Consider the following 221,673-nt stretch of genomic DNA (forward strand, 5'->3'; position numbering starts at 1 on the left):
GTGGGCACCGCGGACCCCTGACCGCGCAACCGGTGGTCCAATCGGGTAATGCTCCCCTTGCCCACCAGAGGAATTCGACGCGGAGCACGAGCACGGCTCTTTTCTTGTAGCACAAGGATCACCGGACACCCAAGAGACTGAGTCGGCTCACCACCGCTTGCGAAATCCCGAGAGCCGGTTTTACCGTGACGGCCCGGGTTACCACCAGTGTTCCCTCACGGGAACGCGAGAGTCATCGGGTGCGCATGGAAAGAATCTGGATGCCGGGCCTCGCGTCCGCGGCAACTGTGCGGATGTCGTGTTCACCGGAGGGTCCGGCCGTCATCGCCTTGACCGGTGAACTGGATTCGCACACCGCCGTCGTCGTGGAAATGGCGGTCGCGACGGCACTCGCCCGAAGCCGGGGAATTCGAGCGATCGTGATGGATCTCGCCGAGGTCACTTTCCTGAGTGTGGCCGGCATTCAAGCGCTGCATGCCGCCGTCGATCAAGCCGCCGCCAAGGGTGTCACGCTCCGGACAGCGCTCGGCCCGCACTCCGTCGCCTATCGCGCGATGGTCACCACCGGCATGATCGCCGTTCTCGATCACTACCCCGACCGGCACACCGCCCTCGCCGTGGCAGACCTTCGTTCGGTGAACTGACGCCCGGCCTGCCGGAGCTACAGCGGCTAGGTTTGAAGCCGTCACCCAGTGGTCATTCTGTGCACCGAGGAGCTCGGGATGCACGGCGACGCCTTCTACGCTCAACTCGAACCGACGGCTGGCGCCTACATCGCCCTGGACCGGAGACTGCCCGATCATCCCGACCAGGATGTCGCGCTGGTATGGGACGAGCGGTACGGCTGGTCCCTGGCGCTCGAGACGAACAGCAGCGAAGACCCAGTACGGCTCCGACCGGGATCGGGGAATGCGATGTGACCCTCGCTGAGCGCCTGACGGGGTGCTTACGCCCTGTCATGATCATGCGCAGGACCCAGCCGACTCCGTTGATGTCATTGAGTTGGGTGCGTGCGCACGAGCGACCTCACCGTAAACGGTGATCCAGGTGTAAGGCATCGGCCGGCGGGGAAGTCCGGTCGCATGACCCAGATGGCCGGCACACGCGTGGGGATGACCGAAACGACCGGACGGTCAGGTGAGATCGCCGCCCTTCGGCGAATGCTGCTCGCATTCGGTGTCGGGGGAGCGATGGGATGCCTGTTATGGATGGCGATCTGGCTGTCGACCCAGTTGTGAGCCAGCGCCTGGCGGCGTTCTGTCGTCACGTTCGGAAGCGCAGATACCGCATCCCCACGGCTATCGCGGCGCAGAACACCAGCCCGACGATGACCAGGACTCGACGTGCACCCTTCGGTTTCGGCTCCCGAGCCTCCATCGACACCCCGAAACCCAGTAGCGCGCCGAACAGCACGCCGATGACACCCCCCGTCACCGGGTTCAACCAACTCACTTCAGCGTCGGTCGCGGAGCCGTACCACGCACCCAACGCGCCGAAGACCGCGGCCGGGACCGTGGTCATCACTCCACCGTGACCCGCTATCCAGCGTCTGCGTCGGTGTCGCCGTTCTACCGGGGCAGCCTGTTCATCCACTCGACTAGACATGACCGCATGCTTCCCGATCCGGTCGCCCCTCAAACCGGCCGATCTTGGCGGCATCACCTGACCTTCTGACACCGGGCAATCCTCCGGACGGCCATCACCCGGACACAGGCGCTCACTTCAGGCATCGCGCAGCTTCGGTAAACTCCACACCACCCTCCTCGGCGCACAACGCCAACAAGGAAGCCGCAGTGCGATCGTCGATCTCGTGCCGTCGCATCAGTGTGCTCTTGGCCTGCTCGATCGCCGCCATCTCTCGCCACAGCAGCGCACGCCACTCGGCGTCATCAACCTTCGCCTCTGTCGCCATAGGTCGAGGATCTCGCAGTCGCACCTCTTCCGGAACCCCGTTCGAGGAGGGTGACCAGGACGAGTGAACCCTGATCACGATCGGCCTAACGGCTGGTGAAATCCCTGGAGCGATCTGACTCGGCGTACACGGCGCTCTCCGGCCGGGCGACCTCCACGGACAGCCCTGATTCGCTGCGGTCTTCGCAGGTCAGCCAATCGTCCTAAGTGGACTCTCACGATGGCGGGACAGTACGGCCTCGGGGTGATCGAGAGTGAGCCGGTACACGACCGAGTTGCCGCGGTCGTGCCCGGCGGCAGCGAACCGTTCGTGGCTTTCCTGTGGCGCGTGATCAGTCCGGGTAGTCCACGCTCATCCCCCGCAGGCCCGTGGTGTCCTGGGGGCAGTTCACCTTCGATTCCTCGTTCTTGTTCGCCCAGGCGCCGAAGTACCACCGGTATGCGGGTTGGGTGTGCGTACGGCACTCCGCAGCGGCTCGGTGTGCGCGCTGGGTGCACTTCGACGAAACCGCCCAAGAGCCTGTACTCCGCCACACCCTGCAGTCGGGTGGGATGGCCTGGGTCGACGCGGACACGGCTGGTGCCGCGGTCACCAGCAGGCCCGCGACCATCGCCATCACCGCCGCCGTGGCCGCCCTGGTCGCGGTTCCTGCTCGCACTGTTGGCCGGATGCCCATCAAGTCCTCCCTCACGGTGGCGAGGTCCAGCGGATCCGGACTCACCACCGGCTTCACGCACCTGCCGACGAGGTCGTTGCCGCCGCCAAGCGTGATCACCCGGATGGAGTCGTGATATTCGGCGCCGACGAACTGGTGGCCCTCCGGGGAGCAGTGGAGGCCGGAATCACGCTGGCGTGGCGCACAGCCACTTTGCTCACCCCCGCGGCTGGCTCTTGCGGCCGGTCACCTTGTTGTAGATGACCAGGACGATGATCGCGCCGATGACCGACCCGATCCATCCCGCCGGTTGGAAGCCACGGAAGCCGACGGTGAGCAGGCCGAACAGGAAGCCACCCACGACCGAGCCGACGACGCCCAGGACGATGGTCCGCAGCAGGCCGATGTCGTCCTTGCCCGGCACCAGTGCTCGCGCGATGAAACCGGCGATCAGTCCGAACAGGATCCAGCCCAGAATGGTCCAGAGCATTTCTTCACCTCATGATCGATCGTGGACAGGTGCTCGCGCCCTACCTCGCGCGAGCGCCCGTTTTGGTGGAAAAGCGGAACTCGACGGTCGCCGGCAGGGTGTCGAGATCGAGTGCACGACGCAGCCGAGGAAGGCCGTCGGTGTCGATCCGATGGCGGATGTCGGTGAGATCGCCGTCCTGCTCGGCGCTGATCACCAGCGCCACGGCCGGCGTGTCGCGGGTCCCGGCGAGTGTGGCGTGTGCGGCGTGGACGCCGGGATAGGTCGTCACCTCGGCGACGAACGGTTCGATCGCGGTGCTCGCGGCCAGCTCGGTGCGACCGGCGGCGGGGTCGGTCTCGAAGTGCCAGGTGTGAGTCTTGGGTTTGCGGGTCAGCTGTGCGATGAGCCATCGCAGCAAGAACAGGCCCAGCACGACGGCGGCCGCTGCGGTGACGTAGAGCGTCCAGGTAGGCGGCTGCGAGGTTCCGGCCACCAACGCGGATTCGGGGCGCAAGACGGTGACCGTGCCGAAATGGGTCAGCAGTGCGAAAGCGCCTGCCGCGATCAGAACGAGCCCGAACAAAGCGAGCACGGTGCGGTTGAGGCGTGCGGGGCGATTGAGGTCGGTCATGACGCGCTCCTGGCGGCACGAACCTTGACCTTGACGGCCGGGCGGAGGACGGGGTCGATCTGGTCGAGCCGGTGTTCGACCGCACCACGAACGGCGTCGGCGAGACCATCGGTGCTCGTCCGCCCGGTACTCACCCTCGCGGTGACAGTGCGGGGTTTGAGTTTCACCGTCGCGCCGGACACGCCGTCCACCGTGGAGGCCGCGGCGTGCAGGGTGGAGCGGTAGCTGCGACGCGAGGCACCGGAGTCCGGGTCGCCCCGCAGCGGCAGGACGGTGGGCTTGCCCGGCAGGATCGCCGCCGAGACCAGGATCGACCCGAGCAACACTGCGACGCCACCGGCGATGGCCGTCACGACGTCGCTCCAGCGCATGTCGTGCAGGGCACCGGCGACGGTGTCGTAGCGAATCCAGGGAGTTTCACCGAGAAGCATCTGGATCGCGATGACCGCGACGAGGGCGCAGGCGGCGAGCAGGACGATCGCGGTGAGGGTCGCGGGGATGCTGCGACGTGGGCGGCGTTTCACTGGACCCTCCTGGTCTCGGCGGTGGCGGTGTGCAGCGCGGTGACGGTGATGTCCACGTGCGACACGGTGAGCCCGGTGAGCTCTTCGACGCGGCGCATCAGATGTCGGCGGGCGTTCTCGGTGGTGCGAGACACTGACATCGGATAGCTGATGGAGATCCTCACGTCGAGGGTGGCGGTCCCGCCGTCGACCTTCGCGGTGACCTTGGCGCTGTTGTCGAGGTCTTCACCGCCCAAGGCGACACCGAGCACGCGGCTCGCGGCGCCGCCGACGCCATCGACCTCGGTCACCGCGTGAGCCGCGATCCGTTCCACGGTGCTGTCGGAAATGGTGAGGACGCCCCGGTCGCCGGAAGCGGCGGGAGCCGTCCTGGGCGCCGGGCTCGGCAGGGTGGCGGTCATGGAGATCAGCCCCTGTCACGGCCGGTGAGCTGCGACAAATCGAGCTTGCCGTCGACGACACGGCCGACCAGCAACCCGAGGGCGCCGAGGGCCAGGACGACCAGGAAGGCGCCGAACCCGCCGAAGGCGGCCGCGAGGCCGAGGGCGAGACCGGTGAGCAGACCGAGATGCGTGGAATTCACTGGTTCTCCTTGGCAAGGGCGATCGTGTCCGGATCCTCGGCCGTGGCACCGGCCGGAGAAGCGATGTCGCCGATCCGCACATGGACCGGGCGATCGACCGGCCCCACGGCGGTGCGGACGTCGTCACTGATTTCAACGGCGGTCGCCGGGTAGCGGCCGATGACCCCGATGGTGATCTCGTCGTCGCGGACGCGGACCCCCGGGATCCTGCGTCCGCGCAGGAGGGTGGCGATCTCGCCGAACCGGCCGCTGTGCAGACCCGCGATCCGGGGCCGGGCCTGCACAGCGGTGGCGATGCGGTCGGCGTCGATCTCGACGCCGAGGCTCACTGGACGCGGCCGGTGTCGGTCTTGGTGTCCTCGTCCTCGTCGTCACCGGGGATGTGCACGTCGGACACGTTGATGTTGACCTCGACCACCTCGAGCCCGGTGATCTGCTCGACCGCGCCGATGACGTTCCTGCGCACCGCACGCGACAGGTCGGCGATGGACACGCCGTACTCGACGAGAATCTGCAGGTCGACCGCGGCCTGCTTCTCGCCGACCTCGACCGACACCCCCTGGCTGGCCGACGCGGTGGCACCGGGGATGCGCTCACGGATCGCGCTGAACGCCCGGGCCGCGCCACCACCCAGGTCGTAGACCCCGGAGATCTCGCGGGTGGCCAAGCCCGCGACCTTCGCCACCACCGTGTCGGCGATGGTGGTCGCCCCCTTGCTCGACTCCAACGCGCCCGTGCCGGTCTTCTCGACTGCGCTCGACTGGCTGGGAGCCTTGGTAGCGGTCGAATTCGTCATGACGTCTCCTCGGATCGGTTCCTGTGGTCTCGCTGGAAGCTCTCGGTGTTCCATCCTCGCTTCCACACCACTAAGACCCCGCCTCGAGAAGATCGTCACGACCCCATCGTGTGACCCCCGTCCCGCCAGTCCAGGTGGTGCGATCCCGACTTCGAAGTACTGACATCGCGACGGCGAGAGGTTCAGCTCGCCGAAGCTGTGGACAGAGCGGAGCCGTGGTGCGTGTGCGCGGTGATCGCTTCGAGCCGGCCGCAGGTCCGTCGAGGGTGCCAAAAGATTCGGGGCGTCGTTCTTGGCGAGCGCCGTACTGAGCGTGGACGCCGTCGAGCTCCAGCCGGAAGTCGTACGGCCCCGGCCCCCACCGAATAGCCCGGCCCTTCAGCCATGGCAGTTGCACCTTGCCACTGCAACGAACCAGCGGTCCTCAACTTTTCGAATGAAAGTATCGAAATTACGCCGAACGAGATCGCCGGAACCCTCTTGGACCTCAACGCCTTACACTCGACAGGATTAATTTCTACAGTACTGTCACTTGCCTATGAAAAACTATTGACACCGGCGTTTCGATATCGGCTACCAGCTACTTGATTCCCCTTGCTCACACTGCATTGCTCGCCGGATTCCGGCCCCTTGGACGATCCACAGAGATCCTCCGCCGGCCGATCCCTTCGCGTTTTTGCCGCCCAGGGAGACACGGTGCCGTTCCCGGGGCCCAGCCCGACCGGTAACGAAAAATCACAGACGACACCCGACCGTCCTTGAATCAGCCCTGATCGGCCGGTTTTAGCGGCCATTCGGGTATCACGCAAACATGACCGAAATCGGTGTCACCATCCGAACTAACTAATCGCGGGTGATCATCCTGTCATTTCCCCGCACCTCGGCGAATACTCGATCATGACACCGACCGGTGCCGTAATATGAGGAAAGGGACACAGATGAGCAACTCGAAGCGTCGGGCCGCGCTGGCCGCCCTGCCCATCGCACTCGGACTGCTGGTTGCCGGCCCCACAGTGGGCATGGCCTCGGCCGCGCCGCAAGCAGAGACGAGCGATCAGGCGCGCTGCCTGCTGCTCTGTTTCGGCCACTATCACCATCATCACTACTATCACCACGGCTACCCGGGATACTGGCTGTATTGATAGCTCTGTACCGCGCCGGGGTGGGCTCCCGGCGCGGCGCTGTCACCGGCGAAGCGTCGGCCTCCAGCCTGCGGCTGCGCCGGATGATCGCGGGCGGGTTCACGTGCAGCGAATGCGGCCCAGCGCCGCCGATTTCACGAACCGGGTCGGCCGACCTGCTTGGCACCCCTCGCGCTACGACCACGACTTCCGCCATCTTCACCCGCACACAGCCTGTCACCCCCAGAGTCACTGGGACGACGAGGCAGGGCGAGAACGAGAAGAGGTGTCGGCCGGATGAAGGCTGAGAATGAGGTCCAGCTGCGCTGGGAGTCCCGGACAGTGCGACTCGACGACATCGACGGCACCCATACCGAGACGGTGATCTACCCCGGTATCGCGGTCGTCTACCACCGCGGCGGGCACGTCGCCGACGAGGTCTGGCTACCGGTCGGCGAAGAGGAACCGACCGTCGCCGACGACGAGCTGCTGATCACCGCGCTGCGCACAGCGTGGTGCTGGACCAGTCCAGCCGCCTGAACGAATAGTTCTCCGTCACGGGAGGCGGGCAGATCCGGAGAGATCCCCCGACGGGATCGCAGAGCCAGGCAGTGCGGTGTCCTCTCCTGCATCAGCACCGCCCGGCAGCCGGTGTCCGGCGTCCTAAGTGGACATCCACCATGTGCCGGGTGCGTGTTTGCGGCGGGAGACGTGTCAGTCGTCGCTGATCCCACGTTGAAGGCACCGTTGTTTCGTCACCGTTCCATTCTCTCGTGTCGCCCGCGCCCACCGAACCGAGGTGGACAGCTGCTGTTAATGAGACGGCCAGAAGCTGGCTGTTCAACACCCGGCCGTCAGCTTCCGGCAAGCCATGCAACGATTACAAGGCGAAGATCTTCAATCACCCGAACTCTGCGAAGGCCACGACGGGATACACGAAGTCACGTCTGGAATCACGCTCAGACCGATACGCCTCACACGAGAAAGCCCTCTACCTTTGTGAGGACGCCTTGCTCGACGCAGTCGCGAAGTTCTTCGGATAACAGTCGACGGCCTGGCCCTGGTCGACGCGCTCCCCTGCCTCGCGATGAACCTCGCCAAAGCTCCGACGCAGCGCGCCGGAGCTCTTGTGGGGTTCCTGTTGGTGCCCCCGGCGCGGTTCCAACAGCAACCCCACGAAACAAAATCAGCCCGTGAGCTGCGGATCTCTGCAACGACCGTGATCGAGCGACACCGTCGCAAGGCCCGGTGACCTCCCATGAGTAACCCAAACGGAGCAACCCCTTCCAGTCCGTGGCGTGATCCCGCTCTGGCCGTTCAGTGCTGCTGCACCGCACTGGTGGCAGTAGGAGCCGCCTACGCCTCCTACCGACACGGACGAGCCTTCGCACTCCACTTCGGCGCAGACCACACCACCGCGGCCATCTGGCCACTCATCGTCGACGGCCTCCTCATGATCGCCACCGTCGAACTCTGGAAACCTGCCGACGCTGACCGAACAAGAGGCCGCTGGACGGCGTGGCTCGCCTTCACCTTCGGCATCTCACTCTCACTCTGCGCCAACATTGGCTCCACAGCCGACCTCAGTATCTTCGGCGTCACCGTCGCCGCCTGCCCTCCCCTCGCCCTCCTGCTCGCCGTCGAACTACTCAACCGAGCACTCAAACGACACAGAACTGAGGCAACTGACCTTCACCAGGATCACGATGGCGAGCAGCCAACTCCATTGATCGATCACGCGGTTACGCAACCGGTCCCGGCAGCCAAACGCGAACTAGTCGCCGAACAGACCGCTGAAGAACGCATGCGGACTCACTACCTCGCCGAGCAAGCCAAGGGGCGTACACCCACCGGCGCCGACCTCGACAGGATCGCAGGCACCCACAATTACGGCCGCCGCGTCCTCAGAAAATGGCGCAAAGACGGCACACCCCCCAGCCCCACCCGGCAAGCACGTAAGAACGAGCATTCGCCGCAGTGACACAATGAGCAAACACCCGGCGCTACTCAACTCCGGACTCGGTCAGCTCGTGCGCGCTCAGCCTGCACCTACGCAGGCGCGCACCCTGGAGGAGGAATTCCACCAACGCGCGGTGCCCGGAGTGCAGTCGGCAGACGGGTTCGCCGAGGGCCGCCCGCCGACCCGCTGGTGACGCGCCCTAGCCATACGGAACGACGACGTGGGTCCGGTCGTCCTCGACCGTGACCTCACGCCGCCTCAGACCGAAGCGGGACCGCACCACTACGCGCTCGCTCAAGTCCAGCGCGACGAAGCCGTCGGGCTCCAGGACGGTGGTGTCGCTGGTCAGGGTGTACGCGACGTTCTGCCGCTCGTCCAGCGGCGACTGCTGTTCGACCTCCACCTGGTTCTCATTGATCTCAGCGAGAACGTAGAGGTGCATGTGCAGTTCCAGCCGGCCCGGCTCGGGAACGCTCCAGGTCAACCGTTCGAGCTCGTACGCGCCAGCCGAGTTCTCGAACAGCGACCAGCCACGACCGTCAGACAACAACACCAGCTCGGTCATCTCCATCGAGCCGTACTCGTACGGCTCACTCGACCAGAGTCCCACCAGTTCCGCCGGATTCACCGACCGAACCTAGCGCATGAAGTGAGCCGCCGTTCTGCTTTGCTCGTGCGCCGAGATCGCCTGTTTGAACAGCTACAGGACCTCGTCCAGGGCCGCGAGCGACATCGAAGGACATCGCCGGTCGACCTGAGTCAGGCCGTGGACCTTCCAGCAGGTCCGGCGTTCGCACGCTCGTTTCACCTCGGACCCCCTGCGTATGAGGCGAGACGACCTACGCCGTTTCAGGTACGGCAGAGTACTGTGAGCGGGAACCCTCGCGTAGTCGGGCGCCTCCTGCAGATCGATACTGATGGTAAGGAGCGCTTCGCGTGAGGCTTCGATATTGGCGAACCACATGGACACCGTGCGGAACTTGACACGAATCGATAAAGACAGCATGGCCTCACGGCTCGGCTTAGCGCGGACGGCAGGTCGCAGAAGTTCCGCTTCGCCACTCGATCACCTATCTCGGCCAGCCCGCCAGCCTGTACTGGGCTAGTGCCGGTTTGTGCATCGTCAACCGCGTCAGCTTCTACGCACGTGTTCCTACCTCAGAGCTTCAAGTGCGCGCAGGAATGCATCCTCGGTCACAACAGGAATTCCCAGTGCTCGCGCAACCTTCGCCTTGCCGGACAAAGAATCCGGGTCCGCTGCGGCGACGACCCTGGTTCGCTTGCTCACTGAGCTCACGACCTGCAGCCCCAGCGCCATCGCCTCTTCTTTAAGATCGTTGCGCTGGCGCCGCATAGAACCTGTCAGGACGATTCGGTCGCCAGGGCGCAGTACGAGCCCGCCGACGTTGACCTGCGCTGCCCGCGATTCCGGTCGTTCTAGCGGCGATGCTTGTTCCTGGCTCAGGACTCGATCAACTTCACTGGCTTCCAAGCCGAGCAGCGCAGCAACCACTTTCAGGTCTTGCCTCTCGTCTTCGGACACGACCCCGTCCGCCCAGGCAGCTCGTGCCAGGTCACGCAGGTAGTCATGATGAACGCCGATCACTTCCGCCTTGTGGAGGCCGAACTCGTGCGCGACCTCGACCAGCGCGTCAGCCTCCGAGACCGAGATCTGCCGGTCGAGCAATGCACCGTCCAGCACGGAGAGATAAGCGTCCTTTTCCGGTTCACCATCACGAGGCACACGGTCCACCAGCCGCGCGAGAAAGTGCGGCTCACTCCGTGCAAGCGATCGTCGGCGCACCGGCTTGGCCAAGTTTCGCCGCAACGCCGGCAGTTCCCACAGATCTGTGGCCGGTGACAGCGCCCGGGAGGCAACCAGCCTCGGTGCTTCTGCCAGCATGCGACCGAAAAGTCGGGCGGCGGCGACGGCGTCGCCGTGGGCGGTATGGAACCGCACGCCGTCCACACCAACCATCCTGCAGCACTCGACAAGCGACCGTTGAACACCAGGAAACACAGAGCCAGCCAAGCGCATTGTGCACAGGCCCCAGGACAGATATCGAGACACGTCCACACCTATACGCTGAAATTCAGCGTATAGGTGCATGGAGTCGAACTGGAGATTGTGTGCGACCACGATCCGACCCCGGAAGAGTTCGAGGAGGTCTCCTGCGAACTGCTCGAACCTCGGAGCCTGTCGCACCTCGGCGGCACGGATCCCGTGAATGGCCTGCGGTCCGAGGTCACGATCCGGGTTCACCAGCGTTGACCATTCGTTGGTGATCGAACCAGCGTGGTCGACGTGGACGACCGCGAACTCGGCCACACGGTGATGAAAGCCGGGCAGAATCCCCGTCGTTTCGGTATCGACGACGGCATATCCGAGCGGTGCAGTCATAACGGAAGCCGAGTGGTAAGTCCGGACTTCACCGCTGCAAGCCAAGAAGGTGGCAACGGATCGGCCTCGCCATGGATCTCTCGCACATACCGTCGCCGTTTGACACCCTCCGTCTCCGACCAGTGACGAACAAGCCAGCGCAACACCTGAACCACCCTTAACGCACCCGAGCCGACAAGCGTCTTCCCTGCTACGACATCGACCTTCGACAGCGCACACAAGTCAGCGAAGTCATCGAGCCGCTCCGCGTCGAAATCACGGCTCCAAGCCAGGTCGGCAACGTTCTTCAGCTCATTTTTTGCCACCGAGACAGTCTTTTCATAGGCGTCGCGGCGTCCCACGATGTCGGCGAAGCACTCAAGCGGCGAGAAGACCTGCGTCGTCCACCACTTCTCCGCTTCGATCCCCGCAGCCTTCGTGATGCGCTCGAGGACATCGTCCAACTCGTTTAGGACCACTGCAGTGATCGCCCGACGCTCCAGCAGAACGAGAAGGCGACGAGCCGCCTCGGTCGACGTGAAAAGCAGGTCGAGTGAATAGATCCACGCCCCCACTGGCATCCCTTGCGGGTTCACGTGCCAAACCGCGAGAGACTCCTGCCCCTGTTCCCCAGGCCCGACCACGACCACGGCACTTGCCGGAGCCGCCAGCGCAGCCCCGATCTCCGCGTCTATGGCTTCCAACTCATCGATATCGCTCACGCGGTACCCACCCTCGCGAAATTCTTCCGAACGACTCGTCAAGTCGCCGCAGACCACAATGTGTTACACGCTGCCACTCAGCCGAGACACAGCCGATACGTCTACCCGCCAGGCCCGGACCGCGCGTCGGTCAGCCTGATCTCACGGGAACGCGGCTCCAGAAATTCAGCCCCGTAGGTTTGTGCCCCTGACGAGGAGCTGGCAGGGATGTAGCTAGCAAGCTTTCGGTCTCGAACCGATCACTGTTCGGTTCAGGCGTTACGCGGGCTCCTGAAGGTAGCGACTACTCCATATGGCCACTCCCGTCGTATTCAACGCGCCCGGCAAGTTGCTCGAAGCCGCACGCAACGGGACCGAGTTCCGTGTGAGCACGCTCGGCACCGAGTCGCTGCGTGTCAGCCAGAAGCCGGAACATCAACTCCCCGCGGGCGCGATTCGTGAGGCATTGCTCTCCGGTGACCAAGGGCTCGATCCACGAGGTATCCGAGTAGTAGGTGCCCGCATCACGGGAAGACTGGATCTTCGGCACGTTCACCCCGACATCGGGCTGGCCCTGGTCGGCTGCGCGTTCGACGACGAGCTGACGATCGAGGAGGCGCACCTTCCTTGGCTGGCCTTGACCGGCTCCTCTATGCCGAGGCTCGCTGCGAACGGGCTCGAAGTCGACGGCAAGGTCGACCTCGATGCCGGATTCACCGTCGTCACGACCGATGGCCACGCAGTCAAGCTGATCGCGGCTCATATCCACGGCAAGCTGAACCTTTCGGGAGCGCGTCTCATCAGCAAGTCCGGATCGGGGCTGGCCGCCGACCGGCTCCGTGTCGACGGTTCCCTCTGTCTCAAGGATCAGTTCTACGCAAGCGGAGCCGGCCAGGAGGGAACCTTGAGTCTCGCTGAAGCCCACATCGGCGGACAACTGATACTCACCCAAGCCGAACTCGTGAACGATTCAGGGCCGGCCTTCATTGGCGAGCAGCTCACGGTCGACGGCGCGGTCTTCATGTCCGAACCGTTCAAAGCGGTCGGTCACGGTTCGGATGGCACTATCCGCCTACGCTCGGCGACCCTCGGCAACGGACTGGTGCTCGACGGCGCGCGGCTCACCAATGACTCCGGGCCGGCGTTCTCGGCCGACGGGATCCGAATAGCGGCAGATCTGTCTATGAAGAACGGTCTCCAGGTCTCCGGCTACGGAGAACGCGGGGCAGTCCGTATGACGGGTGCTCGGATCGCCGGGGAACTGGACGCGTCCAGCGCACAGATAAGCAACAGCACCGGGCCCGCCATCTCGGCTCGCGACCTTCAGGTCAGTGAGTCGATCTATCTGTGCGAAGGCTTTACAGCCCGAGGAGAAGGCCAGTACGGAGCGGTGCGCCTGACCGGAGCGGACATCGGCGCCCAGTTCGTCGGCAACGCAGCTCGGATAGCCAACGCATCAGGCCCCGCTCTCGCCGCCGACCGGCTACATGTGCACAACGACATCGACTTCAGCACAGACGTCCGGCTGACCGGTTCGGTCGTCCTCGCCGGCGCTGTGATCGAGGGAGAACTCGACCTCACCGGAATCGAACTCCTCGACAAGAACGGCCGAATCCTCGACCTCACCGCCACCAAAACGAGAGAGTTCGCCCTGTCCCCAGCCAAGATCTGCTCCGACGACAGGGAACACGCGGCCTCAACCGCCGAAGTCAACGTCGCCGGCTTGACCTACGCGTTCTTCCCAGGCGTGGACTACGCTCGCTGGCGGCATCTTCTGCGTCACCACACCCCTGAATACAGCCCGCAGCCCTATCAGCAGCTCGCTCTCCTGCTCAAGTCGTACGGACACGACAACGAAGCCCGCACGGTTCTCCGCGCCCAGCAGGACGACCTCCGTGCCCGCGGTGATCTCGGCGGCTGGTTCACCCGCGGTATTCATTGGCTCTGGGGAAAATTCGCCGGATACGGCTACCGCATCCGCAGAGTCGCCGCCGCACTGGGCTGCGCCCTGATACTCGCCTCACTCCTCGGAATCATCGCCGGAAGTGTCACCGGAGACAACGGACGGCGCGTCGCGGCACCGGTCTCCGCAACCACTCCGGCAGGAACCACATGCTCGCTCATCGAGCGTGTCGGACTTGGTCTCGACCGAGGCCTCCCGCTGGCGACAACCGGAATCCGCAGCCGATGTGACCTGGACACCTACTCCTCAACAGGGCAACTCTTCACCGCAGGACTGTGGCTGATCCAACTCGCCGTCTGGGCGCTGGCGACCCTGGCGATAGCCGGCTACACCGGTCTCATCCGCCGGCTCTCATAGCCGCTCCCTGCCCAGGCATCAGACCAGTCCAAAGCCCTTCACGTCGGGCTCCCTGTCCGTAACGGCATCCCTATGTCGGCATCGCGGTTCGCCGCCCACGTTGCGCTGCATTGCGTAGGCGTCGCATCAGAGGTGGCCCGGCGTGGCCGCGAACCTCGACTGAAGCGATTTGGCGGATCAACCTTGAGGTTGTCCTAAGGTCAAGGTGGACGCTGATCGCATGACGCGTTCAACCATCCCGCCGTGGACCGGCATGGTGCCTGTCGATGATGCGGCACTCGCGGTCACCGATACCTGCGGCCCTGCGCGGCCGATCGTCTATCTCAACGGTGCCTACGCCGCCCAGCGGTCCTGGCGACACGTGATCGCGGAGCTCGGAACCGAGTGGAGGCACGTCACCTATGACGGACGTGCCCGTGGCGCGTCGACACGGTCGGCGGACTATTCCTTCGAGGGTGCCCTTCGCGACGTCGACGCGGTTGTCGGGGTGACCGGTGTCGATCGTCCGCTGTTGGTCGGCTGGTCCTATGGTGCGGCGCTCGCGGTGCACTGGGCCGTTCGCAATCCGGACCGCGTCGCGGGCGTGGTCGTGGTCGACGGCGCGGTTCCGTGGGGACTGACCGGCGAGGAGAACCGGGAGCGCATCCGGCGGGCGTTTCGCCGGATGCGGCTCTTCCTGCCGCTCGGACGCCCGCTGGGCCTGACCGCCGCCATGTCCGCCGACGAGCACGCCGAGGTCGGCATCGAGATCAACGAGATCTGCGCTGCCATCGAGCCGACGCTGGACCGGCTGACCTGCCCCGTGCGTTACGTTTTCGCCACGGGTGCGAACCTCGGCGGAGAACAGGAGGAATGGAGCAGATGCGCGCTTCACTGGATCCGGTACTCCGCCGGAAGCCGAACCTGCGGGTCAGCGCGAAGGTAGCGAGCAATCACACGCAGATCGTGCGGAAGGACTTCCGGGCCATAGCCGTCGCGGTGCGTGAGACCGCCGCCGCACAGGATCGGGAGGCCCGCTGAGCGGCCTGGCCGCCGGACTGACCATCGGTCAGGCGGCCGCGTTCGCCGACATCACAATCAAAACCGTGCGGCATTATCACAAGCTCAGACTGGTCGGCGAACCAGCACGCGACAGTTCAGGTTATCGACGCTACGGATCGGACGACCTGCTGCGGCTGGTGCAGGTCCGGACGCTGGCCGCCGCCGGTGTACCACTGGCCGAGATCGGCCCCTTGCTCGACGCCGACGCCGCGTCGTTCGCCACCACCCTCGCCGCCGTCGAGCGACACCTCACCGAGCGGATCGACGAGTTGGCGGCGCGGCGCACTGCGCCGGCTTGCCTCTGGCGACCGAGCCTTACTTCCCGACCGCGCCACGGCACTGTTGGAAGGAATGCCCAGCCTCGGCTTCACCCCCGACGACGTGGCCACCGCCCGAGGGGCCTTCGTACTGGCGAAGGCTCTGGTCCCAGAAGGCTTCGACGACTACCTCACCCATGTCGAGCACGCCCTCCAAGACCCCCGGTTCGTCGACCTGACCAAGCGCACTGCCGAAGTAACGGGCGGGGAGCCCGATGACCACCGCGTTGCCGAACTGGCTACTGACCTGGCAGACCACTACCTCGCCAATCCCTCGCACCTCAAGATCGTGACCGGTCCGCTACGCCCGCCGCCCCCTCAGGTCGCCGGATTCGATCTGGCGGTGCATTACGCGCCCAGCGAACCGGATTCCCCGACCGGCGGCGATCTTTACGATTGGTTCGTCCTGCCGGATGGCACCGTCCACGTCACCCTCGTCGATGCAGTCGGCCACGGCGTCACCTCGACCCGTAACGCCTTGACCGTCACGCATGCGATCCGCACTCTCGCCTTGGAAGGCCACGCGTTCCAGGATTTGATCGGACGAGCCGCCGTCGCGCTGGCGACGATCGAATCGAGCCTTGTCGCGACGGTACTGCTGGCCCGGCTCGACCCGGCCACCGGTGACGTCGTCCTGGCCAACGGCAGCCATCCCCGACCGGTCCTCGCCACGACCGCGGGCGACACCGAACTCCTCATCCCACCGTTGGTCGGGCGAGGCGTCGGCTTCCCCGATCCAGGCAGCCACAGCCTGGTCCACCGAACGCTCGCCCCCGGCGATCTTCTGGTCCTCTACACCGACGGGCTGATCGAAAGCCGCAAAGACTACGTCGAGGGCGAAACCCGGCTTCTGGGCGCGGTCGGCCGTAGCGCCGGATTGCCCACCGCGGCGATCCCTGGCGTCCTCGCCACCCAGATGCACGACGTTGTCCTCCACGCCGACGACACCGTCGTGATCGCCATCCGAGCCGCCCGGTAGCTCCGAAAGAGACCGAGCGACGAAGTGCCGAACTGGACGTTTGCCTCTGTCCTCAGTGGGTACCCCACTCGCAGTGCGCGATGTGTCCGGTCGTCGCCTACGACGAGGGCAGGTGGGACGGATGTCAGCACAGCCAAGGATTTCCGCGCGCGAGGAACAAGGCTCGAGCCGCCTGACCTACGACCTGGCCACGACGGCGAACGGGGTAGTACGCCTCGAAGTCCGTCGCCTGTTGAGCAGGTACAGCGGTCTCATCGTCGATGACGCGGTACTGGTAACCGACGAACTGGTCAGCAACGCCAACCGGCACGGCCACGGCCCACGAACCTGCCATCTGGAACTGACGGACGACGAAAATCTGCTCATCGAGGTGAATGACGCTTCTCCGGACCAGCCACGAATCCGTTCCCCGCACGCGGGCGGCGGGCGAGGTCTGGTCCTGGTCGACCGGCTCGCTTCGGCCTGGGGTGTACGTAACTTCGCCGATCACAAGACCGTCTGGGCACAACTCGCCCTGGACCGCGACGGAAGCAGCGGCCGGACACGGCATCTCACCACGGCCGAGGACTGGCATGTGCGGGACTGACCGGCGCCACGAGACCAGGCGCCGGACCTCGACCCGCGGGGCACACCCTGCTCTCGCCTGGCCGGAAGCGTCAGGAACCATGGACCAACCATCGCCGGTCGAGCAGCCAGTCGGCATGACGGTGGTCAGCGGCGTCCAGAACGGACACGCCATGGTCACCGTGACCGGCGAAATCGACACGGACACCGCCTCCGAACTCCAAACAGCGATCATCACCGCGATCAACGACCCGCGCAGCCAGGGCTGCATCGTGGACCTGACCGGAGTCGCCTTTCTCGATTCCGCCGGTCTCGTCGCACTCATGGCAGCTCACACCCAGGCTGAGGTACGCCGACAGCCCCTGCGCATCGTCGTGGACTCCAACAGCCCTGTCATCCGCCCCATCGAAATCACCGGACTCGACATCGTTCTCCGCCTCTACCACACCATCGACGAGGCACTGCACACCACGAACCGGCCGTCGGATCGCATCGCCTGAACTTCCGAGCTCGGACCCGGCACAGCGACCGTTGACGCCGTGCGCCTGGGCGGCGGATTTCCTCCAACCCCGGGAGTATTGAGTCGTGACAGAACCAGAGTCGGCTAACGATATGACCACTGGCCGCCGAGCTAAACCTTCGGCAGGTGTCGTCTCACTGGACAGCTCCGGCGAGACAGCCGTGTTGAGTGTGTCCGGGGCCTTGGATCTCACACTGGCGCCCCAGCTCAGATCGTTGGTCGAGCGAGCCTTCCGGCTCAGACCCCGTGTCCTGATCATCGACCTGACCGCGGTGGAATTTCTGGCCTCGGTCGGTATGGCGGAGCTGATCTGGGCGGAACGGCTGTGTACCGGCACGACCCAGGTGCGCATCGTGGCAGACAGCCGAAATGTCGTGCGGCCCTTGCAGTTGACCGGCTTGACCGGTGAGCTGATGCTGTACCCATCGCGGGCCGCGGCGCTGGAAGGCTGATCCCCGACCCCGCCCGCGCCGCTTCACGAGCGAACGCGACCACGGGCCGTTACGGCTTACAGCCCGAGCGAACTGCCAGGTCACTCGCTTGTGTGACGTTCTCCCCCAGGTGACGAATTTCGTGAAGAGCGGCGTTAGATTCGGCTCTGGCGGAAGGAGAACCACGGGATGGACACCGAGTCAACTCCCTCCGACGAAGGTGGCCACACCACCCGCCAGTTGAAGACAGGAGATTGGGTCATCACTCCCGATGGCGGCCGCCGCGCAATGGTGCGCCGCGTCTATCCCGGCGGAGTCCTCGGAGATGATCCCGGCAAGTCCACGGTGCACTTCGAACCCAGCTCAGTGCAAGCGATGAACGGCCACGTCCTGCCGTGCCCGCGCACATGGCTGACGTGTGACGACGACGCTGGCTGGCACGTCGAGCACCGTGACTGGTGGCAACAGCAGCCCGAGAACATCGATTCCCTCCAACGCCCCCGCCGGCGGCGAGACCCGCTGACGCGCTGGACGGCCGGCATACCTGATCACCGTCGGTAGTGCCGGATCCAGTATGAGCGTTGAGTCCTCGCCTTAGGGCTGTGGCCTACCGGCGTACGCTGAGTCTGTGAGTTCGTCGCACACCACCCAGCTGCGTGTGGTCCGGTTGCCCGGCCAGGGAGGATTGCAGATGATCGGCGAGGTGGACCTGAGCACCCGCGAGGTCTGGCGCACCGCACTCGAACCGGTGGCCGTCAACACCGTCCCCGGCAGGCTCGACCTGGCCCGGCTGTCGTTCATCGATACTCACGGCACGACCATGCTGCTCGACGCGGCCCAACGCCGTCCCGATCCGACGCCTCTCACGCTCACCCGGCCCCCGACGATCCTGCTCAGGGTGCTGCCGCTGCTGTGTCCGGCAGAGCGGGCGAAGATCGTGATAGACGAGCGGGGTACGTCATGAGCGCGGTCGCCGACGCACCCGACGCCGAATGTTTCGTTCACCCCGCCCTGTTCTACCGGGGAGCCGAGGAGTACCTGGCCGGTACTGTCCCCTTCGTCCTGGCCGGGCTTGCCGCTGAGGAACCTGTCGCCGTGGCGGTGCCGGAAGACAACCTCGTCTTGCTACGGGCCGAACTAGGTCCTGACGCCGAACGAGTGCGTTTGCTGGACATGGGCATCGCCGGTCGCAACCCCGGCCGGATCATCCCTGGTGTCCTGCGCGCGTTCGCCGATGCCTATGCCGGGCAGCGTGTCCGCATCATCGGCGAACCGATCTGGCCGAGTCGCACCGACCAGGAGTATCCCGCCTGCGTACAACACGAGGCCCTGATCAATCTCGCTTTCGCCGGCCGCGATCTCACCATCCTCTGCCCCTACGACATAGAGAACCTGGCTCCGGCTGCGCTGGCAGACGCCGAAGCGACCCATCCGCTTCTCATCGACGGAACAGGCCGACGGATCAGCACGGCCTATGACCCCGAGCAGGTCATCACCGACTACAACCGGCCGCTGCCCAGGCCACTCGACGCCACCGAACTCGCCGTTGATGCCACCAGCCTCGCCCAGGCACGGGCACTCGCGCGCACCCATGCTGACCGTGCCGGCCTGTCTGATGACCAGGCGGCCGACATGCAACTGGTCGTCACCGAGCTGATCACCAACAGCGTCGACCACGGCGGCGGGTCCGGCCGCTTACGGATCTGGACGACCGACCGGCATCTCGTCTGCGAGGTCCACGACCACGGCACCCTGACCGACCCCTTGGCCGGACGACACCCGGCCACGCCCGGCCAGCCGCGCAACCGCGGCCTGCTTCTGGTCAACCACATGGCCGACCTCGTACGCCTCCACACGGATGTCCACGGCACGACCATGCGCGTTCATTTCGAGTTGTGAGCGGAGTGGCCTACAGCGCGCGGGCGCCTGTCTTGGTGGAGAAGCGGAACTCGACGGTCACCGGCAGAGTGTCGAGGTCGAGCGCTTGACGTAGCCGCGGCAAGCCGTCGGTGTCGATCCGGCGCCGGATCTCGGTGATGTCGCCGTCCTGTTCGGCACTGATCACCAACGCGACGGCCGGTGCGTCGCGGGTCCCCGCGAGCGTCGCGTGCGCGGTGTGGACGCCGGGATAGTCCTTCACCTCGGTGGTGAACGGCTCCACCGCGGTGCTCGCGGCCAGCTCCGTGCGGCCGAGGTCCGGATCGGTCTCGAAGCGCCAGGTGTGGGTCTTGGGTTTACGGGTCAGCTGCGCGACGAGCCAGCGCAGCACGAGCAGGCCCAGCACCACCGCGACCGCGGCGGTGACATAGAGCACCCAGGTGGGTGGCTGTCCGGTCCCGGGTACCAGCGCGGATTCCGGTTTCAGGACGCTGAGCGTGCCGAAATGGGTCAGCAGGGTGAAGGCGCCTGCCGCGATCAGAACGAGGCCGAAGAGGGCGAGCACGGTGCGATTGAGGCGGGAAGGCCGGTTGAGACTGGTCATGACGCGCTCCTGGCGGCACGGACCCTGACCTTGACGGTCGGGCGGAGGGCGGGGTCGATCTGGTCGAGCCGGTGCGCGATCGCGCCGCGAACGGCATCCGCGAGCCCCTCGGTGGTCGTCCGTCCGGTACTCACCGTCGCGGAGACCGTGCGGGACTTGAGTTTCACCGTCGCATCGGACACACCGTCCACTGTGGAGGCAGCGGCGCGCAGGGTGGAGCGGTAGCTTCGTCGCGAGGCCCCGGAGTCCAGGTCACCCCGCAGCGGCAGGACGGTGGGCTTGCCCGGCAGGATCGCCGCCAAGACCAGGACCAGCCCGAGCAGAACCGCGACGGCGCCGGCGATGGCCGGTACGACATCGCTCCAGCGCGTGTCGTGCAAAGCACCGGCGACCGTGTCGTAACGAATCCAGGGACGTTCACCGAGGAGCATCTGGATCGCGACGACCGCGACGAGGGAGCAGGCCGCGAGCAGGACGACCCCGGTGAGGGTCGCGGGCATACTACGGCGTGGGCGGCGTTTCACCGGACCCTCCTGGTCTCGGCGGTGGCGGTGTGCAGGGCGGTCACGGTGATGTCCACACGCGACACGGTGAGACCGGTGAACTCTTCGACGCGGCGCATCAGATGCCGGCGGGCGTTCTCCGTGGTGCGAGAGACCGACATCGGATAGCTGATGGAGATCCGGACGTCGAGGGCGGCCGTGTCACCGGTGACCTTCGCGGTGACCTTGGCGCTGTTGTCGAGATCTTCCCCGCCGACGGCGACACCGAGCACGCGGCTCGCGGCGCCGCCGACGCCGTCGACCTCCGTCACCGCGTGAGCAGCGATCCGCTCCACGGTGCTGTCGGAGATGGTAAGGACGCCTCGGTCCTCGGTTCCGGCTGGAGCCGTTGTGGGTGCGGGGCCCGGCAGAGTGGCGGTCATGGCGGTCAGCCCCTGTCGCGGCCGGTGAGCTGCGACAAATCGAGCTTGCCGTCGAGGACGCGGCCGACCAGCAACCCGAGGGCGCCGAGGACCAGGACGACGAAGAACGCGCCGAACCCGCCGAAGGCGGCCGCGAGCCCGAGGGCGAGACCGGTGAGCAGACCGAGATGCGTGGAATTCATGGGTTCTCCTTGGCGTGGATCAGGAATGAGACGCGTCAGGCACCGTCTCCGGTTCGTCGGCCGGAGAGGCGATGTCGCCGATCCGCACATGCACCGGGCGATCGATCGGCCCCACCGCGCCGCGGACGTCGTCACTGATCTCGACGGCGGTCGCCGGGTAGCGGCCGGTGACCCCGATGGTGATCTCGTCGTCGCGGACGCGGACCCCCGGGATCCTGCGTCCGCGCAGGAGGGTGGCGATCTCGCCGAACCGGCCGCTGTGCAGACCCGCGATGTGGGGCCGGGCCTGCACAGCGGTGGCGATGCGGTCGGCGTCGATCTCGACGCCGGGGCTCACTGGACGCGGCCGGTGTCGGTCTTGGTGTCCTCGTCCTCGTCGTCACCGGGGATGTGCACGTCGGACACGTTGATGTTGACCTCGACCACCTCGAGCCCGGTGATCTGCTCGACCGCGCCGATGACGTTCTTCCGGATCGCGCGCGACAGGTCGGCGATGGACACGCCGTATTCGACGAGGATCTGCAGGTCGACCGCGGCTTGTTTCTCGCCGACCTCGACCGACACGCCCTGACTCGCCGAGGCCGTGGCGCCGGGGATCCGTTCACGGATCGCGCTGAAGGCACGGGCGGCGCCATTACCGAGGTCGTACACACCGGAAATCTCACGAGTGGCCAGACCGGCGACCTTCGCCACGACCGTGTCGGCGATCGTGGTGGAGCCCTTGCTCGACTCCAGCGCGCCGGTGCCGGTCTTCGCGACCTCGGTCGACTGGCGCGGTGCCTGGGTGGCAGTCGAATTCGTCATCACTTCTCCTCGGGTCGATTCCTGTGGCTCAGTGGAAGTTCTCGGAGTTCCATCCTTACTTCCACACCACTAAGACCCCGTCCCGAGAAGATCGTCACGACCCCATCGTGTGACACCCGTCCCTCCCATCCGGGGCAAGATCAGGTAGTGCGCTCGCGACGGTGATCGGCGGCGTCCCGCCGAACCTGATCGGCCTGCGTGCCGATCTCCCCAAGCCGTTCGGCGAAACCGGTGTGCTCGCGGGGAAGGTGGGCGCGCAGGTCGGCAAGTGGCGCCAGCAAACCGGTCACGTCGTTCTCGCCCAGCGCCGTGCCGAGTCTGTCGGCGCTTTCCTTCGCCCGGTGTCCAATCCATCCAGCGCCTCGACCTGCCCGGCCAACTGCCGCAGGATCGCCGAATTGCGCCGGGCCCAGTCCGCCACGGCGCGATCGCCCGCTCGCCGCTCGCGTTCCGCGTCGACCCGCGCCTCCCCCGTGTTCTCCCCGGTGACGGACGGCCGCAACCGCAGGAACCGCCGCTCCGCCGCCTGACGGCTCGCGACTCCCAGTGCCGGAGCGAGCGAAGTCCAGCTGGTCCCGCCCGCCCGCGCCGCGGCGATCAACTCCGGCTCCCACGCGGCCAGTTCTTCGCGCACCGTCTTCAGCGCGGCCAAAGCCGTCAAAGACCGGTCCGGTTCGACAGCGCCGGACCGGGCCTCGGCCACGACGTCATGCACCGCCCGGATCGTCCGCGCGGGATCCACATCCCTCATTGTCATCCTATAGACGACTCAAAAGCTGTCATCATTCCGATGACATGTTGGAGGCGGAACCCGATGTTGATGCGCACTGACCCGTTCCGCGAGCTGGACCGCCTTGCCCAGCAGACGTTCGGCACCGCAAACCCGGGAACCTGGGTCCAAGCCGGCCACGACGCCGATGGACGCCTATCGCGACAGTGACGAGTTCGTCGTCAGCTTCGACCTTCCCGGCGTCGCCGCCGACGCGATCGAACTGGACATCGAACGCAATGTCCTGACGGTCAGGGCGGAGCGGCGGCCGGTCCCCGGCAAAGACGTCCAGGCGCAGGTTTCCGAACGCCCGCTGGGCGTCTTCTCTCGTCAGCTGTTCCTCGGCGACGCCCTCGACACGGACAAGATCGCGGCCGGCTACGAAGCAGGGGGCTGACGCTGCGCATCCCGGTCGCCGAAAAGGCCAAACCACGGCGCATCGAGATCACCGGCACCGAGTCCGACCGTAGGGAGATCCAGGCCTGAGAGTCTCGCCTGGTGCGGGGTCCGTGGACCCCGCACCAGGCGAGACCGGGGAAGAAGGGAATCCTCGTTGACCGCGACCCTCGTTCTGCCTGCCCGCCAGCCCCTCCACGAGGTATGGGGCTACCTCGCCGAAGTCACCGCCGCCCTGAGAATCGGCCTCGAATCCTGCACCGTCGACCACGACAGGCCGGTCTCGGCCTACGTCGCCCTCGACGAACGGCTCCCCCACTACCCCGGGAGTGACGTCGCCCTGCTGTGGGACGAAATCCACGGCTGGGCCGCTGCGATCGAGAACCACTGCAGCGAGGACCTCACCGTCCTCCGATATCTCGGCGGGAACACCGCCACCCCGGCACCCGCTCAGGTCGCGCGCTTCATCGCCGCCCTGCACGAGAACGACGATGGCGTCGGACAGCTCGCCCCGCCGTCGCTGCCATGACGCCCGGGCCGGTATGAGGGGCGCTTTGCGACGATCATGACCAGCTCGGCAAGCGCACCGTTTACGATGATCTCTCGTGTCAACGGCAGCGCTTGAAAACTCATCGGGAACGCCTGACCCCTGGTCGACGGTGACAACGCAGCGCGTGGTCCTGGCTGTCGTGCACAACGTGACGGCAGCCACCCGACTTCTCGACACCCTCACTCTCCTTGCACCGGACCCACGGATTCAAGTGGTGTTCACCAGAACAGGGTCGTCTGCCTTCAATGAGGACACCGCGGAGTTTCTGTCCGAGCACGGCGTGAGGGAGATCTCATGGGACGAGGCCATGAGCAAGAGATTCGACCTTGCCATCTCGGCGAGCCACGGCGGTGATCTCCATCGAATCGACGCACCCTTGGTCGTTGTCCCCCATGGAATGGGATACAATAAATATTTGGAAACCGGAAACCGGAAACCGGAAACCGGAAACCGGAAACCGGAAACCGGAAACCGGAAACCGGAAACCGGAAACCGGTCTTCGGACTGTCGCCTGATTGGCTTATTCACGAAGGGCGCGTAGTTCCTTCGGTCTTGGTGCTGTCGCATACCGAGCAACTCGACAGACTGCGTGTCACCTGCCCTGAAGCTGTTCCTTACGCCATGGTGGCCGGGGATGTGTGCTTCGACAGGTTGGCGGCGAGTGTCGCGCTGCGTCCGACCTATCGGCGGGCGTTCGGGCTGTCCGCCGGGCAGAAGCTCGTGGTGTTGTCGTCGACCTGGGGGCCGGATTCGCTTTTGGGCGCTACGCCGCGGTTGCCGCGAATGATCGCGAAAAGCCTGCCGATCGACGAGTTCCGCGTGATCGTCGCGTTGCACCCGAACATCTGGGCGCGTCACTCCCGTTGGCAGGTGCTGGAATGGCTGTCCTCCTGCCGTCGTCACGGGGTTCACGTGGCGCAGGACGTCGACGAGTGGCGGGCAGCGGTCGTCGCGGCCGACCTCGTCATCGGCGATCACGGTTCGGTGCCGTTCTATTCCGCAGCATTGGGTAATCCGTTGTTGCTGGCAACCGCGCCTGAACACACGGTGGATCCGCTTTCTCCGATCGCACGCCTTCTGGCTGCCGGCCCGCGGCTTGACCTTTCGGGTGATCTCGGTGAGCAGATCCGGACGGTGATCGGCGAGCACGACCCTGGCCGCTATGCGGAGATCACCGCGCTGACCACGTCGGAGCCAGGGCGCGCCGCCGCGCTCTTACGTCGTGCCTTCTACCGGCTTCTTCGCCTGTCTGAGCCGCCTGATCAGGCGGAGGTGGTGGCGTTGCCGCTTCCGGCCCGCCTTTTGACCGGTCCGGATTCTCACCAGGTCCGCGTCGTGCTGGACCGGTCGGGCTCCGCGATCGTGACGCGGTTCCCCGCCGAAGGGATCAGGACGGGAGCGCGGTCGGCGGCGCGCGGTGCTCATCTGGCGGTGGGCGTGAACGAGCCTCTGCGTCGGTGGCTGGAAACGGCTGATGTCGTCCTGGGGGAAGCAGGTGCGGATGCCGATGGCTGGATCACCGGGACACTCGCTCTTCTGCCGGGTTGCGTTCTGGCGGCCGCTCCGCTGACCGGCCAGGCTTGGCTGGCAGGAGACCGCGCGGGCAGGCGTGTCCGGGTCGAGGGGGATAGCTCGACCTGCCGGATATTCGTCTCGGTAATCTACGAGTGGCTGGCGTCGGGAAACACCCTTGATGACCTTCCCGAGGAATGGTCCGTCTCCGCAGGCGAAATGGAGCGTCCGGTCACGGTGAGGTCGTGTCTCCGAGAGCGGTGAGTTCGCCCCGCACGGCTCGCGCCGGTCCGGAGAACCGCAGGCCCTCGTAGATCACCAGTGCTTCCCGATAGTGCTCGACAGCCTGTTGCGTGTTTTCCGCCCCGGAGGCGGCGGAGCCGAGCGCGACGAGCACCTCGGCCTCGTCGAAGCGACGCCCGCGCGACGTCATCGTGTCCAGCGCACGCGTCAACAGGCCCCGGGCGGTACTGAAGTCGCCGAGTTCGATGAGCTTCCTGCCTCGCCAGGTCAAGACCTTGGCCTCGTTCTCGGCTTCATCCGCGGACAGGCCGGTGAACACGGCCTCGGCGTGCTCGAGCAGTTCCAGGGCCCGGCGCGGTGGCTCGGTCTTGGCCAGATGCAGTTCCGCAAGCGCGACCCTGCGCTCATCACCGGTGGCGTTCGCCAGCTCGAGGGAACGCACGAGCAGCGTGCGCGCCTCGTCGGCCCGCCCCTGGGCGAGTCTGACCAACCCGAATCCCTCACCAGCGGTCGCCTCGAGTCCCACCTCGCCGACCTCACGCGCCAAGGCGAAAGCGCGCTCGAACTCGCCGGCCGCGTCCTCGAGCTCACGCAACCAGTAGTGGGCGTAACCGACCTGGGTATGCAGCAGGCTGCGCATCTGCGGCGCCGTGCAGGCCCGGAGGGCGAGCCGATGGGTGGCGAACAGGTCGTCCAGGAACTTCTCTTTCTCGTAGAAGGGCCAGAGAAGGACACACCACTGGCCCAGAAGGTCCTGACGGCCGAGCTCGTAGGCGTACTCGACGGCGGCCCGCAGATTGGCGCGCTCGGTCCGTAGCCATCGCCGGGCCTGTTCGGGGCTGTCGTGGTGTGTCCCGGCGATCAGTTCGGGGAACAGCGACTGCCGCCACGGGCGTAACGGGGCGATCAGAGCGTCCGCGTCGATCGCACCCTGATGGTAGAAGTCGAGAAGCCGAGCGGTTTCGGCCGAGCGTTCGCTTCCCGGGCGATCATCGAGGTGTTCCGCGTGCAGCGCGACCAGCTCGCGCACTATGTAGCGGTCGTCGCCGAGTTCGTCGACGAGCCTGGCGTCGGCGAGTTCGGTCATGGCGTCCAGGACGTCGTAGTCCGGCATCTCGAGTGCCGCGGCCAGCGCCGGAACGCTGATCTCGCCACTGCGCGGCCGTAGTCCCAGGGCTCGATAACAGATCTGGGCGGGGTCACTGAGCAGCCGGTACGCGGCGTTGAACACCGAGGTGACGGACAGATCGTCATCGAGCGACAGCCTGGCGACTCTGCGGCGTTCGTCGCCCAGGCGGGCGGCCATCGATGCCACCGTCCCGCGACGCGACCTGTTGATCATGGCTCCCACCACGCACAGTGCGATGGGAAGGTGCCCACACAGGCCGATGATCTGGTCGACCTCGGCACGCTCAGCGGTGACCCGCTCTTCGCCGATCAACCGGGAGAACAGTTCGATCGCGGCGTCGTCCTCCAGCGGTGTGAGTTCGAGGAAGGTGACCGGGTTGTCCACCATCAACGTGCTCAGCGGGCGCCCCTCGGTGACGATCACCAGCGATGGCCCGACGCCCGGCAGCAGGGTTCGCACCTGGCTCGCCGACGTCGCGCCGTCGAGGAAAACCTGCAGCCGCCGACCGGCGGTCAACGTCTGGAAACGAGCGCGCCGGGCATCAAGTCGGTCCGGAATGTCCTCCGGGCGCTCACGAAACGCGAGGAGGAACTCCTTCAGCACCTCGGCCTCGGTCCCCGGCTGTTCCAGGCCGCCGGACAACCGGGCGAACAACCGGCCCTCCGGATAATAGGTACGGGCACGATGGGACAGCTCGATCGCCGTCGCGGTCTTACCCACTCCCGGTGTACCACTGAAGACGACGATCTGGTTCCCGTCGCCACCCCGGACCACCGCCATACCGCGTTCCAGCGTCTCGTCCTGGTTGACATGGTTGTGGTTCCTGCCCGGAATCTGGTCCGGCACCGACACGTCGATCATCACCAACCCCCTCCGCCGAATGCAGGGTACCGACAAAGACACCCTCCGTCATGACCACGGACATCCGCTTCTCAGACACGGGAACCCAAGAAAGCAGCGACGACCGGCTGGCGGCCCACCGTAGAAGACGGCCCGCGACAGCGTTAGACGAGAACGTCGAATGCCTCGACGTCTCCGGACACTTGCCCCGCACCTCAAGCGACCGTCAGCCTTCGCGCCTATCCGGCGAGCCGCAACAGACCCACTCCTCGCAGGTGAACACGAAACTGTTCAGGAACTTCACCGTCGATCGATGAATTCAACAGCGAACTGACGGCCGGTTCCTCCGAGTACACAGGCGCCTGCAACACGACGACGTCTCCGCAACGCTGGACGCCCTGTGTAATCGCGAACCGCCCCGAAACCGGGAACCGGGACCGCGCTCGATCTGCGGGTGGCCCAGCTCGCTCATTCCAGTCTGCGGGAAATGCCGCCGCGACACGCGGATCTGAGCACAGCCGAACTCACCGCCACGGTGCCGGCCGGCGCGACCTCACCGAAAGCCGGGGCTCACCGAAGAACAGCTCGCGCGAGCGCTGACCGACCACGACGTTGTTCCCGCGTGAACGCATCCACCATCGTGTTCACCGGATTGAGTAATTTCAGTGCGCCCTTCAAGGTTTGACGAGCACTTTGACCGGTCATTCGCACAACGTGAGCCGGGCCCGCGAGGGTTTCGGTGCGGCCCTGTTGGTCCAGAAGCGGGCCGACGGGGCCACACGTCTCCAGCCTCACGGCGACGCCACGCGAAGAGTCCGCCCCAAACCGATCACTACTTGGGTGCCGATACTCAACTGCCTAGTCTCGCCTCGAGTAGACGCTCCTAGACGGTCTCGGCGCCAATCGAGTTCCGATACCGGCGCCGGGGCACTCACCCGTCCGGCTCGGTCTCAAGCGCGCGTGATCGGACCGCGCAGGCCGGATGTAACAGCTGCTACATTCGCTGCTGTGACAGGTTCCGACCAGGCCTTGAAGTGGATCGTGCTCGTGATCAAGCTGCCGGCGGATCCGTCCCGGCATCGGGTGGCGGTCTGGCGGGAGCTGCGCAGGATCGGTGCCCTCTCCCTCGGCCAGGGGATCTGGGCCGTCCCCGAGGTGCCGGTCTTCGCCGACGGTGTGCGGCGGGCCTTGGGCCTCACCGCCGACGCGGGCGGGCACAGCTTGACGCTCCAGGCATCCGGCCGTTCGCCGGAAGACGCGACGCGCTTCCGGGAGATGTTCACCGCCGCTCGATCGGAGGACTGGACGGAATTCCTCGCCGACTGCGGCAAGTTCGAGGCCGAGATCGCCAAGGAGATCCGGATCGGGAAGTTCACCCTCGCCGAGCTCGAAGAAGAGGAGCAAAGCCTGGAACGGCTGCGGCGCTGGTACCGCGACCTCACCGCGCGGGACGTCTTCGGCGCACCGGAAGCCGCCGAGGCCGGAACACGTCTCAAGCAGTGCGTCGCGGTCTGTGAGGACTACGCTGAGCGCGTTTTCACCGCACTGCACTCCAGCGACGGGTCCACCCCGTGACGTCCGCCCCGAAGAAGGCGATGTGGCCGCTCTACGCGGCGGGATTCACCACGGCCTTCGGCGCGCACGGCATCGCCGCCAACCTCGGCGGGTTCTCCGAAGACGCCGTCACCTCACTGCTCGTCCTCGGCGGGCTCCTCGCCCTCTACGACGGAGCCGAGGTCCTGCTCAAACCGATCTTCGGCTCACTCGCCGACCGGATCGGCGGAAAACCCGTGCTGCTCGGCGGTTTGATCGCGTTCGCCCCCGCCTCGACGCTCTACGCCGTCGCCGACAGCCCCGGCTGGCTGTGGGCGGCCCGGCTCGGCCAAGGTGCCGCCGCCTCCGCGTTCTCCCCCGCGGCGTCGGCCATGGTCGCCCGCCTGAACCCGGCGGCGAAACGAGGCCGCGCGTTCGGCGGCTACGGCTTCTACAAGTCCATCGGCTACACCCTCGGCCCGCTGCTGGGCGGCGTCCTGGTGTGGGCGGGCGGTCTGCGACTGCTGTTCACGGTGATGGCACTCTGCGCGGCCGCCGTCGCCGTCTGGGCCGCGCTGGCCGTCCCCGCCGTGCCTCCGCTGCCCCGGAAGCGGCAAACCGTCGCGGACCTCGCCCGACGTCTCGCCGATCGCTCGTTCCTCGCCCCGACAGCCGCCCTCGCCGCCGCGACCGCCGCCCTGTCCGTGGGCGTCGGCTTCCTCCCCGTCACCGGCGCCGCGGCCGGACTCGGCACCGTGGCCACCGGCGCGGCCGTCTCCGTCCTCGCCGCCACCGCCGCCGTCGTCCAGCCATGGGCAGGCCGGGCCCTGGACGCCGGACGCCTGAGCACCCCCACGGGCCTGCTCGGTGGTCTGCTCGTCACCGCCGCCGGACTCGGCGCCGCGACCCTGCCCGGCCTCACCGGCATCCTGACCGCCGCCGCCCTCATCGGCGCCGGCACCGGCCTGATCACCCCACTCGGCTTCGCCGCACTCGCCGCCTCGACCCCGGAAGAACGCCTGGGCCAGACCATGGGCTCCGCCGAACTCGGCCGTGAACTCGGCGACGCCGGCGGCCCTCTGCTCGTCGCCGGCGTCGCCACCGCGTCGACACTCGCCTTCGGCTACACGGCCCTCGCTGTTCTCTTGGCGATGGCCCCGATTCTCGTGTTCGCGATCCGCCCTCTACGCGCGAGCATCAGCCGAGGCAAGGCCTGACCCGAGCGACTCTGCAGTAGCGACGTCAAGACTGAGCCTCTCGTCATGCGAAGTCCGTAAACAGCTCTTCAGCCGGTGTCATCGACCGGATCAGCTATCGGGATGAGTACCGCGCGCCGAGTACCGGTATCCGCCTTGATCAGCTTCCCGCTGGGTTTCGCGGGCGCCCTCACCGCGGCCATGCTCACTAAAGCGGGCGTCGTCTCGCCTCAGCCGTTCGTTTCCGTGATCCTGATGGTCGCGGTGATCGACGCAGTCGCCTTGTTCAGCACCGCGCGAGCCACCTTCGTCATCGCGGCCCTCTGCTGGATCCTGCACTCCTGGCTGGTGCTGGGTCATCCGTCCGGTCACGAAGCTCTGCTGTTCGCGCTCAATGCCCTTGGGGCGACGGGATTCGCGTTCCTGTCACGAGAAGCCTGGCATCGCGGTGATCCGCATCTCCAGCCCGTCAGGTTGGTGTCGGGTTCACCCGATTCGATGTCAAAACCCGTCAACGTCCTCTCAGCGAAGAAAAGCAGAGCCCCACGCTGACGGCGTGACCACAACCCTCACCCGTCCCGAGAGCGATACCGACCGCCCCGAACGGCACCGTCTTTCCGTCGTCGGCGAGCTCGCCGACATGTCGCTGGACGCGATGGCGTCGGTCGCCTACGGACCCGAGGCCATTGTGACCGTGCTGGCCGTCGCAGGCGGCTCAGACGCCATCGTCTGCCGGATGAGGTTCCGCCTGGAAACCCGATGAGTGACTTCGCGTTCAGCGCCGCCCTGATCGGCCTCTTCCTCTTCATCGCGTTCGGCCTGCGCACGCTGCAGCACTGGTCGGACCGGCGAGAGCCCGGAAATCGCAGCTCAACATGGCCGGGTGGTTCAGAATAGGGGCATGAGCGCTGAACTCATGGCCGCTTTCGAATCGGTGTTGCGCGACCTGCGGAAGACCTGCGCGGTCCTGCCCATCATCGAACGCGCGGGCGCGCACGCGGGCGCGGGAGACCCGGGACCTGGTCTGTGGCTTAAAGACTCGGACGGAACGGGACAGATGATCATGGTCGGCCTCGGGCTGTCCCGAGCGGAACAGCTGGCGCGGCTTGCCGATCAGACCCAGGAATGGGCCGTGGAAGCTCTCTGGGCGGCTGGGTTGTCCACCAACTGGCCCGAATGCCCCGCGCATCCGCGAACCCATCCTCTGAGCGCCGACCTCGACGGCAACCTGGCCGTCTGGTGCTGCCCGGGCAGCGGAAGGACGATGGCGCTGATCGGGCAGTTGCCGTCACCCGGTAGGAATCCGTAAAACCGGCCGTCGTACCTTGTGCCGCGAGTGTGGACGGGTTTGGCTGGCTGTATGGGCAGAGGTGACGTTCGCGGGCACGCGTGGGGCGTGCGCCACGACGACCGTCCTCCTCATCCGGTGCCGGTCGGCGATACCTCCGATTCCGGCGATTCCCCGGCCGGCCGTTGACATTCCGGCCCTGGCGCGATCGAATGCGCCCTTAAGTCCTTTATGGATGGACAATGAACGAAGGCCCCACGGTCCTGCTGACCCGGCTGCTCGAAGACGCGCTCGACCGTTCCGAGGTGAGCCACGTGGTGAACGTGTCCTCGGCGCTGCACCGCGGCGGGCGGATCAACTGGAACGACCTCAACTGGAAGCGCCGCTACAACCGCAGTGCCGCCTACGCCCACTCGAAGCTCGCCCTCACCATGATGACCACCGCGCTGACCGAATTCCGGCCGAAGGTCAGGGAAGCCGTCAGCGTGCACCCCGGCATCATCGCCACCGGAATGCTCCCCGGCTACAGCTACAGCTACCGCGGCCGCCCCGTCGCCGAAAGGAGCCGAACCGGTCGCCCGGCTCGCCGATCCTGGCTCCAGAGTCCTCAACAGCGGTTACTACGACGGTCGTCTACCTGCCGAGGCGGCGACCGCCGCCGTCGATCCCGAGGACGTCCGGAAGCTGTGGTCGCTCAGCGAACGCCTGACCCTCTTCGACAAGCGACAGCTCTGAAAGTGCTACCCCCGGGCACTCCGTTCCCGGGCGATGATGGGCTGGTCCGCGAGTACAGGCGAGGGGATCAAACCCCAAGTCGGCTGTAGAGGCGGCTGGCGAGGGTCGCGGCAAGCTGGTTGAGCTCCGAGGTGGGGTCGAGCTGGGCATATTGGCCCAGCAACTCGGCCACCACATACGCCTCGCTCTCCGACAGCAGCGAGACGCAGCGTTCCCGCCGGCCCTGCTCGACCAGCCGCGCGAGAGCGCGGGCGTACTCCTGGTGGTCGCGCACTCCGCTGAGGCCGAACGGATCCTGCCGTGCGATCGAGTCACTCATTCCCCTCGTCACCCTTCCGAGTGTCCTTCTCCGCGTCCCTCTCGCCGCTGACCTGCGGATCCGGGATTCCGAAGGAGCTTCCCGCCTGAACACGAACAAATCTATGACGGTGGGGGTAGACATTCAAGCGTGGGTGTGTGTACTGTTCTTCTCGTACCGAGAGAGACAACGTCAAGCAGGCGCGGGAGATGACGGAACTACCCGCGAAGTGAGACAAGACGGTCAGGCAGGACGAAGCCACTCAGTGAACAGGTTTCGACTGGTGACCAGAGCAATATTCCGGGACCGGGCAGTGAAGACGAAGTAGGCAAGACGGTCCCGGCGCAGTAGTTGCAGTACGCAAGTCAAGCAAGTGCACGTCAGATGGTGAACACCGGTCAGGTGACCGGAGCCGATCATGGTCAGGGCTCCGGGCAGTGACCAGCGGCGTGACGCGTGCTGGGACCGATCAGGGAAAGGGCCCCAGCCGGTGACGACCGCAGCAGAAGAAGTGATGCAAGGTAAGGAAACACAGGAAAGAAGGGAAAGGGCACATCATTGGATCGCCCGCCGCGGCTGTGAGGTAGTGCCGCGCGGGTACCGCAGTCCCATCGGATTGGATGGTGGTTCTCGGTTACGACTCAGCGATCTCCGCGTCGTCCGCCTCTCGGACGGACACCGCGGATACACGAAGTCGGTCTCACGGCCGGTTGACAATGATGAAACCCAACCCAGAGACCCCGGATGCCTTGAGGCATCCGGGGTCTCTTGTGATGTGGAGGTGGAATGATTCCTGACCAACGCGAGACCCCCTCTCCCGGTTCGGGCGGGGCCGACAAGTTCGACGACGACCAGTACCCCGCCTACACCATGGGCCGGGCAGCGGACATGCTCGGCGCGACGCAAGGCTTTCTGCGCAGCCTCGACGAAGCCGGATTCCTGCAGCCGCAGCGCTCCGCTGGCGGTCATCGCCGCTACTCCCGTCACCAGCTCCGCCTCGCCGCGCGAGTACGAGAACTGGTCGACAACGGCACCGGCCTCGACGCCGCCTGCCGCATCATCACCCTCGAAGACCAGCTCCACGACGCCCAGCGCGAGAACCACGAACTCCGCTCAGCCGACTGAACCGCCGGGTGTGCCGCACACCTCACGCGGCACACCTCGCACCGGCCGTCAAACGAGCCGCACATTCGGACCGTCCGGCAATCGCAGGCTGCCTCCTCGCGTCCGGTGCGACCCGGCCGCGTCACCCACACCGGCACCGATGGGCACTCGACCCGGTAGACCCCGGCCAGCCCGCCCACTGCCGGAACCGTGCGTCTTACACTCGGCGACATGCACGCTGTACCTGCAGCCGAGTTACGCGAAGGTGACTGGTTCTGGCACGAACCCTGGACCGGCCACCGCACCGCTCTCCTGCAGGTCGCGACAGTCCTGGTCGACGACACCTCGGTGCTGATCCGCACCACCGACGCCAAACGCGAACTCGTCACCTACCGCCCCCACCGGCCCATCCAGCTCGCCCCACCACAGGAAGTCCCGGATCACCGGCCGGACATCTCCCTGGATTCACCCATCACGGCGTCACCTCCCGCTACGCGATCCACGCGCCATCCCGATCCGCCGCAACGTCTATCTATTTAGGACATAAGCGGGTTCGAGTTGGTCGCTGAGGGCGCACTCGAGCCGGGCACACGCAGTGTCGAGCGTCGGTCGCGACGAGCGGCGCGCCTGCAATAGCTCGCCACGGCCCGGCCCTCCCAGCACTGCGAAAGAAGGTTCTCGGTGAAGCGGTGGGCCGCGCTGAACTCCCGGCAGCACACGCTGCTCAACCAGATCAGCGAGGCCGCCACGATGGTGGTGCCTGAAGTGGCGCATCCCCGCACGATGTCCGCGTTACGCGACCGCGGCCTCATCAAGTCGCAACGTACTGCCACTGGGTGGAGCATCTGGCTAACCGAGCCTGGCCGCTTCTACCGTGACCATGGTTACCATCCCGATCACCCGGCCTACCGCGGTCACAGGCTGCCGGCGAAGTCGGCCGACGGGTCCAAACCGGTGGCGTGGGACGGGAAGCCGCTTGAGCACGACGGGATGCTGTGGAAACCGGGTCCCGGCACCACTGTCACGTTTGACGAATTCGTGGTCGCCCACACGACCGTTGTCGAAATTCTCGGTCACACCACCTGGAATCCGTGGATTCGGGAAGAACGTGAACCCGAATTTCGCGCCGCCGTGAAAGTATTCGGCCACTGGCACCGCGCCGAGCCCGGCTTCCACCAGTGGAACGTGGAGGAGACCATCGCGTGACTCGACCAGGAATTCGCGGAATCAAGTGCGCGCGGCGAACGCGAGAACCAGCAACGTCTGGCCAGGATTCCGCACTATGACCGAGCCCGCGACGAAGCACGACTCAAGCTGCTCGAGTATGACGGACGCCCGTATCTGCCAATCGAACCCGACGCGCTTGATGACCTGCGTCGTCTGGTGGGTGACCCCGAGACTGTGATCGACCGGCACGGCTGGCTCCCTGCCGAACGACGTTGGCTAAACCGTGCCGGGTTCTCCTGTTGGCGGCACAAAGAAGTCAGACGGCTTCGTGTACTCACTGCCGACCTCCGCGCGAAGTATGACGCCAGCAGCGACCGCGCCGAACGCAGTGAGCTCCGCGCCACTATCGCCCACGAAGACCGCGCCCGCCAAGAACGCGAAGCCATTCTCGAACCCGACGTTGCGGACATGTGCGCGGACTGCGAGAGACCTTCCAGTTGGCACCACAGCCGGTCAATGGTCCTGCCACAAAGCTTCTGTTACGCCTGGCCCCAGCACCTCGACGAACGCCGTCGGGCCGTCGAGTTCCTCCGCCAGCTCGCCGCCAATCGAAAGAAGACCAAGCCACCGAAGCCGAAGCCCCTCGCCGTCATCCCCTCCGGGCTATCCATCGACCAGATCATGAGTCGACTCGCGACACTCAAGGCACGGCACCCCGATGCCATCGTCCGACGCGGCAACGCCAACAAATGGGAACTCTGGCCACCACGGAGCGAAAAGTGACTCCTGCGGCGTGCGGCAAGATCGTCTAACAACCCCCTTCGACACAAGAGGGCCGGCGGAGCACTGTAGAGCATTGAACGGCCGCCTTGCCCCGCACAACTGCGCCAACACAGGCACCACATACTTCCAGCCAGTCGAGGAAGTGCTAGACCGGCATGACCTGCCCCTCGAAGGACTGACCTAACCGTTCTGGCACCAACACCGTCATGTGGAGTTGGCTGCTGGCGAGCCCTGTCGCCGCCACCGGGATCACCGCGGTCACCCGCTGTGTCCTGGCCAGGATCCGCGCCGAGAGCCGCAGATGCGAGCTCGAGATCGCTCTGAACAACGCCACCCCCGCCGAACGCGTCGCGATCCTGCGGGCGCTCCGCGATCAACCCGGAACCTCTGCTCGTCACCGACGCGAGGCCGACTCATGAGCCCGGCACGACAGGCACGGCGACGAACGCGTTTCCGAACACCGTCGCCTGGGAAATCACGAGGCGTCGTCGGGAAGTGGCGAGGGCCGCAGGCCGAACTCGATCTCGTATCGAGGTAGCGACCGCTGTCGAGTGAAACCACCGCGCGGGCCGTTGCCGGCCAACAACGATCAGCTCGCTCCCGCCAAGGTCGCGGCCTACCCCCGAACTCGGCGACCGCGCACCGACAGGGGCTTCAGGTCGACACCGACGGGGTTTGTGCACTTGCCGAAGTACACTCTTGTCCGGGAACACGTTCAAAGCTGATCGTGCCCGGACCCTGCCGGTTCAACAGCGTGCTGGCAGGGCCTCCAGAGTCACCTTGCGAGAGGCGATCAGGCGTCGTCGAGCGACGTGAAGCTGATGCAACGCCCCGGCAGTTACTACGCCGCCTGCCCGGGCGCAGAGCATCCAGCCCCAACACCCCTCGAAGGGCTCCTCCCCGCGCTGCCGCGAGAAAGAGCCCTTCGTCCGGTTTCTAGCTCTTGGGACCCTTCCTCTTCGCCGCGGCTTTGTTCTTGACCGACTTGGCCTTGCCCTTGACCGTCCCGACGGCGTCCTGGACAGGCGAGTACGTCCCGTAGAGCGCGGGATCGGGCTTGGGTGCGGTGCCCGGGCCACCGAGCGGTGCGGGGTCGGTCAAATACTCGATCTCCTCGCCGCGGAAGCTCCAATCACCGTTGGCACCGTCCGTGCCGTCGGATAGACGCCAGATGGTGTTGTTGTGCTCCTGGTTCTCTTCGTCGAACAACGCGTCCGGGGCGATCCCGCTCTCGAGGCCGTCGGCTTCGAGTTCTTCGATGGCCGCCAGCCACTGCTTCTGGTGCACCGTGTCGCGGGCGAGGTTGAACTGCAGCATCGCCTTCACGCCGGGGTCGTCGGTCATGTTGTACAGCCGCGCCGTCTGCAACCTGCCTTGTGCTTCGGCCGCGGCGTTCGCCCGGAAGTCGGCCAGCAGGTTGCCGCTCGCCACGATGTAGGCACCGTTCCACGGCACACCCTGGCTGTTGCCCAGCATGGCGCCGCCACCGGCGACGATCGCCTGTTGCGGGTCCATCCCGCCGAGGATCGCCGCGGTCACCGGGTCTTTGGCCGCTTCGGCGGTCGCGGTGGCGGGGGCGCCTTCCAGTAGCCGGGCGACCATGGTGGCGAGCATTTCGACGTGCCCGATCTCCTCGGTCGCGGTGTCCATGATCAGGTCCTTGTACTTGCCCTCGATCCGGCAGTTCCAGCCCTGGAACAGGTACTGCATGGTCACGGTCATCTCACCGTAGGCGCCGCCGATGAGCTCCTGCAGTTTCCGTGCGTAGACCGCGTCCGGTTTCTCGGGTTTGGCTTCGAACTGGAGTAATTTGGTATGGCGAAACACGTGCATCCTCCAAAAAGGATAGTCAGCGGGAATCCGCGATGGGAGCCTTGCTGCCGGACACCGGTATGAGACCCAAGGCGATCATCCCGAGACCCAGGCCGAGGTGCAGCCAGTTGTCGGCACTGTTGACCGGGACGAAATTCGCCGTTGACCCATGGTCGATGAGCAGGCCGTACACCCACAGCACGAGATAGATCACTCCCCCGGCGACGAGGAACGTCTTCGCTCCACCCGGCTTGCGCGCCATGAGCAGGCCGGCGACGCCGAACGCCAGGTGGACGATGTTGTGCAGGATCGACACCTGGAAGACGCCGAGAAGCAGGGCGCCGGACTCGTGACCGGCACCCATGATCTGGTCGTAGTTCGAGGTGATTCCAGGAATGAAGCCGAGTACGCCGACAAGCAGGAAGACCGCGCCTACGGCCAGCGCAAAGAGCTGACGAGGACTCCGCCGGACCGCAGTCGGTGTCGGTGTCGGTGTCATGGTGTTTCCTCCGGTATTCTTGGAAACGGACAGATTGCGCACCCGTCAGGGGTTCCGGGACGGTGTTCTCCAGCCTGGGACCGGGCGCACGTGACGTCGAGTACCCCCACTTCGACCGCTTACACCGGGCTATCAAAAGAAGGGCTCTGTCCAAAGTTTGGTGATCCGTGTGGTGGGCCGAGGATCGAGGTCCGCGGGTACCTGTGATCATGTTCGGCGTGCGATGACCAGTTGGGGGTGCTGCTGCCGCACTTGGCGGGCGTGCTGATCGAGAAGATCGAGCAGGCTGGGACGGGCGTGCGAATTTGGGCGCGCGTCAGCGCGGAGGACGGGGCCTGTCCCTCGTGCGGTAGTCGCTCGCGCCGCGTGCACAGTCGATATGACCGCAGTCTGGCCGACGTCGCGATGGCAGGCCAGGCGGTGGTGCTGCGGTTAAGGGTGAGGCGGTTCTTCTGCGACGCGGTCGACTGTGCGGTGCGGACGTTCGCCGAGCAGGTTGATGGGCTGACCTGGCGGCACGGCCGCCGGACTTCGTTGTGCCGCAGCGTTCTGGAGCGCATCGGACTGGCGCTGGCAGGCCGGGCAGGAGCTCGGCTGGCGGCACGGCTGGGCCTGGCGGCCAGCCGGGGCACCCTGCTGGGGCTCGTGCACGCATTACCAGAACCGGACGTTGGGACTGTGGAAGTACTCGGGGTTGATGACTTCGCGATCAGGCGCGGACGTAAGTACGCGACCTTGCTGATAGACGCGGTCACCCATCGCCGCGTCGACGTGCTGCCCGATCGCAAGAGCGAGACCCTGGCAGCCTGGCTGCGCGAGCACCCCGGAGTCGAGGTCGTGTGCCGCGACGGTTCAGCCGCCTACGCCGAAGCCATCCGCCACGGCGCCCCGAAAGCTGTCCAAGTCAGCGACCGGTGGCATCTGTGGCACAACCTCGCCGCGGCGGTGGAAAAGTGCGTCGTCGCCCATGCCTCCCGCTGGAGCGCCACGCCCCGCTCCGCTCCGAAGGATCGGCGCTGGCCGCGCGCACCCGAGAACGCCACGCCCGCCGTCCACAACCTGCTCGGCCGAGGTGTGGGGTTGCTGGAGTGCGCCCGGCGGCTGGGTTGGTCGCTGAACACCGTCAAACGCTACGCCCGCGCCACAAGCGCGGAGGAACTGCTTCGCCCGCCACGCTATGGCGCCTGCTTGGTCGACGTCCACCGCGACCTGCTCCGGCGACGGCTCGCCGAGAAGATCCCGGTCACCCGGATCCTGGCCGAGATCCGCGACCGGGGCTACACCGGCAGCGCCACTCTGCTGGTGCGCTACATCAATCAAGGCCGAGCCGATCCCGAGCGCACACCACCCTCGCCACGCCGCCTCGTCTCCTGGATCATGAGCAAACCCCAGAACCTGCCGGATCACGTCCGCCGCCACCTCGACGACCTGATCGCCAGCTGCCCCGAGATGACCACGCTCGCCGCCCGAGTGCGCGAGTTCGCCGACATCCTCACCCAGCGCCGCGGCGGCGACCTCGACACGTGGATCGCCACAACCCGCGCCGATGCGCTGCCCGGCTTCGGCTCGTACCTCAACGGCCTCGAAAAGGACCACGACGCCACCGTCGCCGGCCTGACCCAGCCCTACAGCAACGGCCCCACCGAAGGCGTCAACACGAAAGTCAAACTTCTCAAGCGGCAAACCTACGGCCGAGCCAGCTTCGCCTTGCTACGCAAGAGAATCCTGCTCGTCGAGTAGGCCCCACAGCAGCCCATCATCCTCGATCACCAAACTTTGGACAGAGCCGAATTATTGACACTGCGCCAATCCGAGGTGGCGTGGCATTGACCTTGCGGAAGGCACTTTCGATGGTACAACAGGTATCCGTCCAGATCGTCGACGACATCGATGGTGGCGAAGCCACCCAGACAGTGCCCTTCGCGCTCGACGGTGTCACCTACGAGATCGACCTCTCCGACGACAACGCCGGTGCCCTGCGCGACGAGCTCGAACGCTTCATCGGCGCGAGCAGACGAGTCGGCGGACGCAAAGTGAAGGTCGCAACCGGACAGTCCACCGTGGCCAGTGGCACGGCGAAGCCCACCGACCGCGAACGCAACCAGCAAGTCCGTGCTTGGGCGTCGGCAAACGGCTACGCGATCGCCGAACGCGGCCGCATTCCCAACGAAATCTACGAAGCGTTCGACAACGCCGAGGCAGCCCCCGTCGAGCCGGTCGCCGAAGAGGCCCCTGTCAAACGCAAGCGCGCACCCCGCAAGAAGTCCTGAACCAGCAGGATCCCACCCTTGACGTGCCTTTCCGGGATCGATTCGGGGAAGGCACGTCAAGGACGACCTAGTGGCCGTGCGAAATCAGGCCCGGCGATCTTGCGGCGCGATCACGCTTTTCTTCGACTATCCGTTCGGTGGCGGGTTCGCGCCACTGCTGGTGACCTGGCTGGTTGGCGTCGCCGGAACATCGCTGTCCGTCTCGAGGTTGGGCGTCACCACAGGCTGAGGACGCGCTTTTGTCCTGTTTAGGTGGCTGGGTCCCTGGCTGACAGAGGACATGGAGCGAGACCCGTCGGGGATCCCGATGCCCGCGGTCCGGGCCGAGCGGATGTGACGCTTCCTTGTGCGATCCGTGGCAACGTCGCATCCGCCCGGGTTGCGGCTCTAGGTCCGGTGGCAGGTCGCCGGGTCTGGGGACACGCTGCTGAAGATCGGCCCGGTGTGGCCCACTTCCCGTGTCGGCTCCCAGGTCTGGGTGTCCGGGTAGTACCGGGTCCACAGGATGTTCTCGCGCGAGGCGGTGACCGCGTCGAGCACGTAGACGATGTCCGCGCCGATCGAGACGAGCTTGTCGCCTGGCCATCCCTTCGGTGTGATCACGCCGCTTGGTGCACCCGCGTACTCGTAGCGCACCACGGTCCCGTTGGCGAGTGTTCCGTATAGCGCGGTGCCGCTGGCGACGACCGTGTGCGTACCGTGCCGGGCGCCCCAGCCCGCGTCCACGACCTCACCGGAGGGTTTGAGCCATTTCTTGGCTGTGAAGTCCCAGATGTATTTGATCAGCTGGCCGTTCTGCGCGGTTCCTGCTTGGCCGACGCGGTAGACCACGCCGTTGGCGTCCACGGTGAGCTCCTGCGGTTTGGTCAGGTAGTGCTGCCAGTACGTCCCGACTTTCTCCCCGCCTGTCAGCACGCCGTTCTGGTATCGCCACAGTCGCAGTGTGCCGTCCACCATGGGGTCGGCGGTGCCGTTGCGGCGGTGTACGTTCCAGATCCAGCCGCCTGGCGCGGTTTTGATGATGCCGCGCAGCTTGTTGGGCTGCGGGGTGCCGTTGGCGCCCCAACTGGAGGTCGGCGCGAGCGCTGCGGGAGCGTCGGCGGTGCCGGTGTTCAAGCGCGGGGTGAAACTGGTGTCCAGGTTGAGATTCCACGCCGTGGACGGAGCGCAGATGACGTTGCTGTCTTGATCCAGGCCCGCGATCCAGGCGCCGAGATCGTCCACTCTGGACTCGACCGCGCCGTTGCGGCTCTGCATCGTGCCCGCGCAACCCTGCTGCCAGGACGCGCCGTGCACGCCGACCAGTTCCGCGCCCTGCGGGGTGCTGCGGTAGAGGGGTCCTCCGGCGTCGCCCCGGCAGACCGAGGCCGGTCCGGTGATGCCGAGTGTTGTCGGGTCGACCGCGGTGACCGAGGTGGCCGCCTGATGTTGGCGGGCGGTGACCCATTCCTGGTGCGTGCGGCCGAAGCCGGTCATGGTCAGCTGGTCGCCCACTGCGGGCGGGGTGGTCGCCAGCCGCGCCGGGGTGGACAGGTCTGCGCGGTAGGCGAGTTTCGCCACGACGAGGTCGCGGTCGGCGCGCGGGTAGATCAGCGATACCGGGACGTAGGCGCCTGGTTCGCTCGAGCCGCCGAGGGTGTAGTCGGCGGAGGAGCCGAACCTGGCCATGACCCGCATCGGTGGCGCGCCCTGGGTCAGCGTGCCCGGGTTGGCCGGATCCGCGGCCAGGCAGCTGGCGGCGGTGAGCAGCAGGCGCGGCCGCACCAGCACGCCACTGCACTGCCGGTCCCCGTTGCCGATCTCCACGCGGGCGGTCTGCCCGTAGGGCTGGCCCGCGGCCCCGCTGATCGGGGTGCCGTTGCTGATCGCGTTGGCGGGCACGGAGGTGCTCACCAAGGCGGCGAGCACGAGCGCCGGTACCGCGTGACGGGGCCTCACGGGGTCACCCGCAGTTCCAGCAGGGTGGCGGGTGTGCCGCCGGGGACGCCGCTGCCGATCGAGGTCCACTGGTCCTTGGCCAGGTTGTGTTCGGCGGTTTTGCCGCCGCTGGTGACCTTGGCCGTGGTCGTCTGGTTGTTCGACCGGATCAGGTAGACGTCCGGCAACTCCAGGGCGAGGTAGGCGGGCATCACACCCGGCGCGGGAACGGGCAGGGTCACCTTGAAGCACAGCTCATCGGAAACTTCCGAGGAGTACAGGCGGATCTGGTCGTCCGGACCACAGTCGACGAGCCGGATGCCGCCGTTGCCTTTCCTGAGAGTGATGCCGCGTTCGGCTTTGAGACGCTCGGCGTCGGGGTGCACGAAATCCTCGACGCTGTGCGGCGGCACGTCCTCGGCGGGAGCGGCCAATTGTGGCTGGGTTGATGGAGGGGTGGCGGGCGCGGCGAACGCGGCCGCGCCCAGCGCCACGGTGGTCACCGCGAACGCGGTGACCACCGTGGCGACGAGACGGGTTCTGGGCATGCGAGATCGACTCCTTCGGGACTCGGGTGCGGACGGGCAGACGAAAGCCTCCGCTCAGTGGGAGTAAAGACGACGGCAAACGTCGGAAACAGTGCCCGATCGGCGTATTCCTACCAGAATTTTCTCGGCTATTTTAAGAAAGTTCGACTGGGGTGAACTGGGGGGCTTTCCGATGGACAGACGGCGATTTTGTGCTGCGCTCAGCACGATTCTCACTATGGTCCTTCTCGCCGGTCTGGCCTCGCCAGTCCAGGTCCAGGCCTCGGAAACCGGTGACCGGCACACTGTGGTCGATTTCCTTACCAGCGGCGGCCCGTTGCTGGCGAAGGCGGCCGGAGAAGCCCTCACCGGGACCGATTCCGATCTTCGGGAATTCTTGGAAACCGGGCGCGCGCAGGCCGAAGGCGAGGATCTTCGGGTCAATGTCTCCGAAGTGCTCGCGGCCGGCGGCCGCAAGGTCCGCGAGGCCGCGCAGGCCGCCCTCGGCGGGTCGGAAGCCGACCAGCGGGCGTTCTTGGAGAACGGGTGGCGGGCACCGTGGATCGTGGACGTGCGCACCCAGGTCGCACAGATCCTCGCCGAGGGCGGAACGCGGGTGCGACAAGCCGCGCAACAGGCCCTGGACAACGGGTCCGAACAGGGGTTGCTGGACTTCCTGGGCATCGGGCATCCCCAGGCTCAGGACCACGATGACCGCACGCAGGTCGCACAGCTGCTCGCGGCCGGTGGGCCCCGGGTCAAGGAGGCCGCGCAGCGAGCGCTGGACGGCGGGATCGAAGAGGTCCGGGAGTTCCTGCGGCTGGGCTACCAGGTGGCGGCCGCGCGGGATCAGGAGACCAACTCGGTCGCGCAACTGGCCGCGCTGGCACGGACGGCCGGGGCGAAGGCACGGCTGCACACCAACCTGGCCAGGGACGCCGCCGATCGCGCGGTGCACGCGGCGGAACTGGCGAAGGAAGCCGCCGAGCGGGCCGCGAGGGAAACCGAGGCAGCGGGGCAATCCTCGGTGAAGGCGGCCAACGCGGCCAGCCGGGCAGCGGACGCGGCGAAGCGGGCGGCGAAGGCTGCAGAGGGCGCGATCCAGGCGGCGGCACGTGCCAACGACGCGGCCCGGGTGGCGGCGAACGCGGCGAACCAGGCCGCGCAGGCCTCGGCCATGGCGAACAAAGCCGCCTCGAAGGCCAACCGCGCCGCGCAAGCGGCCGCGGCGAACGCCGGTCAGGCCGCGGCCGCGCGGCAGGCGGCGGTGGAGGCACGGGCCGTGGCAGCCGGTGCGCGGGAGGCCGCGGTGGCGGCGGGCGCGGCCGGTGCGGCAGCGGTGGCGGCAGGGGAAGCGGCCTCCGCCGCGGCGCGCGCGGGTCAGCAGGCCGCCGCCGCATCAACAGCGGCGAGTGCGGCCGGACGGTACGCGGCCCAGGCCGGGGCCAGCGCGGACGAAGCGGAACGCGCGGCACGGGCGGCCAAGCGCGCCGCGGACGAGGCCACCCGCGCGGCGGCGGCCGTGGTGGCGATCGCCAACGAAGCCAACCAGGCGGCCAAGGACGCCCGTGACGCGGCGAACGCCTCCGCCAAGCACGCCGAGGACGCTGCCGCGGCGGCAGAGGACGCGGCGGCACATGCCGGTTCAGCGGCGGGTAACGCGGTGGTGGCGGGCAAGCACGCCGCCGCGGCGGTAGCGGCGGCGAACGAGGCGACCAAGGCCGCGCTGCAGGCGAAGAAGGTCTTCATCCTGGCGCGCAAGGCCGACACGGAACGGCTGACCGCCGAGGAACGCCGTGCGGTGGACGACGCGGCACAGGCCGCCCAGGACGAACGCGAACGCAAGGCCGCGCAGCGCTGGGAGGCGGGCGAGGCCGCGCGCCTCGACACCGAGGCGCAGCGCCTGCTCGCCGAGGCACGCGATCCAGCTGCCCCGGAGGCCGTGGTCGTGGCCAATGGCCGCAAGGTCGCCCTGCATCTGGTCACCCGGGGCGGCCCGTTCGTGCGCTCGGCGGCCGAGGACGCCCTGGGCGGCAGCCCGCAGGACGCGGTGGGCTTCGTCCGGACCGGTCTGACCACGGCGACCGAGTACGACGACCGCGCGAGCGTGGACTACCTGGCCGAGACCACCGCCCAGGAACCGGTCCGGGCCGCAGCGCGCACCGCCGCAGCCGGTTCCTACGACACGGTGAAGACCTTCCTGGACCTGGGCCAGCACGAGCTCCGCATGCACGAATACCGACAGCAGGTCGCGCAATTGCTGGCGCAAGGCGGCCCTAAAGTGCAGATCGCGGCGCAAGCCGCGCTGGACGACGGTTCGGCACCCGCGCTGCGGGACTTCCTGGCCACCGGCCAGCACACGGCTCGCGAACAGGATGACAGGTTGACGATCGCGCAACTGCTGCCCACCGCCGAACCGGAAGTGAAAGCGGCGGCCCAGGCGGCGCTGAGCGGCCCCTCGTACTACCTGCGCGGCTTCCTGGACGTCGACCTGCACCGGGCCCGTCAGCGCGACGCGGACACGGCGGCACACGTCGCCGAGGTGTCCGCCCACGTGCGCGCCGCGGAACGCTCGGCGGCACTGGCCCGCCAGGACGCGGCCGAGGCCAACCGGCAGTGGGCGATCGCGCGCCAGGCCTCGGCCGAGGCGACCGAGTACGCCAACCAGGCCAAGGCCTCCGCGACCGAAGCAGCGAACCACGCCGCCGCGGCCAAGCAGTCGGCCGACGCCGCCGACCTGTCGGCCAAACGCGCCGCCGAGTCAGTGAAACTGGCACGTCAGGCAGCCGAGAACGCCAAGAACTCGGCCGCCGACGCGGCCCGCTCCTCCGCCCGCGCCCAGTCCTACGCCGAACAAGCCCGCGCAGCAGCGGGCGACGCCTACGCAGCAGCCGAAGCGGCCAGAGCCTCCGCACTCGCAGCGGGCAAGAGCGCGGCCGAAGCCGCAGCCGCGGCCAACGAAGCCGCCAAGATCGCGGCCGAGAAGAAGCGCCTCGAGGAGGAACGCAAGCGGCTGGAGGACGAACAGCGCCGCAAGGACCTCAACGACGGCATCGGCCCGCCGCCAGGATCCTCTGAAGAGGACCCGGACCTGGACTACCGGGAGCTGAGCGACGAGGAGCAGCTGCTGCTGGCTGAGGGCGGCCAGGAGCTGGTCGATCGATATCGGGCCGCGCAAACCGAGCAGAACCGCTCGCTGATGGACTTCGTCGTGGGCATCGGCGGCCAGGTCGTGCTGGACGTGATCGGCTGGACCGACGCGAAGAACTGCTTCACCAAGGGCGACATCAGCGGTTGCGTGTTCACCGCGATGAACGCCCTGGGCCCGCTGAAGGCCCTGAAGGTGGCATCGAAGCTACCGGAGCTCAGCTCGGCGATCTTCCGCATCTCCAAGGGCATCGGCCCGTTCCGCGCGGGAGTATCAGCGGCGCGGCGCACGGTCGAGGAAATGCGCGGCCTGGCGCAGACCCTGACCGGCTACCTCAAGAATCCTTGTGGCCCCAACAGTTTCACCGGCGACACCCGGGTGCTGATGGCAGACGGGACCCAGCGCGCCATCCGTGACGTGCGGGCGAGCGATTGGGTGCTGGCCACGGACCCGGAAACGGGTCGCACCGAACCACGCCCGGTAGAGACCCTGATCACCGGCGAGGACCTGAAGGACCTGGTGACAGTCAGCCTGCCCTCGGGCGACATCGAGGCGACCGCTGGGCACCCGTTCTGGGTTGACAGCCAGCAGCGGTGGCGGGAGGCCAGGGACCTCTCCCCCGGTGACCGGCTGCGGCTCCCGGACGGCCACTACGTCACCGTCACCGCCACACACGCCTGGACCGCCGAGCGCGAGGTCTACAACTTCGCCGTCCACGAGTTCAACACCTACTACGTCTTCGCCGGTGATCTCCCGGTCCTGGTGCACAACGCCGGGGGCCGCAAGTACTGCCTGCTCGGGCAAGCGGGTCAGGCCGCGGTCGGCCGCCCGACCAACACCGCTCACTTCTACACCCCGGGTGGCAAGAAGCGAATTCCCGACTTTTGGGACGGCCACAGCATCGGTGAAGCCAAGAACGTGGCCTATCAGTACCTGTCCAGCCAGCTGAGGGACTACATCGCCGAGGCCAACCGGCAAAACCTGAAGTTCGTTCTTTACGTCCGGACCGGCACACGGACCAGGCTCACCGGGCCACTGATGGAGCTCGAACGGCAGGGAAAGATCAGAATCGATAGGGTCATTCCGTGACCCTGGAAGGCAGGCCACATCGGGAGGTCGTGGAGTTCATCGCCAACGACCCCGCCATCCGCGCGCGGGTCAAGGCGGGACTCGCCGCTGAACCGGGCCACCGCGAGGCCGAGGCACGTTATCTTGCCGAGGCCGGTGACCTCCTTGCGGAGCTGGTGAAGCTGCTGCCCCCCGTGCGTGAACTGACCTGGGTCGGCCAGCTCCGGCATCTGGTGGTGCCGGCGGACGGACAGGCGGGGAAAGCCAAACCGCTCGACTACCGGGCCGCGGTGCCGCTGCTGCTGGAGCGGCTGCGCCAGGTGCGGAATTACCGGCTGGCCCACGAACTGGTGGCCGTGCTGTCGGTGGCGTTCGCGAAGAAACAGGCCCGGCCGGTGTTCCTCGAGCTCTTCCGCGACCCGCCCGACGTCGATGCGGACCAGCGGGAGTCCGTGCGCCGCACCTTGGCGAGCGGCCTCGCGGACTTCACCGACCAGACTGTGGCGGATGAGCACATCCAGCTCGTGGGTGACCCGGCCTACGGCAGCGCCCGCCAGCCCCTCGTGGCGACACTGGCCAAGACCAAGGATCCGCGGGTGCCCCAGGTACTGGTGAGCCTGGTGGACGACCCGGACGTAGCCGAAGCCGCGGTGGTGGCACTGGGCAAGCTGCGGCCCGCTGCGGCCCGCCCCCGATTGGAGCGGGCACTGGAAGATTCGAACCCGGCCGTTCAGCGCGAGGCCGCGAAAGTCCTGAAAAAGCTCCATTTGCCAAGCCCTTCCAGTGCGCCGAAAGCCATGTTCCGCGAGGCGCCACAGCCTTCACTACCACACCGTCATCTCTTTTGATCGCTACGAGCCGACGAGGCCGACGGACTCCGCCGTTGCCGACCTAGTTCGGCAGCACAAACACGAGCCCGCCGGCGGATCTTCGCTGGCTCAGAGCGCCAGCCCGACATTCCGGGCTGACACCTGACACCACCAACACGCCGCACGGGCTCAGGGCAGTCCGCGACGGGCTATCCGAGGCGCAGGGCCGGATCTCGGCTGTCGAGGAAACGATCCCGCCGGTCGCCTTCAGGTGGAAGGCACCCTGGGGAGACGCCGTTGGCGGGGGCAACCTGGCAAAGCCCCGTCATCGGGATTGGGCTCCTTCGGTCAGCTTCCCCGGCGCAGCCGAGCAGGGCGGGCCCGCTGGATTCCATGACACTGCCGATGACGTTGAGGCCCGCGAGTTCCCGATGCGGTCGAGCACGACCTCGTCGCCATACTGCTTGGGCAAGCCCGCCGCCGAGACACCCCGATCTGGTCGGTCGGGGTGTCTCGTTTTGCGGACCGGTCACCGGGAGCGCGGCGGGCACAACTCCGCCTCCAGCACCTTGGTGAAGATGCCGATGGGGTTGCCCCAGTCGCCGTTGATGTTGGTTACGACCGTGTGCCTGCCGTCAGCGGTGCCCATCGCGTTCGTCCAGGAACCGTGGATCATGCCGCCTCCGCCCCAGGCCGTCACTCCGCAGGACAGCGTCTGGGAGAAGACTCCGAGCCCGTACCTGGCGTTCGGGACCGGCCACCCGCTGCCCTCGGTCGAGACCGTGGTGAACATCGCCTTCTGCTGCGAGGGCGGCAGCAGGCGTCCGCCCAGCAGCGCCCGGTAGAAGGTTTGCAGGTCCTCGGCGGTCGAGACCATGCCGCCGGCCGCCCAGGCCCAGGACGCGTTCATATCGGTGACGTCGTAGATGTCGGTGCCGGGCTCGGTGACCCACAGCGGGGAGTACGCCCGTCCGTGCGGTCCGCGCAGCTTCGTCTCGCGGAAACCGGGTACGTAGGTCGCGGTCAGACCCAGCGGACGAGTGATCCGCCGCTCGACCGCCTCGGCGTACGACCTGCCGGTGGCCTTCTCGATGATGATTCCGGCGAGCGCGTAGTTGGAGTTGGAGTGGGCCCAGGCCGTGCCGGGGGCGAACATGGGCGGGTGCGCCACGGCGAGCTTCACCATCTCCTCCGGGCGCATGGTGTCGAACCGGTGCTCGAGGAAGGCGGGCGTGAAGTACTTGGGCACCACGCTCTCGTCCGAGGTGTAGGGGAACAGGCCGCTGGTCTGGTTGAGCAGATGCCGGATGGTGATCTTGGTGCCGTCGTTGCCGTTGCCCTGGACCTGGCCGGGCAGCCACTTCTCCACGGTGTCGTCGAGACTCAGCCGGCCCTCGGCCTCCAGCTTCAGCATCACGGTCGAAGTGAACGTCTTGGTGGCGCTGCCGATGCGGAAGCGGTCATGCCGGCGGCGCTCGCGTCCGGTCTCGGTGTCGGCCGCGCCCGCTGTGCCGAACCACCTCTCGCGACCGTCGCGGATGTCGCTGAGGATGCCGGGCAGGCCGTCATCGGTGACGGTCTGGTCGAGTACCTGCTGGACCTTGGCGTGGTCACTGGCATCACCAGCAGGGTTGGGCCGGATCGCCGACGCGCTTCGGGGAATCGGCCGCCGTACTGTCCGGCGATCTGTTCCTGGTCTGGTCCGAACAGCTGTTCAGGGAATCCGGCCTGAGCGACGAAGAACTCACCCGCGGCTGGCCGGTCTACGACGCCATGCGCGCCGAACTCGCCGTCGGGCAGCTCGGAGACCTGGTCAACGACGCGAGGGCCGTACCCGACTGGTCATCGGTCATCGACGTACTCCGCCGCAAGTCCGGCAACTACACCGTGCGCCGCCCCTTGGAGTTCGGCGCCGCGCTGGCCGGTTGCGCGCCCGCGGTGTCCACTCGTCTCGGTACCTACGGAAGCCACATCGGCGAAGCTTTCCAGTTCCGCGACGACCTGCTCGGCGTGTTCGGCGATCCCGCGGTCACCGGCAAACCCATCGGCGACGACCTTCGCGAGCACAAGGCCACGAGCGTCGTGGTGCTCGCACGCGAACTCGGCACCCCGGCCCAACGCCGGGAACTGATCCGGCTCGACCGGCTCGACCTGGTCGACGACGAAGCGGTTTTTCGCTGGCAAGAGGTGATCGAAGCGACAGGGGCTCGCGAGCGCCTCGAAGACCTGATCACCGGCAGGGTCGCGTCGGCGCATGAAGCGCTGGACCAGTTGGTCATCCCACCCGAACCCCGAGCGGCGCTCTCACTGCTTGCACTGCGCTGCACCGCCCGCACGCGGTGAACGACCAGGAAGGCATCCGATGACCAGAGCGGAACTCGATGCCGCCGGCATCACTGATCCGCGGCGCCGTGCCGCCTACGCCCGGTGCCGACGGCTCAACGCCGAACACGGCAAGACCTACTTCCTCGCCACGCGGATGCTGGCCCCGGCACAGCGTCCGGCGGTGCACGCTCTCTATGGTTTCGCGCGCTGGATGGACGACATCGTCGACGAACCGAGCCCGGAAGCGACACCGGAAAGCATCTCCCAGGCACTCTCCGGCGTCGAGACGACGGTGCTGGAAGGGCTGCGCGTCGGGACCAGCGAGGATCCGCTGCTGTGCGCGGTGATCGACACCGCCTCCCGCTACGACATCGACCCGCGACACTTCCAGGCGTTCATGACGTCGATGAAAATGGATCTGACGATCGAGGGCTACCGCGATCGTGCCGCACTGGATGTCTATGTGCACGGTTCCGCCGAAGTGATCGGGCTCCAGGTCTTGCCGGTGCTCGGGACGGTCGTTCCGATGTCCGAGGCGGCACCGCGGGCGGCGGCGCTCGGAAAAGCCTTCCAGCTGACCAATTTCCTCCGCGACGTGGCTGAAGACTTCCACCGTGGCCGGGTTTACCTACCCGCCGACGAGCTCGCCGCGTTCGACGTGGATCGCGATCTGCTCGCTTGGTGCACCACGAACCGGCGGCTCGATCCGCGAGTCCGGCGCGCCCTCGCCGAGCAGATCTCGATCAACCGCACGATCTACCGCGAAGCGCGGCCGGGCGTCGACATGCTCCACCCTGCGTCACGGCCCTGCGTGGCGACCGCGCTCAGACTGTATTCGAGGATCCTCGACCGCATCGAAGCGGCGGATCTCAACGTCTTCGCGGCTCGAGCCCGGGTCCCGCGCCTGCGCAAACTCACCGTCGCGGGAGCCGCGATGGCCCAGACCCTCCGCGCCCGCCGGATCCACGGCACACCGAGCGGCGTCGTCCACTCCTCACCTTCAGGTCAACGGTGAGCGGTACGCACTTCGTAACGCCGCTCCGCGTAAGCCAGATCGTCGCGCCACAGACGCGCGGAGGCGCGGCGCATCAACGGCCGGAGCGCTGGCGCGATCCGCGTGGCCTTGACGAATCCCGGCCGGTCCGACGCGGCGATCGTCGCTTCGATCACGGCTGTTCGCGGGCGACCGTCATGGCCGGCACCGAGTGGGGTCGCATGGGTCTCGACGACGCTGCCCGCACCTTCACCCTCGACGATCGTCATCACCACCGTGCGAGGTTCAGGACAGGTGAATTCGGCGATCACCGGCACGCCGAGCTTGCCGGCGAGCCGGAAGGTCACCTCGACGACGAATCGGTCGTCCGCTTCGGTGACGTCGTTTCCTTGCGGCGCCGAGAGAACATGCAGGCGGGCAAACGAGTACGGATGGAACCAGGCACCATGCCAGGGATCGAGGCGATTGGCGACGATGTCTTCCGGCTCGCAGATCCCGGTCAGTGTGGCGACGGCGTCGATGGTGCCGCCTCCCTCCGGCCGCGGCGCCACGATCGGTCGTTCGGTGGGTGTTTCGCCGCCAAGCCGGTCGAGACGGACCCAAACGAGCACACCGTCGTCATGGGACGGGAAAGGGATCCAACCCGGCCGTCCGGGGCCGACCCGCAGGCCGTGCCAGCGGCAGACCAGTTCGCCACAGTGCACGCGAGCCTGCTCGAGCGGCGCGCCGAGATGAGGGCACGCGCCGGGACCGATCGTCACGACGCCGTCTTGGCCGCGCCACGCCACGAGTTCCTGGGTACCGACTCGAAGGCCTACAGGTTCGTCCGCACGAACCTCCCGGCTCGCCGCGATGACGAACCAGTTGCCCGCCGGGCGGGCGTCGGCACGCTTGACGGCGGCGGCGATCAACGCAGGACCGCATTCTCGGTAGGTCGGCTCTTGCCGCGCCCAGGCCGGCTCGCGAAACGGCTGGACCGGCCACCGCTCCGGCCACCGTTCGATTACCTGTCGCCTGAAGTCCACCAGCCACACTCCTGCCGTACAAGATCGGCCGAACCGAGCCGACGACAAGCATCTTCTGGCATTTGGAGCGTTTGTGCAACGCTTTGGCCGAACGGCTCAGCCCTTCAGGCTTTCTCCGGCGAGATCGAGCGCGTCGGCCAATTCGTTGACCCACGGGGCGTCAGTGACGTTGCGTTCTTTCCACCCAGGCCCGGCCAGCGCGACATCGAATCCGCGACGCTGGAGGCGCTGACTCAGCATGTCGTCGGCGGTGTTGACCGACATCGACCACAACAAGATCAAGACCGGGTCCAGCTTCGATGCCATCCCGAGCGTGGTTTCGGCAGGGGCCATCTGCCCGAGGAACACGGTGGGGATGCCCACTTCCGCCATCGAGGCACGCAGGACCTCCATCGGCAGGCTGTGCCGCTCCTCCGGGCAGCAAGCAAGGAGCACGATACGACCGGGAGCGGCATTGGCGAACCTGCCGCTGAAGCGCTGGAGCGCCAGCGACACTTCGGCGGTCAGCGCCCACTCCGACTCGAAGCACACGTCGCCGCGCAACCAACGGCCCCCAAGGTTGCGCAAGACCGGGACCACCACGTCGGCCCACATCCCGGCAGGACCAAGCGCGTCGAGCGTTTCGTCCAACAACGCGGCCAGGGACGTGAACTCGAGCTCTTCGGCAGCGTTCTCGATCTCTTCGACCCGTCGATCGACGGAAATCTCCGGTACCGCGCATTCGTCTTCGGAGAACGCCGCGGCAGCGGCCTCTCGAGCACGCATACCACGGTCGATGAGCCGCTGCATATGCTGCAGCCTGCGCACATCGGTATCGGAATATCGGCGATGGCGCCCGTCCGCGCGCAGCGAAGGACCAACCCCATAGCGCGCACCCCACGTACGGAGCGTGACCGGTGAGACACCCAGCAGTTCAGCGACCTTGCCAGGGGTCCACGAACCGACACCCCGGGGTCCGGCAGGGTGGTTCATCTCGTCGACGTCCATCAACTCCACGTTTCCACAGGCCGGAAACCGAACGTCGGCATGCCCACTCCCCGCCTGAGGCAGCCGACAACCGGTCAACGTCCGCCTTTACCGATACGGCATTCGACGTTGGATGGACACTTACATCGCACAACAATCACGACAATCAACTCGTTTTGTGATGCAAGTCACATCAGGTGCGCCTGATAAACCCGAAGAAGAGCGTACTCCGTCGACCGCCGAAAGCTCACACGCTATCGACATGAGCGCGCACTGTCCGCAATGCGCCCTCGAGGGAGTTGTCGACCGCGCCGATCCGATCGCCCGCCGTACGCCAACCAGGCCCGACCGCTCGGACCGGGATGTCACGCCGGGCGAGTTCGGCCAGCAGAGCGGCGTCGGCGGTGAAAGACGTCATCGACCAGATCATCACCAGGGCCGGGTGAAGGCGCAGGGCCGTCCGGAGCACCACGACCGCCGGTACCATTTCGCCGAGGAAGATCACCGGGATACCGGCTTCACGGAGTACCGTGGAAAGCACCTGCAACGGCAGCATGTGACGCTCGGTCGCGGAGCAGGCCAGGACGACCGGAGCGCCGGCGGGCCGCAGGGACGGCCTGGGGCTGTGGCGATCCAGGGCGACGGCGATCGCTCCAGTGAGGGCCCACTCGGCTTCGAACGCGGCGTCACCGTCCTGCCAGCGTCGGCCCTGGCGACGCAGAACCGGTGCGAGCACATCGGTCCACGCCGCCAGGGTGCCGAGATCGGCCAGCAGATCGTCGAGCAGGGCGGGAAGGGCGACGAGGTCGACCTTCGCCGCCGCTTCGTCGATGTCGTCCGCGCGACGCAGCGACCGCACCGGGGTGAGCTCTTCGGAGAGCACCAGCCTGGCCGCTTCCCCCGCACGCACCCCCTGGTTCACCAAGGAGGTCATCCGACGCAGCCGCTGCAACTCCAGCGGTCCGTAGAGACGGTGCCCAGCAGGCCCGCGCCGGGCGGGGCCAAGTCCATAGCGGCTGTCCCACGCGCGCAGAAGAACGGGCGACACACCGAGGGCGGCGGAGATCTGACCCGTCGTCCACCACGACGCCCGGTCGACTACCTCCGGTTCCGGCTTGGTCGTCACACATTCCCCATTGGTCACACAGCTGCTGCCGATGCCGCGCTACGAACACCCGGGTCTGGGGGAGTCGACCGCACCTCGCCGATAATGGCCAAGGCGAATCGCTTATGCAACGTTTCAGGGGGACAAACGCCGCAGACAGCCCACAAACCCGGCCTGAACTGGGAAAACGTACGTTCTCGCTGTGCGTTTCTGCATCGTTTCCTGTACGCGCTGCTTTAGTGGATCGGCGCCTTTCCCGCGTGGGTGCGCTCCACGCTCAGCATGAGCCGGAAACCGAGCAGGAGCATCACGTGCATGAGATAGAGCCAGAGAACGAGAGCCGAGATGATGCCCACCCCGGCAAGGCCACCGAACGGGATGCTCCAGTCAAGCGGAATGGCGAGGAACAGGAGGAAACCGTGGAAGAAGCCCGCGAGGAAGGAAGCCACGGCCAGGGCACCGAGCAGCAACGGCCCGCGGCGGACTCCGCGCGGCACACTGCCCACGAAGACGATCGACGTGACGACCGCGATGATCAGCCAGTCCACGTGGAACGACACCGTGATTCCCCAGAACGTCGACCAGCCGCCGCCGGTGTACAGATCGGCGACGACATCCGCCGTGGCCAGCGGCGCGATCGCCAGAGTCGGGCTGATCAGCAGGACGGGGACGAACAGCAGACGTCCACGCCAGCCGACGAAGGACCCAGGCGAATGACCGGACACCTGCGCGAGCCCGCGCAGCAGTCCTTCGCCGTAGAAGGTGGCGGGAAGCAGGGTCACCGCCAGCGCGGTCCACGGCGTACGGAGCGCGGCGGAGGTGAGCGCGTCCAGGGCGGCGCCGGGATCGTGAGTGGGCGGCAACGCGTCGACCCACCGGGAGACGCCGTGAAGGACGAACTCCGGGGACACGACGAAACCGGCTCCGCGCAAGGCGACGAGCGCGAGCGGGACCACCGCCAGTACGGCGAAGAAGGTCACGCCGGCGGCCCAGAGCGACAGATCTCGCCCTCGCAGGGAGTCTCTGACGTCGCCCAGGACCACTCCGGTCCGGCGGCGGAAGCCTCCGCCTCTCATGCCGGCGCTCCCTCGTCCGCTGAGGACGGAGTCGCGGGCTGGTCGCGATTGCACGGGCAAGACGTCTCCGGAAACGCGCTGACAGTCCGGTGGTTGCGCGCGGTGCAGACGCTGGCCCGGCCGGTGCTCAGGGTGCCGCCGGACGTCCTCACCGGCTGTGGTGTCCTTTGCGCCGCTGTCGCGGTGGCTTTGGCTCGCCTTGGTGGCGCTGGTGGCGACCGGGGTCTTCGACGGGCTGGACGGAGCGGTCGCACTGCTCACCGGGAAGGCGCGGCCGGTCGGCGCGGTGCTGGACGCGGTCGCGGACCGGATCACCGAACTGTGTTTCGCCGCGGTGCTTTTCGTTCTCGGCGCGCCGTTGTCCTGGTGCGCCGGTCTGGCGGTTCTCCTGCTGTTGCACGAATTCGTGCGGGCACGGGCCCAGGGTGTCGGGTTGCGAGGTGCCGGGGCGATCACGGTCGCCGAACGCCCGACACGCTTGATCGTGGCGGCGGTCGCGGTGACGGGCTCCGCGCTCGCCCCGGCCGGCACACCATGGACAGGATGGCCGTGGGCGGAGACGTGTGCCGTGCTGTGGGCCGGTTTGTCAGTCATCGGCCTGGCCCACCTGTCGATCGCCGTGGCGCGCGCCCTCCCGGATCGCTGGGCCGATCAGGTCGGCGACGATCGCGGCTGACATGGCGACGAGCGGCAGGCCGCCACCGGGGTGTGCCGAGCCGCCGGCGAGGTAGAGGCCGGGAATCGGGCTGAGATTGGCCGGCCGGAGCAGGGCCGCGCGAGCCCCGTTGGACGACGAGCCGTAGATCGAGCCACCCGGTGCCCCGACCTCGTCTTCGAGCGACGCCGGTGTGCGGACTTCTCGCCAGAGCAGGCGATCCCGGACATCGAGTCCCCGTTCGGCCAGGACGTCGATGACACGGTCCGCGTAGTCCTCGGCCAATCCGGGGGTCGTCCAGTCCACTCCGGACTCGGGGTCGTGCCGGGGTGCGTTGACCAGGACGAACCACGATTCACCGTCCGGTGGACACAGGCCGGGATCGTCGGGGGCGCAGATGTACACCGTCGGATCCGGTACCGGGCGCGGGTTCTTGCCGAAGAGCGCGTCGAACTCCGCGTCGTAGTCCGCGGGGAACAGCACCCGGTGGTGGCCGGGAGACGACGTCGTGCCGCGCAAGGCGAGCAGCAGCACGAATCCGGCCAGGGACGGCTGCACGCGCCGGAGCGCGCGGCGAGGCGAGCGGGCACGCGGGTCGTCGAGAAGATCGCCGTACAAGTGCGTGGCGTCCGCGTTGCACACCACCGTTCCCGCCATCAGGCGTTCACCGTCGGCGAGCCGTACTCCGCACACTCCTTCCGGGCCGGTCTCGATCGCGGTGACCTCGGCGCCCGTCCTGATCTCGACGCCGAGTTCGACGAGCCTGTCCACCAGCGCGTCGCCGAGCGCGCGAAGTCCTCCGCGAACGTGCCAGCAACCGAACTCCTGTTCGACGTACGGCACGACGGCCATGACCGCCGGAAGCCTGCGGGGATCCGATCCCGTGTAGGTGGCGTAGCGGTCGAGCAGCATCCGCGCCCGCGGGTCCCGCAACCGGCGGCGCCCGAGCGCGCGCAAGGTGCGCCACGGCGCGATGGCGAGGAGGTCACGGACTCCGGTGGCGTGCCGGAGCAGATCCCGGGTCCCGTGCAAGGGGCGCCGGAGGACCTGTTCACCGACGAGCTCCCAGAGATGTTCCGCCTCCCCCATCAGGCGGGTCCATTCCGTGCCGGCGCCAGGACCGAGGGCGTCGTCCAGGGCGCCGGGCACGTCTGCGCGGTCATGAGGCATGGCCAGTTCGGTGCCGTCCGCGAAACGATAACGGCAGGCAGGATCGACCGGCACGATGTCGACCACCTCGTCGAGGTCGGCGCCGGTCGCCGCGAAGAGTTCGCGGTAGACGCCGGGCAAGGTCAGCAGGGACGGACCGGTATCGAAGGTGAAACCGTCCCGGCTGAACGTCCCCAGCTTCCCTCCGCACCGCGAAGCCCGCTCCAGCACGGTCACCGTGTGCCCGCCGGCGGCGAGCCGGGCGGCGGCCGCGAGCCCGCCCATGCCTCCGCCGACCACCACGACGTCGCTCATCCGGTCTCCTTCGGGCGCAGTGCGCGGCTCTTCCAAACGATTCGTCCTGTCTTCCGTGCCCACCACGAGCGAGCGATGAGCCCGACCAGGGTGAGGATCGAGACGGGGTGGGCCAGGCTGTCCGGCCAGACCCGGCCCCGGGTGCGGCGGGCGGCGATCACACGACCGGCGACACCCGCGGCGTAGCCGACGAGTCCGGCACGGGATCCGGCCAAGGCCGCGACGGCGGGGACGACCCAGATCCCCAGCAGCGCGGCGGAAATCGCCGCCGCGCCGGCCGTCGATCCGGTGGCGGACCAAAGTGATTTGGCATAGCCGTCCCGTAATTGCGGCCAAGTCTCGTACATCCGGCAATCGGCGACGCCGCTGCCATCCGCGACCACCCCGCGCCCTCCCGCACGTTTGACCGCCCGCATCAGCGCGATGTCGTCAAGGACCTCGTGGCCGACCGCGAGGAAGCCTCCGCATTCGCGCAGCATCGCGGCGTCGATCACGAAGAACTGGCCGTTGGCCGCGGTGAGCGAGGGCCGCGGTGAGCGTTCGGCGAGGCGCAGCGGCAACAGCACCAACCACGACCACTGCAGCAACGGCTGCACCAGACGGGCACCGAGACCGTCGGCGCGCTGCCGGGGAAAAGGCGAGACGGCGTCCAGCCGCGCCTCGCGCAGCAGGGAAACAGCCGCCGCCACGGCATGTGGGGCGAGCACGACGTCGGCGTCGATGCAGACCACCACGGAGCCGTGAGCACGCTCGGCGAGTTGATGGCACGCGTGCGGTTTGCCGAGTATGCCGTTCGGCGGTTCGGCACCGGTGAACACGGAAACCCGCGCGTCGCCGCGTACGACCTGTCGCACGACCTCCGCCGTTCCGTCGGTCGAACAGTCGTCCAGCACCAGTATTTCGAAATCGTCGAGTCCCTGCTGGTCCAGCAACGACCGCAGGGCGGGCGCCACGCGTGAAGCCTCGTTGCGCAACGGGAGCAGGATCGAAACCGGCTCCGGGCAGCTACCCGGCATCTCCCGCGGTGTCCGGACGAGGCGAGCGTTGTACGCCGCGTGCCCGGCGGCGATGACGGCGGCCGTCGACGCCGCACGCACGATCACGCGGCCGGGCGAAACCACGACCGCCTCCGCACGACACGCACCGCGAACGGCACGGCCACCGCTCCCATGGCCAGCCCGCCGACCAGCGCCACCCATGGCCGGCCGAAGAACGCGAGATGCGCCCATATCGACGAGAACCACGTCCACAGGTACAGCACGGGAGCCGGCCCGGCGATCAAACTCGGCACCGGATCTTCGGCGCGGGGTATCACTTTGTGCAGCACCGACTGAACGAGCGCGGCGACGAGCAGCCAGCCCGCGAAGTTGCTCAGCGGGATCCCGGTGACCCCGGGCAAAGACGGCTCCGGCGACTCCCACGTCCAGTAGCCCTCGTCCACCATCTGCGGATCGAGGAACACGTCCCAGGCCGCCAAGGCGCAGGCGGCAACCACGACGACGCCGGCCGGTCGCTTGACCAGTGCCCGCCCGACCAGGAGCGCGGGCCAGGCCATCATCAACCACGCCAACGGAATCAACACCGGTACGCCGGCGACCGACCAGCCGAGCAGCTCGGTGTACCGGTACTGCCCGAAGGGGAAGCCCGTGTGCAGACCGGTGATCTCGGCGAGCAGACCGCCGCCTCCGGCCACCACGACGAGCGTCACGACCGCGCGGACCCCGGCCCGTGCCCAGGCGTCGGCGAGCGATGCCGAAGCGAAGCAGACCACGGTGAGCACGGTGAGCGGCGTGCGCTCCCCCGGATCGGTGACCGAGTAGAGGATCTGACAAAGCACGGTCCCTGCGGCGAAAGTCCACGCGGCGAGCGCACGAGGGAATGTCAGGGAACGTGAGAATGCGGCGGTCCGCGTAACCATCACGCCACCACGATAGACCGGGAAGAACCTGTATGCGGGTCTTTTAACACCATTCTTCGGAAAATTCCGGAATTCCGCGGCGAATGGCCGTGACGAGAATTGAAGAACACATGCCGAACAACCCGGCGGACGCCTCGGGCACGACTGGAGGACTTGCCGCACCCGGGCGCCCACCGAGCGTCCGGACCCGGCGCCTGGGAGCGACCGGATCCGCCGAGGGTGCGCGGTGGCGGGCCGTGCACCCTCGTTCCCAGAGAGATCTTTTCGTTTCACCAACGATCCAAGCCGACCACCGGATGGACATCCCTCCCGGCTCTTCCTTGGCGTGCCACCAACCACTCAGCGGATGCGCCTGCATCAGCGACCCCAGTAGACAAGCTACACCAGGTGTGAAACGGTTGCGAATCGAATAGGTTGGTTACTGGAAGGCGGTCGGATGGCGGTGACCATGGCGGCGGGGGTGGCGCCGACGGAGGGGGCACCCGCGTCGTGGCTGGACACGGTCGGCGAGCGCTGCCTCGCCGAAGCTCATGGCTTCGTTACGGCGCGAGCAGCGGAGCATTTTTCGGGTCATCGCGAGGGTGAACTCGCGGAAACCGTGATTCCCGAGTTCGTGGCAGGCGGAAAATGTCTCCGGCCGATGTTCGCCTATGTCGGCTGGTGTTGTGGGCGAGAAGAATCGGGGGCCGCGCTTCGCGCCGCGTCCAGCTTGGAATTGCTGCACTGCTTCGCGCTGGCGCAGGACGACGTGATGGACGGTTCGCCGGTACGGCGACGTCGTCCCTCACTGCACGTACGATTCGCGCGCTGGCACGCCGAGCAGGAGTGGAGCGGCTCCGCCGCACGGTTCGGCGAGTCGGCGGCGACCCTGTTCGGCGATCTGTTCCTGGTCTGGTCGGAGCAGCTGCTGCGGGAGAGCGGCTTGGATCAGGAGACACTGGCGCGGGGCTGGCCGGTGTACGACCTGATGAGGGCCGAACTGGCCGTGGGACAGCTCGGCGACCTGGTGAACGACGCGCGCACGTTGCCCAGCTGGGACGGCCTTCTCGATGTCCTGCGGCGCAAATCCGGCAACTACACCGTCCGGCGCCCCTTGGAGTTCGGCGCGGCGCTGGCCGGATGCGGGCAGGCCGTGCTCGCCGGGCTCGCGGAATACGGGGGGCTTCTCGGCGAGGCGTTCCAGTTCCGCGACGACCTGCTCGGGGTGTTCGGCGATCCGGCGATCACGGGAAAGCCGGCGGGGCAGGATCTGCGTGACCGCAAGGCGTCCAGTGTGGTCGTGCTCGCCGCCGGGATGGCCGACCGGCGTCAGCGAAGGGAACTGGCGGACCTGGTCGAGCTGACCACTGTGGACGATGACGGGGTCTCGCGCTGGCGCGAGCTCATTGCCGCGACCGGTGCACGAGAACGCCTCGGAGAGCTCATCCGGGAGCACACCGAGAAGGCTCTCGCGGCGATCGATCCGGCGGTGATACCGCCGCACGCCGCAGAGTCGCTGGCCGTACTCGCCTCCCGGTGCACGGAGCGAGACCAGTGAAGACTGTGCCAGGGCGGACGAACCGGGTCGTCGTGGTCGGAGCGGGACTGTCGGGGTTGGCCGCGGCGCTGCACCTGGCGGGCCGCGGGCGCGAGGTCGTCGTCCTGGAGCGCGACGACGGGCCGGGCGGAAGGGCGGGAAGGATCGACCGCGACGGCTACCTGCTCGATACCGGGCCGACGGTGCTGACCATGCCATCGATCCTTCAGGACACTTTCGGCGCCGTCGGTGCCGAGCTGGCCACGGAACTGCCGCTGAGCCGCCTGGATCCCGCCTATGTGGCGCGGTTCGCGGACGGCAGTTCTCTGCCCGTGCACACCGACAGACTGGCGATGGCCGACGCGGTCCGGGAGTTCGCCGGATCCGCCGAGGCCGCCGGTTACCTCCGGCTGCGCGAGTGGCTCACACGGCTGTATCACGTCGAGTTCGACCGCTTCATCGACATGAACATCGACTCGCCGCTGGGAATGCTCCGGCCGGACCTGGTCCGCCTGCTCGCGCTCGGTGGCTTCCGCAGATTGGAACCCAGGATCGGCGCGTTCCTCTCCGACGAACGCCTGAAACGCGTCTTCACCTTCCAAGCCCTGTACGCGGGCGAATCACCGATGCGGGCTTTGGCCCTCTACGCGGTCATCTCCTATATGGACACCGTGGGCGGCGTCTACTTCCCGCCCGGTGGGATCGCCGCCCTCCCTGGTGCTCTCGCCAGGGTCGCCGCCGCGTCCGGTGTCACCTTTCATTACGGCGACGCGGTCGAGGGACTCGAACGAAACGGCGCCCGGGTCTCGGCCGTTCGCACGGTCTCGGGTGAGCGCTACCCGTGCGACGCCGTCGTCCTCACCTCCGAGCTTCACGAGAGCTATCGGTTGCTGGGGCACGCATCGCGACGGCCGGTCCCGCTGAGGCCCGCGCCGTCCGCGTTGATCGTGCATGCGGGCGGCCCCGCCTGCGAAAACGACACGGCACACCACACGATCTCGTTCGGGCGGGCATGGGATTCGACGTTCGACGAACTCATCACCGACGGCCGCCGGATGTCCGATCCGTCCTTGTTGATCACCCGGCCGACCGCGACCGATCCCGGACTGGCGCCACCGGGACGGCAGCTGTACTCCATCCTCGCCCCGGTCCCCAATCTGGAGCGCGGAAACACCGACTGGGACACCGAAAGCATGGCTTATGCCGAGGAGATTCTCAACGTGGCCCGCGAGCGCCTGCTCCCCGGTTTCGCACCGGAGTTCACCGAGATCATCGGCCCCGCGGAGTGGGCGAAGCGCGGACTGGTCGCCGGGACACCGTTCAGCTACGCGCACTCGTTCGTCCAAACCGGACCATTTCGGCCCAAGAACCTTCCGCGTGGCACGGAGAACGTGGTTCTCGCTGGTGGAGCGACCGTGCCCGGAGTCGGTGTCCCGACCGTGCTGATCTCCGGACGGCTCGCCGCCGACCGCATCACCGGGGTGGCACGCCGTCGCTCACGGATCCTCGACCTCGCGAGAGAAGGCGCGCGATGACACGACGAGAACTCGATGCCGCCGGTATCGACGCCCCCGGGCTTCGCAATGCTTACAGCTGGTGCCGTGAGCTCAACGCCCGGCACGGCCGCACGTACTTCCTGGCGACGAGGCTGCTGACCCCGGCCCAACGGCCGGCGATCCACGCTCTCTACGGGTTTGCCCGTTGGCTGGACGACATCGTCGACGAACCCGCGCCCGGTACCACACCAGAGACTCTGGACGTCCAACTGTCCGAAGTGGAAGATCGATTTTTCGCCGACCTCGGTGCAGGACAGAGCGACGACCCCCTGCTGACGGCCGTGATCGACGCCGCGACCCGATACAGCCTGCCCTCTGCGTACTTCAAAGCCTTCTTCGCGTCGATGCGGATGGACCTCACCGTCACCGGCTACGCAACCCGGGCCGAACTCGACACCTATGTGCACGGATCGGCAGAGGTGATCGGCCTGCAGGTGCTCCCGGTCCTCGGCACGGTGTCCAGCCGCGAGGAGGCCGCTCCTCGTGCGGCCGCGTTGGGAAAGGCCTTCCAGCTGACCAACTTCCTTCGTGACGTCGCCGAGGACCTCGCACGGGGCCGCGTCTACCTTCCCGCCGATGAACTGGCCGGACACGGCGTCGATCGTGAACGGCTGACCTGGTGTCGGAGGAACGGCGGCGCCGACACGGCGGTACGAGCCGCGATCCGGCACCAAATCGCGGAGACCAGGCGGATCTATGCCGAGGCCAGACCGGGGATCGCGATGCTGCACCCGATCTCGCGGCCGTGCGTGAGCACCGCAGCGACCTTGTACGGCCGGATCCTCGACCGGATCGAGGACGCGGATCACGACGTCTTCGCCGGCCGGGCGACGGTCTCGCGCGGGCTCCGCCTCGCGGTCGCCGTCGGTGCCGTCGCCCGTACCCAATGGGCCCGGCAGCGACACGCGGCTCCCGCTCCCCCGGTGGCGGTGTCTTGACGTGGGCAAGATGGAGTATCTGTTCGTCTTGGCCGCCTGCGTGCTCGTGACGCTGCCGCTGGAACTCGCGGGTGCCCGGGTGTATCGCCGCCCGCGGCGCCTGGCCCGTGCGCTGCTTCCGGTCGCGACGGTGTTCCTGGTCTGGGATGCGGTGGCGATCGCCGGCGGGGTCTGGGGCTACGCACCCGGACTCGTCACGGGAATTCGCGCGCCCTTCGCCGTTCCCCTGGAGGAGATCCTCTTCTTCATCGTGATCCCGATCTGCGGAGTGCTGACCTACGAGATCGTCCAGATCACCCTCGGCGCCTTCCAGCGGCGCAGCCGGGAAGCGGTCCGGCGATGATCCCCTGGGGTTACACCGTGCCCGTCCTCGTCGCGGTCGCCGTGGTGGTGCTCGCCGAACTCCTCGTGCTGCGGACCGGGTTGTTCCGGAGGCTCCCGTACTGGATCACCGTCGCCATCGTCACCGGGTTCCAGATCCCGGTCGACGGCTGGCTGACCAAGTTGTCCGAGCCGATCGTCCTCTACGCGCCCGAACACATCACGGGCTGGCGATTCCCCTGGGACATCCCGGTCGAAGACTTCCTCTTCGGCTACGCACTGGTCACCGCCGTCCTTCTGTTGTGGGAACGGGCCCGTCTACGGGAAGAGGAGCCGGTGTGACCGGGATGGCGCGCGACGGTCTGCCACGGGCGACCGTCCCCTCGGCGTTCGACACCGAGGCTCGCTGGTACGACCGGCTGGTCGGCAGGAATCCGGGCTATCACGAACATCTGCGGCTTTCCGCGCAGCGGCTGGACCTTCCCTTCGAGTCACGTGGACTTCGCTTGCTGGACGCCGGTTGCGGCACCGGGGCGTCCACCGCGGCTTTGCTGTCCGTGGCGTCACACGCCACGATCACGGCGTTCGACGCGTCCGGCGAGATGCTGAAGCGAGCCCGCGCGAAGTCCTGGCCGGACACCGTCGAGTTCGTGCACACGCCCGTCGAAGAACTCGACGGCGTTCGAGGCCCTTTCGACGCGGTCCTGGCCTCGTACTTGCTCCGCAATCTCGCGGATCCCACGGCCGGACTGCGACGGTTGCGCGGCTTGCTCCGGCCGGGCGGCCAGATCGCCCTGCACGAGTACTCGGTCCGGGATTCCCGGCGCGCCCGGTGGATCTGGAACGCGGTCTGCGCGGGCGTGATCATCCCTCTCGGGAAGGTCACCACCGGTGACGCGACGCTCTACCGGCACCTCCGCCGCAGCGTTCTGGAGTTCGACGGCATCACCGCCCTCACCCAGCGCCTGCGCGACGCCGGCTTCACCGACGTCCGCACCGAATCCATGCCCGGCTGGCAGCACGGTGTCGTGCACACCGTGCTCGGTACCAATCCGCTGGAGAGCCTGTGACCCTTTCCTTCGGTACCGACCCCCGCATCGTCACCCGGCCCGCGTTGGCGGGCCTGTCCGACGCGGGAAAGACCTGGCGGCGCCCCACCGCCGCGGTGGTGGGCGCGGGAATCGCCGGGCTCACGGCGGCGACAGGGCTGGCTGAACGCGGCGTCACCGTCACCGTGTTCGAACGCGAGAACCACCTCGGTGGCCGCGTCGGCGGCTGGCGGGAACGGCTGTCGGACGGCACCGACGTCACCATGAGCCGGGGCTTCCACGCGTTCTTCCGCCAGTACTACAACCTCCGTGCGTTGCTGACCCGGACCGACCCCCGGCTGGAACGGCTCACCCCGCTCACCGACTACCCGCTGCTCGACGCACACGGCCGAACCGACACCTTCGTCGGACTCCCCCGGAATCCGCCATGGAATGCGCTGGCCTTCGCCTGGCGCAGCCCGACCTTCACGCCGCGTGATCTGTTGCGGATCAGCGGCCGCGACGCGTTGCCCCTGGCCACGGTCAGCGTGCCGAAGACGTACTACGAGCTCGACAGGACGGACGCGAAGTCCTTCCTGGAGTCGATCAACTTCCCGGCGGCCGCGCAGCACCTCGCTTTCGAGGTCTTCTCTCGGAGCTTCTTCGCCGACCCGAGCGAACTGTCGGCCGCGGAACTGGCGACGATGTTCCACCTGTACTTCCTGGGCTCCAGCGAGGGGCTCGTCTTCGACGTACCGACGGAACCCTTCCCTCAGGCACTGTGGGATCCGCTGGCGACCTACCTCTCCGGCAAGCGGGTCGACATTCGCACCGAAACCGAGGTGACCGCGCTGGAGCGCACCACCGACGGATTCGACGTCGAAACAGGCGAGGGCACCGAGCATTTCGACGCCGTCGTACTCGCGTGCGAAGTCACCGGACTGCGGGAGATCGTCGCGGCGTCACCGACCCTCGGCACCGCGCCCTGGCGCGCCGCCGTCGAGGGACTGCGTACGGCGCCACCGTTCTTGATCCGCCGGCTCTGGCTCGACCGCCCCGTTCACGCCGACCGTTCACCCTTCCTCGGCACCGGAAGCGTTCCGCCACTGGACAACATCAGCCTGCTCGACCGGTACGAGGGAGAAGCCCGGCACTGGGCCGCGCGCACCGGCGGCTCCGTGATCGAACTCCACGCCTACGCGGCCACCGGCACCGATCAGGAAAGCCTCGCCGCGGCCATGGACGAACGCCTGCACGAGATCTACCCCGAAACGCAAGAAGCGGGAGTGACCGACGCGATCAACCTGTGGCGCCAGGACTGTCCGTTGTTCGGCGTCGGCACCTTCGCGCGACGCCCCACGGTGACCACCCCGGACCCGGCACTGGCCCTGGCCGGGGACGGAATCCGCATCGACCTGCCCGTCGCCCTCATGGAACGCGCCGCGGCCACCGGGTGGACGGCGGCCAACGCCCTCCTGCGGCACTGGGGCATCACCGGGCACCCGATCCGGTCGGTGCCCAACCGCGGCCGGATCGGCGTGCTGAACCGCCTCGCCCGGTCGCGGTATTTCGGCGGAGTGAAGGTGTGATCGGTGCCGCCGATCGCGCGATGGTGTTGATCTCGCGCGAACCGGGCACTCCCAGGTGAGGGAAGGGAGAGGCAGATGACCACAACGTCAGATGTCATCGTCGTGGGAGCGGGGCTCGCCGGGCTGAGCGCGGCGGCCCGGCTTCACCGAGCAGGCGTCCGGGTCACCGTCCTCGAAGCGAGCGACGACGTCGGCGGCCGCGTGCGCACGGACGAGGTCGACGGCTTCCGCCTCGATCGAGGTTTCCAAGTGCTGCTTCCCGCCTACCCGGCCGTGCGCCGGCTGATTACCGTGGACGATCTGCGGCTACGGAGGTTCACGCGGGGAACCATCGCCGCCTTCCCCGACGGCCACCGCTGGCTGGCAGGCCCCTGGAACGGCCTGCCAGCGATCAAAGGACTCGCCCAGTTCGCCACGCATCACCCGGGCGACGCCCTCCGCATGACCAGCCTGGTCCTGCGCGACGCCCTCACCCCGAACTCGTTCGTACGTAAGGACGCTCAGCGGACGACCGCGGAAGAGTTCGTGCGCTGGGGGCTGTCGGCGAGCACGATCGAGGCGGTCTTGCGACCGTTCCTCGCCGGGGTGTTCCTCGACCCGGCGCTGAACACCTCGTCGCGGCTCTTTCACCTGCTGTGGCGGAGCTTCCTCCGTGGTGGCGGTGCCCTGCCCGCCCAAGGAATGCAGGCCCTTCCCCGGTCGATGGCGGCCGCTCTGCCGACCGAAACGATCCGCACCGGCATCACGGTCGAGGAAGTCACCGGCGGCGGTGTCCGCACGAGTTCCGGCGAGCGCTTGACCGCGAACGCCGTCGTCGTGGCCACCGACGGCGACGCCGCCTCCCATCTGCTTGCGGAGGTCGAAGCGCCGGAATGGCACGCGGTCACCACGTTCTACTTCCGCGTCGGTACCACTCCCCTGCGCTCGCCGACACTGCTCCTCGACGGCACGACCGACCTGCTACTCAACACAGCGGTCATCAGCGAGGTCGCGCCGGAATACGCTCCAGAAGGCTCCGCGCTCATCGCCGCCTCGGTACCCGACCGAGCCGACGTCCACCTCGAAGCACGAGTCCGCGAGCGCCTGGCCCACCTCTACCAGACCGACACGAGCGACTGGGAACTACTACGCGCGTACGCTTTGCCGCGAGCCTTGCCCTTCTTCCCGGCCGGAGCCCCGCTACGGCGTCCCGTCCGGGTAGGCGGGGGCCGTTACGTCTGCGGCGACCACCGCGACACCCCGTCGATCCAAGGCGCGCTCGTGTCCGGGCAGCGGGCCGCCCGAGCCGTGCTCGCCGACCTCGGCCGCCACTGATCACCAGGGCCACAATCGCGTCCTGCACCCGCCACGGTGCTTGAGGCGAACCCACACCGGCACCCGCTGTGGTCAGGATCGCCGCGGGTTGATCCATGGCGGGCAGGTCGTTCAGATCTTCTCGAGCGCGTCCGGCTTGTGCACCGCTTCGCCACCGCTCTTATCGCTACGCACCAGATACTGCGGTTCATCGCGAGAGGCGCGCACGGTACGACCGGCGGCCTCGGTGTCGGAGGTGATCTCCTTCAAAACCTCTCCTTCGGCTTCCCCGCCGTGACTGCTCCAGCGAACCCGGTCGCCTTGGTGAAAACGCTTCGTCATCGTTCTCCTTAAGCCGGTTTGGACGGGCGTACCACCTGATACCCGGCCAAGATCGGGGTGAAACGATGCCAAAGCGATTCAAAAATCTATATTCCCTGGTCACCGGCACTGCGAGAACGCCCTGGTTGCCGTACGGTCGAGGAACGCGGGGTTCAGTCCCAGCTTCGCGCGACCGACGAACTGTCCGCGGCCGCATCGGCAGAATCCGTGTCGAGTCCGGCTCAGCGACGCGCTCCCGCGAGTGTCTCCACGCACTTCACGCATGTTTCGCTTGCAGGCCCGTGTCGTCCCGCTTCCCGGGAGTCCAACCTCATGTCTTCTTCGTTCCAGCTGCCCCGCGAGCTCGACAACCGGCACGCCACCCGCCTTCTCAAGGCGACGAAACCCGGCGACCGCCTCGGCTTTTACGCCCAACCCGCCCCTTCGCAGCCGACACAGGTGACCGAGCACGCCCACACAGCCGACCTGGTCATCCTCACCGTGTCCGGCGAGCTGGACACGGTGGCTGCCCCGTTGCTGCGACGGAACCTGCATCGTCCCTTGCCCGCCTGCACTTTGATCGACCTGTCCCGGGTGACGTTTCTCGGCGTCGCAGGGCTGCGGGTGCTGGAGGCGGCCGCCGCCCTGGCCCGATCCGAACGCCGCAGGCTCGGCCTCGTCACCGCCGCCCCCGGTGTTCTACGGATACTGCGCCTGTTCGCCCTCGACGTGCGGGCCCCGGTCTATTTGCGACTCGCCGACGCGATGCGAGAAGTGGCGCTGGAACGGCCCTCGCGCCACCCCAGCCCGTTCTCCTGATCAGGCCACGCGGTTTGTGAAACCAAGCCCACGGCTATTCGCGACAGTGGTCGTTCTCCTCCTGACGATGCTGATCCTTGCTCTCGTACAGGCGAGCCAGACTTCGGACGCGGCGCCCAGGTCAACGGAGGTTCGACTTGCCCACCACCGCCCGCCTTCTCCCCACGCGTGTGCCACGGTCTCCCGCCGCGGCGGTCATCGTGCTGCACGGTGGCGGCGGCCGAGGCGGTGCCGTACCGGTGAGCCCGAGCCAGCTTTCGGTGGTGCGCATGATCCCGATCGCCCACCGCGTCGTCCGTGCCGGCCGCGGCCGGCTGGCGGTGTGGCGCTTGCTGAACTCGACGCGTGGGTGGGGAGGCACGCACACCCCGCTCGACGACGTCCACTGGGCACTGGAACGGATTCGCGCTCAGCTTCCTCCATCGACACCGATAGGCCTGATCGGACACTCGCTCGGCGGACGGGCGGCGATCCTGAGCTCCGGCGAAGCGAACGTGCGCAACGTCGTCGCGCTGGCACCGTGGCTCCATCCCCGCGATGGCGACGTCGATGCTTCCGGCTGCCGGGTTCTCTTCGTGCACGGCTCGGCAGACCGTGTCGCGAGCCCGCACCGGGCACTGGCCGCAGCGGAACGGCTCTCCCGAACCGCTCGGGTCGGTGTGATCCGAGTCGACCACGGCGGGCACGCGATGGTGCGCCGCCACCGGACCTTCGACGGACTGGCAGCCGGTTTCACCGCCGCGACCCTGCTCGACAAGGCCCCAAAGGATTCCCGCGGCGCGCTGGCCCGAATCCTGGCCGACGTGTCATTCGCGACAATCTGAGGTATCGGGCGACCCGCCGGTCCGTCGGCTCGTTCAGCCGCGGGTCAGGCGGGGCGGTCACCGGTGCCACCGGTGACCGGCGCCGAGGTCTGCTGCGCGCCGCCGGGACGGGTCGGCCCCGCCGCGTCGCTCAGGCTGTCGTGCGCCGCGGTCACGACGGACGCGGGCGTGATCCCGAACTCGTCGTAGAGCCTCTGGTAGTCAGCAGAAGCCCCGAAGTGCTCCAGTGAGACGGTTCGGCCCGCGTCCCCGACGACGTCACGCCAGCCTTGGGCGATCGCCGCCTCGACGCTCACGCGCGCCCGCACCGCCGGTGGCAGCACTTCGTCCTGATAGGACAGTTCCTGCGTGGCGAACCACTCGCGGCAAGGCATCGACACCACACGGGCGTCGACGCCGTCGTCGGCGAGCAGTTTCCGGGCGTCGAGGGCGATCTGGACCTCCGAGCCGGTCGCGACCAGTATCACGTCCGGGTTTCCGGTGCAGGCGAGAATGTAACCTCCGCGGGCGGCGCCCTCAGCCGAAGCGAGACCACCGGGACCGCGTTCGACGACTGGGACGTTTTGCCGGGTAAGGGCAAGCCCTGCGGGGCGGTCCCGGTTCTCCAGGATCCGGCGCCAGCAGACGGCCGTCTCGTTCGCATCGCCAGGGCGCACCAAGTCCAGTCCGGGGATAGCGCGGAGCGTGGCGAGGTGTTCGACGGGCTGGTGGGTCGGGCCGTCCTCCCCCAGACCGATCGAGTCGTGGGTCCACACATAGGTGACAGGGAGCCGCATGAGAGCAGCCAGCCGGATCGCGGGCCGCTGATAGTCGCTGAAGACCAGGAAGGTGCCACCGTAAGGCCGGGTCAGACTCTGCAGCGCGATGCCGTTGAGGATGGCGGCCATGGCGTGCTCGCGGATCCCGAAGTGCAGGGTGCGGCCGTAAGGACCACCCCGCCACTGCGCGGTCTGTTTGCCCGTGGGGACGAACGACGGCTCGTCCTCCATCGTGGTGTTGTTGCTGACGGCCAGATCCGCCGAGCCGCCCCAAAGCTCGGGGAGCACCGGCGCGAGGGCCGTGAGGATCTGCCCGGACGCCTTTCGCGTGGCCATTCCCTTCTCGTCCGCGGGGAAGCTGGGCAGGGCGTCGATCCAGCCGTCGGGAAGCTTTTCCTCCCGCAGCCGGTCCAGCAGCGCGGCGCGACCCGGATCGGCGGCACGCCATTCCAGGTAGCGGCCCTGCCAGTGTTCGTGGATGGCCCGGCCACGATCACCGACTTCGCGGGCGTGGGCGAGCACCGCGTCCTCCACCACGAAACTCTCCGTCGGGTCGAAACCCAGGAGGGTCTTGGTGGCGGCGATCTCCTCATCGCCGAGTGCCGAACCGTGAGCCGCGCCGGTGTTCTGTTTGGTCGGCGCGGGCCAGCCGATGATGGTGCGCAACACGATGAGCGATGGTTTGCCCGTCTCCGCCCTGGCCGCATGCGTGGCGGCGAGGACCGCGTCCACGTCCTCGATGTACCGGCCGGAGCCGGTCCAGTCCACGGTCTGCACGTGCCAGCCGTAGGCGGCGTACCGGGCAGGGACATCTTCGCTGAAGGAGATGTCGATGTCGTCCTCGATGGAGATGTGGTTCGCGTCGTAGAACGCCACGAGGTTTCCGAGTTCCTGGTGCCCCGCCAGCGAGGCGGCCTCGGCGGTGACCCCCTCCATCAGGTCGCCGTCGGACGCGACGACGTACACGTGGTGGTCGAACGGGCTTTCCCCCGCCGGCGCGTCCGGGTCGAGCAGTCCACGCTCCCGGCGCGCGGCGAGTGCCATGCCCACGGCACTGGCGAACCCTTGTCCGAGCGGGCCGGTGGTGATCTCCACGCCGCGGGTGTGCTGATACTCGGGGTGCCCGGGCGTGGCGGAGTCCCAGGTGCGCAGCGCGGCCAGATCGGACAGTTCCAGGCCGTAACCGCACAGATAGAGCTGTAGGTAGAGCGTCAGGCTCGAATGACCGCAGGACAGAACGAACCGGTCCCGTCCGAGCCACTGGTCGTCGGCTGGGTCGTGCCGCATGACCTGCTGGAAGAGCAGGTATGCGAGAGGCGCGAGGCTCATCGCGGTGCCGGGGTGGCCGTTGCCCGCCCGTTGGACCGCGTCGGCCGCCAGGACCCGGACCGTGTCCACCGCGCGGACATCCGCGTCAGTCCACCCTGCGGCATCGGCGACGGGCGGGGCGAGCGACGGATCGCGGCGGACGGGGGTGGTGGCCGAACGTGTCATGGAGACGGGTCCTTCCCGGATGCGTGAGTCGCCGGGTCCGGGGCGTCCATTGAGGCTGTACTCGTCCGGGGTAGCCGAGACCTGGCGGCCTCAAACCCAACCGCCCCTTAGCCCGCTTCGTGCCGGAGGATGTCGTCGGCGGTGTAGGTCCCGGAGTTCGCGATCCTCATAGTTGGTCAGATAGCCGACTTCGATAACGGCCAGCGGCGCCGAGTTACTGGACGCGGCCGGGGTGGTCGCGCTTGATCAACGATGACTCGGCCGATCCCGTCCCGACAGGAGGCGCTCCTCTGGAACGGGACCGGCCGATCTGCGTAGCGGTCGATGCCGGGGGGACAGCGTGACCACCACAGGCCCGTCGAGGCTGCCGAAAGGTTGTGCACACCTCGACAAGGACAGCCCGGACAGGAGAAAGTAGTTCGTCAGCACGACGCACAAGTTGTTCCGATATCGAGACACCCTTGCCCGGCCACGACAAACCGATTCGCGACCGTTGCGTATTTCGAGTTTCCGGACGCTCGCCGGAGTCCTGGCACCTGCTGCGCGAGGCAGGTCATACGAGCACACGCACCGAACCATCAGCGACGGCTTCACCAACCGTGATTCCGAACAGACAAGGACCACTTCCACCTGGCTGACGGTTATCGGTGGAATGACGTCATTTCTGGTTCCGCGTGCAGCATGCGCAATCACCCGGTCTCATTGAGTACCTGATGGGACCGTACGTTGTCGGGAGCGCGGTGACGGCGACAGAACAGGCAGACGAGAGTCTTTCCCACCTCGACACCCGTGTCGGTGACGAGCCGCGCCACATGCACAGTGACGTAACCGCATACCTCGCATTCGATGGCAGCACTGTCGCGGTTGATCATGATTCTCGTGACCACAAGGTTCTCCGTGTTCAGTCTTGACCGCCGCATACCTGTGGCCGAGACGGACGATCACCGGCGAAACAGACACGATCGACGCCTAGGGCACTCTGTACGCATCGGACAGAATCGAATACACGGGCAATCGCATGCTCCGCAAGGATCAGCAGGCCGGTGGAGTACGTGCACCGGAAGACTCGTGCGGGCAGCGGAACGAAGGCTCGGACATAGTCGCCGGAACAGTTGGCACACCCCTGACACAGCCTGCGAGCGAGCCTTCGCTATGACGAAGGGACTAGCGGGCGCATCGACGGATCGCACGCGAAGCCGGGACCAGGGTGCCGCGGGCGGGACTGTTGTGACAAGCGCGAAGCTGAGATCAACCTCGCACCTTCACACCGTAGCTTCCCCTGGCGTCTTTTTACAGTCTCGCGACCGAGAATCTTCGACGAATGAATTGATTGCGCATCGGTTTACCCAGGCAAGACCCCTGAAACCTGGTTGACGCCGAACCTCGGGCAGCGACGTCTCCGCATCGCCCGGCCGGGAGTTCCACCAGGACAGCCCCCGCTCAGCAGCTCTCCGCGAGGAGGTTTAACCCTGCCCCTGCGGGTACCCGCAAAACGTTGCGAAGTCGATTCAAAGGCGGGTAGCGATGGCAATGGCGATCAGGAACGCGGAAGCGATTTCCCAGGGCGGCGAGGTCAGTGGGCCAGGTGTCGGGCCGGGCGGGCTTTCGATGGCCGATGATCAGGACGGTTCGGGCGACGGCTGGAACCCGGAGCGGCTGTATGCCGCGGCGCTGGCCACGTGTCTGCATCAAGCGGTGGTCGTGGTTGCGTCCACCAGCGATCTTGACACCACAGGCAGCGTCGTCCGCGGACAGGTCAAGCTGATTCACGAGACCGCACTGGACTACAGCGTCGACGCGCGGCTTTCCGTGTCGCTGCCCGAGATCCCGCAAACGCGGCGGCAGAGCGTTCTGGACCAGGCAGTGATCCACTGTCCGCTGGTCAACGGCTGGCCCGTGAACCTCGAAGACGAAGCATCCCCGTCGCCGAGTGACGACGGCTGAGGTTCGTTTCTGTCTTCGAGCGCCGAGACGGAGATGGCACGCGCGGCCGAAGTCAACGGACCTACGCGGGTACGGCATGTTCCTGAAACACGGACAACGCTGGCCACACCCTGCACTCGGGCGAACCACCGCTACTAGCACCCGGACGCAGGCTGCGGCAGTCGCGGCGTCCGCGGTCAAACCTCGCCGCGGTGTCCGACCAGCCACAGGGCGACCTCGTAGAGCTTCACATTGGTGGCTTGGGACGCGTCGACAAGCATCGCGAACGCCTGTACCGCGTCGACATTGTGGCGTTGCATCAGGATGCCCTTGGCCGTTCCGATCACGTCACGGCGCTCCAGAGCGACGTGCAGGCGTTCTTCGGTCTGCGCACCGGCGAGCGCGATCGCGGCGTGAGTCGCGAACATCCGGCCGTCGTCGGCGGCCTGGTCGTTGAACACGTCCCGTGCGCTCGCGTAGAGGTTAAGCGAGCCGAGTGTGGCCTCGCTGACGAACAGCCGGAAGGACAGCATCGAGCGGACCCCGATCGCGGCCGCCTTCGACGTGAACGTGGGCCAGCGTTTCTCCGTGGTCAGGTCGCTGATGCGGAATACCTGATGTTCGGCGATGGCGTCGAGACACGGGCCTTGACCGGTACGGTATTGCACCTCGTCGATCGTGGCGACGAGGCCGTCGGTGGGCGCGACGGTGCGGACCTTGCGCCCGCGCTCGACCAAGGAGATTCCGGCGTACTCGGCGCCATTGACATGGTCGACGGCACCTTTCACGATCGCCGCGAGGGTGGACTCGACATCGGGCTCCGACTGCAGCGTGCGAGCGATCCCGCCAAGCACGGCGCCCACGGTTCTCCCGACTGCCTGTTCCTGCTCGTTCACCGGCTGCCTCCTCCATCCACCGCGATCGGATCACCGTAGCGAGCCTGGACGTCGCCTCTGGCCCACGGTCCCCCTCGTCCCGAGGTCACGGCCGCACCATGAAAGTGCCCACGTTGATCCGCCCGAAAACACGGATAGCTCCCAGGACCAGGCGATCGTGCGCCGTAACCGCCGCAGTGAGCGCGCTGCCAAACAGGCACGGCGCTCGCCCACCGAATGCCCGAGTGTCTCCGTTCGGTGACCAGCCCTCTTCGTCGTCGAATGCGGCAACCGCGTGGCAGCCGACCAGCGCGGCCCTGAGCAGAATCGGCACACCGAGTAGCGTCAGCGCTCGCAATCCCCACACGGTCCCCACGAGTCCGTCGGCAAGGCCCAACCACAGAGCCATCGACAGGAAAGAGCAGGACCATGTAGCCGGCGAATCCGGCGCCCCGAGCATTCCTGCCCCCATGGCCGCCTTGCCCGCCTCACGTTCCGCGCGATCGCGAGCAGCGATCTCCTACCTCAGAAGGCAGCTCACCAATTCCTGCTCACTGGCGGTGAACACCGAGACAGGAACAACTGGCAAGTTGCGCTGAACCACGTCTGACCAGGCCGAAGCCTCCACCACCGCATGAAACGCGGCGAGAGGTGCCTTCAGATCACCTCCGGCGCGCCTACGAACATTAACTCTGACTTCCTCTTCAACAAGCCGCGGACGGTAGCTTCTTCGCCTCGGGCTACGCCAACCGTGTAGAGCCCATTTTCGCAAGTTTGCCCTCTTTTGCCCCGGGTAGCCCGCACTACACGACAAAAAATCGGGGGACGCAGAATGTGGATCGACAAAAGGATTCCGAATGACCGGCAATGTGGATCTACGACAACTGAAACTGTTGCGTGGAATGGCAAGGTCGGGATCCACTCAGAAGTGGGACAATTACGACGAGTGGTTCTGCATCGCCCAGGGAGAGAGCTCGATCGGATAGTTCCCGAAAATCGTGATTCCCAGCTGTTCGACGATGTACCGTGGCTGACGGCAGCACAGGCGGAGCATGACCATTTTCGCTCGATTATCGAAGCCGGAGGTGTCGAGATTGTCGAGCTTCGCGATCTCTTGGAGAACAGCCTGACCTATGATGACACGATCCAGGCGTGGACTGATCTCTGTATCAGCAGCGAAACCCACGGGACACGGGTCGTCGGCCAGGTCCGCGAGTACTTGACACAGCTTTCGCCCTTCGACATGTGCGAGATTCTTTTGTCAGGCCTCACTCAGGAGGAGTTCGACAACGCCAGAGGTGCGGTGCCCGGACCAGCCGACCTCGCCCAGCACTACGTCGTGGACCCATTGCCGAACGCGGTGTTCGTACGCGACAGTGGCACGTGGGTAGGCACCACGTTGGTCGGCACTCGTTTCGCGACTGGCGTCCGGCGACGTGAAGCACAGTATGTCGCCCATGCATGGCAGCGAGCCGGTGCCCGAACGCTGAGATCCGGGCCGGAGCCAGGCCCGGCAGTCGAAGGCGGGGATGTACTGGTCGCCGGGAACGGCTGCGTTCTGATCGGTGTGAGCTGCCGCACGTCGGCCGCCGGTGCCACCGAACTCGCCCGGGAACTCCTGACTCAAGGCCAAGCCGAATCCGCGCTGCTCGTCAGGCTGCCGGAGGCCCGCAGCACCATGCACCTCGACACCGTAATGACGATGGTGGACTGGGACACGTTCCTGGTCAGCGGTGAGCACATCGCGTCTTTGGCGGTCTTTCGTGTCCGGCTGGACCGGGACGGTGACGTGGCGCTTACCGCCGTGGACGACTTGTTCGCCGAATTGGCGGGCCTGCTCGGTGTGCCGGCTGTGCGGCAGGTCTCGGCCGCGGGCGACCTGTTCACGCGACGCCGGGAACAGTGGGCCGACGGCGCCAACGTCCTGGCGATCCGCCCGGGCGTCGTCGTGGCCTACGACCGTAACCGCTACTCCAACGACGCGCTCGAGAAGGCCGGCTTCGAGGTGTTGACCCTGCCCAGTGGCGAACTGGCTCGCGGCCGTGGCGGGCCGCACTGCATGTCGTGCCCGGTTCTCCGGGACTGAAACCAACCGTAGGCGGCGGCATCTGGCCGTCGCCGATGTAACACAGAGGAGATCGATGATGACCACTTTGTACGAACGCAGCGATGCCGCCGATGCCGCCATCGGCAAGCAGACCGTGCAGAACGTATACCAGCAGCTCGCGGCGGAATACGACGAGCGCATCCCGGGCGTGGGGCACGCCGACGACATGTTCACCGATTCGGAGATGCGTTTCCTCATGGCGAAGGTTCATTCCGGCACAAAAGTGCTGGACATGGGCTGTGGCACCGGTAGGTTCACCATTCCGCTCGCCCTGGCGGGGGCGCGTATGACCGGGCTCGATCTCACCGCGGCGATGCTCGACCAAGCACGCACCAAGGCCAAAGCTGCAGAAGTCGACATCGACTTCCGCCAGGGCGATATGGCCTCGTTGCCGTTCCCTGACAATTCGTTCGACGTCGTCACCAGCATGCTGGCGCTGATGCATATCCCGTTGTCCGATCGGCAGAGTGTCTTCAGTGAGATCGCTCGTGTCCTCAAGCCGGGGGGCCGAATGCTGCTGTGCGTGAAAAACGGCGTCTTCGAGCGAATGTTCAGTGGTGACCGGTTCGCCGAAGTCGACGTCACCGACGTCGAGAACAAGGAACTGATCTTCACGCAGACCCAGGCGGGCGAAGAGCTGCGCGCCCCGTGGTTCAGCTTCACGCCGGACGAGCTCTCCCTGCTGTTCGCCCGCGCGGGCATGAGTGTGACGCATCTCAAGGGGAACTCCCCGATCAGCGTGTGGCTCGCCGAGCAGGTGCTCGCGGACAAGGGCATTCGTTCGGTCGTGCAGACACTGGAAGCCACGCTGTCCGACGTCCCGCCGTTCAACCATCTCGGCTACCACCTGCTCGTCGAAGCCGCGAAGCCGCTGTGAGCAGATGACATGCTGTTGACCGGTGAAGACATCGCGCACCACGATGCTCCGCGCTGGGTCGAGGACGCACACGCCGAGTTCGTGGGCGTGCTGCTCGATCCCGAATATCCGTGCTACTTCGCCGGGCAGGCCGAGCGCCAGGGGCATCTGCGGTACAGCTTCGTCGTCGGAGACGATCTGACATCCCTGCCGTCGACGCTGGCTCGCTTCGCCGAGGTGTCCCGGACAGCACCGCGTAACCGGCACGTCCTGACCGTCTTCTTCGACGAGACGACGGACCTGGACACCGACGAGCAGCGGTTCTGGAACACGCTGCAGTGGCTGCACGAGCGCGATCCGGCACCCTGGCCCGCGGACGTCCCGCGCGATCCCGACGACGCGGCGTGGGAGTTCTGTTTCGCCGGGGAACCGATGTTCGTCTTTCCCAGCATCCCCGGCTATCGGCACCGACGCAGCCGCGGGGTGGGCAGCCACTTCGCACTGTGCTTCCAGCCACGGCGCATCTTCGCCGGGGTCGAACGGCAGGACCCCGGCGGTGAAGCCATCCGCACGCGGATCTACGACCGCGTGCGCCGCTGGGACGACATACCGCCCCACCCGGATCTGGAGTTCCTCGCCTACGGCGATCCCCAGATGCGGGAATGGAAGCAGTACGCCCTGCCTGACGGCAACGATCCCCTTCCCCGCACATGCCCCCTGCACACCGCCTGATCAGAACAGAAAGGGCACGTCGATGACGAAGACCGCTCCGCAGCCCGAAGCCGCCACCACCCGGTCCTGCGGAGCGGTCTTCGCCGATCCGTCTTGGCACGACGCGTGGCTGAACGCGACGGTCGAGCCCGCTCTCGCGGACCGCGTCCTGACGGGACTGGACGACCACGACGAGGTGACCGGCGTCCCGCTGTACCGGCTCGGCGGGTCCGCCCTGTGGCGAGGCTACGAAGACGACGCCGGCATGGCGGACGTGCTGCCCGGGAACGTCGCGTTCCTTTCCAGCGTGTACGCGATTTCCAGTCCCCTCAACCGCCTCACCGAACCGGACGCGGTCAAAGTGGTGGACGAGGCATTCGAACAGGCGACGGAGTGGGGATGCCCCCTCCTGCTGGTCACCAACCTCGAACCCGGTCCGGTCCTCGACCACCTGCGGTCGGCGCGCCGGTCACCGGCGGAAATACGACTCGACGCCACTTGCCGCGCGGTACTGCCCGATTCGGAGGACGAGTTCATGGCCACGCTGGGCCGCTCCGCGCGGTCCGACATCCGCCGCCGTCACCGGCGCGCCATCGAACAGAAAGTCACGTTCCACCGGCGGTGGGGACGTGACGCTCGCGGCAAGCTCGCGGAATTCCTGGCGCTGAGCGAACAGTCGGCGACGGAACACGGGAACCCGCCGCTCTACGACCTCGAAACCCTCCTGGCGATCGTTGAAGTGCCCGGCGCCGTCCTCCTCACCGCCGAGCACGACGACAGGATCCTCGCCGGCTCGATCGCCTTCCTCCACGACGACTGCCTGCTGGTCTGGGCCGCGGGTGTCGACTACTCGGCGCTGCGGGTGTACCACCCCTATGTCTTCCTGCTCCGCGAGACGATCGCCCTGGCCATGCACCTCGGCTGCCGCGAACTCGACCTCGGCAGGGGCACCTTCGAGTTCAAAACACGCCACGGCTTCACCCCGACGGTCCTGACGACGCTGGCCTACCCACTCGGAGACACCGCGGACGACATCCTGGCTCCGCTGCGCGAGATGGACCGGCGTATCACCGCGTTCCTGGCCCAGTGATGCGGCGGTTCCCGAGTGCGGCGATGACCGCGCTGCTAGCCACCGCCTCGCTGCAGAATGTCGCCTACACCATCCTGATCCCTTTCGTCCCCACGCTGCGCGACGACTACGGGATGAGTGCCTTGATGATCGGGCTGGCCTTCAGCGGCTTCACCGCGGTCAAAGCCCTGGTCCAGCCCCTCGGCGGCTGGGCCGCCGACCGGTACTCGCCGCGGGCGGTGGCCATCATGGGCCTGCTGACCGCGGCGGTGGCGACCGGGGCCTTGGCCGCGACGACGTCCGCGACCGGCGTGGTCGTCTGCCGGCTGGTGTGGGGCCTCGGCGAAGGGTTCAGCATGCCTGCGCTGTACCGGCTGGTGACCGACCTGGCCCGCACTACCGGCACCAGTCCGGGCCAGGCGATGGGGTGGTTCGGATCAGCGGCCGTCATCGGCATGACCGCGGGACCGGGCCTGGTCGCGCTGCTGTCCCCGGCCTTGACCTTCTCCGGGGCCTTCATCCTCGGCACCGTCCTGACCGTGGCCAGCGCCGGACTGCTGCTCTGCGTCCGGCACAAATCTCCAGCGCACAGCGGGGACACCGCGGCGCCCGTCTCAGGCGGCAGCCTACGGCTACCCCGCCGGACACTGTGGATCATGGTCGCGGGCCTGGGGCTGATCGACCTGCTCAACAACTTCCTCTACTCCGCGCTCGAGCCGGTCCTGCCCCTGTTCGTCCACGACGAACTGGGCATCGGCGACCGTTCGATCTCGCTCCTGTTCTTCTGCGGCCTCGGCGTGTTCGCCGTGGTCTCCCCACTGGCCGGGCACCTGACAGGGAAACGGGCCCCGGTGCTGCTCGCCGCCACGGCGCTCGGCCTGCAAGCCCTCGCACTCGGCCTTCCACCACTGTTCGGCACCTTCCCCGCCTACGTCACGGGTTTCCTGATTCTGATGAGCCTGCAACCCATCGTTTTCGTTGGCGTGCGCACCGGCCTCGCAATGGTCAACGAAGGCGCCCAAGGCAAAGCCTTCGGCTGGTTCGGCCTGATCTCGGACCTCGGCTGGGTCGCGGGACCGCTTGTCGCAACCGGACTTCTGGCAGCCTGGCAGTCGGCCGTCTTCTTCGGCTTCGCCGGGATCGCCGTCATGGGAGCGGCAGCCGCCTTGCTCACCCACGGCGCCGGCAAGCGCGGACTGCCCGATTTATCGAGCCACCAACCGTTCCCCGCCGAGGGCAAGCGTCACGTCAACAGGTAGCGGACGGCTTCTTGTCTCAAGACCGGCAACAACGGAGGAAGGCTGGCGGGAGCCGAAGCCGACTACCGATGTTCGCGACTCGGCGCCTGTGATCGCGTCGAAGCCATCCCGCCTCGCACGCGAATCCGGTTGGCGTTGAATCAGTAGTCAATCCCATATGGGGGTCAACCTCATCGTGTTGTAGCTGTGTCCGCACGAGCGCGACGATGTGCCGGGCCATGGCGCGCTTCGAGTGGGCGGAGTGGTCCTCGGTGGTCTCGGGTTCGAGGACTGGGCCGTAGCCGGGGAGCTCGCCGGCGTCCCGCTGGCGTTGGCATGCTCCAAGAGAGCACCGTTCGGGTCTCGTCAAGTTCGGCGAGCAGGTCGCAGCCCGGACGCCGGGCGCCAGATCGGCGGCTGAGGGCAGGTCTACCGGCAGGCGGCGGTCGAAGGCGTGCCGGGCCAGGTCGGACAGGCCGGTGTGCAGGTGCCGTTCGGCGTGGCCTTGACGGCGGCCGGGACCAGCGGCTTTTCGGTCGTGAGTGGCGTTGCGGGTTAGAACCCGAATTGGCACTCACGACCCCTCGTCACAATAGTGCTTCGCGAAAAGGGGATTCGCCGGTCTGCGCCGCGTCGATGCGTACCGAAGTGGTCGTCCTCGGAGCGGTGTGCGGGGGCCGGCCCAGCCCCGTCCAGCTGAAGCCCGCCTGGATGAGGGAATCGGCGTCGAGCAAATTGCGGGTGTCGACAACGGTGGGGATGCGGACCGCCGCCGCCAGGCGTGGCCAATCCAGTTCCCGGAACTCGGGCCACTCCGTGAGGACGACGATCGCGTCGACTCCGCGTGCGGCCTGATAGGCGTTGTCCGTCAAGGCAAACGGGAGACCGGCTGCCTGGCCGTCGCCCGGGTGCACGGCAGGATCGAAAGCCACCAGCTCGGCACCGGCCTCGCGCAACAGTGCGGCCACGGCCAGCGCGGGCGAATCCCGCAGGTCGTTGGTTCCAGCTTTGAAGGTCAGCCCCAGCAACGCCAACCGCACCTGACTCAACGAACCGAGACGGGTTCCCGTCACGACGTCGCGGATCTTGTCCACCACCCGCTTGTGCTGGCGGATGTTGGTGTCGATGGCGGCCCGGACCAGACGGAACTCGAAATCCAAGGAGTCCGCGAGCTGCAGCAGGGCCGAGGTGTCTTTCGGTAGGCAAGAGCCTCCCCAGCCCGGGCCCGGCGCCAGGAACTCCTGACCGATCCGGCGGTCGTATCCCATGCCTTCGGCGACGTCGACGACATCGGCGCCGGCTCGGTCGCAGAGCTCGGCGATGGCATTGGCGTAGGACAGCTTCACGGCCAGGAAACAGTTGGCGGCGTACTTGATCAGCTCGGCAGAAGCGGCGTCGGTCAGCACGGTCGGAGCGCTCAGCGACGCGTAGAGTGCCGCGACCCGTCCGGCCGCTTCCCGGCACGCCGAACCGACCACGATCCGATCCGGATGGAGGAAGTCCCGCACGGCGGTGCCCTCACGGAGGAATTCCGGATTGGACACCACGGCCACGTCGTCGCGGCGCAGGATCCACGTCAGCCTTGTCGCGGTGCCGACCGGCACGGTGGACTTGGTCACCAAGGTGCAGCCGGGCGGAAGCACGTCGCTGATCTGTTTCACGACCGACTCGAGGATGCTGAGATCGGCGAGGCCTCCGGCGCCCATGGGCGTCGGTACACAAAGAAACACCATCTCCGCCTGCCCCAGGAACTGCGCGAACCAGGGCTCGGTGGTGCTCACGCAGCTCAACCGGCCGTTCGCGATACCCGTGGTGACCAGATCGGCCAACCCTGGTTCGAGGATGTCGACCCTGCCGCCGGTCAGCCGGTCGACCTTGCCCTGGTCGGTGTCGGCGCACACCACGGTGTGTCCCAGTGAGGCCAGGCAGGCGCCCGTGGTGAGCCCGACGTATCCGGTTCCGATGACGACGACGCGCGGTGAGGACATTGTTATCCTTATTTCAGATTGTGGTTTCGGAACCCGGGAAGCAACCGGAGGGTGCCGCTTTCGGGGTCGAAGCGGACGGCCCCGGCCAGGTCCAGGTCGGTCAACCAGTCGGTCATCGGCCAGAATCCGTGGCGCCGATGGAACAAAAGGGCGTTAGCCACCAGTTCGCGGATATGACGCGGCTCGTGCCTGCTGGGCGGGTGGTACTGGTGGAAGGCCGTGGCCCCACCGACCCACGCCAGCAGCGCGCCGCGATCGGCGGCGCGCAGGGCGAAATCGGTGTCTTCGGCGCCGTATCCGGCGAACTCCTCGCAGAAGCCACCGAAGCGAAGCCAATCTTCCCGGGACGTCGCGAAGGACAACGACCAGAAGAGCTCGAACCGCTCGCGCTCCAGCATGATCTCGCCTGGACGAGGTGCGGGTCTGCCCGGATGCGGCTCGGCCAGCCGGGCGAGTTCTCCCGCCGCGGGATACCCCCGCGGCGGCGGAGGCGGCAGATAAGCCACCGGACCGCAGAGCACCGTGGCGGGGGGTACCCGCCGGGCCGCGGCTTGGTAGCGGGCCAGTGCCCCAGGGCCCGGAATGCAGTCGACGTCGAGGAACACCAGCAGTTCGATGTCGTGTTCGAGGGCCACGCGTGCCCCGGCGTTGCGGGCTGCGGCCAGCGGAAGACCTGCGTCTCCCGCCGTCACGAGGGTCGACACGACCGGTGGCGAGCCAGGGACGTCACCCAGATCCGGAGGTCCCGCCATGCCGACCACGACCTGCAGGTCGGCCGCTTCCCCGGCCAGCGCTTCCCGTTGCCGTGACAAGTGGGCTTCGCGACCGGCCGCGATGGTGACGACGGCGGTACTCGGGCGGGCGGTCATCTCCCGCCCGCCAATTCCCGCAGCACGGCCGCTGCCCGCGTCGCGCCATCCCCGCTCGACCAGGTCTTCCAGTCGCCACCTCGGGCCCGCGCGCGAGCGAAAAGCGCGGGCCAGCGGCGCGGTTCGGGCCAGGACGGCACGACCACACCCAGCCTGGCGCGGATGAGCGCGGCAGCCGTGGCGTGCTGTTCGCCGAAAGGACGACGTTGCGGAATGACGACCGCGGCACGCCTGGCCGCCGCCACCTCGGCCAGCGCGTTCTGCCCGGCGTGGGTGATCACGACGCCGGCGTCACCCAGCAGCGGCCACGGGTCGGCCACCCAGCCGTGGTGCCGCAGATTCGGCGTCCGGCACCCTGTGTCGTCGCCGAGACCGGCGACGTCCCAGCTCCAGTCCGGAGTGGCCGCCGCGGCCGCCCGCAACTGGGCCGAGGACACCGTGAGCCCGCCCGTGCCCCACAGCAGCAGGACTTTCCGTACCGCGGATTCCGGTGCCACGGGGCGCCGGTCGAACCGCGACAGCGCACCGACGTGAACGGTCTTGTCGAGCCATGACGGGGGCCAGTCCGGGGCGGGTCGCCGCGGCCACGGCGCGATGATCACTTCGGCGAGGTCGTAGGCGGTGCGATGGGCCCGGTCGACGCGGTGGCCCGGCTGCGCCACGATCGCCACCGGCACGCCGTGCAGGCGGGCCAGCAGCGCCACTTCCACCGACACGTCGCAGACCAGGAGCCGGACGTCTTCGTCACGCAACAGCGAACTGATCCGCGCCATACGATCGCGCAGGCCCCGATGGTTCCGCGGTACCCAGTGCAAAGTGGACCCCGCGGTCACGTCGTCGTGCAGCTCGTCGGCTCCGTCGGCGTCACCGGGCAGCACGGTCCATCGACCGGGCCACTCGGCAGGCGCGGGAAGACTGGACAACCCGATGGCCTTCGCGCCCAGGGCCCGAGCGACGGTGACGGACCGATGAAGATGTCCGGAACCGTGGTGATGGACGTAGAAGGCGATCATGACAGCAGTTCCCGGTACAAGCACACGTACTCGTCCACCATCCGGTCCACCGAGCACACCGATTCGGCGCGGCCGCGCGCCGCTGCCCGGTCCAGGGTGGCCGCTCGTGCGATGGCGGCGGCCAGTCCGGGAACGTCGTCGGGAGCGGCCAGGACGCCGCTGGAGTCGTCGAGGATTTCAGGGAGGGCTCCCCGCGCGAATCCGGCCACCGGGGTACCGCAAGCCAGGGCTTCGGCGACCACCAACCCGTACGGTTCCTCCCACCGTGGTGACACGACAGCGACACTGGCGGAACCGACGAGGTGAACGAGGTCGTGGTGGGCCAGGTGCCCCAGGTACTCGATGTCCGTCCCCAGCAGCGGTTCGATCTGGTCGTGGAAATAGTCCGCGTCCGGCAACGGTCCCGCCAGCCGGAGCCCGGTACCGGCCTCCATCGCGGCCTGGATGGCCAGTTCCGGGCCCTTCTCCGGCACGAACCGGCCGAACCACACGGGTACGCCCGATCCGGCACCGGACGTCCACTGATCGAGGTCTACTCCGTTACGCACCACGGTGATCCCGGGAACGAGCGAAGACCACTGCCGGGCGGTGTGGGCGCTGACCGCGGCGAAACTGGTGTGGCGCGGCGAACGTAACCGGACCGCGGATTCCAGCCACGGCGTCGGCGGGGTGTGCAAGGTGGTGAGCGTCGGTGTCCGCAGCGTCGAGGCCATGGCGATGGGCAGGTAGTGCAACGAGTTGTTGTGCACGAGGTCGCATCGTCCGGCGGCGCCGAGGTCGAGCATCAAACCGAGATAGGCGTGGTGCTCTGCGATGAAATAGTCGGCGGGCATGCTGACGTCCAGCCGGGCTTGCGCGGACAACGCCGGCAGGACGGGCATCGCCTGCACTCGCAAAGACGGGTCGGAATCGGTTCCACCGAAGACGGTCACCTCGTGCCCACGCGCACGCAGGCCTGTCGCCAACTGCCACGTATGCGCTTCCAGGCCACCGGCGAAAGGCTCGCGAATGGGATAGCGGGCCGACGCCACCAGACCAAGGGATAGTTTCGCGCCATCGCGGCCCGCCGTCTGCCCTCGTCGCGCACTAAAGCGGCTTTCGACGGTCACAGGCCGAGCAAGGCCATCTGGTCGCGGTGTCGTGAAATGCCCGCTTCTACCCACTGTGGGTGTCGCTCGTACCACCGCGTGTGCTCCTTCCACAGGAAATGCTCCTCGACCGGTTCTCCCGCCATCGACCAGGTCGAGCGAATCGCGGCTTTCAAGCCCAGCGCTGTGATCACTCGTTCGCTGAGCGGAGCGTGAATGTCGTTCAGTAGCGGACGTCCCGGATCGGTGGCGTCGCCGGGCAGGTCCAGGGCCCTTTGCAATCGGCGCGCCAAACCGAGCAGGACGCTGTTCCCGGGATGGTTCGGTGTGCGCATCGCGTCGGCCCCCGCGCGCACGAGCAGGTCCGAAACGGCCACATCGGCCGTGGCACGCTCCCGGCGGCGCATCTCGGCCTTCGACATCTCGGCCACGGCGACCACCTCGTCGGCGGAAGGTCCGGTGTGGACATCTGACGGACGGCCCGCGAGCCGGGAGATCAGCCGCAGATCGTGGTACGGCACGACAGGAGGTACCCCCGACCGATCGTCGGGATGCCGGACGATCGCGGTGAAGGGATGCAGCCCTCCATAACGGACGACCGGCCATCGCACCGTCCTCGCCGACGACGGAAGCCGTTCCGCCAGCTGGGCCGTGCCCACCGGAAGACCGCGATAGTCCGACCGTACCGACTGAGTAAGCAAGATTTCCGTTCTTTTCAGCAACGCGTCTAGATGGTCCATGTCGTTCGAAACGAGTTCGTGTACCGGTGGTACCCGCACCAAGGTGCACGGAAACGATTTCGACGTCGCCAACATGACGCGTACCGACTCGGCTTGACAGTTCCCCATCACGAGAGCGATCGGCGCCTTCGACGCGGGGCCGTCGTAGAAGGCCCGATAGTGCGCGAACCGGCCGTGATCCATGACCTCATCATCGCCGAAGGGCCTATCTCCGCCTAGCGAAACACTCTGCCACGGAAATCACCGGTCCCTGATGTTTGAAAAGGCCCGGAGTGGCTACCGGAGAACATTCCCGCCTCGATGTTTGAGCACGATGGATCCGGCTATCTTCCGCAGGTGCGAACTCCCCTCGCCGTGGCCTCTGTCCCGGCCGGGCATTCTTATGTCCGGCACACCTCCGACAGGACCACGGCGCAAGACTTCCGTGTCCTGCCCGATCCGCCCGTGCCCGGCGCACCGTCCGGTCAATGGTGGCCACATCGGATGCTGGAGCCGTCTTGGTTGCGAGCACGGCATCGGCGATTCGACCTGCTTCATCTGCATTTCGGTTACGAGCACCGCACTCCGGACGAGTTGCGAGAACTGGTGGGCACCCTGCGTGCTCGAGGGAAACCCCTCGTCCTGACCGTGCACGACCTGCGCAATCCCCATCAGGCCGATCCCGCACCGCATCGTGCTGCTCTGGACGTCCTGGTTCCGTCGGCGGACGCCGTGATCACCTTGTCCCGGGGCGCGGCCGACCGGATCACCGCGATATGGGGACGCCCTGTCGAAGTCATCCCGCATCCGCACGTCGTCGATCCGGAACGGATGCGTCGCGTGGCCGGGCGCGGCGGCGAAAACCCCTTCGTCATCGGTGTACACGCGAAAAGCATGCGGGCCAACTGCGACGCGATCGCCATCGCCGAGCAACTCGCCGAGACCGTCTCGTCGTTACCCGGTGCCGAACTGTCCGTGCTCGCTCACGACGACGCCCACGGTTTGCGAGCCGCCGACGAGCTTCGACGGCGCGGCGTGGCGGTCCAGGTACGGCCGCCGTTCTCCGACGCCGAACTGTTCGACTATCTCGAGAGCCTCGACGTCTCAGTGCTGCCTCATCGCTTCGGCACGCACTCGGGGTGGCTCGAGGCCTGTTACGACTTGGGGACCACCGTGCTGGCTCCGGATTTCGGTTTCTACCGGGAACAGGCTCCCTGTCTGCTTTACTCGCGCACCGAGACCTCTCTGGACCCGCTCAGCCTCGACGCTGCGGTCCGGCAGGCTTACACCGAGCGGCCGCGGTGGCGTGCCGACCCGGGACTGCGCGAGACCGGCCGAATCGCCATCGCCCGCGCGCATTTCGACGTCTACCGCGCGGTGGTGAACGGAAGATGAGGTTCCAGACCTACGCGCCGGGTCCACCGGGACACGGTGTGGTCCGCCACGCGCGGTCGGTCGCCGGGCTTTGCACGATCCACGGAGCGGTCAGCACGGAGGACGAGCCGGATCTGACGCACGCCCACTTCACCGACGCGCTCTTCGGAGACACGATCGAGAAGGCCGCGGTCAATTTCCGAAACTGGATGGCAGGCGTACACCGCCCGTTGGTGGTCACCGTGCACGACGTACCGGACCCGTTCGGCCGGAGCCGTCGCGACCAGGCCCGCTGCCGGGGTTACGCGGACGTGCTGGAGGCGTGTGACGCGGTGGTCGTCTCCGCCTCGCACGAGGCCCGCAAGGCCGCCGCGTTGACCGGGAAACCCATCTACCGGATCGACCTTCCCCTGCCTCCTGAACCGTTCTCCGTCCACGATCACCTGCTCATCGAGCCGGTACCGTCGCTCGTACTGCTCGGCTACCTTTACCTGGGCAAGGGGCACCTCGAGGCCATCGATCTCGCCGCCGCCGTAGGCCGTAACCGGGCGAGCGGGCCGCCTCTCGTCGTGGCCGCAGGATCCGTGAGCGCCGGTCACGCCGACTTGCTCGACCGGGTTCGACGGCACGCCGCTCGGCGCCGCGTCCCGTTCCTGCTCACCGGCCACCTGAGCGACGCGGAATTCACCGATCTGGCCTGTTCGGCACGGGTACCGGTGGTGCTCAACCGCACTGTCAGCGCTAGCGGATCCCTGCTTTCCTGGTTGTCGTGCCGTCGACGACCGGTGACCTGGTCAGGCCACTACACCAGGGAAATAGCTCGACGGCACCCAGGGACCCTGCTCTTGGGCGGATCGAAACGCGAGCTGGCCGAGCATGTCGTCCGAGCGCTGGACGAGCCCGAGACGACGCGGTCGAGTTCCCGTCCACAGTGGACCGATACCGGTGCTGAGCATGTGTCGCTGTATCGAAAAGTGCTCGCCGAGGCCGGTCGTCACTCGGCGGTGGCGCCATGCTGACCGACATCCTGGTCCCCCGCAATCGCTGGGACTTGCTGGCGCCCTATCCACGCTCCACGCCGACCGTCACCGTCATCGTGACGCACTTCGAGCAGCACCATCTCCTTCCTAGAATGGCTTTGGCGCTTCGGCGCCAGACACTGCGCCCCACCCAGGTGATCCTTGCCGACGACGGCTCAGCGACCGAACCGGACTTCAAGGTCCAAGACGTCGAAACCCTCGTGGTGAGTCAACCCGACGAAGGTTTCCGCGCCGCGGCGATCCGGAATCTCGCCGCGCGGAACAGCACCGGCGAGGTGCTGGTCTTCCTGGACGCCGACACCGTCCCCGAACACGGCTACCTCAAAAAGATGGTCCGCCACATTTCCCGCTGTCCCGACGTGCTCGCCACAGGACACCGGCGGCACACCTCGTTCGCGGGACTTCGAGACGACGAACAACCCGGGGCTGCGGACGCACTCGATGAACCCCGCTGGCTGAAGGACGCTTATGCCGACACCGCGAATCTTCTGCACTCTGACGGCCGTAGCTTCCGGTTCATGATCGGAGCGGTTCTGGCCTGCCGCCGGGAACTGTTCCTCGATATCGGCGGCTTCGACGAGCGGTTCGTGGGTTACGGCGGCGAAGACTGGGATCTCGCGTACCGCGCTTGGAACGCGGGCGCGGTCTTCGTGCACGAACACGAAGCCGTCGCGTGGCACGACGGGCCGGATTGGGCAGGCCGGGACGAGGACGACGAAATCCTCGACCGCCAAAGCGCGCGGCTGGCCAGTGTGATCCCTGAGCCTTCCACTCGCGGAGCCCCGCTGAACGGACTCATCTCCGATGCCCTGATCACGGTGCGCTCCGCGGGGAAATTCAGTGACGTGGTGCGCACCGTGCACTCACTGCTGCGACAGACCCATCGCGACCTGCGAGTTCGGCTGTGGCCGCAGGACGACCGCCTGACGGAGATCTACGAAGGCGTCGTCCAATCCGCGCCGTGGACGGAGGATCAGCTCAGACGGGCACGGGTGCTCGTGGACGTCTACGAACCACTGCCCCGATCTGCTGTCCGGCGGGTGGTCGAAGCGCTGACCGTGTCCGACAACGGACAGGTCGAACTGATCCGGGAAGAACAACTCGCCGGTGTCGCATGGTCCACTCGAGCCATCGGACGCGCGCGGCGGTGGTCGCCCCGATTCACCCGGGGCGAGATACTGGAGCGCGCGTTCGGAACCGATCGCCTTCTCGTCGAGGCGGAAACCGACCGGACACGCACTTTGGACGGGTTCTTCAGTCGTTGGCACTGAACCGAAGCGCTCTCGGCGTCGGGGTTGTTCGCCTGCAGATTGCCAGCGTCGTGAACTCGGTGCCGTCCAGGATCTTGGCGAGATCCTGGAACCGCTGTCTGTCTCCTTTGACCCGGCGGTCGAGAATTCCGGGCTCGTCGCCGGCATTCTCCGAAAGCTCTTCCTGGCCTATGCGCATCCGAACCGTCACTCACTTGGCATACCCCGGCCGTTCGGGTCGAAACGAGGACCTCGATTTCCGCCTTCCTGGACGCTCCACGTGGGGCGCGGCGAACCTCGGCTCAAGTCGTTGTCGTGATCAGCAGCACGACGTCGAGGATCGCGATCACGATCGTCAGCCGGAACGCCACGGGACTTCGTGGTGCGCGGACGGCCGACAGCGCGGTCGCGGCGGCCAGCGCGATCCCGGCGGCCGACACGGTCAGCGCGAACGTCGATGACGTGGTCGCCGGGGCGACGCCCAGGATGACCGACGCGGCGGCCAACGCGGCGGCCATGACGATTACCCCGGCGGTGGCCCCGAGCCGGTGCGGAAGTCCACGGACCCCGGTTTCCGCGTCCGTTCGCAGGTCGGGAAGTACATTCGCGAAATGCGCGCCGAGCCCGAGCAGTGCTCCGGCGACCGGTATCCACCACGGAGGCCACGGTTGTCCGGGCAGCGCGGCGTACGGTGCGATGGGCAGGGCTCCGAACGCGAGCAGATACGTCGCGCCGGACCAGATCGTGGATTTGAGGCCGAGGTTGTACGCCCACCCGGCCGCGACACCGATCAGCAGGGCCGCCGCCGCGAACAATCCGAGCAGCACGGACAAGACGATCGTCGCAGCCAGGGCGGTCGACGCGGCGACCGCGATCACCACCACCGGGACCGTCCCCGCGGCGACCGGTTTGTCGGTGCGGCCGACGGCGCGATCGCGGGCCGCGTCGATCCAGTCGTTGGACCAGCCGATCGACAACTGCCCGGTCAGCACCGCGGCACCGAGCAGAACCACCTCGCCCACGCCGAGTCCGGTTCCGGCGGCCAGCAGTACGGCCACCGCTGTCACCGCCAGTCCCGGAACGGGGTGGCACGCACCGGCGAGACCTAGCAGCATCCCCCGCCGACGCGGCGATGTCGCCGTCCGGCCGGGCGCGCCGTCCGGTGTGGTCGGGAAGCCGGTCATCTGCCAAGTGTAGGCGGAGGTCGTACCGTGAAAGAGGTGACGACAATTTCAGCGGTCCACGGTGTACTTCCGCCACACCGTTATCCGCAGGCACAACTGACCGAATTGTTCGGGCGGCTGTGCCTGCCGGACAAGGCCGCGCGAGCGGTGGCGAACCGGTTCCACGCCAGTGCGCGGGTCGCCACCCGTCACCTGGCATTACCCATCGAACGCTACGAAGCGATCGACGATTTCACGGCGGCGAACGACGCGTTCCTGTCGGCCGCGGTCGATCTCGGCTGTGAAGCCGCACTCGCCGCCCTCGCCGACGCGGGACTCACACCGTCCGATGTGGACCTTGTGATGTCCACGACGGTGACCGGATTCGCGGTCCCTTCCTTGGAGGCGCGTATCGCCTCACGGATCGGGATGCGCCCGGACGTCAAACGTCTGCCCCTCGTTGGTCTCGGCTGCCTCGCCGGCGCCGCGGGCATCGCGCGGCTGCACGACTTTCTGCATGGCTGGCCGAACTCGGTGGCGATGCTGGTGTCGATCGAGCTGTGCTCACTCACCGTCCAGCGCAAGGACGCCAGCGCCGCCAACATGATCGCGTCCGGACTTTTCGGTGACGGAGCCGCCGCGGTGATCGCGGTGGGCGAGGGTCACTCGACCGCCGCGGCGGGGCCCCGGGTAGTGGATTCGGTCAGTCACCTGTACCAGGACACCGAACGCGCGATGGGCTGGGACATCGGCAGCACGGGTTTGAAGATCGTGCTGGGCGCGGAGGTCCCGGATCTCGTGCACGAGTACCTGGCGGGTGATGTCGAGCGATTGCTGGCCCCGCACGGACTCAAGACCGGTGACATCGCCCGCTGGATCTGTCACCCCGGCGGCCCGAAGGTGATCGAAGCGATCCAGACCGAACTGGGGCTGGACGAGGACGACCTGGCGATGACCTGGCGCTCCTTGGACCGGATCGGGAACCTGTCGTCGGCCTCGGTGCTGCACGTGTTCGCCGACACGCTCGCCGACCGGCCCGCGTCCGAAGGCGACTGGGGCGTGGTGATGGCGATGGGCCCGGGTTTCTGCGCGGAGTTGGTGTTGCTGCGATGGTGAGCCAGATCTGGTACACGGTCCTGGTCGGCCTGGTCTCGGCGGAACGGCTGGCCGAACTGGTGGTCGCGAAACGCAATCTGGCGTGGAGCCTGGCCCGGGGCGGCCGCGAAACCGGGTTCGGGCACTACCCCTTCATGGTGGTGCTGCACACCGGGCTCCTGGCCGGTTGCCTGCTCGAAGTGTGGCTCGCCGACCGTCCGTTCACCGCCGTGGTGGGCTGGCCGATGCTGGCCCTGGTGATCGCGTCGCAAGCGCTGCGATGGTGGTGCATCCGTGTCCTCGGCCGTCAATGGAACACCCGCATCGTGGTGGTCCCCGGCCTTTCCCGCGTCACCGGTGGTCCGTACCGCCTGTTCCCGCATCCCAACTACGTCGCCGTCGTCGTGGAGGGCTTCGCCCTGCCGCTCGTGCACGACGCGTGGATCACGGCCGTGATGTTCACCGTGCTCAACGCCGGACTGCTGACGGTCCGGATCCGCGCCGAGAACCAAGCCCTGAAGTCAGCACATGCCTGAGCATCTGCACGACGTGGTCATCGCCGGCGGCGGTCCCGCCGGACTGGCCGTCGCACTCGGGTGCGCGCGAGTCGGCCTGGACGTGGTGGTGTGCGAGAAACGCGCCGGGGTGATCGACAAGGCGTGCGGGGAAGGACTGATGCCGGGCGCCGTCCGAGCTTTGACCGCGCTCGGAATAGATCCGCCGGGGCACCCGATCGACGGCATCACCTACCGCCAGGGCCCGAGCACTTTCGTGCACGCCTCGTTCCGTGCGGGGCCCGGAAGAGGCGTGCGGCGCACCGCGCTGCACCAAGCCTTGCGCACCGCAGTGGACCGGCACGGCGTACCGATCCTGCCGACGGCGGTCACCGACGTGACGCAGTACGACGACCACGTGCGGGCGGGCGGACTGCGGTCGCGCTATCTGGTCGCGGCCGACGGTCTGCACTCCCCGCTCCGGGCTCTCGCCGGTCTCGGCACCACGAATTCGGTGGACACCCCTCGCTGGGGGCTGCGCCGCCACTACACCCTCGCCCCCTACACCGACGCGGTCGAGGTGACCTGGGCGGCGCGGTCCGAGGCCTACGTGACACCGGTCGGAACGGACACCATCGGCGTCGCGATCCTGTCCTCGGTCCGCGGCGGGTTCACCGACCAACTCACCGCGTTCCCCCACCTCGCGGCACGACTGGGCGGGGCGGAACCGGTGTCGTCGGTCCGGGGCGCGGGTCCACTCCGGCAACGGGCGTCGGGCCGGGTCGCGGGGCGCGTCCTGCTCGTCGGGGACGCGGCCGGGTACGTCGACGCCCTCACCGGCGAAGGTCTCGCGGTGGCACTGGCCACCGCGGCCGAACTCGTCCGCTGCCTGCGCGCGGATCGTCCCGCCGACTACGACCGTGCCTGGAAACGGACCTCGCGGCGGTCACGGTGGTTGACCGAAACCCTGCTCTGGGCACGCGGACGACCGGCGCTCTCGCCGCGGATCGTGCCGATCGCCGCCCGGGCACCGCGGCTGTTCGCCGCCGCCGTCGACCAGCTCGCGCACTGATGAACGCCGCGGAGGACTGGGACCTCGTGATCGTCGGCGCCGGTCCGGCAGGGTCGTCGGCGGCGATCGCGGCCTTGCGGGCCGCCCCCGCCGCACGCGTACTGATGCTGGACACCGCCGGCTTCCCCCGCGACAAGGTCTGCGGCGACGGTGTCGCACCACACGCCATGGACGTTCTCGCCGGACTCGGTATCACCGTCGCCGAGCTTTCAGCGAACACCGAACCGGTCACCGCGCTACACCTCACGTCACCGAAAGGTGTCCAGGCGAAACGGGACTTCCCGCGACCGGCCGCTGTCATTCCCCGCGCGCTCTTCGACGCGAGGCTCGTGCACGCCGCCCTGGACGCGGGCGTGGTCCTGCGGCGCCACCGTGTCCGCGCACTCGTCCAGAACGACGACCAGGTCCTCATCGACGGCACGATCCGCGCCCGGACGGTCATCGGCGCGGACGGCGCGGAATCCGTCGTGCGACGCCAGTGCGGTGCCGGCCACGCACAGGCAGGCACCGTCGCGATCGCTTTGCGCGGTTACACCGGTTCGGAGCCGTGGCCTGCCGGCGAGCAGCGACTCGTCATGGCCGGCGCGCACTGGCCCGCCTATGCCTGGGTGTTCCCGATCGGTGACGGCACCGCGAACGTCGGCTACGGGGAACTCATCCGTGCCACACCACCGTCCCGGGCCGAGCTGACCGCGCGGCTGCACACGCTGCTGCCGGACCTCCCTCCGCTGGCGTTGCGCGGGCACCGCCTTCCCCTGTCCCCCGGCCGGCCCCGCATCGCGCACGGCCGGGTTCTGCTGGCGGGTGATGCCGCATCTCTGATCAACCCGCTGACCGGGGAGGGCATCTACTACGCGGTCCTCTCAGGCGCTTTGGCAGGCACCGCCGCCACGAGACCCGAGCCTGCGCACGCGTATCGCCGAGCCTTGCGACACCGCCTCGGCAGGCACCTCTGGCACACCGATCTGCTCGCCCGGTGCACCCGCCGGTCATGGCTGGTCGACATTGCCACCGCGGCAGCTCGCGACAACCGGCACGCCTTCGACAGCCTCGTCGAAATCGGCCTCGGAGCGGGCACACTCGACAGCCCCTTGGCCAAAGCGATGATCACCGCGGCAGCGCTCCGACGGCAAAAAATGCGCTGACAGGCGTCAAGACGTGTTTACCGGCCGACCGCCGGGGTAACTCCTGATCACAAGGACTGCCCCAGTCCCGGCGGTGTGAGTCTGTCCCTCCACTTGGGAGCCGCCATGGTGACCGACACCGGCAATCCGGCAATCTGCGGGGCACTCCTGCAGCGAGCGGGGCAAGATGACACCGCCGCGTTCGCCGAACTGTACGACCGCACCTCGCAGGACGTGTTCAGGCTGGTCCACAGCATCCTGGTTGACGCGGGATCGGCCGAAGACGTCGCCCGCGAGGTGTATCCAGAGCTTTGGCGCACAGCGCCCGGCTACGACCCCGGCGACCCGTTCACGTTGATGATGACCATGGTCTGCCGATACGCGCTCGAGCAGGTCCGAATCGTCGACCTCGTGACAATGCACCAACACCAACACCAACATCGCGAGCCGAGTCTCGACCGCGGGAGGACGTACGATGACCGACTTAGCGCCGGTAACGCCGGAGACCTGTTCCTTCCGCTCGACCGACGCGGTGCTGCTGTTCAGCCGTCGTGCGCTGACCGCCATCCACCACGCCACCAGCCACGGACTGTTCACCCAGAGCGAAGCCTCCGCAATGGCGAACCGCGTACGCGCTCTCACCGCCGAGGTACTGCTCTCGCTGACGACGGAATCCACTTCGGGCATCCATGCTCGTCTCACGCGGGAAGCCTCATGAGCCGTCAGATCCACGTCGCTCCCGGGCAGCGGTCCCCGCTGACGCCACTCACCCTGGTCCCCAACGAAGCGGGGAAGGTCCTGGACTTGTACTCGGACAGGGGTCACGACGTCGAAAGTGCCGCCGACGGCCGGGTACTGTTGCGCGGCCCTCGCGGCCGTCTCACGCTCACGGTGCCGCCGCGGTAGCGATGATCAGAGCAGATCGAGTGCACGTACGAGGAAGAAGCCGGCCACGCCGAGAACGACGACTCCGATGACGACGATCGTGATGATCGCGGGGAGCCGCGAGGGAATCGGTTGCGGGTGCGACAAGCCGGACGTCTGTCCGGCATCCGGCGGAGTGTCCCCAGGTTGGACGGAGCCGCCCGGCTCCAGGCCGGGAACGTCTTGTGGTTCTGGTCCGGGAGTTGTCATGAGTCTCCTTCGATGGCGGTTTCGTCGCTACCAAGTGACGTTCTGAACGGATTCGTCGACACAGAGCCAGTCAAGGATTGTCTCGTATACGAGGTCGTGGTGGAGCAGGGCGAAGTGATTGAGCCCGCCGAGCCAGACGATCTCGGCTTCCTCGGTCAGTTCCCCGGCCACGACGGGCCTGACGAGCAGATCGCCGAGCAGACGACCCCAGGTACTTCCTTCCTGGCGTGACAGCGTCGCGGATACATACAATCGGCGGATTCCGGTGACAGGAAGGGGTTCAGCCTCCACCGAAGGCTGGGTGGAGGTGGCCCATTGCCGGTGATGCAGATAGCCGTGCGCGAGGTCTTGAATACCGTCGCTGCGCAGAGCGAACAGTTTGGTCAGCGGGGACGTCATCGAAGTCTTGCCAGACAGTGCCGCGAGCTGAGCGACGCGCCGTTCCAACGGCGCGCCGCTGTGCGGTGTGCCCAGACAAACCAGCCGCGTCACGGTGGAAAGCCACGAGACGTTCTTCTCTTGCGCCTGATGCAGGGCACTCCGTGCCACGAGACCGCCCATCGAGTGTCCGACCAGAGCGATGTCGGTGACGGGTACCGGCCATGCGGCAATCAGCCCAGAGAGCAGCGCCACGAGGTCTTCGCCGTTCTCCGAGACGTGACGCCCGGAGTTGTACCGCACATACACCGGAGTGCTACCGAGATCACCTGACAGCCTGGCCCCGAAATCACCCTGCGGCGGAGATCCGCGGAACCAGCACAGTTCGGTCTCGACCAATCCGTGCAGGAGCACCACCATGCGACCGCTTGCCTCCGGGAAGGCCGCTCTGACAGAACGCCGGTCGAGGCCGATCGGTCGCCGCTCGACGCGGACGGTCATCCCGCGGCGACCCGCCGGCACCCGCGTGCCGAACATGCCGTCGGCGACGCCGGCAAGGTGGTGCCCGGTGGCCGATTCCAGAATCGAACCGGTCCAGTAATCCCGCGTGAACACGATGGGCAACCGGGAGGTATCCGGCGCCAGCGTGGCAACGACGTTCACGATCTCTCTCGCTATCGAGAGCACCTTCTTCATCACCGTGCCTCTTCCTCGGCCGCTGTCAGATGCCGGGCTCCGCGCCGGAGTTCGTCTTCGTAGAGCGAAGCGGCGCGCTGACGTCGCGCAGATGCCGCAGGACATGGCGATAGGTACCGAACAGTCCACATTGGGCGTAGTCGATCCCGTGCCTAGCGCAGAAATCGCGGACCAAGGGCTGCGCGCGACGCAGGTTGCCGCGCGGCATGCTCGGGAACAGGTGGTGCTCGATCTGGTAGTTCAGGCCGCCGAGGGCGAAATCGACCCACGGTCCGCCGCGGACGTTGCGGCTGGTGAGGACTTGCTTGCGGAGGAAGTCGAGTTTGGTCTTATCAGTGTAGGTGGGCATGCCCTTGTGCCCCGGAGCGAACGAACATCCCATGTAGACACCCCAGAGACCCTGGTGCACGGCGATGAACGCGAGTGCCACAGGCGGCGACATCACCAGGAAGACCGCACCCAGATAAACGGTGACGTGCGCGGCCATGAGCGCCGCCTCCACCCTGCGGTGTTTGACCTCGCCACGCCACACCGCTTGGATTCCCGCCCAATGCAGGCTGATTCCCTCCAGCGTCAGGAGCGGAAAGAACAGCCCCGCCTGATGCCGGGTGGTCCAGCGGACGAAACCGCTTTTGTCGCCCAGTTGCGCACGGGTGAAGGCGAGCAGCGGGATGTCGAGGTCAGGATCGTCGTCTTCGTGGTTGGGGTTCGCGTGATGCCGGGTGTGCTTGCCCATCCACCAGCCGTAACTCATGCCGACGATCGCGCCGAAGGCAGTGCCGATCCGGTCGTTGGCCCGTCCGGTGCGGAAGATTTGATTGTGTCCCGCGTCGTGGCCGAGGAACGCGATCTGAGCGAACAGCGCCGCGAAGAACACCGCGGTGGCGAGCTGCCACCACGAATCTCCCAGCGCTACGAACGTGACACACCCGCCGGCCAGAGCGAGCAGGGTGAGACTGATCTTGGCCGCGTAGTAGCCATATCTGCGGTCCAATAAGCCTTCGTGCCGGATCAGGCCGGCGAGATCGCGGAAAGTATCGCGTGCGTGGCTGTCGCGAATCGACGGTATCGCTGATGAGGTGACCATGGGCGCCCTTCCCGGACTTTGCGGTGCCGGGGCTGGGGCGACCGTGCAGATGAACGGTGGCGGCCGGCTGGTTGCTCAACCGACCACCACCGTGTTCGTTTACCCCCTTGAATACTCTTTCAACCGGCATCGACCTCGGAAAAGTCGTGATCGGAGACGGACTTCCCCGCCGCCGGGCTCAGAGTTCGCTGTGATGCTCGATGAGCCAGGAGGCGACCCGGTGAAGTTTCACGTTGCTGGCCTGCGAGGACTCGACGAGCATGCGGAAAGCGTGAATCGCGTCGATACCGTGGCGCTGCATGAGGATGCCTTTCGCCATGCCGATGACGTCCCGGTGTTCCAGTGCGGCGTGCAGCCGCGCTTCGGTCTGCGCTCCGGCGAGCGCGATCGCCGCGTGCGTGGCGAACAGCTGACCGTCACGTTCGGTCTGGTCGCTGAACGCGTCGAGATCGTGGGAATAGAGGTTCAGCGAGCCCAGCGTCGTGCTGGTGTCGAACAGCCGGTAAGCCAGCATCGAACGCATACCGGTGGCCGCCGCGGCAGGCGCGAACTCGGGCCAGCGGCGCTCGACGGCCAGATCACCTGTGCGGTAGATCCGGTGCTCGCTGATGGCATCGACGCAGGGGCCCTGACCAGTGCGGTACTGCATGTGGTCGATCGTGACGACCACCTCCGCAGTGGGTGCCACCGTGCGGATCCGCTGACGCGGTTCGACCAGTGAGATCCCTGCGTGTTCGGCACCCTCAACATGCTCCACAGCCGACTTGACGATCGCCTCCAGAGTCGAGTCGACATCCGGTGCGGCCTGCAACGCTCGCGCGATCACCATGAGGATCCGCCCCAGGTCATCATCGGCCCGGTGCTCGGATTCGGCCATGGTCAGCTCCCTGTGCGATGTGCCCGTTCCCGGCTCATCGGATAATTTCTCCGGGCGGACATCTCGAAACTAGAGTGCCCGCATCGTTTTGTCATCGTTTGACCTCGGTACCACGGATGGGACAAGGGACACTGATGTGATGGACGGCCTTGGCGCGACTCGGGACACCACCACCGCACACGACGCGGTATGGACGCCGGGAGCGGTGGCCAGACAACTCGGTATCGCACCCTCGACCCTCCGCAGCTGGCATCGCCGCTATGGCGTCCCCGCCGCCACCGGCGGCTCCGGGCCGCACCGCCGTTACAGCGAGCACGACCTCGCCGCGCTGACGCACATGCAGGAGTTGATCGCCGACGGTGTCGGCGTCCCCGCCGCGGCCCGCCTGGCCTTCCCCATGACGGGCACCTCCCCCGCGGTCGACGCTTTGGTCACCGCGGCACTGGACCTGGACGCCGACCTCCTGCTGACCATTCTCGACGCCCGGATAGCCAAGGATGGCGTGAGCGGCACATGGGAGCGCTGGTGCCGTCCCGCGCTGGCCGTGTTCGGCGGTCGCTTGGACGGTGGCAGAGAGCACGTCGGCGAGTGCATCGATGTGCTTCACCTTCTGGCGTGGGCGATCTCTGCCGCGTTGCAGAGCGTGCGTGGTTCCGCCTCCGAACTCGGGAACCCCACCGTGTTGTTGGCCTGCGTGCCCGGGGAGCATCACACCTTGCCGCTCGAGGCGCTGCGCGCCGTCCTCGCCGAGAACGCGATCCCGGCCCGCCTGCTCGGCACCGGTCTTCCCGCCACCGCGATCTCGCGGGCCCTCAAACGCACCGCCGAGCCCGCTGACGCACTGGTGCTGTGGTCCCAGCGTCCCGGCGCGACGCCCTTCTCGATCGCGCGGGCCTGCCAGGCACGCGGAACAAGCCTTTTCCTCGCCGGACCCGGCTGGACCTCCCCCGCCCCGAGAGGCCTTCCCCTGGTGAACAGCCTCGACGAAGCCGCCTCGGCCTTGAGGGCCTGCGCCTTGAGGCACGGAACAGATCAGCTGGAAACGACGCACAACCGATACGGGGGCATCGGACGAACGGCGATTTCCCTATCGCTCGCCACCGATCCGGCGTAGCCTGAACTTCGCGTGAGATTGAGACCGCCAGCTCGCGTGAACGACGCAAACCCGCAGCCCACTACTTCTTTGGGCGATGCGGTGGCAAGTTCATCGGTGCGCGAACTGTGCGGTTCTACGGTGGCACCTTCACCGGAGGCAACCTGCTACGCAACAATATCTTCGCTGAGGGCCCGTATCCCATCGAGCCTTCGTCAGTGATCACAACACTGCCGGCGATCCCGGCTTCGTCGAACCCCACGCGGGCGACTTCCACCTCGAAGCCGGGACGACGGGTGCCATCGACCAAGGATCCGCCGAGTCCGCTCCGGCCTTCGACCTCGACACAAGCGCCGCCCAGCCGGCCGAAGCCACGACATCGGAGCCTACGAGCAATAGCCACTCGTCACGTCCAGCACAGGCGCATCGGCTGTGCACGGTGAACCCGTGCCCGACCGGTAGATCGACGACCCCGTCAACGTGCTCGCCGCGCTGGAACAACAGGAAGTACCAGCCCTGGACTTCGCGCCAGGCCATTCCTGCTGCTGGTGGCACTTCCCCTAGCCCAGCAGATGGGCCTCGACGACCTGGTCGCGGCAGAGATGGCCAGGGCGGGGAAAGGTTCCGAGCCTGGGCCGGGGCCTGGTTGTCCTTGCTGGAAGCCACCGCGGCCGGCGATCGAGGCGACTGGGCGGAGCTCGCCGCCGCACGTGGGCGAGTAGCGGCCGAGTTCGCCGAAACCGGTGACCGGCTGTGGACGGCCGTGGCGACGGCTCCCCTGGCCGAGGTCCACCTCGTCCGCGGCGACCACGACTCGGCGATCGCCGCACTGGAACGCACCGTCGGTTTGTCCGCCTGGTCCGGCTAGCAGGACCCGGTCCCCTACCTGGTCGGGCTGGCCGCGGCAAGGATGCGCGCCGGCGATCTCGACGGCGCCAGGCGGGACATCGACGCAGCCGAAGACCTGACACGGGCCCTCGGCCTGCGATACATGGAGTTCGAAATCCGCCTTGGCCGCACCGAGATCCACCGGCGCTCCGGCAGCACGGGGCAAAGCTATGACACGTGCACCTTCGTGATAGGCGCCCCCGACGGTTCCCACACGCTGACCGTCCACACCAACAATGACTGGGCGACGTTCCCGCTGCTCGACGCCATCCTGGAAGCGGAGTTCGGCGCGTCCGGCGTCGAACTGAAAACTCTGATTGTCGTAGTCGACTTGGTGTTCGTCGCCGACGCAGCCTCGATCGTCAGCCGAGGCCTTCGATGATGCGGAAGTCGCGCTCGAAGCCGTCGGGGAGTGCGGCCAGCGCCTTCTGGTAGGCCACGCTCTCGTATGCGGCGACCGCCTGTTCGAAGCTGTCGAACTCGATCAGGACAACGCGCTCGGCGATTCCGGCTTCGTGTGCGACGACCCGGCTACCGATGCTGGCGAGCACCCGCCCACCCCCGGCCTTGACGGCCACACCGGCCAGTTCGTTATAGACATCGAGCCCCTCAGGGTCTGTGATGGTGGGATAGACGCTGACCCAGTAGCCCTTGAGCATGGAACCTCCTGTGTTGGAATGAGTGCATCTGACTTACGGACTGGTTTCGGACGAGCGTCGGCGAACGAGGGCGAGGCTCATCAGCGTCGAAGAGGTGGCCGGGCCGAAGCCCACGGCGAGGATCAGCGCGGGGATCAGCGGATGTGCCTCGGAACGTAGCAGGGTAGCGCTCATGGACTGATCACCAGCCTGGCCGCAATCACCGGTCCGACCCCTCTCCGGCGTGGCTTTCGAGCGCTGCCAGATGCAGCAGCGCCGGAAGGGCCGCCGCCAAGGCCTCGACCTCGTCACCAGGAAGTTCGCCGATCAACCGCGCGTACGCGTCGACGCCCGCCTTGCGTCGTGCCCGGACGTACGACGCGCCGGCCTCGGTCAGGAACGCCAGCGTGACCCGCTTGTCGGACGGATCGCCCTTCCGCTCGACCAGCCCGGATTTCTCCATCACCCGGACCAGGACGGTCATCGCGGGCTGGGTGACGCCCTCGGCCACGGCCAGATCGGTGATCCGTCGCGGACCGGTCTTGTCCAGAGTCGCCAAGGTGGCGGCGGACGTCAGGCTCATGTCGCGGGGAAGACGTCTCACAGCACTGGTCGCCAGACCGTAGAGGGCTGACCCGATGGCATCGGAAGCGCCTTGCGCGGCGTCTCGGCGACTCACACCAAAAACATAGCAGATTTATATGAACTCTTTATGCATCTTCCGATCAAGGGTCGGCAAGAGTGCCAGTTGCCGGCCAGGCGGATGCGAAGGCCCGCTGAGGTTCGCCTGGAAACGGGTGTCCGGGCAGGTCGAACGGTGCGGGACAGTCCCGCACGACGCAAGGGCTTGCAGCGCAGGCGTTCGAACGAATCCGTAGGACACGCAGGTCGGCCCTGCGGGAAGCGCACTCGACACCTTCCGCCCGTCCCCACCTTGATCCGGGAGTCCAGATATGTCTATGTCTCCGCGCCCCAGGGGCGCTTCGCTGATGGTCACCGCGGCCGCTCCCCCGCACATTGCTCGGGGGCCTTCTCGCGGCGTTACGACCAGCGCACTGGTTGGCGAAACCATCACCGGCCCCGTCCGGAGTTGACAAAAAGCGTGACAACGTGACTTTTTCTCCTCGAATCCTTCAAAAGGTACTGAAAATTTCGCAGCCAAGGTCGAAAATGCCATCCTCGTCGACTATTTCATCTCCATCCCCATGAGCCTATTCTGTTCGGGACTAACGAGGTCTCGTTGACGTCGGAAGGGAATCACTGTGTCTCACCCTGAGCATGGAGGTGGGATGAGCCTGACCGGTGACCACGTCGCGTTGTTGGGCGTGGACGGGATGACGGTCTCAGCGGCGACGAGCGGGGCCGCGGAGCTGGCCTGGTCGTCCGACGAGGCCAGCGCCCGACTCGACGACGAGCAGTTTACCTTCGGGGAAGGCCCCGTGATCGACGCGCTGGAAACCGGCGCTCCGGTGCTGTGCTCGGCACTGGAGGTGACCGCGCGCTGGCCGGGTTTCACCGCCGCCGCACTGACAAAGGACGTGCACGCGGTTTTCGCATTCCCGGTGATGCTCGGCGCGATCAGCATCGGCGCGCTAATGTGTCACCGGCGTGCGGCCGGGTCGATGGACAAGGCCGCGGTGACAGCCGCCCTGGCGCTGGCCGATTCCCTCACTCCGGCGTTGTTGACCGATCCGGACGACACGACGGAGGAAGTGTGGTCGCAGCAGCTTCATCGGGCCGAAGTGCACCAGGCAGCCGGCTTCGTCAGCGTGTACTTGGATGTTTCGCTGATCGAGGCCCTGTCCCGGCTGCGGGCTTACGCGCTCAGTCAGGAACGCCCGATCGTCGAGGTGGCACGGGACGTTGTCGCCAGGCGCCTCAGGCTTCCTGGCGACTCCCACCGTTCGTGACTCTGTCACGTCACTACGACAAACGGCCGGCAGGCCGGGCGAGGAACTGAGATGGCGAACCGGGAAGAGCGCTTGGCCGCCACGTTCGTTGAACTCGCCGACACCCTGGTCAGCAACTTCGATCTCGTCGAACTGCTGGACCTTCTCGCAATCCGGTGCACGGAACTGCTGAGCGTTTCGGCCGCGGCGTTACTGCTCGCGCCTCCTGGGACCGAGCTTCGCCCGATAGCCTCGTCGGATTCGGGCCACGCGTTGTCCGATCTGCTGGCCGTGGCCCAGCACGACGGTCCAGCCTGGCAAAGCCATCGCGATGCGACCAGCATCGGCCCAATCGACCTGGACAGAGCGCGCTCGCGGTGGTCCGATTTCGCCGAGGCCGCCGAGCGGGCAGGCTACCGGGAGATGTGCGCCGTCCCGCTGCGTCTGCGTGACGAGGTCCTGGGTGCGCTGCTCCAGCTGAACGTCGAGTCCGGGACGGTGTCGGCAAGCGACGTCCGGCTGGCGCAGGCGCTCGCCGACGCCGCGACGATCGGGATCCTGCACGAACGAGTCATGCGGCAGCAAGTCGATCTCGTCACTCAGCTGCACACCGCCCTGCAGAGCCGGATCTTGATCGAGCAGGCGAAGGGAATCCTCGCCGCTCGAAGCGACACGAATGTGGACGAGGCCTTCGAGATGATGCGCGGTCACGCCCGCCGCCACCGCCGCCGCATCAGCGACATCGCCCACCACGTCGTCGACACCAGCGGCGCACTGCCAACTCCCAGAAATAGCTAAGCCGAAACGACCCGTTCGCATCGAAACACATGAGCAACGTCGAATCACCATACTACGCAGCCCATTCCGGACTGCTACCTACACTCGAATGGCGGCATAGAATAGTTCGCCAGTTCGACACCATTGTCGATGGCAGTATCGCCGCATACGAGGACCCGGAAGGCGATCTTGACACTAGCGATCTCGATCACATCGAGTGCGTCATGGCCCTGGCTGTTCAAGATCCCCGTGCGCTAGGTACTAGGTACCTCTCCTAAGCACAGGACCTACACGGAAACGATGTCCGCGAACTCGGTGTGACGAGTGAACAGGCACTCGCCACACCGACAACTGCACGCTTCACCATGGCACCGAGGTCCGCTCTGCGCGAACGGCGGCAGCACTCGACTTCGTTGCCACGACGGACCAGTTCGAGATTTCCTTGACGATCACGAGAGTCCTGACCTAAGCGGCCGGGCCTGGAAGATCAACCACAACCCGCAACTCCGACCGTCAACCACACCAGCCGACGTTCCATCGGTCGATCTGCCACGAAATACTACCGCCTCCCCAGAGCCTCGCATGAATACGCTGACCACCGAAGTCCATCACGTCATACAATCCCTGCCCCTTGTTCGATAGCCTGAGAGCTACGCCGTTGTACCATAATGGAGTGTTGTCCTGAGTGATGCACTGATAGAGCCCCTGTTTCGCGGCAACTTCTTGCGTCGCAGTCGAGGCGGACACCAACAGAGTTGGCTCGCTGGAATCTTTTATGTCGACTCTACTAGGAATAACTGGCACATCCACACGTTCGACAGCCGATGCTTCAGATCCACTGAGACACAGTGCGGCGGTGATGCCGCACACGAACCCAACGATATTGACGTCTATCGAGAATGACATGGAGTCTCCTTCACGTTCCCCTGCTCCAAATAAAGACGAACCATGTCTAGCGCGACGTATCCCAGTGAGGACAAGGTAAATCTTCGGTGAGTCTCTCCTCACCAGGCTCAGTTCCCCCGCTTTCGCTGGGCCAGCCACGGGAGCAGGGGAGTTCAAACTCGCTTCAGCAGGCCGGTTGCGCCAGGATCAGTTCGAGGAGGCACTAACCACTCCGGTCGGGTGCAGGAGTAGCAGCCCAGATGCGTCGCGCTTCGCGAGATTCAGCCTGCCAGACCGCGGGCTCATACAGAGGGATGACCTCTCGGGGCGAGCACTTTTTCCATGAGTGCGGCGGTTTCGTCGTCTAGCTCGACGTCGAGCGCAGCGGCGAGACCAGTCAGCTTGTCCGCAGCATCCTTCACCGCAGCGAGGTTTCCTGCCCGATACTCCACACGCAAGAGATCCCGATAAAGGAGTTCGCTGACCGGTTCGACAGCAAGGCCTCGCAGGATCGCACGGCGACACGCAGTCAGGTTGCCGTCTTCCTGGTAGACAACGAACAGCGTGTGGGCGACGTCGACGATGGTGTCGATCATCTCGCGCTGAAACCATGAACTCCAGGCATACCGGCCCTGAGCGACGTTGCCGAAGGGCATACCTGTGACCAGGTCCAGGGCAACTTGTAAATGACGTCGACGGTTTGCAGGATCCTGATCGAAGCCCAAGTGAACGAGCTGCCGGAAACTTCGCCAGTCGTTGGCCATCGTGTCCGAGAGCCGATATCCGCCACCGTTGGCCTCGACGTTCGGTAGGTAGAGGTCGCCGTTGTGATCGCGGCCGAGCCAAGTCCGCAGGCGCGAGATATAGCCCTGCCGAGTCGAGGCGGACCAAGGCTGAGTGTCTGTCCCTAGTTGACGGGAGATCTCGTCCGCTGTAGCTCCGGGGTGAAGCAAGAGGAAGGCTGCGAGTTCGGTCAACCGGTTGACTTTCTTGCCTTCGACCTTCGTAAGGTCCACTCCGTGTAGGCAGACGGGGCCGAGGAGTCGGAGTTCGGGGCCAGCGAACTGCTCGTGTTCAGAGGCCTCCCAGGCACCTACGACAAGCTCAACAGGTTCCGGTAGCTCGTCAGATTCGGGTGGAACGTTTCGATAGTCATCAGCGGGTGCCTGCTCGAAGGTGTCTGTGGCCGTGAGCGCGGCGACGAGTTCTTCAGCCTGTTCGGAGGTGAGGCGCTGAAGGTCGACATCGAGGTCCAACACGTCGACAGGTGTCGGGCGCCTGGAGACGTCGAGTTGCCAGGCGCCAGGAAGCGGGGCCGACGAGACGACGGCGGTCCGGCCGGTCCCTCGTCCGCCGATAAGCTCCAGCTTTGCAAGCCGTTCTTGCTGCTCGGTGTTTAATGAAGCAGCTGACAAGACGATCTCGGACGCCGAGCTGGTGCGGTGCTCAAGGCCGTCAATTGCTTCGTCAAGGGTTTCGACGAACTGCAGACGGCCTGAGTTGTATGCAGCGGTGGATTCGCCGAAGCCGACAAGCATGACGGTGAGGCCCTCTGCCCAGGTCGACGCTGACAACTCCCAGGCCATCGCCAGGAGAACCGCTTCGACCTCGTCGACCGGACCCGTGAGCGCCAGGGCGCGGATCTCCAGGAGGTTCACCAGCACCAGGTCCCGACGAAAATCGTGGCCCAGTGAAACCAGAGCTGGATAGGGCGCGAGCCCATCGTTGTTCACCAGTTCGGTCGAGGTATCCAACTGCCAGACGTTCTCAGACACCGTCGCGAAAGGTTTAAGCGCTTCTCCCGGCTGCTGTGGATGCAGTACAACTCCCCGCGAGCCGACGATTGCGGAACGGATCGCTGGCTGGCCTCGCCCGACCTGGCTGGCATGTTGTGCCAGAGCGCGTAAGGAGCTATCGAGCATCTCGGCAGTTGCCGGTTCTTCGACTTTCCGAAGTGCGGTTTCCAGATCGCTGGAAGTGGCTGGTCGCCGGATTCGGTGTCCTGGTCGCCGACGTCGTTGAGCGATCATTCTGCGCCGGGCGAGTGTAGTGAGGATGCCAGCGGCGAGAAGCCCGCCAAGCCCGGCAGCGACAAGGGGCACGATGCTGTCTTCGCTATCGAGAGCAACCTCGACGGGCGCTGGAGCTGGGGCCGGAACTCGCTGGGGCGGGGACGAGTTCGGCTCCGGTGTCCGGGAGGCAGGGGGTGCCGTGGCAGGACCTGTTCCGGGCCTGCAGTCCTGTGTGGAAACCTGAGCGGAGACCGCGCCTGCAGGCGCGGCTCCCCCACCGTTGGCAGGCTTGCCCGGCCTCGGCAGTTGGAGGACATCTCCAGGATGGATGAGATTCGGATCCTCCAAGATCCGTCCTCCAGGTTGTTGCCGCCCCTGGTTGAGGTGATAGATGTCGATGTACCGAGCTGCTGAGTTGAGGTACTTCTGAGCGATCTCTGTGAGCGTGTCACCTTCGCCAATGACGACTTCGACACACTGCGGTCCCGGTGGCAACACGAGATGCCAGCCCGGCTTGATCAAATCCACGCTCCGGAGAGCCTCCCCGTCAGCCTGGCGCCGACCGTGGTTCAGGTCGAAGATCTCCTGGTAGCGGTTCTCGTCGCCGAGCTGCCCGGCAGCGATGCTCATCAGCGAGTCGCCGGGAACGACCGTGTATCCGCCTGCGGCCGGAGTCTCGCCGCTCTCGCCGCTGGAAGCGGGCCGGTGAACTCGCTGATCAGAGACCTGCGGAGCAGCGATGGAAGCCGAGCCTACGACCACAGGCTGCGACGCTTCCGCAGCAGTCGTGCCGACCACCAATCCGAAGAGAATCCCAGCCACGAGTCGTTGAGCCCAGCGGAATCCAGGCAGCCGCGGCGCGGCCACGCCACGCACGAAGGCGATGCATTCGAGCACGACGGCGACGATGAGTTGAAACCACGCGACTACCCCTGCAACCGTCATCACGAGAAGGAACACACCGCCGGTGTCCCGCTCGGTGAACCAGCCGACGACTTCTTGGAGAGCTGGGACGTGGTCGGGCAGGAATACCGTCCTGAACGTCCACAGGAGAAGCGGCGGCCCGACAAGTATCAACGCCAGGCCAAGGATGCCGAGGAGGATTCGCACCCGCCTTCTCATCACGGCGCTCCTATCCGTCGGAAAGCAGATCGGCGGTGCCATGGCCGCGCACAGAGAACTCCGAGATCCCCACAATGCCGAGGAAGATCGTGGTCCTGATGACGACGGTGTCGACGATGATCCGATTGCCTTGCACGGCAACGGTTCCGGCGGTCCCCACTGCCGCGAGGTAGCTCTCGGCCTGGACGATGGCTTGCTGCGGGTCGACGTCAGCGGGCTCGCCTGTGGCGAGAGCCTGCACTCGGAGTGCCTGCCCGGCGGCCCGTGCGGCCTCCTCGGCGATCGCTGTCGCATCCGAATGTGCTTGGGCTTTGCGGCTGCCGTCGACCGCCCACCCGATCGCGATGATCACGGCGATGCTCAGCCCCACCAGCCACACGGAGACGGATCCGCCTTCCCCGCGCAGAAGTCTCCGGCAGTTCATCGGCGGGCTCCGTAGCGATCGATCGGTGACCGGAACTCGGAAACAGCGAGTCTCGAGCCCGGGATCATGAGGTCGCGGAATGTGACCTCGCAGGTCACGGTGGCGATCACGTAGCCGGTCTCGCCCAGCGGCTTCGCGAAGTCTCGAGCGTCGACAGCGATGTGGAGGTTGTCGCAGTTCAAGCCCTGCTGGGCGATGACGGCTTGCGCGCGAGTCTCGGCTGCCTCCGCCGCGGCCTCCCCGTCACGGGCTATGGAAGCTGATCGCGCGGCAGAGCGGGCTGCCTCGTCGACCGCGGATTCCGCGGTAATGACCCGCATCCCGATCAGCGCGAGTCCGAAGAGGATGATCAACGCCGATACGCCGATGGCAACTTCGACGTTCACATCGCCGCTGTCTCCGCGAAACGCGCGCTTCACGGCGCTAACTGTTCGATTGGTGCAGAAGCACGCTGGCTCACCGAGAATCGCGCGAACGGCAAGAGTGAAGCGACATCGGCTGTGACGACGACCGTGACGTTCCGTCCATCGATCGAGGCTTCGGCATTCACATTGGACAGCCAACTGCCAGTCACACGGCCGACGTAATCCTGTGCGCGCTGCTCGGCGGCCGCGACGTCGACCGGCGGCAAACGCGCGACGTTGACGTCGTCCCGCGCTGCCTCCAAAGCCACGTTACGGCCCAAGAAGAGCACGACGAGCTGAAAGACGACCCAGGTGACCAGGAGCAGCGCTCCAAGACCGAGTACCGCCGACACGTTCTCGTCGCCACGATCGCCGCTTACCTCTGTAACACGGCGTCGGAGGTTCATTGCCCGCCGATCAGTGGAAGCTTGCCGTTCACGAATGCTGTGACCGCGCCGGCGATCGCCGTGGCGAGCACGAGTCCGAGCACGGCGTAGAAGGCTTTGGTGATGTTCTCGTCTCCGCGTTCGCCCTCGTGCACGAACTGTGCTCCGCGTTCGCGGAGCACACCGCCGACCGTGAGGACGGCGAGCTGAAGACGGGCGACCACTGTCTTGACCATGGATCTCTCCTCTGTTTCAGGTGCCGAGCATCGTGTAGATGCCGGGGAACGCGAGAAAGGCGACGAAGGCCAGGCCCATCACGGCGATCGGCATGTCCATCCGGTCGGAGCGAATCGATGAACCGGTCTTCTGGTCGGCGAGGCTTTGCTGGGCGATCGATGCCGCCTTCGAGCGCAGGGTGTCCGCGATGCTCGCCCCGTTCTCACCGGCGCTGGTGATGATGTGGCCGAGATCCCTGAGCTCCCGGACGCCCAACTCGTCGGCCAGGCGTTCGAGGCCTTCCCACGGCATCCGGCCACGCAGGGACGCCTCGTTCATCGCCATCCGGATCCGCTGAAACGCCCAGCCTTCGCCCAGAGAGGCTGGGTAGCGCATCGCCTCGACAGGGCCGCGGTCGCCGAGCCTCCCGAGAGCGACAAGGTGCGCGTACGCGACGAGAGCACCTCGGAACGCAGCTCGCGCCTTTTGCGCCTTGGCATGCAGCAGGAGCCGGGGAAGCGCCCAGCCGAAAACCACAGCGCTCAACGACATAGCCGCGGTCAGAAAGACCGGCGGCCCGGCGCCGAGGACGACGAACACCACGCTCACCAACGGAACCGCCATAGCACCAGCGGACGCAAAGACAAAGCGCTTCAGCACGAAGGACTCACGCGTCTGGGCGGCGAGAGCAAGATCGGTGGTCGGTGTCCTCGCTCCGCACCGGTCGACGAAGTGGAGAACCGCTCGCAAAGCCGGGTTGGCGGACGAGGTGTCCGTGATGACCGGACGCTCGTTCAGGACGTCGCTGAGCCGGAGGCGCCCCGGAACGCAGGCCGCGGCGACCAGTGTCGAACCGCCCGCAGTTCCCAGCGCCAGCAAGACGAGAAGGCTCAGCGTGCTCATGACCGCCGCCGATCCTGCGTGGAGAGAAAACGTGAAGCAAGCGGCTCGAGACCCAGGCGGCGTAGCCATACAGCGGACGCACCGACAGAACCGAGGAGCACGGCCAGGGCAGCCTGCCCCACCGGGGTGGCGTAAGCCGACGTGTACATCGAACTGCCGAAGAGGGCGACGCCCAGGAACATCGCTGCCCAGATGCCGAGCAGCAACCGCGCGGTGGACCGTCGTCGGGCTCGTTCGGATTCCGCGGTCCGGCGCGCGACGATGTCCTCGGCGACCTGGTGTGCAAGAGCGCGCAGCAGCCCCGCGACCCCCGAGCCTTGGCGGTAAGCGACGCACAGGCCGGCCACGGCCGTGTCCCCGATCTGGTCGTCGATGTCATCGGCGAACTTGAGTAGAGCGTCCTGCACGTCCCACGTCCGCAGGCGGTGAGCCAACGTCGTCAGCTCACGGGCGAGAACGGGAGGTGTGTCGCGGGTGGAGCTCTGAATGGCTCCGACGAGCCCCGTGCTTCCTGCGGCGACGACGTCACCGAGACGCCGCAGCCAGGTTTCAAGGCCTTCCAGTCGCTCGATGCGCTGCTTGGCGATCGTTCCGGCCGAGAAGAGCCACGGGAGGAAACTAACGAAGACCGTGGCGGCCACGCCCGCGATCGGCCAGCCGGAGACGAGCCAGATGAACGCGCCCACGGAAAAGGCGAGCGGCCCACGCCAACGCAGGCCGGAGACATGTGCCCGCCGACGCATCTTCGACCGGAAAGCGACCCTTTGCCGCTGGTCGACGCCGTACACCCCGCCGACGACGAGGGCCAAGCCTGCGACGAGACCGACGCAGAGCAAGACAAGGACGAGTTCAGGCATCGCGAACACCTGCTCTCGATGGCTGGGGAAGGAACACCCAGTCCCCATCGCTCCCGCAGGTCAGCCAGTTCCGGTCGAATCCGGCACGCTCGTAGTCCTCGATGTCGGTCGGGAGATTCCCGGTCGGCACGGAACGGCGGCCTGCAAATCCCGCAGGTTCCGTGGCCCGCTGGAAGAGGTAAGTTCGCGCGGGCCGCCCGTACTCACCAGTCTCCACCGAGGCGATCTCGGCGATGTAGCGATCAAGGCCGCTTCCGTCGGCGACGAGGTCGATGTGCACGATCAGGTCGATGGCGTGCGCCACGGTTTCGTGGGCCAGCTCCGGGGTCCACGCCGAGTTCCCCTCGAGGCACAGGCGTGCCATCCGGTTGATGGCATCTCCCGCGTTTCGGGCGTGCAGCGTGGAGAGCGAGCCCGAGCCGCCCGTCGAAAGCGCGTCGAGCATGGGGATGATCTCCGGGCCGCGGACCTCGCCGACGATCGTGCGGGTGGTGTGCATGCGAAGCGATTGCCACACCAGGTGTGAGAGATCGGCGACGCTGCCACCTGTCCCCTCCGAATTGCCGACACGCTCCTCGAAGGCGACAACCGCGGGAAACCGGTCTCGATGCCGGTGCAGGCCGAGCTCGAACTCGGTTTCCAGAGTCGCGAACCGTTCGTCTGGAGGGATCTCCCAGCAGAGTGCCCGCAAGAGCGTCGTCTTCCCGGCCCTCTGCCTTCCGCAAACAACGATGTTCTTCTCCGCGCGCACCGCCGCGCGCAGCAGAGCAAGCTGGGCCGTCGAGATCATCCCCCGCTTGCGGAGGTCTGCCAGGCCGGTCTTGGACAGCCGGTGCCGTCGAATGGAGACGTGCGGGCGATCGGTGACTTCGATCGCCGCGGCGAGACGCTCCCCGCCGGGGAGTTCCATGTTCAGCAGCGGTGACGTGCTGTTGATGGAGCGCTCGGTCCGGCCGTGGCGGGCGGCGAGACGCTGCAGCCAGCGCAACAGCGCTTCGTCGGACGGTGCGATCCGAGGGGCACGCATCACCGTGCCGTCCGAATAGGACAGCCAGACGGGGTCGTTGCCGATGATGTCGATGTTCTCGACGCCATCGTCCGCGAGCAACGGCTCCAGCCGGCCCAGCCCGAACATCTCGGCTATCACGGCCTGCTTGACGAACCACTCCTTGCCAGGGTCCAGGAACGGCTTTCCTCGGCCCGCCCACTCCTTGATCGCGGTGGAGAGAACCTCGTCGATCAGCTTTCCCGCCAACGCGCGCTCGAAGCCCTCGGATCGCGGCCCCTCACGATGAGGCGCCATCTCTTCTTCAACCCGCTGCGCAAGCGTTTGCTGGACACGGTCGACGAGTTCGTCCGCCCCCTCGAAGTCCGCGTCCGAAAGGCGCCGCTCCTTAATCACCATGACGATCCCTCTCCCCGGAAGGCGCCACTGGCCGCGGGATCGGTGGCAGTTGCTGTCGCCTCACGAGCTGGCGCCGCGGCCTCACGCTCCTGGCAGGGTGGTGCTCGGTGAGCTCAGGTCCCCGGAGCCTTCGCGACCGGGTGAACGCTCGTTTACCGATCTCAAGCCCGAGCTGCCGCGCGCGATCGAGCAGGGCCGAACCCTCGAAGCGCTTGCCCGGATTGAACGTGTCCGTGAGCTGCGTGGCTGCCTGCGGATCCCACGGCAGTTCGCCGACGACCGGCAGACCGAGCTTCGCGAACTGCCTCTCGATCTCTTTGACCGGAAAGCGTTGCGTGCCAGAGGAAGTCGTTGAGACGACCATGACCATCAGCCCGTCGTCCGCAGAGCCGAGCAAGCCGATCTCTTCGCGGACCACATCCGCTGCGGAGGACAGCGATCGAAGCGAATGCCGGTCGTTGCGGACGACGAGGACGGTCAGGTCCGCGTTTCCCAGGACGGCATGCGGCGTCCCGCGGGCACGGAGCCGACCGCAGTCAGCCAACACGTCGAGCGAGCCCCAGCTTCGGAAGACACCCGCCAGCCGTTGCCACTGCAGGCTCTCCGACGCGCGGGGCGTCTGTGACCCAGGCAGGAGGAAATGGCGGCCGGTGCCGTCGGGCAGAGTGATCACCTGCTGCCACAGCGCTTGCGGCAACGGCATCGTCCGTGCGGAGAGCATCGCCTCGAACACTCCTCGGTGACCGAGCGAGCCACCGGGATCGAACACCGCCAGAGCCTGGCTGCCGGACGGATCACATTCCGCGGCGATCGCGTGCCGCGGCCAGGTCCACGTCAACGCCAACGTCGCGGCTGACGTTCCGGGGCTTCCGCGCAAGGAGGCGAACGTAATCAGCATGGCGCGCTCAACTCCCCGGAAGCAGAACGATCGCGACCGCGCCCACGGACCCTTTGGTCGCGAGCTTCGGTCCTAGCTCCTCGGCCACGACGACGTCGACGACGCGGAGGCCGGTCTGATCCCGCTCCCCTACACGGGCGACGGTCCCCCGCACTGGCTCCCAGGCGTCGACCGCCGTACCGCCCTGACCCGATGGCACGAGCAGGACAGCCTTCAGCGGCTCCAGCGGGGTCGCTGGGAGCTGAGCAGGTTTGACGGCGATGCCCAGCAGTTGCTCGCCCTGTCGAGGCGGAAGTTCTCCTTCGACCGCTTGCGCTGTCAGCACAGTGCCCGGCCAGAGATTCGTGGTGGCTTTCCGCCCGAAGAACTGTGCCCTGTCCTTCCACAACACCGGCCTGAGGCCGGGGTCAGGACGGACCTGTATCTCAAGCATGGAACTGTCGAGCAGAATCTGTCCATATCGGACAGGCGCGGCGACACCGACCGCGGCGACTGTCGTGTCGACGTTCCGGTAGATGAACACGGTTCCGGTGGCGCACAGCGCCGCCAGCACGAGGCCCGCGAGGATCAGCAGCTTCGAAGGTCGCCGCCGAAACGGCCGGGCCTCCGGCGCGAGCGGCGGCTTCTTGAGCTGTACCGGATCCCCTTGTACGGTGCTCACGGCTGCCCACCCCGGGAGTTCAGCGTGCGGATCTCGCGAACAGGCAGCAGCGCGTTCGAGGTCAGATCCATCGCCTCGGAAGCGGACATCCCGCCGCCGGACCAGGTAATTTCCCAATGGCCGGTCGCGGCGATGGAAAAGGCGCCGGACGAGGCCTTCGACAGGTAGACGTGCCCACAATCAGGTGACGCTGAGCCTGCCCGGTCTTCGGTGAACGGCGTGCCGGGTCCAGCGCAAGCCTTCGTTGCGCCGTCGCCCATCGACCAGGTGATACGGGCGAGCTTGGCGATCGCCGTCACGCTGACCGTGCCGGCGCTGACTGTCCGCGTCACGGGCCCTGTGGTCGCCACGCTCCGCGTGCTCCACATCCACACCGGGAATCCGATCGTGGCACCATGCGGCGAGTCCGCAGATGGCGCGAGCCTGATGTCGGGCGCGGACAGCCCCATCTGGTCGATCGCCTGCCGGGCGAGCTCGGCAGGCGAAACCTGCGGCACGGCGGGGGCGGCTGCTCCGTTGGGCACGTAGACCACGCGGGCCTCGCCGAGGTATCCGCCGCCAGGGCCGCCAACACCGCAGATCATCACGACCAAGCGGCCCTTGGAGGCGTCCTTGCCGGCCCACATCGGGTCGCCGCTCGCCGGTTGCGGGACCTCCATCGGAACGCACTGCGGAGCAGGTCCGGCACGCTTTCCGGCGTTGTCCGGCCCTGGCCTCGGCGAGGTGGCGTCTCGGCCCGGCCTACCAGGATCCGTCGCACCGACCCAGCAGGTCCCACGTACCCCCGAGGACTGACAGCCACCTGGACCGGGCTCAGTCAAAGCCATCGGCGGGTTGGCCATCGCGACCACCAGCAAAGCCGAGCCGACCGTCGTCAGCATGGCTTGTCCAAAGCCACTTCGACGACCTGGACCAGCCACCGGTCGCTCAGGCTCGCGTACCGAACGACCTCGGCGCGAAACTCGTACCGCCGTGGCTGGTCCGGATTGTCAAGAACTTGCCCTTGCTCCCCCGGCTTGTCGCTGACCAGGTGAAGCTGGGTTCGGTCCAGGCAGTCGGTGATCTTGATCCGAGGGTCCTGCTCGTGCAACGACACCGCGGTCACAGCCGGGGCACGCCGGTACTCGCCTTCCATATGCGATGGCACCGAGGCGAGGTTCTGAATCTCCGCGAGGTGGCGCGTCAGCTCCGGGTCGACGAGGTATTCGCCCAAGTCCGAGCGCCAGTCCTTGGAGCGTGGCGCCTTCTCAGCAGCGGTGCTGACTCGCCAGTAGCCCTCGTAGGCTTCGAGCGCTTTCTGCTTCGCCAGGTCTTCCGCTGTCGGAACTCGGCCTTCCGAGGAAGACACCGGTGGTGCGACAGAAGAGGGAGCTAGTGCTCCACTTTCCCCGCTGCACGCGGCCACGGTGCCCGCAGCGAGCAAAGTGATCAAGAACTTGGGCTTCATCTCATGCTCCGATCAGGCTGATGATCACGGAACCGCTCGCCGCCGCCAGCGCGGACCGAACGTGTTCGGTAGCGACGATCACGTCGACCACGACCGTTCCGGCGGCATCAGGTGTTCCGACTCCGGCGACTCCGGCGAGGAAGCCGCCTTCGACTGACGAGAACGAGTCGCAGGGTGGTGCTTCCGGCAAGGGGGACACGCAGACCTGCGCACGCGGCCAAAGGGGCTGGCTAGGGCGATGGCCGGCTTCGACTCGCAGGCCGACCACCTGGAATCCCGCTCCCGGCACACCCTCCGGCAGGAGGTCGACCGCGGCGAGGAGTGTCCCTTTCTGAAGGCCTATGGCAGGGGTACGACCGAGGATGGCGGCCCGGTCGGACGCGTGGACGAAGCGGACACCGTGATCGGGGATCAGGTCGACGGTGACCAGGTCCTGCTCGGTGATCGGCTGCGCCGCGCCGACGTCCCTGGCCAATACGAGCGCCGGCGCTGTTCTGTCCCTGAGCACCGCGACGAGATGGACGATTACCAGTGCCAACACCATCGCGACGACCACCGTCGCAAGGTTCAGCCAGCGCGTCGAATTCTTCCGCGAAGGCTCCGGATCGGACACGCGTTGGCGAGCCTTCCTCAAGCGTTCGGTGAAGTCGGTGACCGTCATCCTCCGACCTCGGCATCCAGATCTGCGGGATCGGCTTGCTCGATGACGCCCCGCCAAGTCCGGCACTCGTCGCACCAGACGTACCGGCTCAGCGGTTCCTCGTCGTCACCGTCTGCGGGGATCTTCACTCGATCACCACAATCGAGAACGTATTCGCCTGACATCCGGCCTCCCTCCGTAGACCTGTCCGGAGACGGAGGCCGGCTGAGGCTTCCCGAGTTGCTTGCTGGCTACTCGGGCGAGGGGAGGTTGCTCAGCCGGCCTCCGGTTCTTCTCCTGCGTCGCCAGGCAGTCCGTTCCTGGCAAATCAGGAATACCGCTCGCCGCCCCGGTGAGTGCAAGGTCAACACCAGGTGAGCCTTGGCTCAGCGGGGGTTTTGTCACTCGTCCGGGTGTAGGAATGAGTAGAATTGCTCGCGCACAAGCAGTAGCGAATCGTGTTAGCTGGTCGGTATGGAGGGGTGGGAAATTCCGTATCGACACAGCGTTCAGACCGCCTTGGATCTCTTGAGAGGCAGGTGGACCGTTGCCGTCTTGGCCGCGCTCGCGCGGGGCGAAACGCCATTCAAGGAATTGCTGACCGCGATCAACGATGTCGAGAAGCGCACGGACCGAGATCGCCAGCTGTCCGGCCGCGTGCTGACCGACACCCTGCAACGTGCGCGCGAAGACGGGCTCATTGAGCGGCACGCGGAATCTGGCAACTTCGCGACGGTCTCTTACGTCCTCACTCCCACTGGCCGCTCGCTGCTCTGCGCCGTCCGGCCACTGGCCGAATGGGCTCAGGTTTACCAAGCGGACCGCCAAACTGACGAGGTAGACCGGCGAGGCGCTTAGTCCGCCCTGGTGGAAGCCGTGCGGCGGGCGGGCGGAATCAGCGAACGGACCCGGTCCCGGCCCGCGTCCTTTGCCGCGAACAAGACGTTGTCCGCGGCTACGAGCACATCGGTGATGCTGTCGCCTGCCGCTGGATAGGCTGCGACGCCAATTGAGACGCTAAGGCGCAAACCACCCAATTCACCATTGAGTTCCATCCTGCGGACCGCCTCACAGACGCGGTCGGCAACATCGACCGACGCGGCCGTGTCGGCATTCGGCAGGAGGACCACGAACTCCTCTCCACCGAACCGCGCGGAGATGTCGTACGACCGAACGTTGCCGACGATCACCTGCGCGATCTCGCGAAGCACCTTGTCCCCGACGAGGTGTCCATACGTGTCGTTCACCGACTTGAACTTGTCGACATCGATCATCAGCACGCCGGTCGGAGCATGGTGGCGCTGAGCTTTGGCTACCTCGTTCTCGGCAAGGGTCTTCCATGTTTCCGCGTTGAGCAGGCCGGTCTTCCTGTCGGTCGTCGCCGCGGCTTCGAGCTGGCGGACCAGAACGCTGCGCGCCAGCACATACAGCGGCAACATGACGAAGGCCAACGCGAGCGGATGCCAGAGCATCAGCAGGGCGACCAGAACGCCTACGCACAAGGTGGCGAACTCGAGGCTATTCTCGCTCCAGCTGCCGACCAACGTCCCGAACGAACGCCTACCAGGTGACAGCGCGATCACCGCGGCGACCAAGGCCGAGTTCACCAGCCAGTAGCAGACGAGCACCAGCGCCAGCCCCACCAGTGTGCCGTCGTCGACGTTCTCGAGCGTCTGGACCGCAGGAAGCCAGCGAGCCACTGCGATGGCCAAACAACAGGAAACGACAACCGAGCCCGCGCTGAACATCACCCTGTACAGGCACATGCCGGACACACGACGCCAGCTGCGCCACCACATGTGCCCATAGAGGATGACCGCCGTCGCCGCCGCCAAGGTCGGCGTCACGAGCAAGGCGGCCGCGAGGGTCCACACCGAGCTCATGTTGACGTGCGGAGTATCGGAGAACCTGCGCCGCATCTGCTCGACAGCTCGGGTCACTTCAGCCGCGGCCAGGCCAAGCACGACAAGGATGCCGAAGCGGACGAGATCGGACCGACTCACCGGCGTGAATCCATCGAGAAGAAGCGTGAGCACGATCGCAGCGCCCTCGACGGCCAGCACGAACACGATCACTTGCCAAGGCAAGGACCAGAGCTTCCACCGTGTGACATTCCAAATACGTTCCGTATCACCAGAGGCATCTCCGGGCACAACTGAGGCTCTGACCTGCATACTTGAGTCGCTTGCGTCCCCAGGCGGCCCTCCGGCGGACGCCGTCGTCGGGCTGTTCTCAGCGGGTGGGCCGTCCAGGCAGTCCGTTCGCTGGGAGGAGGGTTCATCGATGACCAACAAGGACTGGTGATCTCGCGCGTCCTCATTCGCTGAACCACGCTCGCTCCCGGCCCGCCGCCGGGAGCGAGTAAGTGTCCACAGCACACCGATCGCCGCCGCCACACCGACCGCGCCGGCACCAGCTGCGGCAACCGCCTTGAACGGCCCGAACTGCTGGGTGGCGAGTCCGCCGCCCAGGATCGCGATGCCCTGCGAGCAGTGCAGGCACGTCGACATCCGGCCCATCACTCCTCCGCGCCGGGCATCCGGCACGAGGTCGACGACGATGGTCTGCACCTGGATGAGCAAGGCCGTCGAGACAGCGCCGGACGCGGCCCACAACATGATCGAAACGACGACGCCCGGTTCGAAGGCACAGACGATGAGCGGCACGCCGGCCACCATCGCGAACAGCGACGCCACGAGGGGCGTCGCCGGGAGTTGAACGCGCGTCGTGAGCCATGCTCCGATCGCGCTTCCCAGCGGATCAGCTGCGAGCAAGAGTCCGATGCCGAACGCCGAAACCCCGAGTGCGTGTCCGTACGGCACCGCCAGCCCCTCGGGCACGACGTAGGCGCCGACCAGCAGGACCAGGCCGTAGAGCAGGAACCACGTGCCGCCCGCAGGCCTGGCGGCGGACATCCTCACCGAACCGTCCTGTTCGGGCACGTCTTGGCTGATCGGCCTCGATGCCACTCCCTTAAGGAGGATGACGGCGCTCAGGACGAAGGTGCCTGCGTTCACCAGCATCCCGAGATGTGGCTCGATCAGCGTTAGCACCAGCCCACCGGATCCGAAGGCGACGACCTGGGCGATCTGCCCGGTGAACTGCCGGAGAGCGAGGCCGGAAGGGAAGGCTTCGCGGCCGAGGACCTGCGGCAGCAGCGCCGACTGGGCCGCTTTGAACGGACCTGCCGCCGCGCTGAGCAATGCCGTACACGCCCATAGCGCGGGCAGCGGCAGCCCTGGCAATGCCATCGCCGCGGCCAGAACCGCGCGGGCGACGTCGGTGATGACCAAAATCGCGCGGCGCGGATACCGATCCGCGAGGCCGGACAGCAGAAAGCCGCCGAGCACCGACGGTATGAAGGTCATGGCGTACGTCAACGCGGTCAGCGCCGCGGAGGACGTCTCCTTGAACACGAGTAGTGAGAGTGCGACACGAGCAACCTGATCCCCGCCGATGGAAAGCAACTCGGCGACCCATAGCGCTCGAAACTCCCGATTCCGCAATGGCACGGCAAAGCCGGCACGGCGGCGCTCCGCCATATCCGTTCCCCCTACGCAACTACCAGGCGACAACTCAGCATGGCGGTCGCGCAGTCACGCTCCCGCCGGACTGACCATGCCGGGTCGTTCGTCCCTCTCCCGGATCTCACGGTATGCCCGGAGCGTCGCAAGATGACCACCATCAGCGACTTTTCGCCCGTTTGTAGTACGTGACTACTCAAGGTGATCAACTTATGAATTGCCTGCTCAGAGCGACTTTCTAGCCACGATGATGCCGCCCCGGCAGGAGATCGTGAACTCTCCGCGCCGGTCGAGGTGCCGGACGAGTAGCTCGTGTGCTCGATCGATCGTCGCGTCGAACGGGACGCCGCCCTCGTCGGCCCAGGCCCGATACGAACGAAGGTGCGCGAGCACAGGTCCCGGCTCGCGAACGGTGATCACTCCGGGCAGATCGACCGTGGTGATCTGTTCGAAGTACGGCTCAAGAAGCCGAGGCGCATCTTCGAGCGCGAACCGTTCGCTCAGCGCAACCCGCCTTGGCCCCTTGGTTACGCCGAGCACGTCGGCGGCGGCCGCTGACCAGAGGTCGTCCAGTTCGGCTTTGTCGGTGCGCGCGTTCGTCGAGACGAACACGAGACCATCGGGAACCAGGACTCGGCGGATCTCGTCGAGCGCCGCAGGCAGCTCGGCGACGTGGTACAGCATGTGCAGCGCCAGGACGACGTCGAATCGTCCGGACGCGAACGGCAAGGCTGCTGCGTCCACCGCCACGGTCGGCGGCGGCAAGGGCGTCAGGATTCCGGGCGAGATGTCGGCTCCGATGGTGAGCGCGTGCGTGCGCTCAAGCCGGATTCGGTGAAGGAATTTCCCGTTTCCGCAGCCCAGGTCGAGCACGCTCGTTGTCGAAGCCGGCAGGTGCTCGAGCACAATGCCAGGCAGGTCGTAGCTCGGTTGCTGCCAGGCGTACAGCGACTGCCGTGCAGCCAGGTCTGCCTCGTCCTTATATGCGCTTCCGGCGAGCTTGGTGCGGCTCGTCGTGTCCACTTCCTCGGGCTGTGACGTCACTTCGCCACTATCCCCGCTCCGGGTGGGAGCGCCGGCGGCGGCGCGCAGAACTCCCGGATCTCGCTGCGCAGGCCCTTCGCGCGGGCCGTCGTGAGGTACTTCGTGGAGCTCAACCGGTCACCGATGTCTCGGGCTCGCTTGACGATGCTGGCCGTTCGCCGTACCTGAGGCGCGGCAAGAACAGGTAGGAGATACGACTGCGTGGCATCAAGATCATCCAGGACCATGTGCGCTCCAGCCAGATCAAGACGGGCAGCGAAGATATCACCCGCGGAACGATCCGCAGGCGCCGCCACTTGGTAGACGTCAAGCGCGAACTGCGACTTCCCGATGGCCTGCTTCGCCAAGGCCGGGCTGCTTTTCAAAGTCAGCAACGTGGTTCCGGCATACACCGACTGCTTCGCGGCGGGAAAGGTAAAGACACCAGAGTACTCGTCCATCGTCGAGTCAGCACGAGCGCTCTCCGCGACGTCGAGCGCGGCCACCGTTCCTTGTTCGTCGCCGCGCGCTGCGCATGCCCGCGCTTCGAGGCTCGCAAGACGAGCCCCAGTCGTTCCTCGCGGATGGAACAGGGCACCTTCCCGCGCTCGTTCGACAGCGTCCTCAAGCCGATCATCCCAGTAGGCGATCAAGCTTTGCAACGCCTTGATCCAGCCGAGCATGTCCTGATGTCCGGCCAGTTTGGCGTAAAGCCACGCGGTCTGAGCGTGGATGTCGGCAGCGCGGTAGTCGCCAAGATCGAGCGACACGTGCGCCTGCAACCCGCCGAGCCTGCTCGCGTGCAAGTAGAGGTCGCGAAGCTGGTTCGGGATCCGGTTGTTGTCGAGCAGCCGGAAGACCTCTTGACGCAGTTCCCGGATCTCGCCGAAGACATCGACAAGAGGCCGGGAGATATAGGCTGCGGCGATCCTGCGGATCTCGGAGTCGAACTGGTCGACGGCCTCGTTCGTCGTCCCGGAAGACGCGATCATGCGAGCGATCCGAGCAGCGTTGCGCGCGTCATCGGCAACCGCCTGCCGGCTGAGCTCTGCATCTTCAACCCCTTCGCTCGACAGCGGAGACGACGACCTGGCCAGGGCCGCAACGCGCCCCTGGCGACGACGAGCCTGCTGTTCTTTCTTGGCTTCGCGCCAGAGCGCGCACAGCTGGCCAGTGGCACCAAGGGCCTGATCGAGTGCCTCGACAAGGTTCTGCGAAGGCAGGTTTCCACCCACACGCTCGGCCATGGAAACGTAGTTCCGGGTGTAACCGACTCGCTCGCCTAAACCCGACTGACTCAAGTCGGCCGCGTTCCTGAGCCGCCTGATCTCTCCCGCGAGTCGAGAGTGCGCCGTCCCAGCGGTGAAGCTCTCGTCGGCCATGTCTTTCTCCGGCTCCGTCAGGGGGTAAATAGGGGTAAATACCACGCGTAGCGTCATTACCCCGTTCCGTAACTATAGCGGTCGAGCCAAAGTGGTGACAGTCCACAAAAAACTCAACCGCGCCGGAGGTCGGCAATGACGACAACCGTCTGCAAGAACTCGATGCGCCCAGACACGAAGCACCTTATGACGTTCTGGTCGACCAAACCAGACTTGGCTGTTCGTGCTCGCCTGAGCCGAAGTGCCTCGACACGAGCAGGCGGAGGTAACCGCGCACAGCACCCGGAACCAGTTCAGCTGTACGACTTGCTGACGTGGTATATCGCAGTACACGTACCGCTTCCCGACACCGACGCACTCCACAGCCGGCTCTCGTGCAAGCGGCCAGACCTGGCCTTGTGTGTCCGTCCGGCTGGCCTACCGCCCGCGTGAAAGCTTCTGAGCGAATGCCGTCCTGGAGGCCACCATGTCGACGTTCTGGATGGTTAGCGCTGCCGCGCTCAGCGCCGTCCTGATCACCGCAGGAATCACCTGGTTCAATAAGCGTCGTCGAATCCGTCTGTTTCACGGTCAGCCGTACTGGGCGGCCCTAGCGATCGTCGCCAGGGTCAGAAGGCAGCGGGAGGACGAGCAACCAAGATGGCCTTCAAACGAGCCCGACGTTCTGGACGATGAGCCGACCGAAGTACTCGTCCTACCGCCCCAGCCACGGCCATACCTGGAATCCCGCTTCCGATGTCGCACGAACCCAGACGTGCCGCGGGACGGATTGGCTGGCAACCGCCTAGCTCCCGCACCGCAGTCGAACCGAGGCGGTGAACTTGACTTTGGAAGAGTCGTCGTCGGTCCGGCCGTGGAACTGCCTGATCGTCGACTGTGAGAGCCCGTTGGGCAAGGTCGCTTTCTCGGTATGCGAACTGACCGCACACCTACCTGATCCCGACGCGACGCTTCTCTGCCCCATCTGCTTCGGCAAGCAGTGGCCGTGCGAACGGTTTGACGTAGCAGCAAGGAAAGTCCTCGACGGTCGGCTCTCCCTCGCGGCTCTCATTCCTCTCGACCTCCACCACCGACTCTGGCCACAAGCTCCTCCGCGGCCGACAACAAGCCCCACCTGAGAAAGTGATTCACCGTGTTCAAATCGGCACCTAAACCAACACCGCAACTCAAGCGCGTCGAAGAGTCCACAGCCAAGAGCCGAGAGATCGGCGTCGCGCTGCGGCAAGCGCGGAAACTTTCCGACCTCAGCGCCGCCGACGTCTGTCGCTCCCTCGGCTGGGGAGCTCCGAAGGTCTCCCGGTTGGAAAGTGGCCAGCGCGAAGGATCAACGTTGGACATCGTCGCCTACCTGGCCCAAGCCAGGACCGCGCCGGGAGAATTCGATCGCATCAGGAGGCTGGCCGAGTCACCGGCCAATGGCTACGACCTCCAGCGTCACCCTGAGGGCATTCCCGATCTGCTCCCGACGCTGGACTTTCTCCACGCGAGTGCCAAAACGATGACGTTCTACGAACCACGCCGTATCCCCTCTCTGCTGCAGAGCGAGAGGTACGCGGAAGTGATGCTGCGACACAACCGGAACCCCAAGGACCCCCTGATCAAGGAAGCCGTCCAGGCACGCCTCGCCCGACAGGAGGTACTCAAAGGCGTCAAGAAGAGCTTTGATGCCATCTTCTACATCGACGAGTTCGCGCTTCGCGATCCAGCCATGAACGACGTCTTAGAGGACCAAATTCTCCAGTTGCTCATTACCTCGAGCATCCCACACTGCAACGTGCACGTTATTCCGTCCGACAGCTTCGATGAGGACCTTCAAACAGCCTTCGGCTCCTTCGAGGACTACGACAACAACTCTGTCGTCGTAGTCCACACCGCCACCGCGATGCTGGTGCTGGAAGAAACCGAAGAAATGTTGCCGTATCTGCGAAAACTGAACGAGATTCGCGAGATCGCCCTGAGCGAGAAGGAATCCATAGAAAAGATCAACTCGCTAGGCCTTCTCTAAGTCGCCGAGGCTTGCGTAGCCGCATTTCGAGTGCGGCGGCGTTCGAGCGCCGAGTCGCTGAAGTAGTTCACGAACGCCTCACGCTGACCAACCCATGAGGAGTGCCCTATGACAGCTGGTTGGCCACCGACCGGTGATCCGTGTTGACCGCGCCAAGTACTCGGCGCGGAGGCGGGCGTTCACCGCCCGCGCGAGAATGCCGGGAACCAACGCGAGAAGGGCTGAACGTGTCGCACCCGATCATGATGTTTGACCACTACGGATGGCTGCATGGCGATGATGGGCGCGTTCGGCGCGTGCTCCGGTCGGCCGGTTCGGTGTGGTCGGTGATCTGCACGCCGGAGCCTGCCGTCGGGCATCTGGTCGACGCCGTCCGGCTCACTGGCGACACGAACGTCGCCCCGGTCGTCGACACGATCGACCCGCGAACGCTGGCGAGCGATGCCGTGGTGTGCGAGCCGTTGCGGGCCGACGGACCGGTCGCGCGCGTGCGGACCTCGGACGTGTGGGAAGCGCTCGGCACTGCGGTTACCCGCCAGGTGATCAAGGCCTCGACCGCGCGCGAGAACTACCACCGATTCTGCGAAGCCCACGGCGAGCGGTACGACACCGCGGCCGGCCCGGCGTGGCTATTCCCCTCGCCCGAGACCGTGCTCGCCTTGTCCGATGCCGAGTTCGACGTGCTGCGGATGAAGTTCTTCCGCGGTGCCCTGCGCTCGGCCGCCGAGGCAAGCCTCAAGGCGGCCGAGGACTGGGCGGGCATGACGGGTGAGCAGCTCGTCGCCGCGGTGCAGAGCGTTCACCGGATCGGCCCGTGGACGGCCGGCGCCACTGTCGCCGACGTCACCAACGACTTCAGTCTCTATCCCTTCGCTGACCTCGCGGTGCGCACCTGGGCGGGCAAGCTCGCCCCTTCGGTCGACTGGCCGAAACCCGAACCTGAGTTCGGGCGGTTGTGGCAAGCGATGGCCGGCGCGCAGTTGTCCGAGTGGACGCTGCTCACCCTCGCTTGGGGAGTTCGACATGCAACCGGAGTTGCCCTCTGACCTGATCGCCGGCGCCGACCTCCGCCGAGAGATCGATCTCCTGTTCGTCAACGCACCACTACGCGACTACGACGAGCGCCCGCGGGTGAACGACTTCACGTTGCCGGTGCTCGGCATGGCCTACATCGCCACCTACGCGGCCGCGCAAGGCTTCAACGTCGGTGTACTCGACGCCGAGGCGCACGGGCTCGGCATCGAGCAAACCGCCCGCTTGGTCAACGCGGCCGCGCCACGGTGGGCCGGGTTCAACCTGCTAGCCCCGACCTACGAGATCAGCGCCCGGATCGCCGAGCGGCTCGACCGCGACATCATGGTCATGCTCGGCGGGCACCAGGCGAAAGCCATGCCGGCCGAGATCCTGTGCGACCGGCGGATGAGCCAGTGCGAAGCCCTGGTGATCGGCGAAGGCGAGACCCGGGTCGCCGCGCTGCTCGACGACCACAAGCGGCGGACCGAGCTGCCCGGGGTGATGTGGCTCGACCCGATCATCCGCGAGCCGGTCACCGGCGGAATCGGGAAGAACAAGCACTACCTGGCGCCGGACATCAACGCGTTGCCGTTCGTCGACCGCGGCTACCTCACCCAAGACCCGCACCGCGACAACGGACGCCTTGAGGCGAACATGGTCGGCGCCCGCGGCTGCCCCTACGACTGCTCGTTCTGCGGCGCCGCGGTGTCGGCGAACCCGGACATCACCATCCGCACCCGCGAGCCGCACAACATCCTTAACGAGATGGACCAGCTCCGCGGGACAGGCGTGAACGCCTTCCGGTTCGTCGACGACCTGTTCCTCGGCGTCCCGCGCGTCATCAAAACGATGATGAACGCCTTTACCGTGGACCGCGTCGGCGACTGGGCGCAGTGGGACGCCACCGGCCGCATCAACGTGCTTTACCGCACGAGCGACGCCATGCTCGACACCCTCGCCGAGAACGGCCTGCGCGAGGTCGCGCTCGGCGTCGAGTCCGACAACCCGCGGATGCTCGCCCGGATCGACAAGCGCATCACCCCGGACATGGCGCGCTCGGTGGTGCGGCGGCTCACCGAGCGCGGGATCAACGTCAAGGGCTATTTCATCCTGGGGTTTCCCACCGAGACCTGTGCCGAGATCGACGACACCGTGCGGCTCGTGCACGACCTGTGGGACATCACCGACCCCTTGCCTGGCCGGTTCCGGGCCTCGGCGTTCGAGTACCGCCCCTACCCCGGGACACCCGACTGGAGCGAGCTGATGAAGTCCGGCACGTACACGGCCGAGCAACTGCTCAACTACAGCGCCGTCGACCTCACCTCGGACGGTGTCGACGAGTCGATGCGCGAGCGCGACGAGTTCAACTTCTCCGTCAACATCCAGTTGAGCGAGGCACCCATCGACTACATCCGCCGCAACCTCGTCACGCTCTCCCGCGCGCAGTACGACCGAAGGGCGGCCGCGTGACCACCAAACGCCGCGGGGTGTTCGTCACCCTCGACGGACCCGCCGGCGTCGGCAAGACCACAACAACCCGCCTGCTGCACGAATACCTCGCCAACCGCGGATACCGGGTCCACGCCACCGCCGAACCCTCGCACAGTGCGCTCGGCGAGACCGCTCGACACAACACCGAGACCTACCGCGGGTACACGCTCGCGTGCCTGGTCGCCGCAGACCGGTATTACCACCTCGAGACAGAAGTGCGGCCGCACCTCGAGAGCGGGCATATCGTCCTGTGCGACCGCTACGTCGCCTCGTCCTTCGTGCTGCAATGCATGGACGGAGTCCCATTGCCGTTCGTCGAGGCGATCAACGGTGCGGCTGATCGGCCCGACCTTTCCATCATCTTGCAGGCGCCACCTACCGTGACCGCAAAACGAGTCGCCGCCCGTGGGGCACACGACCGGTTCCACAGCGGCGAGGACAGCGGCCGACAGGAAACCGAGCTCTACGAAGAAGCAGCGCGACGGCTGACACGGTGGCAGCATCCCGTCGTCGCGGTGGACACCGGCGAGGCCTCCCCGGTCGACATCGCGACCTACCTCACGGACCGAATCGCCGACCTCGTAGACCGCCTCACCGAGGAAGCGGCCACGGCGTAGCCTGCCTGCGAGCCCGCGAAAGCACTGGGCTCGCAGGTTCAGGACCGCCACCCGTGAGGATTTCGCCGGATGCCCAACGGCCAACACACCATCATCGACGTGCACGTCTTGCTCGTCCGCGGCGATGAACTGCTGCTCATCCAGCGGCGCGGCACCTACGGCGACGGCATGTGGCACCTACCCTCCGGCAAGCTCGACGCCGGCGAGTCCCTGCCCGCCGGAGCGGCACGCGAAGCCTCCGAAGAGGTTGGCGTGCTCATCGACCCTGCCGATCTCCGGCACGCGCACACGGTGCACGTCGACGGCTCCGGCCCCGTGCCGCGGCTCGGCGTGTTCTTCGAGGCTCGCCGCTGGTCCGGTGAACCGCACAACCGCGAGCCAGACAAGTGTTCGGCCGTCGAATGGTTCCCATTCGACGGCCTGCCCGACGCCGTCATCCCCTACCCGCTCGCCGGCATCCGCGGCTACCTCGACGGCGCCCCATTCAGCCTGCTCGGCTGGGCAGAAAGGCAGCAACCCGCCCTGGCCTGACCTGCTATCCCGCGCAGCAAGCCACGGAACTCGAATGCCCTTATGCACAAAAGGCGTCTCGACGCTATATCGATTGAGACTTGCCGATCACCGCACTCAAGGGAAACCAAGCCAAGATCACCAATGGCGAACTACGCGGATTTCAGGACGGCAGGCAGCGCGCTACACCTAGGCCATCTTCCTCGGACGACCGCCGCCGGCGCCCTGCCCTGGCCGCGCTCGTTCCCACGACCAAATCTCGGCTTCGCGAGCAGGCGACCAGCCAGGCGTCCGACCGATGATGACGTCCGGCTCCGGGAAAGGGTGATCGTCGGCGTAGCGGCGCCGCCACAGGGCCACCGTCCGATGCGTGACCCCGAACCACTCCCCGATCTCGACCATCCCGAGGTACCGAAGGGTCAACCCTTCGCCGGCCGGACGACCGTCTTCTAGTCGGTGGTTTTCGCCGCTCACCAGGCTGAAGTTAACAGGAACCTGCACGTCCGACTTGCACCTATGGCAACACGGCATGTCCAGCCCGAGTGAACCTTGTTGACTAAGTAATCAAAGTTTGCCTACCCTGAACCTTGATTACTTAGTGTTCAAGGTTTTATTGGGAGGCCTGATGTGGCATATCAGCACCAGATCGAGGGCAGTTCAGAAACGAGCCGGGGGCCCTCGCCATGGCCGAGCACACTGACGGGTCCTGGAGCCCGCCCGAGGCGCGTGAGCTTCCGGCCCTACGTGAGCACCTGGCCGAGTACCTCACGAGCTTCGCCGCTCACCTGTTCACCTCGGCGATGGTGCGCGAAGGCCGAGGAACGCTTCGCCCGATCGGCGATCCAGACATCGGTGCCGAGTTGATGTTGGCGGACGAGTACCGGCGGCTTCACCAGGCACAGCTGTTCTACGTCACCAGCGACATCACACCCCTCGTCCAGCATGCGGCCCGGAATCTTCACGACCACTGGGACATCGAACCTCAGGATTTGCCCGCGCTGACCGGCTTCATGCTCTTCGCCGAACCGCTGGCCACATACACCAGAGAAGATGGCAAGAACGTCGACATAGTCGCTGTTTCCTGGGGAGAAACGACCCTCATCAGCCATCCCGGCGGCGGAATCTGGCTGACCTTCTGGAGCGCGACCGACTTCGCCGTGGTGATCGCCAAGTTGCGCGAGGCAGGCTTCCCAACTGCCGAATCAACCCGGCTCGCGCACGCGCAGAATGCCGAGCTGACCTGGGACAACGAGATCTATATGCCCTGGGGTGCCACCCATGCCGTTGTCCCCGAGGAGTCCGGCGGACGAGCCCTCGATCCCACCAAGGTCGCCGCGGCTAAGACGACGATTGACTGGCTGCGAGTGGTCCACGCCGGTTGGATCTTCTGCCAGCCAAACGGCTTCACGGAGGTATCCGACGAGCATCTCCCGAAGACGTTGCGGAAGCGGTCCGAGCGTGCCGGGCACTCCACGGACCCGGTCCGAGTGCTCTCTGTCAGCCGGAAGACTCCCTCTCGACCGGCGCGAGCCCCGGAACCGAGTGGACGCACCGTCGGTGTCCGCTTCCCCGTCGCGCCATTCCTTCGGAGGCAGGCATACGGCCCCAGCCATTCACTCCGCCGCTGGAAGGTCGTGTCCGGCCATTGGCGCGGCCCAGCCGACGCACCGGTTCGGATCGGCAAGAAGGTCAACCTGATCGACACTCCCCCACCAGAACACGACTGAGCGAGGCAGGAATCATGATCGCAATCAAGCGCCCGAACCCGACGGAAGATGTCATGTCGGCAGCCCATCACTGTCTCGCGGCGGAGAACTTCTTCGCTCGTGCCAAGGAGATCTACGAGGAAACCGTGAACAGCCCGAGAAAACCGGACCGCTTTCACCGTCGCCTGGTGAACGGGCTGGAGCGGTCATACCAGACTTACATGGAGTGGGCTCGTTTTCACCTCCAGATGGCAGAGGCCATCACGCACAGCACCAATCTCGTTTTGGCGTACTCCGTACTTCATCCACTGTGGACCCGCGGCTTCTCAGCGCGGACGTGGCCCACGAGGTTGTTTGCTGGGAGGCGTTCATCGGCGGGCAGCCACGTGACGGCCGGGAACGATGGCTGCAGAAGCCAGACCAAGACGACGCCGAGTACTGAGTCGCCGGTTCAGAGGAGGTCGTCGTAACCGAGCTCGGTGGCGACGTCCTCGACAAAGTCTTCGCCCGGGACACCGGGGTGCTCGTTCTCCACGTCCCAGGCCGCGTCACCGACGGCATCGCCACCTTCTTCAAGCGCGTCGACGATCATCTCCACCAGCCCACGGGCTTCGTCATCGTCGAGGTCGAACCGCTGAGCGGCGTTCGATGCGGCTTGTTCGAGGTCCTGGTCGTACCACGGAGGTTCATACATCTGCGGGCTCCTTCGCTGGTGTGTCGAGCCCTCAGGACATGGTGTTCTTGCTCGCGTTCGATTCACGCGGACGTTCGTTCAGCTGCCGAGGGCGGCCATCGTCGCGCTCAGCATCGTGGCGGCCAGCATCGGTGGCGCAAGCGGCATACGGCTGCGACGAAGGCCCCAGCGTTTCGTGAGCAGCCCGAGTACGGCGAGCAAGGCGGCCAGCAGGTAGGAGCCGACGATTCCGGCCAGGAGCCATTTCCAACCCAGCCAGCCGAGCAGCATCCCCAAGCTCGGCGCCAGCTTGACGTCACCGGGGCCTGGATCGCCGGTGAGGAGGAACGACATGAACAACACCCCGCCCCACACCACGGCGCCGACGAGCGCCATGGTCAACGACGGCACTAGATCCGCGAGCAGCGCTACTGTGACCAGCGTGATGGCCATTCCCGCCCCCAAGAGGCCGGTGAGCCGGTCCGGAACCCGGTGTTCGACCACGTCGACAGCGGCGGCCGGCACGCCAAGCACCAGAAGAAGGGCGCCTGCGGCAATCAGGCTGGGTGGCCAAACCGCGGCAGCCGCACCAAGCACGGCTGCCGCGGCGACGATCGCGACGTAGTGGAAGCGCTTCGGCGGCGCCTTGAGAGTGGCGCGGAAGAGCAGCGCCGAGACCGTGGCCAATACGCCGCCGAGAGTGAGCCCGAGGACGATGCGCAATTCGATGCTCATCAACGTGCCGGTGCCCTCAGGTGGTCCATCTGGCGATGGTCACATGGGCTCCAGCCGAATCAACCGTCACGTCGCCCGACCGTGTGAACGTCCTGTCAGGAGCACTAACCGGATCTCGGCGCCATACCAAGACCCGGCTTCGTCCGAACGTGCTCGGCGGTAGTGCCAACCTGGATGGTTCGATACCGCAAGCCCTCGACGGCACTCGCAGGTTGTCGCGCACCACCAACCGGGCCGCACGCGCAAACCCGTGTGGCCGACCGGCGGAAAGTGCTCGGCGAGCGCTCCTCTCGCCTTCGTGAGGATCTCGCCCAGAGAGGAACCGCGAACGAGCAACTGCCCGTGCGCCTCGTGATGTTCGACGACCCATTCGACGTCGCTCAGCTGGGGTTCCGAAGTCGCGCTCATACTCTAGACAAGCCGAGGTGAAGGTCGGCTTGATGCGCTCCGGCTCAATCGTGCTCAAGCACTTCAAGTGCCTCACGTTCTTCGGCTGAGATCGTGGTCATCCACGTATCGAAGTCCTGCAGGATCTGGAGCCGGCCGGACCGCGCCCGCTGGACGGTCACAGTCGAGCCGCCGGCGAGTTGAAGCTGGAGCCGAGAGCCATCACACCGCGCTGAAGCGACGTGCAGCGCCCGACGTCGAATGACAGCCGGATCGAAGACGGGCAACCGCGTCTCCGGATCCTGGGAGGCCCCGATGAGTGGCCGGATCCAGAAGAGAGCGGGCTCGTCCACATCCCGACGTACATGCCTGGCCAGCGCGACCCGCTGGTCACCGTCGATGACGAGTTCGGCACCGGGATGCAGGTCGTCAGCCCGTTTCTGGGCGCGGCCGGTGACCAGGTTCTCGAAGATGCGCCCGGCCTCGTCGAGGTCGATCTCATGATTCACGGGTCATCTCTCCTTCATACCTTCAGAACGTCGTCGATCGGCTTACCGGCGATGTGCGTGATGCCTTTGGCCGTGAACATGGCTTGGATCTCCTCGCGCTGTGCCTTGCTCTCGCACAGGATTCTCGACGGTCCTTCGGCCCCCAGCAGGTCGATGCCGTCACCGAACATGACCTCGTTGGAGGGATTCGTGAAGTGGGCGATCTTGAATGGGTCTCGCGTGGACGACGCGTACTTGCCGGTCTTGGAGGGATTGACGGCTCCGTAGGTGTCCGCGTTCGCGCCGTAGTAGTCCGCGCGGTGCATCAGCCGCTCGGGCTGATCCCACACCAGCTTCGGGCCGGAATGTGACGAGGGCTTGCCCAGCACGCGCAGGAAGACGGAGCTCGCTCCGCCGGTGAGTTTGTCCTGGTCCTCGCTCATACCGACGCCGCGGCTCACTCCCATCAGCGTCCGCCGCTCGGTGGAGGCGAGCACACCGTTCGCCAGCATCGCCTTCAACCCCGACGCCGAAGTGGCGTGAACCAGCGCCTTGCCTTTGAAAGCGGCCGTAAGCATGGTCATCGAGTTGCCGACATCGAAACGGTTCCAGGTGAGCCAGCCACCGGACCGACGAGGAGCGGGATCGTACCCCGCGGTGGCGGAAAGGGCCCCGCCGTCGTGGTGCCCAGTCGCCTTCGCAACGGCTTCGCGCAGGACCTTCACCTTCGTTGGCAGTGCCTGCGTGTGCGCGTCCAGCTGGATGTCCTTGGCGAACCGCGCGAGCTGAGTGTCGTTCAGGCCGACAGCGAGGTGGGCACGCTCGTGGAAGAGCTCCTGGCGCATCATCTCCTCGAGTTGATCACCGGTCGCGATGGCTGCCTGCACCTCGGCCTTGTCCGCCAGGTTCTGGGCTTTGACGTTCGCGGCGAGGTAGCCGTATTCGCCTTCGGCCTGGGTCATGGGGCGGTTGGCCAGGTTGAGCTGCCCAAGCCGTTTGACCACGTCCGGGCCGTGCCCCTCGCCTGCGGGCGCGATGATCTCGAGCCGGCCGCGCAAGGAGAACTCCGCCGTCATCGGCGAGTTGATGCCATAGGGCCGGTAGACGGCCTGAAACCCATCGCCGAGGTTGATCACGTACTCCTTGCCGGCGACCTTCTCCCACCGCGCGACGCCGTTCCAACTGGCCTGACCGGTTTCGGTGTCCAGGGTCGGCCTGATCCGGGTCGCGTCGCGTAGAAGGCCGGCGACGCGGTGGTCACCGGTCTCGCTCGTGAGCACGGGCGTCGTCACCGTGACGGTCGCGACGCCTTCATGCAGGTACGGGTTGACGTGACCAACGGCCTTCGCTGCGGCGGCCGCCGACTCGACGTCGGCCAGTTTCGCCGCGTAATGCGCGAGCATTGCGGAGTCCGCCGGCCCTGGGCTGTCGCCGATGTCCATGGCCGCGGCCTCCGCCGCCTTCTTCGCGTCAACAATCTTCTGCTTCGTTGTTGACGGCAGCTTCCCGACGGAGAGGTCTCCCTCTTTGAGGTGGTGGTTCACGCTCTTCGCGGCCGCGATGATCTTTTCAGCGAGTTCGTGCTGCTCGTCGACCGGCAGCCGGCCGTGAACGATCTGCTCGACCTGGATCGGGGTTGTCTCCTTCGTGACGTTGATGGCGTCAAGCAGCTTCTCTTCCGCCTCCTCACTGACCCGTGCGTGCAGAACGGTGCGTGGGCCTTCGGCGCTGGCGTAGCTGACGAGAGTGGCGCTCGAGGCGTGCAGGTCGGTCCCGCCCACCAGAATCGGCTCGCCGAAAGGCTTGCCGACGTCAGGTGTCTCCGGGAGGGGTGGCAGCGGCTGAGCACCTGGTTCTGGGGAGCTATCCGGTTTTGACGGTGTCTGGACGTCGAGGGCGCTCTCCTCGTCGAGAGGCGCCGGCTCGGCCGACGGGCTCGACGGCGTGATCGAGTAACTCGTGTGAGCCGTCTTGGAGTTGGTACCCATCAGGTCTTCCCCGCGTGCTGAAGGGCCGCAGCGTTCTCCAGCTTCAGCTCACCGAGGAAGAACTCGGTGAAGTCCTTGCGCAGGCTCTTCTTACGCTCGACCGCGTAGTCGAGGAAGGCTTCCGCTATCTGTTTCGTGGTCACCGAGGTTTCGGCGACGCCATGGTGCTTGGCCGCCTTCGCCCGCATCGCCGGCGCCCACTTCATCTGCTTCTGCGCGGCTCCGGCGTAGGCGGCCGACCGCAGCATTCCGCGCCACTCCGCGTCAGGAACCGCTTCGAGGTGCTTGATCACCGAGTGCGCGGCCGCGGGGTTGATCCGTACGCCTTTGGCGAGCTTGCCTTCCTTGAAGGCGTCGTACGCCCGGTGGTAGACGGCCGTCGTGTTGTTCGGCCGGAACGCCATCGACAGCTTGTCCTGGCCGTAGAACTTGAACGACTGCCCATGGTCGATCGGGACGAGACCACCCTCTCCCGTCCGGAGGACGTTGCCGGCGTGCGGATCGTGGTTTCCCAGAGCCCAGCTCGCGACGTGCAGGCGGACGATGTCGTCGATGTCGGTTTGCGACCAGGTGGAAGGGTTACTGGACATCTCGGTCGCGCCGACGAGCATCGGTTGCACGGAGGCCGGCTTCCCGTTGACCTTGGTGGCGAATACGGGGACCACCGGCAGACCTGCACGTTCAAGTGCCCTCGAGGTAGCGGCCTCGGCTTCGATGACCGCGCCGCCCCGAGAAGTCGCTTCCCCCTTCGCGAGCCAGGGCTTGCCGTCCGGCCCGGTATGCAGCGTCTTCGGATGTGTCCCGCCAAGTTTTGCGGGCTTGCCCGTTCCGAAGTCCCAGGCCGCGACAGCAGCTGGATCGACCGACTTCGGTAAGGCCGAGAGAGCGGCCTTGGTCTGTTTCAACGCCGAGAGCATCTCGGCGTGCTGGCGGCCGAACACGCTCCTGGGCGCAGCCAGAATCGGCGCCTTCGCGGACTTCCGTGCCTTGGGAGGCAACGACTTCGTACTGTTCTTGAGACCGATCTTCTCCTGCAAGCTGTGTTTCAGTGACGCGACCGCCGCGCTGGCCCCATAAGCCTGATGGACGAGGAGCTTCTTGCAGAAAGACTTCGTCGCAGCCGCGGCTTGATCAGTCGTGAGGAGGCCAGTGGAGACGACGAACGCTCGCAGGTCTTTCAGTTCTTGCTGGTCTGTCCACAGCGCTACTTCGGTTTGCGCGATCTGGAGGGTCTCGTTGTGCGCCAGTGTCGGCTCGACGGGTTTCCAGCCACCCATGTTTTTGTAGGTGACTCCCGCCTGGTGCGCGTGGTCGAGGAACTTGGTCATCGCTGTCATGCCACCTGGGGCCGCGAGGCTGGGCAGGCCAGTGTGGCCCAGTGCGTTGTGCAGGTCGGCAATGTTGGCTTCGAACGTCACTTTCGTGGCCGCGCGCTCGACGGCGAGGGCCTGGAGGTCGTGCCGTTCCTGTTTCTCGGTCGACGCTCGCAGGAGCTTCAGAACCTGTTGGGCATTGAGCACCTTGGCCTGGAAAGGCGCAATCTGATCGTGGTCCTTCGCGGCTTGTATAGCGGTGGAAAGTTCGTGCGGTGAAATGTCGGTGAAAGCTTGATCGACTTGATGCTTCGCCGAGGACCGGATCGCCTCCAGGTCGTCCAGCGCGGGGTTGTGCGCGGTCGCCAGCTTGTTCTCCGCCGCGATCAAAGCCGAGACGAGGTCGGGGTCGGCCCACGAGCCGTTGCTCTTGGCGGTATCGACAGCGCCGGCGGCGGAGTTGATCGTTTCCTGCGCTGCCTGAACCTCGGCGGCGGTCGCCGTCCACGACAGGAACCCCGGAGGCACGTAATGGCTTGGCGTAGCGACCAGGCTCGCGTCGAGTTGTTGCCACTGCTCCAGGGTTTTGCCGCCTACTGTTTCACCGGAGAACAGAGTCACAATTCTGTCGATCGCGACACTCTGGATCATCTTCTTCGTGCCCGCGTCGTCCGGATAGGACGGATCGAGCCAGTGCACCAAAGGATTTCCCGTGGACTCGGACAACCCCACCAGAGCTGGGTGCTTGAATCCGCGGGCGGCGGCGAGTTCCTTGAGCTCATCCGATGTCAGGCCGTTCAGGAACGACTCGCAGTGGATGTGCAGCGCGTCCTCGAACTCAGTGGGATCACCGCTGAGTTTCGCGATTTCTTCTTGCGCCTCACGGACTGCTTCCGCGAACATCGCATACCGTTCTCCGATGTCATCAGGTAGGTCGAGTGAGGTTTGCTCGAATGGGTTGCCTGGGTCGACTCCGTTGAGCACGAAGCCTTCGACGACCGACAACGCAATTTCAGCGTCCGTCCACTTCGGGCCAGCTTCGGGTGACGTCTCCTCCGCTGTCGAGGGCCCGACGGCGTAGGCCGCGTGCGTGGTCTTGGAATTCGTTCCCATGGAGAGTCGCTCAGCCGGCGCTACCGAGCAGGTCGTCGAGCTGGTACTGAACGGCTGCAGCGAGATCCGGCGCCGAGGGGACGAGGTCGACGCGTGCGGCGGGTGCCGTGAGAGAGTTCTGCCAGATTTCCATGTGGGCAACGAGGTCATAGACCGGTGTCGATGCGATGCGCTTCCGCCAGGTGAGGCAGCGTTGGTACTCCCGCGGGACCCATTCGATGTGCCGGGAGAGCTGGCCGTCGTCCTCCTGGTCGATACCGAGAACCGCAACGACAGTGGTGGCGGCTCCATACTCGGACGACCAGCCGAGAAGAATCCAGAGAGTCCGCTGCATCAGTTGCCTCCTTCAGGTAAGAGCGAAGCCAGGTAGCGCACCGAGCTGGCGAAGGCGTCCGGGATACGGGCTTGCAGGTCCTTGCGCCCTTCCGGAGTCATCACGGCTCCATGAAGCGCGTACTGCGCCGGGTTCTGACTGACGAGAATCAGCCTGGCGCCGAACAGCTCGACGGCGGTGGCGATGCGGTCTTGGCGTGACAGGCCGGTGATGATGACCGGGAGGCCGTCCGGGATGTTCTCCGCGAGCCAGCTGAGGCCCGGCAGTGCCCAGGTTTCCCAGTTCTTGTTCTCGCGCACGGTCTGGAGGTTGATCGCGATGGCGGGCGGCGCGGTTTCGGCGATCCACGCGGCGTACCGCTGGAGGTCCTCGAGCCGGAACCAGTAGAGGTTCGGAACGGCCGGCAGACGGGCCCGGGCGAACTCTTCCGCGAGCAGGAGCGACCTGCGCATGTTGATGAGGTGTTCGGCGCGGGGCCAGTTGCCGTAGATCGAGTAGTTGGGAGCCAAGACGAGATCGAACTTGAGCGCCGCCAGCCTGTCGAGCAGACGATCACGGTGCCGGGCCGTCCAGAACGCTTCAACCAGCGGGTCCTCTCCATATCCAGAGAGGACGATCAACGTTTTGCGCGGAAGACCCAACGCTTCCGTGGCAGTCGCCGCTCGGTCCCACCGTGGGTAGATTGCGTGTGTCCGCGGAGAGAACACTCGACGAAGTCCGACGGCGTACGCGGGCCAGCCCAACGCGGCGTCGAGGTGGCCTGCGTTGGATCCGTCGACCTGCGGGATGAAGGAGGGCAAGCCTTCGGGCAAGCGGCCACGGAGGACGATGTCGTCGAATTCGAGGGTCTCCCCTACGTCGGCCATCCACGTCTGGATGTCGCTTCGGGAGCCGCATCGGATCGGGCAGCTCGAGCACGCGATTCCCGTCTGCCCGGTTTCCGCGCGTGCGCAGCCGCAGTAGCTGCAGTCCGAGTTGCACCCCGAGCACACCGGCGCGATGACCGCACCCGGTTCGGCATCAGTGCCCGCGTACCAAGGGCAACGCCTGCAGTCGCACCGCGCGGCCGGCGCGGTGCCGGTGGGTAGGCCGAGGAAGACGGACACGGGGCTCACTCCGTTCCGTTGAGTTGATCGGCCAGAAGGCGGAGTGACGCCATGTCATGCGAAGAGAGTCGAGCGCCGCGAGCCAGTGCGGCGACCAGGAGTCGAAGACTGTCGAGGGTGTTGTCGACAAGTCGTTGTTCCACTAGCGAGACGGGTACATCGGCGGGTGCTGACGAGTCTGCGCGGAGTTTGTCGGCACGTGCGATGTCCGCTTGTTCGTGCAGGCGCCCGGCTTCGGCCAACGCTTCGTCAGGAGTAACAGCCGGATCGGCCGCGACGGTCAGGGCCGAACTCAGCAGCCGGGTTCGCTTGGTCTTCTTCACCGCGGCCCAGATGTCCTGGGCCGCCTGCGCTCGCCCGCGGTTGAGCTCGATGAACCGGATGCGGGTGTTGAGACTGATCTTGGCCTCGTCCATCTCTTCCGCGATCTCGCGGGGCATCTCGGCGAACGCGCGCACCAGCTCGCGCGCCTTCCGAGGAGTCAGCTGCAGGCCGAGACGGGTCAGGACCTGGGACCACGGCGCGGCGCATTTCTTGTCGGCGCCCCGGATGCGCTCCATGGCGGAGAATCGGGCGATCGGATCATCGATGGCGTAGACGTCTGCGGGGACCTTGTAGCCGTACGCGATCAGCTTGCCCAGCAGCACAGCGCAGCGATCGAGGACAAGCGCGGCCGCCAGCTCGCCGGGGCGCAGGTCCTCACGAGCAAGGTTTTCGACCAGCTGCCAGATCCGGCGTTCCTCATCCGACAGCGGTCCGGGACAGACGACCGCCGGGAGTGCGGTGAAGTGCGGATTATCCGGCTTGTGGACCACGCCCCACCGGCAAGCTCTCAAGCGCCGCTCCCCCGCCGTCAACCGCATGACAGGAGCCTTGTTGTCGCCAGAGTCCACTTCCTCGACGAGCACCGGTTGCAGGACGCCTACGGTCGCGATAGACGAAATCAGGTCAGCGAGTTCTTCCGGCGCGGTGCTGTCGCCTGGCGCTCGTCCCTGCACGTCCGTGAACGGAGTGCCATCGCCTCGCAGCGGGAGCAAGGTGAATCGACGCTGGCGCAACCGGGATGAAAGCCCGAGCTGCTCCACGAGGTCGACCGGCACCGGCTCTGTCACGATCCACCGGACCTGGGCCAGGCGAAAACGGACGTCGGCGCGGCGCTCTCAGCGAGGAGCGGGAGCGCGATGTCCGCCGTCGGGCCGGGATCTCGAAGCCTCCGCAAGGTCGTACCCAGCGCACACACGCGATCGCCGGCGAGCGCCAGGCCGTGCATCGCTTGCGCGTAGGCCCGCAGGTCCGCGAGCCGGCGCTCGAGAACGTGCTCGGCCGCGCCGGACAGGACGATGAGAAGCCGGGGGTAGCGCGCGTAACGGCTTCGCCATGCGGGGCGCCCAGCCGAGCTCGGCTTCCCTGGGATGTAGTCGTGGTACTGGACGTAGGAACGAAGCTTCTGTGCCAGCCGGGCCACGGGCATCGTCGCACGATCCAGCTCGATGAAGTACGTGCGCTGCGACCGCCGCCCGTCCTCGTCGAGGACGTAGTCGAGGACCGCGTCCGCGATGACAACGCCCTGGCGCCGTCCACGGCCGTCTCGAAACCGGTGCGCGACCTCCGGAGTCCACGACAGCGGGCCGCACTCGTCCCTATGCCGGCGGGCAGCAGCTGTGAAGGCGAGCCCGACTTCGACGACGTCGAGAGAGTGTTCCTGCAGTAGTTCCACCACCGCTGCCCGCGGGATCCGGTACGGGCGCGCTTCCACGCGTCCGGACTCTTCGACCAGTTCCGCGCCGGTTTCGGTGACGTGCCAGGTCCGGGAAGCGTGGTGCCGGTGTAGGCAGTCGGCGAGCCCATCTGCCTGTAAAGCAAGGAGTTTGTGCTGGATGGTGCGGATCGGTGTCGTCGGAGCGATCAACCGGCGCATCTGCTCGGTGGAGACCATGCGGTGCCAGTAGAGAACGACGAGCGCCTCGCGCTTGAACGGGTCGAGACTTGGCATTGGTCACTCCACCGTCGACTCGGGTGCGGACAGCCCGATTCCTGCGCCGCTCCCGCGGGAAGGCGGTCGCCCTCGCCTCGAGCGAGAAGCAGGCTGGTTGCCGCGCAAGGCGTCGAGGATGCGGTCATCGAGGTCCTCGAGTTCGTCGAGGACCTCACCTATCGGCCTGCGGGTCAGGTTCCGGTCGAGGCATCGATCGACGTCGTCGTTCCATTCGGGATGGAAATGGTCGGCGAACTCGTCATCCACATGCAGGCCACGGATCTTGAACGGTGTCGTGCGCTGGCCGCCGAGCGTCACGGTGACGACGTGGTGGAACTGTTCGAGTTCGGTGATCGTCGCGGGCTGGACGAGGCCGCCGTACTCGCGTGCCACGGTCCGGGCACCGTCGATCGCCGCGGCACTGGTCATCAGTAGCGACTGGTTCTGCAGCAGCGCCCTGCGGGTCTCCGGAGCGAGCCGGTCGGGCATCTGGTTCATCGCGTGCAACGCGACCCGGTACTTCCGCAGCTGTTCGAGAATCGCGGCGAGATAGCCACGCGACGCGCCGTCGACCGCGGCGAGCTCGTCGACGAAGGCGTCGCACCTGCGGCGCTGATCGACCGGGATCTCCGCGCGCGACCGGCCGGCGCGGAACAGGTCGTAGATCATGAATGAGGTGATCAGCTTGTTCGTCTCACCGGTACCGGTGGTACAGACGAAGACGATCTTCCCGGTGTCCATGGCCCGGCGGACGTTGTAGGTGGTGACCGAGGAGCCGAGGAAGGCGGACAAGGTGGGGCTGGTGCGCAGCCGGTTGATGATGTTGGTGACGACCGTGGTCGCGTCGGGCGCAAGCTTGGGGAAGGAGTCAGTCCAGTAGCGACGGATGCTTGGCTTGAGAACGCGCAACACCTCGTCACGCCAGGAGTCGTCGTCGAGGAGCGTCGGGATCTGGAAGATGGTCGGCGCGCACTCAGGAGGAAGGCGCATCGCGAGGTAGCAAAGCGCCTCGCACGCCTTGGTCAGGATCGACTTCGCGCGAGGGGCGGCATCTCCCCAGCCCAGCGCGGTGGCGAACGAGGTGACAACGGCGTCGACGCGGTCCTCGATGTCCTCCTCGGAGAAGCCCTGCATGCTGAGCGGGTTCCAGCCGGGCAGCCGCTTCTCGCGGCCACGTACGTCGAGATTGACCTCCCACAATCGATTCCGCAGTTCTGGATCTGAAAGATACGGTTTCGCCCGTTTCCAACCATCTGCGTGCGGATCCAGGAACCAGACGCCTCCGCCGAGCCGAGCGATCTCGATCGCCTGCACGAGAGCTTCTTCGGTCTTGCCGAAGCCGGCCTTCCCGAACCTCGCCGAGAACAACAGCTCGCGGACCGGGACCCCGACGAGCCGATCCTCACCGTTGACGTCCGTGACGTAGCCGAGCCGGACCAGCCCCACGCCTGGCTTGTAGCGCGGGATCTCGCGAGGAGCTGGCATGACCCAACCACGGCTGCGCGCGATCACCGGCGACTGACAGCGTCCGGACGGCGGCTTCAGCAGCGCCGCAATCTCGCCGGCCGTGACGAAGGATTTCCTGCGTGGCTTGGCCAAGCCGGTCTCGAAACGCCTGTCGAAGAGCCGGCGGATCAAGACCGTGTCCGCACCGAAGTGCCAGCCCAGTACGCGCATCCCGCGAACTCGCCAGTAGTTGTCGCCGCGGTAGACGTCGAAGGCGCCGATCACGCTCCGCAGGTGCGCCTGGGCGCGGCCGGGGATCTCCGAGCGGCAGCGGATCAACAGCTGGACCGCGAACACTGGTTCGTCCGTGGCGAACTTGTTCAGTACCGGCGTTTGCTGCCGCGGCGCTGGGCGTCCGCCTCCGCGCGCCGTCGGCATGAACTCACCGAGCACTTCTCTGGCCACGTCGGCAACTCCGCGGGCCAGCGCGCGTCCAGCCGTTTCCTGCTGCTTCGCCGCCTGGCGCGCGAGGTGCCGGATCCTCGCGGGAGTCAACGGAATGAGGTCCAGGCATACGTCGACCCCTTCACCGAGGTCTGGCCGAACATCGCCCAGCGCGTTCGCCAACGCCTGAAGGGGGTCGTCAGGACGCAGCGGCAGAGACTTGAGTGCGAGGTGAGCCGGCCTTGCCAAGATCAGCTCCGCGCGAGCAAGGTGCACCTGCGGTTTCGGCTGCTCAGCGGACGGCGATGTCTCCCTCATCGCGCGCCTCCGGCCGCGGGGAGGTCGTCTCTCCGGTGAATGTCCAGGGAGACATCACCCCGTTCGGATCGGCTACGCCGGATCTCCACCTCTGGATAGGAGAGCTTGTTGATCACGCCGGTGATCGACTCCCGGCCCTCCACGCTCATGGTCATCTTGCCGAGGTACTCGTCGGTGCTGAACCGGATCCGGACGCCGACAGCGCCCTTCGGTACCCAGCCATGTACCGGCCGGACCCTGCCGAGCTGGTGAGCGAACGACAGGACGCCCTGAAGCGATGGGTCGAACGTGGCGGTCGGGAGGAGGTCGAAACGAACTCTGGAGCGGAGGTGGTGGGAACGGAAGTGTCGGTGGAGGACGAAGACCGCGATCAGGATCGCGACCACCGCGGCGGTCACCCACCACAACGCGGGCTCGGCGAGCACGTGGTGGGGATCGAGTGCCTTCGGCACGCTGGTTCCCTGGATGGCCTGACGGCCGTGGGGGAACATGTCGGCATTCCAGGGCGAGCTTGTCCATGGGCGATAACCAGCGAAAAGACTTGAGACGCGATCCAGCGTCAACGTCGGGTCAACCGCCCAGTCGAACGCATGCTGGTTGCAGAGCATCATGGCCGAGGCATGTATGACTTTCGTAGGTTCAATGCAGCTCGGGCGGTACCAACCTTCCCGAAGCTAGCTACCTCAAGGATCGCATTGAGAAACAATCCGGTGTCGACACACGACTTCCGCGACATGTGGAACACAGTCATTGCGGGACTCTTCGCCCTCGCCGGCGTTGCCTTCGGGGTAGCAGCTGAACCGTTCAAGGCCGCAGTCAGCTCACGATCCAGGACACGGCAAGCCCGGGGCGAACAGTGCGCGAAACTTATAAGCGCCACCACAGCAACCAGACATGGCGTGATCGCACTGAATGCCGCTGGACGCGCCATCTGCGCTGGCCACAAGGGACCCGAGCCGAAGCAGGTGAATGGCTGGATCACTGAGATCAACGACGCAAGGAGCCGCGGCCGAGAAGCATCCGCCTTGCTCGACCTCTACGGCCCCTTAGAACTTGCCAAAAAAGCCAGAAAAGTTCTAGAAGCGGAAGAATCTGTCTACCTGCTGATGGATGAACCAGACCCGGGAGAGCACGATTTGATGAAGAAGCCACCCCAGCTGATAGCAGCAACAGACGCGCTCGACGTCGTCGTGCAAGAGTTTGCGCAACAGGCACACAAGTTCACCCGATGAACGAGATAGCCCACAGAGCAGCCCAAGGAGGCTGATAGATGGTCGACTGGACTCAGACTATCGCAACGGCGACAGCGACAACCGTCGCAACCCTAGTCGCAGCGTCGACTGTCATATACAGACAGAAGGGTGCCGAACTTCGAATACAGCGCCTGACTAAGCAGCGGAAGAAAATCGATAAAGTATTACAAGAAACCCAGTTCGAACTAAAAATATATCTTCAACAGCAAATATTTTCAGACGACTACTCAAGCGTAGCCGATGTCTACCATATAGCCCATCGCGAGTGCACTCAACTGTTACTCAACAGCAAGAACCTATCGTGGACCGATCGCATCCTCCTGAAAAGGTTCTGCAGGCAGATGTACGGCAGTGTCATATTTGGGAGCGTTGACGACCTACCTCGTACACCCACGCTCGTCGAGGAATTTACTGCAAAAATGGATTACACGTTCATCGCCGGAGAGCACCGTCTTGAAACAAATTTCCGCACCGGAAATCTGCTGGTATACATAACCGGCGGCAAGATCGGCTGGATGTTCCCAAATTCAGATGACCCCGGGCCCGCCTTGGACTTCCAGGGCCGAGGAATTGTTAATGTTTTTCGACTTTCCATAGGTGACCCCGGAAAACAGTGGCCAGACCCTCATCTGATATCCCTCACAGCATCAAGGATTGCCCTCAGGAACGTTCGCCGATTCCGCAACAGAAAATGGTTTCACATTGCATATCGCTTTTATCGAACTAGAGCTATTCACCCCCTAAGAGCCGCACGTCCGACTCGGAAAGTAAAGTCTCAATAGTCCCAAGGTAAGCATGGCAATCAACGCAAACGAACTCCTCCCGCATATTCGCGAACATTGACGGCGTCTACTTGGACTCCAGCTCCGGAGTACGGCGCATTGATCATCTTGCCATCGCCGATGTAGATCCCCACATGATGAATAAAGCCGGGCCTGTAGAATACGAGGTCACCTGGCCGCAGTGCACCGAGACCCGCCTCTTTCGACACCCGAACCCCGGCAGCGAACTGCGCTCTGCTGTTGTGTGGCAGGCTGATGCCGACCTTGGCGTACGCGAACAGAACCAAGCCACTGCAGTCGAAGCCGACCTTGTTGTAGTCGCCGTGCCGGTCCGCGACCCCACCGTCGCGGATCCCGCGGCTTGGTCCTGCGGCCGTCCCGCCACCCCAGGCATAGGGCATGCCAAGCTGGGACATGGCTGCGTCGATCACCGCCTTGGCATCTCCGGTAGCAGCTACCGCTGGCCGGAGTTCAACGGCGTCGTAGCGCTCGACGTTGGCGAGGACCTGCGACACGTAGGTCTGGCTCGCGTTGTACCTGAACAGCGCGGCTCGGAGCTGGCCCTGGTCGCGAAGATCTCGAGGTCCAGTTCCGCACAGGTAGGCCGCAGCACCGAGCGCGGCGTCGAAGGCGTTGTTCGGGTTGCGGACGCCGTCGTCGTTGCCGTCTTGTTCGACGCTTGCCCAGGTCGTGGTCAAGAACTGGAAGGGTCCGACAGCGCGGGCGAAGCTGCCGTCTGGGTTGCGGATCGGCGTGCGGTTGCCGCCGACGCCACTGCCGTCGAGTTGCGGCCCGAGGATCGGTGGGGCGATGTCGCCGTTGGGTGCAATGTTCCGGCCGCCGGCGTGCCGGGATTCGATCTCGGCGATGCCGGCCAAGACGGACCAGCGCATCCCGGCGCACGCTGGCCGGATGTTCGTGATTCGTTGCGCGGCTCGCTGGTAGGCGCTCAGCATGACGTCAGGGATTCCAGGGACGTGGCCAGGTGCCGCGTCGACGCCTTCCGCTCCCCCGGCGATCACGATGATGATCAAGACGCCGACGAGCACACAGGCGATGGCTGGCCCGAACAGCAGGAACAGGGTCAAGCATCCCCACTTCTTCGGATGCTCTCGGATCTCGTTGCGGACATGCTCGGCGATCTGGAGAGCGAGCAACGGGTTCACGGCCGACGCTCTTCCAACCGGCTCCGCAGGCGTTGCGCCCAGGTCGGGGTGAGCGGCAGCATCCCGGGTGGCAGCGGCGCGGGATCAGACGTCAGACGTTCCTGACGCCCTGTCCGCATAGGTCGGCCGCCTGGCACCTCGGCTTGCACACCTGTCCCGGTGAACGCCGGAGCCTTGGAGGTTCTGCGTGGTGTAAGGGCCTCGACTTCCTGTTCGCGAACGGTCGTCTGTGGGGCCGACGTACGCGCGGTCCGCGCAGAGAGGGCGGCCGCGGCGGTAGTCGCGGCGCTCCATAGCGGGTTGGCGACTGCCCCGACGTTGCTCGCATAGGTAGAGGCGTAGGCCTTCGCTGCGGTCGCTTTCCTCCCAAGGGCCGCCTTGGCGACATTGCCTTTCGCAGTCAGCGCTGTCTGCGCTCGGTTCGCCGCGGCAGGCCAGGACACTGGTGCGCCGGCGGTGTATGAGATGGCCTTGCTGCCGATTTTGCTGCCGACCTTTCCCGCGGATACCAGTCTCTTTCTCAGGTCGTTCGCCGGAGCAACGGCCTCGGTGAAGGCGCTGGTGCCGGCTTTGAGGGTCCGGCCGATTCGATGCGGACCCGGCGTGACGACCGGCAGGGGCAAGGCTTTCGGAGTGCTCCGCGGTCTACCGAGTCGCTGAACACCCGAGTTGACCTTGGAGCGGATTCGCTGAATGTTCGCCATGAGCCGCTTCCGGAACAGGAAGCCGGAGAACACAACGATGTCGATGACGGCGAACTTGACCAGCTGCGGTCCGAGGTCGGCGAGCATGAGCGACCGCAGGAGCACGGTCATCACGGCGATGAAGAACATGCCCATCAACAGTTTGGCGATGGTGCCCGCGATGGAGCTGATCCGGTAGGCCAGCTGATGCTGCAGCGCCGGGATCAACGCGGCGATCAGGGCCAGGGAAAGCAGGAGACCTTCGAAGAGCAGGAAGTACGGGGCAAGGATCTGGATCGCGTTGAGGCAGATGCTGAGGATCGCGAACAAGATCATCGCGACGGCATATTCCCACGCCCCGAGCATGCGATCGACGTCAGCGACCTCGTTGTACTTGCCGTACTCACCCGGGCATCCGGCCAGTTCGCGGGCAGGTGTGCTGTCTTTACCTGACCACGGTCCCTGATCGAGAATCTGCTTTATCGAGTACTGGCAGGCGCCGGCGCCCTGTTTGCCTGAGACTGCGGTGCCGTAGTTGAGGGTCTCCCAGGGTGCGATGAGGAGGCTGTCGATGAGGGCTTGCCCGATCGGCGCCGCGGGGTTACCAGTGCCGCCAGGTTCCTTTCCCATGATCACGGCGCTGACGTCTGCGCCGAGGTCGCGGCTGAGGCTGAGCACTCCCCCGTCGCCGACGAGGAAGTCGACGGGGTGGGTGATGATCGCGATGGCCATGACGTTGATGGCGATCGTGGACACGGTTTCCCGCCAAGCACGGGTAGTGAGGCCACGTGTGAACAGCAGTCCGAGGTAACCGGTGGCGATGAGCAGAGCCAGTTCACGGAGTTTCAGCCCACCGATGATCGTGGTCTGCCAGATCTTCTCCAAGTCCTGGGCAGGCGCTTTGATCCAGTCGACGACTCCTGCGGTCATGGACCACTCGGTGAACCAGACAGCGAAGCCGAGCGCGTACTTGCCGACGGCGAAGCCCATGTTCGCCAGCCAGAGCCAGATCGTCGGCATCGGATTGGTGGCCAGCCAGGGCAAGTTCGCGAAGAGGTCGTAGTTGCGCAGGTCGCGGCCGTAGCCGTCGTCGACGGTGAACATGCCCTTGAGGTGCGCGGCGTGCCCGGGATCGTCCTGCAGGGGCAGCGTCGGCCTGTCCGGATCGGGGCGGTCCAGGCTCGGCGGAGTCGGCTGCGGCACGCGGGGATCCGGGACGACCAGGCACAGCGGATACGGCTGGCACGGCCGCGGTTCGTTCGGAGGCAGCGGCAAGACCTGGGCACTGGCGGGCGCGGCATTGCCGAGGAGCAGGACGAGCAGGATGGTGGCGAGCGCGAGGGGTTTCGCGACACGCGCGTTGAGCGTCATGAACGTCTCCCTAGATCGCCGGTTGTGTCCGAGACATGGCGCTCACCTGGGGGTTTGATTCAGGTCCGGAGTGGACCGCGGGCGACGATCGGCGTGGTGAGGACGGCTTTGGGCAGGGTCCGATAGGGCTGAGTGAGGACCTTGACCTTGCCGACTCGGCCGGAATGGTCGCGCACCAGGAACTCACCGGCCCGAGCTCGGCGTTCGGGCTCTCCGCCCGCAGGGTTGAGCGGCGACAGGTCCTTGGTGACGATCTCCTGGTAGCGGGTGTCGGCGGGATCGACGCCGAGCCACGCGAGTCCGTGCCGAGCGAGCCCGGTGTCACGATGGCGGCCGAGCATGCGGACGGCGATCAGGCCACGAAGGACTTCGTCGCCGAGATCCCGTTCGGTGTGCGATCCGAAGGCCGCGTCAGCACCGTGCTTGCGCCCGTCCCGGACGAACTCCAGCGCGATCTGCTGACCTTCGGGCGTGCCGGTGACGTTGTAGGCCTCGTCGCAGATGAACTGTCCCCACCGCTGTGTCCCGAAGCAGACTTCCTTGGCGATCGCCGCGATCAGCAAGTGGAATGCGCGCCCGAAGAGCTTCCGCGGTGGGATGCGAGCGGCCATCCGCTCGTTGCTCATCTCGAGCGTGTTGGGCAGCGGGACTTCATTGGTGCAGAAGACCACCATGTCGGCGGAAAGCAGATCGACAGGTTCGAGATCGGCGTCGAAGATCGGCCGGGTGATCGGATCGCGCCGGAGTCGTCGCAGCCGCTCAGCGAGACTCCGTGCGGAAGGGTCCGCGATACCGTGCTCGGCCAGCACGTCGATGAGCGCGTTGCTCGATACGTCAGGCGTGCCGCTGACCTGGTCGAGGCCACGGCCGAGTGCGTCACGTTCGGCCGAGTTCGACTCCAGGTCCAGCCACGAGGCGAAGAAGGTTTCGGCGATTCCGGTGCTGGACTTGGTCTTGCCGCGAAACACCCGAAGCGGATCGCACGAGTGCCGGAGTTCGGTGCCGGCGGCGCGCTCACTGTCGAGGGTCGGATCGATGATGTCGACGACCTGGCAGTTCCCGGGGAGGGCCCGTGCGACGGGATCCCACTCGCGACTCCTCGTGCGGTCGATGGCGATCACCCGACCGTCGAGCATGAGCCGGACGACCGCGGCGATGTTCTTCAGGACAACGGACTTCCCGGAACCGAGCTCGCCGATGACCGCGACACCGCCGGACGAGTCGTGGGTGGGGCCGTAGGTGGGGTCGAGCAGAAACGGCGAGATCGCGCCGCCGTCCAGCACCATGCCGAACAACGCTCCACTGGGGTCACCGAACTCGGTCGACGACATCGGCAGCAGCATCGCGCAGTCACTGGCCAGGAGGTTCTGGCTGCACTCCCGCACGACCAGCGGAGTCCGATAGCCGGGAAGCAGTGCCTGGTAGAGCTGCTTCTGACCGCCCAGCGGTCGTTCCCACTTGTACTCGCCGCCCAGGAACGTCTGCCGCAGCGTCTTCGCGTGCGCGTCGCACTCCGCGGCGGTTGCGCCCCACACACAGGCGACGACACCGACCTCGAGTTCGATCTCGGTGGTACTCGCGCCGAGCCGGGCGTTCTTGTGCTGGATCTCTTCTTGCGCCGAGTGGACATCGGCGGGGACGCCGGCAGTGTCCCCTCCGTGCTCGTCGTCTTGGCTCATCAGGTCTCGGGTTCGGCGCCGGTTGGCCGCACGGGCTTCGTCGTTGGTCTTGGCCGAGATCCGCAGGACGTAGTCGACGCCGAATCCGATGTCCGCCAGGCGCGACAAGATCTCGTGCCCAGGGAAGGTGAAAGCTCGTGGCATCTCGGCAAGTACCAGGTATGCCTGGTAACTCTCGATGAGACCATCGTCGTCGGGCGTGACGCATTTGAGGAACCGCTTGTTCAGTACTTGCAAGGGATTCCCCAGCGACTTGGGCTCATCCGTGCGGCCACCTTCGTCGAACACGGTGCCGCGGAGCCTCACCAGTCGCGCCCGCCCACGCCCGTGCGAGAGCGTCGCGCCCGAATTGTGCACTGCGGCCGTACGCTCGAGCTGAGGCTCACGCACTCCGCGGACCGGTGCACGGCTGAGCCACCACAGCAGTTCGGCCTCGGTAGCGGGCCGAAGCGGGATGGCGCCACCGAGCTCCTGCTCGGTGACGCGGGCCAGCTCCTGCACCTCAGCAACGATGTGAGGAGACACCGGCCGTGGCGGGATGCCGAGCCCTGCGTTCAGCGCGACTCCCACGGCTCGCAACAGGGTCCGGCCACCGTCACGCCACCCGTTGCCGGTGAGAGGTTTGGCGATCCAGTAGCTGCGCCCGAGCACGTCGAGGTCGTCGAGCTGGTCCCATGCGTTGTGCACGGTTTCCGCCCAGTGTGGATTTTCGTCGAGGTCGATGTCGTCGAGGCAACGCCGGATGATGGCGTGTGGCTGGACCTGCTCGCACAGAGACGCGAGCATCACTTCACCACGCAAGGATTTCATGAACATGACGGTGCGGCTGTATAGCTCGTGCAGTTGCTTTCCCGCCGACCGGGCGCTTTCCCGAGGAAGCGCTCGCCACACGGCCCAAGTCGATCCATCCGCGCAGAACAGCAAGTTGCCGTTGATGTCGAGGATCTGGTTCTCCATCACCGCGCCCCGGCCAGTAGCCGCTGCAACGACGACATCGTCGTCGGCTTACTGTCCACGCCCACGTCCATACCGTGTACGTAGAACCGCTGCCTGCAGAACACCTTCCGGTCTGGTCGGTAAGCCCGCCCGGCCAGCGTTCCCGACGACGGCGCGAACAGGTGCGCCATGAATCCGATCAGCCAACTCGCCGGTGTCCGTGACTCGATCCGAGCTCTCCGGATCGCGATCGCGGTCAGCGGGACACCCCAACGCGCCGGGCCGAGCCAATCCAGCAGCGGCAGCTTCCACACCACGAGCAGAAGAACCAAGAAGACCACGCCCTGAGTGAGCGTGTACGGCCCGCCGGGCAGGTAGCCGCCGTCGCGACCGGGCATCCGTCCGAACATCCTCGGAAACCGGCGCGACCGCGTATACGACCGTCCGATGAGGACATCGCCGCGGCCGCGTTGCGCGCTCATTTGGTGAACCAGGCACCGAACATGCCGGATACGCCGTCGAGGTTGAGCAGGATGCCCAGGAAGATCGCGGCGATCACGCCGTATTTGATCGAGCGGGTGAAGTTACCTCGCGTCCCGATCAGCAGACCGATTCCGCCTACGACGGCCGCGAGCAGGATCAGGCGGCGGACAGCTTGGTCTCCCCAGGCAAGGTTGGCGTCGATCCAGCTTTTGACATCGGCTGCGAGCACGATGGTCGACATCTCGTCTCTCCTATTCGCCGGCCTTGGTCGAAGGTGAGGCAGGGATCCCGGCAAGGAGCGGAGCCGGGCCGATCCGGCCGACTTCCCAGCGCCCTGCCCGTGCTGTGAGCGTCAGGGCGTAGTCGACGGTGGTGACCTGCCCGATGGCGTCATATCCCCAAGCACGTGCCGTCACGTGGATCTCGGTTCCGTCCAGTGGCCGAGCTGCCTGACCTGGCTCGAACGGCTCATGCGTCCGCAGCTCCAGCAGCTGAACCTCCGCATACAGGGGCGGGACGATCACGCCGATGCGTGTGCCCGGCGCGATGTAGCGGTCCAGCTCTCCTCGGCCGACCAGGTAGGCGAGCAAGAAGCCGTGCACGGACTGCCCGATCGGCCCGTTCAGTTCCGCGGATTCCGGGTAGTCGGATTCGACCGCGGCGAGCGTGTTCGGGCAGGCGACCGGTGCCGGCAAGGCCGCTGCGACGTAGCCCTCACCGCTCCCGACGAGGTTGACCTGAGCGCAGGTCAACCTCGCGTGGTGTTTCCCGTCGAACTGCTGGACCAGCATGCTGGCCGCGACGACTACCGTCCACGAGCCTTGCCGGGGCGATGTCACCGACAGCGTGCTGGTGTCGACCGGGATCTGTGTACCGACCTCGCGGGTCGACTTCTGACCCGCTGGGTAGAAGGCCTCCAGCCCGGCGGAGTCGTCTCTGCTCGCCGAGAGCCACGACCGGATGTACATCTCCGCCCATCCCTGCGGCTGGTCCACACCGAGCGGCGCATCGGCATGCGGGACTCCGGAGGGCACGTCCGGTCGTAGCACCGTCAGGCCGACGATCACCGCCAGCGGACTCGCGACGATCACACACCACCCCAGCACTCGGCCGAACCGCCGCGTGACCGCGCGGGCAACTGGCTCCAGCTGGGCATCAGGAATCATTCGCACGATTCGGTTCTTACGGAGCTCCATCACTGCGCCTCGATGCCCATCACCTGATGCAGGCGTTTGCGCAGCTCTCGATCACTGGAACTGGCCAGCCTGTCCAGTGCGTCGCACGCCGGGAACCCGACCTCGTCGAGGAAGCGCTGGAGCTCCTCGTACAGCTGCCGATCGACGAGAGCCGATCCAAGCCGTCGTCCCAGATCCCTCGCTCGGACCCGGGCGTGGGCGACAAGAAGTTCACCTGGGACAAGGTCTGTATGGGGTCCGGTCACAGAGACTCCCTGAGGTCTGGCGGGCTACGGCGCTCAAGACACGCGCAGCACCGCTGACCTTTGATGCACCTCGCCCGCTGCTCGGGCCCCGAAGCGCTAACACTGTCGCTGCCATTCGCGACCAGCGTTCGCCAGCGTGTCGAGCGCCCGGTTCCGCCGACGCGTGGCGGTCGGTTGGCTCACGCCGAACAGCGCACCGAGCTGCCGGTCGGTCGCGACGCCGTCACGACCCATGTCTTCGCCGAAATATCGCGCGGTGAGAATGGCTGCCTCCTGCTTGTCCAGCCACTCCTGCTCGACCGCCCACGACAGCAGTTCCAACAGCTGTTCCGACGCATCCCTCTCGGTCTGCACCTCGGCAAGTGGACGGTGCACAGCATCGTCGTCGATGCTCACGACCTCTGCGGCGACTTGGCTCGTATCGACACCGAGGGCGCGAAGAGCCGATCGTTGGGTGTCACGGACCAGGTTGGCGGCGACATGGTGCCGACGGCGCAGTGGATAGCAGCGGATCTGCTCCCACAGGTGTCCGATGACCGCGGCCTGGACATCGGTGTTCGTCTCATTCGCCGAGACTCCGCCCCCGGTTACACCGCGGCGAGCACCGAACGCGCCGAGCGCTGCCCGAGTCGCACGAATGACCCGGCCGACGATGCCAGGTACGGCGGGCAGCATGGCGTTCAGAGCGAGTTGGGCGGCAACGGCTCCTTCGTCACGCTCAATCGCGGCCCGCTGCAGCAGCGCGTAGAGGACTTCGTCGTGACGTGCATAGTCGCGGCCGCTCAACACGTCAGTCAGCTGGTGATGAGATCCGACGTCGGCCAGCGCCGTGTCGTGCTCTGACCATGAACACAACGCGGCGTCGAACCTTTCGAGCACCTTGGGGCGGGCAAGCTGTCGTTGAAGTGCGGTAAGTGGGCTGCAGGCAGAGGCGGACATCGCGGTGGCCCTTCGAGCGGCGACAAGATCGCCACGAGGCTCGAAACCGCCCCTCGCCCCTTCCCTGGCTCAGATGCTTGCCCTGGGCTGGGGCAAGCCGAAAGGTCACCCGATCGGACGTACGAAGGCCAGTGCTGGACGGCAGTCCAAGCCGCCATGCGAGATTGGATCGCTATGCCCGAGACCGGTACCCAAGCGCAGTCTCGACTCTGGTGAACGAAGCGAGACGGGGGTTTGTGTGGGTCTCGCTATCCCTAGCCGACGATGAGCAGAACTGTGCCCGGCTCGTCGGAGGTTCCTACGATTCGGCTTGTTGTCTCCCTCGCGGCGACCAGGGTCTCGCCGGAGCCAAGGCCAGTCTCGGCACCTTCAGGCCGGTGGCTGCTCGGCTGGTGGTTCGAGCTGCCGCGCATCGGCAGGATCCGATCGGCGGAGAACGAAGATCTTCGCCAACGCGATGAGGCTGGGGCCGGCAAGGAGCGCCGCCAGCCACGCCTGCCCGTTGACGCCGACGATGACCGCGCCGACGAGCATGCCGATCACTAGGGCGAAGCCCGCCCACAAACCACAAAGATGCCGAAAGTGGCGCTGACGCCGCTCTTCCTGCTCGTTCCGGAGGACCTCGAGCCGCTGGGCTTCTTCTCTCCGGATGCTTTCGAGCTGACGCTCGTGTTCCCGCTGGAGCTCCGGTTCCAGCGCCTTGAGTGCGACCTCCAGGTGCTCGGCCGGAACTCGTGCCCACATCCGTGCGATCTGGACAGCGCGGGACGGCGGTGGCTTCTCGTCACTCATCAGCGGGGCGCCGTCTCGGAGCTGCTTCGAAGTCGACCCTGGACGCGACCTGATTGGCAATATCGGGCGTGGGAGGTCCGGGAGCTCGCCGACGGGCGATGCTCTTTTGGCGACACGATCGAATCTGTCGACCCGCCTCGCGGCGTTCCTGACAGTCACGTGGAGCCAGGTCGAGATGCTCACGTGCGCAGGTACTTGCTCTCGGTCACGCCAGGCCACCAAGAATGCGTCCTGCATCGCGTCGGCCGCCAACTCGGGACTCTGCGTCACACTCAAAGCGATTTTCCATGCCTCGTCTCGGTGGCGTCGAACGAACTGCTCGAACACGGCGCGCGCTTCAGCCTCGCTGCCCAGTTTCGCGCCGAGCAGCTCGCGGTCCGTCGGCAAGTCCGTCTCCAACAGGTAGCCGGATGCCGCAGTCGACGTGAATGCGCAATCGACGACACGACCCAGGTCTCGGAGAGCAACCTTCCCTTCGCCCGATCGGGTGCGTCGTGTTCCAGCCCGAGACCTACGCCGTGCGCGAGTAGAGACCACGTTCTCGAGGTCACATCGAGAATTCATCGCAGGGAACAGAGGCATCCCTACGCGGCTGCATCGTTCGATGCTACCGACGCGCATGTCTCCAGAGGCATTTTTCGGTCCGGCGAGACTGGACGCGAGACCGGCGAGACCAGGTTCGATACAGGTCTCGCCACCGCGCCAGTACCCGGATGACGGTCTCGGAGGGCTGATGGCGCGAGCATCAGAAGACGAGAAACCCGAACCTGCGCTCCCGTCCGGGGAACCTGTGTGGTGCTACCCTCAACCGAGCAAGCGCGGCATTGATCGCACCTTTTCTGGTCATATAGACCGAATCCATGGAACCGAAGCCGAGTTGGCTCGGACACGACTTGCCGCCGCCACCACCGATCTCTTGCGCTGGGCCCGCGAAAGCGCTCAGCGCGGATTACCCGAGGACGGCAAGCCCACATGATTTCACCTTACGAGTTGACCGCGGCGGCTCCAGCTCTGCTGTCCACACCTGATGGCCGCATGACGCAGGTTCCGGTGTCCGGCCCCTCGGGCTTGTCGGACTACGCCGTGTCTCCGCTCGGGATGCCGACAGCTCTTCTCCGTGATGAAGTACGTGTCGCCTTCCTCGCGCGAACGTCAACCGAGGACCAACAGGATCCACGCCAGTCCATCCTGCGCCAGCTCGGCAACTCCAAGGCCGCCATCCCCGAGTCCTGGGTGATCGTCGCGCATTTCTACGATGTCGAGTCAGGACGCATGGATCTCGCCGCTCGCGGACGCGGCGAGAACTACGAGCGCTTCGACATCCCCATCGCACGAGACGGCGGCATCTCCGACCTACTCACCGAGTCCGCGAATCCGAAACGCCGGTTCGACGTCGTAATCTGCGAGAACATCGCTCGAGTCGCCCGACGAGCGTACGAGGGCTTGTCGGTCGAGCGCGAACTAGAGCGCAACGATGTGCCGCTCTTCGCCTCGAACGAACCGATCACGGTTTCAGGGAGCCGCGCACAGCGCATCCTCCAGCGTCGAATCAACCAGTCGGTGGCCGAGTACGAGGTTCTCAACACGCTTGAGCAATCATGGGGCGGGCTCTGCACCCACGTGCGCGAGGGCTGGAACATCGGCAAGCCATGCCACGGTTACAAGGCGAAGGTCTTCAAGCACCCGAACCCGTCCAAGGCCGCGAAGGGATACACGAAGTCACGTCTGGAACCCGATGGCCTCAAAGGGGAAACCGTCACCCAGATGGCGATGTGGCGGTACTACGAACGCATCGGCTGCGACACGATCGCAGACCGCCTGAACGCGGACCTCACCAAGTACCCGCCGCCAGAACCACCAGGAAAGGCCCGCGCTCGTGGCGTGTGGAGCAGGTCGAGCGTGTACGACATCCTCCGTAACCCCAAATACACTGGCTATCAGGTGTTCAACAGGCGCGCGACCCGCTCACGCGGAGGCAGGCACAACGACCCCATCAAATGGGTCTGGTCACCTACCCCGGTCCACGAACCGTTGATTCCTAAGTGGATGTACGACGCGATCAACGCTGGTTGGAAAACCAAGCAAGGCTCACGGGACAGCCACGAGCCGAACAACCATCCTGCGACCATCAAAAACTACCTGTTCCGAGGCCGCCTCTTCCACGGCTGCGGACGAAGGATGGTCGGGGATCCAAGACACGGCCGGGCGTACTACCTCTGCCGACCGAGCAACAACAACCGAGCACGCTCAGACCGATACGCCTCACACGAGAAAGCCCTCTACCTCCGTGAGGACGCCTTGCTCGACGCAGTCGCGAAGTTCTTCTCCGACCGCGTCTTCGGCCCCGACCGGCGTTCCATCCTCGAAGCCGACCTCGCCGGCGTCGACGACCAGGCAGCCGTCGAACACGACGCTGAACGAGAACGAGTAGGACGACGGCTTGCCGAGATCGCCAAGCAGCAGGCCTCGATCCTCAAGCAAGCACAACAAGGCGACCCGGACGATCCCTTCACCACAGCACTTCGCGGCAGCTACAACAACCTGGCCAAGGACGAGAAGCAACTGCGCGCCAAACTCACAGAACTGGAGGAAACGGAACAGCCGACCCCTCAAGGGATAACAGTCGACGAGCTGGCCCTGATCGACGCGCTGCCCTACCTCGCGACAAACCTCGCGCAGGCGCCAGAACCGTACCTTCGGGCGCTGTTCGAGGCCGTCCAGCTCTCCATCATGGTCCACGACGACGGCGAACATGCGACAATCACGATCAAACTCCCGGCAGACCAGCTGCCCGAGATAGCTCAGGCAGCGGAGAGGATCACCGAGCCCATGAATCCCCACGAACTCCCGCGCGAAGCCGCGCCTGAGCTTGTGGGGTTGCTGTTGGTGCCCCCGGTGAGATTCGAACTCACACTGGACGGGTTTTGAATCCGTTGCCTCTGCCAGTTGGGCTACGGGGGCGTCGCGGGGTGAACTTTACGGGATCGCGGGAGCGCCGCTTCCGCCGGGCCCGGGAGTGTGACGACTATCTGACGTGGTGAACGCCATCTCGCCGACTGGATCGTTCCCGGTAGGCTTCAGGTTCGCGGACAGCCCGCGAGCCGAACTGCCCGACGACCTTCAGGAGGACCCCGGTGACCGAGCAGGCTGCCGAGGCCAACGGTGCCGTCGCCGCACCCCAGCGGCGGGTGCTCGTGGCCGAAGACGAGGCCCTCATCCGTCTGGACCTCGTCGAGATGCTTCGCGAAGAGGGCTACGAGGTTGTCGGTGAGGCCGGAGATGGCGAGCAGGCCATCAACCTGGCCACCGAATTGAAGCCCGACCTGGTGATTCTCGACGTCAAGATGCCCAAGCTCGACGGGATCGAGGCTGCTTCCAAGATCACCGGTGACCGGATCGCGCCGGTCGTGATCCTGACCGCGTTCAGCCAGCGCGACCTCGTCGAGCGGGCCAGGGACGCGGGCACGATGGCGTACCTGGTCAAGCCGTTCGCCAAACGCGACCTGGTGCCCGCCATCGAGCTGGCCGTGAGCCGGTTCGCCGAGCTCCAGGCGCTCGAGTCCGAGGTCGCGGGGCTCACCGACAGGCTCGAGACGCGCAAGGTGATCGACCGGGCCAAGGGCCTGTTGATGAGCCGCCAGGGTCTCACCGAGCCGGACGCGTTCCGCTGGATACAGCGCACCGCGATGGACCGCCGGACCACGATGAAGGCGGTGGCCGAGGCCGTCGTCGAGAGCATCGGCTGACGAACCCGAAAAAGGCCACCTCCACGCCGGAGGTGGCCTTTTTCGGCTCAGGACCCGCTTGCGGTCCGCATCACCCAGTAGACGTCGGTGTTCTCGACGGTTCCACCCAAGCGAGCGGCGCCGGGGCCTTCGGCGGTGACGGGGGTGTCGGCGCCGGTGTGGTCGTGCGTCGTCCAGTCCACAGTGAACTGGAGCTTCGAGCCCGGTACGTCGAACGGACCGTCCTGGTCAGGATCGGTGTCGGAGTCGTCGTAGTTCTCGATGCTCAGCCCGCCGGTTTCGTGGTCGCCGCCGATGATCACCAGCGTGTCGGGGTGCGTGCGGACGAACCGCATGACCTCGGCGATCGTGGCGTCGAGTGCGCGGCCTGCGTCGATCACGCCGTGCGCGTTGTTCTCGTGCGACATTCCGTCGGTTCCTTCTTCCTCCAGGAAGAGGAAGAAGCCTCGCGGGTTCTTCGACAGCGTGTCGAGCGCCTTGCGCGCCATCTGCTGGAGCGGCACCCGCGGCGCGTACTTCCCGACGCCGTCCGGGCCGTAGTCGACCATGTCCTCGTTCGCGAACAGGCCGAGGATCCGGTTCGCCCGCGTGGTCCGCAGTTCGTCGCCGTCACGCACGTAGGTGTAGCCCGTTCGCTGCGCGCGTTCGACCAGGTTGCCGTACGGGCTGCGGCTCTCCTCCCCCGGCTTGTCCGGCCACAGACCGGGATTCCCCTTCGGGTACCACCAGTCCTCACCGCCGCCGAGCAGGACGTCCGGCCGGCTGCTTTCGATGTACTGCTTCGCGATGTCGCTCTGCGAATCCCGGCTCGGTACGTGCGCCGCGAACGCCGCCGGCGAGGCGCCCGTGACCTGCGCGGTGGTGACCAGTCCGGTCGACTTCCCCGCCCGTTTCGCCCGTTCGAGGATGGTTTCCAGCGGACGTCCGTGGACGTCCACCCCGACGGCGCCGTTGCGCGTCTTGTGCCCGGTCGCCAGCGCGGTGGCCGCCGCGGCCGAGTCGGTGACGATCTCGTCGGGATCATCCGACGACGTCCGCACGAGGCCGGTGGTCGCGAGCCCGTCCATCGCCAGTTCACCGCGTTTGCCCTTGAGCGCCAGCCGGAGCAGGTCACGCTGCCCCAGACCGAGGCCGTCGCCCTGGATGTAGATGATGTTGCGCGCCACCCGCGCCCCGGATCCCGCCGTCGTCGTCTCCGCGACGGCGGCCGAGCCACCGCACAGGACCACCAGAACCGTCGCCGCCGCCAGACCACGTCCGCGCACATCGCCTCCTATTAGTTAGGAACCTTTCCTAACAGAGAAGCCGCGGGAAGGCGAGGGTCAGCGGCGAAGGATTCCGGCGTCGTGGGCGAGGATCGCGGCCTGGACGCGGTTCGCGCAGCCGAGCTTCGCGAGGATGTGGCTGACGTGGATCTTCACGGTTCCGTTCGACAACCGCAGGTCCGCCGCGATCTCCGCGTTGCCGAGCCCCCGCCCCACCCGCACCAGGACGTCGCGTTCGCGGGCGGTCAGCGCGCCGAGCTTCCGCCTGGCCCGCGCGACGCTGTCCGCGTTGGCCGCGTCGGTGTCGCGGAACCGGTCGATGACCTGCTTCGCGATCCGGGGCGACAGCACCGCGTCGCCGGTGGACGCGGACCGCACGGCCTGGATGAGTTGCGCCGGATCGGTGTCCTTGAGCAGGAAACCGGCCGCTCCCGCGCGCAGGGCCCTGGCCACGTAGGCCTCGTCCCCGAACGTGGTGAGCATGATGACCCGCACCTCCGGCGCGATCCGGCCGAGCTCCTCCACCGCGGCGAGCCCGTCCACCCTGGGCATCCTGATGTCCATCAGCACGACGTCCACGGGCATCCGCCGGACGACGTCGATCGCCTCCGCGCCGTCGGACGCCTCGGCCACGACGTCGATGTCGCCCGCCTGGTTCAGCAGGAGCCGCGCGCCGGCGCGGAGCAGCGGCTCGTCGTCGGCGAGCAGGACCCGGATCATCGCGTCTCTTTCGGTACGGGGACCTCGAACCAGGTCTTCTCCACCAGCCCGCCGTCGCCGAAGCAGAACCGGAAGATCGCGGCGGTTTCGGCGTCGGGCGGATCGTCGGCCGGGGTGTAGACGCAGTAGGTGTCCCCCGGGACCGGCGGCTCCCGGTCCCGCGCGGCGGCATGCGCCGAGGGTTCGTTCGGGCCGAACCAGGCCTCGACCTCTTCCGGTGTCATCCCGATCTTGACACTGGCGAGTGGATCTTCGTGGTCGGCGGGCGTGAGCGGTGGCACGAAGGCCAGTGTCGTCAGCAGCAGCGCGGCGACGGCGGCCAGTCCGGTCGTCAGCATCAGGCCGGACAGGATCCGGCCCGGCCGTCTCTCCGTGTCCGCGACCTGCGGTTCCTCGCCCGCCTCTTCGGCGAGAGGCGCGTCCGCCCGCTTGGGCAGATCGGCCGTGACCGCGAAGCCGCCGTCCGGGTCCGGCCCGGCCGTGAACGTGCCGCCGAGGAGACGGACACGTTCGCGCAGGCCGACCAGCCCGCGCCCGGTGCCGGGCAGCCGCTCCCCCGCGACCGGCTCCGCACCATTGCGCACCACGATCTTCACCAGTTCGGGGCCGTGGTCGACGACGACGGTGACCGACGCGGCGGCGGCGTGCTTGTGGACGTTGGTCAGCGCTTCCCGCACCACGCGGTGCACGGCCCGGCGGACCGGCGGCCGGACCCCGTCGAGGTCGGTCCCGAGCCAGTCGAACGTCACGTCGAGGCCGGCATCGTGCGACGACGCCACCAGATCGGCGATGTCGGCCTCGGTCCCGGCGGCGTCGGTGGCTTCCGCGGGCTCCGCCGGTTCCCCGCCCGGCCGCAGGACGCCGAGGGACTGCCGCAGTTCTTCGAGCGCGACCTTCGCCGTCGTCCGGACATGCCGCGCGGCCTGCCGCAGCTCCGGATCCTTGCCCTCGGCTGCGACCTCCAGCGCGCCCGAGAACATCGTGATGAGGCTGAGCCGGTGCCCGAGCTGGTCGTGCATCTCCTCGGCGATCCGCGAACGTTCCTCCAGCCGCGCCCGCTCCCTGGTCACCTGACGGGCTTCCGCGAGGGACTCCGCGCGCTCCCGCAACGCCACCACCAGCCGGGCCTGCTGCGCCTGCATCGCGCCGACCAGCGCGGGCAAGACGAAACAGGACACCGTCGAGACGGCGATCACCACGAGGACGTACTGCCAGCGGAACGCGGGCTGGGTGAGCAGGACGACCCCTGCCGGGAGCAGTGCCGCGAGGCCGAACAGCGGCCACCGCCGCCCCCTCGCTCCCGCCGTGTACGCGATGACCGCGAGGGCGACACCGGTCGCGGGGAACAGCCCGAACAGCACCGTCGCGGCGAGCAGCGCGACCACCGCGAACCGGCGGCGCGCCAGCATGAGCACGACGGCGCAGGCGATCACCGCGGTCAGCACCGGTGCCGACGGGTAGAACACTTCCGGCCAGCCCCAGGCGGGCAGCAGATCGGCGAGGAAGATCGTCACGCCCGCGACGAATCCGGCGAGGAGCACCTCGGCGAGCACGGTGACGAGCCGCCGGTCGACCATCTTCACGCTCCCAGCATCACACGGACCCGGTGGCACAGCGGGCCGGGGCGGCGGGAGTCGTCAAGTCGACCAGGTAGCGGCTGACACCTTCGTCCACACAGGACGATCCACTGCCGTAGACGGCGTGCCCGACGTCCTCATTGGACAGCAGCACCGCCGACTTGAGGCTGCCCGCCAGCTGCCGTGCCCAGCCGTACGGTGTCGCGGCGTCCTTCGTGGTCCCGACGAGCAGGATGGGCGGGGCGCCGTCGGCGCGGATCGTCCGGGACGGGACCGTCGCGGTGGGCAGGAAGGCGCAGCCGAGCGCCTCCGTGCCGGACGAGAGCCGGGAAACCCGGCGCAGCTCCCGCGCGGCGTCCTCGTACGCGGCCAGGTCGGTGGGATGGGCGCGGTCCAGGCAGTTGACGACGGTGAGCGCGTCCGTCGTGTCGGTCGTGGGCTCCGGCGGGTCGGCGGAGTCGTCCGGCGAGTCGTCCGCCGGAGCCTCGGCGCCGAGGATGATTTCGGACAGCTCGGCCCAGTCGGCCGGGAAGGTGACCTTCGAGGAGATCTCCTCGCGAAGAGCACCGCCGTCGCCCGCTTTGTCCGCTTCGGCCAGCACCCTGTCCACCGTGGCGAGGATTTCGGTCTCGTCCCGGCCGGGGCACGGCTTGCCCGTCCTGGTGGCGCATTGCTTCGCATAGGTGAGCAGCGTGTCCTCGACGCCCTTCGCCTGCTCGACGGTGTCGGCCCGCCAATCGAGATAGGTGTTGTCGACGCCGTCGAGCACCATGGCGCGAATCTTCTTCGGGAACCGGTCGGCGTACAACTGCCCGATCCGCGTCCCGTAGGAGTAACCGAGGTAGTTCAGCTTTTCCTGGCCGGTGACCACGCGCAGGACGTCGAGGTCGCTGACGACGTCGTCGGTGCCCAGGTGCCGCAGCACGTCCTCCCCGGTCCCCTTCAGGCACGCCTCGGCGTACTGCCGCGTTTTCGGGACCTCGGCGCCGATCAGCGGCAGCCCCTCGGGCGCCTTCGACGTGGGTTCGCCCTCGGTTTCGCACCGGATCCGCGGTTCGCTGCCGCCGATGCCCCGGGGATCGAAGCCGACCAGGTCGAACCGCTCCCGGACCGAGGCGGGCCAGGTGCCCGCGACGTCCTTCACCATGGCGACCCCGGATTGGCCGGGGCCACCCGCTCCCGCGACGAGCGTGCCGAGCCGTCCCTCCGGCCGGGTCGCTGCGGCTTTGACCAACGGCAGGGTGAACTTCGGCCCGTCCGGCCGCCGGTAGTCCATCGGCACGGTCAGCTTCGCGCACTGGAAGGCGTCGCACGGCCGCCAATCGAGGGCCTGCCGGTAGAACGGCGCCAGCGCCGCCCGGTGCTCCGGTTCGTCCACTGTGGTCACCGGGGCCGGGCTCCCTTGCGACGTCGTACATCCGGCGACCAGCGCGACGGACAGCATCACGCACTTCCAGCTCACTCGGGACTCCTGCTTTCGGGACACCGGACGATCCAACCCCGGCACCGCCTCCTCGCACGACCCTCGGCAGGCTGAAAGTCCGTGCCTTCGTCGGCCACGAGGACTAGACCGAAAGACATACCCGCGAACGGTGAGATCCAGACCACACGATCGGGTCGTGACGATCTTGGCTCCGCTGGGTCTATGGAGTGTGGAAGTGAAGAACTTCCGCCACAGGCAACGGAATCCGAACCGAGGAGATCGCGATGACGAACACCGTCACCACCACCGCCGCCAAGCCGAACTCGAACTCCACCGCCCCCACCGGGAACAGCGCGCTCGTCTCCACCCAGGGCGTGACCACGATCGCCGACACCGTCGTGCAGAAGGTCGCCGGCCTCGCGACCCGTGAGATCACCGGTGTCCACGCGCTGGGCGGCGGCGCCGTGCGGGCGTTCAACGCGCTGCGCGAGCGCATCCCGGGCGCCACCGCGTCCGCCGGGCAGGGTGTCTCCGTCGAGGTCGGCGAACGCCAGGCCGCGGTCGACCTGCAGATCGTCGTCGAATACGGCGTCGCGATCGCGGATCTCGCCAAGTCGGTGCGCCGCAACGTGATCGGCGCCGTCGAGCAGATGACCGGACTCGAGGTCGTCGAGGTCAACATCAACGTGTCCGACGTGCACATCCCGGGCGACGACGACACCGACGAGCAGACCGAATCCGGCCGCGTCCAGTGACCACCGGCGCCGGTTCGCGCCCCACAGCAAGGAGAACGTTCATGAACGCCACCCATCTCGGCCTGTTGACCGGTCTCGTGCTCGGCGTGACCGGCGCGTTCGGCGGCTTCGGCGCCTTCCTCGTCGTGCTCGTCCTCGCCGTCCTCGGCCTGCTGGTCGGCCGGTTCCTCGACGGCAAGCTCGACCTTTCGGCCCTGGCCGGCCGCGACAGGGGCTGAGCGCCATGACGACCATGACACCCGCCGCGCCGGAAACGGACGGGCGCGGCGGGCTGACCGTGGCCGCCGGTGCCGTCGAACGGATCGCCGCGCGGGCGATCACCGAACTCGACGGCATCGGCGGCGCGGCCTCCCGGGTGCTCGGGATCGCGGTCGGCGGTGAAGACCTCGACCAGGGCGCCAAGGTGAGCGCGAACGTCACCGCCACGACGGCCACCTTGGACGTCCGGCTGTCGGTGAAGTACCCGCTTTCGGTCCGCGCCACTACCGAAACCGCACGGGAGCACCTGCTCCACCGCGTCGGCGAGCTCTCGGGCCTGACCGTCACGCGGGTCGACATCACCGTCACGGCCCTGCATTCCGCGGAGACCGAAACGAGGAGGGTCCGATGAAACGGCGCCCCCGCCGCAGCCTCCCGGCCGTGCTGGTCGCCCTCGTGGTGCTGGCAGGCTGTGTCCTGGCCGCCGCCGTCGCGGTCCAGACGATCCTCGGGGAGAAACCGTGGGTCAGCTACGACGCCGTCGCGTCCGCGCTGCACGACACCCGATGGAGTGATCCGCTGCCCGCGATCGCCGGTGGTGTGGTCGCGCTGCTCGGCCTGCTGCTCCTGGTGAGCGCGATCGTCCCGGGCAGGCCGACCGTGCTGCCGCTGGAAGGCGGCACGGACTCCGGTGCCTCACGCCGCAGCTACCGGTCGACGCTGCGCACCGCCGCGTCCACTGTGGATGGTGTTTCGGCGGCGAAGCTGAAGCTCAAACGGCGCGGGATCGTCTCGGTGGTGACCACCGGGCGGACGAACACCGAGGGACTCGCCGACGCCGTCCGCGCCGCCATCGAACACCGTCTCTCCCAGATCGGCCCCGCGACCGTTCCCGCCGTGCGTGTCCGGGTCAAGGCCACCAGGAGCGCGTCATGACCGATCTCAACCGCCCCGCCCGCCTGAACCGCACCCTTCTGGTGCTGACGGGCCTCGTGCTGCTCGCCGGTGGCGTGTTCGCCGTCGGCACCCATTTCGGCAGGATCCCCCTGCTCCAGCCCGGCACCACGCTCGTGCCCGGGACGGCGACACCGCCCGGCTGGGCCTGGTACGCCGTCGCCGGGGGCGCGGTGGTCGTCGGACTGCTGGCGCTGCGCTGGCTCGTCGCGCAGCCCGTCCGCAAACCCAAGACCCACACCTGGCGCTTCGAGCAGGACGAGGGCCGGACCTCGCTGGCCGCGAGCACCGCGGTGGAACCGTTCGCCGCGGAGGTCGCGACCTATCCCGGCGTCCACGCCGCGCACGCCACGCTGGGCGGCACCCAGGACGCGCCGGTGCTGGCCGTGGTGCTGAGCGCCGAACAGGACGGCGATCTGGCCGCCATCCGCGAGCGGATCGCCGAGGAGGGCCTGCCGCGGCTGCGCCAGGCGCTGGACCTCGGCGAGCTCCCGGTGACCATCGAGTTCCGGTTCTCCGCCAAGGCCGGTCCCCGCATCCAGTAGCACCCGTCCGCGACTCCGTCGGCACCGAACACCCCTGTGAGAGGTGTTCGGTGAGGGGAGCTGGGTGCGGTGAACGGTGGCCAAGCGGAACTGGAAGCGGAACTCGACCGGCTGTGCCGCCGGGTCGCCTGTGCCGCGGAAGTCACCATCGACCTGCGAAAACTCCCGGAACTGCGCCGGATCCGCTCCGTGGTCGCCGACCACCTCGGCTTCGGCAGGGGCGAGGACGAACCGCTCGGCGCCTTGCTGCTGGTGGTCGACGAGCTGGTGAGCAACGCCTACCGGCACACGGACGGACCAGGCGAGTTGCGCGTCGTCCGGCAGGTCCGCCGCTTCCTGGTCGAGGTCTCCGACGATGACCCGGGGCTGGATGCCTTGCGCTCCGCCTCCGCCACGGCCCACTTCGGTCTCCGCCTGGTCGGTCAGCTTTCCCTCGATTGGGGTTTCCGGACCGAGCGGACCGGGAAAGCGGTCTGGGCGCTGGTTCCCGCGCAGATGTACTACGAGCGATGAGGAGTACCCGCATGTCCACCGTGACCCGGGCCGCCGACACCGTGCTCGACCGGACCCTGCTCGGCTACAGCAGCGTCGGTCACTTCCTGCGGAGGCGGTGGTGGCCGGCGGACCCGGCACCGGACGCGCTCGCGGGCAAGGTCGCCGTGGTGACCGGCGCGAAGGCGGGCCTGGGCAAGGCGACCGCCATCGGGCTGGCGAAGCTGGGCGCGACGGTGCGGATCGCGGTCCGCGGCGACGGCGACGCCGCCCGCGCCGAGATCGAGCGGGCCGCACCCGGCGCGCGGATCATCGTCGACCAGTGCGACCTCAGCCTGATCTCGTCCGTGCGCGACTACGCCAAGGATCTCGACGGTGAGATCGACGTCCTGATCCACAATGCCGGCCTGATGCCCGCCGAGCGCACGGAAACGGCCGAGGGCAACGAAGTCATGCTGGCCACGCATGTGCTCGGCCCGCACCTCCTCACCGCGTCGCTCCGGCCGAAATTCGCCGACGGCGCCCGGGTGATCTGGGTCAGCTCCGGCGGGATGTACGGCCAGCCCTTGCGCACCGACGACCTCCAGTACCTCCAGGGCGAGTACAAGCCCGCCGCCGGATACGCGCGCACCAAACGGATGCAGGTCGTGCTCGCCGAACTCTGGGCGGACGAACTGGACGGCTCCGCGGTGACCGTGCACGGCGCCCATCCCGGCTGGGCCGACACTCCCGGCGTCGCGACCTCCCTGCCGACGTTCCAAAAGCTGACGCGACCGATCCTGAGGACCCCAGAACAGGGCGCCGACACCTTCGTCTGGCTCGCCGCGGCCGAGGAACCGGGCCGGTACAACGGGATGTTCTGGCACGACCGCGTCCAGCGCCCGACGCACTACCTCGGCAAGACCCGGGAAACCGCCGCGCAGCGCCAGGAACTCTGGCAGGCCTGCGGGCGGCTGACCGGTCTCTAAGCGAGCGGGATCATCGCGACGGCCGGGGTGGACGGCGTCCGCGAACCCCCGGCGGGTTCCGCGGTGATGCCGACCCGGTCGATCCCTCCCGGCAGATCCGCGAGGACCGGACGAGTCCGGTGTGGACCGTCCTGAGCCAGCAATCCGGCAGAGTGCACGCCGCTCGCCCCGATGAGCCAGACCTGATACGCCTTGCCCGGCGCCAACGGCGGGAGATCACCCGCCAGCACGACGACCTTGCCCTGACTCCGCGAGGTCACCACCGTGGTCGTCCCGCGCTCGGCGCCCTTCACCGTCGAAGCGTCAGGCGCGGTGAGCACGGAGTTCACCGAGGCGAGCTGCTGCTGCGCGGGGTCGGCCCCCGGCTCGGTGGTCGTGGTGACCAGGCCGAACACGAGTGCCCCGACGGCGGCCGCCGCGGCACCCCACAGGGCCATCCGCACGGGCGGCTTCTTCGCGGGCTGGGCCCGCCGCACGGCCGCGACCAGCGGAGGCCACTGCCGGGTCTGGGCGATCTGCGTGAGGGTCGCCTCCCGCAGCCTCGGCGGTGGCACGACGGCGAGCGACGCCCCGAGCCTCGCCGCGGTCTCCCGGAGTTCCCGGACCTCCTGGCCGCACGCGGAGCAGCCCCGGAGATGCCGCTTGAACGCCGCGGCCTCCTCCTCCGGGACGGCGTCCACGGCATAGGCCCCGGTCAGTGTGTGCAGTTCCGCCGTCATTGCCCCACCCCCAAGCAGTCGCGCAACCGGATCAGTCCGTCGCGGATGCGGGTCTTCACCGTGCCGGGCGCGGTTTTGAGCACTTCCGCGACTTCCGGGTAGGTGTACCCGTTGTAATAAGCCAGTACGACCGATTCCCGTTGCAGGTCGGTCAGCGCGGACAGGCATTGGCGCACCCGCTGCTGTTCCAGATTGGCGATCGTCGACTCGGCGACCTCGTCGAACGGGCGCCGGAAGTCGAGCCTGCCCGCGCGGTCGTCCCGGTCGAGCGCGGCCTGGTGCGAACGCACCCGGTCCACGGCCCGCCGGTGCGCGATGGTGAGCACCCAGGCCAGCGTGGTCCCCTTGCCCGGTTTGAACCGGGCCGCCGTCCGCCACACCTCCACCAGGACCTCCTGGGTCACTTCCTCGGCGAACGTGGCGTTACGCACGACCCTGTTCACCACTCCCCACACCGGTCCCGCCACGACGTCGTACAGATCGGCGAACGCTTGTTCGTCGCCGGCCGCGACCCGTTGCATCAGGCTCGACTCGGCAGGCTCCGCTCCGGTGCCGCCGTTTTCGCGCAGACTCGTCCGCACACCCTCGACCATCAAGCTGCCTCCACCTCACCCGACGCCCGGTTACGCGGTTTCCATGGCGTCTGGAAGGGATTCGGTGCCGGTGGCTGGGCGGACTGGTCGAGTGGTGGAACCCACCCGAACGGGGCCTAGCGGTCCTGCTGCTCGAGCACGTCGTCCATTGTGGACCGCAGATGCCGAAGGAAGGCCTCGAACCGCTCGATCTCCTCCGCCGGGTACTGCGCCACCAGCGCCGCGAGCCCCGCGCTGAACGGGCCGAAGAACTCCCGCGCGGGCGCCTGGATGTCGGGGCCGCTGCGCAAGGTCACCATCCGCCGGTCGGCGTTCTCCCGGGTCCGCACCACGTAGCCGAGGTTCTCCAGGCGGTTCAGCAGGTTCGTGGTCGCACCGGAGGTCAGCGAGATACGTTCACCGAGGCGGGCCGGGGAAAGCGGCGAGCCGGTGTCTTCGGCGTAGAGGATCTCGACCAGCGCGGCGGCGTCGGTGGCGTGCAGGCCGAGCCAGTCCGCGAAACGCCGGGTGAACTCGGTGTAGTTCGCCCCGAAGCTCCGGAGGCCGTCCAACAACGACGTGACCCGATCCTCCACCGAACCTCCTCGAGTAAGTGCTTTGACAACCTACCGGCCACGAATATACCTTCATGGTGAAGCTGCTTTCTCATGAAGGAGTTGTCTTGCTCCCCGACCCGTTCGCCGCGACGACCCGCGGTATCACCGAGCCCGACCCCGTCCGCCCCGCGCTGCGCGCCGCCGGTCCCCTCGTCGAAGTGGCCGCGCCGTCGGGCGGCAAGGCGTGGATCGTGACCGACGAGAAGCTGGCCCGCGAGGTCCTGTCGGACCCGCGCATCGCGAAAGATCCCGCGCTGGCCCCCGAGAACTGGACCGGGCTCGAACAGACCGCCGCCGAACAGCCGTCCCTGACCACACTGGACGGCCCGGACCACACCGGCCTGCGGCGAGCGCACGCCCCGCTCCTGAGCGCCAAACGGATCCAGGCGCAGTCGGACCGGATCCACCACATCGCGCGGGTCCTGCTGACGGACCTCGGCGGCGGCACCGTCGACCTCATGGACGGCTTCTCCACCCGGTTCCCGCTCACCGTGCTGCTCGATCTGCTCGGTATCCCGCTCCACCTGCTCGACGCCGCCGTCGACGCCTGCCGCCGCATGTCCGATCCCGAGCCGGGCGCGCAGGGCAAGGCCATCGCCGCGATCGCGGACCTCGCCGCCGCGGGACTGACACCGAACCGGACCGGGCTCGCGACGGAACTGCGCGACAACCTCCCGCCCGGGACGTCCGAGAACGACCTGCGGTATCACTTGTTCGGATTGATCTTCGCCGGGCAGCTGACCACCGACGCGTCGATCGGCTTCCTGATCGCGCGGCTCCTCGACGGCGACACCACCCCCGAGGGCCACCTGGTCCGCGAGACCCTCCGGGTGCATCCGCCCGCGCCGTTCACCCTCTGGCGGTTCACCACCACGGAGATCGACCTCGCCGGGATCCGGCTCCCCGCCGGGGCCCCGGTGCTCGTCGACATCCAGGGCATCAACACCGATCCGGCCAGGGAACCGGGCCCGGACCTGACCTTCGGCGCGGGTCCCCATTTCTGCGTCGGCGCCCAGCTCGCGCAGCTCGAACTGCGGGCGGTGGCGACGGTCCTGCGCGCGGACTTCCCCCGGGCCCGGCTCGCCGTGCCCTACGCCGAACTCCGGCAGACGTTCCTCGGCGGCATCCAGGGCACGCGGCTCACCAGCCTGCCGGTGCTCCTACACCCATGAAAACGGGCCGGGGCGCGGAAATCCGCTGCCCCGGCCCGGAAGGGTCCGCTACTTCTTGAACGTGTCGCGGAGCTTGTCCGCGGCGTCGCCGACGGCGTCCTTCACGTTTTCGACGGCGCCCTTGAGACCGGCCTTCGCCTGGTCCGCCTGGCCTTCCGCGCGCAGGTCCTCGTTGCCGGTGGCGTCACCGGCGGTCTCCTTGGCCTTACCGCCGAGCTCTTCGGCCTTGTTGCTGATCTTGTCGCCCAACGACATCGGGTCCTCCTCCGTCCGTGGCGCCCGGATCGTGCGCCGTACAAAGGAAGGACAACCCAAGATCGGGATTCGTCATGCGCACGGACGGGTGATCACGCTCACGTGCCCTTGAGCAGGGAAGCCACCGCGTCGGCGAACGCTTCCGGGGCCTCCTGGGGAACGTTGTGGCCCACCCCCGGGAGGACCCGGTGGTCGTAGGCCCCGGCGAAGTACTCGCGGTCGCCCTCCGCGCCGGGCCCGCCGATGCCGTCGTCCCCGCTTTCCAGCACGACCGACGGCACCGTGATGACCGGTTCCTCCGCGATCAGGTCTTCGAGCGCCTGATACCGCGGATCCCCTTGCGCCAGCCCGAACCGGTGCCGGTACGAGTGGATGACGACGTCGACGAAGTCCGGGTTGTGCAGGCTGGGGGCGCTGGCCGGGAACGCCGCCTCGGCGCCCGTCCAGGTCGGCGACCAGGTGCGCCACAGCAGGGCGCACAACTCGTCGCGGTTCTCCGCCAGCCCGCGGCCACGATGCACGCCGCGCGGCCGCCCCAGTCGTACCCGGCGACGACGGCGTTCTCGAGCTACAGCGCGTCCATGAAGTCGAGCAGATCCTGCGCGAGCGCGGCCTGCTGCCCCGATCGGGGCGTGGCGTCGTCGAGGAACCGCGTCCCGCCGAACCCGCGAAGGTACGGGACGTACACCGAGGCGCCACCGGCCGCGAGGATCGGGGCGACCTCGTCGTAGGCCCGCACGTCGTACGGGAACCCGTGGAGCAGGATCACCCGCGGCGCGCCCGCCTCACCGGTGTGTTCGTACTCGATCTCCAGAACCGGTGTGGTGACACGTTTCGACCCCATCCCCGGATCCTTTCACGAGGATCAGCCGGACCAGCCGCTCAACCGCGACAGAAGCCGCTCCAGGACCTCGGGATCGGCGCCGACGGGCTCACCGGAAACGGGTTCGTCCACCAGGGTCCGGCGATCGCCCCGCCGCGGCAACCGCACCTGTCCGGCGGACAGGCCACCGGGCAGCGGCAGCTCGCACCAGGTGGTCACGCCACCGGTCTCGCCCGGCGCCACCCCGGTCCGCTCGCCCGGCGCGGGCGTCGGCGCGGGAAGGCCGGCCAGCTCGTGGTCGACCTCGATGACCAGCACGTCCGACCGCAGCCGCAATCTCAGCGTCAGGAACGGCGGCTCCTTCGGATCGGCCGCGTCGACGAGCGCGCCCACCAGTCTGGCGGCGGCGGTCTTCGCCTGATCGAGCAACGGCCGCAAGGACCAATCCGACAAGATGAGACGGACGAAGAGCTCGGAGCACAAAACGGCATTCGGTTGTGCCACCAGCCGGAGATCGTCCACCTGGGAGGTGCGCGCGCTCAAACCAAGGCCTTCCTCGTCGACGTGCGAGCGTGCATCATGCCACTCCATCCGGTGACGGTGTCAGGCGCCTCACACAAGCCTTTGGTCCAGTGGAGTGGCATGGCTTTGGTCCTGTTCATCGGACCAAAGGGCGCGCAGAGTGGTCGGCGTGAGCATCGCCTTCCTGATCACCACGCTGGTCGTGGTCGCCACGCCCGGCACCGGCGTGGTCTACACCTTGTCCGCCGGGCTGGCCCGAGGGAGACGGGCGAGCGTCATCGCCGCGACCGCCTGCACCCTGGGGATCATCCCGCACATGGTCGCCGCGATCACCGGCCTCGCGGCACTGCTGCACGCGAGCGCGGTGGCGTTCGAAATCATCAAATACCTCGGTGTGGCCTACCTGCTCTACATGGCGTGGGCGACGCTGCGGGACCGGGAAGCGATCGTCGTCGAAGGCGATCCCGAGCCCAAGTCGGCGCTGCGGACGATCACCTCCGGTGTGCTGATCAACGTCCTGAACCCGAAGCTGACGCTGTTCTTCTTCGCGTTCCTGCCCCAGTTCGTCCCGGCGGGCGAACCCGGTTCCATCCCCCGGATGCTGCTGCTGAGCGGCGTGTTCATGCTGGCGACGTTCGTAGTGTTCAGCCTGTACGGCGTCCTCGCCGCCGGCGTGCGCCACCACGTGATTTCCCGGCCGCGCGTCCTCGCCTGGATGCGGCGGATCTTCGCCGGTTCCTTCGCCGCGCTCGGCGCCAAACTCGCGTTCACCACCCAGTAGACAGGTTTCGTATGCGACTCCAGCACCATCCCGACGTCCACGCCGAGCACCCCGGCCTCGCCGTCGGCACGCTTCTGGCCACCGGTATCACCCCGGAACTGCCCGTCGACCTCGAGAAGTTCCTCGCGCGGGCGACGCGACGGCTCGCGGACGGCCCGGAATCGGAGTTCCCCGAGATCCAGGCCTGGCGCCGGGCGTTCGCCAAGATGGGCCTGAAGCCGACGCAGTACCGCTGCGCGTCGGAGTCCCTGCTGCGCCGGCTGCGGAAAGAGGGCGTGCTCCCCCGGATCCACCCGGTGATCGACCTCTGCAACGCGGTTTCGGTCGCCTACGCCATCCCGGTCGCGGTACTCGACGTCGCGAAGATCAGCGGCTCGCTCGAAGTACGCCACGCGCGGGGCGACGAGAAATACGTGACCTTCGCGGGCACTGTCGAGCATCCGAACCCGGGCGAGGTGATCTTCGCCGACGAAGACGGTCAGGCCCACGCGCGGCGGTGGACGAACCGGCAGAGCGGGCACTCCGCGGTCTCCGCCACGACGTCCGACGTGCTGATCGTTTCGGAGGGGCTGCACGCGACGGCCGCCGAGGACGTCCGGCTGCTGATCGAGGCCATCGCGGGCGAACTCGCGGGGTTCACGAAGCCTTGAGCGCCTTTTCCAGCTTGGCGCGCGTCATCTTCGAGCGTCCCTTGATGTCGCGCTCCCGCGCCAGCTTGTCCAGGTCCGCCTTCGACAACGAGGACAGGTCCTTCTTCTTGGCCTTCCCGCTCTCCACACTCTTCGAAAGCGCCTCGAACAGGTCGACGACCTTCGTCGGCTCACCCGGTTCGGTGGCGGGCGTGATGGTCTTGCCCTTCTTCTTGGCCTTGATCAGCTTCCGCACGCGATCGGTGTAGGTGTCGCGGTACTCCTCGGGCCGCCAGTCGTCGCTCATCGCGTCGATCAGGTTGACGGCCATGTCGAGCTCCTTGCCGCGTGCCTTGGCCTTGGCGGGCAGGTCCGGCAGCTGTTCGGCGGGATCCCGCAGGTCGGCGGCGAAGTGCAGGGTGTTGAGCACCATGACGCCCTCGCCCGACCGGACGAGCGCCAGGTACTCGCGGCCACGCATGACGAACTTCGCGATCCCGGCCCTGCCCGACGAACGCATCGCTTCGAGCAGCAGCGCGTACGGACGTTCGAACTCCTCTTTCGCGGGCGCGAGCCAGTACGTCTTGTCGAAGAACATCGGGTCGATGGCGGCCAGCTCGACGAAGCTCTCGATGTCGAGCGACTTCGACCGGCCGGGGGCGATCTCGTCGAGTTCGTCGGATTCGACGACCACGTACTCGCCGCTGTCGAGCTCGTACCCCTTGACGATGTCGTCGTAGTCGACTTCCTTGCCGGTGCGCTCGTTCACCCGGCGGTACCGGATGCGGTCCTCGGTGCCGCGCTGGAACTGGCGGAAGTGCACCGTGTGGTCCTCGACCGCGCTGTACAGCCGGACCGGGACCGTCACCAGACCGAGCGAAAGCGAACCACTCCAGACCGGGCGCATGGGCGCACTCCTCTCCTCCACCCCGCTGGTACCCGGTTTTACGGCCGATCACACCTGGTCAGAGGCTGAACGCGACACCGCCGGGCTCGCATCGGGCGGACCGTTCGTTCCAGTGCCGCGCTTTGCCGGGAGCTACCGGGGAAAGAAAAAAAGGGGCTACCAGGGCGGTTGGCCACCCCCAGTTCGAAGGCCAACCGCCGCGGAGCCCCTACACGGTTCGGCGCGCTGCCCCGTCGCGCCGATCCCGCCAGCTGATGTCTTCAGCTTTCCAAGGCCCTGCATCGGAATTACATCGGCTCGCCACTGCCTGGTATCCGCGCAGTTCAGGGGCTGCCGGGCGTAGAATCGGACCGGTTTCGAAGCAGGCACACGCCCGCCCGTTAGGCCGAATGCAGCAAGGTGGACCCGCGCTGATCCGGCTGGAGTGGGTTAGGGTGCCGGACACCTGGCGAACGGACTGGGAGGTAGTGCGTGAGCACGCTCACGGTCTCGGACGACATAGTCGCATATGACCGCCGATCGTTTACCTGAATCGGCGGGATCGCCCGAGACGGCCGGCGATCCGAGACACCCCGGCCAGCGATCCCAGCTCGGTTTTTCCGTCCTCGGCCCGCTCGAAGCCGAGGTCGACGGCGTCCCCGTCCGGCTGGGCGGACGCCGTGAACAGCGCCTCCTCGCCTCCCTGCTGATCAACGCGGGCAGGCTGGTCCCGGTGTCGTACCTGATCGGCACGATGTGGCCGGAAAGGCCGCCGAAGACCGCGGTCCGCCAGGTCAGCAACGCGATCGCGCGGCTGCGGCACGATCTCGGCGTGGCGCGGTCCGCCGTGGTCACCACCGGCTCCGCCTACCGTGTCGTGATCAGCAGCGCCTCGCTCGACTCGGCCCGGTTCGAAGCGGACTACCGCCAGGGCGCCGAACTCCTGGCCGCCGGGCTGCTCTCCCAGGCCGCGGCCAAACTCGCGGAAGCGCTCGCGCTCTGGCGGGGCCCGGCCTTCGACGGTCTCGAGGGCGATGCCATCGAGCAGACGGCTCGACGGCTCGACGAAGAACGCCTCGCCGCCTGTGAACTCCTGATCGGTGCCAGGCTCCGGCTCGGCGAGACCGAAGCGGCGGCCCGCGAGGCGTTCGACCTCGCCGCCTGGCATCCCACGCGCGAGACCCTCCAGGTCCTCACCATGCTGGCGCTCTACCGGGCGGGCCGCGGGGCCGACGCGCTCCGCGCGTTCGACCGGACCAGGACCGCGCTCGCCGAGGAACTGGGCGTGGACCCGAGTGCCGAACTGAGCGCGCTCCACCAGCAGATCCTGCGCACCGACGCCGAACTGGTGCAGGACGGCGCGCTCGTCCGGTACGGCGTCGGCGGGCTCCGGGCCGGAATGGACACCGGCGGGCGGCGCGAGGACGCGGACGCGCAGAAGGCGCTGTTCCCCCGCCCCGCACAGCTTCCCGCCGACCTGCCCGCGTTCGGCGGGCGCGCGGCCGAACTGCGGACGGTCCTCGAAATCGGCCAGGACGAATCCTCGGCGGGGCCGAGGCTGATCGCGATCGACGGCATGCCCGGTGTCGGCAAGACAGCGCTGGCCGTCCACGCCGCGCACCGGCTCGCCCCGCTGTTCCCCGACGGGCAGCTCTTTGTGAACCTCGAAGGCTTCTCGCCGGCGGGCGATCCTGTCGACCCGGCGACCGCGCTGGAGGCGCTGCTGCGGTCGCTCGGCATCCAGGGTTCGGACATCCCCGCCGGGACCGGGCAGCGCGCGGCGTTGTTCCGCAGCTGCCTCGCGGGCAAACGCGTGCTCCTGGTGCTGGACAACGCCATCGGGGCCACTCAGGTCGGCCCGCTGTTGCCCGGTTCGGCGAGCTGCTGCGTGCTGATCACCAGCCGGACCCGGCTCGCGGACCTCGACGGCGCCGAACTGCTCTCCCTGGAACCGTTCAGCCGGGCGGACGCGGTGGATCTACTCGGCCGGATCGTCGGGCCGTCCCGGCTGAAGCGGGAATCCCCCGACGCGGCCGACAGGGTCGCGAGCCTGTGCGGTGATCTCCCGCTCGCGCTGGCCGTGACGGCGAGCCGGCTGCGGGCCCGGACGTCCTGGACGCTCGACTTCGTCGCCCGGCAGCTGCGCGACGAACGGAACAGGTTCGGCGAGCTCACCGCCGGGGAACGCGACGTCGCGGGCGCGTTCCGAGTGTCCTATCTGAACTTGTCCGAAGCCGAACGCCGGGTGTTCCGGCGGTTGAGCCATCATCCCGGCGCCGCGTTCGACCTCCATTCGACGGCGGCCTTGGCGGAAGTAGACCTCGGCGAAGCCCGCCGCCTCGCCGAACGCCTCGTCGACGTGAACCTGCTGCGGCAGCCGTCGATGGACCGGTACGAGATGCACGACCTCCTCCGCAGCTACGGCCGGGAACTCCTGCTCGCGGAGGAGCCCGAACACCAGCGTGAAGCGATGATGCGGCGGCTGTTCGACTACTACCGCAGCACCGTCGCGGCCGCGATGGACTTCATCGACCCGGATTCCGAAGAGGAGCCGGGCGGCCTCGAAGTCCCGAAGAGCGAGTTCGGACAGTCCTTCGCGGACTACGACCAGGCCGCGCACTGGATGGACGCCCAGTGGCAGAACGTCCTGCCGGTGGCCGTCGCGATGAACAACCACCAGCACTACTCGGACCTCGTGCCCTTCTGCTCGGCGGTGTGGCGCTACTTCGACAACCGCGGCTATTACCGCCAGGCCAGGGAGCTGGAGACCCTCGCCCTGTCCGCCGCGCGGGTGACCGGGAACGTGGTCCTCGAGTACCAGGCCCTGCACATGTACGCGCTGACCCTGTGGCGGCTCAACGAGTTCACCGAAGCGAACCGGCTGTTCAACGAGGTGTTCGAACTGGCCTCGACCACCGGCGACGTCCGGATGCAGTGCCGGGCGAGGGGCAATTCGGGCGTCACCCACTGGCTCAAGGGCGAGTCGGACGAGGCGATCGAACACCTCGGCTGGGTACGCGAGACCGCCCATGCCCACGGCAGCGTGCTCATCGAAGCCCGCGCCAGGCATCGCATCGGGCTGATCCACACCGAGAACAGGCGATATCCGGAAGCCGCCGCGGAACTCGACCAGGCGCTCAGACTGGCCCACGAGAACGAATCGCCCGATCTCGAGGCGGAATGCTTTCTGGCGCTCGGGATCAATTCGCGCGAACTCGGCGACGCCGCACTCGCGGTCGGCCAGTTCACCACCGCGGTGGAAGTGCTCGAATCGACCGGGAATCGCAGCATGCTCCCCATCGCCCACAAGGAGATGGCGACCGCTTTCGACATTCTCGGTAAGCAGCTGAATGCGGAACGTCATCGCCGGTTCGCTTTGCGGCTGTACACCGATCTCGGCGTTTCGGAGTCCCCCGAGGTGCACGAACTCAAACAGCACTTGGGCGATTACTCGGCGTAATTTGCCACCCCTCTCCGGTACCCTGTTGGCGTAGGCATATTCGCTTGACCGGAGTAACCGCTCACGGAGAGGATTGGGCGCATGCACGATGAGGACGAAGACGAGTTCTTGTACGAGCTTGAAGCCGAGTACAAGGCACAGAGCACCTGGGGCGGGTTCGAGCCGCCGCCGAACGGCGGGCCTCCTTTCCGTTCGCGACACTGAATGACCTGACGTATTCGGAAAGTATTACTGGGGACTGGGGCGCAAGACATTCGATGCTGGTAAGGGTTTCCACTTGCGGAACGCTCTATTGGTCCGATGGTGACGTCGTCTGGGACGACCACCTGGGGCACCGCCAGCTCAAACTCGCCGAAGGAACCGAACGCGTCCTGCGATGGTTCAGTTCTTGGCGAGAACCGGAATCGATCCGCGAAGCGGGCGAAAACCCCGAGACCGGGGAAAGACTCGTCCGAATCGCGCGAGCGATGATCCGGTACGAAGTGCTGGTGGTCAAAGGTTCTTCCCGGCAACAGCGGGAAGAAGAGATCCTTCGGGATTGGGGTCCTTGGGGAACGTCCGCGCGGGCGTTTCACTTCGGCACCCGGTCCTTGCGTGAGACCGAGTTCACGACCAGCGAAATGACCGCGAAAACCTTGCTGGAGAAGGCGAAGGCGAGCCCTCCGCCTTCTCCGGTGAGGCCATCGGGCGAGTACGAAGCGATATCGCTACCCGAGCCGTCGTCGGAACCGCTGAACGCCATCGGGCTCGGCGACGCGCTGAACCAGCGCCGAAGCACCCGCGAGTTCGGCGAAGAACCCTTGCAGCTACGGGACTTGAGCGCGCTCCTCACGGCCGCCCGCCCGACAAGGCCGGAAACGCATCCCGACATCCCGGCCACCGGCAACGTCTTCAAGACGAGCCCGTCGGGCGGAGCGAGACATCCGACAGAGGTGTACGTCTACGCGAGGAACGTCGAGGGCCTGGATCAGGGGATCTACCACTACGACGGATTCCGGCACGGGCTCACCCCGCTGGACGGCAAGATCGACGACGACGAACTCGTCGCGCTCGCCGGCGACCAGCACTGGACCGGGAACGCAGGCGCGCTGCTGATCTACACCAGCGTCATCGAACGGAACCAGTGGAAGTACCCGGTGAGCCGGACCTATCGAGTGCTACTGATGGACGTCGGACATCTCAGCCAGACCGTGTACCTGCTGGCGACCGCACTCGGGCTGAACGTCACGTTCACCGCGGCGCTCCGCGACGAACTGGTCGAGGACCTCCTCGGCTGCGACCCGGCGAACGAACTGGTGCTCGGCATGTCGGTGGTCGGCACCCGCTTGTGAGGCTTGCTCTGTCAGTTGTGCGCCGCGAACGCCAGTCACCACTACGCGCCCCCGCAGGGAAGCCTGAACCCACAATCAGGCCGTGGCCACTTTTCGGTAATGGTGCCGGGTCGGGTCGCCGCTGGAAGGGTGCCTCCACCTAGACCCCAGGCGTAACCGCTCAGTGGCAACGGCTCGGAACAGCGGCGGGCTCACAGGCCAGTCACCACCAAGTGGCCCCGCAGGTAGGCCCGCCCAGGACCAGGCCGTAGCCGTTTTGCGGCAACGGTTCAGAATGGTGGTGGTTCCTCAGCTGGGCGGGGTTCGTGCAGTGGCGGCGGCGCGCTGTCGTAGGACTGCCCGGTAGGTGTGGTGATGGTCAGGGTGCCGTCAGGCGCGAGACGGTAGACCCATCCAGGTTCATCCTTCAGCCGGTGATCACGGCGGCAGAGGTCGATCAGCTCGTCAGCATCGGTGTGGCCCCCGAATTCCCAGGGCACCGAGTGGTCGAGTTCGCAGGCTTGCGCCGGGCGGTGACAGCCCGGTCTTCGGCACTCCCGATCTCGCACCCGAACGAACTCGCCCTGGCCCGCGGTGGGCCGGTACCGATCCCGCCCCAGGTCCAGTACTTGCCCGGACAACGGGTCGGTGATGATCCTGCGCAACACCGTGCCCGCACCGGTCGCTATCTCTCGGGCCAGCGTGGCTGGGATGTGACCGTGCCCGGCCAGCTCGGCCGGATCATCCTTCACTCCCAGATACGTGAACAAATCCATGTACAAGAACACTTCCGCCCGTTCGGCCTTGCCGCCCTGGCCACCCAGCAGGAGATCGAGTGCGACGTCGGCACGGAGCTGGTCGAGGGAGCGGGTCTCGTCGCCGGTCTTCAACGCCCGTGCTTCCCGGTCGATCCGCACATAGGCGGCGGTCACCTTCTCCACCGGGCCGTCTTCGACCTCGATCGATGCCACCCCCGTCTCACCCTGCCTCACGGTGAGACGACGCCCCTCACGGTGCCGCTCCACCCGCCGAGCAGCACCCTCGCGATCCACCGTGATCGCCGCATGACCCGCCGCCTTCCGAATCTGATCCGAATTCTTCCCCGGCAGCCGATCCTCCAACAACGCATCGGCGGCGAGCGCGTTCTCGTCCGATAGCCACGCCGTCGCCGCCGCGACCTTCATCGCCCCGAACCCGCCCAGCTTCCCTTGGTCCATCAACCCCAGAGTCCGGGGCAGACGAGTGGTCAAGGCTTCGGCCGCGGCGACCATCGCACCCGCATGACCGTCCACAACAGACAATGCGAAAGCGACCTCCTGCACCACACTCCGCGCACCATCCCGATGCCGCGACAACTGCGCGATCGCCCGAAACCGCACCGCCTCCAACCGCGCGATATCAGCCGACACAGCCTGCGCCAGAGCGACACACTCCTCGTCACCCAACGTGCGAGGATCAGGAATTTCCTTCAAGGGAGCCATAAAGGCTTCAGTAGTAGCCACCCGACGAACCTACAACCGACCACCGACACTTTCGGAAACCGGAAGCACAAGCAACAAATCCTCAAACCACCCAAGACAAGAACTGCGGCACCGCAACAGAAGCCTCACCCGAAAACTGCTCCCCGCGAGCAACTTCCGAAACCCGCGGCGCCGCCCGGGACGCGGTGATCGCCGAAGCACGGGCACGCACGATCTCCCGTGTCAGCGCCGGATGCACAGAATCGATCACCAGCGCCTCCCATTCGTGCCCGGCCAGCACGAACCAGAACCCGCCGCGCCTCCGCGAGAGCGAGCTCCGGCTCCGCCAGTTCGCGGAAAACCTTGTCCGCCCGACAGCGACGGCGGAATCCGTCGGCCTCTTCAAGCCCGCGCGGAACGAGGATTTCACCCGGTGCGCGCACTTCCGGGCGGCGGTGGCGCGGGCCGGCTGACCCGCGCCACCGTCTTACTCAGCCGAGCAGTGCCCGCATCTCGGTGATCTCGGCCTGCTGACCGTCGATCACCTTCTGCGCCAAGGCTTTGACCTCGGCGTCGCTGCCCTGCTGCAGCGCGGTCTTCGCCATCGCGAGTGCACCCTCGTGATGCTTGACCATCATCTCCAGCCATTGCTTGTCGAAGGCGGCGTCCTTGGCTTTGCCGAGTTTCGCGAGATCGTCGTCGGTCATCATGCCGGACGCGGAGCCGTGCCCGGAGTGCCCGCCCGACGGCGTCACTCCCCAGCCTTTCAGCAATCCGTTCAGCTGCTGGATCTCCGGGTCCTGCGCCTTCTGGATCCTCGCGGCGAGATCGACGACCTTCGCGTTGCGAGTACGTCCGTCGACGAGTTTCGCCATCGCCAGCGCCTGTTCGTGGTGCGGGATCATCCCTTGCGCGAAGGTGACGTCGGCTTGGTTGTGCCCGGCCTACTGGGGGTTCGGCACGTTCATCGTAGACATGGCGTGCCCGCTGGAGGCGGTGTCGGAGCTGGCGCATCCGGTGAGCACGACGAAGGAGGCCAGGGCGGCGAGGGCCGCCCCGACCAGTTTCCTGCTGGTCATGGTTTCTTCCTCAAGTAAGTGTCGGGCAGGGCGAGACGTGCTCGCCTGTCACACCCGCAGCACGCAGAGGAAGGACAATCGCCGGGGAACCGGTCTCCAGCGCGGAGGATCACGACCCTGCGCCGCACCGCCACCCGGCCGCGAACTCCACGTCGCCATGGTCCGTCCATTTCGGACGAGCAGCCAGGTGACGATCAGCAGGACGGCCGCGGCGAGCACCGCGAGACACAGGTGCAGTCCACTGTGTCCACCGTCGTCGTGCGAAGGCGTGTCCTCGCAACACGGATCCGCCATCGCGACGGCGGAATGCCCCGCGCCGTGACCGGTCTCGGCGATGACGTGATGCATGCCGACCAGTCCCAGCGCCACCACGCACAACAACAGCCACCGCAGGGCGGCCGGGTACGAGGACTGGGTCACGACCCCACCGTAGCCGGATTCAGCGCGCCGCCGGCCGGTGGGGTTTCCCCGCCGAATGCAGCGCGGGGATGTCGCGGTCGATGTGGTCGGCGTGGAACAACGCCTGCGCGAGCAGCCCGCGGACGTGGTCGTTGGCCGCCGAGTAGTAGACGAACGTCCCCTCGCGGCGCCCCTTGACCAGTCCGGCGAGCCGCAGTTTCGCGAGATGCTGGCTGACCGCCGTCGGCGCCGCGCCCGCCAGTTCCGCGAGGCAGGCGACCGAGGACTCGCCCTGCAGAAGCGCCCAGAGGACCTTGATCCGAGTCGGATCGGCGAGCAGCCGGAACGTCTCCGCGGCCAGGTGGACCTGCTCCTCGGTGGGCATCTCGAAATCCGGGACCGACTCGTGCATACCCGGAGGATACCCGCTACCCTTCTACCTGCGTATCTGCATGACTGCGCAGGTAGCATGACAACAGGGCGGGGAAATGACCGGGCACGGACACAGTCATGGCCACAAGCCGGGAAAGAGCCGTCTCCGCCATCTGCTGACCCCGCACAGCCACGACAGCGCCGACCGCGTCGACACCGCGCTGGAGACCAGCAAGCGCGGTGTCCGGACGCTGATCTGGTCGTTCGCCGCCCTGTTCGTCACCGCCGTCGCCCAGCTCGCGCTCGTGCTGGTCACCGGTTCGGTGGCGTTGCTCGGCGACACGATCCACAACTTCGCCGACGCGCTGACCGCGGTCCCGCTCGGCATCGCCTTCCTGCTCGGCCGCCGCGCGGCCACCCGTCGCTACACCTACGGGCTCGGACGCGCCGAAGACCTCGCCGGTGTACTCGTCGTCCTGCTCATCGCCGCCTCGGCCGTCCTCGCCGGGTACGAGTCGATCGAGCGGCTGCTCGATCCGCGCCCGGTCCGGCATCTGTGGGTGGTCGCCGCGGCGGGGGTCATCGGCTTCGCGGGCAACGAACTCGTGGCCCGGTACCGGATCACCGTCGGCCGCGAGATCGGGTCCGCCGCGCTGGTCGCCGACGGTCTGCACGCGCGGACGGACGGTTTCACCTCGCTCGCGGTCGTGCTCGGCGCCGTCGGAGTCGGCTTCGGGTTCCCGCTGGCCGACCCGCTCATCGGCCTCGCCATCACGGTCGCGATCCTGTTCGTCCTGCGTGACGCCGCCAAGGAGGTCTTCCGCCGCCTGATGGACGCCGTCGACCCCGCCGACGTCGATCGCGCCGAACGCGCGGCCGCCGAGGTACCCGGCGTACTCGGCACGCGCGACCTGCGGATGCGCTGGATCGGCCACAGCCTGCGCGCGGAACTGGCGGTTTCGGTCGGGGCGGAACTGACCGTCACCGAGGCACATCACCTCGCCCATCTCGTCGAGCGACGACTGCGCCAAGTACTGCCGCGGCTCGCGGAAGCGGTCGTGCACACGGAACCGGCGCACGCTCATGAGATCGTCAGCGGGTGACGCTGTCCGACAACGACATCCGCGCCGTCCGCGCCCGCGCGCAACGGCTCGATTCCCCCGCTGAAGACCTGCTCGCCGTGGCCCGGTCCCTCGCCGCCGTCCAGGCGCAGTCGAGTCCCGCCGCCAGGCTCGCGGTCCGGGCCCGCAGCCGGGGCCTGATCGCGCCGGACGTCGACGCGTCCCGCGAAGTGGCGCGCACCTGGCTGATGCGCAAGACGCTCCACCTGGTCCGGGCGGCGGATCTCCGCTGGCTGAACGGGCTGTTCGGCCCGCGCAACGCCCAGTCGGGCCAGGGACGCCGCACGCAACTGGGCCTCACCGCCGAACTCTGCGAGCGCGCACTGGAACGCCTCCAGGATCTCTTGCGGGGCAAGGCACTCACCCGCCGGGAGATCCTGGACGGCCTGGCGTCCGACGGCATCGCACTCGACGCGAAATCCCAGGCGCCCGCCCACCTCCTGGCGTACGCCGCCAACCGCGGGTTGCTCTGCCGTGGCCAGGACGTCGGATCGGAACCGACGTACGTACTCCTCGACGAGTGGATCACCGAGGACGACACCCCGGACGAACCGCGGACGGAACTCGCCCGCCGGTACCTGACCGCGTACGGCATCGCGACGGCCGAGGACTTCGGCGCCTGGTCCGGGTTCCCGCTCGGGCTCTGCCGCGAGGCTTTCGACGCGCTGGATCTCGTACCCGCCGGGAGCGGCTTCGCCCTCGCGGAGACCGAGCTGACCGCTCCCCCGTGTCCCCCGCGCCTGCTCGGCGCCTTCGACACGTATCTGCTGGGCTACCGCGACCGCGATCTGCTTCTCGACCCGGCCGAAGCGAAGCGCGTCAACTCCGGCGGCGGGATGATCGCGCCCACCGTGCTCGTCGACGGCCGGATCGCCGGAACCTGGCACACCAAACGGACCGCGAAGCAGACGAAGGTCGTCATCGAACCCTTCGCCGCGCTTTCGCGATCCGCCATCACCGGGTTGGAGTCCGAAGTGGACGATTACGGCCGCTTCCTCGGGGAAGCGGCCGTAATCGTCATTTGAGCGACCGGAAGAACTCCCGCACGTCCGCGACCAGGATCTCGGGCTCCTCCAGCGCCGCGAAGTGCCCGCCGCGATCGACGTCGGTCCACCGCACGATCGTGTGCGCGTCCTCCGAGTACCGCCGGATCCCGACGTCGTGCGCGAAGATCAGCGCCGCCGTCGGCACCCCGGAGTTCTTCTCGACGGCTCCCCAGGTTTCCGCCTGCGCGTACCCGACGTACGCGGACGACGCGGCCGTGCCGGTGAGCCAGGTGAACATGACGTTGGTCAGCAACCGGTCCCTGCCGATGATCTCCTCCGGCAGCGTCGGGCGCGGATGGGTCCACTCGCGGAACTTGTCCATGATCCAGGCCAGCTGCGCGACCGGGGAATCGATCAGCCCGTAGCCCAAGGTCTGCGGACGCGTCGACTGGATCGAGATGTACCCGAACTCCTCCTGCATAAAAGCGCCGATCCGCCCGAGGCGATCGCGTTCGATGTCGGTGAGCGAGGCGAGTTCCTCCTCCGGCAACGACATCGGGGGCATCGGGCTGAGTCCGCCGTTGACGTGCACTCCGATCACCTTGTCCGGCGCCACCCGGCCCACCTCCGGCGAGACGGAAGCGCCGAGGTCGCCACCCTGGACGCCGTAGCGTTCGTAGCCGAGCCTGCGCATCAGCTCGGCCCAGGCCCGGCCGATCCGCGGCATGGTCCAGCCGGAATCCGAGACGGGGCCCGAGAAACCGAAGCCGGGCAGCGACGGGATCACGAGGTGGAACGCGTCCCCGCTCTCGCCACCGTGCGCCTTCGGGTCGGTGAGCGGGCCGATGACGTCGAGGAATTCCACCACCGACCCCGGCCAGCCGTGCGTGAGGATCAGCGGTGTCGCGTCGGCTTCGGGCGAGCGGACGTGCAGGAAGTGGATGTTCTGCCCGTCGATCTCTGTCGTGAACTGCGGGAACCGGTTGATCTCGCGTTCCGCGGCGCGCCAGTCGTAGCCGTCGCGCCAGTACTCGGCGAGTCCGCGCAACCAGGACACCGGCACCCCGGTGTCCCAGCCGTCGCCGGGGAGCGGAGCCGGCCAGCGCGTGCTGTCGAGCTTCGCGCGCAGGTCGTCCAGCTGCTCCTGGGGGACGTCGAGGCGGAACGGGCGGATCTCGGTGTTTTCCATGACTCCTACGCTAGAGAGCATTGCGGACAGCTTCTGTCCTCGATCGAAAAGGGTTCACGGATACGGGAAGATGCGCGGGTGAAGGACAAGTACTTGGCCTACGGCAGGCTCATCCGCGACGGGAAGATCCTGTTCATCCGGCGACGGCCCGGCTCTTTCCTGGGCGGTCACTGGGAACTGCCGGGCGGCACCGTCGAGCCGGGCGAGCGGCAGGCGGAGACCGTGGTCCGGGAGTTCGCCGAGGAGACCGGGCTGACCGTGCGGGTCACCGGCGAAAACGGCGCTCACAGCTGGGACGACGTCGAGGGCAGGCCGATGCGGATCCACGCCACGGTGTTCTCGCTCGCCGAAGAGGAACCGCGCGAAGTCGTGCTCGATCCCGGGGAACACGACGCGTTCGCCTGGTACACCAGGGAAGAGGCGGCGGGGCTCGATCTCGCCGATCACTTCCGCGAAGCACTCTGATTCCGGGACCCGTCCCGAATGGACTTCTCTACGCTCCAGGCATGCTCCGACGCGTCTTGGCCTCTCTCGCCGTTCTCGCTCTCGTGGCGGGCTGCGGTCCGGACTCGCCTGAGCTTCCGAAACCGGCCGACGGCGGCGATCTGGCCGCCTGCGCCGACGGTCTCTGCGAAGTGAGCGCGCCGGTGGGCGCGAAAGTGGCGCTCCCCGAACGGACCAACGTCGAATCCGTGATCGTGCAGGCCGTCGACACCGAAACCGTCATGCTGCTCGCCAGGGGCATCGGCAAGAGGCAGGGCGGATCCTGCGCAGGCAAATGCGAAGCCTCGGGGACGGGCAAGGATTTCAAAGCCAAACTATGGGCGGGCAGCGAGCTGACCTACAACGACCTTTCGATCAGGCTTCTCGGCGTGGGCGACCGTACCGCCGTCCTCAAGTTCACGCCGCAGTGACCTGGTCCGCTCCGCCCAGCGGACCGCGGGTGCGGTGAGCACGCCCGCCAGCAGGAACAGGCCGCCCAGCACCACCCAGCCCGCCTCGCCGCCCACCAGGATCAAGCTGGTCAGCAGCACCGGGCCGAGCATGCGGGCGATGGCCGTCCCGGCACCGAAGAGCCCTTGGTACTGGCCCTGCTTGCCCTCGGGTGCCAGGCCGAAGCCGATCTCCCACGAGCCCGCCGCCTGAGCCATTTCCCCCACCACCTGCAGGGCGGCGCCCGCGAGCAGGACCAGTGCCGCCGTCCAGGCGGAGGCGCTCATCGCGGAGAACGAGAAGACCAGGCAGGAAACGAACAGCAGCGAACCCGCGTACCGGGCGTACCGGGCGGCACTGCGCAGGCCGGTCACGCCGCGCGCCACCCGCACCTGGAAGACCACGACACTCGCCGTGTTGAGCACCAGCATCGCCGAAACCAGCCAGCCGGGGGCCGCGGTCCTTGTCGAGATCCACAGCGGCAGGACCAGGCTGAACAGCGGCATGTAGAGCAACATGATCATGTTGAGCAGCGCCAGCAACGCGTACGGGCGGTCGCGGAGAACGGCCACGGACGGCCCGCCGGTCCGCACCGGCGCCGGAGCCACCGATGGCAGCTTGCGGAGCATCAAAGCCGCGGTGACGAAACTCAGCGCGTCGATGACGAAGACGGTCAGGAAGGCCTCTCGCGTCCCGAGCGCCAGCGCGATCCCGCCGAGTGCCGCGCCGAGCGCGATCCCCGCGTTGGACATCGCCTGCAGCCGGGCGCGGAACGTCGTGCGCCCGGCCGGGTCGATCAGGCCGGCGAGCAGCGCCTGCCTCGCCGCGCCGAGACCGCATTGGAAGCAGGCGTAGACGCAGGCCGCGATCACGAACGCGACCACCGAGTTGACGAAAAGGAAAGCTGTGACCGACGCGGCCGTGCCGAGTCCCAGCACGACGGCTGTTCCCTTCGGGCCGCGACGGTCGGCCAGATGCCCCAGCGCGACCCCGGCCACCGAGCCGACCGCCCAGCCGACGGTGAGGCCGAGGCCCACCTGCGCGGGCGAAAGCCCGACGATCAGCGTGAAGTACAGGGCCGAGCTGACGTAGTAGGCGCCGTCGCCGACGGAGCTGATCAGCTGGGCCAGCGCCAGTCTCTTCGTGGACTCCATGGAGCCAAGCTAAGCGCCGGATTGGCCACATCCCAGTTCCAATCTCCGGCATTCCGGTTGGGCCAATATAGGCTCGGAGCGTGCCGTTCCACATCAGTCTCGACGGTCATACCGACCTGGCCGCGCGGATCTACCGCCAGCTCCGCGACGGCATCCTCGACGGGCGCCTGCGCCCGGGAGAACGCCTGCCGCCGACCAGGGAGCTGGCCCGCGAACTCGACGTCTCGCGCAACACCGTCGCGGTCGCCTACGAACGGCTCACCGCTGAGGGCTTCCTGAGCGGCCATGTCGGACGCGGGACGTTCGTCAGCGCCGATCCCGTGGGCCGGGCGGATCGCGCCGCGCCGTCGAGGGCCGGAGTGCTGCCGTCCGCGCACTGGCGTTCGCTTCCGGCCCCGCTCGGCGCCGACCGCTCCGTGGCCGCCTTCGACTTCCGCGTCGGCGTCCCCGACCCGGCCCTGTTCCCGCTGAGCACCTGGCGGCGGCTGGTCAGCCAGGCGCTTCGGCCCTCGTTGCTGCTGCCCTCGGGCTACGCCGACCCGGCCGGGCTCGAAGGCCTGCGGGTGGCGATCGCCCGGCACATCGGCGCCGCCCGGTCGGTGCGGGCGAGCGGGGAGGACGTCCTCGTCACCCAAGGGGCGCAACAGGCCCTCGACCTGATCGGCCGGGTCCTGATCGAACCCGGCACGCGGGTCGCCGTCGAAGACCCCGGCTATCCGCCTGCGGAACGGCTCTTCGCCGCCCTCGGCGCCCGGGTCGTGAAGGTGCCGGTGGACGCCGAAGGCCTCGACGTCACCGCCCTCGCGCCGGGCATCCGGCTGATCTACACGACGCCCTCGCACCAGTTCCCGCTCGGCACGCCGATGTCACTCTCCAGGAGGACTGCGTTGCTGGCGTGGGCGGAGCGCCACGACGCGGTGATCGTCGAGGACGACTACGACAGCGAGTACCGGTTCTCGGACCGGCCGCTCGAGCCGCTCCAAAGCCTGGACCGCGACGGCAGGGTGCTCTACGTCGGGTCGTTCTCGAAGACCTTGCTTCCCTTGCTGCGTCTCGGTTTCCTTGTCGCCCCCGCTTCGCTGCGGCCGGCGTTGCGGCAGGCGAAGCAGCTGATGGACTGGCACGGTGACCTCGTCACCCAGTCGGCGTTGGCGAGTTTCATCGACGAGGGCCTGCTCTCCCGTCACGTACGCAAGGCCACCCGGGAGTACTCGGCGCGGCGGGACCGGATCCTGGCCTTCGTCCGCGACGAACTGCGGGACGAGCTGGAGATCGTTCCTTCGATCGCCGGACTTCACCTGTGCGCTCTCCTCTCTCCACATGCGACGGTCACTGTGGACGGTGTCGTCACGGAAGCGGCGCGAGCCGGGGTGGCCGTCGAAAGCCTGTCCACGTACGGGGGAACGCGCGGCGGACTGGTGCTCGGCTACGGGCTGGTCGGCTCCGATCGGATCGACGAAGGGCTTTCCCGGCTCGGGGGGTGCTTTCCGGCCGCCGGGATGTCATGAAAGGGGCTTTCAAGACAGTTTTCGTCTTGAAAGCCCCTTTCATGACATCCGATCGCCACGGGACGCCCGAAACTGTCGTACCCCGGTGGTCTCCTCTTCCCAGGCGACAGCGGGCCCCGGCCGGGGCCCGCGCGCGGAAGCGAGGAGGCAAGTCCCATGGCCGGAGAAACGGTGCTCACGGTGGTCGGAAACCTGACGACCGACCCGGAGCTGAGGTTCACCCCGTCGGGAGCGGCGGTCGCGAACTTCACGGTCGCGTCGACGCCGCGTGTGCTGGACCGCGAGAGCGGGGAATGGCGCGACGGCGACCCGCTGTTCCTGCGCTGCTCACTGTGGAAACAGGCCGCGGAGAACCTGACCGAGTCACTCACCCGCGGCACCAGGGTGATCGTGCAGGGCCGGTTGAAACAGCGATCGTTCGAAACGAAGGAAGGCGAGAAACGGACGGTGGTGGAACTCGACGTCGACGAGATCGGCCCGTCACTGCGTTATGCCACGGCGAAGGTGAACAAGGCGGGTCGCAGTTCGGGCGGCACCCCGGCGGACGGCGCGTGGGAGCGGACGCCGGTGGCCGCCGGGAGTCCGGAACCGCCCTTCTGAACCGGCGATTTCCCTCTCGGGAGGGACCGGTCTCCCCCGCCCGCGCCATGCGGTCCCGTGCCTTCGGCTCGGATGCTGGAGGTCGTGAACACGACCACGATCATCACGGAACTCGGGCTGGATCCGGCCGACGAGCGGCACTCGGCGTTCTCAGCCGGGCTCCGCACCGGCCTGTCCCTGGTCGAAGACAGACTTCAGGAGGTGTTGCGCAGCCCCGGTTATCCGTATCTCACCGAAGCGGCCACCCATCTCGTCCGCGCGGGCGGGAAGCGGCTCCGGCCGTTGATGGCGCTGGCCGGAGCGTCGTTCGGCGACGGGCGGGACGAGGCGATCTCGGCGGCGGTGCTCGTCGAGCTCGTCCACGTCGCGACGCTCTACCACGACGACGTCATGGACGAGGCGCCGATGCGGCATGGGGTGACGAGTGCGAATTCCTTGTGGGGCAACAAGAAGGCCGTCTTGATCGGAGACTACGTGCTCGCTTGCGCGGCGCGGGTCGGTGCCGGGCTCGGCGACTACGCGTTGCGGTCGCAGGCGAAGACGTTCGGCAGGCTCGTCCGGGGCCAGTTCCTCGAAACGACCGGGCCGTTCGAGGACTGCGGCCGTCACGCGCCCTACGAACACCACATCCAGGTGATGGCCGACAAGTCCGCGTCGCTGATCGCGATGGCGGGACGGCTCGGCGGCCAGGTGGCGGGCGCCGATGAGCGGATCATCGAAACGTTGGGCCAGTACGGCGAACTGATCGGCGTCGCGTTCCAGATCTCCGACGACGTCCTCGACATCTCCGCGTCCACCACCGACCTCGGCAAGTCGGCGGGCACCGACCTCCGCGAAGGCATCGTCACCCTGCCGATGCTCCACGCGCTCGACGACGAGGGTCCCGGCGCCGTGCGTTTGCGGGAGATCATCGGGCACGGGCCGGTTCCCGACCCCGCGCTCCGGGACGAGGCGCTCGGGCTCCTGCGCGGCTCCGCCGGTGTCGATCGCGCCCTGGCGGAAGCTCACGGCTACGCCGCCAAGGCCCGGGATCTCGCGCTCAGCCTCCCCGACCGTCCGGCCCGAGCACTGCTGATCGGTCTTTCGGCGTTCGTGGTCGACCGCGGCGAATAGGCCCACGACGGCTGTGACCGGGGTCAAGGTGGCGGGATGACCGGCGACCGTTTCATCACCGTGTGGCTCGAATAAATTCTGTCGGACGCAAGAAAACCCTTTCCGGGGCTAGAATCCGACGATGTGCTCGTGGCCGGCGGGCACCCGAGACGACGGGAACCGGGAACTGTGACCGACGTGGCGGACCGCAGCGGTGACCACACCCGCCAGGTGGACAGATTCGATCAACGGCGCGCGCAGCTGGCGATGTCGGCGCTGGTCACGCTGTCCGAGCTGGGCTACGCGCGCACGAGCCTCCGGGAGATCGCGCAGAACTCCGAGTTCTCCCACGGGGTCCTGCACTACTACTTCCGGAACAAGGTCGAGCTGATCACCTACTGCGTCAAACAGTACAAGGCCGAATGCGTCACCCGGTACGACCGGATAGTCGAGACCGCGGAAACGGCCGAAGAACTGAAACAGGCCTTCGGCGCCGCGTCGGCGTCCACCCTGCGCGAAGACGCCAGGCTGCATCGGCTCTGGTACGACCTGCGCAACCAAAGCCTGTTCGAGAAGGTGTTCCGGGCCGACGTGCTCGCCATCGACGAGACACTCGAACTGATGATCTGGCGGATCGTCGCCCGGTACGCGGAGCTACTGGACAAGCCGCTGGATCTCACGCCGTCGACGACGTACGCGCTCTTCGACGGCCTGTTCCAGCAAGGCCTGCTGAAACACCTCGCCGGCCGGGAGGACGCGGCGAGGTGCCTTCAGGATTCGGTGGAGCAGGTACTGGCGCGCCTTTTCACCACGTGATCGTCGGGTACCAGATGACGCCGGTCCGGCCCAGTACCCGCAGGTCCCAGTACAGCAGCGTGAACGTGCCCGCGACCAGCAGTGCGGCACCGGTCACCACGGCGATCCTCGCGGGCTTCGCGAGCATCCACCGCTGCAGCCGCCCGCCCGTGCCGTGCGTGAGCAGCAGGAACAACAGCGCCATCACCAGGATGTTGCCGACCGACTGGAGGGCGAACGCGGCGGCGCCGTAGAAGACGTTGTGGCTCTCGGCCGCGCTGCGGAACATCATCCGGAACAGCGGGAACGGCCTGCCGATGAGGAATCCGCCGATGAGCGCGCCCATCAGGACGAGCGGCGCCGGCGGGAACCGGCGGGTGAGGCCGGCGATCGGGTTGCGGACGATGCCGACGGAAGCCAGGCCCAGCACGATGAACACGATCCCGATCACGCCGTAGACGATCATCGACTGGATGTTCCGCGGCGTGAGCCCGCCCGGCGACGAAGCGGTGGAGAACTGCGGCATCCGGGTGCCGACGAGGGCGACGATGACGCCGTACACCACGGAAACGGTCAGCATGCCCGCCGCGATCCAGGCCAGCGGCTTCAGGGTGTCGACGAACTTCGGCCGCCCGGAGGTCTCTCCGCCGACAAGCGGGGCGACCGCACCGAACGCGGCGATGTTGCACGCGGTGAACGTCCCGGCGAGCCCCGAAACGAACGCGAAGAACGTCCCGGCGAGCACACCGCCGATCGGGGTCTCCTTGGCGTTGTGCCCCAGGAGGGTGTTGGCCACGCTGTCGCCGATCACACTGTCCACAAAGGGTGCCGACCAGATCACCGTCAGCGCGAAACCGGCGAGGACGGACCAGCAGACCACACGCCACCGGTGTTCCGGATACGGTCCGGAACCGAGAAAGGTCGATCGCGGGGAAACGGGGACGCGTTCGGTGATCGACATTCGTACCTCCAGCGAAGGACTCCCCCAGGACTCGTGCTCATCGTTGTTCCGCGGAAGGGGGTGCGCCACCTCCAAAGTGCCGATCCACCCTTGGTCCGATCGGCTCCGGGTAATCCGGAGTGCGGGCGGCTCCGCTCGTGCGGCGTCGTTCCATCGGATCATGACAAACAACCTCGAAAAGATGAGAGCGCCGAAGTTTCGTGGGATCCTCGTCGGACGAGGTTTTCGGCTACGGACCCAGCGGAGGACGATGGAGTTCGACGAGGTCGCGGACGAGCTCTACGCGGGCGATCCGGCCGTTTTCGTGTCGGTGCGCAATCAGCGGGCGAAGGAGGCCAAGGTCGCGGGCGACGCCGCCTTGGCCGAACGTATCCGCGCGCTCCGGAAGCCCACGCTCGCGGCCACCATCCTCAACCGCCGGGCCGGTTCCCCCGAACTGGAGGAGCTGGCCCGTCTCGGCGAGGATCTGCGGCGCGCGCATTCGGCGCTGGCGGGCTCGGACCTGCGCAAGCTCACCCGGCAGCGTCAGGATCTGGTGAACCGGATCCTGCGAGGCGAACGGGCGATGAGCGAGCCCGTCGCCCGTGAAGTCGAAGCGACCCTCGAAGCCGTCGTCGCGGATCCCGAGGTGGCCGCGCTCGCGCTGGCCGGGCGGTTGAGCAGTGGCGCGGACAGTGCCGGCGACCAATGGCTGACCAGTGGGTTCACCCCGCAACCGAGGCGAGAACCCGCGCCGGAGCGGGAAAAGCCCGCCACCGTGTCGCATTTGGACGATCGGCGGAAGGCGAAACGGAAGGCCGCCGAGAAGGCCGAGCAAGAGCGCACCACCAAGGCTCGCGAGGAGGCCGAACGCGAGCAGAAGCGGGTGGCGGAGTTCAACCGGCTCCGGCGCGAGGCGGCCGATCTCGCGAAAGCCTGCAAGCAGGCCGAAATCGACCTCGCCCGCGCCGAACGCCGGGCCGGGAAGGTCACGGAGAAGGCGAACGATCTCCGGCAGCGGCTCGCCGACGCCGAACTCGAGGAAGAGGCGGCGAACGGTGACACCGCCGCCGCCCAGACCACCCTGGACGATCTGCGCGGCGAAGCGGCGCGGATCGACGAGGCCCTCGAACAGTTCTAAGCAGGCTGGCGTTCGCGGACCCGCGTGGCGGTCACCCGGCGTCCGTAAGCCGTCTTCCCGCCCGGCTTGTACACCGACAGGACTGTCATGGTCAGGTACATCGTCGTGGACACGATGATCGGATAGAACCCGTCCACGCGACGGCCCAGGTCGACGAACGCACCGTCCATAGTGGACTCGGCGGCCGCCGCCAGTTCCCGGAGTCCCGGCAGCAGGGAGAACACCGTCAGCCCGACCGCGATCAGGGTCAGCACCAGTTTGATCGCGACCCACTTGTACCGGACCAGCCCCCATTTCGTGCCGACGCCGAGCACGATCCCGCTGACCAGGGCGGTCAGGCTGACCGGCAGCAGGAGATAGCCGCCGACCTGGTCCATCATCAGGATGGCCGCGTGCTGGCGCCGGGGATCGTCGGTGAACACGGAGGTGAAGGTCAGCACCGTGTTCACCATGGTGATCCCGAGCCAGCCGAGGGACGAGACGACATGGACGACGAGGACGAGTTTCCGCCACCGCGGGGTGAGCGTCGTCGGCGGTCGCCGCACTGTGGAAGTACTCATGCGACCAGTGTTTCCGCGCGCGGCGCTCCCGTCGTCCGTCGAGGAGCGGCACCTCGCCTACGTATCGCGGAGTACGAGCCCCCGGACGTAAGCGGCCTGCCCGGCGTGCTGGAGGTCGTCGGAAAGCACGCTGACCAGGCGAACCCCGAGGGTGACGGGCGGATCCCACGCGTCGTCGACGATCCGGTCGAGGTCGGCCTCGCCGAGGCCGGCGACCCACGCCGTCGTCGCTTCGTGCACCGCGTCGTAGTACCCGGTCAGCAGTTCGGCGGAGTCGACCCGGACCGCTTCGACGTCCTCGGGACGATGTCCGTACCCGATGTCGGCCGCCGGGAACGGCAGCGCGAACCGGTCCAGCCAGCCCTGCGAGGTCCAGAGCTGCTCGGTGCCCATCAGACCGGCGATGTGATCGTCCTGCACCCGGGCCAGATGCCAGACCAGCCAGGCGATCGTGTTCGCGCCCGGCGCCGGGCTCGCGACCAGCTGCCCGGCGTCCAGGCCTTCGACCGCCTCGTGCACGACCTCCTGGACACGGCCGAATCCGTCGGCCACCACTTCGGCCAGTTTCATCGATTCCCCTTCCGGCGTCTGGGGCCCACGATGCCACCGCGAGGTGACCCCGGCCTTGCAACCTTGACTTATATAAGCCCAGGCCGTGATAGTTGCCGGATGCACGCGTTCGACGTCCTGGGGGATCCGGTGCGCCGCCGGATCCTGGAACTGCTGGCGGGCGGGGAACTGAGTTCCGGCGACGTGACCTCGGTGGTCCGCGCCGAATTCGGGATCTCGCAACCCGCGGTCTCCCAGCATCTGCGCGTCCTGCGCGAGAACGGCTTCACCACCGTCCGCGCCGAGGGCGCGCGACGGCTGTACTCGGTGGATCCCGGCCCGCTCAAGGAGATCGACGGCTGGCTGGAGCAGTACCGGCGATTCTGGACCGGTCCGCTCGACGCGCTCGCCACCGAGATCGCGCGCGGCCGCCGCGAACGACGCAAGGCCGCCGAAGAGACCGGATAGTCTGCCGCCCATGCGCAAGGGCCGGGGGCGCGCGGCGGTGATCGCCGTCGCGAGCATCGTCATCGTGCTGAGTCTCGTTTTCGCGGTCACGGCGCGGAGCGGGCATGGCAAGGCGACGACGCTGTGGCTCTCCTCGGAGCCGCCCCCGTGGATCACACCGCCGACACCGGCGATGCCGTCCTATTCGACCGCCGCGCCCCCGCCCACGACGCGGCCGACGTTGACCGTCGACAGCGGTTGCCGTCCCGGTCAGGGCCCGGCCCTCGAACCGGTCCCCGAAGCCGTCACCCGCCGGGTGGATGCCGCCTGGGACCGTGTCGAACGGTGGCTCAGGGCCAAGGCGCCGACGTCGGCGGCGAGTCTCCGCCCGCCCGCGACGATCGAGCGGATCGCGGAGACGCAGAAGCGGGTCGGCGTCACCCTCCCCGCCGAGCTCATCGCCTCGCTGCTGCGGCACGACGGCGTCACGGACATCGGCGAAAGTTTCAGTCTTCCGCCGTTCAACTACCCCGCTTCCACGGAAACCGTCGCGGGCCAGGCGAAGGTCATGTGCGAGGTGCTGCAGTCGACCGGGGACGAGAGCGTCGGCCACTGGTGGCACGGGCGGTTCGTGCCCGTCGCCGTCAGCGGCGGCGGCGACGGGCTGTTCCTCGACCAGCGCGCCGGCACCGGCCGGCTCGGCGAATGGGACCACGAGGGATCGGTGAACTTCGACCGGTGGCCCGCCACCCTGACCGAACTGCTGGAGCAGACCGCGACAGCACTCGAAACCGGCGGGACGGTCGTGGGCGGCTACCGGCCGGTCGTCACCGAAAACCGGGCGCTGGACTGGGACTTCCCCCGCTGAGGTGCGCGGCCGCGTCGACTGTCGGACCCCGCCCCTAGAATCGTCCGGGTGGCAGCCCCCGACATCGGTACCTCGGAAGCCCTCGAAACGCTGAACCGCGTCTTCGGCTACGACGACTTCCGCGGCGACCAGCACGCCATCGTCGAACACGTCATCGCAGGCGGTGACGCGCTCGTTCTCATGCCCACCGGCGGCGGGAAGTCACTCTGCTACCAGATCCCCGCCCTGGTACGGCCGGGTGTCGGCGTGGTGATCTCACCCCTGATCGCGCTGATGCAGGACCAGGTCGACGCGCTGCGGAACCTCGGCGTGCGCGCGGGATTCCTCAACTCGACGCAGGACTACGCCGAGCGCAACCGGGTCGAGGCCGCGTTCCTCTCCGGTGAGCTGGACCTGCTGTATCTGGCGCCGGAACGGCTTTCGGTCGAAGCGACCGTGCGGCTGCTCGACCGCGGCAAGATCTCGCTGTTCGCGATCGACGAGGCGCACTGCGTCTCCCAGTGGGGCCACGACTTCCGGCCCGACTACCTGATGCTGTCCGCGGTGCACGAGCGCTGGCCGGACGTGCCGAGAATCGCGCTCACCGCCACCGCCACCAAGACGACGCACGCCGAGATCGCGTCCCGGCTCAACCTCGAGGACGCGCGGCACTTCGTCGCGAGCTTCGACCGGCCGAACATCCAGTACCGGATCATCGGCAAGAACTCGCCGCAGCGCCAGTTGCTCGAACTGCTGCGCACCGAGCACAAGGGTGACGCGGGGATCGTCTACTGCCTGTCCAGGAACTCGGTCGAGAAGACCGCGGATTTCCTGGTGGAGAACGGGATCCCGGCGGTGCCCTATCACGCCGGGCTGGACGCGCGGACACGCGCGAAGCACCAGTCGCGCTTCCTGCGCGAGGACGGGCTGACCGTCGTCGCGACGATCGCGTTCGGCATGGGCATCGACAAGCCGGACGTGCGCTTCGTCGCGCATCTGGACCTGCCGAAGTCCGTCGAGGGCTACTACCAGGAGACAGGCCGCGCGGGCCGTGACGGGCTGCCGTCGACGGCGTGGCTGGCGTACGGGCTCCAGGACGTCGTCCAGCAGCGCAAGATGATCGACATGTCGGAGGGATCCGAGGCGCACAAACGGTCGCAGAGCGCCCATCTCAACGCGATGCTGGCGCTGTGCGAGACGGTCGAATGCCGTCGTGTGCAGGTCTTGAGCTACTTCGGGCAGAAGAGTGAGCCGTGCGGCAACTGTGACACCTGCCTGGCACCGCCGGAGACCTGGGACGGCACGATCCCGGCGCAGAAGCTCCTCTCCACCATCGTCCGGCTGCAGAACGAACGGCGGCAGAAGTTCGGCGCGGGGCAGATCATCGACATCCTGCTCGGCAAGTCGACGCCGAAGGTGACCCAGCACCGGCACGATTCCCTGAAGGTCTTCGGGATCGGCACGGAATTGAAGGAGCCCGAGTGGCGGGCCGTGGTCCGGCAGCTGCTGGCGCAAGGGCTCGCGGCCGTCGAAGGCGACTACGGCTCGCTCGTGCTGACCGAGGGCAGCTCCGAGGTGCTGAACGGGCAGCGGAAGGTCCAGCTGCGGCGGGAGCCGGAGCGCGCGGCGAAGGCGGCGGCCCGGTCCAGTGCGAAGAAGGCGGCGGCCGCCGACATGCCCGCCGAGGCGGCGCCGGTGTTCGAGCTGCTGCGTTCGTGGCGAGCCGCGGCGGCGAAGGAGCAGGGTGTTCCCGCGTACGTGATCTTCCACGACGCGACCCTGCGCCAGATCGCCACCAAACGGCCCGCCACGCTGCAAGAACTCGGGACGGTCAGCGGCGTCGGTGAGAACAAGCTCGCGAAGTACGGCGAGCAGATCCTCGAGACGCTTTCAGCGGAGAGCTAGTGGTCGTAGGGCCGGCGGGGCGGCCGTCCGGTCATCCCGTCGACCTTGCGCACCGCACCGTCGATCTGGTTGTGGTACTTGCCCTTGGTCTTGCCGTCGACGAAGGTCGCCGCCTTGTTCACGACCTTGGAGACCTTCTCGGGATTTTTCCGCACGTAGGCGCGCACGGCCCCGGCGGTGCCGGCCAGGGCGGTCAACTTCCGCAGTAGAGCCACGATGGGTCCCTTTCCTCGGGGTCGTCTGTGTCCTGCTCAACGACCGGTGGTGGTCACGGGGTTCCCCGTAGCGCGCCAAATCACTCATTTCGGATACCCGCGCTGCTCAGCGTGGTGGAAAACCACGAGCGCGGCCCGGCGGCGCCCGCTAAGTTCGGGCTCATGCGGGATCTTTCGCGGCTGCCCAAGGCGCATCTGCACGTTCACCTCGAAAGCACCATCCGGCCGGACACGCTCCGTGACCTCGGCGAGGCGAACGGCATCGCCGTACCCGCCGAACAACCCGTTTTCGATGGGTTCCGCGCGTTCGGCGACTACAACGGGCTGCTGCGGTCCTGCCTGCGGCGGCCGGAGGACTTCGAACGGGTGGCGCGCGAATTCTGCGAGGACCAGGTCGCGGACGGCGTCCGCTACGCCGAGGTCACCTTCACCGCGGCGGCGCACGGCGAACGGCTCGGCGAGCCGGACATGCCGCTGGTGTCCGTCCTCAAAGGACTCTCGGCCGGTGCCGCCGAACACGGGCTCCACTGGCGGGTACTCCTGGACCACTCCCGCCGCCGGTCCGTCGAACGCGCCCGGCTCACCCTCGACCTCGCCCGCCGGTACGCCCCGGACGGGGTGTTCGCGATCGGCCTCGCCGGGGAGGAGAAGTACCCGCTCGCGCCCTTCGCGGGAATCTGTGACGAGGCAGCCGAGGCCGGGCTGCGCCTGATCCACCACGCCGGGGAGGACGCCGGACCGGCCAGCATCCGCGAGGCGCTCGAACTCGGGCACAGCGAGCGGATCGGCCACGGCATCCGGATCCTGGAGGACGTCGCGCTGGTCGCCGAAGTGCGGGAACGCGGCATCGCGCTGGAGGTCTGCCCGTCGTCGAACGTGACGCTCGGGCTCGTGCCGTCGTTCGAGGAGCACCCGCTCCCCCGGCTGGTCGACGCCGGTCTCGTGGTCACTCTCAGCACCGACGTCCCCTCGGTCACCAGGACCACGCTCACCGACGAGTTCCTGCGTACGCGGGAGGCGTTCGCCTACGACGACCTCGCGCTCGCCGGTCTCGCCAGGGCCTCCGTCGACGCGTCCTTCGCGACCGCGGAACTCAAACGCGCGATGCACCAGGAGATCGACGCCTGGCTCCGCTGACGCGGGAGGGGTGGCCCGGCTCACCCGGGAGGCGGGCTCCACAAGATCTCCACATCCGTCACGTACCGTGGAGCCGGTGACCGCTTCGTCCCCTTCGACCCTGGATCTCATGGACCAGTGGCAACCACCGCCCAAGAAACGCGGCCCGCGCGGCTGCGTGATGCTCGCGCTCCTGGTCGTGGGCGCCTTGGTGGCCGGTGCCGTCTGGGTCGTGGTCAGCCTCAACGACCGTGAGCCGGTGCCGGTGAAGCCGGAGTTCGTGGTCCCCGCGCTCAAGCCCGCACCGCGGTCGGCGATCCCCGGCGACGCCGGGCCGCTGCCCGCGGAGCCCGCGAAGGACGCCTGGATCGCGAAGGTGTCGGAGAACACGGACATCCCCCGACGCCCGCTTCGGGCGTACGTGAACGCGGCCGAAAAAGCGCCCGCACGCTGCGACATCACCTGGGCGACCATCGCCGGGATCGGGCGCACCGAGTCCCAGCACGCCCGGCACGACGGTTCCCGTGCCGGCGAGGACGGCATCGTGACGCCGCCGATCATCGGCATCCCCCTCGACGGCTCGCCCGGTGTGCTGGCGGTCGTCGACACCGACAAGGGCGCTCTCGACGGCGACGCGAAGTGGGATCGCGCCGTCGGGCCGATGCAGTTCTTGCCCGCCACCTGGAAGCGGTACGGCGTCCGAGCGAGCGGTGACGGTGCCGCGCCGGACCCGCAGAACATCGACGACGCCGCGATGACGACGGCGCGGTACATGTGCGCGCGGGGCGGCGACCTCGGCAAGCCCGCCGGCTGGTGGTCCGCGGTGCTGACCTACAACAACTCCGCCCAGTACGGGCAGGAAGTGTTCAGCAACGCCGACGCCTACGGCAAGGCGGCGCTGAAGCCCTAAGCGGGCAGCAGCCGGGTGACCAGTTTGGTCAGCTGGTGCACGTTCCGGCATTCGTGCATCTCGACGACCTCCGCGTAGGCGTGCGCCTCGGAGTCGCCGGTGGACCACAGCGCCGTCCGTTCGGGGTTGAGCCAGTACGTATGCCTTGCCGCGGAAGCGATTCCGCGCACGGCGGCCAGATTCGGGTCGCCGCCGTTGGTCCGCGCGTCGCCGAGGATCAGCATGGACGTCTTGGGCCCCACGGCGTCCGCGTAGCGCTCGGCGAATTCGCCCAGCGCGTTCCCGTAGTCGCTGTGCCCGTCCCAGCGGGTGAGTTCGGCGTCGGCGAGGATGCGCGCGCCGAGGTCCTCCGGATCGGCGGCGCCGGTGTCGACGAGGTGCGTGATCTCGTCGCACGCGTCGATGAACGCGAACACCCGCACCTTGCTGAACTGGTCCCGCAACGCCTGGACGAGCAGCATGGTGAAGTTCGCGAACCCGGCCACCGAACCCGACATGTCGCACAGCAGCACGATTTCCGGCCTTCCCGGCCGGTGCCGCCGGTACGACGGCCGCATCGGGACACCGCCGGTGGACAGCGAGCGCCGCAACGTCCGGCGCAGGTCGATCTGCCCGCGCGCGTGCCGCCGTCGCCGGGCGGCCAGCTTGGTGGCGAGCTTGCGGGACAACGGCTGCACGACCCGGCGGAGTTCGGCGAGTTGCGCGCGGCTCGCGAGCAGGAAGTCGACGCGGTCGGCGGCGGGTGGGACGGCGTGGCGTGAAACCCGTTCCCTGCCACGGACTTCCGCCACCCGGCGGCGTGCTTCGGTGCGCACCAGGCCGCGGAAACCTTCGACCCGGCGGCGGACGTCGTCGCGTTCGAGCCGGTCGGTGAAGTCCTCCTGCGCGCCCGCGCGGATCGCTTCGAGCACGCGCACCACGAGCGTCTGCGGCTGGAGCCGGTCCAACGTCTGATGGGCCGACCAGCCACCGCTCCCCGCCGTGCCGCCGTACTCCCCCAGCATGTCGACGGCGAGCCCGGCCAGTTGCGTCAGCTCCGCCTGGTCGTTGGCGGCCAGCGCCGAGGCCAGCCGGTCACGCAACGCGGCCAGATCGTCGACCGGGTCCTGCGTCGGCGCGCCGACACCGAGCGGGAAGTAGATGTCGAACGTCGCGTCGAACACCGCGCGCTGACCGCCGCGACGGACCAGCGCCGCCGCGAGCCCTTCCCGCATCTGTTCGCGAGAAGCCAGGCCCAGCACCTCGAGTGCCGCGGCGGCGTCGACCGTCTCGCTGGGACCACACGGGATCCCGTGTTCCCGCAACGCTTCCACGAACTCGACGAGCCTGCCCGGCACGCCGCTCACGAGTCGAGGACCTTGCCGAGTTCCAGCCGCGCGTCCGCCTTCACGATGTCGTCCTGGTGTTTGAGGATGACGCCGAGGCTCGCGCGGACGACGTCGTCGCCGAGGCTGTCGGCGCCGAGCGCCAGCAGGGTCCGCGCCCAGTCGATGGTTTCGGCGACCGACGGCGCCTTCCGCAGTTCCATCGCCCGCAGCGCGGTGATCACCTTGATCACGGACGCCGCGAGCGCGTCGTCGACACCCGGCACCTTGAGCCGCACGATGCGCTGTTCCAGTGCCGCGTCGGGGAAATCGATATGCAGGAACAGGCAGCGCCGCCGCAGCGCCTCGGAAAGTTCCCGCGTCGCGTTCGAAGTCAGGACCACGAACGGCTTGCGCCCGGCGGTGATCGTGCCGAGCTCCGGGACGGTGATCTGGAAGTCGCCGAGCACCTCCAGCAGCAGACCCTCGATCTCGACGTCGGCCTTGTCGGTCTCGTCGATGAGCAGGACGGTCGGCTCGTCGCCCTTGATCGCCGTCAGCAGCGGCCTGGCCAGCAGGAACTCTTCGCCGAAGATGTCGTTGCGGGCTTCGTCCCACGTCTCGTCCTTGCCGGCGGTGATCCGGAGGAGCTGCTTCGCGTGGTTCCACTCGTACAGCGCGCGGGACTCGTCGACACCTTCGTAGCACTGCAGCCGCACGAGCCGGGATCCGCTCGCCTCCGCGACCGCCTTGGCCAGCTCGGTCTTGCCGACCCCCGCGGGGCCCTCGATCAGCAACGGCTTACCGAGGGCGTCCGCGAGGAACACCGTGGTGGCGACGGCCGCCGAAGCCAGGTAGCCGGTGTCGGCGAGCTTCGCCGTCACGTCTTCGACGGAAGTGAAGTACCCGGTCCCAGCCACGCGGCCTCCCAGCTCGATCGCCTACCCGGCCGACTCTACGTCGCGGATCCGCTTGGGCAGCAGGAACCCGACCGCGAAGGTGAGCAGCACCATCACCGCGACCACCCAGAACGTCCGCTGGGCGGCATCGGTCGGATCGGTGGTGCCCGCGTCGAAGAACACCGTGCCCAGCAACGCCATCCCCAGCGCGCCGCCGACCTGCTGAAGCGAGGTCAGCGCGCCCGACGCCGAGCCGGCCTCCGACGGTTCCACTCCGGACAGCGCGATCTCGAAGTACGGCCCCATGATCAGCCCGGAGCCGATCCCGACCACGAGCAGCGCGGGGGCGAGCTGCCACGGACCGGTCTCCGGGCCGAGGATCAGCAGCAGGGCGACCACTCCGGCGGCCATGATCAGCGCGCCGGTGTGCAGCACCTTGCGGCCGTGTTTGCGAACGGCCTGCACCAGGCCCATCCCGACGATCATGCCCAGCGACATCGGCACCCCGGACAGCCCGGCCTTGAGCGGCGAGAAACCGAGTCCGAGCTGCAGGTACAGCGCGAACACGAAGCCGAAGCCGGAGAACGCCGCGAAGTAGATCGTCCCGGTCGCCATCCCGGCGAGGAAGCTGCGCTTGCGGAACAGGCCGGGCTCGACCAGCGGGTCACCGCCGCGACGGCTCTTGCGCTTCTCGAACCACGCGAACACGCCGAACACCACGACCGAGGCGGCCATCATCGCGAAGATCCACAGCGGCCAGCCGTACTCGCGGCCCTGCACCAGCGGGAAGACGATCAGCAGGGCACCGGTCGTGGCGAGCAGCGCGCCGGGGATGTCGAGCTTGAGCGAGGGGCCGGGCCGGTTGGCCGGCAGGAACTTCAGTGCGGCGAACACGGCCGCCACGCCGATCGGGAGGTTGATCAGGAAGATCATCCGCCAGCCGGTGCCGAACAGGTCGGCGTCGACCAGCGAGCCCGCGAGGATCGGGCCGCCGACCGCGGCGAGCCCCATGACCGGGCCGAACATGCCGAACGCGGACTGCAGTTCCTTGCCGGAGAACATCTCCTTCATCATGCCGAGGCCCTGCGGGACCATCGCCGCGCCGAACAGACCCTGCACCACCCGCGCGGCGATGATCATCTCGGGGTTCACCGCGATAGCGCAGAACAGCGAACCCACGACGAAGCCGATCGCGCCGATCACGAACATGCGCTTGCGGCCGAAGATGTCGCCGAGCCGCCCGCCGGTGAGCAGGCCGGACACCATCGCGAGGGTGTACGCGACGCCGAGCCACTGGATCATCGCCGTGCCGCCGCCGAGCGAGGCCTGCATGACCGGTCCGGCGATGCTCGTGACGGTCATGTCGAGCAGCTCCATGACCGAACCGGTCAGGATCACGAACAGCGCGGGCCAGCGCCAGCGGTACGGCTTCTCCGTGAGGGCGTTTTCCGAGGTCACGCCGCTCGGGGTGTCCAGTGTCATCGTCATGAGGACAACGCTAAAGTCAATTCCGGCCACTTTCTGACCGGAATCGGAGCGAATCTGGATCCATGGCGAACACGAGTGCGCGGATGCTGCGGCTGCTGTCCCTGCTGCAGACACACCGCTTCTGGTCGGGGATCGAACTGAGCGACAAGCTCGAGGTGAGCGAGCGGACCCTGCGGCGCGACGTCGAACGGCTGCGCGAGCTGGGCTATCCGGTCAACGCGAGCCGCGGCGTGGCGGGCGGCTACCAGCTGAGGTCGGGCACGGTCATGCCGCCGCTGCTGCTGGACGACGAGGAGGCCGTGGCGATCGCGGTCGGCCTGCGGACCGCGGCGGGCGGCTCGGTGGAGGGCATCGAGGAGACGTCTGTCCGCGCGTTGACCAAGGTCGTCCAGGTGATGCCACCCCGGCTGCGCAGGCGGGTCGACGCGCTCCAGGCGTACACGACGCCGGCGGCCGTCACCGGTCCCCGGGTCAACGCGGCCAGCCTGACGGTGATCGCGCAGGCCTGCCGGGACGACGAAAGGCTCGAGTTCGACTACGCGGCACGAGGCGGCGAGGAGTCCGCGCGGCTGGTGGAGCCGCACCGGCTCGTCTCACTCGGACGTCGCTGGTACCTGGTGGCGTGGGACCTCGACAGGGTGGACTGGCGCACCTTCCGCGTCGACAGGCTCACCGAGCCGCGGACGACCGGAGCCCGCTACCGGCCGCGCGAGATCCCCGGCGGTGACGCGGTCAAGTTCGTCGAAGCCCAGATCAAGGCCAGGCCGACCACCCATTCGCTGGTCGTCCGGGTCGGGGCGCCGAAGGACCGGGTCGAGGCGGCGGTGCGGTACATCGGCGGCGCGCTCGAGGCGATCGACGAGACGTCCTGCCGCCTGACGATGAACGTCGACACCTTCGACTGGCCCGTGCTGATCCTCGCCGCCATCGGGGCACCCTTCGAGGTCGAGGCGCCTTCGGCGTTCAAAGATCACCTCGCGTCCGTCGCCGCCCTCTTCACGGCGGCTTCCGGCGGCTAGCATCGGGCCCGTGAGCACCTATGTCGCGGCCGAGGGCCGATACGAGAGCATCCCTTACCGCCGCACCGGGCGCAGCGGCCTGAAGCTGCCCGCCATCTCGCTGGGCCTGTGGCACAACTTCGGGCACGACAAACCGCTGGGCACGCAGCGGGACATCGCCCGGCGGGCGTTCGACCTGGGCATCACCCATTTCGACCTCGCCAACAACTACGGCCCGCCCTACGGCTCGGCCGAGGAGAACTTCGGCAGGCTGCTGGCGTCGGACTTCAAGCCCTACCGTGACGAACTGGTCGTTTCGACCAAGGCGGGCTACGACATGTGGCCCGGCCCGTACGGCGAATGGGGCTCGCGCAAGTACCTGCTGTCCTCTTTGGACCAGTCGCTCGGCCGGATGGGACTGGACTACGTCGACATCTTCTACTCGCACCGCTTCGACCCGGAGACCCCGCTCGAGGAGACCGTCGGCGCGCTCGACACCGCCGTCCGCTCGGGACGCGCCCTGTACGTCGGCATCTCGTCGTACTCGTCGGAGAAGACCGCCGAAGCCGCGCGTCTCCTGCGGGAACTGGGCACGCCGCTGCTGATCCACCAGCCGTCGTACTCGATGTTCAACCGCTGGCTCGAAGGCGACAAACTGCTCGACACCCTCGAGACCGAAGGCGCGGGCTGCATCGCGTTCTCGCCGCTGGCACAGGGCATGCTGACGAGCCGCTACCTCGACGGCATCCCGGAGAACTCCCGTGCCGCGCAAGGGAAGTCGCTGAACCCGGACACGATCACCGAGAACACGCTCGGCAAGATCCGGGCGCTGAACGGGATCGCCCAGCGGCGTGGCCAGACGCTGGCGCAGCTCGCGCTCGCGTGGGGCCTGCGCGACCCGCGGATGACGTCGGTGCTGATCGGCGCGAGCAGCGTCACCCAGCTGGAGGACAACGTCGGCGCGCTGAAGAACCTGCACTTCACCAACGAAGAGCTGGCCGAGATCGACCGCTACGCCACCGAGGCCGACATCAACCTGTGGAAGCGGTCCACCGACGGCGCCTAGACCGCACGTTCGGGGGCAGGTCCCGAAAACGCGTTGCCCCGTCGGCCGGCCGGGCCGAGACTGCGGACATGACGTTCGAAGAGCTGATCGCCGAAGGAGAGGCCGTCCCGGTCGAAGGCTGGGATTTCTCGTGGTTCGCAGGCCGGGCCACGGAGGAACGGCCTCCTTGGGGTTACTCACGGCTGCTCGGCGAACGGATGGCGGCGGCGAAAGCCGGGCTGGACCTGCAGACCGGCGGCGGCGAGGTGCTCGCGGGCATCCCGAAGCCGCCGCCGGTCCTCGCCGCCACCGAAGGATGGCCCCCGAACGTCGAGGTCGCCAGGAAAACCCTCGCGCCGCTGGGCGGCGAGGTGGTCGAGGCGGAGTACGACGCGCCTTTGCCGTTCCCCGACGAGTCCTTCGACGTGGTGAGCAGCCGCCATCCGATCGAGAACCCGTGGCGGGAGATCGCCCGGGTCCTGCGGCCGGGCGGAACCTTTCTGTCGCAACAGATCGGCGCCGGGACCGTCCGCGAACTCAAGGAGTTCTTCCTCGGCCCGCAGGACTACGGCGGCTGGACGCCCGAAGTGCTGCGCGCCGAGGCGGAAGCCGTGGGGCTGCGGGTGGACCGGCTCGAACCGGCGAAACTGCGGATGGAGTTCTTCGATCTCGCCGCGGTCGTCCACTTCCTCCGGAAGGTGATCTGGATCGTGCCGGGGTTCGAAGTGGACAAGTACCGCGACAAGCTCGCGGAACTCCATCGGATGATCGAGGCCGACGGGATGTTCGTGGCGCACTCACGGCGGGTGCTCGTGGAAGCCGTCAAGCCTGGCCACACGTTCGAGTGATCACCGGCGCCGGGGCTTGAGGCGCGCCGCTCGCGGATGCGATACCTGCGGGCGTGTCCAGCTCCGCACCGCGCCAGCTGGCGCTCACTTCCACCGCGCAGATCCTCGCCATGGGGCTGTGGTTCTCCGCGTCGAGCGTCGTCCCCGCCTTACGTGTCGAGTGGGCACTGTCCACTCAGGGCACGGTGCTGCTCACTGCTTCGGTGCAAGTCGGCTTCGCGGCGGGCGCGCTCGTCTCGGCCGTCGCCAACCTCGCGGACCGGCTCCGCCCCGAGCGGCTGCTGGCCGCGAGCGCCGCGACGGGCGCCCTCCTGACACTGCTCTTTCCCTTGTGCGGTAACCATTTCTGGCTCGCGATCCTGCTGCGGTTCGGCACCGGGATGGCGTTGGCCGGGGTCTATCCGGTCGGGATGAAGATCGTCGTGTCCTGGTTCCCGGAGAGCCGCGGCCTCGCGCTCGGCGTGCTGCTGGCCGCGCTCGCACTCGGTTCGGCGTCACCCCATCTGCTGGCCGGGAACCTTCCGGACTGGCGGACGGTCCTGGTCGTCGCCGCCCTTCTCGCCCTCGGCGCGGCGGCGCTGTCCGCGCTCTTCGTCCGCGTCGGCCCGGCCGCCCGGCGTTCACCTCCTTGGGAACCGCGCTACCTGCTCACGATGGCGCGCGACCGGCGGCAACGGCTGATCGCGCTCGGCTACTTCGGCCACATGTGGGAGCTCTACGCGTTCTGGACCTGGATCCCCGCCTACGCCGCGGCCGCGTCACAAAGCTCGGTGAGCCTGCTCGCGTTCACCGTCATCGGCGTCGGCGGGGCGGTCGGCTGCATGCTCGGCGGCGCGCTCTCGGACCGGTTCGGGCGGATCGACGTCGCGCTCGTGGCGCTGGCGGTCAGCGGGGCGTGCTGCCTGCTCTCGGCGTCCGTCTTCGACGCCCCTCCCGCGGTACTCGGCACGCTGCTGTTCGTCTGGGGAGTCGCCGCGATCGCCGACTCCGGCCAGTTCTCCGCCGCGCTGAGCGAAGCCGCGGATCCCCGCTACGTCGGCACCGCGCTCACCGCGCAGACGGCGATCGGTTTCCTGGTCAGCGCGCTGACCATCCAGGGCCTTCCGGTGCTCGCCGACGCCGTCGGCTGGCGGGCTGCGGCGCCGGTGCTGGCCATCGGGCCGCTGCTGGGCGTGGCCGCCATGGCCAAACTTCGCCGCCCATCGCTTGACCAAATTTCAAAATCAGTCATAAACTAGCCTCGTGACCGAGGACAGGCAGGAACGCGCCGAACGCATTCTCGACGCGGCCGCGGAGCTGCTCCTGCGCCACGGCTACCGCCGGGTGACCGTGGAAGATGTCGCCGAGCACGCCGGCGTCGGCAAGGGAACCCTTTACCTGCACTGGAAAACCCGCGAACAGCTGTTCCTCGCGGTGATGCTGCGCGAAGCGGCGCGATCCATCGAGAACCTGGCGCAGGCGATCGAAGACGATCCGGAGCTCACGCTGCTGCACCGGATGACCCGCACCCAGTTCCTCAACGTCGTGCGCAGGCCCCTGCTCCACGCGCCGTACCTCGCCGACTCCGGCGTGCTGGGGAAGCTCGCGGCGAAGCTCCACGACAACCAGGACCCCCGGCACCACGAGGCGTTCCTGGACTACCTGAAACTGCAGGCCGAGCACGGCCTGATCCGCACCGACCTCGAGGTCGAAGACCTGGCGATGGCGTATCAGGCCGTCCTGCACGGTTTCCTGCTCGCCCCGGCCGCGGACCCCGAGACCGCCGCCGACCTGCTGGCCGACACCGTCGCCCATGCCTTCCAGCCGACGGCAACACCGCCCGCCGCGAAGGTGCGCGCGGCGGCACCGGGCGCCATCGCCCTCTTCCGCGCGACCGCGGAAATCGACCGCGCCAACCTCCGGCGCGCTTACTGACGGGAGCCGCGCATGCGGACCGGAATCCTCCTCGACGAAATCGGGGTCCCCTTCGGCGACGTCGTCGCGCAAGCGAAAGAAGCCGCGCGGCTCGGCTACGACTCGATCTGGCTCGCGCAACGCGGCGGCTGGGACGCGCTCACCGCGTTGACGGCGCTGAGCGCGGCCGCCCCCGGTCTCGCGCTGGGCACCTCGGTGGTCCCCACTTACTCGCGTCACCCGATTTCCTTGGCGGCACAGGCTTTGACGCTGCAGGCCGCCACGGGGGCGCCGGTATCACTCGGTGTCGGACTGAGTCACCGGCCGATCATCGAAGGCCAGTACGGCTATTCCTTCGACCGTCCGGTCCGGCATCTGCGCGAGTACCTGCAAGCGCTCGACCCGTTGCTGCACCACGAAAAGGCCGACGTGCACGGCGAGACGCTGACCGCCGTCGGCACCGTCGAGGCACCCGGCGCCGAGCCGCCTTCGGTCCTCGTCGGTGCGTTGAGCCCGCTGTCGCTGAAGGTCACCGGCGCCCACTCCGACGGCGTGGCCTCGACCTGGGCCGGACCGCGCTCACTGGCGGAGTACATCGTCCCGACGCTGACGAAAGCGGCTTCGGACGCCGGGCGCGCGGCACCGCGGATCGTCACCGGGCAGCTGATCTCCGTCACCGACGACCCCGACGGGCCACGGAACTGGGTCGCCGAGACCTACGGCATGGCGGCGAACATCCCGGCGTACCAAGCGATTTTCACCCGGGACAGGGTCGACGGCCCCGGCGGGACGGTGATCGCCGGCGACGAGGAGTTCGTCCGGGCCCGGATCCGCGAACTCGAAGAGGCCGGTGCGACGGAACTGATCGTGATGCCGGTCGGGACGGCCGAAGAGCAAGCGCGAACCCGGGAACTGTTCGCCTGCCGCATCCCGACTGTACACAGTGGACACCTTCAGGCGGGCAAGTGTCCGATTGATTCCCATCTGCCCGCTTTGCAACAGGGGTCGTGAGTGGCAATGCGCGTTCTAACCCTCTTTATCACTCACGACCCCCTGGCAAACCACACATCGAGCTATCAACCGGACATGCAGCCGCCAGAGAGTGTCCCCTGTGGACACTCGGGGGAACGACTGGCATCCGCTGGCCGTTCCGGAACCACGCCGCGAAGGCCACCCTCAGCTTTGCAGCCAGGCGAAGGGCCCGTCATCGCAGAGGCTCGGTCACGCCACATTTGACTTACCCCTCAATAACCCGAATCGGCACTCACGAGCCCAGCCGCTCCAGGTGCTCAGCCGTCAGCGTGACCTCCGCGGCGGCGGGGTTCTCCTCCAGATGCGCGATCTTCGCAGTCCCCGGGATCGGGAGGATCACCGGCGACCGCGCGAGCAGCCACGCGAGCCCGACCTGCGCCGTCGTCACCCCGAGTTCTTCCGCGACGGCGGCGATCCCGGCGGTGGCGTTCGACGCGGCGCCGAGCACCGGACGCCAAGGCAGGAAAGCGATCCCGGCCGCCTCACACGCGTCCAGCACCGCTTCGTACTCCCGGTCCACGAGGCTGTAGCGGTTCTGCACACTCGCGATGTCCACGATCTCCCGCGCCCGCGCGAGTTCGTCCACGGTGACCTCGGACAGCCCGATCCGGCCGATCTTGCCTTCGTCGCGCAGCTCCCGCAGCGCGCCGAGCTGGTCGGCCAGCGGGGTTTCGGGGTCGATCCGGTGCAGTTGCAGCAGCTCGATCCGCTCGACGCGCAACCGCCGCAGTCCCTCGTCCACCTGCACGCGCAGGGAATCCGGCCGCGCGTCGTACTTCCAGTCGTCCCCCGTCCGCACGACACCGACCTTGGTGGTGACCACCAGATCGTCCGGATACGGGTACAGCGCTTCGGCGAGCAGTTCCTCGTTGGCTCCCCCGCCGTACAGATGCGCGGTGTCGATCAGCGTGATGCCCAGTTCGACCGCCCGCCGGGCGACCGCGATCGCGTCCTCGCGCCCGGGACCGGATTCGGTCGGCAAGCGCATGGCGCCGAAGCCGAGGCGGTGTACGGGCAGGTCTCCGCCGATGGCGAACTCGTCCATGGGGGAAACCTAGCGCAGCGGATCCCGCGGAGAGGGCAGATGCGAAGTATCCGGGAACATGTGGAGCGCGCGCAGGGCCGCGCCGAGTTCGGCGATGTCGGCGGGATCGGTCAGCGAACGGCCCAGTTCCTCGGTGATCCGCTTGAGGCGATGCCGGATGGTGTTGGGGTGACAGAACATCCGCTCCGACGTCAGTTTCGTGGAGCCCTGGCATTCGAACCACGCCCGTAACGTCAGCAGCAGCACGTTCCGGTCGTCACCGGGCAGGTCCAGGATCGGCCGCAGCACGTGGTGGGCGAGCTGGACCGACGCCTCCGGCGCGCTGGCGACGAGACCGGCGAGCGGGGATTCGTTGAACTGCACCATTCCCGTCGTCCCCGGCGTCATGCTGGAGAGCGCGACCCGCGCGAGGTGCAGCGCGCGGGAGGTGTTCCCGAGACCGGTGAACACCGGGCTGACGCCGATGCGGCCGATCGAGCTCTCCCGCAGCAACTCGATGATCACCTGGGACGCCGACGGATCCCGCATCGACACGACGCCGACCTGAAGATCCGGGGTGAGCCGCCAGGCGGAGGCGTGATGCCGGTCGCGGAGCCGGTTTTCGATCTGGGGCAACGGTTCGTGCCCGACGCGCGGGGTCTCCGCCGCGACGACCACATAGGTCCCGTCGAGCGACAGTTCCAGCACGCGCGCGATGTCCCACAGCGTGCCCTCGGTCGCGGCGCCGCCGGCGAACAGCGCCTCGACCAACGCGGAGCGCCTGCTTTGGTGCGCCAGCATGACTTCGGCGGTGGTGTCGCGGTAGGTCGTCGTCAGCGCCTCGGCGTAGTCGTCGATAAGCGCCCAGATCGCCGACGTCGCGGCGACGAGGCCGCGAAGATCCTGGTGTTCGCCCGAAGCGGTCAGTTCGACGAACCGGTTCCACACCTCGGTGAGGCCGATCCGGTACGCCCGCAGGAGTTCCGGCAGCGGCGCGCCCTGCAGCGCCCGCGCGCGCCCGGTCGCCCGCGCCTGCGCGAGGTCGGGTTCCTCCGAGCCGCGCAGGGTCCGCATGACGAACTCGAGGTTGTTCCGCACCGAGGTCCGCAGTTCGGCCAGGGAGACGAACTGCGCGTCGTGGTACACCGGCATTTCGGCGCGGATCTGCCCGACGGTGGTGTCGATGAGCGCGGGCAGCTGTTTTTCGACTTCGACGGCCAGTTCGGCGACGACGGCGGCCGAGCCTTCGCGGAGCACTGTCGTGTAGTGCATGGGCGTCCTCCGGGGCAGGGACTCCTCGTCGAGCCCCTGGGGACGTCATCTAACACGACTAACCCGGAAGTGGCCTGCCGAAGCCGAAAAGCTCCGCTGGTGCGGCGAAAATGTCTACTTTTCGCCGCACCAGCGGGAATTCACATCTTCGCGGCCGCACTCTTGATGGCTTCGCGGATCCGGAAGTAGGTGCCGCACCGGCAGACGTTCTGGATCGCGTCGATCTCGGCGTCCGTCGGGTTCTTCGTCTTCTTCAGCAACGCCACCGCGGCCATGATCTGTCCCGGCTGACAGTAGCCGCACTGGGCGACGTCCTGCTCCAGCCAGGCCTCCTGCACCGGATGCAGGTCCTCACCGTCGGCGAGGCCTTCGATGGTGGTGACGTCCTTGCCCGAGCAGTCGGACACCGGCGTGACGCACGGGTTGAACGCCTCGCCGTCGAGGTGACTGGTGCAGGCCTTACAGACGTTGATCCCGCAGCCGTACTTCGGGCCGCGGACGCCGAGCTTGTCCCGCAGCGCCCACAGCATGGGCAGATCCGCGGGAGCGTCGACGGTGACGGTCTTCCCGTTCACCGTGAAGGTGTAGTTGGGCATCGGAACTCCTTGGCGGGGAAGGAAGGTCAGCGGGGGAAGGGCTCGAAGTCGATCGGGAAGTTGATCGGGAAGCTGCGCGGTTTGATCCCGGTCGCCCGCGCGTAGGCGTTCGCGATCGCGCCGACCGGCGCGGGTACGCCGAGCTCCCCGGCGCCGCCGATCTCACCCGTCTCGGGCATGACGAACACCTTGACGTCCTTCGGCGAGTTCTTCTGGCGCGCGTAGTGGAACTGCGAGTAACTGCCCTCCAGCGGCAGCCCCTTGTCGATGTGCAGCCCGGCGGTGAGCGTCGTGGAGATGCCGTCGGTCAGGCCGCCGAGCATCTGCGCCTCGATACCGCGCGGGTTGATCGGCTTGCCGACGTCGACCGCGATGGTCGCCTTGGTGACACGCGGGTTCTTCGGGTCGCGAGCGTCCATTTCGACCAGGCAAGCGGTGTACGACTTGTACTCGCCGTGCACGGCGACGCCCTGCGCGAAACCCTTGGGCATCTTCTTGCCCCACTCGCCGAGTTCGGCGACCTTGTCCAGCACCGCGCGCTGCCGCTCGTTCTTGATGAACTCGCGCCGGAACGCCACCGGGTCCTTGCCGAGCTTCGCGGCGATCTCGTCGACCATGATCTCTTCCGCGCCGCGCGTGCTCGACGAGTACACCGACCGCCAGGCGCCGGTGTGGAAGTCCACCGGGACCTCGTTGAGCAGCTGTGTGGTGACACCGAAGTTGTACGGCGACTTCACCGTCAGCAGGAACACCGTCTGCGCGAAGCTCAGGTTGCCGCCGACCGGCAGTTCCGCGGCGAAGGCGGTCAGCACCTCGCCGAGCCCGTGGCCCCAGTCGGTCTCCACGCTCGCGACCCGGTGTTCGAAGCTGAGCACCTGGCCGAGCGCGAAGGTGGCGCGGATCTTGTGGTGGCTCGCGGCACGGGCGCGGCCGTGGCGCATGTCGTCGATCCGGCTCCACATCAGCCGCACCGGGCGCTTCATCGCCTTCGAAATCCGCGCGGCTTCGATCGCGCCGTCGGAGAACAGCCTGCGGCCGAACGACCCGCCCGCCTGCTGGACGTGCACGGTGACCTTGTTCACCGGCAGGCCGAGTTCCGCCGCGATGTTCTGCTTCGCCAGGATCGGGACCTTCATCCCGGACCAGATGGTGGCGCCGTCCGCGCGGACGTCGGCGACCGCCGAGTTGGTCTCCAGCGGCGCGTGGCTCGCGAAGGCGAAGTCGAACTCGCCGTCGACGTACTGGGTCAGCAGCGGCGGGACGACGAACGGCAGCGCCGCGGCCTGCAGCTTCTTCTTGATCGTCGCGTTGTTCTCGCCGTCGACGGTGCCGCCGTTCCAGGTGACGTCGAGGGCGTTCTTGCCGTCGAGCGCCTGGCCGAAGGTCTCGGCCAGCACCGCGACGCCGGTCTTGATGACGGCGATGTCGATGATGCCCGGCATCGCGCGGACGGCGGCCTCGTTGTTGACCTTCTTGACCGTGCCGTTGATCGTCGGCGGGCGGCGGACCATGGCCGGCTTCGCGCCGGGGATGTCCAGGTCGAGCGTGTACTTCAGCTGCCCGGTGACCATCGCGCGGGCGTCCTTGCGCGACTGCGGCGTGCCGACCAGCTTGTGCGCGGACTCGGCTTTCGGGGTCACCGTGAGCTTCCCCAGGTCGGCGCGGGCGGCGGGCTTGGACAGCGCGCCGTATCCCATCCGGCGGCCGTCGGGCGCGATCACCGAACCGTCCCTTGTGGACAGACGATCGGCCTTGGTGCCCCACTGCCGCGCCGCGGTCGCGACCAGGCGGGCACGGGCGGCCGCCGCCGCGGTCCGCACCGGGGTGTACAGCGAACGCATCGTGTTGGAGCCGCCGGTCAGCTGGTTGAACAGCAGTTCCGGGCGGGCGTCGGAGAGCACGACGTCGACGCGGTCGAGCGGCAGGTCCATCTCTTCGGCGACGAGCATCGCGTTCGCCGTGGTGATGCCCTGGCCGACCTCGGTCCGCGGCAGTTCCAGCCGTACGCGGCCGTCTTCGCGGACTTCGAGCACGAGCAGACCGGCGGTGGGGGCGTTCGAAAGGATCAGGACGTCGCCGAGGTCGAGGATCTCGGCCGGTCCGGGCAGGGTCGGGATGACCGCTTCGGCCTCTTCGGGGGCGAAGCCGTCGATACCGATCTTCGTGGCGATCGTGAGGGTGGGCGCGGCGACGAGGAAGCTCAGGAACCGGCGGCGGCCGAGGCCGCCGGGGTCCTGCTCTTGGGTTCCAGTGGTGGGACTGGCCATCGGGAAGATCCCTTCGAGAGCGCGCGGTGAAGGCGGGGACCCTCGCGCGGCCTGGGGTCGGATGGCGACACGCTAGGCATCGGCATTCGGCCTAGTCAACGCGGAGTAGTCGGGTCAGCCCATCTGTGTGACGAGGTGACAGCGAAGGGCCCCAAATGTGTGCCGCGCCACAGCGAGACCGCAATTAGTCCTCTGGTTGCGGTACTTGCGGGGCGTCAGATGGAGTCGCGCTCCCGGCCTGCTTCGAGCAGGTCTTCGCGGGCGCGGGCGATGCGCGAGCGCACGGTGCCGACCGGGCAGCCGCAGATCTCGGCGGCCTCGGCGTATGACAGCCCCAGCACCTGGGTGAGGACGAGGACCTCACGCCGTTCCGGGTCGAGCCCGTCGAGCAGCATCCGCAGCTCCACGAGGTCTTCGAAGCCCGCCACACCCTCCGCCTGACGGGCGCCGCGACGCTCGGCGGTGGCTTCCCAGTCGACGTCGGCGAGCTTCGGGCGCGCCGAAGCCGCCCGGATGCGGTCGACGACCACGCGGCGCGCGATCGACAGGAGCCAGGTCCGCGAGGAGGACCGCCCCGCGAACCTGCGCAGGCTGCCGAAGGCGCGCAGGTACGTCTCCTGGGTGAGATCATCGGCGGCGCTGACGTCGGCGAGGTGTGCGACGAAGCGCCAGACGTCGGCCTGGGTGGCCCGCACCCAGTCCTCGAGCGCCCGCCGGTCGCCGCGGGCGGCGTCGAGAGCGAGCGCGGTCACCCGCTCGTCGTCGTGGTTGCGCGCCCCGGCCATACGAGAAACGTAGCAGCGTCCCGGGAACCGGGGCAGGCCCGCGCCCGACAAGTGAGATGTGAAGTGCGAGACTTGCCGTGAGGCCCTGTCGGCCCGGCTCGACGGCGAAACCGAACCCGCCCCGCCCGAGGCGGTCGACCGGCACGTGGCCGGCTGCGCCGCCTGCCGTTCGTGGCTCGCCCGCGCCGAACGGCTGCACCGCACGCTGCTGGTCCGGCCCGCTCCCCCGGTCCCGGACCTCACCGCCCTCATCATGGAGCGCACGCCCGCCCCGCCGAGCGAGGGCTGGCCCGCCAGGATCGCGCTCGCCCTGGTCGCGATCGCGCAGCTCGGACTCGCCTTCGCCCAGCTGCTGGGGGTCGAAGACCACGGCGCCGGACACGGCGCGGAAACCCTGGTCGGGCACCTTTCGCACGAGAGCAGCGCGTGGAACCTCGCCGTCGGCGTCGGACTCGGCTGGGCGGCCTTCCGCACGAAGGCCGCCGCCGGGCAGCTGCCGGCGCTGACCGGTTTCGTCGCGCTGCTGCTGGCGTTGTCGGCGGGCGACCTCGTCACCGGGCAGGTCACCGCCGGGCGCGTGCTGACCCACGGCCTGGTCGTCCTCGGCCTGGTGCTGCTGTTCGTGGTGAACCGCCAGCACCGCCTGCGCACCCGCCCGAGCCCCGCGACGACGGCCGACAGCCCCGATTCGTACTCCACGGAAACGGACCACGAGACCGGCGAAGCCCCCGAACGACCCCGCCAGCACAAGGGATTCCGCCGCCCGGCGAGCCGCCACGTCGCCTGACCGGAGGTTGCCCCGCTTGGTCTAGACCATTTCCGGTCACTGGGAGCACCCGTCCGGACACCGGGTGAATCACCGGATTTCGCGCGCGGCGTGCGCGAGTTGCGGCCCGGACACGTTTACTGTCACCGAGAACCACCGAATGTAAACCTTCTTGCCCTTTTCGGGCCGGACCCGATTACTTTGGTGGGAACACTTTGGTTCGACAGGAGGCGAAGCTCGTGGTTGGCGCAGAAAGTCCGCCCGTCGGCACCCCCGCCGGGATGCGGAAGATCAATCAGCGCGCCGTGCTGGACCTCCTGCGCCGCAGCGGCCCCGCGACGCGGCCGCAAGTCGCCAAGGACACCGGTCTTTCGAAACCCACGGTGAGCCAAGCTTTACTGGCGCTCGAAGCGGCCGGTCTCGCCAGGGCGACCGGGCACACCTCCACCGGCACCGGCCGGTCCGCCGTCCTCTACGAAGCGGATCCCACGGCCGGTTACGTCCTCGGTGTCGACATCGGACGCGAGCATCTCCGCGTCGCCGTCTCGGATCTCGGCCACACCGTGGTCGCCCGGCGTGACGAGCGGAACACCTCGCGTTCGGGCACCGCGCTCGTCAGCGCCGTGGGCGCCCTCGCCGCGGCGACAGTGCGCGAAGCGGGACTGAGCCAGGCCGACATCGTCGTACGCGTCCTGGGCTCCCCCGGCGTCGCGGATCCGGCGAAACGCTGCTTCCGGCACGCGCCGAACCTGCCCGGCTGGGGCAAGGCGGGCCTGCTCGACGAGCTCGAAGGCGTCCTCGGCCCGGACCTGATGGTCGAGAACGACGCGAACCTCACCGCCGTCGGCGAATGGGAACGCGGTGCCGCGCGCGGCGCGTCCGTTTTCGGCTGCATCACCATCGGCACCGGCGTCGGCATGGGCGTGATGGTCAACGGCGAGGTCTTCCGCGGCGCGACGGGCGCGGCGGGCGAAATCGGCTACCTGCCCTACGGCCAATCGCACGCGGCGGACGCCCCGCCGGTCCGCGGCCACCTCGAAGAGGCGACGGCGGCACAGTCCGTGGTCCGCGGCGCGCGCGAACTCGGCCTCGGCACGGCGAAATCGGCCCGCGAGGTCTTCCGCCTCGCCCGCGACGGCGACGAACTCGCCCTGCGCGCCGTCGAGGCGGAGGCGGACAGGCTCGCCTACACGGTGGCCTCGGTGGCCGCGGTGATCGACCCCGAACTGATCGTGCTCGGCGGCGGTATCGGCACCGCGGCCGATCTGCTGCTCGACCCGATCGACCGCGCCCTGCGGTCCTTCACCCCGCTCGTCCCGTCGGTCGTCCAGGGCGAACTGGGCGACGACGGCGTGCTGACCGGCGCGATCAGCGTCGGGCTGCGCGCCGCCGAGGGCCTGGTCTTCGAACGGAAGGTCGGCGCGGCCTAGGCCGTTTCCCGCCGCCAGGCCTTGCCGCCCGCGCTGACCCGCCACGGCGTCAGGCGCAGGACGGTGAGGTCCGGGTCGAGCGGGTCTTCGCCACCCATGATCTTCGGGTCGAAGCCCAGCGGTTCCGGCGTTTCCGACGCCAGCCGCCACAGGTGCCGCCGCGTTTCCTCGTCGTCGGCGTAGTCGGCGCCGCATTCGGCGACGGCGACCTCGTGCGCCGGATCCCAGTACGAGCACGAGACGAACGGCGTCCGCGCCAGATGCGCTTTCTTCAGCGGCGTCGGGCGGGTGAACAGGTGCCCGACGAGCTCGCCGTCCCGCTCCTCCCAGATCGGGTGCACCACCCGCGACCTCGGCCTGCCCCGCCTGTCGACCGTCGCGAGCGTGCACCAGACGACGCGATGCGCGACGCGGACGAACTCCGCCACCACGTCCGGCGGCGGCGTGCTACATTCCACAACCATGGTTGTGCATCCTACGCCGTCGAACCTCGACCTGTCACTCGTCTCGCTGTTCGCGGGCTGGGCGATGGGCGACGAGATCCAGCGGCGGCTGACCGCCGACGGACTCGGCGAGCCGCGCTTCAACGACGGCGTCGTGTTCCAGCACGTACTCGCCGGGCCGCTGTCGATCTCCGCGCTCGCCGAACGGATGGGCGTGACCCAGCAAGCGGCTTCGAAGGCGGTCGCCGATCTGGAACGGCGGGGCCTGCTACGGCGCGAGCCCGATCCGGCCGACGCGCGGACCCGGCTGCTGCATCTGACGGACCAGGCCGAAAACACCGTCGAAGCGGCACGGAAACACCGGGCCGCACTCGAAAAAGAACTCGTCGCGGAGTTCGGCGAGGAACGGATCGCGGACGCGAAGTTCTTGCTGGCGGGAATCCTCGGCCGTTACGGCGATCCGGAAGCGATCCGCGGCCGCCGGATCCGCCCGCCGCGGTGAGCCATTACCTCCGCGGTAATCGACGACGGCGAATCCGCGCGGAACGATACCCGCATGACCACAGCCAAGAAGATCGTCCTCGACTGCTTCGAGAACCTTTTCGTGCACAAGGACTTCGCCGCCGCGGGCGCGAACGTGCACCCGGATTTCCGCACCCACAGCCCGGGTCTCCCCTCCGGCCGTGACGCTTTCGTCGAAGCGATCCGGAATTCACCGCTCGCCGGCGCGGACGTCTCCGTCAAACGCGTGATCGCCGACGACGATCACGTCGTCGTGCACCTGCACGTCGTCCCGGCAGGCGACGAACACGGCGCGGCCGTCGTCGACATCGTCCGGGTGGCGGACGGGCTCATCGTGGAGCACTGGGACGTCAAGCAGCCGGTCCCGCCCGGCGCCGAGATGTTCTAGGGCTTGATGATCAGGCAGGTGCTCGACGCGGTCGCGAGCACCTTGCCCTGCCCGTCGCGGATGTCGCCCTCGGCGAACGCGACGCGCGAACCGGCCTTCACGACCCAGCCGTGCGCGCGGATCTCCCCCACCGAACCGGAAATGGCGCGCAGGTAGTTCACCTTCAACTCGACCGAGGTGTAGCCGACCCCGGCGGGCAGGGTCGAATGCACCGCGCACGCCACCGCCGAGTCCAGCAGGGTCGCCGCGACACCCCCGTGCACGGTCCCGATCGGGTTGTACAGCGACTCGTCCGGCGTCGCCGCGAGCACGACGTCGCCTTCGGCCACGCTCACCCAGCGCATGCCGAAATGCGCCGAGATCGGCGGCGGCGGGATCCGCCCTTCGGCGATCCCCGACAGGTACTCCAGCCCGGAAAGTTCCAGCCCGAGCCTGGCGGTGGGCAGCGGATCCTGCCAGGTCACGGTCTTCTGCCTGGTCTCCCCGGTGACGTCGACGGTCATCCGTACCTCCTAAGACGATCGTCCTAGACTTGACTAAGACGGTCGTCCTAGTCAAGGACTATGCTGGGCGACGTGTCCGACACCACCACCCGCGAGCGGATGATCTCGACCGCGATGGAGCTCTTCCGCCGAGAGGGTTACCAGGCGACCTCGTGGCGGCGGCTCGTCGAGCAGGCGGGGACGCCGTGGGGGTCGGCGTACCACCACTTCCCCGGCGGCAAGGAGCAACTGGCGGTCGCCGCGATCGAACTCGGCACCGCCGTCGTGTCCAAGACGGTGCGCCGCGCCTTCGAGCGCAACGAGACCGTCGAGGACGCCGTGAGCTGGTGGTATCGCAAGGCGGCCGAGGCACTGGCCGCCGACGACTACCGGGGCGGCTGCCCGCTCGCCACGATCACGCTGGAGATGGCGCACGCCTCGCCCGCGATCACCAAGGCGTGCCAGGACGCGTTCGCCGCCTGGCACGTGCTGCTGGTGGACCTGCTCGGCGGCCACGATGTCGAGGACGCCGACGATCTCGCGGCGGCCATCGTGAACAACCTCGAAGGCGCCCTGCTGGTCAGCCGGATCCGCCGGTCACCCGATCCGCTGGAGCGGGCAGCGCGGCACGTCGCACTCGTGGTCCGCGCGGCTTAACATCGCGGAGGTGAGCATCGAGCCGGACCGCGTGGACGCCGCCGTCGCGGGCATGGGCGACCGCGAGGCGATCACCGAATGGGCACAACGGTTCTCGCTCGTCGCGGATCCGTCGCGGCTCGCGCTGCTGGTCTCCATCCACTACGCGCGGGAGATCAGTGTCACCGATCTCGCCGCCGCCACCGGGATGACCGACACCGCCGTCTCGCAGGCGTTGCGGCTGCTGCGCGCGCACGGCCTGGTGACGGCCCGGCGCGACGGCCGGATCGTCCGCTACAGCCTCGCCGACGCGACCGTCCACGAACTGATCCACCTGGTGCGGCCGCATCCCGGAAGCTGAGCGGGCACCGGCGGGCGCGGGTAGCGTGCGGAGGCATGATCGGTCTGCCCGACACCATCACGGCCTGCCTCTTCGACCTCGACGGCGTGCTGACCGGCACCGCGGCCCAGCACCGCGAAGCGTGGAAACGCACGTTCGACGAGTTCCTGCGCGCCCGCGACGGTGACACCTTCTCCCCGTTCACCGACACCGACTACGCCGCCTACGTCGACGGAAGGCCGAGGGCCGACGGCGTCCGCACCTTCCTCACCTCGCGCGGGATCGAACTGCCCGAGGGAAAACCGGACGACGGGATCGACGCCGCCACCGTCAACGGCGTCGGGAACCGCAAGAACCAGCTGGTCCTGAAGATCATCGACGAAGAGGGCGTCACCCCGTACCCGGGTTCCGTGCGCTACCTGGAAGCGGCGAAAGCGGCGGGCCTGCGCATCGGCGTCGTCACCTCGTCGGCCAACGGCGCGAAGGTGCTCGACGCCGCCGACCTGACCAAGTTCGTCGAAGCGCGGATCGACGGGATCGTGCTCGCCGAAAAGGGACTGCGCGGCAAACCCGCCCCCGACTCGTTCCTCGCCGGCGCCGAGGCGTTCGGCGTCGCCCCCGAGAACGCGGCGGTCTTCGAGGACGCGCTCGCGGGCGTGCAGGCGGGCAAGGACGGCGGTTTCGGTTACGTGGTCGGGGTGAACCGCGCGCATCAGGCCGGGGAACTGCTCGAACACGGCGCCGACGTCGTGGTGGACGACCTCGCCGAACTCCTGGAGGATCGCAAGTGACCGAATCGCGTCTCCACGGCTACGAGGTCTCGCCCTGGGAACTGCGCTGGCACGGCATGGACGTCGATGCCCTGCAGCGCACCGAATCGGCCTTCGCGTTGTCCAACGGGCACATCGGGCTGCGCGGCACCCTGGAAGAGGCCGAACCCCGCGGCCTGCCGGGCACCTACCTGAACGGTTTCTACGAACAGCACGACCTTCCCTACGCGGAAACCGGTTACGGCTACCCGGAAGAAGGACAGACCGTCGTCAACGTGACCGACGGCAAGATCATCCGGCTGCTGGTCGAGGACGAACCGCTCGACATGCGGTACGGCCAGGCGACCGAGCACGACCGCGTCCTCGACTTCCGCAAGGGCACGCTCACGCGCGAGACCGTGTGGTCCTCGCCGACCGGGCGCCGGGTCCGGGTGCGGACCGAACGCCTGGTCTCGTTCACCCAGCGGGCCGTCGCCGCGATCCGGTACGAGGTCCAGCCGCTCGACGACGAGCTGCAACTGGTGGTGCAGTCGGATCTGCTCGCCAACGAGCCGATCGAATCCGACACCCGCGATCCCCGGGTCGCGGCCGCTTTGGAGTCGCCGCTGGTCGCGGAGTACCAGCACGCCGAGGCCTATCACGCCGTGCTGGTGCACCAGACCCGCCGGTCCGGGCTGCGGATGGCGGCGGCGATGGACCACAAGATCGATGTCAACGACGGGGTCCGCACGCACGTCGAGGCCGAAGAAGATCTGGCGCGGCTCACCATCGCCGTCGACGTGCCCAAGGGCGGACGGCTGCGGATCACCAAATTCATCGCCTACGGCTGGTCCGCGCAGCGTTCGGTGCCCGCGGTCCGCGCCCAGGTGGAGGCCGCGCTGGCGGGCGCGCGGCAGACCGGCTGGAAGGGTTTGCTCGCCGAGCAGAAGGAGTTCCTCGACGACTTCTGGGAGACCTC

The 221,673-nt window shown here is 67.3% G+C and carries 238 protein-coding genes, 1 tRNA gene and 7 pseudogenes (1 of these 246 cut by a window edge); 122 read left to right on the forward strand and 124 right to left on the reverse strand.

The window, feature by feature from the left end:
- Positions 1–245: 245 nt before the first annotated feature.
- Positions 246–644: an STAS domain-containing protein gene (locus tag ACLJPX_RS09125; RefSeq protein WP_410600030.1), complete on the forward strand. Its 399-nt coding sequence runs from the start codon at positions 246–248 to the stop codon at positions 642–644.
- A 48-nt stretch (positions 645–692) separates the two neighbouring features.
- The gene (locus ACLJPX_RS09130; protein WP_410599668.1) at positions 693–920 is read left to right on the forward strand and encodes a DUF6292 family protein; all 228 of its coding nucleotides are present in this window, start codon (positions 693–695) and stop codon (positions 918–920) included.
- Between the two features lie 343 nt (positions 921–1,263).
- Here the strand turns inward: ACLJPX_RS09130 and ACLJPX_RS09135 are convergent, their stop codons facing one another.
- Complete coding sequence (locus tag ACLJPX_RS09135; protein WP_410599669.1) at positions 1,264–1,521, reverse strand: hypothetical protein; 258 nt, start codon at positions 1,519–1,521, stop codon at positions 1,264–1,266.
- A gap of 196 nt (positions 1,522–1,717) precedes the next feature.
- Complete coding sequence (locus tag ACLJPX_RS09140) at positions 1,718–1,912, reverse strand: hypothetical protein (protein ID WP_410599670.1); 195 nt, start codon at positions 1,910–1,912, stop codon at positions 1,718–1,720.
- Between the two features lie 551 nt (positions 1,913–2,463).
- On the opposite strand from ACLJPX_RS09140, the gene ACLJPX_RS09145 reads away from it, so the two are divergent.
- Positions 2,464–2,703: a hypothetical protein gene (locus ACLJPX_RS09145; RefSeq protein WP_410599671.1), complete on the forward strand. Its 240-nt coding sequence runs from the start codon at positions 2,464–2,466 to the stop codon at positions 2,701–2,703.
- A gap of 81 nt (positions 2,704–2,784) precedes the next feature.
- On the opposite strand, the gene ACLJPX_RS09150 is transcribed toward ACLJPX_RS09145, so the two are convergent.
- The 7 genes from ACLJPX_RS09150 to ACLJPX_RS09180 are packed head-to-tail and all read right to left on the reverse strand — an operon-like array spanning position 2,785 to position 5,573.
- Positions 2,785–3,057, reverse strand: a complete 273-nt coding sequence (locus tag ACLJPX_RS09150; RefSeq protein ID WP_410599672.1) for a GlsB/YeaQ/YmgE family stress response membrane protein — start codon at positions 3,055–3,057, stop codon at positions 2,785–2,787.
- Between the two features lie 40 nt (positions 3,058–3,097).
- On the reverse strand, positions 3,098–3,670 hold the full coding sequence (locus tag ACLJPX_RS09155) for an alkaline shock response membrane anchor protein AmaP (protein WP_410599673.1): 573 nt from the start codon (positions 3,668–3,670) through the stop codon (positions 3,098–3,100).
- Positions 3,667–4,194, reverse strand: coding sequence for a DUF6286 domain-containing protein (locus ACLJPX_RS09160; protein ID WP_410599674.1), 528 nt, complete (start codon positions 4,192–4,194; stop codon positions 3,667–3,669). Before ACLJPX_RS09160 ends, ACLJPX_RS09155 begins: the two co-directional genes overlap by 4 nt.
- Positions 4,191–4,595, reverse strand: coding sequence for an Asp23/Gls24 family envelope stress response protein (locus tag ACLJPX_RS09165; protein ID WP_410599675.1), 405 nt, complete (start codon positions 4,593–4,595; stop codon positions 4,191–4,193). The genes ACLJPX_RS09160 and ACLJPX_RS09165 overlap by 4 nt, the downstream gene beginning before the upstream one ends.
- 5 nt (positions 4,596–4,600) lie before the next feature.
- Positions 4,601–4,777, reverse strand: a complete 177-nt coding sequence (locus ACLJPX_RS09170; protein ID WP_410599676.1) for a hypothetical protein — start codon at positions 4,775–4,777, stop codon at positions 4,601–4,603.
- The gene (locus ACLJPX_RS09175; protein ID WP_410599677.1) at positions 4,774–5,106 is read right to left on the reverse strand and encodes a hypothetical protein; all 333 of its coding nucleotides are present in this window, start codon (positions 5,104–5,106) and stop codon (positions 4,774–4,776) included. Before ACLJPX_RS09175 ends, ACLJPX_RS09170 begins: the two co-directional genes overlap by 4 nt.
- Entirely contained in the window at positions 5,103–5,573 is a 471-nt protein-coding gene (locus tag ACLJPX_RS09180; RefSeq protein WP_410599678.1) for an Asp23/Gls24 family envelope stress response protein, read from the reverse strand. The genes ACLJPX_RS09175 and ACLJPX_RS09180 overlap by 4 nt, the downstream gene beginning before the upstream one ends.
- A 938-nt stretch (positions 5,574–6,511) precedes the next feature.
- Here ACLJPX_RS09180 and ACLJPX_RS09185 point away from each other — a divergent pair.
- From ACLJPX_RS09185 to ACLJPX_RS09200, 4 genes are all read left to right on the forward strand, one after another.
- Positions 6,512–6,715 carry a hypothetical protein gene (locus tag ACLJPX_RS09185; protein ID WP_410599679.1) on the forward strand — a complete coding sequence of 68 codons (204 nt, stop codon included), beginning with the start codon at positions 6,512–6,514 and terminating at the stop codon, positions 6,713–6,715.
- A 276-nt stretch (positions 6,716–6,991) separates the two neighbouring features.
- The gene (locus ACLJPX_RS09190; RefSeq protein WP_410599680.1) at positions 6,992–7,234 is read left to right on the forward strand and encodes a hypothetical protein; all 243 of its coding nucleotides are present in this window, start codon (positions 6,992–6,994) and stop codon (positions 7,232–7,234) included.
- A gap of 718 nt (positions 7,235–7,952) precedes the next feature.
- Entirely contained in the window at positions 7,953–8,675 is a 723-nt protein-coding gene (locus ACLJPX_RS09195) for a DUF2637 domain-containing protein (RefSeq protein ID WP_410599681.1), read from the forward strand.
- A 4-nt stretch (positions 8,676–8,679) separates the two neighbouring features.
- Positions 8,680–8,847, forward strand: a complete 168-nt coding sequence (locus tag ACLJPX_RS09200) for a hypothetical protein (protein WP_410600051.1) — start codon at positions 8,680–8,682, stop codon at positions 8,845–8,847.
- A gap of 6 nt (positions 8,848–8,853) precedes the next feature.
- Here the strand turns inward: ACLJPX_RS09200 and ACLJPX_RS09205 are convergent, their stop codons facing one another.
- The 3 genes from ACLJPX_RS09205 to ACLJPX_RS09215 form a co-directional block, all read right to left on the reverse strand.
- Positions 8,854–9,282 (reverse strand): hypothetical protein, encoded by a 429-nt coding sequence (locus tag ACLJPX_RS09205; RefSeq protein ID WP_410599682.1) that lies wholly within the window; start codon positions 9,280–9,282, stop codon positions 8,854–8,856.
- A gap of 525 nt (positions 9,283–9,807) precedes the next feature.
- The gene (locus ACLJPX_RS09210) at positions 9,808–11,055 is read right to left on the reverse strand and encodes an exonuclease domain-containing protein (RefSeq protein WP_410599683.1); all 1,248 of its coding nucleotides are present in this window, start codon (positions 11,053–11,055) and stop codon (positions 9,808–9,810) included.
- Positions 11,052–11,756: a DUF6218 family protein gene (locus tag ACLJPX_RS09215; protein WP_410599684.1), complete on the reverse strand. Its 705-nt coding sequence runs from the start codon at positions 11,754–11,756 to the stop codon at positions 11,052–11,054. The genes ACLJPX_RS09210 and ACLJPX_RS09215 overlap by 4 nt, the downstream gene beginning before the upstream one ends.
- A gap of 292 nt (positions 11,757–12,048) precedes the next feature.
- On the opposite strand from ACLJPX_RS09215, the gene ACLJPX_RS09220 reads away from it, so the two are divergent.
- From ACLJPX_RS09220 to ACLJPX_RS09230, 3 genes and pseudogenes are all read left to right on the forward strand, one after another.
- Complete coding sequence (locus ACLJPX_RS09220) at positions 12,049–14,055, forward strand: hypothetical protein (RefSeq protein WP_410599685.1); 2,007 nt, start codon at positions 12,049–12,051, stop codon at positions 14,053–14,055.
- Positions 14,056–14,275: 220 nt separating this feature from the next.
- Complete coding sequence (locus ACLJPX_RS09225; protein ID WP_410599686.1) at positions 14,276–14,980, forward strand: alpha/beta fold hydrolase; 705 nt, start codon at positions 14,276–14,278, stop codon at positions 14,978–14,980.
- Between the two features lie 160 nt (positions 14,981–15,140).
- A pseudogene (locus ACLJPX_RS09230) lies at positions 15,141–15,239 on the forward strand (MerR family transcriptional regulator); the annotation flags it as partial.
- Here the strand turns inward: ACLJPX_RS09230 and ACLJPX_RS09235 are convergent.
- Positions 15,192–15,344, reverse strand: coding sequence for a hypothetical protein (locus tag ACLJPX_RS09235; protein ID WP_410600052.1), 153 nt, complete (start codon positions 15,342–15,344; stop codon positions 15,192–15,194). The pseudogene ACLJPX_RS09230 and the gene ACLJPX_RS09235 overlap by 48 nt on opposite strands.
- A 103-nt stretch (positions 15,345–15,447) precedes the next feature.
- On the opposite strand from ACLJPX_RS09235, the gene ACLJPX_RS09240 reads away from it, so the two are divergent.
- The 7 genes from ACLJPX_RS09240 to ACLJPX_RS09270 all read left to right on the forward strand — a co-directional run bounded on the left by ACLJPX_RS09240 (position 15,448) and on the right by ACLJPX_RS09270 (position 19,806).
- Positions 15,448–16,392 carry a PP2C family protein-serine/threonine phosphatase gene (locus tag ACLJPX_RS09240; protein WP_410599687.1) on the forward strand — a complete coding sequence of 315 codons (945 nt, stop codon included), beginning with the start codon at positions 15,448–15,450 and terminating at the stop codon, positions 16,390–16,392.
- A 121-nt stretch (positions 16,393–16,513) separates the two neighbouring features.
- Positions 16,514–16,978 carry an ATP-binding protein gene (locus ACLJPX_RS09245; RefSeq protein ID WP_410599688.1) on the forward strand — a complete coding sequence of 155 codons (465 nt, stop codon included), beginning with the start codon at positions 16,514–16,516 and terminating at the stop codon, positions 16,976–16,978.
- Between the two features lie 79 nt (positions 16,979–17,057).
- Complete coding sequence (locus ACLJPX_RS09250) at positions 17,058–17,456, forward strand: STAS domain-containing protein (protein ID WP_410599689.1); 399 nt, start codon at positions 17,058–17,060, stop codon at positions 17,454–17,456.
- An 85-nt stretch (positions 17,457–17,541) separates the two neighbouring features.
- Positions 17,542–17,928 (forward strand): STAS domain-containing protein, encoded by a 387-nt coding sequence (locus tag ACLJPX_RS09255; RefSeq protein WP_410599690.1) that lies wholly within the window; start codon positions 17,542–17,544, stop codon positions 17,926–17,928.
- A 168-nt stretch (positions 17,929–18,096) separates the two neighbouring features.
- Positions 18,097–18,468 carry a hypothetical protein gene (locus tag ACLJPX_RS09260; protein ID WP_410599691.1) on the forward strand — a complete coding sequence of 124 codons (372 nt, stop codon included), beginning with the start codon at positions 18,097–18,099 and terminating at the stop codon, positions 18,466–18,468.
- Between the two features lie 67 nt (positions 18,469–18,535).
- Positions 18,536–18,871 carry an STAS domain-containing protein gene (locus tag ACLJPX_RS09265; protein ID WP_410599692.1) on the forward strand — a complete coding sequence of 112 codons (336 nt, stop codon included), beginning with the start codon at positions 18,536–18,538 and terminating at the stop codon, positions 18,869–18,871.
- The gene (locus ACLJPX_RS09270; RefSeq protein ID WP_410599693.1) at positions 18,868–19,806 is read left to right on the forward strand and encodes an anti-sigma factor RsbA family regulatory protein; all 939 of its coding nucleotides are present in this window, start codon (positions 18,868–18,870) and stop codon (positions 19,804–19,806) included. Before ACLJPX_RS09265 ends, ACLJPX_RS09270 begins: the two co-directional genes overlap by 4 nt.
- Before the next feature lie 10 nt (positions 19,807–19,816).
- On the opposite strand, the gene ACLJPX_RS09275 is transcribed toward ACLJPX_RS09270, so the two are convergent.
- The 7 genes and pseudogenes from ACLJPX_RS09275 to ACLJPX_RS09305 all read right to left on the reverse strand — a co-directional run bounded on the left by ACLJPX_RS09275 (position 19,817) and on the right by ACLJPX_RS09305 (position 23,051).
- On the reverse strand, positions 19,817–20,389 hold the full coding sequence (locus ACLJPX_RS09275) for an alkaline shock response membrane anchor protein AmaP (RefSeq protein ID WP_410599694.1): 573 nt from the start codon (positions 20,387–20,389) through the stop codon (positions 19,817–19,819).
- Complete coding sequence (locus ACLJPX_RS09280; protein WP_410599695.1) at positions 20,386–20,913, reverse strand: DUF6286 domain-containing protein; 528 nt, start codon at positions 20,911–20,913, stop codon at positions 20,386–20,388. The genes ACLJPX_RS09275 and ACLJPX_RS09280 overlap by 4 nt, the downstream gene beginning before the upstream one ends.
- Entirely contained in the window at positions 20,910–21,314 is a 405-nt protein-coding gene (locus tag ACLJPX_RS09285; RefSeq protein WP_410599696.1) for an Asp23/Gls24 family envelope stress response protein, read from the reverse strand. The genes ACLJPX_RS09280 and ACLJPX_RS09285 overlap by 4 nt, the downstream gene beginning before the upstream one ends.
- Before the next feature lie 5 nt (positions 21,315–21,319).
- Positions 21,320–21,496, reverse strand: coding sequence for a hypothetical protein (locus tag ACLJPX_RS09290; protein ID WP_410599697.1), 177 nt, complete (start codon positions 21,494–21,496; stop codon positions 21,320–21,322).
- Positions 21,497–21,515: 19 nt separating this feature from the next.
- Complete coding sequence (locus tag ACLJPX_RS09295; RefSeq protein ID WP_410599698.1) at positions 21,516–21,833, reverse strand: hypothetical protein; 318 nt, start codon at positions 21,831–21,833, stop codon at positions 21,516–21,518.
- The gene (locus tag ACLJPX_RS09300; RefSeq protein ID WP_410599699.1) at positions 21,830–22,300 is read right to left on the reverse strand and encodes an Asp23/Gls24 family envelope stress response protein; all 471 of its coding nucleotides are present in this window, start codon (positions 22,298–22,300) and stop codon (positions 21,830–21,832) included. Before ACLJPX_RS09300 ends, ACLJPX_RS09295 begins: the two co-directional genes overlap by 4 nt.
- 140 nt (positions 22,301–22,440) lie before the next feature.
- Positions 22,441–23,051: pseudogene (locus tag ACLJPX_RS09305) on the reverse strand (HSP18 transcriptional regulator).
- A 63-nt stretch (positions 23,052–23,114) separates the two neighbouring features.
- Between ACLJPX_RS09305 and ACLJPX_RS09310 the strand changes: the two are divergent.
- From ACLJPX_RS09310 to ACLJPX_RS09325, 4 genes and pseudogenes are all read left to right on the forward strand, one after another.
- A pseudogene (locus tag ACLJPX_RS09310) lies at positions 23,115–23,555 on the forward strand (Hsp20/alpha crystallin family protein).
- A 67-nt stretch (positions 23,556–23,622) separates the two neighbouring features.
- Positions 23,623–23,994, forward strand: coding sequence for a DUF6292 family protein (locus ACLJPX_RS09315; RefSeq protein WP_410599700.1), 372 nt, complete (start codon positions 23,623–23,625; stop codon positions 23,992–23,994).
- A 76-nt stretch (positions 23,995–24,070) separates the two neighbouring features.
- Positions 24,071–24,556, forward strand: a complete 486-nt coding sequence (locus ACLJPX_RS09320; RefSeq protein ID WP_410599701.1) for a hypothetical protein — start codon at positions 24,071–24,073, stop codon at positions 24,554–24,556.
- 11 nt (positions 24,557–24,567) lie between these two features.
- Positions 24,568–25,791 (forward strand): hypothetical protein, encoded by a 1,224-nt coding sequence (locus ACLJPX_RS09325; RefSeq protein WP_410599702.1) that lies wholly within the window; start codon positions 24,568–24,570, stop codon positions 25,789–25,791.
- Here ACLJPX_RS09325 and ACLJPX_RS09330 read toward each other — a convergent pair.
- Entirely contained in the window at positions 25,760–27,760 is a 2,001-nt protein-coding gene (locus ACLJPX_RS09330) for an NB-ARC domain-containing protein (RefSeq protein ID WP_410599703.1), read from the reverse strand. The genes ACLJPX_RS09325 and ACLJPX_RS09330 overlap by 32 nt on opposite strands.
- Positions 27,761–28,747: 987 nt before the next feature.
- Here ACLJPX_RS09330 and ACLJPX_RS09335 point away from each other — a divergent pair.
- From ACLJPX_RS09335 to ACLJPX_RS09365, 7 genes are all read left to right on the forward strand, one after another.
- Positions 28,748–29,314 (forward strand): Chromate resistance protein ChrB, encoded by a 567-nt coding sequence (locus ACLJPX_RS09335; protein WP_410599704.1) that lies wholly within the window; start codon positions 28,748–28,750, stop codon positions 29,312–29,314.
- The gene (locus tag ACLJPX_RS09340; protein WP_410599705.1) at positions 29,311–30,489 is read left to right on the forward strand and encodes an MFS transporter; all 1,179 of its coding nucleotides are present in this window, start codon (positions 29,311–29,313) and stop codon (positions 30,487–30,489) included. The genes ACLJPX_RS09335 and ACLJPX_RS09340 overlap by 4 nt, the downstream gene beginning before the upstream one ends.
- Before the next feature lie 102 nt (positions 30,490–30,591).
- Entirely contained in the window at positions 30,592–31,020 is a 429-nt protein-coding gene (locus ACLJPX_RS09345; protein WP_410599706.1) for a hypothetical protein, read from the forward strand.
- Positions 31,021–31,024: 4 nt separating this feature from the next.
- Positions 31,025–31,231, forward strand: coding sequence for a hypothetical protein (locus ACLJPX_RS09350; RefSeq protein ID WP_410599707.1), 207 nt, complete (start codon positions 31,025–31,027; stop codon positions 31,229–31,231).
- Positions 31,228–31,365, forward strand: a complete 138-nt coding sequence (locus ACLJPX_RS09355) for a hypothetical protein (RefSeq protein WP_410599708.1) — start codon at positions 31,228–31,230, stop codon at positions 31,363–31,365. The genes ACLJPX_RS09350 and ACLJPX_RS09355 overlap by 4 nt, the downstream gene beginning before the upstream one ends.
- A 4-nt stretch (positions 31,366–31,369) precedes the next feature.
- Positions 31,370–31,777 carry a hypothetical protein gene (locus tag ACLJPX_RS09360; protein WP_410599709.1) on the forward strand — a complete coding sequence of 136 codons (408 nt, stop codon included), beginning with the start codon at positions 31,370–31,372 and terminating at the stop codon, positions 31,775–31,777.
- Between the two features lie 221 nt (positions 31,778–31,998).
- Positions 31,999–32,580 carry a hypothetical protein gene (locus ACLJPX_RS09365; RefSeq protein ID WP_410599710.1) on the forward strand — a complete coding sequence of 194 codons (582 nt, stop codon included), beginning with the start codon at positions 31,999–32,001 and terminating at the stop codon, positions 32,578–32,580.
- Here ACLJPX_RS09365 and ACLJPX_RS09370 read toward each other — a convergent pair.
- Positions 32,559–32,822, reverse strand: a complete 264-nt coding sequence (locus tag ACLJPX_RS09370; RefSeq protein WP_410599711.1) for a hypothetical protein — start codon at positions 32,820–32,822, stop codon at positions 32,559–32,561. The genes ACLJPX_RS09365 and ACLJPX_RS09370 overlap by 22 nt on opposite strands.
- 753 nt (positions 32,823–33,575) lie before the next feature.
- Here ACLJPX_RS09370 and ACLJPX_RS09375 point away from each other — a divergent pair.
- From ACLJPX_RS09375 to ACLJPX_RS09395, 5 genes are all read left to right on the forward strand, one after another.
- Complete coding sequence (locus ACLJPX_RS09375; protein ID WP_410599712.1) at positions 33,576–33,914, forward strand: MerR family transcriptional regulator; 339 nt, start codon at positions 33,576–33,578, stop codon at positions 33,912–33,914.
- Between the two features lie 210 nt (positions 33,915–34,124).
- Positions 34,125–34,433: a hypothetical protein gene (locus ACLJPX_RS09380; RefSeq protein ID WP_410599713.1), complete on the forward strand. Its 309-nt coding sequence runs from the start codon at positions 34,125–34,127 to the stop codon at positions 34,431–34,433.
- 141 nt (positions 34,434–34,574) lie between these two features.
- Positions 34,575–35,099, forward strand: a complete 525-nt coding sequence (locus ACLJPX_RS09385; RefSeq protein ID WP_410599714.1) for a hypothetical protein — start codon at positions 34,575–34,577, stop codon at positions 35,097–35,099.
- A 177-nt stretch (positions 35,100–35,276) separates the two neighbouring features.
- Positions 35,277–35,843 (forward strand): hypothetical protein, encoded by a 567-nt coding sequence (locus ACLJPX_RS09390; RefSeq protein ID WP_410599715.1) that lies wholly within the window; start codon positions 35,277–35,279, stop codon positions 35,841–35,843.
- 206 nt (positions 35,844–36,049) lie between these two features.
- Positions 36,050–36,262 (forward strand): hypothetical protein, encoded by a 213-nt coding sequence (locus ACLJPX_RS09395; protein WP_410599716.1) that lies wholly within the window; start codon positions 36,050–36,052, stop codon positions 36,260–36,262.
- A gap of 517 nt (positions 36,263–36,779) precedes the next feature.
- Here the strand turns inward: ACLJPX_RS09395 and ACLJPX_RS09400 are convergent.
- Together ACLJPX_RS09400 and ACLJPX_RS09405 are read right to left on the reverse strand one after the other, a co-directional pair.
- The gene (locus tag ACLJPX_RS09400; RefSeq protein WP_410600031.1) at positions 36,780–37,670 is read right to left on the reverse strand and encodes a manganese catalase family protein; all 891 of its coding nucleotides are present in this window, start codon (positions 37,668–37,670) and stop codon (positions 36,780–36,782) included.
- Between the two features lie 22 nt (positions 37,671–37,692).
- Entirely contained in the window at positions 37,693–38,154 is a 462-nt protein-coding gene (locus tag ACLJPX_RS09405; RefSeq protein ID WP_410599717.1) for a DUF4383 domain-containing protein, read from the reverse strand.
- Between the two features lie 237 nt (positions 38,155–38,391).
- Here ACLJPX_RS09405 and ACLJPX_RS09410 point away from each other — a divergent pair, with 237 nt between their 5' ends.
- Entirely contained in the window at positions 38,392–39,894 is a 1,503-nt protein-coding gene (locus ACLJPX_RS09410; protein ID WP_410600032.1) for an ISL3 family transposase, read from the forward strand.
- Positions 39,895–40,004: 110 nt separating this feature from the next.
- Positions 40,005–40,424 (forward strand): histone-like nucleoid-structuring protein Lsr2, encoded by a 420-nt coding sequence (locus tag ACLJPX_RS09415; protein ID WP_410600033.1) that lies wholly within the window; start codon positions 40,005–40,007, stop codon positions 40,422–40,424.
- Positions 40,425–40,811: 387 nt separating this feature from the next.
- On the opposite strand, the gene ACLJPX_RS09420 is transcribed toward ACLJPX_RS09415, so the two are convergent.
- Both ACLJPX_RS09420 and ACLJPX_RS09425 read right to left on the reverse strand, forming a co-directional pair.
- Positions 40,812–42,362 (reverse strand): trypsin-like serine protease, encoded by a 1,551-nt coding sequence (locus ACLJPX_RS09420; RefSeq protein WP_410599718.1) that lies wholly within the window; start codon positions 42,360–42,362, stop codon positions 40,812–40,814.
- Positions 42,359–42,889, reverse strand: a complete 531-nt coding sequence (locus ACLJPX_RS09425) for a hypothetical protein (protein ID WP_410599719.1) — start codon at positions 42,887–42,889, stop codon at positions 42,359–42,361. Before ACLJPX_RS09425 ends, ACLJPX_RS09420 begins: the two co-directional genes overlap by 4 nt.
- A gap of 217 nt (positions 42,890–43,106) precedes the next feature.
- Between ACLJPX_RS09425 and ACLJPX_RS09430 the strand changes: the two genes are divergently transcribed.
- Together ACLJPX_RS09430 and ACLJPX_RS09435 are read left to right on the forward strand one after the other, a co-directional pair.
- Positions 43,107–47,105, forward strand: coding sequence for a polymorphic toxin-type HINT domain-containing protein (locus tag ACLJPX_RS09430; protein ID WP_410599720.1), 3,999 nt, complete (start codon positions 43,107–43,109; stop codon positions 47,103–47,105).
- Positions 47,102–47,932 carry a HEAT repeat domain-containing protein gene (locus tag ACLJPX_RS09435; protein ID WP_410599721.1) on the forward strand — a complete coding sequence of 277 codons (831 nt, stop codon included), beginning with the start codon at positions 47,102–47,104 and terminating at the stop codon, positions 47,930–47,932. The genes ACLJPX_RS09430 and ACLJPX_RS09435 overlap by 4 nt, the downstream gene beginning before the upstream one ends.
- Positions 47,933–48,422: 490 nt before the next feature.
- On the opposite strand, the gene ACLJPX_RS09440 is transcribed toward ACLJPX_RS09435, so the two are convergent.
- Complete coding sequence (locus ACLJPX_RS09440) at positions 48,423–49,556, reverse strand: serine hydrolase domain-containing protein (RefSeq protein WP_410600034.1); 1,134 nt, start codon at positions 49,554–49,556, stop codon at positions 48,423–48,425.
- Between the two features lie 47 nt (positions 49,557–49,603).
- Between ACLJPX_RS09440 and ACLJPX_RS09445 the strand changes: the two genes are divergently transcribed.
- Together ACLJPX_RS09445 and ACLJPX_RS09450 are read left to right on the forward strand one after the other, a co-directional pair.
- Positions 49,604–50,236 carry a polyprenyl synthetase family protein gene (locus ACLJPX_RS09445; protein WP_410600035.1) on the forward strand — a complete coding sequence of 211 codons (633 nt, stop codon included), beginning with the start codon at positions 49,604–49,606 and terminating at the stop codon, positions 50,234–50,236.
- Between the two features lie 19 nt (positions 50,237–50,255).
- Positions 50,256–51,233 carry a phytoene/squalene synthase family protein gene (locus tag ACLJPX_RS09450; RefSeq protein WP_410599722.1) on the forward strand — a complete coding sequence of 326 codons (978 nt, stop codon included), beginning with the start codon at positions 50,256–50,258 and terminating at the stop codon, positions 51,231–51,233.
- Here the strand turns inward: ACLJPX_RS09450 and ACLJPX_RS09455 are convergent.
- The 4 genes from ACLJPX_RS09455 to ACLJPX_RS09470 form a co-directional block, all read right to left on the reverse strand.
- The gene (locus ACLJPX_RS09455; protein ID WP_410599723.1) at positions 51,224–52,237 is read right to left on the reverse strand and encodes a DUF5914 domain-containing protein; all 1,014 of its coding nucleotides are present in this window, start codon (positions 52,235–52,237) and stop codon (positions 51,224–51,226) included. The genes ACLJPX_RS09450 and ACLJPX_RS09455 overlap by 10 nt on opposite strands.
- 96 nt (positions 52,238–52,333) lie before the next feature.
- Complete coding sequence (locus ACLJPX_RS09460) at positions 52,334–53,224, reverse strand: MerR family transcriptional regulator (protein ID WP_410599724.1); 891 nt, start codon at positions 53,222–53,224, stop codon at positions 52,334–52,336.
- A 226-nt stretch (positions 53,225–53,450) separates the two neighbouring features.
- On the reverse strand, positions 53,451–54,329 hold the full coding sequence (locus tag ACLJPX_RS09465) for a MerR family transcriptional regulator (RefSeq protein ID WP_410599725.1): 879 nt from the start codon (positions 54,327–54,329) through the stop codon (positions 53,451–53,453).
- A gap of 215 nt (positions 54,330–54,544) precedes the next feature.
- On the reverse strand, positions 54,545–55,384 hold the full coding sequence (locus ACLJPX_RS09470; protein ID WP_410599726.1) for a YhjD/YihY/BrkB family envelope integrity protein: 840 nt from the start codon (positions 55,382–55,384) through the stop codon (positions 54,545–54,547).
- A 202-nt stretch (positions 55,385–55,586) separates the two neighbouring features.
- Between ACLJPX_RS09470 and ACLJPX_RS09475 the strand changes: the two genes are divergently transcribed.
- Positions 55,587–56,060: a CDP-alcohol phosphatidyltransferase family protein gene (locus ACLJPX_RS09475; protein ID WP_410599727.1), complete on the forward strand. Its 474-nt coding sequence runs from the start codon at positions 55,587–55,589 to the stop codon at positions 56,058–56,060.
- Here the strand turns inward: ACLJPX_RS09475 and ACLJPX_RS09480 are convergent.
- From ACLJPX_RS09480 to ACLJPX_RS09490, 3 genes are read right to left on the reverse strand one after another with little or no spacing between them, the layout of a single operon-like run.
- Positions 55,971–57,503, reverse strand: coding sequence for a phytoene desaturase family protein (locus ACLJPX_RS09480; RefSeq protein WP_410599728.1), 1,533 nt, complete (start codon positions 57,501–57,503; stop codon positions 55,971–55,973). The two genes, ACLJPX_RS09475 and ACLJPX_RS09480, sit on opposite strands and share 90 nt — an antisense overlap.
- Positions 57,500–58,624, reverse strand: coding sequence for a glycosyltransferase (locus ACLJPX_RS09485; protein WP_410599729.1), 1,125 nt, complete (start codon positions 58,622–58,624; stop codon positions 57,500–57,502). Before ACLJPX_RS09485 ends, ACLJPX_RS09480 begins: the two co-directional genes overlap by 4 nt.
- Positions 58,603–59,340 carry a carotenoid biosynthesis protein gene (locus ACLJPX_RS09490; RefSeq protein WP_410599730.1) on the reverse strand — a complete coding sequence of 246 codons (738 nt, stop codon included), beginning with the start codon at positions 59,338–59,340 and terminating at the stop codon, positions 58,603–58,605. Before ACLJPX_RS09490 ends, ACLJPX_RS09485 begins: the two co-directional genes overlap by 22 nt.
- A gap of 517 nt (positions 59,341–59,857) precedes the next feature.
- On the opposite strand from ACLJPX_RS09490, the gene ACLJPX_RS09495 reads away from it, so the two are divergent.
- The 8 genes from ACLJPX_RS09495 to ACLJPX_RS09530 all read left to right on the forward strand — a co-directional run bounded on the left by ACLJPX_RS09495 (position 59,858) and on the right by ACLJPX_RS09530 (position 67,683).
- Positions 59,858–60,958: a polyprenyl synthetase family protein gene (locus ACLJPX_RS09495; protein ID WP_410599731.1), complete on the forward strand. Its 1,101-nt coding sequence runs from the start codon at positions 59,858–59,860 to the stop codon at positions 60,956–60,958.
- Positions 60,955–62,472, forward strand: a complete 1,518-nt coding sequence (gene crtI / locus ACLJPX_RS09500; RefSeq protein WP_410599732.1) for a phytoene desaturase family protein — start codon at positions 60,955–60,957, stop codon at positions 62,470–62,472. The genes ACLJPX_RS09495 and crtI overlap by 4 nt, the downstream gene beginning before the upstream one ends.
- Positions 62,469–63,431, forward strand: coding sequence for a phytoene/squalene synthase family protein (locus tag ACLJPX_RS09505; RefSeq protein ID WP_410599733.1), 963 nt, complete (start codon positions 62,469–62,471; stop codon positions 63,429–63,431). The genes crtI and ACLJPX_RS09505 overlap by 4 nt, the downstream gene beginning before the upstream one ends.
- Before the next feature lies 1 nt (position 63,432).
- Entirely contained in the window at positions 63,433–63,774 is a 342-nt protein-coding gene (locus tag ACLJPX_RS09510) for a lycopene cyclase domain-containing protein (RefSeq protein WP_410599734.1), read from the forward strand.
- Positions 63,771–64,094: a lycopene cyclase domain-containing protein gene (locus ACLJPX_RS09515; protein WP_410599735.1), complete on the forward strand. Its 324-nt coding sequence runs from the start codon at positions 63,771–63,773 to the stop codon at positions 64,092–64,094. Before ACLJPX_RS09510 ends, ACLJPX_RS09515 begins: the two co-directional genes overlap by 4 nt.
- 5 nt (positions 64,095–64,099) lie before the next feature.
- Positions 64,100–64,822: a class I SAM-dependent methyltransferase gene (locus ACLJPX_RS09520; protein ID WP_410600036.1), complete on the forward strand. Its 723-nt coding sequence runs from the start codon at positions 64,100–64,102 to the stop codon at positions 64,820–64,822.
- On the forward strand, positions 64,819–66,369 hold the full coding sequence (locus ACLJPX_RS09525) for an FAD-dependent oxidoreductase (protein WP_410599736.1): 1,551 nt from the start codon (positions 64,819–64,821) through the stop codon (positions 66,367–66,369). The genes ACLJPX_RS09520 and ACLJPX_RS09525 overlap by 4 nt, the downstream gene beginning before the upstream one ends.
- Positions 66,370–66,444: 75 nt before the next feature.
- Positions 66,445–67,683: an NAD(P)/FAD-dependent oxidoreductase gene (locus ACLJPX_RS09530; protein WP_410599737.1), complete on the forward strand. Its 1,239-nt coding sequence runs from the start codon at positions 66,445–66,447 to the stop codon at positions 67,681–67,683.
- Between the two features lie 111 nt (positions 67,684–67,794).
- Here the strand turns inward: ACLJPX_RS09530 and ACLJPX_RS09535 are convergent, their stop codons facing one another.
- On the reverse strand, positions 67,795–68,004 hold the full coding sequence (locus ACLJPX_RS09535; RefSeq protein ID WP_410599738.1) for a DUF2945 domain-containing protein: 210 nt from the start codon (positions 68,002–68,004) through the stop codon (positions 67,795–67,797).
- Positions 68,005–68,316: 312 nt separating this feature from the next.
- Between ACLJPX_RS09535 and ACLJPX_RS09540 the strand changes: the two genes are divergently transcribed.
- The gene (locus ACLJPX_RS09540; protein WP_410599739.1) at positions 68,317–68,802 is read left to right on the forward strand and encodes an STAS domain-containing protein; all 486 of its coding nucleotides are present in this window, start codon (positions 68,317–68,319) and stop codon (positions 68,800–68,802) included.
- A 269-nt stretch (positions 68,803–69,071) separates the two neighbouring features.
- Complete coding sequence (locus ACLJPX_RS09545; protein ID WP_410599740.1) at positions 69,072–69,626, forward strand: alpha/beta hydrolase; 555 nt, start codon at positions 69,072–69,074, stop codon at positions 69,624–69,626.
- 44 nt (positions 69,627–69,670) lie between these two features.
- Here the strand turns inward: ACLJPX_RS09545 and tkt are convergent, their stop codons facing one another.
- On the reverse strand, positions 69,671–71,878 hold the full coding sequence (tkt, locus tag ACLJPX_RS09550) for a transketolase (RefSeq protein WP_410599741.1): 2,208 nt from the start codon (positions 71,876–71,878) through the stop codon (positions 69,671–69,673).
- A 1,524-nt stretch (positions 71,879–73,402) separates the two neighbouring features.
- On the opposite strand from tkt, the gene ACLJPX_RS09555 reads away from it, so the two are divergent.
- Complete coding sequence (locus ACLJPX_RS09555; protein ID WP_410599742.1) at positions 73,403–73,822, forward strand: OsmC family protein; 420 nt, start codon at positions 73,403–73,405, stop codon at positions 73,820–73,822.
- A 176-nt stretch (positions 73,823–73,998) separates the two neighbouring features.
- Here the strand turns inward: ACLJPX_RS09555 and ACLJPX_RS09560 are convergent, their stop codons facing one another.
- A complete protein-coding gene (locus ACLJPX_RS09560; RefSeq protein ID WP_410599743.1) occupies positions 73,999–74,697 on the reverse strand; it encodes a GAF and ANTAR domain-containing protein in 699 nt (232 codons plus the stop codon).
- 85 nt (positions 74,698–74,782) lie between these two features.
- Positions 74,783–75,010, reverse strand: coding sequence for a hypothetical protein (locus ACLJPX_RS09565; protein WP_410599744.1), 228 nt, complete (start codon positions 75,008–75,010; stop codon positions 74,783–74,785).
- Between the two features lie 498 nt (positions 75,011–75,508).
- Here ACLJPX_RS09565 and ACLJPX_RS09570 point away from each other — a divergent pair, with 498 nt between their 5' ends.
- From ACLJPX_RS09570 to ACLJPX_RS09590, 5 genes are read left to right on the forward strand one after another with little or no spacing between them, the layout of a single operon-like run.
- Positions 75,509–76,762 carry an arginine deiminase family protein gene (locus tag ACLJPX_RS09570; RefSeq protein WP_410599745.1) on the forward strand — a complete coding sequence of 418 codons (1,254 nt, stop codon included), beginning with the start codon at positions 75,509–75,511 and terminating at the stop codon, positions 76,760–76,762.
- 58 nt (positions 76,763–76,820) lie between these two features.
- The gene (locus ACLJPX_RS09575; RefSeq protein ID WP_410599746.1) at positions 76,821–77,660 is read left to right on the forward strand and encodes a class I SAM-dependent methyltransferase; all 840 of its coding nucleotides are present in this window, start codon (positions 76,821–76,823) and stop codon (positions 77,658–77,660) included.
- A gap of 9 nt (positions 77,661–77,669) precedes the next feature.
- Positions 77,670–78,371, forward strand: a complete 702-nt coding sequence (locus ACLJPX_RS09580) for a YqcI/YcgG family protein (protein WP_410599747.1) — start codon at positions 77,670–77,672, stop codon at positions 78,369–78,371.
- Between the two features lie 22 nt (positions 78,372–78,393).
- Complete coding sequence (locus tag ACLJPX_RS09585) at positions 78,394–79,440, forward strand: GNAT family N-acetyltransferase (RefSeq protein WP_410599748.1); 1,047 nt, start codon at positions 78,394–78,396, stop codon at positions 79,438–79,440.
- A 23-nt stretch (positions 79,441–79,463) separates the two neighbouring features.
- Positions 79,464–80,678 carry an MFS transporter gene (locus tag ACLJPX_RS09590; protein ID WP_410599749.1) on the forward strand — a complete coding sequence of 405 codons (1,215 nt, stop codon included), beginning with the start codon at positions 79,464–79,466 and terminating at the stop codon, positions 80,676–80,678.
- A gap of 566 nt (positions 80,679–81,244) precedes the next feature.
- On the opposite strand, the gene ACLJPX_RS09595 is transcribed toward ACLJPX_RS09590, so the two are convergent.
- The 5 genes from ACLJPX_RS09595 to ACLJPX_RS09615 all read right to left on the reverse strand — a co-directional run bounded on the left by ACLJPX_RS09595 (position 81,245) and on the right by ACLJPX_RS09615 (position 86,538).
- Positions 81,245–82,645 (reverse strand): UDP-glucose dehydrogenase family protein, encoded by a 1,401-nt coding sequence (locus ACLJPX_RS09595; RefSeq protein WP_410599750.1) that lies wholly within the window; start codon positions 82,643–82,645, stop codon positions 81,245–81,247.
- A gap of 8 nt (positions 82,646–82,653) precedes the next feature.
- Complete coding sequence (locus ACLJPX_RS09600; protein WP_410599751.1) at positions 82,654–83,514, reverse strand: glycosyltransferase family 2 protein; 861 nt, start codon at positions 83,512–83,514, stop codon at positions 82,654–82,656.
- Complete coding sequence (locus tag ACLJPX_RS09605) at positions 83,511–84,527, reverse strand: glycosyltransferase (RefSeq protein ID WP_410599752.1); 1,017 nt, start codon at positions 84,525–84,527, stop codon at positions 83,511–83,513. Before ACLJPX_RS09605 ends, ACLJPX_RS09600 begins: the two co-directional genes overlap by 4 nt.
- Positions 84,524–85,558 carry a glycosyltransferase gene (locus tag ACLJPX_RS09610; protein ID WP_410599753.1) on the reverse strand — a complete coding sequence of 345 codons (1,035 nt, stop codon included), beginning with the start codon at positions 85,556–85,558 and terminating at the stop codon, positions 84,524–84,526. The genes ACLJPX_RS09605 and ACLJPX_RS09610 overlap by 4 nt, the downstream gene beginning before the upstream one ends.
- 74 nt (positions 85,559–85,632) lie before the next feature.
- Positions 85,633–86,538, reverse strand: coding sequence for a WcbI family polysaccharide biosynthesis putative acetyltransferase (locus ACLJPX_RS09615; protein ID WP_410599754.1), 906 nt, complete (start codon positions 86,536–86,538; stop codon positions 85,633–85,635).
- A 153-nt stretch (positions 86,539–86,691) separates the two neighbouring features.
- On the opposite strand from ACLJPX_RS09615, the gene ACLJPX_RS09620 reads away from it, so the two are divergent.
- The 3 genes from ACLJPX_RS09620 to ACLJPX_RS09630 are packed head-to-tail and all read left to right on the forward strand — an operon-like array spanning position 86,692 to position 90,019.
- Entirely contained in the window at positions 86,692–87,729 is a 1,038-nt protein-coding gene (locus ACLJPX_RS09620) for a glycosyltransferase (protein ID WP_410599755.1), read from the forward strand.
- Positions 87,726–88,727, forward strand: coding sequence for a hypothetical protein (locus ACLJPX_RS09625; RefSeq protein WP_410599756.1), 1,002 nt, complete (start codon positions 87,726–87,728; stop codon positions 88,725–88,727). The genes ACLJPX_RS09620 and ACLJPX_RS09625 overlap by 4 nt, the downstream gene beginning before the upstream one ends.
- Complete coding sequence (locus ACLJPX_RS09630) at positions 88,721–90,019, forward strand: glycosyltransferase family 2 protein (RefSeq protein ID WP_410599757.1); 1,299 nt, start codon at positions 88,721–88,723, stop codon at positions 90,017–90,019. Before ACLJPX_RS09625 ends, ACLJPX_RS09630 begins: the two co-directional genes overlap by 7 nt.
- On the opposite strand, the gene ACLJPX_RS09635 is transcribed toward ACLJPX_RS09630, so the two are convergent.
- Both ACLJPX_RS09635 and ACLJPX_RS09640 read right to left on the reverse strand, forming a co-directional pair.
- Entirely contained in the window at positions 90,003–90,209 is a 207-nt protein-coding gene (locus ACLJPX_RS09635; protein ID WP_410599758.1) for a hypothetical protein, read from the reverse strand. The genes ACLJPX_RS09630 and ACLJPX_RS09635 overlap by 17 nt on opposite strands.
- A 91-nt stretch (positions 90,210–90,300) precedes the next feature.
- Entirely contained in the window at positions 90,301–91,182 is an 882-nt protein-coding gene (locus tag ACLJPX_RS09640) for a UbiA family prenyltransferase (protein WP_410599759.1), read from the reverse strand.
- Positions 91,183–91,218: 36 nt separating this feature from the next.
- Here ACLJPX_RS09640 and ACLJPX_RS09645 point away from each other — a divergent pair, with 36 nt between their 5' ends.
- From ACLJPX_RS09645 to ACLJPX_RS09670, 6 genes are all read left to right on the forward strand, one after another.
- On the forward strand, positions 91,219–92,277 hold the full coding sequence (locus ACLJPX_RS09645; RefSeq protein ID WP_410599760.1) for a type III polyketide synthase: 1,059 nt from the start codon (positions 91,219–91,221) through the stop codon (positions 92,275–92,277).
- The gene (locus ACLJPX_RS09650; RefSeq protein WP_410599761.1) at positions 92,271–92,792 is read left to right on the forward strand and encodes an isoprenylcysteine carboxyl methyltransferase family protein; all 522 of its coding nucleotides are present in this window, start codon (positions 92,271–92,273) and stop codon (positions 92,790–92,792) included. The genes ACLJPX_RS09645 and ACLJPX_RS09650 overlap by 7 nt, the downstream gene beginning before the upstream one ends.
- Positions 92,785–93,822: an NAD(P)/FAD-dependent oxidoreductase gene (locus tag ACLJPX_RS09655; protein ID WP_410599762.1), complete on the forward strand. Its 1,038-nt coding sequence runs from the start codon at positions 92,785–92,787 to the stop codon at positions 93,820–93,822. Before ACLJPX_RS09650 ends, ACLJPX_RS09655 begins: the two co-directional genes overlap by 8 nt.
- Positions 93,822–94,967: a geranylgeranyl reductase family protein gene (locus ACLJPX_RS09660; protein ID WP_410599763.1), complete on the forward strand. Its 1,146-nt coding sequence runs from the start codon at positions 93,822–93,824 to the stop codon at positions 94,965–94,967. Before ACLJPX_RS09655 ends, ACLJPX_RS09660 begins: the two co-directional genes overlap by 1 nt.
- A 454-nt stretch (positions 94,968–95,421) precedes the next feature.
- Positions 95,422–95,664: a hypothetical protein gene (locus ACLJPX_RS09665; RefSeq protein WP_410599764.1), complete on the forward strand. Its 243-nt coding sequence runs from the start codon at positions 95,422–95,424 to the stop codon at positions 95,662–95,664.
- Positions 95,661–95,852 carry a hypothetical protein gene (locus tag ACLJPX_RS09670; RefSeq protein ID WP_410599765.1) on the forward strand — a complete coding sequence of 64 codons (192 nt, stop codon included), beginning with the start codon at positions 95,661–95,663 and terminating at the stop codon, positions 95,850–95,852. The genes ACLJPX_RS09665 and ACLJPX_RS09670 overlap by 4 nt, the downstream gene beginning before the upstream one ends.
- Before the next feature lie 6 nt (positions 95,853–95,858).
- Here ACLJPX_RS09670 and ACLJPX_RS09675 read toward each other — a convergent pair whose 3' ends face one another.
- From ACLJPX_RS09675 to ACLJPX_RS09690, 4 genes are all read right to left on the reverse strand, one after another.
- Positions 95,859–96,080, reverse strand: coding sequence for a DUF6480 family protein (locus ACLJPX_RS09675; RefSeq protein ID WP_410599766.1), 222 nt, complete (start codon positions 96,078–96,080; stop codon positions 95,859–95,861).
- A gap of 27 nt (positions 96,081–96,107) precedes the next feature.
- Complete coding sequence (locus ACLJPX_RS09680; protein ID WP_410599767.1) at positions 96,108–97,154, reverse strand: esterase/lipase family protein; 1,047 nt, start codon at positions 97,152–97,154, stop codon at positions 96,108–96,110.
- A gap of 25 nt (positions 97,155–97,179) precedes the next feature.
- Positions 97,180–98,241: a fatty acid desaturase family protein gene (locus ACLJPX_RS09685; protein ID WP_410599768.1), complete on the reverse strand. Its 1,062-nt coding sequence runs from the start codon at positions 98,239–98,241 to the stop codon at positions 97,180–97,182.
- A gap of 178 nt (positions 98,242–98,419) precedes the next feature.
- Positions 98,420–99,118 (reverse strand): GAF and ANTAR domain-containing protein, encoded by a 699-nt coding sequence (locus ACLJPX_RS09690; protein WP_410599769.1) that lies wholly within the window; start codon positions 99,116–99,118, stop codon positions 98,420–98,422.
- 139 nt (positions 99,119–99,257) lie between these two features.
- Here ACLJPX_RS09690 and ACLJPX_RS09695 point away from each other — a divergent pair, with 139 nt between their 5' ends.
- From ACLJPX_RS09695 to ACLJPX_RS09705, 3 genes are all read left to right on the forward strand, one after another.
- Positions 99,258–100,232, forward strand: a complete 975-nt coding sequence (locus ACLJPX_RS09695) for a MerR family transcriptional regulator (RefSeq protein WP_410599770.1) — start codon at positions 99,258–99,260, stop codon at positions 100,230–100,232.
- 625 nt (positions 100,233–100,857) lie between these two features.
- On the forward strand, positions 100,858–101,079 hold the full coding sequence (locus tag ACLJPX_RS09700) for a hypothetical protein (RefSeq protein WP_410599771.1): 222 nt from the start codon (positions 100,858–100,860) through the stop codon (positions 101,077–101,079).
- Positions 101,080–101,121: 42 nt separating this feature from the next.
- Positions 101,122–101,481, forward strand: a complete 360-nt coding sequence (locus ACLJPX_RS09705; RefSeq protein ID WP_410599772.1) for a hypothetical protein — start codon at positions 101,122–101,124, stop codon at positions 101,479–101,481.
- Here the strand turns inward: ACLJPX_RS09705 and ACLJPX_RS09710 are convergent.
- Positions 101,462–101,758, reverse strand: a complete 297-nt coding sequence (locus ACLJPX_RS09710) for a DUF1330 domain-containing protein (RefSeq protein ID WP_410599773.1) — start codon at positions 101,756–101,758, stop codon at positions 101,462–101,464. The genes ACLJPX_RS09705 and ACLJPX_RS09710 overlap by 20 nt on opposite strands.
- Before the next feature lie 199 nt (positions 101,759–101,957).
- Positions 101,958–102,320 (reverse strand): MarR family winged helix-turn-helix transcriptional regulator, encoded by a 363-nt coding sequence (locus ACLJPX_RS09715; RefSeq protein WP_410599774.1) that lies wholly within the window; start codon positions 102,318–102,320, stop codon positions 101,958–101,960.
- Between the two features lie 706 nt (positions 102,321–103,026).
- Between ACLJPX_RS09715 and ACLJPX_RS09720 the strand changes: the two genes are divergently transcribed.
- A complete protein-coding gene (locus ACLJPX_RS09720; RefSeq protein WP_410599775.1) occupies positions 103,027–103,647 on the forward strand; it encodes an ANTAR domain-containing protein in 621 nt (206 codons plus the stop codon).
- A gap of 51 nt (positions 103,648–103,698) precedes the next feature.
- Positions 103,699–104,424 (forward strand): ANTAR domain-containing protein, encoded by a 726-nt coding sequence (locus ACLJPX_RS09725; RefSeq protein WP_410599776.1) that lies wholly within the window; start codon positions 103,699–103,701, stop codon positions 104,422–104,424.
- Positions 104,425–104,916: 492 nt separating this feature from the next.
- Here ACLJPX_RS09725 and ACLJPX_RS09730 read toward each other — a convergent pair whose 3' ends face one another.
- The 15 genes from ACLJPX_RS09730 to ACLJPX_RS09800 all read right to left on the reverse strand — a co-directional run bounded on the left by ACLJPX_RS09730 (position 104,917) and on the right by ACLJPX_RS09800 (position 116,812).
- Positions 104,917–105,309: a hypothetical protein gene (locus ACLJPX_RS09730; protein WP_410599777.1), complete on the reverse strand. Its 393-nt coding sequence runs from the start codon at positions 105,307–105,309 to the stop codon at positions 104,917–104,919.
- 281 nt (positions 105,310–105,590) lie between these two features.
- Entirely contained in the window at positions 105,591–108,422 is a 2,832-nt protein-coding gene (locus tag ACLJPX_RS09735; protein ID WP_410599778.1) for a LysM peptidoglycan-binding domain-containing protein, read from the reverse strand.
- A gap of 10 nt (positions 108,423–108,432) precedes the next feature.
- Entirely contained in the window at positions 108,433–108,846 is a 414-nt protein-coding gene (locus ACLJPX_RS09740) for a pilus assembly protein TadG-related protein (RefSeq protein WP_410599779.1), read from the reverse strand.
- Positions 108,843–109,265, reverse strand: a complete 423-nt coding sequence (locus ACLJPX_RS09745; RefSeq protein ID WP_410599780.1) for a hypothetical protein — start codon at positions 109,263–109,265, stop codon at positions 108,843–108,845. Before ACLJPX_RS09745 ends, ACLJPX_RS09740 begins: the two co-directional genes overlap by 4 nt.
- The gene (locus ACLJPX_RS09750; RefSeq protein WP_410599781.1) at positions 109,262–109,603 is read right to left on the reverse strand and encodes a hypothetical protein; all 342 of its coding nucleotides are present in this window, start codon (positions 109,601–109,603) and stop codon (positions 109,262–109,264) included. The genes ACLJPX_RS09745 and ACLJPX_RS09750 overlap by 4 nt, the downstream gene beginning before the upstream one ends.
- Positions 109,604–109,653: 50 nt before the next feature.
- The gene (locus ACLJPX_RS09755) at positions 109,654–109,872 is read right to left on the reverse strand and encodes a hypothetical protein (protein ID WP_410599782.1); all 219 of its coding nucleotides are present in this window, start codon (positions 109,870–109,872) and stop codon (positions 109,654–109,656) included.
- Between the two features lie 16 nt (positions 109,873–109,888).
- Positions 109,889–110,755, reverse strand: a complete 867-nt coding sequence (locus ACLJPX_RS09760) for a type II secretion system protein (RefSeq protein WP_410599783.1) — start codon at positions 110,753–110,755, stop codon at positions 109,889–109,891.
- The gene (locus ACLJPX_RS09765; protein ID WP_410599784.1) at positions 110,752–111,612 is read right to left on the reverse strand and encodes a type II secretion system F family protein; all 861 of its coding nucleotides are present in this window, start codon (positions 111,610–111,612) and stop codon (positions 110,752–110,754) included. Before ACLJPX_RS09765 ends, ACLJPX_RS09760 begins: the two co-directional genes overlap by 4 nt.
- The gene (locus tag ACLJPX_RS09770) at positions 111,605–113,017 is read right to left on the reverse strand and encodes a CpaF family protein (RefSeq protein WP_410599785.1); all 1,413 of its coding nucleotides are present in this window, start codon (positions 113,015–113,017) and stop codon (positions 111,605–111,607) included. Before ACLJPX_RS09770 ends, ACLJPX_RS09765 begins: the two co-directional genes overlap by 8 nt.
- Complete coding sequence (locus ACLJPX_RS09775) at positions 113,007–113,786, reverse strand: hypothetical protein (protein ID WP_410599786.1); 780 nt, start codon at positions 113,784–113,786, stop codon at positions 113,007–113,009. Before ACLJPX_RS09775 ends, ACLJPX_RS09770 begins: the two co-directional genes overlap by 11 nt.
- Before the next feature lie 136 nt (positions 113,787–113,922).
- Positions 113,923–114,576, reverse strand: coding sequence for a flagellar biosynthesis protein FlgA (locus tag ACLJPX_RS09780; RefSeq protein ID WP_410599787.1), 654 nt, complete (start codon positions 114,574–114,576; stop codon positions 113,923–113,925).
- Positions 114,573–115,235, reverse strand: a complete 663-nt coding sequence (locus ACLJPX_RS09785) for a hypothetical protein (protein WP_410599788.1) — start codon at positions 115,233–115,235, stop codon at positions 114,573–114,575. The genes ACLJPX_RS09780 and ACLJPX_RS09785 overlap by 4 nt, the downstream gene beginning before the upstream one ends.
- A 215-nt stretch (positions 115,236–115,450) precedes the next feature.
- A complete protein-coding gene (locus ACLJPX_RS09790; protein ID WP_410599789.1) occupies positions 115,451–116,023 on the reverse strand; it encodes a hypothetical protein in 573 nt (190 codons plus the stop codon).
- A 1-nt stretch (position 116,024) separates the two neighbouring features.
- Positions 116,025–116,579 (reverse strand): SAF domain-containing protein, encoded by a 555-nt coding sequence (locus tag ACLJPX_RS09795; protein ID WP_410599790.1) that lies wholly within the window; start codon positions 116,577–116,579, stop codon positions 116,025–116,027.
- A gap of 101 nt (positions 116,580–116,680) precedes the next feature.
- Entirely contained in the window at positions 116,681–116,812 is a 132-nt protein-coding gene (locus ACLJPX_RS09800; RefSeq protein WP_410599791.1) for a hypothetical protein, read from the reverse strand.
- A gap of 325 nt (positions 116,813–117,137) precedes the next feature.
- Here ACLJPX_RS09800 and ACLJPX_RS09805 point away from each other — a divergent pair, with 325 nt between their 5' ends.
- Positions 117,138–117,521 (forward strand): winged helix-turn-helix transcriptional regulator, encoded by a 384-nt coding sequence (locus ACLJPX_RS09805; protein WP_410599792.1) that lies wholly within the window; start codon positions 117,138–117,140, stop codon positions 117,519–117,521.
- Here ACLJPX_RS09805 and ACLJPX_RS09810 read toward each other — a convergent pair.
- The 3 genes from ACLJPX_RS09810 to ACLJPX_RS09820 form a co-directional block, all read right to left on the reverse strand.
- The gene (locus ACLJPX_RS09810; RefSeq protein WP_410599793.1) at positions 117,518–120,205 is read right to left on the reverse strand and encodes an MFS transporter; all 2,688 of its coding nucleotides are present in this window, start codon (positions 120,203–120,205) and stop codon (positions 117,518–117,520) included. The genes ACLJPX_RS09805 and ACLJPX_RS09810 overlap by 4 nt on opposite strands.
- Positions 120,206–120,412: 207 nt before the next feature.
- A complete protein-coding gene (locus tag ACLJPX_RS09815; RefSeq protein ID WP_410599794.1) occupies positions 120,413–121,231 on the reverse strand; it encodes a class I SAM-dependent methyltransferase in 819 nt (272 codons plus the stop codon).
- Positions 121,228–122,592: a helix-turn-helix domain-containing protein gene (locus ACLJPX_RS09820; protein WP_410599795.1), complete on the reverse strand. Its 1,365-nt coding sequence runs from the start codon at positions 122,590–122,592 to the stop codon at positions 121,228–121,230. The genes ACLJPX_RS09815 and ACLJPX_RS09820 overlap by 4 nt, the downstream gene beginning before the upstream one ends.
- A gap of 1,132 nt (positions 122,593–123,724) precedes the next feature.
- On the opposite strand from ACLJPX_RS09820, the gene ACLJPX_RS09825 reads away from it, so the two are divergent.
- From ACLJPX_RS09825 to ACLJPX_RS09850, 6 genes are all read left to right on the forward strand, one after another.
- Positions 123,725–124,597: a helix-turn-helix domain-containing protein gene (locus ACLJPX_RS09825; RefSeq protein WP_410599796.1), complete on the forward strand. Its 873-nt coding sequence runs from the start codon at positions 123,725–123,727 to the stop codon at positions 124,595–124,597.
- A gap of 296 nt (positions 124,598–124,893) precedes the next feature.
- Positions 124,894–125,643 carry a hypothetical protein gene (locus ACLJPX_RS09830; protein ID WP_410599797.1) on the forward strand — a complete coding sequence of 250 codons (750 nt, stop codon included), beginning with the start codon at positions 124,894–124,896 and terminating at the stop codon, positions 125,641–125,643.
- Positions 125,621–127,081: a B12-binding domain-containing radical SAM protein gene (locus ACLJPX_RS09835; RefSeq protein WP_410599798.1), complete on the forward strand. Its 1,461-nt coding sequence runs from the start codon at positions 125,621–125,623 to the stop codon at positions 127,079–127,081. Before ACLJPX_RS09830 ends, ACLJPX_RS09835 begins: the two co-directional genes overlap by 23 nt.
- Positions 127,078–127,719, forward strand: coding sequence for a dTMP kinase (gene tmk / locus ACLJPX_RS09840; RefSeq protein WP_410599799.1), 642 nt, complete (start codon positions 127,078–127,080; stop codon positions 127,717–127,719). The genes ACLJPX_RS09835 and tmk overlap by 4 nt, the downstream gene beginning before the upstream one ends.
- Positions 127,720–127,788: 69 nt before the next feature.
- Entirely contained in the window at positions 127,789–128,250 is a 462-nt protein-coding gene (locus tag ACLJPX_RS09845) for an NUDIX hydrolase (protein ID WP_410599800.1), read from the forward strand.
- A 662-nt stretch (positions 128,251–128,912) separates the two neighbouring features.
- Positions 128,913–129,956, forward strand: coding sequence for a hypothetical protein (locus ACLJPX_RS09850; protein WP_410599801.1), 1,044 nt, complete (start codon positions 128,913–128,915; stop codon positions 129,954–129,956).
- 430 nt (positions 129,957–130,386) lie between these two features.
- Here the strand turns inward: ACLJPX_RS09850 and ACLJPX_RS09855 are convergent, their stop codons facing one another.
- The 11 genes from ACLJPX_RS09855 to ACLJPX_RS09905 all read right to left on the reverse strand — a co-directional run bounded on the left by ACLJPX_RS09855 (position 130,387) and on the right by ACLJPX_RS09905 (position 142,746).
- Entirely contained in the window at positions 130,387–130,629 is a 243-nt protein-coding gene (locus ACLJPX_RS09855; RefSeq protein ID WP_410599802.1) for a hypothetical protein, read from the reverse strand.
- Between the two features lie 78 nt (positions 130,630–130,707).
- Complete coding sequence (locus ACLJPX_RS09860) at positions 130,708–131,343, reverse strand: prepilin peptidase (protein WP_410599803.1); 636 nt, start codon at positions 131,341–131,343, stop codon at positions 130,708–130,710.
- Positions 131,344–131,795: 452 nt separating this feature from the next.
- The gene (locus tag ACLJPX_RS09865) at positions 131,796–132,239 is read right to left on the reverse strand and encodes a hypothetical protein (protein WP_410599804.1); all 444 of its coding nucleotides are present in this window, start codon (positions 132,237–132,239) and stop codon (positions 131,796–131,798) included.
- Between the two features lie 14 nt (positions 132,240–132,253).
- Positions 132,254–134,206 (reverse strand): hypothetical protein, encoded by a 1,953-nt coding sequence (locus ACLJPX_RS09870; RefSeq protein ID WP_410599805.1) that lies wholly within the window; start codon positions 134,204–134,206, stop codon positions 132,254–132,256.
- The gene (locus tag ACLJPX_RS09875) at positions 134,206–136,632 is read right to left on the reverse strand and encodes a hypothetical protein (RefSeq protein ID WP_410599806.1); all 2,427 of its coding nucleotides are present in this window, start codon (positions 136,630–136,632) and stop codon (positions 134,206–134,208) included. Before ACLJPX_RS09875 ends, ACLJPX_RS09870 begins: the two co-directional genes overlap by 1 nt.
- Before the next feature lie 10 nt (positions 136,633–136,642).
- Positions 136,643–136,966: a hypothetical protein gene (locus ACLJPX_RS09880; RefSeq protein ID WP_410599807.1), complete on the reverse strand. Its 324-nt coding sequence runs from the start codon at positions 136,964–136,966 to the stop codon at positions 136,643–136,645.
- Positions 136,966–138,072, reverse strand: a complete 1,107-nt coding sequence (locus tag ACLJPX_RS09885) for a hypothetical protein (RefSeq protein ID WP_410599808.1) — start codon at positions 138,070–138,072, stop codon at positions 136,966–136,968. The genes ACLJPX_RS09880 and ACLJPX_RS09885 overlap by 1 nt, the downstream gene beginning before the upstream one ends.
- A 5-nt stretch (positions 138,073–138,077) precedes the next feature.
- A complete protein-coding gene (locus ACLJPX_RS09890) occupies positions 138,078–139,184 on the reverse strand; it encodes a ParB/RepB/Spo0J family partition protein (protein ID WP_410599809.1) in 1,107 nt (368 codons plus the stop codon).
- Positions 139,181–140,065 (reverse strand): replication-relaxation family protein, encoded by an 885-nt coding sequence (locus tag ACLJPX_RS09895; RefSeq protein WP_410599810.1) that lies wholly within the window; start codon positions 140,063–140,065, stop codon positions 139,181–139,183. Before ACLJPX_RS09895 ends, ACLJPX_RS09890 begins: the two co-directional genes overlap by 4 nt.
- Positions 140,066–140,068: 3 nt before the next feature.
- The gene (locus ACLJPX_RS09900) at positions 140,069–142,255 is read right to left on the reverse strand and encodes an ATP-binding protein (RefSeq protein WP_410599811.1); all 2,187 of its coding nucleotides are present in this window, start codon (positions 142,253–142,255) and stop codon (positions 140,069–140,071) included.
- On the reverse strand, positions 142,252–142,746 hold the full coding sequence (locus ACLJPX_RS09905) for a hypothetical protein (RefSeq protein WP_410599812.1): 495 nt from the start codon (positions 142,744–142,746) through the stop codon (positions 142,252–142,254). Before ACLJPX_RS09905 ends, ACLJPX_RS09900 begins: the two co-directional genes overlap by 4 nt.
- Before the next feature lie 99 nt (positions 142,747–142,845).
- Between ACLJPX_RS09905 and ACLJPX_RS09910 the strand changes: the two genes are divergently transcribed.
- On the forward strand, positions 142,846–143,487 hold the full coding sequence (locus ACLJPX_RS09910) for a hypothetical protein (RefSeq protein ID WP_410599813.1): 642 nt from the start codon (positions 142,846–142,848) through the stop codon (positions 143,485–143,487).
- Between the two features lie 38 nt (positions 143,488–143,525).
- Positions 143,526–144,290, forward strand: a complete 765-nt coding sequence (locus ACLJPX_RS09915; RefSeq protein WP_410599814.1) for a hypothetical protein — start codon at positions 143,526–143,528, stop codon at positions 144,288–144,290.
- A gap of 20 nt (positions 144,291–144,310) precedes the next feature.
- Here ACLJPX_RS09915 and ACLJPX_RS09920 read toward each other — a convergent pair whose 3' ends face one another.
- The 10 genes and pseudogenes from ACLJPX_RS09920 to ACLJPX_RS09965 form a co-directional block, all read right to left on the reverse strand.
- A complete protein-coding gene (locus tag ACLJPX_RS09920) occupies positions 144,311–145,456 on the reverse strand; it encodes an NlpC/P60 family protein (RefSeq protein ID WP_410599815.1) in 1,146 nt (381 codons plus the stop codon).
- The gene (locus ACLJPX_RS09925; RefSeq protein WP_410599816.1) at positions 145,453–147,510 is read right to left on the reverse strand and encodes a hypothetical protein; all 2,058 of its coding nucleotides are present in this window, start codon (positions 147,508–147,510) and stop codon (positions 145,453–145,455) included. The genes ACLJPX_RS09920 and ACLJPX_RS09925 overlap by 4 nt, the downstream gene beginning before the upstream one ends.
- A gap of 59 nt (positions 147,511–147,569) precedes the next feature.
- Entirely contained in the window at positions 147,570–149,999 is a 2,430-nt protein-coding gene (locus ACLJPX_RS09930) for an ATP-binding protein (RefSeq protein ID WP_410599817.1), read from the reverse strand.
- Between the two features lie 146 nt (positions 150,000–150,145).
- Positions 150,146–150,523: a hypothetical protein gene (locus ACLJPX_RS09935; RefSeq protein WP_233223643.1), complete on the reverse strand. Its 378-nt coding sequence runs from the start codon at positions 150,521–150,523 to the stop codon at positions 150,146–150,148.
- Between the two features lie 80 nt (positions 150,524–150,603).
- A complete protein-coding gene (locus ACLJPX_RS09940; RefSeq protein WP_101609309.1) occupies positions 150,604–150,849 on the reverse strand; it encodes a hypothetical protein in 246 nt (81 codons plus the stop codon).
- Between the two features lie 10 nt (positions 150,850–150,859).
- Positions 150,860–151,699, reverse strand: coding sequence for a conjugal transfer protein (locus tag ACLJPX_RS09945; RefSeq protein WP_410599818.1), 840 nt, complete (start codon positions 151,697–151,699; stop codon positions 150,860–150,862).
- A gap of 104 nt (positions 151,700–151,803) precedes the next feature.
- Positions 151,804–152,049, reverse strand: coding sequence for a hypothetical protein (locus ACLJPX_RS09950; protein WP_410599819.1), 246 nt, complete (start codon positions 152,047–152,049; stop codon positions 151,804–151,806).
- Between the two features lie 96 nt (positions 152,050–152,145).
- A complete protein-coding gene (locus ACLJPX_RS09955) occupies positions 152,146–152,988 on the reverse strand; it encodes a hypothetical protein (protein WP_410599820.1) in 843 nt (280 codons plus the stop codon).
- 369 nt (positions 152,989–153,357) lie between these two features.
- Positions 153,358–153,780, reverse strand: coding sequence for a hypothetical protein (locus ACLJPX_RS09960; RefSeq protein WP_410600053.1), 423 nt, complete (start codon positions 153,778–153,780; stop codon positions 153,358–153,360).
- Positions 153,781–153,924: 144 nt separating this feature from the next.
- Positions 153,925–154,401, reverse strand: a pseudogene (locus ACLJPX_RS09965) (RNA polymerase sigma factor); the annotation flags it as partial.
- Between the two features lie 1,149 nt (positions 154,402–155,550).
- Here ACLJPX_RS09965 and ACLJPX_RS09970 point away from each other — a divergent pair.
- A pseudogene (locus ACLJPX_RS09970) lies at positions 155,551–155,787 on the forward strand (recombinase family protein); the annotation flags it as partial.
- A 255-nt stretch (positions 155,788–156,042) separates the two neighbouring features.
- Here the strand turns inward: ACLJPX_RS09970 and ACLJPX_RS09975 are convergent.
- Both ACLJPX_RS09975 and ACLJPX_RS09980 read right to left on the reverse strand, forming a co-directional pair.
- Positions 156,043–156,534, reverse strand: a complete 492-nt coding sequence (locus ACLJPX_RS09975; RefSeq protein WP_410599821.1) for a hypothetical protein — start codon at positions 156,532–156,534, stop codon at positions 156,043–156,045.
- A gap of 130 nt (positions 156,535–156,664) precedes the next feature.
- Positions 156,665–156,741: transfer RNA gene (locus tag ACLJPX_RS09980), tRNA-Leu, on the reverse strand.
- A gap of 173 nt (positions 156,742–156,914) precedes the next feature.
- Here ACLJPX_RS09980 and ACLJPX_RS09985 point away from each other — a divergent pair.
- Positions 156,915–157,526, forward strand: a complete 612-nt coding sequence (locus ACLJPX_RS09985; protein ID WP_005157321.1) for an ANTAR domain-containing response regulator — start codon at positions 156,915–156,917, stop codon at positions 157,524–157,526.
- A 47-nt stretch (positions 157,527–157,573) separates the two neighbouring features.
- On the opposite strand, the gene ACLJPX_RS09990 is transcribed toward ACLJPX_RS09985, so the two are convergent.
- Genes ACLJPX_RS09990 through ACLJPX_RS10005 form a run of 4 tightly spaced genes read right to left on the reverse strand, consistent with a single transcriptional unit; the run spans position 157,574 to position 162,550 of the window.
- Positions 157,574–158,791 carry an alkaline phosphatase gene (locus ACLJPX_RS09990; RefSeq protein WP_410599822.1) on the reverse strand — a complete coding sequence of 406 codons (1,218 nt, stop codon included), beginning with the start codon at positions 158,789–158,791 and terminating at the stop codon, positions 157,574–157,576.
- A gap of 57 nt (positions 158,792–158,848) precedes the next feature.
- Positions 158,849–159,511, reverse strand: coding sequence for a response regulator (locus ACLJPX_RS09995; protein WP_410599823.1), 663 nt, complete (start codon positions 159,509–159,511; stop codon positions 158,849–158,851).
- Positions 159,508–161,088 (reverse strand): histidine kinase, encoded by a 1,581-nt coding sequence (locus ACLJPX_RS10000; RefSeq protein ID WP_410600037.1) that lies wholly within the window; start codon positions 161,086–161,088, stop codon positions 159,508–159,510. Before ACLJPX_RS10000 ends, ACLJPX_RS09995 begins: the two co-directional genes overlap by 4 nt.
- A gap of 16 nt (positions 161,089–161,104) precedes the next feature.
- On the reverse strand, positions 161,105–162,550 hold the full coding sequence (locus ACLJPX_RS10005; protein ID WP_410599824.1) for an alpha/beta hydrolase: 1,446 nt from the start codon (positions 162,548–162,550) through the stop codon (positions 161,105–161,107).
- A gap of 245 nt (positions 162,551–162,795) precedes the next feature.
- Here ACLJPX_RS10005 and ACLJPX_RS10010 point away from each other — a divergent pair, with 245 nt between their 5' ends.
- The 7 genes from ACLJPX_RS10010 to ACLJPX_RS10040 all read left to right on the forward strand — a co-directional run bounded on the left by ACLJPX_RS10010 (position 162,796) and on the right by ACLJPX_RS10040 (position 166,423).
- Positions 162,796–163,266, forward strand: a complete 471-nt coding sequence (locus ACLJPX_RS10010) for an Asp23/Gls24 family envelope stress response protein (RefSeq protein ID WP_410599825.1) — start codon at positions 162,796–162,798, stop codon at positions 163,264–163,266.
- A gap of 41 nt (positions 163,267–163,307) precedes the next feature.
- The gene (locus ACLJPX_RS10015) at positions 163,308–163,484 is read left to right on the forward strand and encodes a hypothetical protein (RefSeq protein WP_410599826.1); all 177 of its coding nucleotides are present in this window, start codon (positions 163,308–163,310) and stop codon (positions 163,482–163,484) included.
- Between the two features lie 5 nt (positions 163,485–163,489).
- Complete coding sequence (locus ACLJPX_RS10020) at positions 163,490–163,876, forward strand: Asp23/Gls24 family envelope stress response protein (RefSeq protein WP_410599827.1); 387 nt, start codon at positions 163,490–163,492, stop codon at positions 163,874–163,876.
- Positions 163,873–164,400, forward strand: a complete 528-nt coding sequence (locus ACLJPX_RS10025; RefSeq protein ID WP_410599828.1) for a DUF6286 domain-containing protein — start codon at positions 163,873–163,875, stop codon at positions 164,398–164,400. The genes ACLJPX_RS10020 and ACLJPX_RS10025 overlap by 4 nt, the downstream gene beginning before the upstream one ends.
- Positions 164,397–164,963, forward strand: coding sequence for an alkaline shock response membrane anchor protein AmaP (locus ACLJPX_RS10030; protein ID WP_410599829.1), 567 nt, complete (start codon positions 164,397–164,399; stop codon positions 164,961–164,963). Before ACLJPX_RS10025 ends, ACLJPX_RS10030 begins: the two co-directional genes overlap by 4 nt.
- Before the next feature lie 69 nt (positions 164,964–165,032).
- Positions 165,033–165,476: an ATP-binding protein gene (locus tag ACLJPX_RS10035; RefSeq protein WP_410599830.1), complete on the forward strand. Its 444-nt coding sequence runs from the start codon at positions 165,033–165,035 to the stop codon at positions 165,474–165,476.
- 11 nt (positions 165,477–165,487) lie between these two features.
- A complete protein-coding gene (locus tag ACLJPX_RS10040) occupies positions 165,488–166,423 on the forward strand; it encodes an SDR family NAD(P)-dependent oxidoreductase (RefSeq protein WP_410599831.1) in 936 nt (311 codons plus the stop codon).
- Here the strand turns inward: ACLJPX_RS10040 and ACLJPX_RS10045 are convergent.
- The 3 genes from ACLJPX_RS10045 to ACLJPX_RS10055 all read right to left on the reverse strand — a co-directional run bounded on the left by ACLJPX_RS10045 (position 166,420) and on the right by ACLJPX_RS10055 (position 168,310).
- A complete protein-coding gene (locus tag ACLJPX_RS10045; protein ID WP_410599832.1) occupies positions 166,420–167,142 on the reverse strand; it encodes an anti-sigma factor domain-containing protein in 723 nt (240 codons plus the stop codon). The genes ACLJPX_RS10040 and ACLJPX_RS10045 overlap by 4 nt on opposite strands.
- Positions 167,139–167,735 (reverse strand): ECF RNA polymerase sigma factor SigK, encoded by a 597-nt coding sequence (gene sigK / locus ACLJPX_RS10050; RefSeq protein ID WP_101609326.1) that lies wholly within the window; start codon positions 167,733–167,735, stop codon positions 167,139–167,141. The genes ACLJPX_RS10045 and sigK overlap by 4 nt, the downstream gene beginning before the upstream one ends.
- A gap of 116 nt (positions 167,736–167,851) precedes the next feature.
- Positions 167,852–168,310 carry a MarR family winged helix-turn-helix transcriptional regulator gene (locus ACLJPX_RS10055; protein ID WP_410599833.1) on the reverse strand — a complete coding sequence of 153 codons (459 nt, stop codon included), beginning with the start codon at positions 168,308–168,310 and terminating at the stop codon, positions 167,852–167,854.
- Between the two features lie 86 nt (positions 168,311–168,396).
- Between ACLJPX_RS10055 and ACLJPX_RS10060 the strand changes: the two genes are divergently transcribed.
- A complete protein-coding gene (locus ACLJPX_RS10060) occupies positions 168,397–169,503 on the forward strand; it encodes a cytochrome P450 (RefSeq protein WP_410599834.1) in 1,107 nt (368 codons plus the stop codon).
- Positions 169,504–169,551: 48 nt separating this feature from the next.
- On the opposite strand, the gene ACLJPX_RS10065 is transcribed toward ACLJPX_RS10060, so the two are convergent.
- The 3 genes and pseudogenes from ACLJPX_RS10065 to ACLJPX_RS10075 all read right to left on the reverse strand — a co-directional run bounded on the left by ACLJPX_RS10065 (position 169,552) and on the right by ACLJPX_RS10075 (position 171,124).
- Positions 169,552–169,758 (reverse strand): CsbD family protein, encoded by a 207-nt coding sequence (locus tag ACLJPX_RS10065; protein WP_101609329.1) that lies wholly within the window; start codon positions 169,756–169,758, stop codon positions 169,552–169,554.
- 98 nt (positions 169,759–169,856) lie between these two features.
- Positions 169,857–170,602: pseudogene (locus tag ACLJPX_RS10070) on the reverse strand (alpha/beta fold hydrolase).
- 21 nt (positions 170,603–170,623) lie between these two features.
- Entirely contained in the window at positions 170,624–171,124 is a 501-nt protein-coding gene (locus ACLJPX_RS10075; protein WP_410600038.1) for an ATP-binding protein, read from the reverse strand.
- 148 nt (positions 171,125–171,272) lie between these two features.
- On the opposite strand from ACLJPX_RS10075, the gene ACLJPX_RS10080 reads away from it, so the two are divergent.
- A complete protein-coding gene (locus ACLJPX_RS10080) occupies positions 171,273–171,884 on the forward strand; it encodes a LysE family translocator (protein ID WP_410599835.1) in 612 nt (203 codons plus the stop codon).
- 11 nt (positions 171,885–171,895) lie between these two features.
- Entirely contained in the window at positions 171,896–172,534 is a 639-nt protein-coding gene (locus tag ACLJPX_RS10085; RefSeq protein ID WP_410599836.1) for a B3/4 domain-containing protein, read from the forward strand.
- On the opposite strand, the gene ACLJPX_RS10090 is transcribed toward ACLJPX_RS10085, so the two are convergent.
- Positions 172,521–173,420 carry a Ku protein gene (locus ACLJPX_RS10090; protein ID WP_410599837.1) on the reverse strand — a complete coding sequence of 300 codons (900 nt, stop codon included), beginning with the start codon at positions 173,418–173,420 and terminating at the stop codon, positions 172,521–172,523. The genes ACLJPX_RS10085 and ACLJPX_RS10090 overlap by 14 nt on opposite strands.
- A gap of 508 nt (positions 173,421–173,928) precedes the next feature.
- On the opposite strand from ACLJPX_RS10090, the gene ACLJPX_RS10095 reads away from it, so the two are divergent.
- The 3 genes from ACLJPX_RS10095 (at position 173,929) to ACLJPX_RS10105 (ending at position 178,190) form a co-directional block, all read left to right on the forward strand.
- Entirely contained in the window at positions 173,929–176,859 is a 2,931-nt protein-coding gene (locus ACLJPX_RS10095) for an AfsR/SARP family transcriptional regulator (protein ID WP_410599838.1), read from the forward strand.
- An 81-nt stretch (positions 176,860–176,940) separates the two neighbouring features.
- Positions 176,941–177,063: a hypothetical protein gene (locus ACLJPX_RS10100; RefSeq protein ID WP_410599839.1), complete on the forward strand. Its 123-nt coding sequence runs from the start codon at positions 176,941–176,943 to the stop codon at positions 177,061–177,063.
- A 53-nt stretch (positions 177,064–177,116) separates the two neighbouring features.
- Positions 177,117–178,190, forward strand: coding sequence for a SagB/ThcOx family dehydrogenase (locus ACLJPX_RS10105; RefSeq protein WP_410599840.1), 1,074 nt, complete (start codon positions 177,117–177,119; stop codon positions 178,188–178,190).
- A gap of 269 nt (positions 178,191–178,459) precedes the next feature.
- Here the strand turns inward: ACLJPX_RS10105 and ACLJPX_RS10110 are convergent, their stop codons facing one another.
- The 5 genes and pseudogenes from ACLJPX_RS10110 to ACLJPX_RS10130 all read right to left on the reverse strand — a co-directional run bounded on the left by ACLJPX_RS10110 (position 178,460) and on the right by ACLJPX_RS10130 (position 181,519).
- Positions 178,460–179,650, reverse strand: a complete 1,191-nt coding sequence (locus ACLJPX_RS10110; RefSeq protein WP_410600039.1) for a DUF222 domain-containing protein — start codon at positions 179,648–179,650, stop codon at positions 178,460–178,462.
- 82 nt (positions 179,651–179,732) lie between these two features.
- Positions 179,733–179,930, reverse strand: a complete 198-nt coding sequence (locus ACLJPX_RS10115) for a hypothetical protein (RefSeq protein WP_410599841.1) — start codon at positions 179,928–179,930, stop codon at positions 179,733–179,735.
- A gap of 190 nt (positions 179,931–180,120) precedes the next feature.
- A pseudogene (locus tag ACLJPX_RS10120) lies at positions 180,121–180,708 on the reverse strand (DUF305 domain-containing protein).
- 48 nt (positions 180,709–180,756) lie between these two features.
- The gene (locus tag ACLJPX_RS10125) at positions 180,757–181,128 is read right to left on the reverse strand and encodes a DUF6153 family protein (protein WP_410599842.1); all 372 of its coding nucleotides are present in this window, start codon (positions 181,126–181,128) and stop codon (positions 180,757–180,759) included.
- A gap of 19 nt (positions 181,129–181,147) precedes the next feature.
- Positions 181,148–181,519 carry an ArsR/SmtB family transcription factor gene (locus tag ACLJPX_RS10130; RefSeq protein WP_007030039.1) on the reverse strand — a complete coding sequence of 124 codons (372 nt, stop codon included), beginning with the start codon at positions 181,517–181,519 and terminating at the stop codon, positions 181,148–181,150.
- A gap of 76 nt (positions 181,520–181,595) precedes the next feature.
- On the opposite strand from ACLJPX_RS10130, the gene ACLJPX_RS10135 reads away from it, so the two are divergent.
- Positions 181,596–182,582: a cation diffusion facilitator family transporter gene (locus ACLJPX_RS10135; RefSeq protein WP_410599843.1), complete on the forward strand. Its 987-nt coding sequence runs from the start codon at positions 181,596–181,598 to the stop codon at positions 182,580–182,582.
- Positions 182,579–183,625 carry a winged helix DNA-binding domain-containing protein gene (locus ACLJPX_RS10140; RefSeq protein WP_410599844.1) on the forward strand — a complete coding sequence of 349 codons (1,047 nt, stop codon included), beginning with the start codon at positions 182,579–182,581 and terminating at the stop codon, positions 183,623–183,625. Before ACLJPX_RS10135 ends, ACLJPX_RS10140 begins: the two co-directional genes overlap by 4 nt.
- Here the strand turns inward: ACLJPX_RS10140 and ACLJPX_RS10145 are convergent.
- On the reverse strand, positions 183,618–184,775 hold the full coding sequence (locus ACLJPX_RS10145) for an epoxide hydrolase family protein (protein ID WP_410599845.1): 1,158 nt from the start codon (positions 184,773–184,775) through the stop codon (positions 183,618–183,620). The genes ACLJPX_RS10140 and ACLJPX_RS10145 overlap by 8 nt on opposite strands.
- 78 nt (positions 184,776–184,853) lie before the next feature.
- Here ACLJPX_RS10145 and ACLJPX_RS10150 point away from each other — a divergent pair, with 78 nt between their 5' ends.
- Both ACLJPX_RS10150 and ACLJPX_RS10155 read left to right on the forward strand, forming a co-directional pair.
- The gene (locus ACLJPX_RS10150; protein ID WP_410599846.1) at positions 184,854–185,240 is read left to right on the forward strand and encodes an NUDIX hydrolase; all 387 of its coding nucleotides are present in this window, start codon (positions 184,854–184,856) and stop codon (positions 185,238–185,240) included.
- A gap of 41 nt (positions 185,241–185,281) precedes the next feature.
- Positions 185,282–185,689, forward strand: a complete 408-nt coding sequence (locus tag ACLJPX_RS10155) for a hypothetical protein (RefSeq protein WP_410599847.1) — start codon at positions 185,282–185,284, stop codon at positions 185,687–185,689.
- Here ACLJPX_RS10155 and ACLJPX_RS10160 read toward each other — a convergent pair.
- Positions 185,594–186,862 carry an MFS transporter gene (locus tag ACLJPX_RS10160; RefSeq protein ID WP_410599848.1) on the reverse strand — a complete coding sequence of 423 codons (1,269 nt, stop codon included), beginning with the start codon at positions 186,860–186,862 and terminating at the stop codon, positions 185,594–185,596. The genes ACLJPX_RS10155 and ACLJPX_RS10160 overlap by 96 nt on opposite strands.
- Positions 186,863–186,942: 80 nt before the next feature.
- On the opposite strand from ACLJPX_RS10160, the gene ACLJPX_RS10165 reads away from it, so the two are divergent.
- The 4 genes from ACLJPX_RS10165 (at position 186,943) to ACLJPX_RS10180 (ending at position 190,878) form a co-directional block, all read left to right on the forward strand.
- Positions 186,943–188,370, forward strand: a complete 1,428-nt coding sequence (locus ACLJPX_RS10165; RefSeq protein ID WP_410599849.1) for a PLP-dependent aminotransferase family protein — start codon at positions 186,943–186,945, stop codon at positions 188,368–188,370.
- A 156-nt stretch (positions 188,371–188,526) separates the two neighbouring features.
- A complete protein-coding gene (locus ACLJPX_RS10170; RefSeq protein ID WP_101609343.1) occupies positions 188,527–188,970 on the forward strand; it encodes a single-stranded DNA-binding protein in 444 nt (147 codons plus the stop codon).
- 84 nt (positions 188,971–189,054) lie between these two features.
- The gene (locus ACLJPX_RS10175; protein ID WP_410599850.1) at positions 189,055–190,083 is read left to right on the forward strand and encodes a polyprenyl synthetase family protein; all 1,029 of its coding nucleotides are present in this window, start codon (positions 189,055–189,057) and stop codon (positions 190,081–190,083) included.
- A gap of 168 nt (positions 190,084–190,251) precedes the next feature.
- Complete coding sequence (locus ACLJPX_RS10180) at positions 190,252–190,878, forward strand: TetR/AcrR family transcriptional regulator (RefSeq protein ID WP_101609344.1); 627 nt, start codon at positions 190,252–190,254, stop codon at positions 190,876–190,878.
- Here the strand turns inward: ACLJPX_RS10180 and ACLJPX_RS10185 are convergent.
- A complete protein-coding gene (locus tag ACLJPX_RS10185) occupies positions 190,868–191,818 on the reverse strand; it encodes a hypothetical protein (protein WP_410599851.1) in 951 nt (316 codons plus the stop codon). The genes ACLJPX_RS10180 and ACLJPX_RS10185 overlap by 11 nt on opposite strands.
- A 250-nt stretch (positions 191,819–192,068) precedes the next feature.
- On the opposite strand from ACLJPX_RS10185, the gene ACLJPX_RS10190 reads away from it, so the two are divergent.
- Positions 192,069–192,938, forward strand: coding sequence for a hypothetical protein (locus ACLJPX_RS10190; RefSeq protein WP_410599852.1), 870 nt, complete (start codon positions 192,069–192,071; stop codon positions 192,936–192,938).
- Here the strand turns inward: ACLJPX_RS10190 and ACLJPX_RS10195 are convergent.
- Both ACLJPX_RS10195 and ACLJPX_RS10200 read right to left on the reverse strand, forming a co-directional pair.
- Positions 192,935–193,498, reverse strand: a complete 564-nt coding sequence (locus tag ACLJPX_RS10195) for a hypothetical protein (protein WP_233223665.1) — start codon at positions 193,496–193,498, stop codon at positions 192,935–192,937. The two genes, ACLJPX_RS10190 and ACLJPX_RS10195, sit on opposite strands and share 4 nt — an antisense overlap.
- 57 nt (positions 193,499–193,555) lie before the next feature.
- Entirely contained in the window at positions 193,556–194,068 is a 513-nt protein-coding gene (locus ACLJPX_RS10200) for a mycothiol transferase (protein WP_410599853.1), read from the reverse strand.
- A 99-nt stretch (positions 194,069–194,167) separates the two neighbouring features.
- On the opposite strand from ACLJPX_RS10200, the gene ACLJPX_RS10205 reads away from it, so the two are divergent.
- The 3 genes from ACLJPX_RS10205 to recQ are packed head-to-tail and all read left to right on the forward strand — an operon-like array spanning position 194,168 to position 197,246.
- Positions 194,168–194,515 carry an ArsR/SmtB family transcription factor gene (locus tag ACLJPX_RS10205; protein WP_101609348.1) on the forward strand — a complete coding sequence of 116 codons (348 nt, stop codon included), beginning with the start codon at positions 194,168–194,170 and terminating at the stop codon, positions 194,513–194,515.
- A gap of 10 nt (positions 194,516–194,525) precedes the next feature.
- Complete coding sequence (locus ACLJPX_RS10210; RefSeq protein WP_410599854.1) at positions 194,526–195,362, forward strand: SMI1/KNR4 family protein; 837 nt, start codon at positions 194,526–194,528, stop codon at positions 195,360–195,362.
- A gap of 48 nt (positions 195,363–195,410) precedes the next feature.
- Positions 195,411–197,246, forward strand: a complete 1,836-nt coding sequence (gene recQ, locus ACLJPX_RS10215) for a DNA helicase RecQ (RefSeq protein ID WP_410599855.1) — start codon at positions 195,411–195,413, stop codon at positions 197,244–197,246.
- Here the strand turns inward: recQ and ACLJPX_RS10220 are convergent.
- Positions 197,243–197,461 carry an antitoxin gene (locus ACLJPX_RS10220; RefSeq protein WP_101609351.1) on the reverse strand — a complete coding sequence of 73 codons (219 nt, stop codon included), beginning with the start codon at positions 197,459–197,461 and terminating at the stop codon, positions 197,243–197,245. The genes recQ and ACLJPX_RS10220 overlap by 4 nt on opposite strands.
- A 162-nt stretch (positions 197,462–197,623) precedes the next feature.
- Here ACLJPX_RS10220 and add point away from each other — a divergent pair, with 162 nt between their 5' ends.
- Together add and ACLJPX_RS10230 are read left to right on the forward strand one after the other, a co-directional pair.
- Positions 197,624–198,598, forward strand: coding sequence for an adenosine deaminase (add, locus tag ACLJPX_RS10225; protein WP_410599856.1), 975 nt, complete (start codon positions 197,624–197,626; stop codon positions 198,596–198,598).
- 76 nt (positions 198,599–198,674) lie between these two features.
- Positions 198,675–199,487 carry a lytic murein transglycosylase gene (locus ACLJPX_RS10230; protein ID WP_410599857.1) on the forward strand — a complete coding sequence of 271 codons (813 nt, stop codon included), beginning with the start codon at positions 198,675–198,677 and terminating at the stop codon, positions 199,485–199,487.
- Here the strand turns inward: ACLJPX_RS10230 and ACLJPX_RS10235 are convergent.
- From ACLJPX_RS10235 to ACLJPX_RS10245, 3 genes are read right to left on the reverse strand one after another with little or no spacing between them, the layout of a single operon-like run.
- Positions 199,484–200,833: a vWA domain-containing protein gene (locus ACLJPX_RS10235; RefSeq protein WP_410599858.1), complete on the reverse strand. Its 1,350-nt coding sequence runs from the start codon at positions 200,831–200,833 to the stop codon at positions 199,484–199,486. The two genes, ACLJPX_RS10230 and ACLJPX_RS10235, sit on opposite strands and share 4 nt — an antisense overlap.
- Positions 200,830–201,711: an AAA family ATPase gene (locus ACLJPX_RS10240; RefSeq protein WP_101609354.1), complete on the reverse strand. Its 882-nt coding sequence runs from the start codon at positions 201,709–201,711 to the stop codon at positions 200,830–200,832. Before ACLJPX_RS10240 ends, ACLJPX_RS10235 begins: the two co-directional genes overlap by 4 nt.
- Before the next feature lie 21 nt (positions 201,712–201,732).
- On the reverse strand, positions 201,733–203,178 hold the full coding sequence (locus ACLJPX_RS10245) for an MFS transporter (protein WP_410599859.1): 1,446 nt from the start codon (positions 203,176–203,178) through the stop codon (positions 201,733–201,735).
- A gap of 62 nt (positions 203,179–203,240) precedes the next feature.
- Between ACLJPX_RS10245 and ACLJPX_RS10250 the strand changes: the two genes are divergently transcribed.
- From ACLJPX_RS10250 to ACLJPX_RS10275, 6 genes are all read left to right on the forward strand, one after another.
- Positions 203,241–204,197 carry a helix-turn-helix transcriptional regulator gene (locus ACLJPX_RS10250; protein ID WP_233223694.1) on the forward strand — a complete coding sequence of 319 codons (957 nt, stop codon included), beginning with the start codon at positions 203,241–203,243 and terminating at the stop codon, positions 204,195–204,197.
- A gap of 10 nt (positions 204,198–204,207) precedes the next feature.
- A complete protein-coding gene (gene mgrA, locus ACLJPX_RS10255) occupies positions 204,208–205,242 on the forward strand; it encodes an L-glyceraldehyde 3-phosphate reductase (RefSeq protein WP_410599860.1) in 1,035 nt (344 codons plus the stop codon).
- A 68-nt stretch (positions 205,243–205,310) separates the two neighbouring features.
- A complete protein-coding gene (locus ACLJPX_RS10260) occupies positions 205,311–206,069 on the forward strand; it encodes a class I SAM-dependent methyltransferase (protein ID WP_410599861.1) in 759 nt (252 codons plus the stop codon).
- A gap of 53 nt (positions 206,070–206,122) precedes the next feature.
- Positions 206,123–207,307 carry an MFS transporter gene (locus ACLJPX_RS10265; protein ID WP_410599862.1) on the forward strand — a complete coding sequence of 395 codons (1,185 nt, stop codon included), beginning with the start codon at positions 206,123–206,125 and terminating at the stop codon, positions 207,305–207,307.
- Positions 207,308–207,311: 4 nt separating this feature from the next.
- Positions 207,312–207,983: a TetR/AcrR family transcriptional regulator gene (locus ACLJPX_RS10270; protein ID WP_410599863.1), complete on the forward strand. Its 672-nt coding sequence runs from the start codon at positions 207,312–207,314 to the stop codon at positions 207,981–207,983.
- A 12-nt stretch (positions 207,984–207,995) separates the two neighbouring features.
- Positions 207,996–208,973 (forward strand): TIGR03564 family F420-dependent LLM class oxidoreductase, encoded by a 978-nt coding sequence (locus tag ACLJPX_RS10275; RefSeq protein ID WP_410599864.1) that lies wholly within the window; start codon positions 207,996–207,998, stop codon positions 208,971–208,973.
- 253 nt (positions 208,974–209,226) lie between these two features.
- On the opposite strand, the gene ACLJPX_RS10280 is transcribed toward ACLJPX_RS10275, so the two are convergent.
- The 5 genes from ACLJPX_RS10280 to sigC form a co-directional block, all read right to left on the reverse strand.
- Positions 209,227–210,039, reverse strand: coding sequence for an aldo/keto reductase (locus tag ACLJPX_RS10280; protein ID WP_410599865.1), 813 nt, complete (start codon positions 210,037–210,039; stop codon positions 209,227–209,229).
- Positions 210,040–210,048: 9 nt separating this feature from the next.
- Complete coding sequence (locus ACLJPX_RS10285) at positions 210,049–211,290, reverse strand: PucR family transcriptional regulator (RefSeq protein WP_410599866.1); 1,242 nt, start codon at positions 211,288–211,290, stop codon at positions 210,049–210,051.
- A gap of 140 nt (positions 211,291–211,430) precedes the next feature.
- A complete protein-coding gene (locus ACLJPX_RS10290) occupies positions 211,431–211,886 on the reverse strand; it encodes a (2Fe-2S)-binding protein (RefSeq protein WP_005155104.1) in 456 nt (151 codons plus the stop codon).
- Positions 211,887–211,912: 26 nt separating this feature from the next.
- Positions 211,913–214,153 carry a molybdopterin cofactor-binding domain-containing protein gene (locus ACLJPX_RS10295; protein ID WP_410599867.1) on the reverse strand — a complete coding sequence of 747 codons (2,241 nt, stop codon included), beginning with the start codon at positions 214,151–214,153 and terminating at the stop codon, positions 211,913–211,915.
- Positions 214,154–214,368: 215 nt separating this feature from the next.
- A complete protein-coding gene (gene sigC / locus ACLJPX_RS10300) occupies positions 214,369–214,938 on the reverse strand; it encodes an RNA polymerase sigma factor SigC (protein WP_101609364.1) in 570 nt (189 codons plus the stop codon).
- Positions 214,939–214,996: 58 nt separating this feature from the next.
- Between sigC and ACLJPX_RS10305 the strand changes: the two genes are divergently transcribed.
- Together ACLJPX_RS10305 and ACLJPX_RS10310 are read left to right on the forward strand one after the other, a co-directional pair.
- A complete protein-coding gene (locus tag ACLJPX_RS10305) occupies positions 214,997–215,725 on the forward strand; it encodes a zf-HC2 domain-containing protein (protein ID WP_410599868.1) in 729 nt (242 codons plus the stop codon).
- A 218-nt stretch (positions 215,726–215,943) separates the two neighbouring features.
- Positions 215,944–217,134, forward strand: coding sequence for an ROK family protein (locus tag ACLJPX_RS10310; RefSeq protein ID WP_101609366.1), 1,191 nt, complete (start codon positions 215,944–215,946; stop codon positions 217,132–217,134).
- On the opposite strand, the gene ACLJPX_RS10315 is transcribed toward ACLJPX_RS10310, so the two are convergent.
- Positions 217,131–217,598, reverse strand: coding sequence for a pyridoxamine 5'-phosphate oxidase family protein (locus tag ACLJPX_RS10315; RefSeq protein ID WP_410599869.1), 468 nt, complete (start codon positions 217,596–217,598; stop codon positions 217,131–217,133). The genes ACLJPX_RS10310 and ACLJPX_RS10315 overlap by 4 nt on opposite strands.
- Here ACLJPX_RS10315 and ACLJPX_RS10320 point away from each other — a divergent pair.
- Entirely contained in the window at positions 217,597–218,079 is a 483-nt protein-coding gene (locus ACLJPX_RS10320) for a MarR family winged helix-turn-helix transcriptional regulator (protein WP_410599870.1), read from the forward strand. The genes ACLJPX_RS10315 and ACLJPX_RS10320 overlap by 2 nt on opposite strands.
- Before the next feature lie 54 nt (positions 218,080–218,133).
- Positions 218,134–218,487 (forward strand): nuclear transport factor 2 family protein, encoded by a 354-nt coding sequence (locus ACLJPX_RS10325; RefSeq protein ID WP_410599871.1) that lies wholly within the window; start codon positions 218,134–218,136, stop codon positions 218,485–218,487.
- Here ACLJPX_RS10325 and ACLJPX_RS10330 read toward each other — a convergent pair.
- Entirely contained in the window at positions 218,484–218,990 is a 507-nt protein-coding gene (locus tag ACLJPX_RS10330) for a PaaI family thioesterase (RefSeq protein WP_101609370.1), read from the reverse strand. The two genes, ACLJPX_RS10325 and ACLJPX_RS10330, sit on opposite strands and share 4 nt — an antisense overlap.
- 72 nt (positions 218,991–219,062) lie before the next feature.
- Between ACLJPX_RS10330 and ACLJPX_RS10335 the strand changes: the two genes are divergently transcribed.
- The 4 genes in view from ACLJPX_RS10335 to ACLJPX_RS10350 are tightly spaced (at most 56 nt apart) and all read left to right on the forward strand, a layout consistent with a single transcriptional unit that may run on beyond the window.
- On the forward strand, positions 219,063–219,626 hold the full coding sequence (locus ACLJPX_RS10335) for a TetR/AcrR family transcriptional regulator (RefSeq protein WP_410599872.1): 564 nt from the start codon (positions 219,063–219,065) through the stop codon (positions 219,624–219,626).
- A gap of 52 nt (positions 219,627–219,678) precedes the next feature.
- A complete protein-coding gene (locus ACLJPX_RS10340; RefSeq protein WP_101613373.1) occupies positions 219,679–219,966 on the forward strand; it encodes an ArsR/SmtB family transcription factor in 288 nt (95 codons plus the stop codon).
- Between the two features lie 35 nt (positions 219,967–220,001).
- On the forward strand, positions 220,002–220,736 hold the full coding sequence (locus ACLJPX_RS10345; RefSeq protein WP_410599873.1) for an HAD family hydrolase: 735 nt from the start codon (positions 220,002–220,004) through the stop codon (positions 220,734–220,736).
- 56 nt (positions 220,737–220,792) lie between these two features.
- On the forward strand, positions 220,793–221,673 hold the 5' end (the start) of the coding sequence (locus tag ACLJPX_RS10350) for a glycoside hydrolase family 65 protein (protein ID WP_410600040.1). Its footprint extends 1,420 nt past the window's final position; only the first 881 of its 2,301 coding nucleotides appear in the window; its start codon is at positions 220,793–220,795; the stop codon falls past the right edge of the window.

This window comes from Amycolatopsis sp. lyj-90 (genome assembly GCF_046549035.1).
GTDB lineage: Bacteria > Actinomycetota > Actinomycetes > Mycobacteriales > Pseudonocardiaceae > Amycolatopsis.

Excerpts from the sequence above, each read along its gene's own strand:
- ACLJPX_RS09125 (WP_410600030.1), top strand. The coding sequence starts at position 246 with ATGGAAAGAATCTGGATGCCGGGCCTCGCGTCCGCGGCAACTGTGCGG.
- ACLJPX_RS09135 (WP_410599669.1), bottom strand. The coding sequence starts at position 1,521 with ATGACCACGGTCCCGGCCGCGGTCTTCGGCGCGTTGGGTGCGTGGTAC.
- ACLJPX_RS09140 (WP_410599670.1), bottom strand. The coding sequence starts at position 1,912 with ATGGCGACAGAGGCGAAGGTTGATGACGCCGAGTGGCGTGCGCTGCTG.
- ACLJPX_RS09145 (WP_410599671.1), top strand. The coding sequence starts at position 2,464 with ATGGCCTGGGTCGACGCGGACACGGCTGGTGCCGCGGTCACCAGCAGG.
- ACLJPX_RS09150 (WP_410599672.1), bottom strand. The coding sequence starts at position 3,057 with ATGCTCTGGACCATTCTGGGCTGGATCCTGTTCGGACTGATCGCCGGT.
- ACLJPX_RS09155 (WP_410599673.1), bottom strand. The coding sequence starts at position 3,670 with ATGACCGACCTCAATCGCCCCGCACGCCTCAACCGCACCGTGCTCGCT.
- ACLJPX_RS09165 (WP_410599675.1), bottom strand. The coding sequence starts at position 4,595 with ATGACCGCCACCCTGCCGAGCCCGGCGCCCAGGACGGCTCCCGCCGCT.
- ACLJPX_RS09180 (WP_410599678.1), bottom strand. The coding sequence starts at position 5,573 with ATGACGAATTCGACCGCTACCAAGGCTCCCAGCCAGTCGAGCGCAGTC.
- ACLJPX_RS09185 (WP_410599679.1), top strand. The coding sequence starts at position 6,512 with ATGAGCAACTCGAAGCGTCGGGCCGCGCTGGCCGCCCTGCCCATCGCA.
- ACLJPX_RS09190 (WP_410599680.1), top strand. The coding sequence starts at position 6,992 with ATGAAGGCTGAGAATGAGGTCCAGCTGCGCTGGGAGTCCCGGACAGTG.
- ACLJPX_RS09195 (WP_410599681.1), top strand. The coding sequence starts at position 7,953 with ATGAGTAACCCAAACGGAGCAACCCCTTCCAGTCCGTGGCGTGATCCC.
- ACLJPX_RS09200 (WP_410600051.1), top strand. The coding sequence starts at position 8,680 with ATGAGCAAACACCCGGCGCTACTCAACTCCGGACTCGGTCAGCTCGTG.
- ACLJPX_RS09210 (WP_410599683.1), bottom strand. The coding sequence starts at position 11,055 with ATGACTGCACCGCTCGGATATGCCGTCGTCGATACCGAAACGACGGGG.
- ACLJPX_RS09220 (WP_410599685.1), top strand. The coding sequence starts at position 12,049 with ATGGCCACTCCCGTCGTATTCAACGCGCCCGGCAAGTTGCTCGAAGCC.
- ACLJPX_RS09225 (WP_410599686.1), top strand. The coding sequence starts at position 14,276 with ATGACGCGTTCAACCATCCCGCCGTGGACCGGCATGGTGCCTGTCGAT.
- ACLJPX_RS09240 (WP_410599687.1), top strand. The coding sequence starts at position 15,448 with ATGCCCAGCCTCGGCTTCACCCCCGACGACGTGGCCACCGCCCGAGGG.
- ACLJPX_RS09245 (WP_410599688.1), top strand. The coding sequence starts at position 16,514 with ATGTCAGCACAGCCAAGGATTTCCGCGCGCGAGGAACAAGGCTCGAGC.
- ACLJPX_RS09250 (WP_410599689.1), top strand. The coding sequence starts at position 17,058 with ATGGACCAACCATCGCCGGTCGAGCAGCCAGTCGGCATGACGGTGGTC.
- ACLJPX_RS09260 (WP_410599691.1), top strand. The coding sequence starts at position 18,097 with ATGGACACCGAGTCAACTCCCTCCGACGAAGGTGGCCACACCACCCGC.
- ACLJPX_RS09270 (WP_410599693.1), top strand. The coding sequence starts at position 18,868 with ATGAGCGCGGTCGCCGACGCACCCGACGCCGAATGTTTCGTTCACCCC.
- ACLJPX_RS09275 (WP_410599694.1), bottom strand. The coding sequence starts at position 20,389 with ATGACCAGTCTCAACCGGCCTTCCCGCCTCAATCGCACCGTGCTCGCC.
- ACLJPX_RS09285 (WP_410599696.1), bottom strand. The coding sequence starts at position 21,314 with ATGACCGCCACTCTGCCGGGCCCCGCACCCACAACGGCTCCAGCCGGA.
- ACLJPX_RS09290 (WP_410599697.1), bottom strand. The coding sequence starts at position 21,496 with ATGAATTCCACGCATCTCGGTCTGCTCACCGGTCTCGCCCTCGGGCTC.
- ACLJPX_RS09300 (WP_410599699.1), bottom strand. The coding sequence starts at position 22,300 with ATGACGAATTCGACTGCCACCCAGGCACCGCGCCAGTCGACCGAGGTC.
- ACLJPX_RS09330 (WP_410599703.1), bottom strand. The coding sequence starts at position 27,760 with ATGATCGACGTGTCGGTGCCGGACCAGATTCCGGGCAGGAACCACAAC.
- ACLJPX_RS09345 (WP_410599706.1), top strand. The coding sequence starts at position 30,592 with ATGAGTACCGCGCGCCGAGTACCGGTATCCGCCTTGATCAGCTTCCCG.
- ACLJPX_RS09355 (WP_410599708.1), top strand. The coding sequence starts at position 31,228 with ATGAGTGACTTCGCGTTCAGCGCCGCCCTGATCGGCCTCTTCCTCTTC.
- ACLJPX_RS09360 (WP_410599709.1), top strand. The coding sequence starts at position 31,370 with ATGAGCGCTGAACTCATGGCCGCTTTCGAATCGGTGTTGCGCGACCTG.
- ACLJPX_RS09365 (WP_410599710.1), top strand. The coding sequence starts at position 31,999 with ATGAACGAAGGCCCCACGGTCCTGCTGACCCGGCTGCTCGAAGACGCG.
- ACLJPX_RS09375 (WP_410599712.1), top strand. The coding sequence starts at position 33,576 with ATGATTCCTGACCAACGCGAGACCCCCTCTCCCGGTTCGGGCGGGGCC.
- ACLJPX_RS09380 (WP_410599713.1), top strand. The coding sequence starts at position 34,125 with ATGCACGCTGTACCTGCAGCCGAGTTACGCGAAGGTGACTGGTTCTGG.
- ACLJPX_RS09395 (WP_410599716.1), top strand. The coding sequence starts at position 36,050 with ATGTGGAGTTGGCTGCTGGCGAGCCCTGTCGCCGCCACCGGGATCACC.
- ACLJPX_RS09405 (WP_410599717.1), bottom strand. The coding sequence starts at position 38,154 with ATGACACCGACACCGACACCGACTGCGGTCCGGCGGAGTCCTCGTCAG.
- ACLJPX_RS09415 (WP_410600033.1), top strand. The coding sequence starts at position 40,005 with ATGGTACAACAGGTATCCGTCCAGATCGTCGACGACATCGATGGTGGC.
- ACLJPX_RS09425 (WP_410599719.1), bottom strand. The coding sequence starts at position 42,889 with ATGCCCAGAACCCGTCTCGTCGCCACGGTGGTCACCGCGTTCGCGGTG.
- ACLJPX_RS09430 (WP_410599720.1), top strand. The coding sequence starts at position 43,107 with ATGGTCCTTCTCGCCGGTCTGGCCTCGCCAGTCCAGGTCCAGGCCTCG.
- ACLJPX_RS09450 (WP_410599722.1), top strand. The coding sequence starts at position 50,256 with ATGACCAGAGCGGAACTCGATGCCGCCGGCATCACTGATCCGCGGCGC.
- ACLJPX_RS09460 (WP_410599724.1), bottom strand. The coding sequence starts at position 53,224 with ATGGACGTCGACGAGATGAACCACCCTGCCGGACCCCGGGGTGTCGGT.
- ACLJPX_RS09470 (WP_410599726.1), bottom strand. The coding sequence starts at position 55,384 with ATGAGAGGCGGAGGCTTCCGCCGCCGGACCGGAGTGGTCCTGGGCGAC.
- ACLJPX_RS09480 (WP_410599728.1), bottom strand. The coding sequence starts at position 57,503 with ATGAGCGACGTCGTGGTGGTCGGCGGAGGCATGGGCGGGCTCGCGGCC.
- ACLJPX_RS09495 (WP_410599731.1), top strand. The coding sequence starts at position 59,858 with ATGGCGGTGACCATGGCGGCGGGGGTGGCGCCGACGGAGGGGGCACCC.
- ACLJPX_RS09505 (WP_410599733.1), top strand. The coding sequence starts at position 62,469 with ATGACACGACGAGAACTCGATGCCGCCGGTATCGACGCCCCCGGGCTT.
- ACLJPX_RS09515 (WP_410599735.1), top strand. The coding sequence starts at position 63,771 with ATGATCCCCTGGGGTTACACCGTGCCCGTCCTCGTCGCGGTCGCCGTG.
- ACLJPX_RS09520 (WP_410600036.1), top strand. The coding sequence starts at position 64,100 with ATGGCGCGCGACGGTCTGCCACGGGCGACCGTCCCCTCGGCGTTCGAC.
- ACLJPX_RS09530 (WP_410599737.1), top strand. The coding sequence starts at position 66,445 with ATGACCACAACGTCAGATGTCATCGTCGTGGGAGCGGGGCTCGCCGGG.
- ACLJPX_RS09535 (WP_410599738.1), bottom strand. The coding sequence starts at position 68,004 with ATGACGAAGCGTTTTCACCAAGGCGACCGGGTTCGCTGGAGCAGTCAC.
- ACLJPX_RS09540 (WP_410599739.1), top strand. The coding sequence starts at position 68,317 with ATGTCTTCTTCGTTCCAGCTGCCCCGCGAGCTCGACAACCGGCACGCC.
- ACLJPX_RS09545 (WP_410599740.1), top strand. The coding sequence starts at position 69,072 with ATGATCCCGATCGCCCACCGCGTCGTCCGTGCCGGCCGCGGCCGGCTG.
- tkt (WP_410599741.1), bottom strand. The coding sequence starts at position 71,878 with ATGACACGTTCGGCCACCACCCCCGTCCGCCGCGATCCGTCGCTCGCC.
- ACLJPX_RS09555 (WP_410599742.1), top strand. The coding sequence starts at position 73,403 with ATGGCAATGGCGATCAGGAACGCGGAAGCGATTTCCCAGGGCGGCGAG.
- ACLJPX_RS09570 (WP_410599745.1), top strand. The coding sequence starts at position 75,509 with ATGTGGATCGACAAAAGGATTCCGAATGACCGGCAATGTGGATCTACG.
- ACLJPX_RS09575 (WP_410599746.1), top strand. The coding sequence starts at position 76,821 with ATGACCACTTTGTACGAACGCAGCGATGCCGCCGATGCCGCCATCGGC.
- ACLJPX_RS09580 (WP_410599747.1), top strand. The coding sequence starts at position 77,670 with ATGCTGTTGACCGGTGAAGACATCGCGCACCACGATGCTCCGCGCTGG.
- ACLJPX_RS09585 (WP_410599748.1), top strand. The coding sequence starts at position 78,394 with ATGACGAAGACCGCTCCGCAGCCCGAAGCCGCCACCACCCGGTCCTGC.
- ACLJPX_RS09590 (WP_410599749.1), top strand. The coding sequence starts at position 79,464 with ATGACCGCGCTGCTAGCCACCGCCTCGCTGCAGAATGTCGCCTACACC.
- ACLJPX_RS09595 (WP_410599750.1), bottom strand. The coding sequence starts at position 82,645 with ATGTCCTCACCGCGCGTCGTCGTCATCGGAACCGGATACGTCGGGCTC.
- ACLJPX_RS09600 (WP_410599751.1), bottom strand. The coding sequence starts at position 83,514 with ATGACCGCCCGCCCGAGTACCGCCGTCGTCACCATCGCGGCCGGTCGC.
- ACLJPX_RS09605 (WP_410599752.1), bottom strand. The coding sequence starts at position 84,527 with ATGATCGCCTTCTACGTCCATCACCACGGTTCCGGACATCTTCATCGG.
- ACLJPX_RS09615 (WP_410599754.1), bottom strand. The coding sequence starts at position 86,538 with ATGGATCACGGCCGGTTCGCGCACTATCGGGCCTTCTACGACGGCCCC.
- ACLJPX_RS09625 (WP_410599756.1), top strand. The coding sequence starts at position 87,726 with ATGAGGTTCCAGACCTACGCGCCGGGTCCACCGGGACACGGTGTGGTC.
- ACLJPX_RS09630 (WP_410599757.1), top strand. The coding sequence starts at position 88,721 with ATGCTGACCGACATCCTGGTCCCCCGCAATCGCTGGGACTTGCTGGCG.
- ACLJPX_RS09640 (WP_410599759.1), bottom strand. The coding sequence starts at position 91,182 with ATGACCGGCTTCCCGACCACACCGGACGGCGCGCCCGGCCGGACGGCG.
- ACLJPX_RS09650 (WP_410599761.1), top strand. The coding sequence starts at position 92,271 with ATGGTGAGCCAGATCTGGTACACGGTCCTGGTCGGCCTGGTCTCGGCG.
- ACLJPX_RS09655 (WP_410599762.1), top strand. The coding sequence starts at position 92,785 with ATGCCTGAGCATCTGCACGACGTGGTCATCGCCGGCGGCGGTCCCGCC.
- ACLJPX_RS09660 (WP_410599763.1), top strand. The coding sequence starts at position 93,822 with ATGAACGCCGCGGAGGACTGGGACCTCGTGATCGTCGGCGCCGGTCCG.
- ACLJPX_RS09665 (WP_410599764.1), top strand. The coding sequence starts at position 95,422 with ATGACCGACTTAGCGCCGGTAACGCCGGAGACCTGTTCCTTCCGCTCG.
- ACLJPX_RS09670 (WP_410599765.1), top strand. The coding sequence starts at position 95,661 with ATGAGCCGTCAGATCCACGTCGCTCCCGGGCAGCGGTCCCCGCTGACG.
- ACLJPX_RS09675 (WP_410599766.1), bottom strand. The coding sequence starts at position 96,080 with ATGACAACTCCCGGACCAGAACCACAAGACGTTCCCGGCCTGGAGCCG.
- ACLJPX_RS09680 (WP_410599767.1), bottom strand. The coding sequence starts at position 97,154 with ATGAAGAAGGTGCTCTCGATAGCGAGAGAGATCGTGAACGTCGTTGCC.
- ACLJPX_RS09685 (WP_410599768.1), bottom strand. The coding sequence starts at position 98,241 with ATGGTCACCTCATCAGCGATACCGTCGATTCGCGACAGCCACGCACGC.
- ACLJPX_RS09690 (WP_410599769.1), bottom strand. The coding sequence starts at position 99,118 with ATGGCCGAATCCGAGCACCGGGCCGATGATGACCTGGGGCGGATCCTC.
- ACLJPX_RS09695 (WP_410599770.1), top strand. The coding sequence starts at position 99,258 with ATGGACGGCCTTGGCGCGACTCGGGACACCACCACCGCACACGACGCG.
- ACLJPX_RS09705 (WP_410599772.1), top strand. The coding sequence starts at position 101,122 with ATGCGCGCCGGCGATCTCGACGGCGCCAGGCGGGACATCGACGCAGCC.
- ACLJPX_RS09710 (WP_410599773.1), bottom strand. The coding sequence starts at position 101,758 with ATGCTCAAGGGCTACTGGGTCAGCGTCTATCCCACCATCACAGACCCT.
- ACLJPX_RS09715 (WP_410599774.1), bottom strand. The coding sequence starts at position 102,320 with ATGAGCCTGACGTCCGCCGCCACCTTGGCGACTCTGGACAAGACCGGT.
- ACLJPX_RS09720 (WP_410599775.1), top strand. The coding sequence starts at position 103,027 with ATGAGCCTGACCGGTGACCACGTCGCGTTGTTGGGCGTGGACGGGATG.
- ACLJPX_RS09725 (WP_410599776.1), top strand. The coding sequence starts at position 103,699 with ATGGCGAACCGGGAAGAGCGCTTGGCCGCCACGTTCGTTGAACTCGCC.
- ACLJPX_RS09730 (WP_410599777.1), bottom strand. The coding sequence starts at position 105,309 with ATGTCATTCTCGATAGACGTCAATATCGTTGGGTTCGTGTGCGGCATC.
- ACLJPX_RS09735 (WP_410599778.1), bottom strand. The coding sequence starts at position 108,422 with ATGAGAAGGCGGGTGCGAATCCTCCTCGGCATCCTTGGCCTGGCGTTG.
- ACLJPX_RS09740 (WP_410599779.1), bottom strand. The coding sequence starts at position 108,846 with ATGAACTGCCGGAGACTTCTGCGCGGGGAAGGCGGATCCGTCTCCGTG.
- ACLJPX_RS09755 (WP_410599782.1), bottom strand. The coding sequence starts at position 109,872 with ATGGTCAAGACAGTGGTCGCCCGTCTTCAGCTCGCCGTCCTCACGGTC.
- ACLJPX_RS09760 (WP_410599783.1), bottom strand. The coding sequence starts at position 110,755 with ATGAGCACGCTGAGCCTTCTCGTCTTGCTGGCGCTGGGAACTGCGGGC.
- ACLJPX_RS09765 (WP_410599784.1), bottom strand. The coding sequence starts at position 111,612 with ATGCCTGAACTCGTCCTTGTCTTGCTCTGCGTCGGTCTCGTCGCAGGC.
- ACLJPX_RS09770 (WP_410599785.1), bottom strand. The coding sequence starts at position 113,017 with ATGGTGATTAAGGAGCGGCGCCTTTCGGACGCGGACTTCGAGGGGGCG.
- ACLJPX_RS09785 (WP_410599788.1), bottom strand. The coding sequence starts at position 115,235 with ATGGAGGTCCCGCAACCGGCGAGCGGCGACCCGATGTGGGCCGGCAAG.
- ACLJPX_RS09790 (WP_410599789.1), bottom strand. The coding sequence starts at position 116,023 with ATGAAGCCCAAGTTCTTGATCACTTTGCTCGCTGCGGGCACCGTGGCC.
- ACLJPX_RS09805 (WP_410599792.1), top strand. The coding sequence starts at position 117,138 with ATGGAGGGGTGGGAAATTCCGTATCGACACAGCGTTCAGACCGCCTTG.
- ACLJPX_RS09810 (WP_410599793.1), bottom strand. The coding sequence starts at position 120,205 with ATGGCGGAGCGCCGCCGTGCCGGCTTTGCCGTGCCATTGCGGAATCGG.
- ACLJPX_RS09820 (WP_410599795.1), bottom strand. The coding sequence starts at position 122,592 with ATGGCCGACGAGAGCTTCACCGCTGGGACGGCGCACTCTCGACTCGCG.
- ACLJPX_RS09835 (WP_410599798.1), top strand. The coding sequence starts at position 125,621 with ATGCAACCGGAGTTGCCCTCTGACCTGATCGCCGGCGCCGACCTCCGC.
- ACLJPX_RS09845 (WP_410599800.1), top strand. The coding sequence starts at position 127,789 with ATGCCCAACGGCCAACACACCATCATCGACGTGCACGTCTTGCTCGTC.
- ACLJPX_RS09850 (WP_410599801.1), top strand. The coding sequence starts at position 128,913 with ATGGCCGAGCACACTGACGGGTCCTGGAGCCCGCCCGAGGCGCGTGAG.
- ACLJPX_RS09855 (WP_410599802.1), bottom strand. The coding sequence starts at position 130,629 with ATGTATGAACCTCCGTGGTACGACCAGGACCTCGAACAAGCCGCATCG.
- ACLJPX_RS09860 (WP_410599803.1), bottom strand. The coding sequence starts at position 131,343 with ATGAGCATCGAATTGCGCATCGTCCTCGGGCTCACTCTCGGCGGCGTA.
- ACLJPX_RS09870 (WP_410599805.1), bottom strand. The coding sequence starts at position 134,206 with ATGGGTACCAACTCCAAGACGGCTCACACGAGTTACTCGATCACGCCG.
- ACLJPX_RS09875 (WP_410599806.1), bottom strand. The coding sequence starts at position 136,632 with ATGGGAACGAATTCCAAGACCACGCACGCGGCCTACGCCGTCGGGCCC.
- ACLJPX_RS09880 (WP_410599807.1), bottom strand. The coding sequence starts at position 136,966 with ATGCAGCGGACTCTCTGGATTCTTCTCGGCTGGTCGTCCGAGTATGGA.
- ACLJPX_RS09895 (WP_410599810.1), bottom strand. The coding sequence starts at position 140,065 with ATGCCAAGTCTCGACCCGTTCAAGCGCGAGGCGCTCGTCGTTCTCTAC.
- ACLJPX_RS09900 (WP_410599811.1), bottom strand. The coding sequence starts at position 142,255 with ATGAGGGAGACATCGCCGTCCGCTGAGCAGCCGAAACCGCAGGTGCAC.
- ACLJPX_RS09905 (WP_410599812.1), bottom strand. The coding sequence starts at position 142,746 with ATGTTCCCCCACGGCCGTCAGGCCATCCAGGGAACCAGCGTGCCGAAG.
- ACLJPX_RS09910 (WP_410599813.1), top strand. The coding sequence starts at position 142,846 with ATGCTGGTTGCAGAGCATCATGGCCGAGGCATGTATGACTTTCGTAGG.
- ACLJPX_RS09915 (WP_410599814.1), top strand. The coding sequence starts at position 143,526 with ATGGTCGACTGGACTCAGACTATCGCAACGGCGACAGCGACAACCGTC.
- ACLJPX_RS09925 (WP_410599816.1), bottom strand. The coding sequence starts at position 147,510 with ATGACGCTCAACGCGCGTGTCGCGAAACCCCTCGCGCTCGCCACCATC.
- ACLJPX_RS09930 (WP_410599817.1), bottom strand. The coding sequence starts at position 149,999 with ATGAAATCCTTGCGTGGTGAAGTGATGCTCGCGTCTCTGTGCGAGCAG.
- ACLJPX_RS09935 (WP_233223643.1), bottom strand. The coding sequence starts at position 150,523 with ATGCCCGGTCGCGACGGCGGCTACCTGCCCGGCGGGCCGTACACGCTC.
- ACLJPX_RS09940 (WP_101609309.1), bottom strand. The coding sequence starts at position 150,849 with ATGTCGACCATCGTGCTCGCAGCCGATGTCAAAAGCTGGATCGACGCC.
- ACLJPX_RS09955 (WP_410599820.1), bottom strand. The coding sequence starts at position 152,988 with ATGTCCGCCTCTGCCTGCAGCCCACTTACCGCACTTCAACGACAGCTT.
- ACLJPX_RS09960 (WP_410600053.1), bottom strand. The coding sequence starts at position 153,780 with ATGAGTGACGAGAAGCCACCGCCGTCCCGCGCTGTCCAGATCGCACGG.
- ACLJPX_RS09975 (WP_410599821.1), bottom strand. The coding sequence starts at position 156,534 with ATGTTCGCCGTCGTCGTGGACCATGATGGAGAGCTGGACGGCCTCGAA.
- ACLJPX_RS09995 (WP_410599823.1), bottom strand. The coding sequence starts at position 159,511 with ATGATCCGGGTCCTGCTCGCCGACGACGAGCCGCTGCTCCGCGCCGGC.
- ACLJPX_RS10000 (WP_410600037.1), bottom strand. The coding sequence starts at position 161,088 with ATGGTCGACCGGCGGCTCGTCACCGTGCTCGCCGAGGTGCTCCTCGCC.
- ACLJPX_RS10010 (WP_410599825.1), top strand. The coding sequence starts at position 162,796 with ATGACGAACACCGTCACCACCACCGCCGCCAAGCCGAACTCGAACTCC.
- ACLJPX_RS10015 (WP_410599826.1), top strand. The coding sequence starts at position 163,308 with ATGAACGCCACCCATCTCGGCCTGTTGACCGGTCTCGTGCTCGGCGTG.
- ACLJPX_RS10020 (WP_410599827.1), top strand. The coding sequence starts at position 163,490 with ATGACGACCATGACACCCGCCGCGCCGGAAACGGACGGGCGCGGCGGG.
- ACLJPX_RS10025 (WP_410599828.1), top strand. The coding sequence starts at position 163,873 with ATGAAACGGCGCCCCCGCCGCAGCCTCCCGGCCGTGCTGGTCGCCCTC.
- ACLJPX_RS10030 (WP_410599829.1), top strand. The coding sequence starts at position 164,397 with ATGACCGATCTCAACCGCCCCGCCCGCCTGAACCGCACCCTTCTGGTG.
- ACLJPX_RS10040 (WP_410599831.1), top strand. The coding sequence starts at position 165,488 with ATGTCCACCGTGACCCGGGCCGCCGACACCGTGCTCGACCGGACCCTG.
- ACLJPX_RS10045 (WP_410599832.1), bottom strand. The coding sequence starts at position 167,142 with ATGACGGCGGAACTGCACACACTGACCGGGGCCTATGCCGTGGACGCC.
- sigK (WP_101609326.1), bottom strand. The coding sequence starts at position 167,735 with ATGGTCGAGGGTGTGCGGACGAGTCTGCGCGAAAACGGCGGCACCGGA.
- ACLJPX_RS10065 (WP_101609329.1), bottom strand. The coding sequence starts at position 169,758 with ATGTCGTTGGGCGACAAGATCAGCAACAAGGCCGAAGAGCTCGGCGGT.
- ACLJPX_RS10085 (WP_410599836.1), top strand. The coding sequence starts at position 171,896 with ATGCGACTCCAGCACCATCCCGACGTCCACGCCGAGCACCCCGGCCTC.
- ACLJPX_RS10090 (WP_410599837.1), bottom strand. The coding sequence starts at position 173,420 with ATGCGCCCGGTCTGGAGTGGTTCGCTTTCGCTCGGTCTGGTGACGGTC.
- ACLJPX_RS10095 (WP_410599838.1), top strand. The coding sequence starts at position 173,929 with ATGACCGCCGATCGTTTACCTGAATCGGCGGGATCGCCCGAGACGGCC.
- ACLJPX_RS10100 (WP_410599839.1), top strand. The coding sequence starts at position 176,941 with ATGCACGATGAGGACGAAGACGAGTTCTTGTACGAGCTTGAAGCCGAG.
- ACLJPX_RS10105 (WP_410599840.1), top strand. The coding sequence starts at position 177,117 with ATGCTGGTAAGGGTTTCCACTTGCGGAACGCTCTATTGGTCCGATGGT.
- ACLJPX_RS10110 (WP_410600039.1), bottom strand. The coding sequence starts at position 179,650 with ATGGCTCCCTTGAAGGAAATTCCTGATCCTCGCACGTTGGGTGACGAG.
- ACLJPX_RS10130 (WP_007030039.1), bottom strand. The coding sequence starts at position 181,519 with ATGCACGAGTCGGTCCCGGATTTCGAGATGCCCACCGAGGAGCAGGTC.
- ACLJPX_RS10135 (WP_410599843.1), top strand. The coding sequence starts at position 181,596 with ATGACCGGGCACGGACACAGTCATGGCCACAAGCCGGGAAAGAGCCGT.
- ACLJPX_RS10145 (WP_410599845.1), bottom strand. The coding sequence starts at position 184,775 with ATGGAAAACACCGAGATCCGCCCGTTCCGCCTCGACGTCCCCCAGGAG.
- ACLJPX_RS10155 (WP_410599847.1), top strand. The coding sequence starts at position 185,282 with ATGCTCCGACGCGTCTTGGCCTCTCTCGCCGTTCTCGCTCTCGTGGCG.
- ACLJPX_RS10160 (WP_410599848.1), bottom strand. The coding sequence starts at position 186,862 with ATGGAGTCCACGAAGAGACTGGCGCTGGCCCAGCTGATCAGCTCCGTC.
- ACLJPX_RS10170 (WP_101609343.1), top strand. The coding sequence starts at position 188,527 with ATGGCCGGAGAAACGGTGCTCACGGTGGTCGGAAACCTGACGACCGAC.
- ACLJPX_RS10185 (WP_410599851.1), bottom strand. The coding sequence starts at position 191,818 with ATGTCGATCACCGAACGCGTCCCCGTTTCCCCGCGATCGACCTTTCTC.
- ACLJPX_RS10190 (WP_410599852.1), top strand. The coding sequence starts at position 192,069 with ATGGAGTTCGACGAGGTCGCGGACGAGCTCTACGCGGGCGATCCGGCC.
- ACLJPX_RS10195 (WP_233223665.1), bottom strand. The coding sequence starts at position 193,498 with ATGAGTACTTCCACAGTGCGGCGACCGCCGACGACGCTCACCCCGCGG.
- ACLJPX_RS10200 (WP_410599853.1), bottom strand. The coding sequence starts at position 194,068 with ATGAAACTGGCCGAAGTGGTGGCCGACGGATTCGGCCGTGTCCAGGAG.
- ACLJPX_RS10205 (WP_101609348.1), top strand. The coding sequence starts at position 194,168 with ATGCACGCGTTCGACGTCCTGGGGGATCCGGTGCGCCGCCGGATCCTG.
- ACLJPX_RS10210 (WP_410599854.1), top strand. The coding sequence starts at position 194,526 with ATGCGCAAGGGCCGGGGGCGCGCGGCGGTGATCGCCGTCGCGAGCATC.
- add (WP_410599856.1), top strand. The coding sequence starts at position 197,624 with ATGCGGGATCTTTCGCGGCTGCCCAAGGCGCATCTGCACGTTCACCTC.
- ACLJPX_RS10245 (WP_410599859.1), bottom strand. The coding sequence starts at position 203,178 with ATGACGATGACACTGGACACCCCGAGCGGCGTGACCTCGGAAAACGCC.
- ACLJPX_RS10250 (WP_233223694.1), top strand. The coding sequence starts at position 203,241 with ATGGCGAACACGAGTGCGCGGATGCTGCGGCTGCTGTCCCTGCTGCAG.
- ACLJPX_RS10260 (WP_410599861.1), top strand. The coding sequence starts at position 205,311 with ATGACGTTCGAAGAGCTGATCGCCGAAGGAGAGGCCGTCCCGGTCGAA.
- ACLJPX_RS10275 (WP_410599864.1), top strand. The coding sequence starts at position 207,996 with ATGCGGACCGGAATCCTCCTCGACGAAATCGGGGTCCCCTTCGGCGAC.
- ACLJPX_RS10280 (WP_410599865.1), bottom strand. The coding sequence starts at position 210,039 with ATGGACGAGTTCGCCATCGGCGGAGACCTGCCCGTACACCGCCTCGGC.
- ACLJPX_RS10285 (WP_410599866.1), bottom strand. The coding sequence starts at position 211,290 with ATGCACTACACGACAGTGCTCCGCGAAGGCTCGGCCGCCGTCGTCGCC.
- ACLJPX_RS10290 (WP_005155104.1), bottom strand. The coding sequence starts at position 211,886 with ATGCCCAACTACACCTTCACGGTGAACGGGAAGACCGTCACCGTCGAC.
- ACLJPX_RS10295 (WP_410599867.1), bottom strand. The coding sequence starts at position 214,153 with ATGGCCAGTCCCACCACTGGAACCCAAGAGCAGGACCCCGGCGGCCTC.
- sigC (WP_101609364.1), bottom strand. The coding sequence starts at position 214,938 with ATGGCCGGGGCGCGCAACCACGACGACGAGCGGGTGACCGCGCTCGCT.
- ACLJPX_RS10320 (WP_410599870.1), top strand. The coding sequence starts at position 217,597 with ATGGTTGTGCATCCTACGCCGTCGAACCTCGACCTGTCACTCGTCTCG.
- ACLJPX_RS10315 (WP_410599869.1), bottom strand. The coding sequence starts at position 217,598 with ATGGTTGTGGAATGTAGCACGCCGCCGCCGGACGTGGTGGCGGAGTTC.
- ACLJPX_RS10325 (WP_410599871.1), top strand. The coding sequence starts at position 218,134 with ATGACCACAGCCAAGAAGATCGTCCTCGACTGCTTCGAGAACCTTTTC.
- ACLJPX_RS10330 (WP_101609370.1), bottom strand. The coding sequence starts at position 218,990 with ATGACCGTCGACGTCACCGGGGAGACCAGGCAGAAGACCGTGACCTGG.
- ACLJPX_RS10340 (WP_101613373.1), top strand. The coding sequence starts at position 219,679 with ATGGGCGACCGCGAGGCGATCACCGAATGGGCACAACGGTTCTCGCTC.
- ACLJPX_RS10345 (WP_410599873.1), top strand. The coding sequence starts at position 220,002 with ATGATCGGTCTGCCCGACACCATCACGGCCTGCCTCTTCGACCTCGAC.